The organism is Runella sp. SP2 (genome assembly GCF_003711225.1).
Lineage (GTDB): Bacteria > Bacteroidota > Bacteroidia > Cytophagales > Spirosomataceae > Runella.
Genome location: NZ_CP031030.1, coordinates 5128382 through 5359067 on the forward strand (window position 1 = coordinate 5128382; position 230686 = coordinate 5359067).

Annotated in this window: 180 protein-coding genes (2 of these 180 cut by a window edge); 67 read left to right on the top strand and 113 right to left on the bottom strand. The window is 45.9% G+C overall.

Going from position 1 to position 230686, the window contains the following annotated elements; genetic code table 11:
• Together DTQ70_RS20660 and DTQ70_RS20665 are read right to left on the bottom strand one after the other, a co-directional pair.
• A protein-coding gene (locus tag DTQ70_RS20660) for an NAD-dependent epimerase/dehydratase family protein (protein ID WP_122932572.1) crosses the window boundary here: on the bottom strand, positions 1-248 show its 5' end (the start). It extends 826 nt beyond the left edge of the window; 248 of the gene's 1074 nt are visible here — the first part of the coding sequence; its start codon is at positions 246-248; the stop codon falls past the left edge of the window.
• A gap of 113 nt (positions 249-361) precedes the next feature.
• On the bottom strand, positions 362-1396 hold the full coding sequence (locus DTQ70_RS20665; RefSeq protein ID WP_122932573.1) for a cell wall metabolism sensor histidine kinase WalK: 1035 nt from the start codon (positions 1394-1396) through the stop codon (positions 362-364).
• Between the two features lie 123 nt (positions 1397-1519).
• Here DTQ70_RS20665 and rpmG point away from each other — a divergent pair, with 123 nt between their 5' ends.
• From rpmG to ftsY, 3 genes are all read left to right on the top strand, one after another.
• Positions 1520-1702: a 50S ribosomal protein L33 gene (rpmG, locus tag DTQ70_RS20670; protein ID WP_028523859.1), complete on the top strand. Its 183-nt coding sequence runs from the start codon at positions 1520-1522 to the stop codon at positions 1700-1702.
• Between the two features lie 86 nt (positions 1703-1788).
• Entirely contained in the window at positions 1789-1941 is a 153-nt protein-coding gene (locus tag DTQ70_RS20675; protein ID WP_084332196.1) for a DUF4295 domain-containing protein, read from the top strand.
• A gap of 96 nt (positions 1942-2037) precedes the next feature.
• The gene (gene ftsY, locus DTQ70_RS20680) at positions 2038-2994 is read left to right on the top strand and encodes a signal recognition particle-docking protein FtsY (RefSeq protein WP_122932574.1); all 957 of its coding nucleotides are present in this window, start codon (positions 2038-2040) and stop codon (positions 2992-2994) included.
• An 83-nt stretch (positions 2995-3077) separates the two neighbouring features.
• Here the strand turns inward: ftsY and rpsG are convergent, their stop codons facing one another.
• The 9 genes from rpsG to nirB form a co-directional block, all read right to left on the bottom strand.
• On the bottom strand, positions 3078-3545 hold the full coding sequence (rpsG, locus tag DTQ70_RS20685) for a 30S ribosomal protein S7 (protein WP_122932575.1): 468 nt from the start codon (positions 3543-3545) through the stop codon (positions 3078-3080).
• 129 nt (positions 3546-3674) lie between these two features.
• On the bottom strand, positions 3675-4103 hold the full coding sequence (rpsL, locus tag DTQ70_RS20690; RefSeq protein ID WP_028523856.1) for a 30S ribosomal protein S12: 429 nt from the start codon (positions 4101-4103) through the stop codon (positions 3675-3677).
• 145 nt (positions 4104-4248) lie between these two features.
• Positions 4249-5445, bottom strand: coding sequence for an ATP-binding protein (locus DTQ70_RS20695; protein WP_122932576.1), 1197 nt, complete (start codon positions 5443-5445; stop codon positions 4249-4251).
• Between the two features lie 61 nt (positions 5446-5506).
• A complete protein-coding gene (locus DTQ70_RS20700; protein ID WP_122932577.1) occupies positions 5507-5884 on the bottom strand; it encodes a rhodanese-like domain-containing protein in 378 nt (125 codons plus the stop codon).
• A gap of 12 nt (positions 5885-5896) precedes the next feature.
• Positions 5897-6706: a sulfite exporter TauE/SafE family protein gene (locus tag DTQ70_RS20705; protein WP_122932578.1), complete on the bottom strand. Its 810-nt coding sequence runs from the start codon at positions 6704-6706 to the stop codon at positions 5897-5899.
• 54 nt (positions 6707-6760) lie between these two features.
• Positions 6761-7414, bottom strand: a complete 654-nt coding sequence (locus tag DTQ70_RS20710; protein WP_122932579.1) for a response regulator transcription factor — start codon at positions 7412-7414, stop codon at positions 6761-6763.
• A gap of 4 nt (positions 7415-7418) precedes the next feature.
• Positions 7419-8855: a histidine kinase gene (locus DTQ70_RS20715; RefSeq protein ID WP_122932580.1), complete on the bottom strand. Its 1437-nt coding sequence runs from the start codon at positions 8853-8855 to the stop codon at positions 7419-7421.
• Between the two features lie 11 nt (positions 8856-8866).
• On the bottom strand, positions 8867-9205 hold the full coding sequence (nirD, locus tag DTQ70_RS20720) for a nitrite reductase small subunit NirD (protein WP_122932581.1): 339 nt from the start codon (positions 9203-9205) through the stop codon (positions 8867-8869).
• A gap of 33 nt (positions 9206-9238) precedes the next feature.
• A complete protein-coding gene (gene nirB, locus DTQ70_RS20725) occupies positions 9239-11746 on the bottom strand; it encodes a nitrite reductase large subunit NirB (RefSeq protein ID WP_122932582.1) in 2508 nt (835 codons plus the stop codon).
• Between the two features lie 362 nt (positions 11747-12108).
• Between nirB and cobA the strand changes: the two genes are divergently transcribed.
• On the top strand, positions 12109-12867 hold the full coding sequence (gene cobA / locus DTQ70_RS20730) for a uroporphyrinogen-III C-methyltransferase (protein ID WP_122932583.1): 759 nt from the start codon (positions 12109-12111) through the stop codon (positions 12865-12867).
• Between the two features lie 20 nt (positions 12868-12887).
• The gene (locus tag DTQ70_RS20735) at positions 12888-14045 is read left to right on the top strand and encodes a S9 family peptidase (RefSeq protein WP_122932584.1); all 1158 of its coding nucleotides are present in this window, start codon (positions 12888-12890) and stop codon (positions 14043-14045) included.
• Between the two features lie 4 nt (positions 14046-14049).
• Here the strand turns inward: DTQ70_RS20735 and DTQ70_RS20740 are convergent, their stop codons facing one another.
• Positions 14050-14859, bottom strand: coding sequence for an SDR family oxidoreductase (locus DTQ70_RS20740; RefSeq protein WP_122932585.1), 810 nt, complete (start codon positions 14857-14859; stop codon positions 14050-14052).
• A gap of 292 nt (positions 14860-15151) precedes the next feature.
• Between DTQ70_RS20740 and DTQ70_RS20745 the strand changes: the two genes are divergently transcribed.
• Entirely contained in the window at positions 15152-16132 is a 981-nt protein-coding gene (locus tag DTQ70_RS20745) for a hypothetical protein (RefSeq protein ID WP_122932586.1), read from the top strand.
• 147 nt (positions 16133-16279) lie between these two features.
• Entirely contained in the window at positions 16280-17845 is a 1566-nt protein-coding gene (locus tag DTQ70_RS20750; RefSeq protein ID WP_122932587.1) for a calcineurin-like phosphoesterase family protein, read from the top strand.
• Positions 17846-17860: 15 nt separating this feature from the next.
• On the opposite strand, the gene DTQ70_RS20755 is transcribed toward DTQ70_RS20750, so the two are convergent.
• The 7 genes from DTQ70_RS20755 to DTQ70_RS20785 form a co-directional block, all read right to left on the bottom strand.
• Positions 17861-19087, bottom strand: a complete 1227-nt coding sequence (locus DTQ70_RS20755) for a 4-hydroxy-3-methylbut-2-enyl diphosphate reductase (protein WP_122932588.1) — start codon at positions 19085-19087, stop codon at positions 17861-17863.
• Between the two features lie 115 nt (positions 19088-19202).
• The gene (locus tag DTQ70_RS20760) at positions 19203-19991 is read right to left on the bottom strand and encodes a metallophosphoesterase (protein ID WP_122932589.1); all 789 of its coding nucleotides are present in this window, start codon (positions 19989-19991) and stop codon (positions 19203-19205) included.
• 50 nt (positions 19992-20041) lie between these two features.
• A complete protein-coding gene (locus DTQ70_RS20765) occupies positions 20042-20614 on the bottom strand; it encodes a GNAT family N-acetyltransferase (protein ID WP_206019564.1) in 573 nt (190 codons plus the stop codon).
• On the bottom strand, positions 20601-21359 hold the full coding sequence (locus tag DTQ70_RS20770) for a shikimate dehydrogenase (protein WP_122932590.1): 759 nt from the start codon (positions 21357-21359) through the stop codon (positions 20601-20603). Before DTQ70_RS20770 ends, DTQ70_RS20765 begins: the two co-directional genes overlap by 14 nt.
• Positions 21356-25186, bottom strand: a complete 3831-nt coding sequence (locus DTQ70_RS20775; RefSeq protein ID WP_122932591.1) for a sialate O-acetylesterase — start codon at positions 25184-25186, stop codon at positions 21356-21358. The genes DTQ70_RS20770 and DTQ70_RS20775 overlap by 4 nt, the downstream gene beginning before the upstream one ends.
• Positions 25187-25310: 124 nt before the next feature.
• Positions 25311-26303, bottom strand: a complete 993-nt coding sequence (obgE, locus tag DTQ70_RS20780; RefSeq protein ID WP_122932592.1) for a GTPase ObgE — start codon at positions 26301-26303, stop codon at positions 25311-25313.
• A 102-nt stretch (positions 26304-26405) separates the two neighbouring features.
• Positions 26406-26975: an adenylate kinase gene (locus tag DTQ70_RS20785; protein WP_122932593.1), complete on the bottom strand. Its 570-nt coding sequence runs from the start codon at positions 26973-26975 to the stop codon at positions 26406-26408.
• A 400-nt stretch (positions 26976-27375) separates the two neighbouring features.
• On the opposite strand from DTQ70_RS20785, the gene DTQ70_RS20790 reads away from it, so the two are divergent.
• Together DTQ70_RS20790 and DTQ70_RS20795 are read left to right on the top strand one after the other, a co-directional pair.
• Positions 27376-28797 (top strand): hypothetical protein, encoded by a 1422-nt coding sequence (locus DTQ70_RS20790; RefSeq protein WP_122932594.1) that lies wholly within the window; start codon positions 27376-27378, stop codon positions 28795-28797.
• Positions 28798-28845: 48 nt separating this feature from the next.
• The gene (locus DTQ70_RS20795) at positions 28846-29268 is read left to right on the top strand and encodes a carboxypeptidase-like regulatory domain-containing protein (RefSeq protein ID WP_164490135.1); all 423 of its coding nucleotides are present in this window, start codon (positions 28846-28848) and stop codon (positions 29266-29268) included.
• A 128-nt stretch (positions 29269-29396) separates the two neighbouring features.
• On the opposite strand, the gene DTQ70_RS20800 is transcribed toward DTQ70_RS20795, so the two are convergent.
• The 6 genes from DTQ70_RS20800 to DTQ70_RS20825 form a co-directional block, all read right to left on the bottom strand.
• Positions 29397-30809 carry a SusD/RagB family nutrient-binding outer membrane lipoprotein gene (locus tag DTQ70_RS20800; RefSeq protein WP_122932596.1) on the bottom strand — a complete coding sequence of 471 codons (1413 nt, stop codon included), beginning with the start codon at positions 30807-30809 and terminating at the stop codon, positions 29397-29399.
• Between the two features lie 30 nt (positions 30810-30839).
• Entirely contained in the window at positions 30840-34007 is a 3168-nt protein-coding gene (locus DTQ70_RS20805) for a SusC/RagA family TonB-linked outer membrane protein (protein ID WP_122932597.1), read from the bottom strand.
• A gap of 61 nt (positions 34008-34068) precedes the next feature.
• Positions 34069-34671 (bottom strand): peptidylprolyl isomerase, encoded by a 603-nt coding sequence (locus DTQ70_RS20810; protein WP_122932598.1) that lies wholly within the window; start codon positions 34669-34671, stop codon positions 34069-34071.
• 121 nt (positions 34672-34792) lie between these two features.
• Complete coding sequence (locus DTQ70_RS20815) at positions 34793-37117, bottom strand: FAD-dependent oxidoreductase (protein WP_122932599.1); 2325 nt, start codon at positions 37115-37117, stop codon at positions 34793-34795.
• Between the two features lie 128 nt (positions 37118-37245).
• Positions 37246-39255, bottom strand: coding sequence for a glycoside hydrolase family 2 protein (locus DTQ70_RS20820; protein WP_122932600.1), 2010 nt, complete (start codon positions 39253-39255; stop codon positions 37246-37248).
• Positions 39256-39354: 99 nt separating this feature from the next.
• Positions 39355-41040 carry a sodium:solute symporter family protein gene (locus DTQ70_RS20825; protein WP_122932601.1) on the bottom strand — a complete coding sequence of 562 codons (1686 nt, stop codon included), beginning with the start codon at positions 41038-41040 and terminating at the stop codon, positions 39355-39357.
• Positions 41041-41106: 66 nt separating this feature from the next.
• Here DTQ70_RS20825 and DTQ70_RS20830 point away from each other — a divergent pair, with 66 nt between their 5' ends.
• On the top strand, positions 41107-41547 hold the full coding sequence (locus DTQ70_RS20830) for a DUF6934 family protein (protein ID WP_122932602.1): 441 nt from the start codon (positions 41107-41109) through the stop codon (positions 41545-41547).
• A 31-nt stretch (positions 41548-41578) separates the two neighbouring features.
• Positions 41579-41716, top strand: a complete 138-nt coding sequence (locus tag DTQ70_RS30815) for a hypothetical protein (protein WP_164490136.1) — start codon at positions 41579-41581, stop codon at positions 41714-41716.
• A gap of 9 nt (positions 41717-41725) precedes the next feature.
• Here the strand turns inward: DTQ70_RS30815 and DTQ70_RS20835 are convergent, their stop codons facing one another.
• From DTQ70_RS20835 to DTQ70_RS20850, 4 genes are all read right to left on the bottom strand, one after another.
• Positions 41726-44236 carry a glycerophosphoryl diester phosphodiesterase gene (locus DTQ70_RS20835; RefSeq protein ID WP_122932603.1) on the bottom strand — a complete coding sequence of 837 codons (2511 nt, stop codon included), beginning with the start codon at positions 44234-44236 and terminating at the stop codon, positions 41726-41728.
• 33 nt (positions 44237-44269) lie between these two features.
• A complete protein-coding gene (locus tag DTQ70_RS20840; RefSeq protein WP_122932604.1) occupies positions 44270-46189 on the bottom strand; it encodes a cellulase N-terminal Ig-like domain-containing protein in 1920 nt (639 codons plus the stop codon).
• A gap of 108 nt (positions 46190-46297) precedes the next feature.
• Complete coding sequence (locus DTQ70_RS20845; RefSeq protein ID WP_122932605.1) at positions 46298-47737, bottom strand: RagB/SusD family nutrient uptake outer membrane protein; 1440 nt, start codon at positions 47735-47737, stop codon at positions 46298-46300.
• 21 nt (positions 47738-47758) lie between these two features.
• On the bottom strand, positions 47759-50824 hold the full coding sequence (locus tag DTQ70_RS20850; RefSeq protein ID WP_122932606.1) for a TonB-dependent receptor: 3066 nt from the start codon (positions 50822-50824) through the stop codon (positions 47759-47761).
• 330 nt (positions 50825-51154) lie between these two features.
• Here DTQ70_RS20850 and DTQ70_RS20855 point away from each other — a divergent pair, with 330 nt between their 5' ends.
• A complete protein-coding gene (locus DTQ70_RS20855; RefSeq protein ID WP_122932607.1) occupies positions 51155-52168 on the top strand; it encodes a LacI family DNA-binding transcriptional regulator in 1014 nt (337 codons plus the stop codon).
• Positions 52169-52196: 28 nt separating this feature from the next.
• On the opposite strand, the gene DTQ70_RS20860 is transcribed toward DTQ70_RS20855, so the two are convergent.
• From DTQ70_RS20860 to DTQ70_RS20875, 4 genes are read right to left on the bottom strand one after another with little or no spacing between them, the layout of a single operon-like run.
• Complete coding sequence (locus tag DTQ70_RS20860) at positions 52197-53213, bottom strand: glycoside hydrolase family protein (protein ID WP_122932608.1); 1017 nt, start codon at positions 53211-53213, stop codon at positions 52197-52199.
• Positions 53213-54340, bottom strand: coding sequence for a glycoside hydrolase family protein (locus tag DTQ70_RS20865; RefSeq protein WP_122932609.1), 1128 nt, complete (start codon positions 54338-54340; stop codon positions 53213-53215). Before DTQ70_RS20865 ends, DTQ70_RS20860 begins: the two co-directional genes overlap by 1 nt.
• Positions 54341-54346: 6 nt before the next feature.
• Positions 54347-56668, bottom strand: a complete 2322-nt coding sequence (locus DTQ70_RS20870; RefSeq protein ID WP_122934499.1) for a DUF5703 domain-containing protein — start codon at positions 56666-56668, stop codon at positions 54347-54349.
• A gap of 29 nt (positions 56669-56697) precedes the next feature.
• Positions 56698-58848 carry a family 43 glycosylhydrolase gene (locus tag DTQ70_RS20875; RefSeq protein WP_122932610.1) on the bottom strand — a complete coding sequence of 717 codons (2151 nt, stop codon included), beginning with the start codon at positions 58846-58848 and terminating at the stop codon, positions 56698-56700.
• Between the two features lie 291 nt (positions 58849-59139).
• Between DTQ70_RS20875 and DTQ70_RS20880 the strand changes: the two genes are divergently transcribed.
• Positions 59140-60285 carry a LacI family DNA-binding transcriptional regulator gene (locus DTQ70_RS20880; RefSeq protein ID WP_122932611.1) on the top strand — a complete coding sequence of 382 codons (1146 nt, stop codon included), beginning with the start codon at positions 59140-59142 and terminating at the stop codon, positions 60283-60285.
• Positions 60286-60389: 104 nt separating this feature from the next.
• On the opposite strand, the gene DTQ70_RS20885 is transcribed toward DTQ70_RS20880, so the two are convergent.
• From DTQ70_RS20885 to DTQ70_RS20910, 6 genes are all read right to left on the bottom strand, one after another.
• Positions 60390-62108 (bottom strand): alpha-L-fucosidase, encoded by a 1719-nt coding sequence (locus tag DTQ70_RS20885; protein ID WP_122932612.1) that lies wholly within the window; start codon positions 62106-62108, stop codon positions 60390-60392.
• Between the two features lie 16 nt (positions 62109-62124).
• A complete protein-coding gene (gene fucP, locus DTQ70_RS20890; RefSeq protein ID WP_122932613.1) occupies positions 62125-63369 on the bottom strand; it encodes an L-fucose:H+ symporter permease in 1245 nt (414 codons plus the stop codon).
• Positions 63370-63473: 104 nt separating this feature from the next.
• On the bottom strand, positions 63474-63827 hold the full coding sequence (locus tag DTQ70_RS20895) for an L-rhamnose mutarotase (protein ID WP_122932614.1): 354 nt from the start codon (positions 63825-63827) through the stop codon (positions 63474-63476).
• Positions 63828-63832: 5 nt separating this feature from the next.
• On the bottom strand, positions 63833-64597 hold the full coding sequence (locus DTQ70_RS20900; protein WP_122932615.1) for an SDR family NAD(P)-dependent oxidoreductase: 765 nt from the start codon (positions 64595-64597) through the stop codon (positions 63833-63835).
• Between the two features lie 12 nt (positions 64598-64609).
• Positions 64610-65836, bottom strand: a complete 1227-nt coding sequence (locus tag DTQ70_RS20905; RefSeq protein ID WP_122932616.1) for an enolase C-terminal domain-like protein — start codon at positions 65834-65836, stop codon at positions 64610-64612.
• Between the two features lie 52 nt (positions 65837-65888).
• Positions 65889-67562, bottom strand: a complete 1674-nt coding sequence (locus DTQ70_RS20910; RefSeq protein ID WP_122932617.1) for an alpha-L-fucosidase — start codon at positions 67560-67562, stop codon at positions 65889-65891.
• Positions 67563-67684: 122 nt separating this feature from the next.
• Between DTQ70_RS20910 and DTQ70_RS20915 the strand changes: the two genes are divergently transcribed.
• Complete coding sequence (locus tag DTQ70_RS20915; RefSeq protein WP_122934500.1) at positions 67685-68557, top strand: AraC family transcriptional regulator; 873 nt, start codon at positions 67685-67687, stop codon at positions 68555-68557.
• A gap of 95 nt (positions 68558-68652) precedes the next feature.
• Here the strand turns inward: DTQ70_RS20915 and kbl are convergent, their stop codons facing one another.
• Together kbl and DTQ70_RS20925 are read right to left on the bottom strand one after the other, a co-directional pair.
• Positions 68653-69846, bottom strand: coding sequence for a glycine C-acetyltransferase (gene kbl, locus DTQ70_RS20920; protein ID WP_122932618.1), 1194 nt, complete (start codon positions 69844-69846; stop codon positions 68653-68655).
• 4 nt (positions 69847-69850) lie between these two features.
• Positions 69851-70795: an NAD-dependent epimerase/dehydratase family protein gene (locus tag DTQ70_RS20925; RefSeq protein WP_122932619.1), complete on the bottom strand. Its 945-nt coding sequence runs from the start codon at positions 70793-70795 to the stop codon at positions 69851-69853.
• Positions 70796-70978: 183 nt separating this feature from the next.
• Here DTQ70_RS20925 and DTQ70_RS20930 point away from each other — a divergent pair, with 183 nt between their 5' ends.
• From DTQ70_RS20930 to DTQ70_RS20960, 8 genes are all read left to right on the top strand, one after another.
• Complete coding sequence (locus tag DTQ70_RS20930) at positions 70979-71449, top strand: Lrp/AsnC family transcriptional regulator (protein ID WP_122932620.1); 471 nt, start codon at positions 70979-70981, stop codon at positions 71447-71449.
• A 28-nt stretch (positions 71450-71477) separates the two neighbouring features.
• Complete coding sequence (locus DTQ70_RS20935) at positions 71478-71918, top strand: hypothetical protein (protein ID WP_164490137.1); 441 nt, start codon at positions 71478-71480, stop codon at positions 71916-71918.
• Positions 71919-72046: 128 nt separating this feature from the next.
• The gene (locus DTQ70_RS20940; RefSeq protein ID WP_164490138.1) at positions 72047-72487 is read left to right on the top strand and encodes a hypothetical protein; all 441 of its coding nucleotides are present in this window, start codon (positions 72047-72049) and stop codon (positions 72485-72487) included.
• Positions 72488-72511: 24 nt separating this feature from the next.
• Positions 72512-72652 (top strand): hypothetical protein, encoded by a 141-nt coding sequence (locus tag DTQ70_RS30820; protein ID WP_164490139.1) that lies wholly within the window; start codon positions 72512-72514, stop codon positions 72650-72652.
• A gap of 87 nt (positions 72653-72739) precedes the next feature.
• Positions 72740-73126, top strand: coding sequence for a hypothetical protein (locus DTQ70_RS20945; protein ID WP_122932623.1), 387 nt, complete (start codon positions 72740-72742; stop codon positions 73124-73126).
• 265 nt (positions 73127-73391) lie between these two features.
• Complete coding sequence (locus tag DTQ70_RS20950; RefSeq protein ID WP_122932624.1) at positions 73392-73832, top strand: hypothetical protein; 441 nt, start codon at positions 73392-73394, stop codon at positions 73830-73832.
• A gap of 129 nt (positions 73833-73961) precedes the next feature.
• Entirely contained in the window at positions 73962-74429 is a 468-nt protein-coding gene (locus DTQ70_RS20955) for a hypothetical protein (protein WP_122932625.1), read from the top strand.
• 258 nt (positions 74430-74687) lie between these two features.
• Positions 74688-75050, top strand: a complete 363-nt coding sequence (locus DTQ70_RS20960; protein WP_164490140.1) for a hypothetical protein — start codon at positions 74688-74690, stop codon at positions 75048-75050.
• A 693-nt stretch (positions 75051-75743) separates the two neighbouring features.
• On the opposite strand, the gene DTQ70_RS20970 is transcribed toward DTQ70_RS20960, so the two are convergent.
• Positions 75744-76628 carry a T9SS type A sorting domain-containing protein gene (locus DTQ70_RS20970; protein WP_229599978.1) on the bottom strand — a complete coding sequence of 295 codons (885 nt, stop codon included), beginning with the start codon at positions 76626-76628 and terminating at the stop codon, positions 75744-75746.
• Between the two features lie 188 nt (positions 76629-76816).
• Here DTQ70_RS20970 and DTQ70_RS20975 point away from each other — a divergent pair, with 188 nt between their 5' ends.
• Complete coding sequence (locus DTQ70_RS20975) at positions 76817-78574, top strand: sensor histidine kinase KdpD (RefSeq protein WP_229599979.1); 1758 nt, start codon at positions 76817-76819, stop codon at positions 78572-78574.
• Positions 78567-79274 carry a response regulator transcription factor gene (locus DTQ70_RS20980; RefSeq protein WP_409050419.1) on the top strand — a complete coding sequence of 236 codons (708 nt, stop codon included), beginning with the start codon at positions 78567-78569 and terminating at the stop codon, positions 79272-79274. Before DTQ70_RS20975 ends, DTQ70_RS20980 begins: the two co-directional genes overlap by 8 nt.
• 17 nt (positions 79275-79291) lie before the next feature.
• Here DTQ70_RS20980 and DTQ70_RS20985 read toward each other — a convergent pair whose 3' ends face one another.
• The gene (locus tag DTQ70_RS20985) at positions 79292-80611 is read right to left on the bottom strand and encodes a ComEC/Rec2 family competence protein (protein WP_229599980.1); all 1320 of its coding nucleotides are present in this window, start codon (positions 80609-80611) and stop codon (positions 79292-79294) included.
• Between the two features lie 141 nt (positions 80612-80752).
• Positions 80753-81607: a CPBP family intramembrane glutamic endopeptidase gene (locus tag DTQ70_RS20990; RefSeq protein WP_122932628.1), complete on the bottom strand. Its 855-nt coding sequence runs from the start codon at positions 81605-81607 to the stop codon at positions 80753-80755.
• 203 nt (positions 81608-81810) lie between these two features.
• Here DTQ70_RS20990 and DTQ70_RS20995 point away from each other — a divergent pair, with 203 nt between their 5' ends.
• Positions 81811-82242 carry an Hsp20/alpha crystallin family protein gene (locus tag DTQ70_RS20995; RefSeq protein ID WP_122932629.1) on the top strand — a complete coding sequence of 144 codons (432 nt, stop codon included), beginning with the start codon at positions 81811-81813 and terminating at the stop codon, positions 82240-82242.
• A 92-nt stretch (positions 82243-82334) separates the two neighbouring features.
• On the opposite strand, the gene proB is transcribed toward DTQ70_RS20995, so the two are convergent.
• From proB to DTQ70_RS21065, 14 genes are all read right to left on the bottom strand, one after another.
• Positions 82335-83366, bottom strand: a complete 1032-nt coding sequence (gene proB, locus DTQ70_RS21000; RefSeq protein ID WP_122932630.1) for a glutamate 5-kinase — start codon at positions 83364-83366, stop codon at positions 82335-82337.
• Between the two features lie 51 nt (positions 83367-83417).
• Positions 83418-85178: a metallophosphoesterase family protein gene (locus tag DTQ70_RS21005; protein ID WP_122932631.1), complete on the bottom strand. Its 1761-nt coding sequence runs from the start codon at positions 85176-85178 to the stop codon at positions 83418-83420.
• Positions 85179-85247: 69 nt separating this feature from the next.
• On the bottom strand, positions 85248-86891 hold the full coding sequence (locus DTQ70_RS21010; protein ID WP_122932632.1) for a glycerophosphodiester phosphodiesterase family protein: 1644 nt from the start codon (positions 86889-86891) through the stop codon (positions 85248-85250).
• 59 nt (positions 86892-86950) lie between these two features.
• A complete protein-coding gene (locus DTQ70_RS21015) occupies positions 86951-87145 on the bottom strand; it encodes a hypothetical protein (protein WP_122934505.1) in 195 nt (64 codons plus the stop codon).
• Positions 87146-87202: 57 nt separating this feature from the next.
• The gene (locus DTQ70_RS21020) at positions 87203-88561 is read right to left on the bottom strand and encodes a PhoPQ-activated pathogenicity-related family protein (RefSeq protein WP_122932633.1); all 1359 of its coding nucleotides are present in this window, start codon (positions 88559-88561) and stop codon (positions 87203-87205) included.
• A 28-nt stretch (positions 88562-88589) separates the two neighbouring features.
• Entirely contained in the window at positions 88590-89441 is an 852-nt protein-coding gene (locus DTQ70_RS21025) for a glycerophosphodiester phosphodiesterase family protein (RefSeq protein WP_229599981.1), read from the bottom strand.
• Between the two features lie 12 nt (positions 89442-89453).
• A complete protein-coding gene (locus tag DTQ70_RS21030) occupies positions 89454-90707 on the bottom strand; it encodes a hypothetical protein (protein ID WP_122932634.1) in 1254 nt (417 codons plus the stop codon).
• 142 nt (positions 90708-90849) lie between these two features.
• Positions 90850-92487, bottom strand: a complete 1638-nt coding sequence (locus DTQ70_RS21035) for a SusD/RagB family nutrient-binding outer membrane lipoprotein (protein ID WP_122932635.1) — start codon at positions 92485-92487, stop codon at positions 90850-90852.
• Positions 92488-92511: 24 nt separating this feature from the next.
• Positions 92512-95925, bottom strand: coding sequence for a SusC/RagA family TonB-linked outer membrane protein (locus DTQ70_RS21040; RefSeq protein ID WP_122932636.1), 3414 nt, complete (start codon positions 95923-95925; stop codon positions 92512-92514).
• A 185-nt stretch (positions 95926-96110) separates the two neighbouring features.
• Entirely contained in the window at positions 96111-97805 is a 1695-nt protein-coding gene (locus tag DTQ70_RS21045; protein WP_122932637.1) for a SusD/RagB family nutrient-binding outer membrane lipoprotein, read from the bottom strand.
• A 23-nt stretch (positions 97806-97828) separates the two neighbouring features.
• The gene (locus DTQ70_RS21050; RefSeq protein WP_122932638.1) at positions 97829-101113 is read right to left on the bottom strand and encodes a SusC/RagA family TonB-linked outer membrane protein; all 3285 of its coding nucleotides are present in this window, start codon (positions 101111-101113) and stop codon (positions 97829-97831) included.
• A gap of 217 nt (positions 101114-101330) precedes the next feature.
• Positions 101331-102974 (bottom strand): SusD/RagB family nutrient-binding outer membrane lipoprotein, encoded by a 1644-nt coding sequence (locus DTQ70_RS21055; protein ID WP_122932639.1) that lies wholly within the window; start codon positions 102972-102974, stop codon positions 101331-101333.
• A 29-nt stretch (positions 102975-103003) separates the two neighbouring features.
• Positions 103004-106399: a SusC/RagA family TonB-linked outer membrane protein gene (locus tag DTQ70_RS21060; protein WP_122932640.1), complete on the bottom strand. Its 3396-nt coding sequence runs from the start codon at positions 106397-106399 to the stop codon at positions 103004-103006.
• 423 nt (positions 106400-106822) lie between these two features.
• Positions 106823-107365, bottom strand: coding sequence for an RNA polymerase sigma factor (locus DTQ70_RS21065; RefSeq protein ID WP_122932641.1), 543 nt, complete (start codon positions 107363-107365; stop codon positions 106823-106825).
• A gap of 264 nt (positions 107366-107629) precedes the next feature.
• On the opposite strand from DTQ70_RS21065, the gene DTQ70_RS21070 reads away from it, so the two are divergent.
• Both DTQ70_RS21070 and DTQ70_RS21075 read left to right on the top strand, forming a co-directional pair.
• Positions 107630-109837, top strand: a complete 2208-nt coding sequence (locus DTQ70_RS21070) for a two-component regulator propeller domain-containing protein (RefSeq protein WP_122932642.1) — start codon at positions 107630-107632, stop codon at positions 109835-109837.
• Positions 109838-109870: 33 nt separating this feature from the next.
• Entirely contained in the window at positions 109871-112105 is a 2235-nt protein-coding gene (locus tag DTQ70_RS21075; RefSeq protein WP_122932643.1) for a hypothetical protein, read from the top strand.
• Positions 112106-112173: 68 nt separating this feature from the next.
• Here the strand turns inward: DTQ70_RS21075 and DTQ70_RS21080 are convergent, their stop codons facing one another.
• From DTQ70_RS21080 to DTQ70_RS21115, 7 genes are all read right to left on the bottom strand, one after another.
• A complete protein-coding gene (locus DTQ70_RS21080; RefSeq protein ID WP_122932644.1) occupies positions 112174-113952 on the bottom strand; it encodes a lipopolysaccharide assembly protein LapB in 1779 nt (592 codons plus the stop codon).
• Between the two features lie 90 nt (positions 113953-114042).
• Positions 114043-114978 carry a PstS family phosphate ABC transporter substrate-binding protein gene (locus DTQ70_RS21085; protein ID WP_122932645.1) on the bottom strand — a complete coding sequence of 312 codons (936 nt, stop codon included), beginning with the start codon at positions 114976-114978 and terminating at the stop codon, positions 114043-114045.
• A 219-nt stretch (positions 114979-115197) separates the two neighbouring features.
• Complete coding sequence (locus DTQ70_RS21095) at positions 115198-116025, bottom strand: energy transducer TonB (RefSeq protein WP_122932647.1); 828 nt, start codon at positions 116023-116025, stop codon at positions 115198-115200.
• Positions 116026-116052: 27 nt separating this feature from the next.
• Complete coding sequence (locus DTQ70_RS21100) at positions 116053-116619, bottom strand: biopolymer transporter ExbD (RefSeq protein ID WP_028523793.1); 567 nt, start codon at positions 116617-116619, stop codon at positions 116053-116055.
• Between the two features lie 31 nt (positions 116620-116650).
• Complete coding sequence (locus tag DTQ70_RS21105) at positions 116651-117277, bottom strand: biopolymer transporter ExbD (RefSeq protein ID WP_122932648.1); 627 nt, start codon at positions 117275-117277, stop codon at positions 116651-116653.
• Positions 117278-117386: 109 nt separating this feature from the next.
• On the bottom strand, positions 117387-118220 hold the full coding sequence (locus DTQ70_RS21110; RefSeq protein WP_122932649.1) for a MotA/TolQ/ExbB proton channel family protein: 834 nt from the start codon (positions 118218-118220) through the stop codon (positions 117387-117389).
• A gap of 401 nt (positions 118221-118621) precedes the next feature.
• Positions 118622-119812 (bottom strand): Gfo/Idh/MocA family protein, encoded by a 1191-nt coding sequence (locus DTQ70_RS21115; protein WP_122932650.1) that lies wholly within the window; start codon positions 119810-119812, stop codon positions 118622-118624.
• Positions 119813-119922: 110 nt separating this feature from the next.
• Here DTQ70_RS21115 and DTQ70_RS21120 point away from each other — a divergent pair, with 110 nt between their 5' ends.
• The gene (locus DTQ70_RS21120) at positions 119923-120468 is read left to right on the top strand and encodes a heavy-metal-associated domain-containing protein (RefSeq protein WP_028523789.1); all 546 of its coding nucleotides are present in this window, start codon (positions 119923-119925) and stop codon (positions 120466-120468) included.
• Between the two features lie 21 nt (positions 120469-120489).
• Complete coding sequence (locus DTQ70_RS21125; protein WP_122932651.1) at positions 120490-120978, top strand: hypothetical protein; 489 nt, start codon at positions 120490-120492, stop codon at positions 120976-120978.
• 80 nt (positions 120979-121058) lie between these two features.
• Here the strand turns inward: DTQ70_RS21125 and DTQ70_RS21130 are convergent, their stop codons facing one another.
• From DTQ70_RS21130 to DTQ70_RS21150, 5 genes are all read right to left on the bottom strand, one after another.
• Positions 121059-122030, bottom strand: coding sequence for a MoxR family ATPase (locus DTQ70_RS21130; RefSeq protein ID WP_122932652.1), 972 nt, complete (start codon positions 122028-122030; stop codon positions 121059-121061).
• 15 nt (positions 122031-122045) lie between these two features.
• The gene (locus tag DTQ70_RS21135; protein ID WP_122932653.1) at positions 122046-123233 is read right to left on the bottom strand and encodes a DUF4350 domain-containing protein; all 1188 of its coding nucleotides are present in this window, start codon (positions 123231-123233) and stop codon (positions 122046-122048) included.
• Positions 123234-123251: 18 nt separating this feature from the next.
• Positions 123252-123980, bottom strand: a complete 729-nt coding sequence (locus DTQ70_RS21140; protein WP_122932654.1) for a DUF4129 domain-containing protein — start codon at positions 123978-123980, stop codon at positions 123252-123254.
• A 106-nt stretch (positions 123981-124086) separates the two neighbouring features.
• Positions 124087-124419: a c-type cytochrome gene (locus tag DTQ70_RS21145; protein WP_122932655.1), complete on the bottom strand. Its 333-nt coding sequence runs from the start codon at positions 124417-124419 to the stop codon at positions 124087-124089.
• 104 nt (positions 124420-124523) lie between these two features.
• Positions 124524-125831, bottom strand: a complete 1308-nt coding sequence (locus DTQ70_RS21150) for an MFS transporter (protein ID WP_122932656.1) — start codon at positions 125829-125831, stop codon at positions 124524-124526.
• A 93-nt stretch (positions 125832-125924) separates the two neighbouring features.
• Between DTQ70_RS21150 and DTQ70_RS21155 the strand changes: the two genes are divergently transcribed.
• The 3 genes from DTQ70_RS21155 (at position 125925) to DTQ70_RS21165 (ending at position 127080) form a co-directional block, all read left to right on the top strand.
• Complete coding sequence (locus DTQ70_RS21155; RefSeq protein WP_122932657.1) at positions 125925-126398, top strand: regulatory protein RecX; 474 nt, start codon at positions 125925-125927, stop codon at positions 126396-126398.
• Positions 126399-126566: 168 nt separating this feature from the next.
• Positions 126567-126806, top strand: coding sequence for a hypothetical protein (locus DTQ70_RS21160; RefSeq protein ID WP_122932658.1), 240 nt, complete (start codon positions 126567-126569; stop codon positions 126804-126806).
• Positions 126790-127080 carry a type II toxin-antitoxin system RelE/ParE family toxin gene (locus tag DTQ70_RS21165; protein ID WP_122932659.1) on the top strand — a complete coding sequence of 97 codons (291 nt, stop codon included), beginning with the start codon at positions 126790-126792 and terminating at the stop codon, positions 127078-127080. Before DTQ70_RS21160 ends, DTQ70_RS21165 begins: the two co-directional genes overlap by 17 nt.
• A gap of 18 nt (positions 127081-127098) precedes the next feature.
• On the opposite strand, the gene argH is transcribed toward DTQ70_RS21165, so the two are convergent.
• The 4 genes from argH to DTQ70_RS21185 form a co-directional block, all read right to left on the bottom strand.
• Entirely contained in the window at positions 127099-128433 is a 1335-nt protein-coding gene (gene argH / locus DTQ70_RS21170; RefSeq protein WP_122934507.1) for an argininosuccinate lyase, read from the bottom strand.
• Positions 128434-128577: 144 nt separating this feature from the next.
• Entirely contained in the window at positions 128578-129162 is a 585-nt protein-coding gene (locus DTQ70_RS21175; RefSeq protein ID WP_122932660.1) for a hypothetical protein, read from the bottom strand.
• A 79-nt stretch (positions 129163-129241) separates the two neighbouring features.
• A complete protein-coding gene (locus tag DTQ70_RS21180) occupies positions 129242-131608 on the bottom strand; it encodes a M1 family metallopeptidase (protein WP_122932661.1) in 2367 nt (788 codons plus the stop codon).
• 189 nt (positions 131609-131797) lie between these two features.
• The gene (locus DTQ70_RS21185; protein WP_122932662.1) at positions 131798-132895 is read right to left on the bottom strand and encodes a chorismate mutase; all 1098 of its coding nucleotides are present in this window, start codon (positions 132893-132895) and stop codon (positions 131798-131800) included.
• Positions 132896-133065: 170 nt separating this feature from the next.
• Here DTQ70_RS21185 and DTQ70_RS21190 point away from each other — a divergent pair, with 170 nt between their 5' ends.
• Both DTQ70_RS21190 and DTQ70_RS21195 read left to right on the top strand, forming a co-directional pair.
• Positions 133066-134274 carry a proline dehydrogenase family protein gene (locus DTQ70_RS21190; RefSeq protein ID WP_122932663.1) on the top strand — a complete coding sequence of 403 codons (1209 nt, stop codon included), beginning with the start codon at positions 133066-133068 and terminating at the stop codon, positions 134272-134274.
• A gap of 57 nt (positions 134275-134331) precedes the next feature.
• Positions 134332-135201, top strand: coding sequence for a lipoprotein signal peptidase (locus DTQ70_RS21195; protein WP_122932664.1), 870 nt, complete (start codon positions 134332-134334; stop codon positions 135199-135201).
• A gap of 39 nt (positions 135202-135240) precedes the next feature.
• Here the strand turns inward: DTQ70_RS21195 and clpB are convergent, their stop codons facing one another.
• Complete coding sequence (clpB, locus tag DTQ70_RS21200; RefSeq protein WP_122932665.1) at positions 135241-137871, bottom strand: ATP-dependent chaperone ClpB; 2631 nt, start codon at positions 137869-137871, stop codon at positions 135241-135243.
• 164 nt (positions 137872-138035) lie between these two features.
• On the opposite strand from clpB, the gene DTQ70_RS21205 reads away from it, so the two are divergent.
• The 3 genes from DTQ70_RS21205 to DTQ70_RS21215 are packed head-to-tail and all read left to right on the top strand — an operon-like array spanning position 138036 to position 140608.
• Positions 138036-139187, top strand: a complete 1152-nt coding sequence (locus DTQ70_RS21205) for a ribonuclease D (RefSeq protein ID WP_122932666.1) — start codon at positions 138036-138038, stop codon at positions 139185-139187.
• Between the two features lie 27 nt (positions 139188-139214).
• Complete coding sequence (locus DTQ70_RS21210; RefSeq protein ID WP_122932667.1) at positions 139215-139817, top strand: Uma2 family endonuclease; 603 nt, start codon at positions 139215-139217, stop codon at positions 139815-139817.
• A gap of 2 nt (positions 139818-139819) precedes the next feature.
• A complete protein-coding gene (locus DTQ70_RS21215) occupies positions 139820-140608 on the top strand; it encodes a hypothetical protein (RefSeq protein WP_122932668.1) in 789 nt (262 codons plus the stop codon).
• A gap of 6 nt (positions 140609-140614) precedes the next feature.
• On the opposite strand, the gene uvrA is transcribed toward DTQ70_RS21215, so the two are convergent.
• The 4 genes from uvrA to gcvP all read right to left on the bottom strand — a co-directional run bounded on the left by uvrA (position 140615) and on the right by gcvP (position 148228).
• Entirely contained in the window at positions 140615-143500 is a 2886-nt protein-coding gene (gene uvrA / locus DTQ70_RS21220; protein ID WP_122932669.1) for an excinuclease ABC subunit UvrA, read from the bottom strand.
• 147 nt (positions 143501-143647) lie between these two features.
• Positions 143648-144064: a CBS domain-containing protein gene (locus tag DTQ70_RS21225; RefSeq protein WP_122932670.1), complete on the bottom strand. Its 417-nt coding sequence runs from the start codon at positions 144062-144064 to the stop codon at positions 143648-143650.
• A gap of 109 nt (positions 144065-144173) precedes the next feature.
• The gene (locus DTQ70_RS21230; RefSeq protein WP_122932671.1) at positions 144174-145133 is read right to left on the bottom strand and encodes a fasciclin domain-containing protein; all 960 of its coding nucleotides are present in this window, start codon (positions 145131-145133) and stop codon (positions 144174-144176) included.
• Positions 145134-145318: 185 nt separating this feature from the next.
• Positions 145319-148228: an aminomethyl-transferring glycine dehydrogenase gene (gene gcvP, locus DTQ70_RS21235; RefSeq protein WP_122932672.1), complete on the bottom strand. Its 2910-nt coding sequence runs from the start codon at positions 148226-148228 to the stop codon at positions 145319-145321.
• A gap of 206 nt (positions 148229-148434) precedes the next feature.
• Between gcvP and DTQ70_RS21240 the strand changes: the two genes are divergently transcribed.
• From DTQ70_RS21240 to DTQ70_RS21250, 3 genes are read left to right on the top strand one after another with little or no spacing between them, the layout of a single operon-like run.
• Positions 148435-148713 (top strand): type II toxin-antitoxin system RelE/ParE family toxin, encoded by a 279-nt coding sequence (locus DTQ70_RS21240; RefSeq protein ID WP_122932673.1) that lies wholly within the window; start codon positions 148435-148437, stop codon positions 148711-148713.
• Positions 148714-148724: 11 nt separating this feature from the next.
• Positions 148725-149054, top strand: coding sequence for a HigA family addiction module antitoxin (locus DTQ70_RS21245; RefSeq protein ID WP_122932674.1), 330 nt, complete (start codon positions 148725-148727; stop codon positions 149052-149054).
• A gap of 31 nt (positions 149055-149085) precedes the next feature.
• Positions 149086-150765 (top strand): GH39 family glycosyl hydrolase, encoded by a 1680-nt coding sequence (locus DTQ70_RS21250; protein ID WP_122932675.1) that lies wholly within the window; start codon positions 149086-149088, stop codon positions 150763-150765.
• A gap of 7 nt (positions 150766-150772) precedes the next feature.
• Here DTQ70_RS21250 and DTQ70_RS21255 read toward each other — a convergent pair whose 3' ends face one another.
• Positions 150773-151534, bottom strand: a complete 762-nt coding sequence (locus tag DTQ70_RS21255) for an enoyl-CoA hydratase/isomerase family protein (protein WP_122932676.1) — start codon at positions 151532-151534, stop codon at positions 150773-150775.
• Positions 151535-151766: 232 nt separating this feature from the next.
• On the opposite strand from DTQ70_RS21255, the gene DTQ70_RS21260 reads away from it, so the two are divergent.
• Complete coding sequence (locus DTQ70_RS21260; protein ID WP_122932677.1) at positions 151767-152507, top strand: glycosyltransferase family 2 protein; 741 nt, start codon at positions 151767-151769, stop codon at positions 152505-152507.
• A gap of 181 nt (positions 152508-152688) precedes the next feature.
• Here DTQ70_RS21260 and DTQ70_RS21265 read toward each other — a convergent pair whose 3' ends face one another.
• The 3 genes from DTQ70_RS21265 to polA form a co-directional block, all read right to left on the bottom strand.
• Complete coding sequence (locus tag DTQ70_RS21265) at positions 152689-153351, bottom strand: thioredoxin family protein (protein WP_229599982.1); 663 nt, start codon at positions 153349-153351, stop codon at positions 152689-152691.
• A gap of 23 nt (positions 153352-153374) precedes the next feature.
• Positions 153375-153860, bottom strand: coding sequence for a TlpA disulfide reductase family protein (locus tag DTQ70_RS21270; RefSeq protein ID WP_122932678.1), 486 nt, complete (start codon positions 153858-153860; stop codon positions 153375-153377).
• Between the two features lie 282 nt (positions 153861-154142).
• The gene (gene polA, locus DTQ70_RS21275) at positions 154143-156980 is read right to left on the bottom strand and encodes a DNA polymerase I (protein ID WP_122932679.1); all 2838 of its coding nucleotides are present in this window, start codon (positions 156978-156980) and stop codon (positions 154143-154145) included.
• 120 nt (positions 156981-157100) lie between these two features.
• Here polA and DTQ70_RS21280 point away from each other — a divergent pair, with 120 nt between their 5' ends.
• The 11 genes from DTQ70_RS21280 to DTQ70_RS21330 all read left to right on the top strand — a co-directional run bounded on the left by DTQ70_RS21280 (position 157101) and on the right by DTQ70_RS21330 (position 167530).
• Positions 157101-158780: a S41 family peptidase gene (locus DTQ70_RS21280; protein WP_122932680.1), complete on the top strand. Its 1680-nt coding sequence runs from the start codon at positions 157101-157103 to the stop codon at positions 158778-158780.
• Positions 158780-159328 carry an acyl-CoA thioesterase gene (locus tag DTQ70_RS21285; protein WP_122932681.1) on the top strand — a complete coding sequence of 183 codons (549 nt, stop codon included), beginning with the start codon at positions 158780-158782 and terminating at the stop codon, positions 159326-159328. The genes DTQ70_RS21280 and DTQ70_RS21285 overlap by 1 nt, the downstream gene beginning before the upstream one ends.
• Positions 159329-159372: 44 nt before the next feature.
• Positions 159373-159711 carry a YbaB/EbfC family nucleoid-associated protein gene (locus tag DTQ70_RS21290; protein ID WP_122932682.1) on the top strand — a complete coding sequence of 113 codons (339 nt, stop codon included), beginning with the start codon at positions 159373-159375 and terminating at the stop codon, positions 159709-159711.
• Positions 159712-159717: 6 nt separating this feature from the next.
• Entirely contained in the window at positions 159718-160749 is a 1032-nt protein-coding gene (locus DTQ70_RS21295; protein WP_122932683.1) for a glycosyltransferase family 2 protein, read from the top strand.
• A 97-nt stretch (positions 160750-160846) separates the two neighbouring features.
• Positions 160847-161872 carry a rod shape-determining protein gene (locus DTQ70_RS21300; RefSeq protein ID WP_028523756.1) on the top strand — a complete coding sequence of 342 codons (1026 nt, stop codon included), beginning with the start codon at positions 160847-160849 and terminating at the stop codon, positions 161870-161872.
• A gap of 119 nt (positions 161873-161991) precedes the next feature.
• Positions 161992-162840, top strand: coding sequence for a rod shape-determining protein MreC (mreC, locus tag DTQ70_RS21305; RefSeq protein WP_122932684.1), 849 nt, complete (start codon positions 161992-161994; stop codon positions 162838-162840).
• Positions 162837-163340, top strand: a complete 504-nt coding sequence (locus DTQ70_RS21310) for a hypothetical protein (RefSeq protein ID WP_122932685.1) — start codon at positions 162837-162839, stop codon at positions 163338-163340. Before mreC ends, DTQ70_RS21310 begins: the two co-directional genes overlap by 4 nt.
• Positions 163341-163556: 216 nt before the next feature.
• Complete coding sequence (locus DTQ70_RS21315; RefSeq protein ID WP_028523753.1) at positions 163557-164186, top strand: sigma-70 family RNA polymerase sigma factor; 630 nt, start codon at positions 163557-163559, stop codon at positions 164184-164186.
• A gap of 290 nt (positions 164187-164476) precedes the next feature.
• On the top strand, positions 164477-164752 hold the full coding sequence (locus DTQ70_RS21320) for a hypothetical protein (protein WP_229599983.1): 276 nt from the start codon (positions 164477-164479) through the stop codon (positions 164750-164752).
• Between the two features lie 6 nt (positions 164753-164758).
• Complete coding sequence (gmk, locus tag DTQ70_RS21325; RefSeq protein ID WP_122932687.1) at positions 164759-165325, top strand: guanylate kinase; 567 nt, start codon at positions 164759-164761, stop codon at positions 165323-165325.
• A 3-nt stretch (positions 165326-165328) separates the two neighbouring features.
• The gene (locus tag DTQ70_RS21330) at positions 165329-167530 is read left to right on the top strand and encodes a radical SAM protein (protein ID WP_122932688.1); all 2202 of its coding nucleotides are present in this window, start codon (positions 165329-165331) and stop codon (positions 167528-167530) included.
• A gap of 6 nt (positions 167531-167536) precedes the next feature.
• Here the strand turns inward: DTQ70_RS21330 and DTQ70_RS21335 are convergent, their stop codons facing one another.
• Positions 167537-168460 carry an AEC family transporter gene (locus tag DTQ70_RS21335; RefSeq protein ID WP_122932689.1) on the bottom strand — a complete coding sequence of 308 codons (924 nt, stop codon included), beginning with the start codon at positions 168458-168460 and terminating at the stop codon, positions 167537-167539.
• A 333-nt stretch (positions 168461-168793) separates the two neighbouring features.
• On the opposite strand from DTQ70_RS21335, the gene DTQ70_RS21340 reads away from it, so the two are divergent.
• The 8 genes from DTQ70_RS21340 (at position 168794) to DTQ70_RS21375 (ending at position 177964) form a co-directional block, all read left to right on the top strand.
• On the top strand, positions 168794-169147 hold the full coding sequence (locus DTQ70_RS21340; RefSeq protein WP_229599984.1) for a cupin domain-containing protein: 354 nt from the start codon (positions 168794-168796) through the stop codon (positions 169145-169147).
• 67 nt (positions 169148-169214) lie between these two features.
• Positions 169215-171128 carry a glycoside hydrolase family 88 protein gene (locus tag DTQ70_RS21345; protein ID WP_122932690.1) on the top strand — a complete coding sequence of 638 codons (1914 nt, stop codon included), beginning with the start codon at positions 169215-169217 and terminating at the stop codon, positions 171126-171128.
• 229 nt (positions 171129-171357) lie between these two features.
• Positions 171358-172905: a tagaturonate reductase gene (locus DTQ70_RS21350; RefSeq protein ID WP_122932691.1), complete on the top strand. Its 1548-nt coding sequence runs from the start codon at positions 171358-171360 to the stop codon at positions 172903-172905.
• 21 nt (positions 172906-172926) lie between these two features.
• Entirely contained in the window at positions 172927-174336 is a 1410-nt protein-coding gene (gene uxaC, locus DTQ70_RS21355) for a glucuronate isomerase (RefSeq protein WP_122932692.1), read from the top strand.
• Positions 174337-174435: 99 nt separating this feature from the next.
• Positions 174436-175485: a sugar kinase gene (locus DTQ70_RS21360; RefSeq protein ID WP_122932693.1), complete on the top strand. Its 1050-nt coding sequence runs from the start codon at positions 174436-174438 to the stop codon at positions 175483-175485.
• A gap of 28 nt (positions 175486-175513) precedes the next feature.
• Complete coding sequence (locus DTQ70_RS21365) at positions 175514-176179, top strand: bifunctional 4-hydroxy-2-oxoglutarate aldolase/2-dehydro-3-deoxy-phosphogluconate aldolase (protein WP_122932694.1); 666 nt, start codon at positions 175514-175516, stop codon at positions 176177-176179.
• Between the two features lie 55 nt (positions 176180-176234).
• Positions 176235-177536, top strand: coding sequence for an MFS transporter (locus DTQ70_RS21370; protein WP_122932695.1), 1302 nt, complete (start codon positions 176235-176237; stop codon positions 177534-177536).
• A 2-nt stretch (positions 177537-177538) separates the two neighbouring features.
• Positions 177539-177964 carry a nuclear transport factor 2 family protein gene (locus DTQ70_RS21375; protein WP_122932696.1) on the top strand — a complete coding sequence of 142 codons (426 nt, stop codon included), beginning with the start codon at positions 177539-177541 and terminating at the stop codon, positions 177962-177964.
• Between the two features lie 81 nt (positions 177965-178045).
• Here the strand turns inward: DTQ70_RS21375 and DTQ70_RS21380 are convergent, their stop codons facing one another.
• From DTQ70_RS21380 to kduD, 23 genes are all read right to left on the bottom strand, one after another.
• Positions 178046-178678, bottom strand: coding sequence for a carbohydrate-binding family 9-like protein (locus DTQ70_RS21380; protein ID WP_229599985.1), 633 nt, complete (start codon positions 178676-178678; stop codon positions 178046-178048).
• Between the two features lie 36 nt (positions 178679-178714).
• Complete coding sequence (locus DTQ70_RS21385) at positions 178715-179968, bottom strand: DUF2264 domain-containing protein (RefSeq protein WP_122932698.1); 1254 nt, start codon at positions 179966-179968, stop codon at positions 178715-178717.
• 15 nt (positions 179969-179983) lie between these two features.
• The gene (locus tag DTQ70_RS21390; protein WP_122932699.1) at positions 179984-180271 is read right to left on the bottom strand and encodes a type II toxin-antitoxin system RelE/ParE family toxin; all 288 of its coding nucleotides are present in this window, start codon (positions 180269-180271) and stop codon (positions 179984-179986) included.
• A complete protein-coding gene (locus DTQ70_RS21395) occupies positions 180256-180522 on the bottom strand; it encodes a hypothetical protein (RefSeq protein ID WP_164490141.1) in 267 nt (88 codons plus the stop codon). Before DTQ70_RS21395 ends, DTQ70_RS21390 begins: the two co-directional genes overlap by 16 nt.
• A gap of 39 nt (positions 180523-180561) precedes the next feature.
• The gene (locus tag DTQ70_RS21400; RefSeq protein ID WP_122932701.1) at positions 180562-181677 is read right to left on the bottom strand and encodes a lactonase family protein; all 1116 of its coding nucleotides are present in this window, start codon (positions 181675-181677) and stop codon (positions 180562-180564) included.
• A gap of 79 nt (positions 181678-181756) precedes the next feature.
• A complete protein-coding gene (locus DTQ70_RS21405) occupies positions 181757-183364 on the bottom strand; it encodes an MGH1-like glycoside hydrolase domain-containing protein (protein WP_122932702.1) in 1608 nt (535 codons plus the stop codon).
• 42 nt (positions 183365-183406) lie between these two features.
• Positions 183407-186133, bottom strand: coding sequence for a hypothetical protein (locus DTQ70_RS21410; RefSeq protein ID WP_122932703.1), 2727 nt, complete (start codon positions 186131-186133; stop codon positions 183407-183409).
• Positions 186134-186205: 72 nt separating this feature from the next.
• On the bottom strand, positions 186206-188044 hold the full coding sequence (locus DTQ70_RS21415; protein ID WP_122932704.1) for an exo-alpha-sialidase: 1839 nt from the start codon (positions 188042-188044) through the stop codon (positions 186206-186208).
• A 177-nt stretch (positions 188045-188221) separates the two neighbouring features.
• Positions 188222-189124: a glycoside hydrolase family 43 protein gene (locus DTQ70_RS21420; protein WP_122932705.1), complete on the bottom strand. Its 903-nt coding sequence runs from the start codon at positions 189122-189124 to the stop codon at positions 188222-188224.
• A 53-nt stretch (positions 189125-189177) separates the two neighbouring features.
• Positions 189178-192303 carry a DUF6298 domain-containing protein gene (locus DTQ70_RS21425; RefSeq protein WP_164490142.1) on the bottom strand — a complete coding sequence of 1042 codons (3126 nt, stop codon included), beginning with the start codon at positions 192301-192303 and terminating at the stop codon, positions 189178-189180.
• A 240-nt stretch (positions 192304-192543) separates the two neighbouring features.
• The gene (locus DTQ70_RS21430) at positions 192544-194271 is read right to left on the bottom strand and encodes a polysaccharide lyase family 1 protein (RefSeq protein WP_229599986.1); all 1728 of its coding nucleotides are present in this window, start codon (positions 194269-194271) and stop codon (positions 192544-192546) included.
• Between the two features lie 104 nt (positions 194272-194375).
• Entirely contained in the window at positions 194376-196139 is a 1764-nt protein-coding gene (locus DTQ70_RS21435) for a RagB/SusD family nutrient uptake outer membrane protein (protein WP_122932708.1), read from the bottom strand.
• Between the two features lie 91 nt (positions 196140-196230).
• A complete protein-coding gene (locus tag DTQ70_RS21440) occupies positions 196231-199449 on the bottom strand; it encodes a TonB-dependent receptor (protein WP_122932709.1) in 3219 nt (1072 codons plus the stop codon).
• 151 nt (positions 199450-199600) lie between these two features.
• Positions 199601-200233, bottom strand: a complete 633-nt coding sequence (locus tag DTQ70_RS21445) for a DUF3826 domain-containing protein (protein WP_122932710.1) — start codon at positions 200231-200233, stop codon at positions 199601-199603.
• A 20-nt stretch (positions 200234-200253) separates the two neighbouring features.
• Positions 200254-203031 (bottom strand): glycosyl hydrolase family 95 catalytic domain-containing protein, encoded by a 2778-nt coding sequence (locus DTQ70_RS21450; RefSeq protein WP_122932711.1) that lies wholly within the window; start codon positions 203029-203031, stop codon positions 200254-200256.
• A gap of 4 nt (positions 203032-203035) precedes the next feature.
• Positions 203036-203926, bottom strand: coding sequence for a sugar phosphate isomerase/epimerase (locus DTQ70_RS21455; RefSeq protein WP_122932712.1), 891 nt, complete (start codon positions 203924-203926; stop codon positions 203036-203038).
• A gap of 122 nt (positions 203927-204048) precedes the next feature.
• Positions 204049-205185 carry an exo-alpha-sialidase gene (locus tag DTQ70_RS21460; RefSeq protein ID WP_122932713.1) on the bottom strand — a complete coding sequence of 379 codons (1137 nt, stop codon included), beginning with the start codon at positions 205183-205185 and terminating at the stop codon, positions 204049-204051.
• A gap of 386 nt (positions 205186-205571) precedes the next feature.
• Positions 205572-207473, bottom strand: a complete 1902-nt coding sequence (locus tag DTQ70_RS21465) for a pectinesterase family protein (RefSeq protein ID WP_122932714.1) — start codon at positions 207471-207473, stop codon at positions 205572-205574.
• A gap of 110 nt (positions 207474-207583) precedes the next feature.
• Positions 207584-208687 carry a pectate lyase gene (gene pelA / locus DTQ70_RS21470; RefSeq protein WP_229599987.1) on the bottom strand — a complete coding sequence of 368 codons (1104 nt, stop codon included), beginning with the start codon at positions 208685-208687 and terminating at the stop codon, positions 207584-207586.
• A gap of 2 nt (positions 208688-208689) precedes the next feature.
• Positions 208690-210480 (bottom strand): RagB/SusD family nutrient uptake outer membrane protein, encoded by a 1791-nt coding sequence (locus DTQ70_RS21475; protein WP_122932716.1) that lies wholly within the window; start codon positions 210478-210480, stop codon positions 208690-208692.
• A gap of 47 nt (positions 210481-210527) precedes the next feature.
• Entirely contained in the window at positions 210528-213719 is a 3192-nt protein-coding gene (locus DTQ70_RS21480) for a TonB-dependent receptor (RefSeq protein WP_122932717.1), read from the bottom strand.
• Positions 213720-213751: 32 nt separating this feature from the next.
• Entirely contained in the window at positions 213752-214582 is an 831-nt protein-coding gene (gene kduI, locus DTQ70_RS21485) for a 5-dehydro-4-deoxy-D-glucuronate isomerase (RefSeq protein ID WP_122932718.1), read from the bottom strand.
• A gap of 44 nt (positions 214583-214626) precedes the next feature.
• Positions 214627-215388 (bottom strand): 2-dehydro-3-deoxy-D-gluconate 5-dehydrogenase KduD, encoded by a 762-nt coding sequence (gene kduD, locus DTQ70_RS21490; protein ID WP_122932719.1) that lies wholly within the window; start codon positions 215386-215388, stop codon positions 214627-214629.
• Between the two features lie 276 nt (positions 215389-215664).
• Between kduD and DTQ70_RS21500 the strand changes: the two genes are divergently transcribed.
• A complete protein-coding gene (locus DTQ70_RS21500) occupies positions 215665-216693 on the top strand; it encodes a LacI family DNA-binding transcriptional regulator (RefSeq protein ID WP_122932721.1) in 1029 nt (342 codons plus the stop codon).
• Positions 216694-216753: 60 nt separating this feature from the next.
• Positions 216754-217971 carry an N-acetylmuramoyl-L-alanine amidase gene (locus tag DTQ70_RS21505; RefSeq protein ID WP_122932722.1) on the top strand — a complete coding sequence of 406 codons (1218 nt, stop codon included), beginning with the start codon at positions 216754-216756 and terminating at the stop codon, positions 217969-217971.
• A gap of 151 nt (positions 217972-218122) precedes the next feature.
• On the opposite strand, the gene DTQ70_RS21510 is transcribed toward DTQ70_RS21505, so the two are convergent.
• Positions 218123-219307 (bottom strand): hypothetical protein, encoded by a 1185-nt coding sequence (locus DTQ70_RS21510; RefSeq protein WP_122932723.1) that lies wholly within the window; start codon positions 219305-219307, stop codon positions 218123-218125.
• A 125-nt stretch (positions 219308-219432) separates the two neighbouring features.
• On the opposite strand from DTQ70_RS21510, the gene purN reads away from it, so the two are divergent.
• The gene (gene purN / locus DTQ70_RS21515) at positions 219433-220008 is read left to right on the top strand and encodes a phosphoribosylglycinamide formyltransferase (RefSeq protein ID WP_122932724.1); all 576 of its coding nucleotides are present in this window, start codon (positions 219433-219435) and stop codon (positions 220006-220008) included.
• Between the two features lie 77 nt (positions 220009-220085).
• Here the strand turns inward: purN and DTQ70_RS21520 are convergent, their stop codons facing one another.
• Entirely contained in the window at positions 220086-221897 is a 1812-nt protein-coding gene (locus DTQ70_RS21520; RefSeq protein ID WP_122932725.1) for an acyl-CoA dehydrogenase family protein, read from the bottom strand.
• A 130-nt stretch (positions 221898-222027) separates the two neighbouring features.
• Between DTQ70_RS21520 and DTQ70_RS30825 the strand changes: the two genes are divergently transcribed.
• From DTQ70_RS30825 to DTQ70_RS21530, 4 genes are all read left to right on the top strand, one after another.
• Entirely contained in the window at positions 222028-222192 is a 165-nt protein-coding gene (locus DTQ70_RS30825) for a hypothetical protein (protein WP_164490143.1), read from the top strand.
• 1 nt (position 222193) lies between these two features.
• Positions 222194-222385, top strand: coding sequence for a DUF6169 family protein (locus DTQ70_RS31345; RefSeq protein ID WP_409049667.1), 192 nt, complete (start codon positions 222194-222196; stop codon positions 222383-222385).
• Complete coding sequence (gatB, locus tag DTQ70_RS21525) at positions 222382-223869, top strand: Asp-tRNA(Asn)/Glu-tRNA(Gln) amidotransferase subunit GatB (RefSeq protein ID WP_122932726.1); 1488 nt, start codon at positions 222382-222384, stop codon at positions 223867-223869. The genes DTQ70_RS31345 and gatB overlap by 4 nt, the downstream gene beginning before the upstream one ends.
• A gap of 139 nt (positions 223870-224008) precedes the next feature.
• Positions 224009-225112, top strand: coding sequence for a T9SS type A sorting domain-containing protein (locus tag DTQ70_RS21530; RefSeq protein WP_122932727.1), 1104 nt, complete (start codon positions 224009-224011; stop codon positions 225110-225112).
• Between the two features lie 12 nt (positions 225113-225124).
• Here DTQ70_RS21530 and DTQ70_RS21535 read toward each other — a convergent pair whose 3' ends face one another.
• The 4 genes in view from DTQ70_RS21535 to hemH are tightly spaced (at most 54 nt apart) and all read right to left on the bottom strand, a layout consistent with a single transcriptional unit that may run on beyond the window.
• Positions 225125-227311 carry an alpha-galactosidase gene (locus tag DTQ70_RS21535; RefSeq protein ID WP_229599988.1) on the bottom strand — a complete coding sequence of 729 codons (2187 nt, stop codon included), beginning with the start codon at positions 227309-227311 and terminating at the stop codon, positions 225125-225127.
• 54 nt (positions 227312-227365) lie between these two features.
• On the bottom strand, positions 227366-229519 hold the full coding sequence (locus tag DTQ70_RS21540; RefSeq protein WP_122932728.1) for a TIM-barrel domain-containing protein: 2154 nt from the start codon (positions 229517-229519) through the stop codon (positions 227366-227368).
• A gap of 19 nt (positions 229520-229538) precedes the next feature.
• Positions 229539-229742: a hypothetical protein gene (locus DTQ70_RS21545; RefSeq protein WP_122932729.1), complete on the bottom strand. Its 204-nt coding sequence runs from the start codon at positions 229740-229742 to the stop codon at positions 229539-229541.
• Positions 229736-230686: the 3' portion of a ferrochelatase gene (gene hemH / locus DTQ70_RS21550; protein WP_122934511.1), read on the bottom strand. It continues 111 nt past the right edge of the window; only the last 951 of its 1062 coding nucleotides appear in the window; the start codon falls outside the window, past its right edge; its stop codon occupies positions 229736-229738. Before hemH ends, DTQ70_RS21545 begins: the two co-directional genes overlap by 7 nt.

The following is a 230686-nucleotide window of genomic DNA, read 5'->3' on the forward strand; positions in this document are numbered from 1 at the left end:
TCGGCACCATATTCTTTAAAAATGGGCTCCAACTGGCTCACTTCACGGATATCAGCGCTGTAGTGCTTATAATTCGTGTACGCATCTTGCAAACGGTTACGGTTCCATTCCGTATTTCCGTCTTGCCCAAAGAAATATTGACGTAAATTATTATCTACCCCAATCACGAGGTCAAATTTATCAGCAAAAAAAGCGACCGACTCGCTTCCAATCAATCCAGCCGAACCAGTGACAAGTGCAATGTTCATACAAGAATCGTCTTTTGAAGTGTTATGTATATTGGAAAATTTCTATTTTTCTCTTTTAAAGGCGTAAAATAAGTCAAAAAAGTTCAATTCGCCTAATCCGTAAAATAAGTCAGTTAGTCAGCTTTCTCTAGTTTAAAACTAAAGGTTGTCCCTTTTTCCACTTTGCTCGCTACCGAAATCTTTGACCCGTGCGCACTCAAAATATGCTTCACAATGGCCAGTCCCAGCCCCGTTCCTCCTTTTTCACGCGAGCGGCTTTTGTCCACCCGATAAAACCGCTCAAACAAGCGCGGCAAGTGTTCCGACGGAATCCCAGGGCCATTGTCACGTACCGATATTACAAAATGTTTTTTCTCTTCTTCAAAATGGATAACCACCTTTCCGTTGTCATTTCCGTATTTAATGGCGTTTTCGATGAGGTTTGTCATCACTTGCGTGATTCGATAGGCGTCGGCTTTTACCCAGACGTGCGCCAGTTGATCGGGTTTAATTTTTAGGAGGGTTTTGCGCAGGTTTGCTTTGTGTTCAAGCTGTTCACAGACTTCCAAGGTCAGCAAACGCAAGTCCACCATTTCCTTGTGCATTCGGATTTCTCCCGTTTCCATCTGCGACAATGCCACTAAATCTTTAACGAGCGCATCGAGCCCATCCAAGCTTTTTGCAGCTTTCTGCAGAAACTTATCCCGCACTTTTACATCGTCCATGGCACCATCCAACAGGGTATGAATAAAGCCTTGCGCTGCAAAAATGGGCGTTTTTAATTCATGCGAAACATCCGCCAAAAACTCCCGACGAAATATTTCTAATTTTTTTAGTTCGTCGATTTCTTGCTGCTTACGAGCCACATAGACAAAAATCTCTTGGTTGAGTTTTTTCAACGGGTTGGCATCGCTCACAATCGCTTTTCTTGGAAAGCTAAAGTCCTTGAGTTTCAGGCGTTGAATGGTCTGGTGCATTTTGGTCACTTCACGATAGACCAAAATTTCAATGGCGTACATTATCAAAAAAAAAGCAGCCGAAAAACTGGCAAGCCCTGCCACAAAAAACATACTTCCGTTGGTACCACTCACAAACGAAAGAAAGGCAACAGTAATGGCCGAAATGGCTAGGGCAAGTAAGAAAGCAATGATACGTGGCGTAAATCGCATGAGGGTAAAGATGTCTCTGCCGCAAAGTTACGCAAATATTTTTCCTGAAATTTTAAGAAAATGTTTTGTCTTATGCTTGACTATCTGTAACTTTGCGCTCCGTTTTGAAATTTTTGAAAAGCAATGGCAAAGAAAGGTAACAGAATACAAGTAATTTTGGAATGTACGGTTCAAAAGGAATCAGGCGTTCCTGGCATGTCGCGTTACATCACGACAAAGAACCGTAAAAACACCCCTGCCCGTATGGAAATGAAGAAATACAATCCATACTTGAAGAAAGTAACGGTTCACAAAGAAATTAAATAATTTGTTATTTGTTGATCGTTAACTAGTTAATTGGTACTGTTAAACGATTGAACATTAACTTTTAACAATCTTAACTGATACTTACAATGGCAAAGAAAGTAGTTGCAACCCTGAAAAAAGAAGGTGGTAAGACATACGCTAAGGTGATTCAAGCTGTGAAATCTCCAAAGACTGGTGCTTACACTTTTAAAGAGGTTATCGTTCCTACCGATGAGGTACAGGCTGCGTTGAAAAACTAATTCGCAACCTCTGTTACCGTAACGATATTCTAAGAAAGTCCCCATGAGGGACTTTTTTTGTTGTACATTTGTGACAGAATTTATACAAACGATAACATGGGTTTATTTGATTTTTTCTCAAAAGAAAAAAAAGAGACGCTCGATAAAGGGCTCGAAAAATCAAAAGAAAGCTTCTTTGGGAAATTGAGCCGCGCCCTCGTCGGTAAATCAACCGTCGATGAGGAAGTCTTAGATGAGTTAGAAGAGATTCTAATTAGCTCAGATGTGGGTGTTGGTACTACCGTCAAAGTCATTGAGCGCATCGAAGCACGCGTTTCAAAAGACAAATACACGAGCACTAGCGAGCTCGACCGAATCCTTCGTGACGAGATTGCTGCTCTACTTACCGAGAATCAATCACTTGATATTAAAGACAGCTTTGAAACCGACAACCTGCCGAAACCTTATGTCATCATGGTTGTGGGGGTAAACGGCGCTGGCAAAACAACGACCATTGGAAAACTGGCTCACCAGTTCAACAAACGTGGTAAAAAAGTTGTCTTAGGTGCAGGTGACACTTTCCGCGCTGCTGCTGTAGATCAACTCAAAACCTGGGGACAGCGTGCAGGCGTGCCAGTTATCGATCACGGCATGAATACCGACCCCGCTGCCGTGGCGCACGATGCCGTCAAGAAAGGGGTAGAAATGGGCGCTGACGTGGTGATTGTGGATACTGCTGGACGCTTACACACCAAAGTAAACTTGATGAACGAGCTAACGAAAATTAAGCGTGTCATGCAAAAAGTATTGCCCGACGCTCCGCATGAAGTATTATTGGTGTTAGATGGAAGCACAGGCCAAAACGCAGTGATTCAGGCACGTGAATTTACCAAAGCCACCGAAGTGACTTCACTGGCGATTACTAAGCTCGACGGTACTGCCAAAGGTGGCGTCGTGATTGGTATTTCGGACGAGTTCAAAATTCCTGTCAAATACATTGGCGTAGGCGAACGCATGGACGACTTACAAGTATTTGACCGTGCTCAATTTGTCGATTCTTTATTTAAGAAATAACCGCCCCAAAGCACAAACAAAAAGAAAGCCGACCCTCAAGAGAGTCGGCTTTTATATTTTGCCTAGTCAGGCGCTTCAGTTTACTAGAAACGGAAGTGCGAGAACGCTTTGTTGGCTTCAGCCATACGGTGCGTATCGTCTTTCTTCTTCACAGAAGCACCTTCACCTTTTGATGCCGCAACGATTTCAGCCGCCAAACGGTCACGCATGGTTTTTTCACCGCGCAAACGAGCGTACTTAATCATCCACTTCATACCCAAAGCAACTTTACGGTCTGGACGAACTTCGGTTGGAACTTGGAAGTTAGCACCACCTACGCGGCGGCTTTTTACCTCTACAGCAGGCATTACGTTGTTCAACGCACGGCGCCATACTTCAAGGCCACTTTCGTTAAGACGTTTTTCAGCAATTTCCAATGCACCGTAGAAAATTTCGTACGCTGTACTTTTTTTACCTTCCAACATCAAGTTGTTCACAAACTTGGTTACCATTACGTCCCTGTACTTAGGGTCAGGCAATAGGTATCTTTTTTTAGGTTTTGCTTTTCTCATTGTACTGAGTTGTTAATCAATGTAGGTTTCGTTTTTCAACTGATTCATCCCGAACTAGCTTCGGGATTACTACCCTTTTATGCTATAATGTACTATGCAAACAAAAGGACGAACGCTAACGCGTTTTAATTACTTCTTCTTACCTGGTGCTGGTTTTCCACCCTTTCCTACTGGAGCTACTTGTCCTGGTTTCGGACGTTTAGCACCATAAAGTGAGCGGCTTTGTTTACGACCGTTTACACCTGCGGTATCAAGCGCACCACGAACGATGTGGTAACGTACCCCTGGAAGGTCTTTTACACGACCACCACGCACCAATACGATTGAGTGCTCTTGGAGGTTGTGACCTTCGCCTGGGATATAAGCGTTGACTTCCTTCATGTTTGACAAACGTACACGCGCAACTTTGCGCAAAGCCGAGTTTGGCTTCTTCGGGGTCGTGGTGTATACACGCGTACATACACCGCGACGTTGTGGGCAAGAATCTAAGGCTGGTGACTTAGATTTCCACGTCATTTGTTCGCGTCCTTTGCGTACTAACTGTGAAATAGTTGGCATTTTATACTGTTTTTTTCAAAAATGGTTATACCACCCCAAAAATGGGAGTGCAAAAATAGAAGTTTATCTTCTGATCACCAAGAATATACGCTAAGTTTTTTTAGTAAGTATGCTATTTGGAGAAAATTATTCTCAAAACTGTGGTTCAATATAAAAAACCAAATAACCACAAGGGGATGACATTTGTATAACCTATTTCAATGTTATCTTTTACAATCCAGGCGTTGGATAATGCCGCTATTTGCTTCTTTTTTTTGTTTTTTCCTCCTACCTCTAACGTATATTTATCATCTACCATAAAATCACCTTGTTCAGCTAATACCAAATGGTGTCCTTTGTTACAGAGTTGATTTGCCACAAATGTTTCACGTAGAGTACCCTCATTGGGCGTTTTACCTAACGCGTAATTGAAATTCGTATTCTCCAAAACAATTTTGTCAGGCTTTTGAAGTACCGAAGTTCCATGGCCTTCTTTGTGAATATTACGAATGATCGCCGCTTGTTCTAGATGTTGAAGCCACATTAGTACGGTATTTCGGCTAACTTGTAGTACCGTAGCTAGTTCCTGAATATTGGGAATGTAAGGAACTGTATCAGCTAAAACTCCTAACAATCGTCTAATTTTAGATTGATGACTCGCTGAATAATCATGCAAAAAAGCTAAATCAAAGCCCAGTACAGCATCAATGAGCTGGAAAGTTCTCATCCCATATTCTTGCTCAGAAGAAGTTTGAACTCCAAGTGGTAAATAGCCAGTTTGAAGATATTTTTTGAAGTGGAGCAATGGAGCCTTTAGCGTTTGCATCAACTCCATTGCTATTATTTGATGGTTTTCTAGCAGGCCACTTAATGAGAAAGAAGGCAAATCAGCCAGTTGGTATAATGATAAATACTCTCGAAACGACATTCCATGCAAGGTAACACTCAAAGCCCTACGGCTTAAATCAGCCTCTCCTCGGTAAATATCAAGGGCAGATGAAGCCGTAAAAAGTACCCGCATTTCGGGAAAGCCATCATAAATATTTTTTAACTCCGCCGACCAATGAGCGTATTTATGCACTTCATCAATAACTAGTAAACGCCCGCCTTGTTTGTGCCATTCTTCAGCGGTTTCGAGCAATGAATGTTGGTAAAACCACGGATGGTCAGCTGTGACGTACAAGGACGTTGACAACGGCTGTGTTTTAAAATATTGTAACAACAACGTTGTTTTTCCTACTCCCCGAATTCCCTTCACACCTACTAAACGGCTATGAAAAGGGATCTGCTGATATAAATACCGTTTAAACGATAAAGGCGTATTTTGCAGTATATTGTTTTGAAATGAGAACAATTTTTCCATAAAAACGTTTTTGTTTCAAAACAAATATAGGTTATTGACGCCACTTCTACGCTACAAATCCCTACTTTATTCCTTCTTTGGCTAGGTCGGCGTAGCCACCACCCTGCAAATTGTAGATTAATTTAAAGCCTGACTCTTTTAAAATTTGTGATGCCTTCGTACTACGCCCTCCTACGGCACAATACACAAAAACGGGTTTGTCTTTGTCTAGTTTTTGTACTTGCTCTTTGAATGCTGGGTCGTTGTAATTAATACATTTCGACGAAGCTATTTTACCCGCATTCCATTCGTTAGGCGTGCGAACGTCCAATAATTGGGCATTGGGAGTGGTCTTGAGTTTTTGAATAAATTCTTTAGGGGCTAAGTTTTCTTGGGCACGCAAAGAGGTGCCAGCCAATAGCACAATAACAAAAGTAAAAGTTGCAAGTAGCGTTTTCATGTTGTGAAAAAGTTAAGATAAAAACAGTTCTTTGAATAAAATGTAAAAGCCCATCACGAGCACAAAATAACCAAAAATTGGTTTTAATTTATCACCGCTAATCTTGCGAGCCAGCGAACTCCCTAGTAAAATACCGATAACTGCAAGGGTAGAAAAATGCACAAGAAATGGCCAGTTAATGAGCGAATGAAATTCGTAGTCGCGCCAAAAACCCGTCAGGGAGTTCGTAGCAATGATGACTAACGACGTTCCTACGGCCTGCTGCATCGGAAGGCGAGCAATCAGCACCAGCGCTGGAATAATCAAAAAACCTCCTCCTGCTCCCAACAATCCCGTGATTCCGCCCACTAAAAAACCCTTGAGCAACATATTTATGATCTGCCAGTACCCGCCTGCGGATGGGTTACCATTCCTTGGAAATTGGTTTGGCGGATTTTTTATCATCGAAAATGATGAAAAAACCATCAATACCGCAAACAGTGCCAGTAAAAAGCTCGAACGAGAAAGAATAAAAGTACCAGCTTGAAGTATTGGATTGGGAATGAGGGGCAACAAATAGGTACGCGTCAAAAACACACTCACCACCGAAGGAATTCCAAAAGTTAGCGTCAGTGGCCAATGAATATGCCCCGCACCCGCTCGGACCGTGGCTCCAACTAGGCTCGTGAGCCCCACAATAAAAAGTGAATAAGTGGTAGCAATAAGTGGCTCAACACCAAACAAATATACTAAAATGGGTACGGTAAGAATAGCTCCTCCGCTACCAATAAGTCCCAAGCAAAGCCCCATCACAAGCGCTCCTGCGTACCCAATGATTTCCATAAAAGTAAAGCACAGCTAGGAGGATGGTTTGGCGACTAACTGTGCTTTACAAATTTACAGCAACTTTTCTTCTAAGGCTAATTTTACCAATTCGGCCGCATTATGCACTTGAAGGCGACGCATCATGTTGGCACGGTGGTTGTCAACGGTACGTACACTAAGATCAAGAGTGTCAGCGATTTGGCGGCTACTCATGCCTTCCACCAGCAATTTTAGCACTTCTTTTTCTTTTTTGGAAAGTAGTGTTTTTCGTGATTCTGACGCTTTTTCTACTTTTTGAACCTGCGACAAATACCCATTCACAATCACCGCCGCTACTGCGGGGTTGAAATATTTTTCGCCATTTTTGACCGAATGTAGCGCCGCTAAAATTTCATCACGCGTGGCATCTTTGAGCAAATAACCATACGCTCCTGCCTCCACAGACTTGAGGATGTACGCGTCATCGTTGTGCATCGATAAAATGACAGGTCGGATGGCGGTGCTTTGCTTCACCACTTTACCTACTAACTCAATACCCGACATGCCTGGCATCGAAATGTCAATGAGCATCACCTGGGGTTTTAAGTAGGCAATTTTTTCGAGGGCTTCTTCCCCATTGGCGGCTTCGCCAATGACTTCGATTTCGTCGGTGCTTTCTAAAATCGACCGCAGTCCATTTCGGACTATTGTGTGGTCATCGACGAGTACTACTTGGATTTTCTTCATGTTGTTAGTTATGTTGAGGAATATTTACAATTATTTCGGTGCCTTGGCCTACTATCGAATGAATTTTGATTTTTCCATCCAGCAAACGCGTACGTTCTTGGAGGTTGGTCAAGCCGTGCGTAGGCACGAGCGTTGCTTGCGTTTTTTTATTGATTCTGAACCCTTTTCCATTATCACTGATTTTGAGTACAATGTCTTTTTCTTGACGAAAAATGCGAACAGCAATATTGGTGGCTTGCGCGTGTTTGACGGCATTGTGAATAGCCTCCTGAGCAATACGGTAAAGCCCTATTTCAATCCGTGGATCAAAACGTTCGTCCTTAAGATTTGACTCAAAAACCAACGGCGCTCCAGTATTTCTGACGGTAGAATCCACAAGCTGTTTTAGGGCCAACTTCACCCCAAAATCATTCAGAACAGTAGGCATCAGGTTGTTGGAAATCCCTCGTACTTCTTGGATTGTTTGCCCTACCAATTGTCGAAGATTAATGGCTTGTTGGCGGTCTTTTTCTGACCATCCCGTTCCATTTGAAAAGCTTTCGGCCATCAATTTCAGCCCAGTTAGCATCTGCCCTACCCCGTCGTGAAGCTCTTTGGAAAGGCGACGACGCTCCTCTTCCTGTCCTTGGAGCAACGCTGAAGTGTGAATTTTTTGTTCTTTCAGCTCTTGACGGTGCCGATGCTGCGTTGCTTCTAGCAACTTGGCCTGCGTAGCGCGCAACTCTTGATAAGCTTTTTGAAGTTCTTGGTTGGCCTGATGCGTTTTTTCGCGTGCTTCTATGAGCTGATGAAGCGTTTCGGAAAGTTTTACGACGGCGGGGCGAAAAATAAATAATCCCTCAACTAACAAAATACAAAGCGTAAAAGCCATCAGCCAAAGTTCAATGCGTCGGAGCGTTGTCACTTTGGCTTTGGCTTCTTGGTCATATTGAAATACAATACGATCCATTTTGCGCAAAAACACAAGTTCATGCGCAAAGATATTTTTCAGGTGAACATCCACATTTCCTTCGCGGGCGGGCTGTTCGAGCCAGCCGATGACCGAATGGGTACTGCCCGCAATTGCCTCAAAATGCGCATCAATGTCCTCAAACATCGCCTGTACGGTATCGCTGTTTACCGAAGTCGCCTTAATATCCCGAAGATTTCCCGTTTTTAATTGGTCGTGGTGATCTTCCCAATCGCGTAACACCTTTTTTAACTCTGTCACGTGCGTTGCTTTATCGGCCAAATCTGGTCGCTGGGTAAGTAAGAGGGCACTTTTGGCAATCAACTGACTTTGAAAGCGTTGACGACCCGCATAATTCACCAGCCAAGAGTCGTGCAACGACCCCTCCAAAGAATTTTGAACCAATAATTGTCCGAGTATCGTCAGAAATGCAACCAACGATAAGGCCATGATATACAGCCGAGTAAAACGTTTAGGTACGCGTAATGGCATAAGTTGGAATGTTAAATTCCGATAAACACAAACCCATCTTCTATCTTAACGGGATAGACATTGATGCAATAGTCTTCGCCTTGTAAGTTCAGTCCAGTCTCAAGGGAAAACGTTTTTTTATGAAAAGGGCAGGCCACTTTCGGATGCCCTTGTTGGTCGCCAATCATCCCACGGCTCAAGGCCATTTGATGCTTGTGGGGGCATTCGTTGTCGGTCGCATACCATTTATCGAGTTGTTTGAAATGAAATACCGCAATTTGTTTGTCGTTGTATTTAACACAAGCACCCCCATTTTCGGGAAAAGCAGAAACAGGTGCTGCTTTGAACCAAGTAGTAGATTGATTATTCATTTTAATTCAGTTTTAGGGTGAAACTTGGATAGATTACCAATCAGCGGGGCGTTTTTGTCCACGCATCTCCACAAACTCCAACGTTGGATCAGGCTCTTCCACATTGACAAAGTGGGAAAAACGCGCCCTGATTTCAGGCGTTTCTACTGCTACTCGCCACTCATCGTGGTACGTATCGACCAAGTACTGAAGCTCATGCTCCAATTCAGCCGCAATCCCTAAACTATCATTGATAATCACGTTGCGGAGGTAGTCCATTCCCCCTTCCAATTTATTGAACCAAGTAGCGGTGCGTTGGAGTGGTTCAGCAGTTTTGATGTAAAACATCAAAAAGCGGTCGATGTACTTCAAACAAGTTTCATCGTCGAGGTCGCTGGCCAGCAGCAGCGCGTGCTGAGGCTTGATTCCGCCGTTTCCGCATACGTACAAATTCCAACCTTTATCGGTTGCGATGATACCAAAGTCTTTGCTTTGGGCTTCGGCGCACTCACGCGTACAGCCCGAAACGGCACTTTTGAGCTTATGTGGCGAACGAATGCCTTTGTATCGGTTTTCTACCCGAATCGCAAATCCGACCGAATCTTGTACCCCAAATCGACACCACGTACTTCCCACACAACTTTTGACCGTACGCAATGATTTTCCGTAGGCATGACCACTTTCAAAGCCTACTTCGAGCAGCTCTTCCCAAATTGAAGGCAGTTGCTCAACCCGTGCTCCGAACAAGTCAACCCGCTGTCCACCAGTAATCTTACAGTACAAATCATATTTTTTAGCGACCGTACCAAGCGCAATGAGTTGTTCGGGAGTTATTTCCCCACCTGGCACACGGGGCACGACCGAATACGTCCCACCTCGCTGAATATTGGCCATAAAACGGTCGTTCGTGTCTTGAATTACCGCCTGTTTGGCAATGACATCGTTATAAATACTGGCCAACATCGAAGCAACGGCTGGCTTACAAACCTCACAGCCACAGCCTTTTCCAAACTTCGCCAACACCTCATCGTAGCTACGTGTCCCTGATGTCTGAATCAAGTGATACATTTCTTGGCGCGAATAATCGAAGTGCTCACAAAGCACCTTTTTTACTACTTTGCCTTGTTTTTTGAGGGTTTCTGTCAACAAGTCAGACAACATAGGCACACAACCTCCGCAGCCTGTTCCTGCTTTTGTACACTTCTTGATGGCCGCTACATCAGGCAAGTTGTGTTCTTCAATGGCCTCGCAAATCGCGCCTTTGGTAATGTTTTCGCACGAACAAATACTGGCCTCGTCTGGCAGGGCACCAACGCCCGCCCCTGCTGAGGCACTATCACCTTTGCGCGCAGGCAACACCAAATCTTCGGGGTTAGGTGGCAATACCAAACGATTTTTGACCGTTTGAAGAAGCATATTGTAGTTTTCGGCTTCTCCCACCAAAATCCCCCCCAACAGGTATTTTCCATCGGTCGTCACATTCAGGCGTTTATAAATACCTTTGAGTTTGTCTTCCACCACAATCGTATCGTGGGGAGTTTGTTCACAGAAAGGCTCGCCAAAACTTGCCACATCGACACCGATGAGCTTCAGTTTTGTGGACATATCAAACGCCTTAAATTCCTTGACAGTTTGTCCTTGTGCTAGGTTGTTTGCCACCACTTCGGCCATTTCGTAGCCAGGGGCAACGAGTCCATAAATCATTCCTTGATGAAGCGCACATTCACCGATGGCATAAATATCAGGATGCGACGTCTGAAGTTGGTCGTTCACCACAATGCCCCCCCTTGGCCCAACGGCGATAGCAGCTTGTTTTGCCAGCTCGTCGCGGGGGCGTATTCCTGCCGAAATCACGACCATATCCACCTCCAGCGAAGTTCCGTCCGCAAACGAAAGCCCATCAACAGCCGCCCCTCCATCAAACTGTGACGTGTTTTTATTGAGGTGAATTTGAATCCCCAACGCTTCCATTTTTCGTTTGAGCATCCCAGCTCCCGCTGCGTCCAACTGCCGTGGCATGAGTCGCGGTGCAAACTCCACTACGTGGGTTTCTAAGCCCAAATCGAGGGTTGCTTTGGCGGCTTCTAGCCCCAAAAGCCCTCCGCCAATTACCGCAGCACGCGTTGCACCTTTGGAATAACCAATGATGGCGTCGAGGTCTTCGATGGTTCGATAAACAAACACCCCTTCTTTTTCTACGCCTGGCACAGGAGGTACAAAGGCCCCTGAGCCCGTCGCCAACACCAGCTTGTCGTAAGGAATTTGTAACCCTGTGTGGGTCTGAACATAGTGAGCTGCGGGGTCGATTTTGACCACACACTCCCCAGTAAGTAGTTGGATGCCATGCTCGGCATACCAGCTTGCGGGCGCCATTGTCAGTTCTTCGACGGACGTGCCCGAAAAATACGCGGAGAGATGAACCCGATCGTACGCTGGACGAGGTTCTTCACCAATTACCGTGATAGAAAATAGGCCGCCACCTACTTTTGTCAGCAACTTTTCGCAGAACTTATAGCCTACCATTCCGTTGCCTACTACCACTACCTTTAGCGGTTGTGTCATGGAGAAAATTGTTTTTACAATCCCTAATTTAATCCTCTATATGTACTTCAATTTTTAATGAGTAATTCTTATAAAAGTTGAATCTTACGCTACTTAAATTAAAAACCAAATATTTTAATTTTTGCAATTTTTACACCAATGATGGTTGTTTTTAAAACCAGCTTTTGCAAAAATAGAATATTATTTCCTACAAATACTTAAAAATAATACTTAATTTTGAAAAAATACTTAATTTTAATCTATTATTCTATCAATGTGCACATTGGTAAAATAATATTTCAAAAAAGTATTTATAAAGTACAAAATACACCAAAAGAGTGGCGGCTCTTTGGTACGTAAATAGGTTAAATTAGGGACTGATTATGAAACCAACATTAACACTGGTAGGGGCTGGCCCTGGCGACCCCGAACTCATTACACTCAAGGGAATTAAAGCATTACAACAAGCAGACGTTGTTCTTTACGACGCTTTGGTATCCACCGAACTCCTCACCTACGCCCCTGCTCACGCGCAGCTGGTCTATGTAGGCAAACGACGTGGGCGCTGCGAATTTGCCCAAAGCGACCTCAACCAACTCATTGTTGACTATGCCCTCACGTATGGGCATGTCGTTCGCCTCAAAGGTGGTGATTCTTTTGTCTTTGGCAGGGGATACGAAGAAATTGCCTTTGCCCAAGAATTTGGCATTCAAACCGCCGTGATTCCTGGCATTTCGAGCAGCATTTCGGTACCTGCCTTGGCGGGTATTCCGCTTACCTGCCGAGGAGTAAGTGAAAGTTTTTGGGTACTCACGGGCACCACCAAAAACCACAGCCTCTCCAACGACGTCGCCAAAGCCGCTCACAGCACGGCCACAATCGTGATTTTGATGGGAATGCAGCACCTCAGCCAAATTACCTCCCTTTTTTCGGAAGTAGGACGCGGCCATACGCCCATCGCTATTATCCAAAACGGCAGCACGCCCCAACAAAAACTTGGCCTAGGCACCGTTGATACAATTGTGGAAGTGGTTGACAAAGAGCAACTGACCAATCCTGCCATCATCATTATCGGAGACGTTGTACGGTTACATCCTGCCTATCCCAACGGTAGGTTGGAAGCAACGATGGCTTTTGGATAAAACCAATCCTTCCCATCACCATGAGCCGTCTTTTATCTTTTCTCATTGTTGGCATGAGTTGTCAGTTAGCCTTTGGTCAATCGACCCCAGAATTATGTCAGGGTGGCTATTTTACCGAAGCACAGGGCAAAGAATTTTTAGAAAAACACGTACCTTCTTCCAAAAAAGAATGGGAAAACCGCGCTACCCAAATCCGTAGTCGCATTTTGGAAGGAGGTGAACTCAAAAACCTTCCACCCCGCCCAACATCTAAACCGATTGTCCACAGCCGACGAGAGCTAAACGGATACAGCGTTGAAAATGTGGCCTTTGAGAGCGTAGAAGGTTATTATGTAACGGGAAATTTGTATCGTCCCCTTCAGCAAAAAGGGCCTTTTGCGGCGGTACTTTGTCCACACGGACATACCCAAAACGCCGATGCTCGTTTTCTGGAGGCAATGCAGTTTCGTTGTGCTAATTTGGCGCGCATGGGTGCTGTGGTGTTTGCATACGATATGCTGGGTTACAGCGATGCCCAACAATGCCAACACAAACTTCCCAAAGCGTTTAAACTACAAGCCTTGAATAGCATTCGGGCATTGGATTTTTTGCTAGACCAACCTGGTATCGATAAAAATCGAGTAGGTGTGACGGGTGAATCTGGTGGCGGCACTCAAACATTTATGCTTACCGCCCTCGACCCGCGCGTAAAAGTGGCAGTTCCTGTGGTGATGGTTTCGGCGCACTTTTTTGGCGGATGTACCTGCGAAAGCGGGATGCCTGTTCATAAAAAAGGAGATTTTCAGACCAATAACGTAGAAATCGCCGCCCTTGCTGCACCTCGCCCCTTGCTAATCGTTTCGGATGGTGCCGACTGGACCAAGCACAATCCTGAGGTGGAATACCCGCATTTGCAGAAGATTTATCGCTTATACGGAAAAGCTAATTTGGTAGAAAACGTCCATTTACCCAACGAAAAACACGACTACGGCCCTTCAAAAAGAGCCGCAGCCTATCGTTTTTTGGCGAAGCACCTAAGTTTAGATATTTCGAAAGTAACCAAGGCCGATGGCAGTATCGACGAAAGTAATGCGCAACTGCTCGACCGTAAGCTGTTGGAAGTATTCAACGCCGACCACCCACGCCCTAGTAATGCTGCCATGGGCGATGAAGCGGTGACGGCCTTGCTCAATTGGTAATCATCTATTGGTCAACGGATTTGATACTGTAGTTTTTGGTAAACTGCCACAACAACGCTGGTGCAAAACGCTTGAGGTAAGTACCAAGGGTTTCCATAAAACCTGCAATAACGACCTCACGCTTTCCTGCTTTGAAGGCTGCGACCATTTTGCGCGCACACACATCGGCTGGAATCCCTTTGGCTTGGTTTTCATCCATCTTGCCAAAGGGTTTTCCGTCTTTTCCGATGGCGTTGTACGATATATTGGTTTTGATATAGCCAGGACACACAATCGTCACCTGCACTCCTTCTTGCCATACCTCCCCTCGCAACGAATCAAAAAAACCTTGAATGGCGTGTTTGGAAGCACTGTAAAACGTGCGAAATGAAGTGCCAATTTTTCCACTTACGCTGCTTGTTACCAGTATTCCTCCCGATTTTTGTGCCAACAAATGCGGCAGGACTTCGCGCGTGAGCAGGACAAGGTTCGTAAAGTTGGTATCCATCAATCGCTTAAAATCAGCAGGGGCAATGTCCAAAAACTTTTCGCGCTGACTTACTCCTGCGTTGGGTACTAACACGTCGATACGCCCAAAATATGCCAAGACTCGCTGGGTTTTGGCAGCAAATTCTTCGGGGCGAAGCATGTCAATCGGCAACGTCATCACGGCGTTTTCTGGCAAAGACAATTCTCGTTTGACACGCTCCAGTTCTTCGAGACGCCGCGCTGAAAGCACTAGCTTGGCGCCTTCTTTGGCAAATTCATGGGCCAAAGCCTCGCCAATTCCCGACGAAGCCCCCGTTATCCAAACAACTTTATTGGTTAGGTTCATTTATATTCGGTTTCCTGTTTTTTGTTTAGAGTTCACTGTCATGCTGACAATAGGAAGCATCTATTTCCTGTTTTTACTCGTCGGGTTGTGAGCAACCCTCCTCACATTAACGCCCCTTCTCACATTCGACATTCTACCCTCTGCACTCGACATTCCAAATTGGTCGGGTTGTGAGCAACCCTCCTCACGTTAGCAACCCTCTTCACATTAACGCCTCTTCACATTTGCCTAAATTCAGTTTTTTTGCAATATCGTGCATTTTTACACGTTAATTCCACCAAATGACATTTTTATGACCAGACTGCGTTTGTGCGTTCCTTTTTTCTTGATTTTCATTTTCCCCCACGCTCGCGCCCAGCACTTTGCTTTGAGTCGTCTTTTTTACCCTAATGCTACACTTCGCGCCGATATGATGGCCGATGCTAACATGGGCAACAATCAACGTTTTGGGCTTACTAGAACATCATTCAATGCCATTATCCCGCTCCGTAGCGAAGTGGATGTCGCATTTAGTCTTCGCAAAAAACTGGACTTACGCGCCCGTCACTTTTTGATGTTGGCCAATGCTTCACAAATCAACCCAAGTATCAACAGTACCATCACGCCCGACAATGGCTATAAAACGTTTTCGGCAGGCGTGCTGATGCTTCAAGCCAGCCTCCGCGACCGCCTGTGGATTTATGGCGGTGGTCTGGGACTAACGGAGTCAAACGAGACATTTTTTACGCCTCAACCTTTCTTTTGGGGTGGAGGGGCGCGGATGCGAATTTTAGGAATCCATACCCAAATCGCTTACGGAACGGTGCTGATTTATAACCAAAAAATTCGCTTTGTACCCGTTTTTGGTATTAATAAACGCATCAACAAACAATGGCGCGTGTCGGCGTTGTTACCGTTTCGTGCTGATGTCAACTACCGTTTCAATGAATGGCTAAACTTCGACATGATTGGGGCATTCGACGGTTATAGTGGTGGTTTTCAACAAGTAACCAGTGTAGAAAAAATGCTCCGTCGGAGTAATTATCAGCAGGTAAAATTTTCGGTTGCCGCCAATGCACACTTATTTACCGTTTTCAATGTGTCGTTAGAGGCTGGTTTGGGTACCTTCCGCCAAATCCGCACCTTCAATGCAGCTCGCGAAAACCTCGGAACTCAGAACCCAAACATTGCCCCCTTCATTGGAGCCAGTGTGCGTTATATCTCAAGTAAGTCAAAGCTTTCGTCGCAGTTTACTAGGAAGTTAGGATTTGGAGAGTCAGGTATCAACTGGTAAACCTTCCGCGCGAAACCCCAAGGCAGCCCTCAAAAGCTGCCTTTTTTTATGGGTTAGCGCGTATAATAATCCTGCCTTCATCATGAGTTAACATACCAATTGTTCTTTTGCAGTTAATTATCCCCGTTTCAATCAAACCTCTCCCCTATGAACAAATTTACACTCCTGCTCTTATCCACGTTCTTGCTTGGCACGGCTGAGGCCCAAAATGTCGCCAAGGGAATTGTTTACGAAGACCTAAATGGTAATTTTAAGAAAGACAAAAAAGAAAAAGGCATTGCCAACGTTGCCGTATCCAACGGTACAGACGTGGTGCTTACCAACGCAAAGGGTGAATATCAGTTGCCCGTTGGCGACGACAATATCTTTTTTGTCATCAAACCTTCAGGTTATAAAGTAGGCTTGGACGAAAACAACCTCCCAAAGTCTTACTATTTGCACAAACCCAAAGGCGCGCCCGAATTGAAGTATAAAGGCGCAGCACCGACAGGCGCGCTTCCTGCTTCATTGGATTTTGCCCTGACGGCCTCTCCCGAAGCCGAAAACTTCAAAGCCCTCATTTTTGGTGACCCACAGCCTTACACTTTGGACGAAATAAAACACTTTGAAAAAGGGGTTGTCCAAGAGGTTGCAGGCATCAAAGAGGTTGCTTTTGGGTTAAGTCTGGGCGATTTGGTGGGCGATAACCTTGATTTACACCAAGCGTACAAAGAAACGATTCGAAAAGTAGGGCTTCCGTGGTACAATCTTACGGGCAACCACGACATGAACTACGACGTGACCCAAGACGAGCACGCCAATGAGGCGTTTCAATCGCATTTAGGCCCCGTCAATTATTCGTTCAATTACGGAAAAGTCCATTTTATCGTGCTTGACGACATCCTTTATCCTGACCCGCGCGACGGCAAAGGCTATTGGGGTGGCTTCCGTAAAGACCAGCTCGATTTTGTTGAAAATGACCTCAAGTTTGTCCCTAAAGGAAATTTGGTGGTTTTGGCATTCCATATTCCTTTGGAATTAGAGGGAGAATCGTTTCGTTTGGAAGACCGTCAACGTCTTTTTTCTATCCTCAAGGATTATCCCAATACACTCGCACTTTCGGCCCATACGCACTTCCAGCAACAAAACTTTTTCGGTGCAAAAGAAGGATGGCAGGGAACGAAACCTTTCTATGAATTTAACGTAGGGACAACCTCGGGCGACTGGTATTCGGGCGAAAAAAATGACCAAGGCGTCCCTGCTTCTACCATGCGCGACGGGACACCAAAGGGCTATGTTTTTCTCAATTTCAACGGTAATCAATATACCATCGACTATAAAGTGGTGGGCAAACCTAGCGATTATCAAATTGATATTTATGCACCAAACGTCATCCCGTCTGACCGTGGAACGGCGGCTAAAGTATATGCCAACTTTTTTATGGGAAGTGAAAAAGATGTGGTTGAATACCGCCTCGATAACGGCGACTGGAAACCAATGACTTACACACGCGAAGCGGATCCTCGCTATGTGGCGGCTCTTTACCGCTGGGATGCCTCGGAAAAGTTGATGCCTGGACGTCGGCCAAGTAACCCCGTTAAGTCAACGCACTTGTGGTCGGTGGCTTTTCCAAATACCAAGGTAGAAGGTACGCACACGATTGAAGTTCGTGCCAAAGACATGTTTGGACGGACGTTTACCCAAACAAAAACATTTCGGGTAGAAAAACCATAATGCCTTTGTTTGTCCTTACAACACTTCCCCTACGACTTCATCCAACGAACGCGCATCGGGGAAGAAGGACAACATCCGCATCAAAACGCCTTCAATGATGGCATCAGGGCAAGACGCCCCACAAGTAAGCATGATAGTCACCGAATCTTTGTCTGGAATGAAGTTTTCGGTGACTTTTTCTTTCTTTCGGTGTAAATCGTAGTGTTTGATGAGGTTACGATCCAAAATTTTGTTGGCCGACTCAATAAAATACGTTGGGAATTTGGTCTCACAAAGTTCTACAATGTGGGAAGTATTGGAGCTGTTATAACCACCAGCAATCAGCACAAAATCAGCTTGTTCTTTCAACAAAGCGTAGGTGGCATCTTGGTTATCGTTAGTGGCGTAGCAAAGGGTATCTCGCGTATTGGCAAAACGACTTTCCACTTCATGCGGGGCAAGATTGTAGTGTTTTATCATCACCTGTTTAAGGTAATCCGCGATTCCTTGCGTATCCGAAGCAAGCATCGTCGTTTGGTTGACAACTCCAATGCGTTGTAAATCCTGCTCTGGGTCAAAACCTACGGAATATTGCCCACTAAACTCCTCAAAAAATTCTTCTTTATTGGCCTCCCCCGTAATGTAACGGGCCAAACGTTCGGCTTGTTTTTGGTTTTTAACAATGACCGTAGGAGCATCTTCTTTGCTGTGCGAAAACGTAGCCCGCGTTTCTTCGTGTAACGGTTTTCCGTGTACGACAATCGTATAGTTTTTCTGTCCGATTTGGGCTGCGCGGTTCCACACTTTTTCCACAAACGGACAAGTAGTATCGTATTTATAAGCGTCGATGCCAAGAAGTTGCAAGCGATTTTGAATTTCGATGGTCGTTCCAAAAGCAGGCACCACAACGATGTCGTCCGACTTTAATTCTTCCCATGGGATGATTTGGCGGCCTGTCGTTTCCATCAAAAAACGTACGCCACGTTCCAATAAATCCCGATTAACGTCAGGATTATGAATCATTTCACTCAACAAGAAGATACGCTTATCTGGGTTTTCTTCGATGGCCTTGTAGGCGATTTCAATGGCGTTTTCGACGCCGTAGCAAAACCCAAAATGCCGCGCAATGAGAAACTTCACCGACCCGAAATCCAGCACGGTCGGCGATAAGTCGCGCTTCAACTTATCGTTTTTACGACGTAGCTCTTTGATAGGAGTGATAATCCGACTACGATAAAATTCGGGTATGTGGAAAGTCTTCATGCTGTTGGAGCAGAATTAGACGTGGATGAATAAAATGGGTTGTTTAGACTGCCGCTGCAAAGGTACGACATACGTTTTTATAACACGCTACCCTTCTACTTTGTTTCGACAAAATCTAAAATACTTGCTCGTTGACTTTTAATCGTTTGTCGGGGTTCCACTGAAACGTATAGCAACTACGGGCACTACGGGCCTCTACGATGCGGTAGCCTTTGTAGTCAACGCCCCAATTTCCACCAAAATGCCCGTCAAAAAAGGCAGGTTTTGAAAGCGTTTTACCCATGTCGATGGCGTGGTCATGCCCGTGAAACATGGCTCGGAGATTGGGATATTTAGCCAGCGTTTTTTCTAATTCGGGGCAAGTAGTGCCGTGCTCAGACCAAAGCTTGGCGGGAATGTGCATGAACAAAAATACGTGTTCTTTTTTGGTAAATTTCGCCAATTGAGCATCAATCCACGGAATATCAGGGCAAAGGTATTCTCCTTTTTCGTTGGACGTATCGGCCAAAATAATCGCATTTTTACCAATTTCTACGCTGTGATTAAGGTCATATCCCCAAGTTTCGCGCCATTGGGCAGGCGTGACGTGGTCGTGGTTGCCACGCGTGACGTAATACGGAAAGCCCAATTGGTCAAAGTACTGCTTGACTTCGGGCAAGAACTGAATGTTATCATGAAATAAGTCTCCGTTAAAAACCACAAAATCAAGCCCTTTTTCAGCCCGTTCTTGTTTAAAGTACTTGATGATGTTTTCGTGGTAGGCTTTATAATCGGTTTTTGCTTGCCCATAATGGCCATCGGAGGCCACAGCAAAACGCAATCGACGAGAAGATTTGGCCGAAGGTGGTTGGCAACCAAGCGCTACAAGACCTACAGAGAGCTGGAGAAATTGGCGACGTATCATAAAAATAAGTGTTGAGGGCTGTCACAACCCAATTGAGTGCTAAGGGTTGCTCACAACCCGATTGTGTGTTGAGGGTTGCTCACAACCCGCTTCGAAGTTACATACAATACATGATTACTCAACGGATGATTGGGTAAAAGTGGATGTAAAAACTCGCCTGCCTTTGTCATTCCTAAACGAACCATTACTTGCTCCGAAGGCTTGTTCGTATCAGCCGTAAAGGCATATACTTTTTCTACTTTGAGGGTATTAAACGCAAAATCAAGGCAAGCATTTCCACCTTCGGTAGCGTAGCCTTTGTGCCAAAAATCGGGATGAAGCCGCCAGCCTATTTCCATACAAGGTGTAAAAAAACTCTCAAAACGAGGATGGTTGAGGCCAATGAATCCAATAAACTGACCACTCGAAAGTTCGTCCACCGCAAACCAACTATAACCACGCTGGTCGATGAGCGCTTTCATTCGTTCGACCATCTCGCGGGTTTCGTTTTCAGGAAGAGGATTTGGGAAAAACTTCATCACGCGCGCGTCTTGGTTCATCGCAACAAACGAAGGCAAATCGCTGTCCTGCCATTGCCGAAAACCGAGACGCTCGCTGGTGAAAATGTAGTTATTGTGCTGCATTCCAGATTTCCCACGCTTTTTCAGCTTGTAGATGTAGCATCGGAAGGCCGTTGTGCGTTTGGGCGTTTTGTTCTTTTCCTTTTTGTAAAAATAACGTTTCCGCAGGATTATACACCAAGTCGTACAAAAGGTGCTGCTCCCCCAATAAATGATACGGAATCGCGGGGCAATCCTCTACCTTGGGGTAAGTTCCAACGGGCGAAGTGTTGATAATCAACGAATGACTGTGGATAACTTCGTCAGTGAGGTCGTCGTAACCGATAGTCGTTTCAGTTTTTTGACGAGAAACCACTTGATACGAGATTTTCAAGTCGTTCAAAGCTGCAAAAACCGCCTTGGCAGCACCTCCGTTGCCTAATACCAGTGCTTTGAGATTGGCAGGTGTTCTTTGCAACGAGTCGAGCCATTGCTCCAACGACGACCGAAAACCGTAATAGTCGGTATTGTAGCCTTTCAATTTCCCATCAGGAAGAATTTTAATGGTATTGACCGCCCCAATCCGCGCCGCAGAGGCCGCATCCAATTCGTCCAAAAAAGGAATAACGTTTTGCTTGTGCGGAATGGTCACGTTGAGGCCAACCAAATCGGGATGTGCGGCAATGAGCTGGGGAAAGTCTTGGCAATTCGGTAATTCTAACAACTCATAGCGGCATCCGCTGATGCCTTCTTTTTCAAATTTTTCGGTAAAATATTTTTTTGAGAAAGAGTGGGTAAGTGGAAATCCGATCAGGGCAAATAATCTCATGGTTGACTTAAAACAATTTTTTGACTTTCGTTAAATGTTGGGGTTCGGACTTTAATGTGATACGTTCCGTAGGGCAGGTCGCTCAAATCTAGTTTTTGTTGACCTACCAAACTAGCAAACGTTTTGGTCATCAGCGTACGCCCCGTTTGGTCATAGACGATGATGGTGACATCGCTCAAATTTTCCAGTGCTTCGATGGTGACATTCCCATCGGTACTTGGGTTGGGAAAAACACCTATGCGGGCGTTGCCACTTTCCAGTACAAACTCATACGCCGCCGATGCTTTGGACGTGCAAGTCAACGTAGCACTGTGCTTAATCGACGAAATCACCGTGTAACTTCCTGCTTGTGTCGTTCGAATGGCAGCAGCGGTTTCGCTGAGGGCTTGACCGTTGTTTGTCCAAGCATAAGTCGCGCCTTCGGTTGGGTTACTCACTTGTAAGGCATAAATTCCCGATTTTTGAATGACGGGCGTAGCGGGAAGGGTTTTAGCCTCTACCCGAACTGCACCCGTATAAGGCGACTGACAGCCCGATTCATCACGGATACTAGCGGCGTAATTACCTGATTGTTTGGCGATAATCCTACTTGTTGTTTCGCCCGTATTCCAGATTACCTGATAGGGGCTTTCTACCCTCAAACCTACTTGTTCACCTTCGCAGAACGTAGTGCGCCCTTCAGCAATAACCGACGGCGGATTAGGCAGTTGAATCACTCGAACCGTAATAGGATCTGAGGCGGAAGAAAAACAGCCAAACTCATTTTTGGCGGCAACCGTGTAATTCCCAGCCACGTTGGCGTTGATGCTTTGCGTCGTCGCGGAGTTAGACCACTGATAACCAGCTGCTTGCGAAGCCGTCAGTGTCACAGATTTATCCGCACAGATGGTCGTTGAGCCCGTTACGCTAATGGTCGGTTTTTCAGGGAGCGGATTAACCGTAATCGTAATGGGATTAGAGGGAGGAGAAGTACATCCCGTGGCTGGGTCATAAACGGTGGCAGTAACACTTCCCGCCGAGTACGTTTTTATGCTTCGGCCTTCATCGCCCGTACTCCACTTAAACGAGCTTCCCGCCGAAGTAATGGTGAGTACCGTATTATCAAATAAACAAAAGGTTGTAGGTCTTTCACTAATCACCGAAGGAGCAGTGGGCAGCGGGTGGACGGTTACCCGAAAAGGGTCAGAAATGGCCTCACAGTTGTTGCCATCCCGATACCGCACTCGATAGTCACCCCCAGTAGTAGCCGTGACCGTTTGGGTTGTTTGAAAATTACTCCAAGAAATTCCAGCATTGTAGTTGGTTGTCAACTGTACTTGCCCACCTACACAAAAAGTTGTAGCGCCAAGCGCCGTAATAGTAGGTTTGTCAGGAAGGCGGTTGACGGTTACTGCAATCACATTAGAAGACGGTGATTGGCACTGATTGGCATCCACCGTGCGGGCCGAATAACGCCCCGTGAGGTTGACCGTCACAGTCCTTGTATTCTGGCCATTGCTCCAAATGTAGCCCGCTTGAGCAGAAGACGTTAGCGTAATCACTTCATTTTCACAAATAGTAGGCGTCCGATCAGCACTGATGGTTGGTGCAGTAGGCAAAGGATTAGTCTTAACCGTAACGGGGTCAGAAACAGGCGAAGAACAGCCGTTAGCATCTGTGATAGCCACAGTGAAAGTCCCCGCCTGTAAAATACTGATGCGACGATTACGAGCTCCATTACTCCAATTGTACTGGGCCGAATTGGTAGAAGTAAGAACCGTACTATCGCCTTCACAAAACGTAAGTGGGCGCTCCGCCGTAATCACGGGTTTGGCGGGAAGCGGATTGGCCGTTACCTTGATGGAGTTAGAAATGGCATCGCAGCCATTGTTATCCCTAAAACGAACATTGTATGTGCCCGACGTTGTTACTTTAATGCTAGTGCCTTGTTCGCCGTTGCTCCACACATTTCCTGCCGAATAATTGGACGACAGGGTCACTTCTCCCCCTTCACAAAACGAGGTGTTACCCGAAGCACTAATGCTTGGGGCGGCAGGTGGCGTGTTTACTACCACCACCACACTCGCAGGCTCCGACGTACAGCCCTGGCTATCGAGCACCCGTACTTCATAAATTCCCGACGTACGGGCTGCAACCGTTTGGCCACGCTCACCGTTTGACCAGCGATATTCATTGGCTGCACTAGCCGTTAGACTGACTGACCCTCCTTGACAAAAAGTAAGCGCTCCTGACGCATTGATGGTAGGTTTGGCTGGCGGAGGCGAATTGACAGTACTCACGGTAAACGAAGCCGCACTGCTACAACCATACAGGTTTCTAGTAGTCACCGTATATGTTCCCCCCGAAGATACATCAATACGCTGGCTGGTGGCTCCCGTACTCCAATTGTTATCAACACTGCTACTCGACGTCAGGCCAATGCTACTCCCTTGACAAAGAGGCACTTTCCCATCAACTGCAATCGTAACGGGAGCGCTTTGAAGGTCATTAGGAACAGTAATAGAAGGCGTAAAATAGGTATTTCCCGAAGCATCGCGGACAGTAGCCTGATACGTACCTGGGCCAAAGTTGACAGAAGACCCTGTGGCACCGTTGTTCCACTGTACCGAAACAAACGGCCCTTGAACGTTGATATTGAGTTGGTTTCCGCCCGCACAACGAACCGAATAGGAAGGATAAGTACCTGTTTGTGGAGAACAATTGATAAAAAAAGCTTCATCGAGGGAATTAGCCCACACATTGGCGGCATCTGCTAATCCGCCGTTTTGAAGGTGCGCACCATCAGGACGAGGAATCTGTACTTCATCGGTATTAGGGCCAAAATAAGCAGCCGATGTGTTAAAAACGGTTTGATTTTGACCGTTAATCACCTCTTGGCTATTTTTCCCTTTATAATGAGAGACCCTCGCAACAACCCAACCTACATTTTTACCAAAATGCTGCCGTGATTTGTTGATGACCGTCTGCAAATTAGACGCATACAGGTTGGCGTTGGTATTGAGAATATTATCGGCTTCGCCTTGGTGCCAAAGCACTGCCCGCACCCCCGTAAGGCTCGCATAATAATTGAGGGCTAAACGCAAATTGGCATAGGGTTGCCCAGGTGGATAGGTGTCATTGATGTAAATGCTACTTGTAGTGCCTCCATCAACGGTTTCAGACCAGTTTTTGGAAGCAGTTCCCTCCCAACCTGCATTATAAAATAGCACTGGAACATTCAGACGATTGGTCAAAATATCTCCCAACCTTCCCCAGCACCAAGAAGACAAGCCGCGCGGACTTATATTGCTGTTGTCGCTCATTTTGACAAACGACGGCGCAGGCAATGAATTATTTTGGTGCGTACCGTTATAATAATTGACACAATTGACACGGTCATCGCCAGGGCTGGGTGCACCGTAGTTGAAAAAACCTTGGGCATTTGATTGCCCTGCCACGACAAATACTTCCCCAACCCCAACGCGTTGAAGCTCGGTAGTGGTGACCACATTTCCATTGACCATTCCCCTGACTTGTAGTTCATACCAGCCTCCCCTAACCGAAATACTTCCTGAATAAAACCCTCCCTGCGGATTTTCTTGGATAGTACGCCAGTCGGTTTGTTCTCCTTGCCCACTGACCATCGGCACCACCCGTGCTTCTACTCGGTCGATGCTTTGAGTATATTGCCCCGTAATAGGAATCGTTCCGTTGCCCGCATTATCGCGCTGAAAAACGATTCGACTGCTAGGAAACGTGATACGGATCTGAGCAACTATGGTAAGAGGTAGAAAGAGCCATAATAAAAAGTTGACAAAATAGAATAAGTATGTTTTACTAAATTTCATTTGTTCAGCTTTATGGTGGAATATATATTTACTACCGCAAAAAAAAGGGCTAGTAACAGCGCAAATAAATAGCTATCTACGCTTGGTACTAACCCACCTTTATTTGATTTATTGGATGTTTATTTTAAGGATTTAAAACCTTCCAAATTAAATCTTTCAGCTCGTTTATTCCTTCTTGCATCACCGCCGAAATAAATACGTGCGGTATGTCGGTAGGAAGTGTTTTGATGAGATCAGCTTTGGCCTCTTCGTCAATTAAATCCATTTTAGAAATAGCCAAAAGTCGTTCTTTATCTAATAGAGTTGGGTCATACAATTCTAATTCACGAAGCAAGGTACGGTATTCGTCCCCTGCGTTTTCGCTAGTGGCGGGCACCAAAAACAACAAAATAGAGTTGCGTTCGATGTGTCGCAAAAAGCGTAATCCTAATCCTTTTCCTTGCGAAGCTCCTTCAATAATCCCAGGAATATCGGCCATTACAAACGATTTAAAATCGCGGTAAGCTACCACTCCGAGGTTAGGGACAAGGGTTGTAAACGGATAATCGGCGATTTCGGGTCTTGCCGCCGATACCGTTGAGAGCAAGGTTGATTTTCCAGCGTTTGGAAACCCAACCAATCCCACATCGGCAAGGAGTTTTAGCTCCAAAACAATCCATTCTTCTTGTCCAGGTTCGCCAGGTTGGGCGTAGAGGGGCGTTTGGTTGGTTGCTGATCTAAAATGCCAGTTTCCTAAACCACCGCGTCCTCCTTTTAACAAAATCACCTCCTGATCGTGCTCAGTTACTTCGCCCATCACCTCCCCAGTTTCGGGGTGGCGCGCGATGGTTCCGAGCGGTACTTCTATGATGACGTCATTTCCTTGCTTTCCGTTGCAACGCGCCCCGCTGCCACCTACACCAGCCTCCGCTTTGATGTGCTTGCGGTACTTCAAGTGGAGGAGCGTCCAGTGCTGCGAGTTTGCTTTCATAATGATGTGCCCACCACGTCCGCCGTCGCCACCGTCAGGGCCACCTTTGTCCACAAATTTTTCACGTCGGAAGTGTGCAGAACCTGCTCCACCCGCTCCCGAGCGACAGTTTATTTTAACGTAATCTATAAAATTGGAAGTTGCCATAGTAAAATAAAAAACTCGCGTGATGGACCTAAATGGCATCACACGAGTTACAAAGTTGAGAAAGAAAAGGGAGAGTCTGTATGAAACTCCCGTTAAAATTTATTATTCGGTCTCGATTGCCTCACAAAGTTGACCAAAAATATGGTCAATTTCGCCAATCCCGTTCACCACCGTCAGCTTGCCTTGGGCTTCATAATAAGGCAGTACGTGAACCGTTTTGTTGAAATATTCATCTATACGCTTTACCAGTTTATCCTCGTCGTCATCGGCCCGTCCGCTTATTTTTTTGCGTTCGGCAATACGGCGTTTCAATTCTTCTTCGTTGACATCCAGCTGTAATACGGCTTTGATATTGGTGTTTTTTGACTCCAAAAACGCATCGAGAGCTTCGGCTTGGGGAACAGTACGGGGGAATCCGTCAAAAATAATTCCTTTTGCGTCAGGATTTTTTTGCACTTCTTCTTCCAACATATCGATGGTGATAGAATCTGGAACCAAAATCCCGTTATCGAGCAAATCTTTCACCCGCTTACCGAGCTCGGTTTGCTCTTTGATGTGCATCCGGAACAAATCTCCCGTAGAAATGTGAAATAGCTGGTATTTCTCGATGAGCTTTGCCGCTTGGGTGCCTTTGCCCGCACCGGGAGGGCCAAAAAGTACAATGTTAAGCATCTGATACAAGGATGTTTAGAAGAGGGAGTCTTACGGTTTAAAGTGTATAAAATGCAAATTTACAATTTCGTAACACTCCTCAACGGTTTTTCCTCACAAATTAACAAAGGAATTTGCTAAAATGGAGTAGGTTTGTCCAACTAGGCTGGTGCGGGGGTGCTTTTACACTCGCCTCGCCCACCCTGTTTCGCCCTCATCGCGTACCCTCTTCTCCCAAGACTATGCCTCCCAAACCACAAGATTGGCAACAAATATTAAAACGTAGTTATGTTTCTTTATCTAACACCTAATTAAACAATACAAATACTCAGCTATCGTTTACTAAATAATTAAAAAATAATATTCGTCTTGAAAAAAGAGACGTATCTTTGAATATCCATTCATCTTTGCATAGACTGCCATGAAAAAAGTTCTCCATTCAGCCACTATTGGCTTCTTTTTGTACAGTTGCTTGGCCTGTACGCCTCCTGTGGCAAATGTTGGCGAAGCAATCGACCCTTCTATTAGTCCGTCAAATCCCTCATTGGTTCAAGCCATCAAAACTGAAAATAACTGGCTGGGGCTCTTCAACCTCGGAGACACTACCATCAAAGTAAAACCTAACAAAGACGTTTTACCCGAAAAACCAACACAAGCCCCCGATTTAAGTAAAATCCAAAAAGAACCAGGTAAATTTAGGCTCGTATCGGTAGGAGGTTCATTATCAGCGGGTTTTCGAGATGGTGGTCTCTACCGAGAAGGACAATTAACAGCCTTTCCTAATCTGATAGCAGGCCAATTGAAAGTGGGTTTTGTCCAGCCGTTGTTTTCAGAAGCAGAAGGCAATGGAACAGGCTACAAAGTAATAAATAGTAGTGAACCCTTGGTTTCCTTCAAAATGGTGACCAATAACCTCGGAGTTACCGCCAATGGAAACGAAACCGTTTACTCTCCTTTCAAGGGATCTACCAGCATAGATCAATTTGCCTTTCCTGAAATCAGTAGAGGGTTGCGATACTTTCGCTCTTCTGAGCTAGTTCTAGATGGCAGCTATAAATACCTTAATCGGGTAGTTACCCCTGAAATCACAACCACGTTCAAAAGCCCTTGGGAGTGGATTGAAAGCCAAGAGGGCGATTTGTTTATTTTTGAATTAGGCCTCAGCGACCTAGTAAGGTATTTGTCATTAGCAGGAGGGGGAGGAATATCTTCCTTGGATGCGGGCTATGTAACTACCTCATCAGAGTTTTTGCTGATGAGGTCGGTAAGCAAAAAAGCAAAAGGAGTAATGCTAAATGTGCCGAATGTAGCTGAATTTCCTTATTTTAAGCAAATCACAATCGAGAAGATTGCTAAACTAGGGGTGAAAATTTTTGTGCAAATAAGCTCAGGTTCAGAGCATTTTCGTCCTTTTGATCCCTCAATAGATCGGTTACTTCCAACAGCAACAGTGGAAAAACTCTTTAAAGGGCAGTTAACAGGCAATGTATATTTAAAAGACACAGATGTATTATCGAAAGCGGATGAGGATGATGAAGTGACCAATATTACGCCTAACAGTTATAATCAAAATGAGGTAACGCGAATTGCGAAGGAATTAAACTGGCCAATCGTGGATTTGAGTAACCTTTACAAGCGTATTCAGGCAGGGGGATATGTGACCGACGATGGTGTAGTGGTGAATGCGGCTTGGCCTCGGGGCGGCAATTTCTTCTCCTCAGACGGAGTGTATCCTACCGCTTTCGGGCAGGCTGTCATTGCCAACGAGGTCATTAAAACCATCAACAAACACTATGGTTTGCAAATTCAACTCCTGAAAACCCGTTTCTTTATTGCTAAATAATTATTCTATACCCAATCTAGCTTTACACGCTGTTTCCAACGTATGAACATGAAACCATTAACCAAGCCATGGCTATACGCCGCTGGTATTATTCTACTGGCACAAAGCTGTTCATTTGACCCTAATATAAATCGACAAGCAACTATATCTGGTACGGTCATTGACAATGTCACTCAATTACCCGTACCTAATGTGGAAATTATGGTTTATGGCCAAAAGGGGGTATGGAGTTCTGTTAGTGGCGATTTAAAAACTGTATATACGGACTCCACTGGGAAATACAATATAGTTATTGTTCTTCCTAAAGAATTTCATTCATTTAAATTGATAAACAATTATAACAGCGACCCAAACGTAGCATTGAAATACAGAGGCTGTCATACTTATTTGAATGGACAACAAACTCAAAATTGTTGTAAGGTAGAGATGGGTTCAAAGGCACAGTATGATTTTAGGATGATACCGAAATAAAATCCACTCTCAAATTTTAATATGAGAAACTCACCATACAATTGCTCAGAAGAAATTTGGATAATTAAAACAAAAAGCGAGCGGCTTTCACCACTCGCTTTTTCGCAAAAAACATCACGCTTAACTATCTATTTATCAAACCATTGCGGGGTATCCAAAGTCAAACCAGAAGGCGTATTAGGGTTAGAATTTACCTCTTCGCTACGATAAAGCAAACGACGAATCAAACCTGCTACTGGTGCCCCCGTCGGAGTAGTCATTGCAGGGATTTCTTGCCCAATAGCCCCAGAACGGCGGTGCTGTACCCAACCTTCGATAGGACGCATGAATAAATCCAAATATTGCTGTTGGGCTAATACGGTTTTGTAATTTGTCGCTGTAAGTGTAGGCAAACCTGCTACGTACGCATCCGTTTGGGCAGCAGTTACTCCCAGAGCCAACATAGACTCGCGCACACCAGCCCGCATTTTGGTAGTAGCAGCTTCAAAACCTCCTGGCGCAAATCCACGAGCGATTGCCTCGGCCTCAAACAACAACTGCTCAGAGTACGAGAAAGACACTTCGGGCAAATCAGCTTTCAGCAAATTCATGTTTACTAATGCCGATTTGGTGGTATAAACTTCCACAGGGCCAAGCGCAATAAATTCATTGGCGGCGGCATCGGTACCAGGCTGGTAAAAATAAGGAATACGAGGATCTTTGAGCGAAACCAATAAATCATAAACAGGTTTAGAGCAATACCAATCTGACTGTACCCCTCCTCGGAAAATAGCTGTAAACGAAAAACGCGGGTTCTGACGACCAGGCTGATTGTAATACTTATACAACATGGCATCTGCACTTGATGAAATCATATTTCCTCCTGAAATCAATTGACCAATGACAGCCCCTTTTGAAGGGTCTGAGTCAACCATAGAAAATAAAATTCTCATTTTCAGCGAATTGGCCAACTTACGCCACTTGGCCATATCACCACCATAATACAGGTCATTCGGTGCAATGATGCCTTTTGCATTTAGGTCAATCATTCCAATCGCTTCGTCGAGCAGGGCGATAGTGCCGTTAAGCACATCTTGTTGCTTGTCGAACTTAGGAAAATCAACCTTGCCAGTAGCCGCTTCAGTAAAGGGAATATCCCCCCAAAGCAATGAAGTTTGCGCGTAAGCAAACGCCATCAAAATTTTGCACTGCGCCACTGCATTTTTATTGACAGGCTGCGTGTTTTGAGCTATTTCAACGGCAACATTGAGATTTTTGAGAACATCAGTATAGGTACGTCCCCAAGCGCTACGGATACGCGTTTGGTCATATTGTGACTGCGACAACCCCCAACGCCCACCAGAAGCCCACATTTGATTCATTAAAGCAACAGGCCAAGTAAGTTCGGCCACGCGCAAAAGTGAAAATTGCGTAGAAGCACCCGAAAAAAGCAAAGCAGGGTCAACCGAGGTAGAACGGTTGGGGTCAACATTGATGTCGCTATCTTTAAAACAAGCCGTTGTTGAAAGTGCCAAAAGAGCGGCTAAAATCAGCTTTTTCATATCAAATATGTTTGAAAAGAGTGAATTTTTTTAAAAAGTAAATCTTAAATTACCTCCGATGGTTCGGCTGCTAGGAATACTTCCCCGCTCTAGTCCCTCCCCAATCAGGCCAGTACCCAATACGTTGGCTTCAGGATCAATATGTGGTACTTTAGAACTAATAATCCACAGGTTACGCCCTTCTACCCCCAAAGCGACGCTGCCGAAAGGTGTCTTGTTGACCCATTTTTTGGGTAAGTTATACGCGATTCGTACCTCTCGTAATTTGGAATAAGAACCGTCAAAAATATTATTTTCAGGACTAACCGAGTTATCCAGCTGCCCCCAATATTGCTGTACACTGGCAACGGGCTTGGTATTAGGGCTAAAAGTCCCGTCTGCATTACGAATTACACCTGGGTCAACAAACGGTGTTCGGTTGTTGTCGGCAGTCTCTATCGCCAAACCGCTTCCTCTTACAATGCTTACTGTCTGAGAATTGATAACACCGCCTTTGCGTACATCCACCAAGAAATTGAAATCAATGCCTTTGTACGAGAACGAGTTGTTGATACCCAACGTCCAATCAGGGTAAATAGAACCAAACACTTTTCGTGGGCCAGGCGTGCGTAAGCCTGTGGTCGGATTAATAATAATATTCCCTTGCGGGTCGCGAAGCCAGCTTACACCCTGAATGCTGAACGTTTCGCCAGGGCGAGCTACAACAAATATCCCAAATCCATCGCCCGAAGTCGTGATAAACTCCGTCAGGCCAGGAGCCAGAGATTCTACGCGGTTGACGTTTTTGTTGAAATTGAAAGCCGCATCCCAACGGAATCCTGAACGGGTTTTGAGTGGGGTAACGGTGAGCATGGCTTCTAATCCTTTATTGGAAATCTCCCCCACGTTTAAGCGTCTGGCAGAATAGCCCGTGGTTTGGGGAATCGCAATAGAGATAATCTGGTCATAATTGAGCGTTTTGTAGTACGTCATATCAAGTCCCAATCGTCCACCGAAAAACTTTAGCTCTGCGCCAAATTCGTACGAAGTCTGTTGTTGGGGTTTCAAGTTGGTTGGGGGCAAAATATTGGTTGCCCCAAAGGCCGACGCTCCACCAATGGGATACAGGATATTGAAGGTATAAATATCACTAGCTTGCGTCAGCGGATTGTAGGTAAACGATAATTGATAGGGATCCTCATCTGAACCTACATTGGCATAGTTGGCACGTAGTTTAGCGTAACTCAGGATGTCATTTTTAACAATTCCTAAATTCGGAAAGGCTTCGGTCAACACAAACGATACACTGGCCGATGGATAAAAATAGGAGTTGTTGTTGACAGGTAAAGTAGAAGACCAATCATTCCGTCCCGTTACATTTAGGAACAAATAATTTTTATAATCAAAACTAAAGTCACCATAAACTCCAAAAATTTCGCGACGACTGTAGAAGTTAGAAGGGACGTTGGACTGAGCATTGGCAAAGGTATAAAGCTGATCAATGTTTAAGCCTTCCGACAACAAACGCGAACGGCGAATGGTGCGTTGATTGAACTGGTGTCCGACAATGCCTTTGAAAGACCAATTGTTACTGATTTTGCGCTGAATCGTTCCTAAAATGTCCGTTTGGAGTTCTCTTTCAAAAATATCATTGGTTTCAAATTGTCCATTCAAACGTCCGCGCGTTCCTTTGCGCGTTACTGAGCGGCGGTTTTCAGTAAAAAAGTCAGTACCGACGCGTCCTGTTACATTGAACCAAGGTGCAACATCGTAGCTTAGGCTGGTTCCACCATAAACACGGTCAACGGAGTTAGAAAACCTGTTGAATGTGGTTACAAAATAAGGATTGTTTTGAACCCCGTTGAGGTCAATAGAGCGTGCTAAATCACCTGTCCAACCTGTTGGCACTGCCTGTGTTGCAGGTGCGAACAAATTGTCTCTCAACTCGTTGATATCTACCGTTACGGGTAAGCCTGACAAAATGGTAGCGATGATGTTGGTGGTATTTGAACCCTGCTGCGGCCGACCGTCGCTGGTAGTACGAACGTAGTTTACCCAAGCCCGCGAGGTAAGTTTGTCCGTAATTTTTTTACCTCCATTAATGGCAAATGTATTACGGTTCAATTCAGAACCTGGTACAGTGCCCGTTTGTCGTAAATTAGTATAACCGATGCGATAATCTCCCTGCTCTGTGGCTCCATCAAGCGACACGCTGTTAATCATGGTGTGGCCTGTCACAAAGAAATTTTTCCAGTTTTGTGGGTATGCCTGCAAACTCTGCACCGTTTCACCTTTATAGTCCCTTACAGGCCCCGTAATGCTGGATATTTTGGGACCCCAACCATTTCCTGATTGTGGGTTATACACGCCTAAATTACCTTGGGCATATTCTGTTTGTAGTTCGGGAGTACGAAGTACATTGTCAGTTCGGAAGGATGAATTAATCGTCACATTCGTTTTTTTTGCGCCCTGCTTGCCTCGTTTGGTCGTTATGACAATCACACCGTTACGAGCACGAGAGCCGTAGAGCGCAGAAGCAGCAGCACCTTTCAAAACGGTCATGGTTTCGATGTCGTCAGGGTTGAGATCTCCTGCTCGGTTGCCCACGTCAACCCCTCCCGTTACAACGTCAGTTTCAGAGTTATTGAACGAAGAGTTGGAAATCGGCATCCCATCCACAACAAACAATGGTTCACTAGAGCTGGAGATCGAGTTAGCTCCGCGAATCATGACGCGACTCGAACCACCTACTGTACCCGACTGTTGCGAAATCCTCACCCCAGCAATGCGCCCCGCCATGGAATTGAGCAGGTTTGGGTCACGCGCTTTTACGAGTTCAGAACCCCCAATGGTCGAAACGGCATAGCCCAGTTCTTTTTTTTCACGAACAATGGCATTGGCTGTCACAACCACTTCGTTCAAATTTACCAAATCGGCTTCTAATTGGATGTTTACGGTGGTTTTATTACCTACTTCAACCTCAATCGTTTTATAGCCAATAAACGAGAATACCAACGTACCTACTTTGTCAGGAACACTGATTTGATAGGTACCATCAGCTTTGGTAGCAGTACCGACGTTAGTCCCTTTCAATAAAACATTGACGCCAGGAATCCCTTCATTTTCGGGAGAGGTAACTTTTCCCGAAATGGATTTAGTTTGCGCACGACCTAGCTGTATCATGCCCAACAGCAACAATAGAAGTAGTCTTCTTTTCATAAGAAAAATTTGGGGTTTATAGTAGAAGAAAATGGGTAAGGAAGCAGTAATGAAGAAATAACTATTTTACACGCTGCACTGTTTTGATAATAACAGGCACTTTAAGCAACTGCATAGGATTAGAGAAAGCATTGGTTGGGCCAGGTTGGCCCGTCTCCCCCTGCTGAATCTTGCGAACCACATCCATTCCGCTCACTACTCTTCCAAACGCAGCAAATCCTTGACCATCGGGATTTCGTTTTCCTCCAAAGTCAAGTTCAGGTTGGGCATTGATACAAATGAAGAATTCAGAAGCACCGCTTTCAGGCTTCCCACGGGCCATAGATATAGCACCATCTACGTGCAAAATGCCCGTTTTATTGGTCGTTTCCTGCGGAATCGGCGGCAGCATTTTGGTAGAATCACTCTGAAGACCACCTTGGATAACCTCTATTTTGACTGGGCTGGTAGCTTGGTTGTCCATACGTACGACGCGATAAAACTTACCTCCATCGTAGCGTTTTTCATCCACATAGCGGAGAAAATTGGCAACAGTAATTGGAGCTTTATCGGCATACAGCTCAACAGTAATAGAGCCCATAGTTGTTTCAATCTGAACTTTCTGGGCAAGGCTCAAAAAAGAAAAACCAAGAAAAAAGGCAAAGGTAAACAGCGTATTTTTCATATTGAAGATTTAATGTAGCTGAATATAAGACTTAACTCGCATTAAATCAAGCATTTGCTATTAAAACTTCAAAAAATTAAAATACTCTTTGAAAAAACACAAAAAATTTAAAAATAGCGAATCAATAACACCGAATTTCAAACAAAGCCGCAGGAACTACGTTTGACGGATGCGCCACTTCAATTGTGAGTGAGGTGGTCTCAATCGGCTCGCGGAACGTAATGATGCGTTGGCTTTGGTGGTTGTCTTTGATTTCGGCAATGACTTCTTGCTGCTGGTTCAGAACCTGCACATTTTTTACACAAAACGGCATTTCATTTTCGGGGTGCGACATCAAAACCGTTTCCATCGGGTGGTCAAAATCGGTATCAAAGTGCAGGACTAACTCACGAATCTGCTGGGGACTGTCCCACGAGAGCTGCACTGTTGGGTGCGCGTCTGTTGGACTAGCGACCCAAGCATTGGGCTGACAAGTAGGTCGTTGCAAACCATTGCTTAGGTGATTGGCTTGAAATAAGTTTAAAGGTGGTTCAAACTTTAAGGCTAAATTTTTACCCGCAGGACGGCGCTGTGGACACCAAAACTCGAACGTATCCACGCCGATGTCTTGCGTAGGTTCTTGTTTTCCGTAGTTAGAAACCGCTTCGTTGATTTGATTAAAGACGGTCAGTAAGCCCGTTACCCGTTGGTCTGAGTACTGTAAGCGTACTTTTTCATTTTTCAGAATGGTCAAAAACGCGTAGCCCAGTGTGCTTGCAGATTGAGCGTCCCTAAGTTGACTGAGTTGGGAACGGTAGTCTGCTTCATCAAACGCCAAATGCACACAGTTGCGGCCTTTTTGCAATGAAATGGTTTGTTGACAAAGCGTTACATCAGGCGTATGATTATCGGCTTTACTCGAAACCCGCAGTTCGATTTGAAGCTCGGTCGGTTCGTCGGCGTAAGGATGGAGGATCACTTTTCCTAAAGGCGCTTTGGAGAAAGGAAGCATTTGAGCCACCGAAAACACCATCGGTTGGGGTTCACCCGACGGCGATAATTCTTCCAACACCAACTCACTACTGGCCGAAAGGATGGCCGTTTGTACCAAATCTTGGTCGTCTTTTAGGCGAAGTTGGGGGATGTGCTGTCCCGTTTTTAACAATGATTGCTGTAGAGACGCAATATGTTGCTTCTCAGAAAGCTGACGAGGTAAAAGTCCTTTTTCGATGCACAATTTCGCGGCCATTCCCACGGCTTGCCCAACGTGCGCACTCGTGGCCATCACGCGCGACGACGCAAAGGCCACGTGACTGGCCGAAATGATGCGCCCCGCGATGAACAGGTTGCAGATGTTGCGCGAATACAAACAGCGGTAAGGAATCCCATAAATCCCCTTGCTGTGCCACTGATTACAACTCGATTGTCCAATTTCGGAAAAAACACCATCGGCAGGGTGTAAGTCAATCGACCATCCGCCAAAAGCCACATCATCGTAATGCGTCCGTTGCTCAACTATGTCTTGTTGAATCAACATATAATCGCCCTCAAAGCGGCGACTTTCGCGTTTGCCAGGGATTTGTCCCACCCATTCAAGGGTAAGATTTTCGGCTTCGGGAAAATTACCCGAGTTTTTGATATAGTCCCAAACGCCATAAATTACTTTCCAGAGCTCCCATTTGATGGTTTCGGTGTCGTGGACGGTATCGAGGCGACCACCATATTCGACCCACCAAAGCTTACAGCCAAACTCGTTGGCGTTGAAAGAACGGAATTTGGGGACTTTTTGGGTAACATCGTGGGCAAAACTCGGCGCGACAAATTTGACGGGCTTGCCTGCGTTTTTGGAATAAAAATAAAGGCTATGCCCCAGCAGCTCGCCGTATTCTTGGGAAGGCGCAAACTTTTCCCCAAACTCTTCACGTGATTCGGCCCCCATCCGAAAGGCCGCGCCTGCCAGAAAACCTACGATTCCGTCGCCCGAAGCATCGCAGAAAAGCGGTGCGGAGAATTCGTAATGGGTGGAGTTTTGGGAACAAAAACCGTGAATTTTCGAAATCGTATCGGGACCTGATTTTTCTACTTCGTAAACGCTTGTATTGAGCAAAAGCGTGATATTAGGCTCGCTGATGGCTTTTTCGAGCAAAATGGTGTCAAAAATTAGCGGATTGCTGTCGGGGTTGCGGTACATGTTTTCTACCAACAATTCGTCGATAACGCCGCCTTCGCGCGCCCAGCGGTTGTTGTTGCCCATGTGGGAGGTGGCTCCTAACACCCACAGCCGAACTTCACTGGACGCATTACCGCCCAACACAGGGCGGTCGGTGACCAATACGACCTTGATTCCAGCGCGCGCGGCGGTAATGGCACCACATAATCCTGACAACCCGCCGCCTACAACGACCAAATCGGTATGATAATGAACGCTTTTGGGAGCTCTTTTTTCTATGGCTTCTGCTTTTATCATGCTTGTTTGCAAAAGTTATTTGTTATGTCAGACCTGTGAGGTTTTAGAAACCTTATAGGCCTATTAACCGTAAATGATTTATTCCTTGTCAGACATTCCAAGTTTTGGAAACTTGTAATGTCTAGCATTTATTTTAATTCAAAGGTCTCACTGATGACCGAGTAGCCTGTGGGTTTGACGATTTCCAGCGTAAGTTTTTGTTCAAAACCACGTACAGGAATCATTATTTCGGCACTTTGTCCTGGGGCTAAATCGGGGATGTTTAAAGTGATTTCGCCCGTTTTGAGCGTGTAGTTTTTCAACGCATAGGCAGGGAAATCGCTGCGGTTGTTGACCCGAACAACCAACTGATGAACACCTTGACTGCCTGCCTGAAAACGTACTTTTTCGAGCGTAAGGGGTGCCATTTCGCGGCGATGAGCGTGGTAAAGGAGGCGCTTGTTGCGCTCTGGCCCCACCAGCCCCCACGGACGATAGCCGTTGGGGTTCGTACCTGCGTGTCGGCTTTGGTAATCATTAAAAGACCACCACGAAGCACCCACGATGTATGGACGCTGGCGAATCTCAGCCATCACCTTTTCCAAATGACTGACTTGCCCTGCTTCACCCGTGGGCGTATCGGCGCGGATTCCCCACTCGCTGATGAGAATGGGCTTATCGGGATAAAGTGCGTGGATGTGGTCAAATATCTTGGCATGGTTGCCATAAGTATTGGTCGATACAAAATCGCAGTATTGAGTAGCTTCGTCTTCAGGTTTGGCGGGTAAAATATTCAGACGCATGGACGCGAAAGTAAACAAACGACTAGGGTCAAGGCTTTTGCCATAGACCATCATGTCTTTGGTCCAACGTTGTCCCGAAGGCGTTTCGGACAAGTACTCATTCCCAACACTGTACGCAATGACGCTCGGGTGGTTCCAGTCGCGCTCGGCCATTTCCCGAAACTGCTGTTTGAACTTCTCACGAATGGTGTCATTGTCCATCTGAGTAGGGGTAAGTTGCCAGTTGCCTGCTTCAGTGATGATGAGCATTCCGTAACGGTCGGCTAGGTCGTAAAACGTTTCGCTGGGGGTATAGTGGGTCAAACGATGAAACTCCATTCCTGCTTCTTTCATCAACCGAAAATCTTTCTCGACCAACCAATCGGGTTCTAGCGAGCCCAGACTTGGGTAATCAACTACCCGATTCCCGCCCGCCAAGCGAATAGGTTGTCCGTTGAGGAGCAGTTGGGTGTTTTTCACCTCTACTTTACGAATTCCAAATGAGCTTGAAAGGGTATCGCTACCCACCACGGCTTGAAGCTGATAAAGCTGGGGCGAGTCAATATTCCACAATTTTACATCGGCGGCTTTGAGGGAAGTTTCGGCCTCCAGCAACCCCGTTTTTCCCGCAGCAACGGAGGGCGAAACGTTTTTCCACACCAATTTTAAAGCTTGATTTCCCAACAAAACGGAAGTGATGAGTTTGGGATTTTGGGTAGTGGCAGAAGCGTTGCGAACGCGGGCTTGCAAGCGGAGGGTCGCCGTTCCCGTCGCTAAATCGGGTTGAGCGTCTATTTTAAGGTTTTCGAGGTATAGTTCGGGCTCAATGGTCAGATAAACGGGACGAACCAAACCTCCGTAGTTAATCCACCCTGGAAAAGGGTCGTTGGCATTGCCGTTGTCTTTCGCACCAGGAATAGAGCCCGTTTGCCACGTATCGTTATTGACAGAAACGGCCAGCACGTTATCGCCCGATTTTAGGTAATCAGTAATGTCAAAACGAAACGGCGTATAGCCACCATCGTGCGTTCCAATTTTCTGATTATTGAGCCAAACCGTCGTGGCGTAATAGGCCGCATCAAAGTGCAAAATCACGCGTTTACCCGCCTGCACTTGCCACGGAAACGACTTACGGTACCAGACGGTTCCTGTGTAAAACTGATAGCGCGGGTCCACCGAAAAGCAGTGAGGCACGTTTACTTTGTCCCAGCCCCCCACGGCATAGTTGTCTTTGTACCAGCCTTTGGTTGCTCCGACTTCTCGCGTATCCATGGCAAACGACCATTGCCCATGTAGAGGAATGGCATTGGAATGACGAATACTAAATTGGGCAAAAGCTGAAAAGGATAGTAAGAAAAATAAACTTGTTAGTTTCATGTGTGATATGTATTGATTGTCAGGGCTAAAGCCCAATTTGTATTACCCCAGACTAAAGCCGTGGGGTTAGAGGAATCACGCTCCTTCTAGCCACGTCCTTTAGGGCGTTATAATTCGTCTAGCAGCTTGCCATGGAATAATGGCACCCAACAGCACCACCACTGCAATTCCCGCTGTCACCGTTCCGCCCGATGTTGCAAAGGCACTTAATCCCAACAAGACCACGGCTACAAACACCAACGCTCCCGCAATGACCTGCATTCCGAAGCGGTTTTGGCGTTTGACTTCGGTCGCTTCTTCTTCGGTTTCAGCGAGTTTTTCAGCCTTACGCGTTGCTTTGGAGGTCAGGTATAATTCGTATTCTTCAGCTATGAGTCCTTTTGAGCGGGCGTACAATTCGTAAGCTAAAAGTAACACCAACGGCAGACCAATGCCCACGATAGTTTCTACGGCACGACTTAGTTTAAAATCTAACAGCCAAGGAGATAACACTTTAAAAAACAAGTTGACGGTTAAACCGACAACAGTAATCCAGAAGGTAGTTTTGCCGTTGATACGTTTGGAAAACAACGCCCAAAGCGGTGGTGCCAGCAGCGGGCCACCCGAAATGGCCGAAATGCTCAGCACTACCTCGACAATTCCGCCCGCGGCAGGCACCAACAACGCAATGACAATCATGCCCAATCCAAATCCCCACGATGAACGTCTTGCCACTTTAATGAGCTGTTGGTCAGAGGCTTGCGGATTGATAAAACCTTTGTAAATATCATTGGTAAAAACGGCTGAGACGACATTGAGGGTCGTATTGGCACTGGCAGAAGTCGAAAAGTACATTCCCGTGAGCATCAAACCTAGTAAGCCAGGAGGTAGCACAGATTTACAAATCATCAAGTAGGCGTTTTCGGTGTCCAATCCTTCCAAACTTGGGTTCAATGCCCGATAAATCATCGGAGGCAGCATCCAAATCATGGGACTGATGAAATACAACGCCGCAAACAAAAATGCGACTTTACGGGCCGATTTGGGGCTATCGACACTGGTGTAGCGTTGAACAAACGTCCAGTTGCCGCCAATGTACGCAATGTGGTAAAGCACAAAAGCCATCACAAACCCAAAGGTATATTCGCCGTGGAGAAAGTTGAAAAAATCATCGGGTACTTGATGTGTAAAACTCTCAAAACCACCGACTTTACTGAGCGACAGCGGGAGTAAAATAAACACTGCAGCCGTCAGGATGACAAACTGCAAGATGTCCGTGACCATCACCGCCCACAGTCCGCCAACGGCCGTGTAAGCAATCATGAAAATTCCCAACACGATGGTGGACTCAATCAAGGGAAAGCCTAATGACACACTCACCAGCTTGGCCACGGGGTATAACACCGACCCTTTGATAAAAACTGAAACCAACGTAAAAATGCCGATGTATGTTTTCTGGACGCGCTCACCGAGGCGTTCGCGGATAAACTCTGCCGCCGTGAGGTTGCCCGTAGCGCGCCAGCGCGGAGATAAAAACAAGGCCGTTATAATGGCCCCGATACACATCGTCCATTGAATGGTAACGGCTACCCAGCCGTGTTTGTAGGCAATTGACCCCCACGCCACGAACGTACCTGCCGAGAAAAAGGACATGAACAGCGACAGTCCACCAATGAACCAAGGCACGGCTTCTCCCCCCGCAAAAAACGATTTGAGGTTGCGCCCCGTGCGGGCAAACAGCATCCCAATTCCGAGCACAAAAGCCGAGAAAATAAAGATGACGGCGGTATCAATCAGTGAGTTCAAGCGTCTAAAATATGTTAGATTTCGAAAATGGATTTACTATCGAGTTTTTAACCTGTGGGCTACTTTATGAATTTACCTTCTTACTCCTTTCAGACCGATGCTACCCGCTCTATCTACCTCTTTGAAAGTATAGGGGTACGAGGGATTATCCAAAAAGCAATTCTATTTGAAATCACAGAAACAGATAACTCGTACAACCTCTCTTTGTGTGATTTAGACCCATTATCAGGAAAAATGAACTTTTCAGCTATTTCTGCCAATGGGGATACCCAAAAAATTTTAGCTACTATTTACCAAGCCATTTTGCATTTTACCAATAACCATCCTCGTTGTAGTATCTTTTTCTTTGGGAATTCTGCTGTTCGGAATCGTTTATACCGAATGGCAATAAATCATGAACTGAATGAGATTTCAGAAACATTCGAGATTTGGGGCTTTTTGAATGATTCTTGGTCACCATTTGTTCCTCATAAAAACTTTGATGCTTTTTTGATTAATAGAAAATAAAATGAGATATTTCACTTTAAATTAATCCATTATGAAAACAACTAAGACAGTGCTTGACGAGAAAGAGTGGGAAAGAATTCACCAAGCTCTTAAAGTAGCCACAGCTCCTAAATTAGAAAAAGCAAACGAAATACTTAAAAAAGTACCGCTTCCTATCAAGAAGTCTTGAAATGGTCACTTAGTTCGCTACCGTCATCACCTCAAAGCCTGCACCTACCAATTGCTTTTTGTAAGACTTCCCGTTAATAGTAATTTGAAAATCAGCGGCTTGCGAACAGTTGTTTAACAAAATCACAAAAAACGTCTCTTTCTTCTCTGACTCTGCCAAGAGGTAATCGACCGTAGGATTGTCAATTTTGACCAAGTTTTCGTCAATTTTTAACCACGCTTTTTGGCCGTTGATTACACCAGGTGCAAAACCGTAACTCTGATGCGGCCCCACTTTGGGCGTCACAAACCCGCGCGGGAATTTAACTTGCCCACCCGAACGTAATTCTGCTTCTGACATGAGGTAGTCGGTAAGCCAGCCGATTTGCCACCAAGCGTGGTGCGGATATGGCCCCGAACCTTGGTTCATCACCCGCCAATAGTAGGAAGCAACGCTGGTTTTGGGCTCAACAAACGCGTCGCGCCCCCAAGCGGCCGAGCGGGCCAAATCCGCGAAAATACGTTCGTTGGTCAGTTGGTACATCCGAATAAACAAGCCCGCATGACTTGCCAGTTGGATAGGCCCGTGGGCGTTGGAAGAACCAAAAATCCCGCCGTGTTCGAAGCTCAAACCTACTTGCGAAATCTCCCAATCCTCACGCTGAATACCGTTGACGGTTTTTGAGGTACGGTTCGGAATGGGATGGGTATAAATGGAGGTAGTATAGACTTTGGCGGCATTGACGGCGGCAGTTTTGTAGGCAGGGTTTTGTGTAATGTCGTACAAGTCCAACAATGCTTGTGCCGACTGCGCCGTGGCAAAGTCGGGGGCGTAACGTGCGTCGCCGCATACGCCCAGAAAACTCCCCTTTTCGACGGCATTTTTTATCAACCAATCTGCTCCTTTTTGCGCCGCCGCGAGGTACTTGGGGTCTTTCAATATACGATACGCCACCAATAATCCATAAAACGTAGGCCGTACGTCTTGGATGTCGAGAAAAGCCTCTTGCTCCGTTTTGCGGTCGTAGGCAACGCCCCAACTGCCATTGGCTTTTTGAGTTTTTAACAACCATTCGGCACCCGCTTTTAAACGCTCTCTAAGTGGTTGATTATCGGGCTCGAACAACAAAATATTACCCAAGTCAAGCATAGTATAGTACGTCACCGCGATGGGTTCGACTACCTCACCCCATTCTTCGGTGAATTTTTTTCGTTTGGCCAAATAATACTGACCCGCCAACGCCCCGTTGAAGAAACCTGGCTCGGTGATTTGCTGAGTAAATTTAAAATTGAGGGCGTAAGGCAGTACATTTTTGGTAAGCAGGGTGTCTTTGGTGGCCTTGGCCAGCATCCACATGGCACCGTAATCGGAGTTTTTCATGGCGTCGCGTTGCGAACCTACCACGCCCCCCAAGTACGACTGCGCCCCAATTTTCAAACCCTTGTATTCTTCAATGTTCCAAAGCGACGTTTTCGGGTTGGTTAAGTAATGGTGCATTTTTTGGATGCGGTCGGTCAGTGACTGCTTGCTTTGGCGAAGCTCCAAGGTTTGTTTGAGTTGGTAAATGTCGTAGGCGGCGTGATTAATCATGCTAAACCAATCGCCTTCCGACAGGCTATAACGAAATGAAAATGTGACGGTTTCGCCCGCTTTTAGGTCGGATTTCGGCTCGCCCAAAACGGGATAATACAACGTAGGCGCTAACTGCGCTTTGCGGTTTTTGTGGGAAAGCCCAATATTCCAATCGTGGAGGGTCAGCTTGTCTTTGGCCCAAGGGTCGCGACAATAATCGGGGTCGGGAATGACCGAAACTGTAATGCCTGCTCTGGTTGTGACGAGCGGACTAAGCGTGCTGGCCGAGCGCTCGCGATAAACGACGGGCAACGTCGGCACCCCGTGCCCGTAGGCATACGCCAAGGCAAAATTTGGTTGCATATAATTCCCCTGAAAATACCCAGGAACGGCCACCCAGGCCATATCAGCCTCACTGATGAAACTCAACGTGGGCGTGGCCAACGAAAAATAGCCCGCTTGTTTGGGTGTAAGCGTTTGGGTGACGAGGACATCGTTGGGAAATTTAGGGTCAAAACGCCAGGTGGAGCTTACACGCGCTTTTTCGGTTTCGTGTTCAAAAGAGAGTTGATTTGGCGCGTTTTGTGTTCCTTTTTTAGGGTAAAAATAAACCGCAGTTCCTGCCGTATTGAGCGAAACAGGATTAGTACTTTCTGCCCACTGTTTGGTTTGGTAATGGTAGGCGTCTTCGGGAAACTTATTGCCCGTAATGCTCTTAAAAACGGAGTCGGATTCTAACTTAGGCTGTGCCGAACTGAACAGTAGCGTGCTTTCGCCCGAAGGGGTTTTTAGCGATACCCACTTACTGCCTTTTTTAACGGATAGCGTTTTGATTTGCCAACCTGCCGCACTGTTTTCCCAGCGAATTTTTACCGATGAGTTTTCTAAAACCAAGGCTTTTTGAGCCCATATTTTCCCATACATCATTGAGAAAACCACTGCCAATAAGGTGTGTATTGTCTTGGCCATTGTATCGTTTTTTGTCACTCAACTTTGTTTCATTCATTTGACTGATAACGCTGCCTTTTGAGCAAAGCCCAATGTCCCGTAAGCGACTTCCAGCGAACGGCAATCGGTTAGAATTTTGTAAGTAGCTCTAAAAATACCTGTGTTTTCGCCCGTTTCAGTTACCTCTAACGTATCGCTTTTTTTGCCGTTGATTTTCAAGGTGACAAGCCCCTTCTCGACCTTGTTCCAGTCCATGTTCAAGGCAGCTTTTAGCTCAATAATGACCGTTTGTCCCACCTTGGTTTGCTTGATTTCTTTTTCGGAAGCGTCCAAAAGGGTCACTCGGTGGCTACCCAGCGTCGAAAAAGTGAGCGTCGCTTGCCAACCACGGTTCGAAACGCACCAGCCTTCGGTGGCATAAGCATCTTTGCCAATCAAGTCTTTGGGGTCGTTGCTTATGGGAGTAGGACTGGCAGATTTTTGAAAATCTTTGTCGAGCGGTGAGCCATCGAGCGTACCGCGCACTTTGCCCAGCATTCCGTAGCCATTGGGATGGGCCGACGGCCAACCTTTCTCGACGCCTTCCCAATAACCATTGATGGCTAGTCGTTCAGGGCTTTTATTACTCAAATGCGCTCCTACGGGATTTACCCCAAATACAAAATCGACTTGTGCCCACCCGATGTCGCGCAAGCGGAGGTCGTTGAGCAAATGCGCCACGGCAAACATCGACCCACCCAAAGCAGGAGCACCGCCCAATTCTTTGGTTTTGGGGTGCGCCCATTCGGTTTCGCTGTGGACGCGGTATTTCCAAAAATTATTGGTTTTTTGGTGCATGTGTACAGCCCAAGCCTGCAATTTTTCCTTCGTGCCTTGGGGGGCGTGCTCGGGAGCTATCAGTAAAAAATAGGCCAACGCTTGCGGCGTGATATGTTCGGCGTTCCGAATCCACCACATGTGGCGCGGGTTGTTGAAATCCCAGTGTTGGATGATGTCTTTGGCACTTTCTTGCGCCCACGCGAGGTACTGTTGGGGCTTGCCATCGGGTTCGTTTTTTTCGCACAAATACATAAACAAATTGCTAAACACCGACTGCCCGTAGGCATTGCCCATTTCATTAAATTCCTGAAAACCCGCGTCCACCCATTTATTGCTGTACGTCCAGTAGCGCACTACTTTGTGGCGGTCGTACTGCGTCCATTTTTCATGGCAGACTTGTCGGTATTTGAGGTATTTTTCGCGGGGCAAATAGGGCTTTAAAAAATCATGGTAAGCAGCACAAACGACCGAAAGTTGGTCGAGCAGGTTCCAATAATCGTAATTCATACGCGATTGTCCTTCGTAGCCGAGCGAGCCGTGACGACTACCCACGGGGCCTTGGTACGCCACGTGAGCATACGCAAACTCCGCGTGCCACAAAATCAAGTCAATCAAATCGGGCGTGTTTTTGTCCCCAAATTCGGTTTTCCAACGGTCGTATAACGACGGATTGGAGGCGTATTGAAGACATTCAAAAATTGTTTCTAAGCCATACGCACCGCCATCGCGCGAGGGACCTCCGCCATATACTTTGGGCAAATTGGCGTTGATAGGGTCTTCAGAACCGCGTACATCAATAAAAAACTCGTAGCCTAATTTTGACGACAATTTCTCAATGAGGTGGTCGGCAATCCAAAAAGGAACAGAGGCATTATAGCCTTCAATTTCGACCCGAAATTCGTCTTTGGAGACGGGGTTAAAAGCTGTAAACCACCCTTCTTGGTTGACAATTTCGCCTTGAAATTCGACGCGACCAGAAGCGGTATTCACAATTTTAAACTTCGCACCATCTTTGGCTCCTAAGCAGACAAAATGCTTCGCTTCACCGCGATTGTACCCCGCTTGGTTGACCAAAATCTGGGCAAATACCTGAGGATAGCTCATAAGCCACCAACCAATGACGTACAACAAATACAGGATACGCTTCTTTTTCATTTTCAATGATGCTTTAAATTTTACCCGCAGATAGCACAGATTAAATCCACGCAGATGCACGCGGACTCATAACTACATACGTCCCTTTTTCAATTGCTTCGCTACTTACTACTTCCAAGCGGGGTTTTGTTCCAGTTTAGAATTGGTTAAAATTTCAATGTTAGGAATCGGGAAAAAACGATGTTTGTCTTGCACTGGGCGCGATGGATAATAAGAGTTTAATACATTGGCCACCATTTTAAACTTACCCGTACGAGTCAGGTCATACCAGCGGTCGGCTTCGTAACATAACTCCCACGAACGTTCCTGCAAAACGGCCTCAATGAATGCCTCTTTGCTCAAACCTGGGGTTAAATCGGGCAAACCCGCCCGCTTGCGTACGGTATTGATGGCGGCATACGCGGCGGCTGTAGGGCTGCTAGCGCGGGCTTCGGCCTCGGCGGCAATCAGGTACACGTCGGCCAAGCGTAAAATTGGAAAATTGTTTTCGCCACTGGCACCGTTAGAATTAGGATCCATGTATTTTTTCACAATGATTCGGTCTCTTAGGGTAACATCGGCCTGACCAATGAGCCTGCCCTGAGCATTGACATAGGCCGTGTCAAGCAATGCTTTGCGCTTGTCCACATCACTAAAGGAACGATAGAAAGAATGATACCCAAAGGCTGAGCCAAAAGCCGTTTTGGAAAAAACTGGGGGCGAGTTGGCTGGCGCATAAAATCCTAACAAATCGTAGCTATTGAGCCCCGAAAGGCTCGAAAACTCAGCCGCAAAAATCACTTCTACCCGAGCGGCATCTTCTCTTAGAGGATTGTACAAATCCAATACATTGGGCATCAAACTGTATCGGTTTGATTGAATGAGTGTCTGCGCATTTTGAGCCGCTTTGGCATAATCGCCCGCGTACAATTGGGCTTTTGCCAATAATCCAATCGCTGCCCCATAGGCCGCACGACCTCTATCCTTCGGCATTTGCGGTAAATCTTTGACGGCTGTTTCCAAGTCTTTGATTAAAAACGCATAGACATCCGCTACGGGACTTTTTGCCGTCTCAGTACCCGCAATGTTTTTGGTACTTTCTTGCTTAATGGGTACATCGCCAAAGGTTTTGGCTAAATGAAAGTAAAATAGCCCCCGCAAAAAATAGGCTTCGGCCAAAATTTGCTTTTTGCGGGTTTCGTCCATCACCACGCGGGGAACATTCTCCAGTACTTGGTTGGCACGGTCAATCCCCTGATAGCAATGCTGCCAATACTGACCGATTAAGTCCATGGTTGCATCGTATGAAAAAACCGTTAGTTGGTCGCGACCCACTACTGCCCGTGGAAAACACTGATCAGCGGAGTAATCGGGTAGCTGTATCCCCACACGGCTGTAAAGGTTGGTTACGGGCGTATAAGCTGCCGTCAGAGCGGCTTCGGCATCAGAGGCCGACGTAAAAAATTGGTCAGGCGATACAAACGAGTAGGGCTTTTCGGTTAAATCGCAGGCGCTGATTACCACCGCTGCCACCACAAACGCAAGGAATTTTAAAAGGTTATTTTTCATAATTCTTCAAGGAATCGGTGATTAAAAAGTGATTTGTAAACCTGCTATCAAAGACTTAGCAATGGGGTACCCAATGTTGTCAACGCCCAAGTTCAGGTTGTTTTGTCCAGCCGTGTTTACCTCTGGATCATAGCCAGAGTACTTAGTGAAGGTTAGGAAATTGTTGGCACTCACGTACACACGTGCGTTGTTGAGCCACGATAACTTCCCTTTTGTGGGAACAGTATAACCCAAGGTCGCATTTTTGAAACGTACAAAAGAGCCGTCTTCAATCATTACGTCCGACTGGTTGATACGCTGCCCCTGCGCTACTTTTGGATAATAATTGCTTGGATTGGTGGGTGTCCAACGGTTCACCATCGTCGCAAATTGGTTAAATCCAGCTGCACCGCCTTCCATTCGGAGGCGTTGTACGTAGAAAATCTGCCCGCCTTGCACCCCTTGCACAAACACGCTCAAATCAAATCCTTTGTATTTCAGGTTGTTAGTGATTCCAAAGTAATAATTGGGGTTAGGATCACCAATGATTTGTTGGTCGGCTGCCGAAATGGCCCCGTCGCCGTTGAGGTCTTTGTAACGAATATTTCCTGCCACTCGCCCCGTCGGGATATTGTCGCCCGTTTGATAAATCCCGTCGAAAATGTAGCCGTAAAACGAACCGAGGGGTTGGCCTACTCTCAAAATACTGTTGTTGGTAAACGGCCCCACCGAGCCACCGCCATCGCCTGGGATAATCTCGGTACGTGTGCCATCAATCAGGGTGAGTTTGTTGCGATTGGCCGAGATATTGCCGTTAATGTCCCATTTGAAATCGGACGTATTGGCCACGTTTGCCGTGACGGAAAACTCAATTCCTTTGTTCTCTACCGCGCCAAAATTGCCAAAAACGGAACCATAGCCCGACGACAACGCTACCGAACGAGACAAGAGTAAATCGGTGGTTTTTTTCTGGTAGGCGTCAATCGTAAACTGAAGGCGGTTGTTGAGTAGGCCAAAATCTAACCCAATGTCGGCCTGTCCGCTTTTTTCCCAACGAAGGTCAGGGTTGGCAATGTTGGCCGATAAAATACCAATGCTGCGGGTATTGTTGAAATTGTAATTACCAACGGAACTCAAACGCGCCAGCGAGTTGTACAACGGAATGTCGGCATTACCCGTTATGCCGTAACTTACCCGCAGTTTCATGTCGCTGAAAATCTTCTGATTCTGCATGAATTTCTCCTCAGAAATCCGCCAAGCACCTGCTACCGAAGGGAAAAAGCCATATTTATTGTTGGCTCCAAAGCGACTCGAACCGTCCACACGGGCAGTGAGCGTAAGCAAATATTTGCTTTTCAAGTTATAATTCACCCGACCCGTATAGGAGTCCAAACGCCACTGTTGTTTGTTACTACCGATGGTCACAATAGACGCTTGTCCAAGGTTGTCGTTGAATACCAAGTCGTTCGGAAATTGCTGCCCCGACATGGCGTCGGTCACTTGGGTTTGACTTTGAGTCGAAAATACCCCCGTTACATTGAAATCATGAATGCCAATCGTCTTGTGGTAATTGAGCAAGCTTTCGTGCAAAATGGTATTGGTATTGTTGTTTCCACGCCCTCCCGTACCATTTACGGTTGCCCCCGCCCGCACAAAACGGGTTACGTACGAATCGCGGGTATCGCCTATCAAATCTCCTCCAAACGACGCACGGTACGTAAGATCTTTGGTAATGGTCCAATCGGCAAAAATATTACCCAACAATCGGCGAGTGGTATTGCGATTGAGCACTTCGCTTGCTACCGCTATCGGATTGTTAAAATCAAGGTATCTTCCGCTAAACATCGTGGGTTTTCCTTGGGCATCGCGTGGTGATTCAGTCGGTGGGGCATAGAGCGCCGACAAAACAATTCCGCCGCTTGCACCATCCAAGAGAGTAGAAGCTACCGCTCCATTATTGACGGAATAGGTGTAGGTGAGGCTTGTTCCAATTTTAAAGTTTTTGGTTACTTGGTTGTCCAAATTAACCCGTATCGAACCCCGTTTGAAATTTGAATTAATAATGATGCCGTTTTGGTCAAAATAATTCATCGAAACGTTGAAAAGCGACTTCTCAGTCCCGCCCGAAAACGAAAGTTGGTGGCTCTGCATCCCGCCTTTTTGGAAAATTTCTTTTTGCCAATCCGTTCCTTCGCCCAATTGGGCGGGGTTAGGAAACAGGTTTTGGCCCGCCAGCTCATTTTCCAAGGCCGCAAACTCCGAGGCATTCATCAAATCCAACGTCTTACGAATTTGCTGTTGCCCCGAATACCCTTCGTAAGTCACCCGCGTTTGACCTGCTTTGCCTCTTTTGGTGGTGATAAGTACTACGCCGTTGGCACCGCGTGTTCCATACACCGCAGTAGCAGAAGCATCTTTCAGTACTTCAATGGATTCAATATCATTCGGATTCAGCGTTGAAAGAACTGATAGGCGGTTTCCGTTGTCATTTCCGAAACCACTACCTCCACCCGCCACGGGGTTATCTCCTCCCGAAATCGGGAAGCCATCCACTACGTAAAGTGGTTCGCTGCTGCCACTGATTGAGTTGTTTCCTCGGATTCTCACGCTGATGCTTCCGCCAGGTGCACCTGAGTTTTGGGTTACTTGCACTCCAGAAGCACGGGCTTGCAAACCCTGCACAAAGTTGGCAATCGGAGTGACTTTCAACTCAGCCGCTTTGATAGAAGACACAGCTCCTGTCAAGTCACTTTTCTTGACGGTACCGTACCCTACCACCACGACATCTTCCAATAACTTGGTGTCAAGCTTCAAAATCACGTCAATTTTTGATCGATTTCCCACCGTTTCGGTCACGGAGAGGTAACCGATGTAGCTAAAGCTCAATTTGGCATCCGATTGTACATTGGGAAGGCTATAGTTTCCGTCTTTGTCGGTGGTAGTACCACTTGGTTTACCCACCACAATGACACTTACTCCTGGCAAACCTTCTCCGTTTTCGGTACTCACTTTCCCCTTCACCGTCATCGACTGGGCAAAGGCATATTGAGTTCCCACCAACAAAAGCAGGGAACACCCCAGTAAAAGTTTAAATGGTAGAAATTTCATAGATTAAAGGTGTTATGTTTAAAAGGTTAAAAAATAGGTTCAATTCCAAAAACATGATTATGTACAATTTAAAAACATCATTTACTTCTCTTCGCTATAAGCTTACCTTTTAGGATTAAAATAGCCTTGTTACGTTCTTTCCAATTAAAGAAGCCTAGAAAAAGCAGTCAAAAAGAAATATTATTCAATAATAAGTGGATATTATACAATATTTGTAACACAAAAGCATTTTAAAAAATGCGGGAACGTTCCCATTGAGTGGGAACGTTCCCGCAAAAGCCAAAGCAACCAAAATTTATTTCCAGAAGTTATCTTAAAATAATACAACAAATGAAGAAGCACCAAATTACGATTATTGACATAGCACGGCAGTTGAATATTTCAAAATCAACGGTATCAAGAGTACTCACGGGGCATCCACGCGTGAGCGAAAAAACCAGAGATGCCGTGTTGAAATTGGCCAATGAACTCGACTACCAACGCAATATGTTGGCCATCAACCTCATGTCGAGCCAAAGCCATACGATTGGCATTATTGTACCCGAATTTGTCACGTCATTTTTTCCAATGGTCATCATGGGCGCGCAGGAAGTAGCCTCGAAAGCAGGGTATAATGTACTCATCAGTCAGTCAAACGAGAGTTACGAAACCGAAGTCGCCAATGCCAAAGTCATGCTTGACAATCGGGTGGATGGCGTATTGGTGTCTTTGACGCGGGAGACGCGGAATTATGACCACCTCAAGGTCTTTCAGCGCAAAGGAATCCCGATTGTGTTTTTCAATCGGGTGTGTGACGATATGCAAGTTCCGAAGGTGGTGGTGGACGATTACGAAGGGGCTTACAAAGCGGTTGAACACCTCATCCTGACGGGCAGAAAACGCATTGCGCACTTGGGCGGGCCTACATCGCTGCACGTCAGTAAGAAGCGTTTGGAAGGGTACAAAGATGCGTTACGAAAATACAATCAACCCATTGACCAAGAGTTGATTCTTGATTACGACCTTAACCTCGACAAAGTAAAAATATACATCAAGCATTTGCTCGACCTCCCCGAGCCACCCGATGCGCTTTTTACCATCAACGACCCCACGGCCTTTGAAGCTATGCTGTTTATGAAAGCAAAAGGGGTTCGCATTCCCGAAGACATTGCCGTTGTGGGTTTTAGCAATAACTATGGTTCTACCCTTATTGAACCCCGCCTCACTACCGTAGCACAACCCACCCACGAAATTGGGCAAGTAGCCGCGCAACTATTGTTAGACCAAATCAATTCAGACACCTCTGAGTGGAAGCCTATTTATAAGGTGTTGAAAACTGAGTTGTTGGTACGAGGGTCGAGTTAATGAGGTGGAACTGTTGTTTTTTGATCGACTACTTTAGCGGGATAGCCACGTTATAATTCACGGTTTCGGTCACGTAAACGGCACAAAACAGGACTTTTGGCTTGCCATTTTCAAAATACAATTGGGGTCGTTCAAGTTTAGCCACTTTTTCTGTTCCAGTTTCCCAAGGGATTTCTAAGGTCGAAACAAGGATATTTTTGGCGGGTTTCCAGTCCAGTCCATCGAGCGATTCAAACAGGGCGAGACTCGTGCCTGCGTTCGTAAAAACGCCTTTCATGTCTTTGACAATGGCCCAATATTTCCCTTCTTGAAACCAGATGTAGGGGTCTTCGGCGGCAAATTTGACCGTATCTTTGACAAAAACGGGTTTGGGTTGCTTCACAAAAGGCCCTTCGGGGCGGTTGGCAATGGCTACGCCGTGCAGCACCCGCCCGCCAAAAGGCATTTTACCGTTGCTGACACCTTTATAGACCATCAAAAATGTGCCGTCGGGGCGTTGAGCCACGGATGGATTGTTGGTCAATAAATGGTCGAAAGCATTGGTAGTGGTGTCCACCAAAGGGGTATTACTACGTTTCCATTGCCCCAAAGGGGAATCGGCTACAGCCACACCAATACGCTGATGATTGCGGTGATCCCACCACTCGCCGTTGCCGTAATTTCCCATGTAGTAGAGGTAGTATTTGTTTCCAAACTTATAAATTGTGGGATTGTGGGTCACGTCGGCATCCCAATACTTTTTATCTCTCTTGGGCAAAACCACCTTAGCAAATTTGTACGGCCCCGTGGGGGCGTTGGCTACGGCCACGGCTACTTCGCTGTCAGTGACCCAAGCCAAATGCTTTTTGCTTTGGGGCCATCGGCTGTAAAAGAGGTAATATTTACCATCATCGCCTTTCACCATGCTTCCGCACCAAACCATATAGCCGTTGTCTTCAAACTTGGCCGTTTGCGGCAAGGGTTGAATCATTTTTGTAAAATCAAGGTCTTGGGAATTTGCGTTTAGCACCCCAAGTAAAAGGCTAAAAATCAGCAATTTTCTCATTACTTTCTATTGTATTTTAGAGGTACAAATACGTTCATGGAATGTTTGCGTTTGTTTATTCCCATCGCGCCAAACAGCAGTTTCGGAACACCTTTTTCCAGGTACAGGCAAGGGCGTTCGAGTTTGTCGTCGAGCGGTTTTCCATTTTCCCAAAAAACAGTTTTTGAAAGTACTTTGGGGTAGACGACAGGTTGCCAATCGAAACCATTCTTCGAAACCATCAAGGCCAATGCCCCGCTTTCGCCCGTAAATTTGCCCACTACGTCCCGTACAATGGCGTAGTTCACACCCTGCTGATGCCACAAATAGGGGTCTTCGGCCACCATCCATTCTTTACTACCTTTTTCGGCTTCAAAAATAGGCTGCGAATGCTTCACAAACGCGCCCGTGGGAGAATTGGCGAAAGCTACCCCAAAACGTACTTTCCCGCCTCGGATAGTCCCACTTTTCTCGACTTGTTTATAAACCAAAATAAACTGCCCCTTCTCATCTACCGTGATGGCGGGGTTTGAAACCATGAGTGCATCGTGGGCGGTAGAGTCGGTGCTTACGTCTAAGATGGGTTGAGCAAATCGGGTCCATTCGCCTTCGGGGTCGTCGGCTATGGCAACGCCAATGCGCTGATTGTTACGGTATTCCCACCAATTAGGGTTTTCGTAAGAGGTATGAGGTTTTACGTACGATTTGCCCGTAGAACCCATGTAGTACAGATAAAATTTATCTTTATAGGCAATTACGGCGGGGTTGTGGGTACACACACCGTCCCAAAATTGGTTGCCCCGCGCAGGAAAAACCACTTTGATGTGACGATAAGGGCCTTCGGGTCGGTCTGCCCGAGCCAGGGCAATTTCGGAGTGGGTTATCCAAGCTTCGTGGCCTTTGTCACGCGGCCAACGGCTGTATAACATATAAAATTTCCCATTTTTCCCCTTGACTACGGAGCCACACCAAATGTTGTAGAGGCTATCGCTAAAAGTGTTTTGGGAAGGAATAGGTTGCGCCATCGCACTTAAATCCCTCTGCGGTGTTGAACCCCAATGGCTCTTTTTGTACCCTTTGGGCGATTGTCCAAAAACGCTTGCTATAAATCCCAACATCAGGGATAGCAGCAGCAGGTAAAGTTTCATCTTGCCTTATTTAATCATTAAAATCACATCTTTGGCGCGCGATTCGGGCGTCACTTTGAGCGAAAGTACTTTCCCGTCTCTCAACTCCCCTTCGACGGTCGTGTTGGCGGGGGCGTGCAGTTTGAATTGCACATCCCAGTTTTTGGGCCATGCAGGAAAAAGATACAGCTTGTCATCGGGGGTTTGGAGGAGCATCTCCTGCAAACCAATCATGCCCGAACCGCCCCAATTGTGGTCGGGAACCCAGTCGTGACCAGGCCCCCAAAAAGTGGGGTATCGTCGCGGGGCATCCCTCAGTTTTTTGATAGTTATTTCGGTGGCTTCTTCCGTCAAGCCCAATCTTGCACAAAAAATGGCGTCTTGGTGCCAACTGATGTGGTTTTTCTGAATAGCTCGGTCGGCGCCGTATTTCCACGTATTGATGGCTACGTCGAGCTTAGGTTTGCCAATGCCAAACATTCCCCAAGGATAAACGGGGTACAGTTGGGGCATTTCTTGGTTGTTGATACGTCCCCACGCCTCAGCAGGGGCAATGGTCAGGTGGCCGTTTTTTTCCTTTAATGGTATGTCGGGAATGCTTTTCAACACTTTTTCGTAGTGCTTTCTCTTTTCGGGCGAAAGGTACTTGTCCGACAGTTCCGTCAAACGCTTCGTAATGCTGTACAACCCTGCGATGGTCGAAGACGAATTGTAGGCCATTTTGTAGGTTTCGGTACCTGACGACGGATACAGAATGAGCTTACCGTCGTCGGCAAAAGCGCTTCTACTGCGGGAGGTGGCTTCCCATTGGTAATGTTCGTAAAAAAAAGTAACGCAGCTTTCCACAAACGGCAGGTAGTTGCTGATGTCTTGGTCGTTGTATTTTTCCAAGTCGAGCATCATCAGACAAAACTCCATTTGCGTATCCCAGAGGTACTCCAGCCAGTAGTTATATTCGATGCCAGTAGGGAAGTTTTGGGGACGTTTCCAGCCGTAAGAAGTAGCGAGCGGCAACCCAAACTGCTCCAATTGTTCGGTAAACGATGCGCCATTGTGCCCCCAATACACTTTGGTACGGGTTTCGGCATTTTTTAAAGCCCTCAGATAAAAATTGAGTTGGGAAGGCAACATATCAAAATCACCGCTTCTAAACATCGGGAAGTATACCAGACGTTGGTTTTGGGCGGTATGGGTTCCGCCTCCCCAATCGCGGTGGTCGGGGGTAAAAGGCGCATTTTTGTCCGTGAAAGACGGGTCAAAAGTAAACATGCCGCCGTTGAACTTGGTAGGGTAAGTCCCGTAGGCATTGCACCCCAACTGATAGCGAAACAGGTTGTAGTTGCGCCCGACCTGCCAAGCCACCGAACTGCTGTCTTTTTGGTGATTATTGATGGCGATATAGCTTCGTCGCCAAAAAGCATTCCACCATTTTTTAGTAGCTTCAAAATCAGCTACTTGGGTGCTTTTTGAGGACTGAACGATTTGTTCCAGCCCCGCTTTCCACTGCGCAATCGTCTCGGCAGTGGCTATGTGTAAGACAATTTGCAACTCTTGTTTGTGGGCCGCTTGCTTGCTCTCTATTTTGAAAGCCGTAAACTCCGTATCGACGTATTTGCCTTGGCTGATTCCTGCGGTTTTGAAATTGCTCCCGCCCATCCAACCGCCGAAAGTCAGGTTTTTGAGGGGGTTCCATAATTGACTTTTTACGGAATCTAATTTTTGTTGTTTGACCGTAAAATCAAAAACGGATTCGTCACGGTTGCGGTGGTACCAAAGCACATTTTGACCGTCAAATGCCACGGAATCCTTGCGCACTACCGCCTGAAACGGGGCATCTCTGAAAGCCAAACTCGCCTTGGTTTGCCCTGGCTGCGTCCAAGTGAGGTCTTTGTCGCGCCAGTTTTCGTACCAGGCTTCCACTTTCAATTTTTCGTCGCTTTCAGTTTCTACGTGCACGACGGGCTTGAAGACATCCACCCAGATTTTCACCAATACTTTCTTCTTATTTTTTACGGAAGAAATTTCTACGTAACCCTCGTTTAACTTCAATTCTTGCTTAAAAGTAGCCTTTTGAAAAAGATTGGGGGTAATGCGTAGGCGAACACGCCCAAATTTGGGAAACACATTGTTCTCGTCAAATGCCCCACTGCGTGATAAATAGAACAAAATTTCGTCCTTTTCCGTCCACACGTTGAGGCCAATATCGCCCCCGCCACAAGGCATTGATTCGGAAGAATTGGCACTTTGTTTGGTCCAAACAACGTTGTATTTATTTAACTCTGGCGTTTGTGCACTCGTTACCAAACTGCAAAAAAAGAACAATTCAAAAAAACGCTTTTTCAATTTCATTATTTCCATCATTAGACTTTACTAGAGCACTATTTTTTTGTTTTTAATTGCACCCATTTCACAGGAGCAATGCTCACGCCCCGAAAGGGTCGTTCAGCACTCGATATCCACCAATCGCCATCTTCGTCCTTAAAAAGCTCGGGAGCATGTCCCTGTATTTCGGCAACTGGTTGCCTGTTTCTGAAATTGAGTGGGTTATCGGAATGATAAACGAAACTTTTATCCTGGTATGTCCAAGTAGTTAGTTTCGCATTCCAACGACAGAAAAGCAGGTAAAAACTTCCCTTATAGTAATGAATGGTTGGAGATTCAGGCCCACCTGTCTCACCCTCGGGCAATTCAAATATGGTGATTGGTTCACTCCATTTTAGCAAGTCTGCCGAAATACGGGCCACTATGCTCTGTTTTGAACAATAAGCCATGTAGTACAGACCGTTGTATTCCATCACCGATGGGTCGCGGGCTCCCCCCGTTTGACTGAATAACTCACCTTTGGGTTTCCACGCGAACAAATCGCTAGAAGTGGCATACCGAATGGGACTTGGCCCATAAATCATAAAATACTCTCCATGGTATGGAATGATGTGGGGGGCATGGTTTTCCCTAATTTCGCCAGGTCTTTCGCCAGGAGGCAAAATTTTAGGGTAGTCCTTCCACGAAAATTCGGTCACATTTTGTTTAAACGTTCCCTTCGATGAAACAGCATGAAACGATAACCATTCTGCTTCATGCGGGTTTAACTCGCCTGGTCCAGCGACAACTGCGGGGTGCGTTATACCGATGGCGTGCCAGCGGTTGTCGGCCCCTTTAATGATTGCGTGATCATTGACCTGCCAGTTGTCGTATTTTACTCCTGTTTTGAACCTTTTTGAGTCTGGACCAGGAAAAACATCACTTTCTGGTTTATAAACACGTACCCAATCTCCCGTAATCTGGGGTATAAAAATTTCCTGACCTGACAGTTCATTCCATTTTAAGGGAACAGCCACGTTGGCGGAGTACTTTCGTTGCTCTAATCCGTGTGCCCCAAAGAGTAATTTGGGAACACCTTTTTCTAAGTAAAGACAGGGACGCTCCAACTTATCGTCGCAAGCACGGCCATCCTCAAAAGTCAAACGCAACGGCGCTACTTTCGGATAGTTGGTGGGGTTCCAATTAATCCCATCTACCGAGCGGAGCATAACTAACGCTGCTTCTTTATTTGAAAAAAAGCCAGCAACATCGGAAACAATCGCATACAGTACTCCCTTATAATTCCAGATAAAAGGGTCTTCAGCAACCATCCAACTATTTGCCCCCTGAGACGCCTCAAAAATAGGTTTATCGTGTTTGGTAAATCGCCCGAGCAGTGAATTTGAAAACGCCACTCCAAAGCGCACCTTGCCACCCCGAAGTGTACCATTTTTGGCAACCTGTTTGTAAACTAACACGGCACGGCCTTTATCATCCACCGTAATGGCAGGGTTTGACATCATTAAGGCGTCAAAGGCGGTTGAATCGGGCGAAACATCAATCACAGGTTTGTCAAAACGTTTCCATGTTCCTTCTGGATCATCAGCAATTGCCACCCCTATACGCTGATTATTTCGGTACTCCCACCAATTGGAATCGCTCATTGAGGCGGGCATTTTTACCTCTTTGTTACCCGTTGTTCCCATGTAGTAGAGGTAATATTTTCCTTCGTGTTGAATAACAGCTGGATTATGGGTAGTTGTACCATCCCAGTACTCAGACCCGCGACGCGGCAGAATTACTTTTAGATGTTTGTATGGGCCTTCAGGTTTATCAGCCACTGCAAGTGCTATTTCAGAACTTGTTACCCAAGCATAATGTCCTTGCGCTATCGGCCAGCGGCTGTAAAACATGTAAAACTTTCCGTTTTTACCTTCAGTAACAGAACCACACCAAATGTGAAAATTCGGATCAGAGAAAATATTTCTTTCAGGAATAGGCTGTACCATCGCACTGATATCTACCTCGTCCATCGACAACAAACGACCTTCTTTATCTAATTTGGGTTGCTGACCAAAAACGTCCGAGAAGTAACATGAACAAAAAAATAGAAGTGAGAATAAATTTTTTAGCACGTCGGCAATTTTTCCCTTAATGGTCTGGTCTTGGGCATAGGCACTGAAGAGCAGGTTATAGATAAATAACCGTATTCGTAATTTTCCTAGCATAGGATTAAAGGAGTTTGTAAATTAAAAATATACAATTTTTAAAGGGGTGAATAACTGTTTATCAAAACCCATTTTAGGTTATTGAAATGACGATTTTGAGGGAAATTAAGGTTATATTTTAAATAATCAACAGAAAAAATTGAATTTTAACCACAAAAACTATCGGGAACTTTCCCGAAACTGGTAGCGATAGTAGTATTTGTATTCCCTATACGCCTTTGTTGGGGAGTACCTTGATACAGATATAGATTTGGGAGAGAGGGATGCAAAATTGAAAAAGTACAAGAAGTTATGATTAAATGCGCGAAATGCCAACAAATAGATTTTGTTCAAAAATCAGGGATTGTGCGGGGGAAGCAACGCTACTTTTGTAAGGCGTGCGATTATCATTTTACACTTCCCGAAGCCGTTGAAAATCGCAAAAATAAACCTCGGCACCAAGTCACGATTGTCGATATTGCCAATGAGTTAGGGATTTCAAAATCGACGGTGTCGCGGGCACTGCGGGGGCATACGGATATACACGAAGGAACGCGCAAAATGATTCTGGATTTGGCCCAACAATTGGAGTACCACCCTAATCCTTTGGCCAATGCACTTCTGAAAAGTCGAACAAACATCGTGGGCATTTTGGTACCTGAATTTCGGCATTATTTTTTTCCCACCGTCATCATGGGAGCGCAGGAAATTTTGTCCAAAGCAGGGTATAACGTGATGATTTGCCATTCGGATGAATCCTACGACACCGAGGTGGCCAATGTCAAAGCCCTGATGAACAGCCGCGTGGATGGTTTGCTGGTGTCGGTCACTACCCAAACCAACAACGTGGACCATTTTCGGGCAGTGCTGCGGAAAGAAGTGCCTTTGGTGTTTTTTAATCGGGTGTGTCCCGAACTAGACACGCCCCAAGTCATTGTGGATGATTATGCGGGGGCGTTTCAGGCAGTGGAGCATTTGGTACAACAAGGCTACCGACGCATTGCGCATTTGGCAGGCCCTGTGTCGTTGTTGGTCAGCCGATTACGGATGCAAGGGTACTTGGATGCCCTGCAAAAACACGGTCTGCCCGTGGACAATGAGTTGATTATTCACTACGACTTGACCGAAGAAAAAGCGCGGATTTATGCCAATTACCTACTTAGCCTTCCGCAGCCCCCCGATGCGATTTTTGCCATTAATGACCCTACGGCCATTGAAATTATGTTAGTGGCCAAAAGCCGAGGCGTTAAAATTCCGCAGGAACTAGGCATTGTCGGTTTTAGCAATGATCCCATTTCGGCCATCATTGAGCCACCTCTTACGACCGTCGAACAGCCCGTTTGGGAGATGGGACGACAAGCCGCGCGGATTTTGTTGGAACAAATGGAAAACCCTCACATCGAAACCTACCAGTTGCCTACGAAGTTGGTCGTGCGCGGGTCTTCTGTGAATTATTGAGTTTTTTCCCCGCAGATTGGCGCAGATAGTAGTTCTGCGTAAATCTGCGGTTTTAAAATCTGCGAAAGTCTGCGGGGAAAACATAATTCGCTACAATGTGCTTTTCAAAACAGTTGAAACTCCTTGATTCCTGCAAAACCATGAGAATCTAAAACTACCAACCGAAACTTTTGGGCAACCACGGGGCTAATATCTTTACTCCAATTGCCCATTTTTTCATCCTGCGCCAACGTCAGCCATTGTCCGTCTTTTTCGTACTGAATTTCAAAGCCTTTAATTTGGGACTTTTGATACACCGCTTCACTTACTTTGAGCTGTTTCACCGTTTGTTTTGTACCCAAATCCACTTCTATCCAGCCTTTATTTTGAAATAAATTGAAAGCCGCTTCTGACTGATAGTGTACGTCTTTTCCATAATACTTCTCAAAATCAACGTCGGTACGCCGCCCCATTTTCCAATGCGTGGCGGGGTTGTCATCAAAAGCTGCCGATGCGTCGTGCAAAAAAGCCCCCAACGCGCTCGAAGCCGTTGCCTTTTTGCCGTACGCCAATGAATGAGTGGTCGTAAAAGGAATAATTTGACCCAATTGCGAAGCGGGTTTATCCAACAAAAGCGTCACAATGGTAGCAATGGAATCGCGTCCGTTTTGGGGGAGTTTCAGGGTAACTTCGGCTTTGGTTTGTACGAATGAAACAGTGCTTCCGTCTAATAAAGAGGCTTTTTTGACGTTGGCTGGCATGGGCGGGAGTTTGATTTCATTGCCTGTGTTGTTCAATAAATGCAAATACAGTTTATTTCCTCGGTACGAACTCACGTAGTCTTTTGACGGCGTATAAATCCCCCCTTTGGTTTGGTAAACGGCTTCCGCGTTTTTGTTTAGCCAATTGCCCATTTCGGTTGCCCGTGCTACAAAGTTTTTGGGAAAAACACCCAAGCTGTCGGGGCCGATGTTGAACAAAAGGTTGCCGTTTCCACCCACGCACCGAAGTAACGTATGCAATGATTCTTTCAAACTGCGCGGCGTATCATTGAACCGCCACGCCCATTGATGCCCCATGTTGGTGCAGGTTTCCCAAGGCACAGCACCGTAGCCCGCCACAAAACCTTCGGGTGTAGCATAGTCGGCATAAGGCCCTACCCGCGCGTGCGACTCGTCTGGATTGAAAGGCTCAAGCCGATTGTTGATGATGATTTCGGGCTGTAACGTACGCGCCAACTCAAACACTCTTTTGGGGTGAATTGGGCTGGGCGAGCCTTCGTAATCTATCCATAACAAGCTAATTTTGCCATAATTGGTCAACAATTCACGCACCTGTTCCTCCACTCGATTGGCAAAAATATCGTTGGTTTTGGGGTTGCGACAATCGGGGTCTTTCCAGTCGGCCACCGAAAAATACCAGCCAATGGGCATCCCCGCTTCGTGGGCAGCTTGGGCAAGTTCTTTGCAAACATCCCTTCCAAAAGGGCTGTTCATGATATTGTAAGGCGTGGTTTTGGTATCAAAAAGGCAAAAGCCGTCGTGGTGTTTTGACGTCAAAACCAAGTACTTCATTCCCCCTGCCTGGGCCAACTTTACCCATTCTTTGGCGTTGAATTGTTTGGGGTTAAATCTCAAATACAACGAATCGTACTTGCTTTTACCGTAGCCATTGCGCGACCAACTGATTTCTTTTCCAATCAGTGACACGGGTCCCCAGTGAACAAACAAGCCCATTTTGGCATCTTGCCACCACTTTAGGCGCTGCTCTTTTGAAATGTTTTTTTGAGCAATACCGTTAAAAGCAATTAGAAAAAGCAGGAGAATGACGGATGTTTTTTTCATTGAAAATGGCGTTTAACTATCGGATAATATGACCTTTTTGGGCGTAGTACAAAATGTAAGCATAACACAAAACGGGTAGCACAAAGGCAAAGCGAATGCTGTACATATCAGAAATGAGTCCCATAAGCGGAGGTACAATGGCTCCCCCTACAATGCTCATAATAATCAACGATGAACCTGTTTTGGTATAAGCCCCCAAATTTTTGATGCTTAACGTGAACAAGATGGGGTACATCACCGACGTGCAAAGCCCCACGATGGAAAGAGAAAAAATCGAAACATAACCAGTACTCAAAATGGCGACTGTCACTAAAGCGATTGCTCCCAACGCACAGGCCATCAACACTTTGGAGGGATTTACTTTTTGCAGAAAATACGCCCCCGCTAGGCGTCCCACCAAGACCAACGCCATAAATAAGGTGATAAACAACGCGGCTTTCTGTTCTCCTAATCCCTCAATTTTCAGTGATTTGGCATAACGAATTAGAAAACTGACAATCCCGACTTCGGCACCCAAATAACAAAATACGCCCAATGCGCCAAGCACCGTATGTTTAAACTTAAAAATGGATTTTAACCGCACATTTTCTTCTCCTTCTTCATGAATGGCGGGCATTTTGATAAAAAATAACATCCCCCCTAATACCATAAACAAAGCCCCCAAACTTAGGTAAGGCATTTTGACCAATTGAGCCTCGGCGTTGAGATAATCGGCTAATTGGCTCGGGCTAAATTGCTGAACCGCCGTTTCGGGCGTGTCAGTGGCATGAAGCAAAAACACCGCTCCAAGGTAGGGGCCGATGGTAGCGCCTACCGAACCCACCGCTGCCGCCAAACTCAGCCGACCCGAGGCTTTTTCGGGATCACCCAAAACCGAGACATAAGGTGTGGCGGTCACTTCCAGAAAGGTGAAACCTGCGGCCATGATAAACAAAGCGGCCAAAAAAAGCGGATAAAAGCGGGTTTCGGCCGCTGGGAAAAATAAAAATGCGCCCAATGCAGCCATGAAAAGCCCCGTAATCATGCCTGCCCGATACCCAAAACGGCGGATGTATTGCCCCACGGGTAACGCCAACAAAAAATACCCACCAAAAAAAGCCGACTGCACCAGCGACGACTGAAAATCAGTCAATTGACAAGCTCTTTTGAGGTGTGGAATGAGGATATCGTTGATGTTTCGGCTTAAATTCCAGATAAACATCAGGCTCATGACCACCAAAAGTGGCACCAGAAATTGATTGCGATTTTTCACTTTAGGCATTCATTATATTGTCAGGTAAGTTTCTTTGAAAGTTGCCCGCAGATAGGCGAGAAAATCTGCGTTTGTAATTCTGCGGTTTTCTGCGGGTAAAAAAATAAACCTACTCAGCTAAATTCATTTAACATAAAAACAGGTTTCATTTCAGCCCAGTGCTCGTCAGGTTTCGCATCGACCAACCGTTGTTGAAAGCCCCCCATAAAAGCAGCCCATTCTGGTTGTCGAGGCATTTTGCCAATAGCTTCAAACGCCGTAGTCAGATCAATACCTTCTTCGGTTTCGACAATCATAAAGAGCCGCGTCCCAATGCGATAGATTTGCATGTCCACAATTCCACCCGCTCTGATTCCTCGGGGAATTTCGGGCCAAATATGCTCAGGTTGATGAAAATGTTCGTATTGAGCAATGAGTTCGTCGTCGTCTTTCAAATCGAGCGCCAAACAAGTTCTGTGTGTTTTCATCTTCGTTATTTTTTATAACCCAACTCTGCTCCTCCACTCACGGGCATGATACAGCCCGTTACAAACCGAGCGGCCTCAGAAACCAAAAACACCGCCACGTCCGCAATCACGTCGCCTTCGGGACAGTAGCCAAGGGTGTGAATATTGTCCAAATAATTTTCAATGGCCACTGGATTAGGTTGTTGTGTTGCCCATTCTCGTAGCATGGGCGTCCATACACCCGCAGGACAAATGGCGTTGACCCTAATGCCAAAAGAAGCATAATCCAAGGCCATGGCTTTGGTCAGGGCGCTCATGCCACCTTTGGTAGCTACGTAAGCCGCGTGATTTTCTTGTCCCATCGTTCCAACCATGCTGGAGGTGTTTAAAATACAGCCTTTGGTCGCTTTCAAGGCTTCGATGCCATAACGGGTCGTCCAATACACACTTTTCAGGTTGATAGAAAACAAGCTATCCCATTCGTTTTCGGTGGTTTGGTCGAGCGGTTTTGAAGGACTAGCAATCCCAGCATTGTTATGAATGACATCTATTTTCCCAAACCGAGCAAGGGCCGTTTCGACCGCCGATTTTACGTCCGCTTCCTGTTGTACATCTCCCACAAAACCAGCGTGTTCGTTGCCTAAACGGCTCATTAACTGATTCAAAGAAGTCTCGTTTTTGTCCATCACCAAAACCCGAGCACCCGCCTTTACATACGCTTCAGCACAAGCTTCGCCAATGCCCGAAGCACCTCCCGTGAGAAAAATTACTTTGTGAGCCAATGAGGTCATGTTTTTGGTGGCTTAGGGTTTCAAATCACTGCTGCTGCCTGCTTCCTGCGGCACTTGGTAATAGCCTTCAACGATGTTGGCTGGATGCACAAAGTAGGGTCGTAAATGCGGAATATGCTCTAAAAACAGGTTTTCATGCCCCATTCCGATGTGATTAAAAAGCACCAAATGTTGATGAATCTGGCCCATATCTCCGACGTGGGGCAGCACTGGGATATTGAATTTTTTGGCCAATAAACTAACCGTCAAAAACTCCGAAACACCTCCTACGCGCACGGCATCTACCTGACAAAAATCCATGGCTTTGGCTTGCAGAAAGTTCTTAAAAATCACTTTGTTGGGAATGTGCTCACCCGTGGCCACTTTAAAAGGGGCGATGGCTCGGGCAATGGCTTGGTGCCCAAAAACATCATCAGGATGGGTGGGTTCTTCAATCCAATACGGGTTGATACTGCCCAGCCGCTGACAAATATCCAAGGCTTGCGGTACATTCCATTTTTGATTGGCATCCAGCATAATGGTGGCGGCATCTCCCGCCGTTTGCCGAATCAACGTGGCTCGGCGGAGGTCACGGAGGGGGTCATCAGAGCCTACTTTGAGTTTAAGGGCCGTAAAACCTTTGTCGAGGGCCTGCTTGGTTTTTTCAACGATAAGTTCATCCGAAAAATTAAACCAACCGACCGACGTATCGTAGCCTTTGTAGCCCGTTTTCAGGACAGCATTTCTATTTTCTCTCGTTTTGTATTGTTCTTTGAGCAATTGAATGGCTTGCTCGCGGGTAAGTTCGTCTTCTAAATAGCTTAAATCCAGCGTATTTACGAGTTCTTCGGGCGATAAGTCCAGCAATAGTTTCCAAAGAGGAACCTGACGCGATTTGGCCCAAAGGTCGTAGCACGCGTTGACAATCGCGGCCAATGCCAAATGAACAACGCCTTTGTGCGGCCCCAACCAACGGTAAGAAGGGGAGTCAACCAGCGAGCGATAGGTAGCGCCAAAGTTGGCCATTAAGGCTTCAATCTCCTGACCTACCAGTTTTTCGGATAAAAATTGAATGGCTTGGCAAACCAACTCAGTGCCCGCCCCCAAGGTAAAAGCCAACCCTATTCCTTCCAGAGAGGCATCGGTTTTCAACACACAAACTGCATAGGCATATTGGGGGTCGGTGTGGGTTGCATCGGAACCCGACCCATTGGGGAGGTCAAAACGTCGGTCAAGTACCTGAATCGCAGAGATAACCATAACGGTTGTGAGGGTATAGTGGTTTCTATTTCTTTAACGAATTACTTCCTTGTCAACGTTTTCTGATTTTGACAAAGCCTTTATTCTGAAACGACTTGTTGTCTGAACGCATCTCCACTTTCAGGACGGAGCTTGTGCCTTTATCAATTTGGCCCGTTCGGTTGATAAAAAACACATTCTCTTTGGGTTTTCGTTGGATAAATTCCTGCAGTGTGTTGGGGTCTTTATCAAAAATAATTTCAGCTTTTTCTACCCACATCCCCGTCACGCTGACGGCATTGGTAAAACTCACTTCGTATTGGCCTGGTGCGGTGATGTACTTTCCTAAGTCGATACTCATTTGGCCTTTACCGTTTACAAAATCTTTGGTATCCCATTCCTGCAAAATGGTGTACTCTTTGGCTTCTTTCTCCGCTTTTGGGAGTTCAAAACCTGGCACGTAATAGGCCGCCAAACTCCGAATCAGGGGAGTGCCTTTGTGTTCGATTACTTTTAGTTTTATCGCCGTAACTGCAACATCGTCGAAATAATCAATTTTAGTCACCCCGATTGAGCTACCTGTGGTCAGTTTTTCCCACTTATTTTTGGTAAGTCCCCACACTTCATATTTTCTGATTCTGTGGCCTTGTCGGTAGTCTTCCTTCAAAATCAAGTGATTGATTTTCGTTGGTTTTTCGAGCGACAAGACCGCTTCTTTCGCGGCTTTGTTGTTTACTTCTGCCAAGGGACGCTCAAACCTTCGGTTGATTTCTGCCCCAAATTCAGCATACCTTTTTACATCTCCCGCTGGAATAAGCCCCGTTGTGTCGGGGTTAGAATTGAGCAGTAACGTACCTCCGTGCCCAACCGATTTGTAATAAATCTCCATCAACTCATCCACTGAGCGGCGTTTGGCTTCGTTTTTGGGCGACCAAAACCAATTATGGTTGTACAAAGTAACATCGGCCTCCAAAGGTGCCCAAACATCGCCGTCGGGGTCATCGTCGTATTGGGTTGCTACCCCCGACCTTAAAACCTTTCCTTTGAGGGAATTCCAAACGGGATAATGAAGGATGCCGCTTTCGGTGCCTGGCCAGCGGATGGTGGCATCTGAGCCCTGGAAAATGACCGCTTTGGAAGCATATTTTTGTAAAATATCGCTCACGGGCACTTTACACGAGCCATCAAACCATACTTCGAGCATCTCGCCATAATTGGCCAAAACCTCGGTGAGTTGTTGTCTGAAAATTTTGTTGTACGCTTCCTGTTTGGAAGGGTCTTTGGTGATTCCTCCGCTTCCAAGCCCCGCGCCCCATTTGATGTCGCCAGGGTAGATGTAAATACCCAAGTTTAACCCCGCTTTTTTGCAGGAAACTGCTAAGTCTTTTATCAAATCCCCTTTGCCGTTTTTCCACGGAATATTCCTAACGCAATACTCGGTGGTGTGGGTAGGCCACCAACAAAAACTACCCGCATGTTTGGCCACAAAAATGATTTCTTTAGCGCCCCACGATTTAGCCACACGGCACCATTGGTCGGTGTCGAGTTGGGTAGGGTTGATGCGGGAAATGTCAAATTCGCCCGTTTCGTCGTACTCTTGACCGAGCCAAGTTGCCACCCCAAAGTGGACAAACATAATGCGTCCCTGTTCCTGCCATTTGTACTGAACAGCCGAAGGTTTAGCCAACTGTTGACCCGATACTTTTACATGGGCAAATAGGCAAAGGATGATAAAAAACTTTTTCATTGAAAATGAGAATAGGTAAATCAAAGGAATTGTACAAAATAATGGGCGATTTTTGGCAAAAACCTATTTTTGGTTGCTATTTATCAATACTATATTTGCAAAAACGAGCCATACCTGCAAAAATGAAAGCTACTTACACCCTTTTGCCCGATTTTACTACCGCCCAAAAGCCTTTTGTAGTCAAGCAAATTATACGGTCGTCGTTTGCCACTGACTTCCACTTTCACAATGAATGTCAATTGGTCTATATTTTATCGGGTGCTGGTACTCGGATTATCGGGGGAACCATCGAACGTTTTGAGTGCGGAGATTTAACTTTTGTTGGCCCCAATGTCCCTCACGTATGGTACAGTGAATTTAACGCCGCAAGCGAGCACGAGCCTGCGGTGTCAGTGGCTTTGTACATTAATCCTACTACGTTGACGGAATACCTGAAACCCTTTGTGGACACAAAGTTGTTGGAAGAGTTTTTTGTGCAGTCTAAAAAAGGAATTAGCTTTTCTGGGAAGAAAAAGGAGCGGATTATTGGCTATTTGCAGGACATGTTAGAAAGTAAGAATATGCAGTTGTTGGCCTCTTTCTTACAGATTATGGTGCTTTTGCTTGACCCCGAAGACATGATTTGGCTCAATAGAACCCCGCTGCTTTCTACTTTTACGGATAAAAATCAAAACCGAGTTTCGCGATTGATGGAGTACATTCAGCAGAATTTCAGAGAAGACATTACCATTGAGCAAGCGGCTTCGGTGGCAGGGTTACAATTACATTCGTTTTGTCGTTTTTTCAAAAACCTTACTTACCGCACTTTTTCAGATTTTTTAAACGAAGTACGCATCGCCTTTGCCTGTCAGCTTTTACAACAAACTGACTTACCGATTACGCAAGTAGCTTTCGAGAGTGGTTACAGTAACGTGTCGTATTTCAACCGTTCGTTCAAAAAAATCCACCAACGTACGCCCAGGGAATTTCGGGCACAACTGAGTACTTTACGTTAAATTGCTTTTTTATCTTTTTTCCCCGCAGATGCACGCAGATGGAATACCCGCAGAATAGCGCTGATAGTAGTCTGCGCCAATCTGCGGGGAAAAATTTAGCCAGCAATAACGCCCAAACGTTGCCCTACTTTCACAAACGCTTCCACGGCGCGCTGCAAGTGCTCTGGCTCGTGACCCGCCGAAATCTGTACCCGAATCCGCGCTTTACCTTTGGGAACGACTGGGTAGAAAAAGCCGATGACGTAAATGCCTTCTTCCAATAGCTGCTTGGCAAACTCCTGCGCCAAGGGTGCATCGTACAACATAATAGGCACGATGGGGTGTTCGCCTGGCAAAATATCAAAACCTGCGGCCGTCATGGCCGCTCTGAAATAACGGGTATTGGCTTCGAGTTTATCACGCAGGGCGGTCGATTGGCGCAACAATTCTAATACTTTGAGCGAAGCCCCCACAATGGATGGCGCGAGGGTATTGGAAAACAAATACGGCCGCGAACGCTGACGAAGCAATTCGACGATTTCTTTACGAGCCGCCGTAAAACCGCCCGACGCGCCACCCAAGGCTTTGCCGTAGGTGCCAGTGATGATGTCGATACGGCCTAACACGCCTTTGTGTTCGGGCGTTCCGCGACCAGTTTTGCCCATAAAACCGCTGGCGTGGCATTCGTCCACCATCACCAACGCTTGGTATTGGTCGGCCAAGTCGCAGATTTTATCCAATTGCGCAATGGTGCCATCCATCGAAAACACACCATCGGTGACAATCAATCGGCGACGGCAAGAGGCACTGGCGCGGAGTTGTGCCTCCAAATCCTCCATGTTGTTGTGCTGATAGCGGAAACGTTTGGCTTTGCACAAACGAATCCCGTCGATGATGGACGCGTGGTTGAGTTCGTCGGAGATGATGGCATCTTCTTCTCCCAACAACGGCTCAAAAACCCCACCGTTGGCATCAAACGCGGCGGCGTACAAAATACAATCTTCGGCTCCCACAAAAGCAGCCGTTTGGCGCTCAAGTTCTTTGTGAATGTCTTGCGTACCACAAATAAACCGTACCGACGAAAGGCCAAAACCGTGGGTTTCGAGGGCTTCGTGAGCGGCCTTAATCACCTCTGGATGAGACGACAAACCCAAGTAATTGTTGGCACAAAAATTCAGTACTTCGCGGCCATTCTGAACGGTGATTTCGGCCGATTGGGGCGATACAATGATTCGCTCTGATTTATAAAGCCCTGCTTCTTTAAGGGCGTTGAGTTCCTGTTGGAGGTCGTTTTTGATGCTTGCGTACATACGTTTAGATAACTTTTTCGGTGAGGTGGGTAATCATTTCTTTCGTCATTTTGGGTAAATCGAAGCGGGGTTTCCAGCCCCAATCGCGCCGCGCGACCGAATCATCAATGGTTTTGGGCCACGAATCGGCAATCGCTTGACGGAAATCGGGTTTGTAGTCAACCTGAAAATCAGGAAAATAGGTCTGAATAGAAGCGGCTACTTGGGCGGGGGTAAAGCTCATTCCCGCCAAATTGTACGACGTCCGTACCGTGATGGCCGCTTCGGGCGCTTCCATCAGTTCCAGCGTGGCGCGGAGGGCATCGTCCATGTAAATCATCGGCAACAACGTGTCGGCGGCTAAAAAACACTCGAAGCGGTTGCCTTGAATGGCTTCGTGGTAAATGGCAACGGCGTAGTCGGTAGTACCTCCTCCTGGCATGGATTGGTAGCTAATGACGCCTGGGTAGCGCAGCGACCGCACATCGAGGCCATAGCGTTTGTGGTAATAAACCGACCAGTTTTCGGCGGCCACTTTGCTGATGCCATACACCGTTGAGGGGTCGAGGAGGGCCGATTGAGGCGTTTCGTACTTGGGAGCTTGCATGCCAAAAGCCGCAATGGAACTCGGCACAAATACTTTGTTGACTTGGTGGAGGCGAGCTACTTCCAGCACGTTGAGCAGGGTTTGCATGTTGAGGTTCCACGCCCAAAGCGGGTCGGCCTCGCCTTTGGCCGAAAGAATCGCCGCCAAATGATAGATTTGGGTGACGCGGTAACGCTGCACAACGCTGGCGAGCATCGTGGCGTCGGTGGCATCTAGGCGTTCAAAAATCGCTTGTTGGTTTTCTCCCGCTCGAAGGTCGCTTGCGATGACATTCTCCCAGCCGTAGAGGCGTTGTAAATGAGGCAACAATGCCGTTCCAATCTGGCCATTTGCGCCAATCACTAAAATCGTTTCCTGTTTCATAACTGTGGCGTTTTAGCTGATTTTTAACTTTTGATGAAGTGTAATTAACGGCACAAAGTTATATAGGCACTACTATTGACGTATATATTCCAATAAAATCCATTAATTTTACTGAACATCATTATTTTTAAAGAAAATTTCGCTAAACAGGATTTAATTGAGATAGGATAAAAAGAAAATTTTATGGCACTCGAATCGCTCGATGATATTGACAAAAAACTTCTACGGCTTTTGCAGGCCGACGCCAAGCTCACAACCAAAGAATTGGCCGCCCGATTGGGCCTTACCTTGTCGCCCGTTTATGAACGAATCAGGCGTTTGGAGCAGCTTGGGTTTATCAAACAGTACGTGGCTATTCTGGACAAAGACTTGCTTGGGCAGCCGATTACCATCTTTTGCCAAGTATCGATGCGCTACCACGACAAAGCGTTTATTGAGAGTTTTGAAGAAGAAATTCAAAAGTTGGAAGAAGTACAGGAATGTTACCACATGGCGGGGCAAGTGGATTTCTTGTTAAAAATCAATGTAGGGAGTTTGGACGAATACCATAACTTTGTCCGAAACAAATTATCAAAAATTGAAAATATAGGTACGCTCAATAGTACCTTTTCACTAAAAGTCATCAAGCATAGTTGGAGTTATACGGTGAAGTAACTTCACACTAAAAAAACAACGTATGAACATGAAACGATTAATCAAACCATTTCTATACGCCACGGTGGTGATGCTGATGAGCGTGAGTTGTAAGAAGGAAGGACCCAACCCTTTAGATGATGGAGTTGTCTCTTGTGCCGCAGGTGATTTATATGATTGGGTATTGATTGCTAAGCTTGAAAACGAACCCGCCGACGTAGGCCGAGGCGCTTTGCTGTTTAAGCAAGGTTTCACCGTAGGGGGAGGATACAAACCAGACCTGCCTCAGCATAGTATTTTAGTGTGCGGATTAAGTGATGACAAGGTAAAAGACTTGGAGCAGACCTACATTTTTACCAATGAATACATGCAAAACCCACGTTATCTCTATCGGGTGTGGGGACGCATCTTTTGGGCACGAGGTATTGGGGGATTTACTGGTCTTCCAGTATTGGCTGCTCAAATTGATAAAGTTGAAAAAATTCCATAAACCATTTTTAAACAACCACGGCAATGAAAAAGATAGTACTGTTAATTCTTTTAATCTCACGCTGCTGCCTATGAAACACCCTTCATTCTAGTAACAAAAAATTCACACTAAAAAAACAACGTATGAACATGAAACGATTAGTTATTTCCTCCTTAGGGGCTAAGGGGCTCCTCTACGCCGCCGCTGTGCTACTCCTGACAGAAGGCTGCTTTTCCAGCCCCTTTAAAAGCCGAACAACCACCGTCTTTGGTACAGTGACCGATAACGATACTAAATTGCCTGTAGATAGTGTGCAAATTATGATTACTGGAGGAAAAGGGGGAGTTGCTTCTAATGCCGATGAACTCAAGATAATTTATACTGATAAACAAGGCTACTACTCTACCACGATTGATGTTCCTAATAGTTATCACAAAATAACTGTACTAAATAGGTATTTTGATAAATTAAAGTACACTTTGAAATACCGTGGTTATTTTTCTTACAAAGACCGCAATCGAATAGATTATTGTTGTCCTGCAGAAATTGGTTCAAAAACGCAGTACGATTTCATGATGCTTCCCAAATAAAATCAAATTTTAAATTTCAATGTTATGAAAAAAGTATTTAAAAATTCATTGCGAGTTGTTAATACCCTTCTCCTTATTGGGCTGTCTTTTATATCTATGGTGTCAGCTTCGGCTCAAAAAGACAAAGATACCTACCAAAAGCAGATAGACGAGCATATCAATTGATCATCCACCCTTTTACACGCTGCTGCCTATGAAATACCCTTCATTCTAGTAACAAAAAATTTCACACTAAAAAAACAACGTATGAACATGAAACGATTAGTCAAACCATTTCTATACGCCACGGTAGTAATGCTCGTGAGCGTGAGTTGCGAACGAAAAGCCCCCTGCGACGACGGCACTTGTTGTGGCCCATCTCCGCAAAAATTAGCCTATGTCCAATCTTTAGTGAATGCTAAAGCTGATGTTGGTAATGATTGCTTAGTAATTGAAAATATAGGAACTACTTGGTTTTGTGTGCTTCAACAAGATGGAACTTTAGTGCAAAGTTTAAAACAAACCTATATAAACGGCAAACCTCAACCTTTTAAATATCGTGTTTGGGGGAAAATTTTCGATTGTGTTAACTGCCCTGTAAGTCAAGTAGGGGTTCGTGTACAGTATATTCAAGTTGAAAAAATTGAACAATTTAATTAAATTTTAAAGATTATGAACAAGCTTTTAATACTCTTTATTATTTCATATATCATACAAAAAAACTAACTTTCCTTAAAAAATCAATCTATTAGCCTTTTATATATTTACACATCTATCATTTACTAAATCATTAAAAAAATAATATTGACTTTAAAAGCATAGTACGCACCTTTGGCCATCTATCCGCCCTTTTACAAGCTCCTGCCTATGAAACACCCTTCATTCTAGTAACAAAAAATTTCACACTAAAAAACAACGTATGAATATGAAACGATTAGTCAAACCATTTCTATACGCCACGGCAGTGATGCTGGTGAGCGTAAGTTGTAAGAAGGAAGAACCAAACCCTTTAGACGATGGGATTGTCTCTTGTGCCGCAGGTGATTTATATGATTGGGTATTGATTACTAAGTTTGAAAACGAACCCGCCGACGTAAGCCGAAGTGCTTTGCTTTTTAAGCGGGGTTTCAACTTAGGAGGAGGATATAGTCCAGATCCACTCAGGTATAGCATTCTTTTATGCGAGTTGAGTGATGATAAAGTAAAAGGCTTGGAGCAGACCTACATTTTTACCAATGAATACATGCAAAACCCCCGTTACCTCTATCGGGTGTGGGGACGTATCTTTTGGGCACGAGGTATAAGTGATTTTACAGGTGTACCAATCTTAAGAACACAAATTGATAAAGTTGAAAGAATTCCATAAACCATTTTTAAACAACCACGGCAATGAAAAAGATAGTACTGTTAATTCTTTTAATCTCACGCTGCTGCCTATGAAACACCCTTCATTCTAGTAACAAAAAATTTCACACTAAAAAAACAACGTATGAACATGAAACGATTAGTCAAACCATTTCTATACGCCACGGTAGTGATGCTGATGAGCGTGAGTTGTAAGAAGGAAACCGAGCCACAAATTGAAGGCTTTGTATGTGATGACGGTTCTTGCTGTAACCCCGAACTTGAAGGGATGCGCTACCGCCACATTCGTACCTTAGAAGGAGCACTAGCCGCTCTATCCTGTGGTAACGTCAATTGTAGCCTTATTTTTAAAGAAAAAATAAAAGATTCTAAATACGACCACATACCGATTGAAAAAGGAGGTTGGCAACGAAAAATCCCCATTTGCCCCGTGACAGAGCATTTAGTGAAAGGGCTAAAATATTATTACTATGCTCATGAAGACTCAGTAGAATACCACTATCGAGTATGGGGTAAGGTCTATGAAAATGTAGATGCACGTTGCTTCTTATACCCTTGTTTTGATTTTAGTCTTGAACGTATTGAAAAAATCCCATAAACGTTTTGAAACTATGAAAAAGTACTTAATACTCTTTTTGGTTTATCTATTATGTAAGGCCATCCCTCACAATCAAACACTTATCTTTTTATATATTTACACAGTTACCGTTTACTAAATCGTTAAAAAAATAATATTTACTTTAAAAACATAGTACGTACCTTTTGGCCGTCCATCCACCCTTTTACATGCTGCTACCTATGAAACACCCTTCATTCTAGTAACAAAAAATTTCACACTAAAAAACAACGTATGAACATGAAACGATTAGTCAAACCATTTCTATACGCCACGGTAGTAATGCTGGTGAGCGTAAGTTGTAAGAAGGAAGACCCCGAGCCTGATTGTGGGTGTGACTCCCCCGTTATAAGGGAGATTCGAGACGTACCAGTACAGTTCTTAGGCGATTTTGTATTTTTTGTAAATCGCGACCCTAATTACGTAAGTTACTTTGCGAGTGCTTGTGACAGAACACTTCTAAAAGGTTTGGCGGCCTCTCCTCCTGATACTGGTAATTATCAGATAAGTGGATTACTTAAAGCTCCCTGCCTCCCAGATGGAATACAGCCTATTATTCCTTCCTTCCATATTGAATTAACGGCTATTCGTAGCTATCCTTAATTTTTGTTTCACTTATAAATTTCACTGAGATATCCACATATTTCAACATAAAGTGTTTATATTCAATATGTTATTTTCTTTTATTTTTAGGGCTTCTATATGCTCAGAAAGCTAAGTAGTGATAGGAACCTATTTTCTTATTTTAGTGTGCCGTAGGTACACAACATCGCTTACAAGTGGTGTACCTATGGCACACCAGATCGGATAAACCCTCATTGTTCTACAAATGTTAAGCCTCTATGAGGCACAAAACCAAGTACTTATCTTGAAAAGTTCGCGTTAAAGTAAGACAGGCATTTTTAAACCTATATGCCACAATTAAAAAGATTTTAATGCTTCCACTGTTTTTAATCTATGGGCACAGATATTTAAAAGCTCAACAAGACCAGCCCAAATACCTGCGTGAAGACAACAAGAACTTCAAAAACCTTACTACACGCACAGATAACGATGGTTGGATAGAGTTTAAAAAGGAAAGAATTTGGGTTCAGATTGCGTGCTCAATATCTTAGAATTGTACCCCAATTCAACGGGAAGAAAAGTAACCGTTCAGTACCGTTGTCCGAATGGAGGCTTCAAAAAAAATCATTCCGAGGAAGTTTTTGATTATTAAATAATATTTTTAGTTTACATAAAAAAGACGATTCTTTTGGGGAATCTCCTTTTCATATAGCCATTATAATAGTTAACTTTTTACTCTACCACAATACGCTTCACGGTACCGTCTTCGTTCTGAACAACACTGATGAAATAAGTGCCTTTGACGTTTTTCCCCAAATCCAATTGACCTACGTAATCGCCCGTAAAATCTTTCACTTCTTTTTTGGCGATTTGTTTACCTTTGGTGTCAGTTACCGAGATGGTCACGTCGCCTTTGGCGGGGGCATAAAAACGAACGTTCAATTCATTTTTTTCGGGGTTGTTGGGATACGCCTCTAGGCCACGGATGGAAGCAGGTTTTCCCGCACCGCTGATGTTGATGTCGCCGTGCCAAAACTCCTTGAATTTGGGTTCAAAATCGCGGCTCCATTCTTCCATGTTACGCTCTAGTTTACGCATCTGAGGCTCAATCCGCTTTTCAACCCGCTGCATACGGTCGGCAAAGGCTTCGTCGTCAAACTTAAACTCGTACGTACGTTCGCTTTTGCGGTCACCATTGCGCTCGCGTCGGTCAGACGGCTGCTCGTAGCGATAAATTTGCACGTCGCGTTTGCGGCCATCTTTTGGAATAACGGTAATGTGTTCTCGGTCGCCCCAACGTTCTTTGTCACGTAGCACGCTCGAACCCTCCTCAATTTCAACGCTTAAACGGCGATTGGCAGCGGCTTTGCTGTCGTTGCGAAGCGAATCCATGATGGTTTTCACTTTCTTCTCGCGTTCTTCTTCCGAAAGACCGTTGTACGTATAAGTCCGCTCAAACGTTTCTACTTTACCGTCTTTCTCCTCCGACATCCGCACGCGAATCGTCACTTTGTCTTTGTCGGCGGCTTTTTCTTCTTTCTTAACGTCTTGCGACATTGCCGTAGTGGCTACTCCCAGCCCTACTACCAGCGCAAAAAAAGTCATGTTTGTTTTCATAGGATTGCTTGGTTGTTAATTGGTGAATTGGCTCCGAAAGTTCGGCAACTTTCAGACGTTGACCGTGTTAAAGTTTCTTAAAATGTGTTAAAGGGTTGGCCGAATTGCGTTATTTTGAATGCACAATCGACGGATACGTTGAGAAAGTCGGAGTTGAGAAACGAAACGTTGCATGAGTTGGAAAAAAAATGATGACGAAACAAAAAATACGCTTATTGATTTCTCTGATGGGGCTGGCGGCGCTCAGTCTGATGGGGTTTCAATGGTATTGGATTACGAGTGCGTTGGCGTTGCGCAATGAGCAGTTTGAGCTCAAAGTCTCGGATGCGTTGCAGGATGTCGTCCGTAAACTGGAGAAACAGGAAATCATTTATTTGATTCGACAACGCGAAGAAATTGAACAGCAGCAGCGTAAACTGAAGGCGCTGAATAAGAACCGTTTGGCTCAAAAAACGCAAACTCCCAAGCACCGACTGCCCGACGAATACACGGCTTCGGCGGGGCGAGATGGCAACCTGACGGGCACCAACCCGACCGACGCACTGACGCCGCGCAATCGGTCGATGACTGATTTTCAGGCCAATCTTATCAATGAAATTTTGAGACAACGCAACGACGAATTGCCGCATATTGAGCGGTTTTTGCGGATTCATGCCGAACAAGAACGGATGTTTGAAGCGTGGTTTGACCAAATGGGGCGGGTACTAATGCCCGCTGATACGCTCGGCAATAGCTCGGTGATGATGACGGTGCGTTCGTCGGTGCAAAAAGCCCGTCACCCCCTCGAAAAAAGAGCAACACGCGACGAAAACGAGGCAAAATCAAAAACGCTGGCTTCGCAGACTGACTTGCTGAAAGATGTATTCAAAGACCTGCTGTTTAGCAAGCGCCCGATGGAGCAACGCGTAAATCGTTTGATGATTGATTCGTTATTGAAAAAATCGTTGGCCGAACGCGGCATTGGGCTGCCCTATGAATTTGCGATTCAAAACAACAATCAGTCCAACGTACTGTTCTCAACCATCGCTTACCGTCCCGATACGACGGGGAGTGAGCTGTTTCGGGCCAGTTTATTTCCCAACGAAATCAATACGCTGCCGAGTCAGTTACTGGTCTATTTTCCCGAACGTCAAGCGTTTATTTTACAAAACATGAGCTTTTCGCTGATTAGCTCCGCATTGTTATTATTGGTGATTTTGGGATGTTTTTACGTGGCCGTGACGACCATTTTGAAGCAGAAAAAACTCTCGGATGTCAAAAATGATTTTATCAACAACATGACCCACGAGTTCAAAACGCCGCTTTCGACGATTTCGTTGGCCGTGAGCATGGCCCGCGAACAAGTAGAAACACCGCAAAGTGAAAAAGCCAAAATCCAGCGGTATTTGGGCATCATTCGAGACGAAACACAGCGCTTAGGTGGGCACGTAGAGAAGGTCTTACAAATGGCGCTCCTCGACCGTGGCGAAATCAAACTCAAACCTACCGAGGTGAACATCCATGACGTGATTGAGAAAGTACTCAACAATTTGGGGGTACAGTTGGAGCAACGGCAGGGTGAAATCGAACTGAGCTTTGAAGCCACCAACGAATTGGTAGAAGCCGACGAGCTGCACCTGACCAATATTTTGACCAACCTGCTTGATAACGCCAACAAGTACTCACCAGAAGCGCCTCACATTGCCGTGGGTACGTATAGCGACGATAGTTTTGTCTATGTAAGCGTAAGCGACCAAGGACGAGGAATGACCAAAGAGCAACAAACCAAAATTTTTGACCCTTTCTACCGCGTTCCGACGGGAAACATTCACGATGTGAAAGGCTTTGGTTTGGGCCTTAGCTACGTCAAGAAGATGGTGGAGGCACACGGTGGAGCCATCGAAGTAGAAAGTAAATTAGGAAAAGGAAGTACATTTACCGTAAAATTGCCCTTAAAACATGACTAAACCTCCCATCACCCGCATTCTTTTGACCGAAGATGACCCGAATTTGGGGCAACTTTTACAAGAATACCTAACCAACAAAGGGTATAAAACCGATTTGGCTACCGATGGGAATGCAGGACTAAAGGCTTTTTTAGAAGGAACGTACGATTTGTGCTTGTTCGACGTGATGATGCCCAAAAAAGACGGGTTCTCGTTGGCCAAAGAAATTCGCCTGACCGACAAAGACGTGCCCATCATTTTTCTGACGGCCAAAAGCATGAAAGAAGATACGATTCAGGGGTTTAAAGTAGGCGCCGACGACTACATTACCAAACCGTTTAGCATGGAAGAATTGCTACTGCGGATTCAAGCAGTGCTGCGTCGGTATCAAAAAGCAACTTTTACGTTGGAGGCTCAGCCGAGTGTGTTTCAACTGGGAAGTTACACCTTTGATGCAGACCACCAATTACTCACGAGAAACGGTGTTCCGCAGAAATTGACGAGTAAAGAATCGGGTTTGTTGAAGTTGTTTTGTGAAAATAAAAACCAACCCATCAACCGCAGTTTTGCGTTAAAATTGATTTGGGGAGATGATTCTTACTTCAATGCCCGCAGCATGGATGTGTATATTACCAAGCTAAGAAAATACCTCAAAGACGACCCTGCGCTTCAAATTATGAACCTCCACGGCGAAGGGTTTAAGTTGTTGGAAGATGTATAATACCCATAAAGTTTTGTTTACTTCGACTGGTAGGGGCCATACACCGCCTTGACACGAAACGATTCGGCGGTATCGTCCAGTACCATTATTTGGTACTTTTTCCCGCCTTTTTCGACCCGTATCACCACGTGTCCACCTTCGCTTTGGAGGCGAGGCAACAAATCAGCAATGGCCGTTTTGGCTTCTGGAAGCAGGTTGGTCATAAAAACATCGCGCGGGCCTTTGTAATACTCTTCCGAAAACATCCGCTCAAGCACATCCTTCCCTGGATGCGCCGATGCCCAGCTCGGCACCACCATTACGCGCGGCTGCAAACGGGTCAACAACGTCCCATTTTGGGAATCAGGATAGCCGTGGTGGTCAACGAGTTGTACCTCTACTGGCCCTACCACCTGCGCAATCGGCGTTTCTACATCGTGCCACGCGGGTACGCCAAATCGAATCACCCCTTGTAAATCTCCCCCCGAGAAATATTCGAACTTCCCATAGCGAATCTGAAACACGGCACTGCACATATTTTCATTGGGAAAATCAGCCGATTTTAGCGAAGACAGCGGAGGGAAAAGCGGCGTCGTTTGATTTCCTGAGCCCGTCCACATTTCCCCATTAACGGCAATGTTTCGCACCTCAAAAGGGTATTTCTTGCTTTTCAATGGCACAATTTGGTCGTTACTTCCCGCCCGAAAACGCTCAATGGCCATCCCTTTGTGTTGCTGTTGCCATTGCAAAAACCGCCGATAATTACTCACCATCGAATCGGCCGTCATGGGAGTAGGATACGAATAATCAGGCCAACCTCGGTCAATGATTTTTCGAATTGGAATGAACTCCCCCACTTCCGTAATTCCTGCCAACGTGTATCCAGCACCAGATTGCTTCTTAACATTGAGAGGGGTGCCCATGTGGTCGTCGTGGAAATGAGAAATGAGGGCGTAGTCAATAGCTGGTGAAGTCTGGTGCGTCAATGCTTTCTGAACATAGCGCGCAATCCACTCCCCCGCTTGTCGTTCGTTGGAGGGTTTTGTTGGAATATTTCGGGGCTTATTCGTCCGCCAATCTCGTGAATTGATAGCGCCCGCATCCACCAGCAAGGTCGTTCCGTCGGGAAATACCAGCAGCGTAGCATTTCCCTGTCCTGTATTGATGTGGTGAATATCCAACCCACCTTCTTTCCACTTCGCTAACGGTTTCCCTACCTGCTGAGCCAACGAGCAAAGGGACAAAAGGCAAAGGGCAAGGAGCAAAGCCAGCCGTGGGGAGGGTTGCTCACAACCCGACGACTCCTGAGAAGGTCGAATGAAGAAAGTAGAATGTCGAATATATTGAGCGTAAATCATTTCTGTGGGGAGGGTTGCTCACAACCCGACGACTGCTGCGAAAGTGCAGAATGTCGAATATATTGAGCGTAAATCATAATCCAATGAGTAATGAAACGAAAGAAAAACTGAAAACCGTAAACCCCAAACCGAAAACCGAACTCACTTCACTAATCGTTTGCGCAACAAAAGATACAGTCCTAACGTCAGTAACCATTGCCCAATCATCAGGGGAAAATTGAGCTCGTTCATCATCCAAATAGTCGCTGTAGGAATAGAACTACTCGGATAACCCACCACCAAAAATGCGTACAGGTTATTGGCCGCATGAACCCCCAAAGGCAGCTCCAGGCTTCGGTCATACACCGTAAGAAGGCCAAAAAATACCCCTACGCCAATGTAGTAAATCATGGCAATGCCCAATGAACCTGCCGCCTCTACCTCATCGTTGAAACTGTGCGCCAATCCAAACAAGATAGCGGGAATGGTTACTCCTACCCAAAAATTCCAAGAACCAATGCCCTGCATCAAATACCCCCGAAAAAACAATTCCTCAAAAGAGGTTTGAAAAGGAATAAAAAGCAGCCCCACAATCAACGATGGCAAAAACTCCGACCAGTTGAGGCTCAAACGGTATTTATCAGGAAAAAGCAAGTAAGTAACTAGCTCCACGGCTACGGAACAGCCAAGCCACAGCCCACCCGACGCCACTACACGTTTCCAGTTGACTTGCCCCGAAGGAACAATCATCGTAAACGGTGAACGCTTGTGAATGTACTGAACACAAAACCAAAGTGTGCCCAAGGCTACGACGAAGGATAAAAAAACCAACGCCATTACCAAGTAAATTGGCAAAGATAGCTCGTTTGAGCGCAGTTCTACCATCGCCCAAGCGCCTGGGATAGACCCAACGACGTTGGCAATAACTACCAGCAAAAAAACCGCTACGTAAAGGCCAAGGCGGTTGTCGCCTTGCTTAGAAGCGTCAATAAAAGAGTTGGGTTGAAGTGGAAGCATAGGAGTATTTATAGCAATTTAAGACATTTTGTCATTAATAATAAATGAAAATTCCACTAATTGCGACATTTTGTCATTAAAATTATCAAAAAAATCGCATGGTACAGGATTTGACCTTAGTAAGGCGTTGATGCAGTAAAAAAAGTCAATAACTAGCACAACTCAATTACAAACAACATAAAAACTTAAAACTACTAGCAACCATGGCAACTTTAGTAAAAACCAACGGCAACTTCCCCACTTTGTTCGGCAACGTATTCGGAAAAGATTTTAACGAGCTTTTTGCTCCCGCTAACTTGACAAACTACGGTGTCCCTGCCGTAAACATCGTTGAAGGCGAAAGCGGATTCCGACTTGAGGTAGCTGCTCCAGGTTTGAAGAAGGAAGATTTTAAAATCAACTTAGAAAACAATGTACTGAGCATTTCGGCTCAAAAAGAGCAAAAAAGCGAAGAAACCACCGAAAAATATACGCGCAAAGAGTTCAGCTTTAACAGCTTCCGCCGCTCTTTCACTTTGCCCAATACCATCGACGGCGAAAAAATCGCGGCTACTTATACCGACGGGGTATTGAACGTAGAGCTTCCTAAAAAAGAAGAAGCGAAGAAAACTCCTCGCTTGATTGAAATTGCGTAAGTAAGTCTGTAGGTTGGGGTATGAGTACCCCAACTCACAGGCTAAGCCACAAATGAGAATGTGCGTCGGGGTACTCATACCCCGACGTTTTTTTATAACAAGACTATATCGTTGGCATTGGCGACTTCAAAGTTTTGGGTACGTAGATTTTGGACAATCACCACCGAAGATTCACGGGCTTTGGCCACTGCCACCAAGTTTCCTTCCGAATTGAGTAGCTCCACCACTTCGCCCGCTTCAAAATCGCCCGCTACGTTTTTAATCCCAACGGCCAAAAGGCTTTTCCGATTTTGAAGGGCTTGCGCAGCGCCGTCGTCGATAGTAATACGACCTGCGACCAAACTCCCACTTCCTAACCAGCGATTACGCGCCGAAAGGCTATTGTCTTGAGGAGCAAAAACGGTTCCTGTTTCTTCACGAATCGCGTGCAAAATCCCATCGGGTTCGTTCATTCCAAAAATAATGGTACGAATCCCCATACGCGTCGCCAACTTGGCAAACGTCAGTTTCGACGTCATTCCTCCTAAGCCTACACTTGATTTATCGCTTCGCACAAACTGAAACACGTCATTGACCTGCGACACGCGTGGAATCACTTGGCCTTTATCATCCAACAAACCTCCTACCGACGTACAAAGCATCAGGGTATCTGCCCCAAATCCAACGGCAATGAGGGTAGCGAGTTCGTCGTTGTCCGAAAACTTTAGCTCGTGGCTACTGACCACGTCGTTTTCGTTGACGATTGGAATGATGCCGTTTTCCCACAGTTCTTGAAAAGTGTCTTTCATTTGCAAAAACTGGTCGCGGTTGGCAAAGTGCCCCCGTTCGCACAGGCTTTGCGCCACGGGAATGTCGTAAGGCGAGAAAAACTGCGCGTATTTGTTCAACAACAATAAGTTACCGATGGCCGCCGCTGCTTTGCGTTGGGTGATTTCTCCCGCGTAGCTGCGGATGTACTGTTTCCCCGCCGCCACGGCCCCCGACGACACAATAACGACGTGGTAGTCGGTGTATAACTGCGCTACTTGACGGGCAATTTCCACCATCACAAGCTGATTGAGTTCTCCGTTTGCTTTGGTGATAGCTGCACTTCCGAATTTTAAAACTAAGATGGGCTTTGACATACAACTCGTAATCTTTGCGGCAAAGGTACAAAGGCTGACCCAAAGAGTACACTACTTTTCAATCGTCAATTCATCTTTTACCTTCCCGTCAGGGTCGAGGCAACGATACACTAAGCGGTTGCCGTCGATGCGGATGTGCTGATACACAGGGCCGCTTTGAAAACGCGCCGCCGCATACGGCTCCTCTGGCCATTCTTTGTGGTGACTCGGGATGCTAATGGAAATGGTATAAATCGTCCCATTTTGGGGACTTTCTACTATTTTTTCGGCTTTCATGGGTTTGCTGCGCATGTAATAATGCACGTGCCCGCTCATGACCATGTCCACGTGGTAACGGTCAAAAAGAACGCCCCACTCTTTGCGGATTTGCGAATAGTCTTCTTCAAAATTATAGGGTGGAAAATGCAGCATCACAAACTTCCATTTGGCTTTTGAATTGGCCAACTGCTGTTCTATCCAAGCCGTTTGTTCGTGGTTCAAAAACGTCCCGTCAATCATCACAAAAAGGGCATTTTGGTACTCAAACGAATACGTACGCTCTTTGGGCAACTGTGCAGGCCCGTTGGTAGGTAAGCTAAAAAGTTGTTGGTACATCGCCGCCCCAAGGCCGTCTTGGCTATCGTGGTTGCCTGGAATGGGCATCAGCGGCTTGTAACTCAAAACATTGCCTGAATGATGAAAAAACTCGTCCCATTCGTCGCGGTTCAGGCCCGTACTGACCAAATCTCCGATAATAGAATAAAACGAAATTTCGGGGTGGCGGGCTAACGTTTTTTGCGCCATTGCTCCCCAATCGGGCGACTTGTGGGTATCGCCAAACCAAATGAACGAAAAGCCCTCGGGTGTCGCAGCTTGGGTTTTAAACGACGCCACATCCGACCAGCCACCGCTCGCCGAACCTACGCGATAGTGATACGTAGTGGCGGGTTGCAATCCTCTCAAATGCGCCGAAAAATGATTGATGTAACGGTCGTTGCGAAGAAGTCGGTCTTCAATCGTTATCATTGAGGCTTCTGTCCGCAGCGTATCTGTTGTTTGGGCTTTCCAGTAAATTACTTGCCCTTTTGTTACGTTAGGTCGCGTGCGCCACTGCACGTCCATCGTCGTTTTGGGATCGCCGCTGAGGTTGAGCACTACTTGGTCAGGATGCGACTGCGACGGGTAAGGCGTCTGTCGAAATGCGTTTTTTAAATGGGCTTCCCGCGCCCGTCCCCGAATCGTCGTAAAGAGTATTTGGCCTTTCAATGCTTCAGGGACTTCTTCCAGTACCAAATCGTCCCAATCGTGGTAAGTAAATGCGCCTACTTTCATTTCGTAGAACTGTTGATTGGCTGGCGATACCCGCGAAATCTTTACTTTCTCACCCTTTTTTTGAGGACCTACGCTGATAAAATACACAGGACGGTGTTTGTCGAATCCGTTTATTCCCAACTGAACAATTCCCTTGTTAAACTTCTTTTGCCAAACTTCGTAGGTATATTCTTCGTTTTTGACTTGCATGGTAGTTTTTTGGAAACCACTTTTCACCAACCAAAACGGAGGAACTTTCTGGGCTTGGTCGCGCATGAGTGAAACCACCACGGGGACGTTCACCTCAAACGTCCAGTAGCGCGTTGCTAAAATTTGGCGTTCTTTTGCCGACAAAAAGCCAAGGATGTATTCGTCCGAAATTGTGTCTAACTGAGCGGGAGTCAATTGTTGGTACAAGCGCGTCACCGCGCCGTCGAGCACTTCTTTGACCGTGGTTTGGGCTTGGATTTTGAACGTAAAAAAAGCGAGAAAAATGAATGGTGTGAGAAAACGTAATTGCATAAAAATCAATTAATTAAAACTTATCTATATCTTCCCGAAAGTTTTAAACTTTCGGGAAGGTACAATTTCCTACTTCGCAGGATACTGCTTTTCGAGCCAAGCAACCATTTTTGAAAACACATCTACCGCCGCCGAAGCACTCATCCCGTGTTTTTCTTTTGGGTAAAGTTCTAACTGCGAAAGTGTTCCCAGCGACTGTAGTTTTTTATGGAGATTTTCGGCCTGACTGACGTGCACCAACGGGTCTTCAACCCCGTGAAAAGAAATGGTGGGCACCGCTGTTTCTTTGGTCAAATGTAATAACGGACTTGCATCCACGCAGATTTGGGCTTTGTGGTCGGGCGTTCCCAGAAAGCGAATGACGGTATTGTCGGCATCGCTGCCGTCGGGGCGGATGGTTTTGTCCGTCAAGTCGGTAGGTCCCCACAAGTTGACGACGGTTTTTACCTGTTTTTTGGCGTCGTGTTTGTAGGCGTACAGCATCGCCAAATGCGCTCCTGCGCTGCCGCCCATGAGGGCAAATTCGTTGCCGTTAAAACCGTACCGTTTTGCCTTGCTCGACAGAAATTCAAGTGCTTTTTTGACGTCTTCAATTTGAGCAGGAAAAAGGTTTTGACCATCTTTTACCAAACGATAATTGATAGAAACTACCATATAACCCCGATTCCCGACCAGCTCTTCAAGCAACTGTTTGGGAAACTCGCTTTTATCTCCTCGGCTCCACGACCCTCCGTGGATATAGACAATCAACTTGGTGTTGCTATTGTGATTATCGGGATAAAACGCATCAAGCAAATTCTGTTTTCCTTCGGCATCGCCATACGGTACATCCAACAGCGACTGATAGCTTGGTTTCTTAGGCAACGGAGCCGCATTTTGGCTCAGTCCATTTCGCCATCCGTTGGTCGTTAAATATTTTACCAATGCTTCGGGCTGGTCGGTTTGAATGCCGTTGACGCCCTTCTGAAGCGCATTGTTCCACGCCTCTTGGCCTTCCGAAGGGCTTTGAACATCTAGCCAAACGCTTACGCCCTCGCTTTGGGCGGCTTGCACCATTTCTTTGTCGTAGATGTTATCGAGCGCCTCAATTTTGACTTGTCCCAGAAAATACCTCAGTTGGTCTTTGTTTTTTACCTCGTCAAACAAGCTCGTCATCAACGGCATTTGAGGAGCCACGCTCCGCCATTTTTTGTAGTCGGGTACTTTGTTTAAATAGACAACTACTTGATTTTCCATTCCCTCCGCCTGAATCTGTTTCCAGGTTTCGGCCACGTCGGCATTTTTAAAATCGAGGTAAATATGAATGCGGTTTTTGCACAAACGCAACACCTCCCGAAACTCAGGGATTCGGTAGGCCGTTGGGTCGTCGGCTTTGGGATTTTTGAGTTGAAGTGATTGAAGTTCGGCCCACGTTTTGTCCGCTACGTTGCCTTGACCATTGGTCATGCGGTCAACGGTCACATCGTGGTGAATCATCAAAATACCATCTTTGCTTGTCCTAAGGTCAATTTCAACATAATCGGCTCCACTTTTGATGGCTTCTTCGTAAGATGCCAAGCTATTTTCGGGAACATTAATGTGGTTGCCTCGGTGAGCAATCACCACCAATTTATTTTTTGCCGCAGGAAGTACGGGAGCCGTTTGGGCAGCTCCCTTAAAAACGCAAAGTAAGGCGACAAGTAGTAATATCACATACCTTTGTAAATAGTTCATAAAAGTAGTAAGCGTGTGAGCAGAATTACGTAACAATGGTGGGATATACTCGGTACAAATTAACTTCTGAGTTGTAAAGGAGTTCTGACATCATGTTCTGACATGAGCTTGTTGAAATACTCTTCCAGAATACCAGAGTACTCTGGAGACATTTCTGTTTCTCCCAGTCCTGCCAACAATTCGTCAAATTCCTCTCTCGACAAGTTGTTGCTCAGTAGTTTGCCGACTAGGTACTCTGGACGGGAGCGTTCCATGGTCATTTGTTTATAAAGTATATCTAATGTACGCTAAAGCCGCCCCAAAAGACTATTTTAAAGCACCTTTTTCTGGTCTGTCAGGAATACACGGGTACTTACAGTATAGGTACCTCCTTCGGGGTTTTTGTATTTTAAGTCAACGTAAAACGCTTTGTAGCCGCTGCTTGGGTAGTTTTCTTTTAACTTAATTTTGGCGGCATTCGACACTCCCAACGACTGACTTGTCCACTTCTCGTTTCTAAAATCTTTGTCTGCCGAAGTTGCCGACCAAACAATCGCGTCTATTAAACCATCGCTTGCCGTATTTATACTCAATTTCACGCCTTTACGGCTCGACGACGCCTTCCATTTAGGGGTTGGATACGCGCGGTTGTTGATGGTCGTTCCAAAAAAGGCACTCAGCGCTTCCAGTACTTGCGCTCCGCCGCCCAAATCGTGCCCAGCGTTGGGTACGTAGTGAATCATGTTTTGTCCAGGAATCTGGTCATAGTAATGTTTGATGGCGTCCACCGTCCAGTATTCGTCGTTGGTACCAATGAAAATGATTTTAGGCACTGTCAACTTTGCACGGTACGAATATGGGTCAATCATGGTCGTAATGGCGGCTCCTTTGGGCGTATTCGCCGTTTGAGGAATCTCCAACTTTACGTAATCTTCAATTTGAACGCTATACTCACCGTAGCTTTTAAGCTGATAATCAAGCGTTGCAGGCATGTTGAGCATGTCAATCACCATTGGCCCGATGGCTTTCACGCGTGCATCATCAATAGCCGCCGAGAGCCACGTTGTCCACCCACGTTTTGAAGCGCCTGTTACTACAAAGCTATTAACCTCGTGGTTAAGTTTTTGTTTTGAAAATGCTTGTACAGCGTCCATAGCTTTCACCGCGCTTTTCACCATCGGAAACAACAACGGCCAGGTATAATCGCCGTCCTTTTTGAAGTTGTGTAAGGTATAAGAAATGAGCGCATCTTCGGTCAATTTGCCGTAAAGTGGTTGGTTAGGTGCTTGTTTCAACAACACTACAATGGCTTTATTTTTGGACGAAATTCCTGCCAAGGGCAACCAAAGTTTGTCTTTGGTGCTCCAGTTGGGCTGCTCGTCTTTATTGGAACCACCCGTGATAAACAACAGCGCGCCATCGTGGGTATTTTCTTTGGGAACAAAGACCGTAAGCTGGTGACGCCACGTAATTCCTCGCCATTTTTGGGAAGTCAAGAGAAGGTTATAGCCCGTCACGTCGCCCATCGGAAACGAGTCTTTCAATTCCCACGTAAAGGTATCGTCACCGTTGTTGATGTAACTTTTTAGGGCAGTTTCGGGGGTAACGTTTGCTTGTTGGGCCCGAAGAAGCGGCGTAGCCACCCAAACGATGGCTGCTATCAAAAAGAGTTTAAAAAATGGCTTACGCATGATGATTGGAGATAGAGGATTTTTAGGGTTACAAATGAATTTTTCGTTCTTTGAGCAATTTCAACAACAACTCGGGCTCGTCGGTTTGCACCACGTTGGCTCCGTGTTTGAGAAGCTGCCCCAGCGCTTCGTCGGTTTTTCCTGCGCGAAGCGCCGCATCTACAGATCCCAGTGCATTTATCCACACTCGAGATTTGTGCTTTTTGATGGTTTCGACCACTTCGGGGGTATAAAACGAGAAGTCGATGTGGACGATTTCGGGCTGAAACAACACAATGGCCGAATCGGCTTCGGCCAGCGAATGCGCCCGTGGCATCAACATGTAGCGTTTGTTTTTCTTGTCAACGTACTTCAGGATTTCGTAATCACTATCAAAGAAAATAACAATATCTTCGGTTTTGGTTTTTCGTATTACCTCCAAAACCGCGTCCATTTTATCAGTTTTTAGATCCAAATCGACCAAAATATGGCCTTTAGCCAGCAAAAGCGCTTCTTCCAGCGTCGGGATTTTTTCAGCGGTTGCTTTGCCATTTTCAATCAAAAAAAGCTGATTGAGCTGCGCAAAGGTCATTTCTTCTAACTTTCCCTTGCCCGTCGTGGTGCGATTGATGGTCGCGTCGTGCATAATGACGGGTACACCATCGGAAGTTACTTTTACATCAATCTCCAAAATATCTACCCCTAGCCGTATCGCTTCTTTGATGGCGGGAATGGAGTTTTCGGGAAATTGGTTGTGCGCTGCTCGGTGCGAGGCTACCAGTACGGTATTCGATTTGGGGTTCAAGAAATCTTTTTTGATGTCTTTGACGTTTCGTTGTCCCCAAGCCGTCCCTATCGACAACCCCATTATACTCCACCAGAGCCACTGTTTTTTCATCATTTTATCGTTCAATTATTGCGCCTTTGGGCTCTCTTTGACGAGTTTTAAGGCTTGTTCCATATAAATTTCAGCAGTCATTTCTCCCAAACTGGTTCGACTCACGTACTCATAGCGTTTGAAACTATTGAAATCCACTTTGGTGAGCATGTACCCAAAGGCGTCGTTGGTAAGGCCAAACAAAAACGGCAATTTGGTGTTCATGTTTCGCTTTAAGTAATAGCCAATATTGGGCAAGGCTTCTCCTGGAATGGTCAGGATTTGGGCAGGGCCAATGTTCAATAAATTCACCTGCGTACTCACGCTGGCGTCTTTGGCGTTGGGGTGTTTGAGGGGTGAGTTTTTTAAAATATAACGCATCAATTCAGACTCTACGGGAAACTCTACCGTGCGCGCCGTGCAGTACAGCGAAGCATTATCGAGGGTCGGGGCGGGAGTAACAATGCGCAGGGCTTCGTCGGCCAGCAGCTCGCCGATTCGGATACATTCTTCCCAAATATTGGCTTCGTTGTTCGACTCGCGACGGTTATCAGCCGTGACCATTCCTCCTTGGGCACTGTTCATAAACAAGGCTATTCCGCCCACTTTTGATTCGATACGATCGTACAACGGTCCGCACATATCGGGACTCATAATTCCTCTTCCTGACCCAATGATTTCGGGGTGGATGGCGTAGTTGACCAACGTCGCAATCGTTTTACCTTGTTTATTGGTCGCCTGAATCACGCCACAACGCGGATCGTACAATTGCGGAGCGTAGTAGTTGTACGCAATTTGACCTTTGGCTTCCCCCACCGCGATTTTCAGCGTGGCAGGTTCCAATTTTGAAACAGCCTCATTGACGGCATCGGCGATTTTTTTGACACAGTCGTCCAAGTACTTCAAATCCGCCGACGATTTGCCCATCTGGTCAGGAAATGCGTACGCATCGGGGCCACTGTGGGTGTGGGTGCAGCCAATCAACACATTTTCGGGAGGAATGCCTTTGATGAGCGCCCGCGATTTGTTGCCCAACACCGACGACCAGCCAAGGTTATCGACGCCCACGATTGCCACGCGCGTTCCGCCTTTTTCGAGTACCATCACGCGGGCAAATAAATCACCTTTTTTCTCCGTGGTAGGTTTAGGCGTACCTATTCCTCCCGAGGCAGGAAGCAGTGGACTGGGCGTGATGACCCGCAACGCCGCTCCCACGCGCAGCTCCTGCGCTATGCTCGCCACTGCCAACCAACTCCAAGCGATTACGCCAAGTATTATTCGTTTTTTCATGCTGGTCTCTGTTTGGGGTTTCCTATTTTGGGTTTAAAGTTGATGGTGTTTCGCTTATCGGGTTGGGAGCAACCCTCCTCACTAAGAGGGCAAAAAAGGTGGAAAGTTTTCCACCTTTTTTTATTCTCTTCAACTCTTATTCTTACCAAGGTTTGCTTGTTCCTTGGGCTACCCATGGCTTTGACCATGGACTATTTTTACCATCTGCCGCCGAAAACTCCGTTTGTTCTAGTTTACTCATCGCACTTTCGGCGTTCACTTTGTTCAAATTACGTTCGTCGAGCATGTAGAAAAACCGAACTGGCAATACTTTGCGCTTGGCTTGTGGCCCTGCTACCAACGCAGGGAAGCCTGTTCTGCGGTAATCAAACCACGCTTCTTGCGCTGCTGTCCAACTCGAAATCCATTTTTGCTCAATGATTTGTTTCAACGTTCCATCGTATTTTACCCCATCTCCTGCGATGTAAGTAGCATAGCTGCTTCCTACGCCCCAAGTATCTAAAGAGGCTTTTACTCCTGCTTCATAATGCGTTTTGGCATCGCCTACCGCCCAGCCTTTCAGCGCAGCTTCGGCCAAAATAAAACGTACTTCGGCGGCTGACATCAAACGCGACTTCAAAAGTGTTCCTTTGGCTTGTTTGTAAATATCGTTTAACCACGATACGTGTGGGTTGTTTGCCGCTTGTTCGGCGGTTGGGCTGAGGTTATACGAAGCGCCCCCCACAATGGCCGTTGGCAGCCCTACGTATTCGTTGGTATTATAGTCTTTTCCAGCCACTTTATCGGGCGACAAATAGCGTTTGTTGCCGTCAATTTTGTCCGTTCCCTTAGGCAAAGAGGGATCCACTACCAACTGAATTTTTACTTTATTGGCCCAAACTCCCAGGCGCGGGTCTTTGATGGCTAACAATCTATCTACAAACGTAGCCGCCATTTTGATACGACGGTAGTTGCTCTCACTGGCGTCATAAATGGCATTTGCTGGCCAAGAATCGTCGTTGCTATTTCCCGCAAAAGGCATGGCGCAGTCGTCAGCAATGGCCGTAATGATGGGATACTGCGTCGCATTTCCTACAATTTTTTCAATGCCTGCTTTGGCTACATCAGGTTTTTTGCTCGAAATGCGCATGTAATAACGCAACGCCAAAGAGTTGGCTAACTTACGCCATTTAGCAGGCGCTCCTGCATAATAGACATCGGCTGTACCAACAGTTACGGGATAGTCCGTCGCATTTTTGGAGAGCATTGTGTTTGCTTTCTCAAGGTCGGCCAAAATTCCCGTGTAAATCGACTCTTGCGAATCGTACGAAGGAAACGTATTGGCAGCGCCGCCATCAGCTCCTTTTAAGGCCGAAGTATAGGGCGCATCCCCCCAAAGGTCGGTAATCAACCCAAACATCATAGATTTCATCACCAGCGCGATACCTTGATGTAACTCTGAATTGACAGCGATGGCACGGTCATAGACGTATTGGTTGTTACGCAAAATATCATAATACCCTGCCCAGCTTTGGCTTCCACCCCAATCATACTCGTTGTGGCCACCACTCCAGCCGTCTTTTTGGGTATGCTGCATCACGCCCGCAATGTCTTGGTAGCCCAAGTTGACAAACGCCTTTCCGCTTTCTGTCAAAACGGTTGATAACACCAAGTTTGGATTGGCATTGGCAGGATTGACGCCGTTGGGGTTTTCGTTGAGTACAGTTAAATCTTTACAAGAAAATACCGTACAAGAAAACAAAAGCACCAAGCAAGTTGATTTAAAGTTCTTGATTTTCATTGCCTTAATGTTGTTTATGTTTTCTTAGAATGTGAGACCCAATTTGAAACCTACTGGAATAACCCAAGGATTGACGTTATAACGCTCGATACCTTGTTTAAACTGACTTCCACCGCCTTGTACACTCGACTCCTGCTGGAATGCCATTTCTGGGTCGATGTTGATTTTGGCCGCTGTCCAGAGAATAATGTTACGGCTATAAACTGAGAAGTTGGCGCTTTGTACACCCACTTTTTTCAACCAACTCTGTGGCAAGTCATACCCAAGCGTAATTTCACGCATCTTGAGGAAAGACGCATCGTACAAAAATGCTCTCGTAAACGACCAAGCGGTACTTCCTGCAAATGGTAGAATCAACGTCCCTGTTTCTCCTAAATTTTCCTTGAAACCTGTTGGATTACCGTTGGCATCGTAGCCCGTTGCCACTACCCCAGGAATAAACACTCCTCCGTGGGGAAGGGTATAAGGGCCATACTTAAACGGATAACCGCCATAATCAGGCGTTGGTCCTCCCACCAACGGAAAATTGTTACCGTTGATAAGCACCATTTTGTCTTGGTTTGCCACCAAATAATCGCGCAGGGCTTTGCCTGTCAACCCGTTAGGATTGAATAATTTATCCAAAAATAACTGCGACTGTCCGTTTTCTTCCCCAAAGCGATACGTCTGCGAAACAAAGTCGCCACCATTACGCCAGTCGAACGACATACTCAAGCTAAAGCCTTTGTACGAAATCGAGGTCTGCAAGCCCATGACAAATTTGGGGTTGAAGTTCCCGATTTTGTTTTTGGTATTGATGGCATCAATTGACTGCCACTTGCCCGTTTGATCCAAAATAGGATAGCCATAATAGGGCGATTCTTTGTTTTCAACCGTCACTACCTTGGCGTCATAAATATCCCCAATTTCGTCACCTACGTACGTCCAAGCACCTCCTTTGGCATCGGTCCAGAGGGTATAGTAAGGCAAGTCATCCGAAAGTTGCTTGATAGTTGTACGGTTGCGGGTCCAGTTGGCATTGATGTCCCAGCGCCAGTTGTTGCGGTCGATGGGTGTTCCACCCAACACAAATTCAAATCCTTTGCTCACCAATAGTCCTGCATTGATGTTTTTAAGGGTATAACCCGACGACGGCGGAAGTTTGGTACTTAGAATCTGGTTGCGGTTTTCTACCATGTAGTAAGTACCAGAGAAGCGCAAACGATTTTTGAACAAATTGAGATCAATACCACTTTCGTACGACGTTACGATTTCTGGTTTGAGGTCAGAAATTAGGAGCGTACCTGGCGTGCTGAGGCGCGGCACACCATCCCAAGTACCTGCGTTACCTAGTGTTCCGAGCAATTGGTACGGGTTGGCATCGTTACCCACTTGCGCAAATCCTGTACGAAGTTTCAACATACTGATTTGGTTGGTCAACGGAAGCATTTCATTCACCAACAAGCTCAACGAAGCCGATGGATAGAAATACGAGCGGTTGGCCGCTGGGAGCGTACTTGACCAGTCGTTGCGGGCAGTTACGTCCAAAAACACCATGTCTTTGTACCCAATGTTTGCCAATCCGTAGCCACTATAAATAGCTCTTTGAAACCACGAACTGTTATAGTCAAGGTTGGCAGGGGCAATGTTTTGGATGGTATAAACCCCTGGCACAATCAAGCCTGTCCCGCTTTTGGTGGCATTGGTGACGTTTGAGCCTTTTTGGTAACGGGCATTTCCACCCACCGAAAACGACAAGCTGAAGTCTTTTATGTCTTTCTTGTAAGTCGCCAAGAAATCGGCATTGCTTTCAAAATTGGCGATGTTGATGATTCCGTACGCGCCACGCGGGTCGTTGGTGTAGCTATTGGCTACTTTCATTTCGCGTTTTTCGTTGTAAGTATCTATGGCATAGCGGCCCATCAAACTAATTTCGGGCGTAATCTGCCATTCTGCTCTGATGTTTCCAAACGCACGGTCGCGCACAAAACTATTGTTTACTTCGTAAGCTAAGAAGTACGGGTTATTCCAAATGCCTTTGAACTGCGAGCGCTGCTGCAACCCTTCTTGCCCTGGCAGCCAATAATTTTCTAAGTCACGGATATCTGTATGCGGCGACACGGCATACGCCCATTGGAGCGGGTTGGCACCTCGGTTTCCTGCGGGGCGGTTGTTTGAGTTGGAGCGGCTCAAATCTAAGTTGGTACTCACCCGCAGTTTGTCGCTTACTTTGACCGATGTATTTAAGTTGATGGTATTTCTAAACAAATCAGAATTGGGGACAATGCCCTTGTGCTGCATATTTGAATACGACAAGCGGTAGTTAAACATGTCGGTGCTGTTGGCAATCGAGACGCCGTTGGTGGTAGTCACCCCTGTTTGAACAAAGTTCCTAACGTTATTTGGGTGCGACACGAGCGGCATTTTCATGGGCTTCCCATCGGCGCCAATGGGGCTGTTCCATTGTACTTCTTCGTAGCCTTTGTCCAAAGCTGCGCCGTAAGTAGCCGCAACGTTTTCTTGAATCAAACCTCCAAATGGATTACTCAAAGGTGTACCACTGATGGAGGGTGGAATGGCCGAAAACTGCCCTGTTCCAAACTGAGTTTGCCATTTCAAATACTTAAATGGTTTGTCAAAAACCGTATTAGAAGTAATCGAAACCGTCATTTTTTTGGCTTTAGAACCGCTTTTTGTGGTAATGAGCACTACGCCGTTCCCCGCCCGCGAACCATACAACGCTGCCGCACTTGGCCCTTTCAAAATCGACACACTTTCGATATCGTCGGGGTTAAGGCTCGAAATAGAATTCCCGAAGTCGGCTCGGTTATCGTTTCCGACTTGGCTAATGTTGTTGAGGGTGTTGGCCAACGGAACCCCATCGACCACAAACAAAGGCTGGTTGTCGCTACTCAACGAAGTAGCACCGCGAATCACCATACTAACTGATGACCCCGTACCGCCCGTTGAGCTGATGGTAACGCCCGCTACTTTTCCTGCCATGGCATTTAAGACGTTTTCTTGGGCCACGCGGTTCAGGTCTTTGCTGTCGATTTTACCCACAGAATACCCCAGCGATTTTTCTTCGCGCTTGATACCCAAGGCAGTCACGACCACCTCTTTCAGGTTTTCAATCCCAGGGGTAAGTACAATGTCCACCACATTTCGGTTGCCGACGAGTACTTCTGAAGCATCATAACCGACAAACGAAAATACCAGCGTGGGATTGGCCCCGCTGACTTCGATGCTGTACGTTCCAGTGGCGTTACTGGTCGAACCTTTCTGAGTACCTTTTAGGATTACATTGACTCCTGGCATGGGAGCACCGTCTTCTTTGGACGTAATTTTTCCACTGACGGTTCTTGTTTGAGCTACGGTTTTGGAAATACATAGCCCTACTACCAACATCATCATTCCCAAACACCTCAGCATTTGGGAAAGTGTAGAGTTTTCAATCATGTCATTAATTGGTTAAGTAGTTGTACTATTCCCTTTTACGTATGCCAACCCCAAAAGGGCTATCCCTACCCGCCTTTTTTTACAACTAATTGAAATAAAGTAACATAAAAGCCATTTTGGAAACATTTAGATAAAAAAAAGGGCAGAAATGTTCTGCCCTTTTTTTGTTCAACTAACCCAAAAAATTACCAAGGCTTATTCGTCCCTTGAAGAACCCAAGGTTTCGACCATTGGCTATTTTTTCCTCTTAAACCAGAATGTTTTGTTACCTCTAATTTATTGATAGCTGCGTCAGCATTAGTACGGTTGAAGTTTACTTCATTGTCTCCGTAATTGAAACGCACCGCTACCACTGGTTCGGCAGAAGCAGGCCCTGCTTTCAACGCTGGCAAACCTGTACGGCGGTAATCAAACCACGCTTCGGTTGCCATTGTCCAGTTGGCAAGCCACTTTTGCTCCATCACTTGCGCCAAAGTATTGTTAAATGCAACACCTTGTTTAGCTATAAACGCATCATACTGCGAACCTACTCCCCAAGTTTCAAGAGAATTTTTGATACCTGCATTGTAGTGTGACTGAGCAGTTCCTACCGACCAGCCTTTCAAAGCTGCTTCGGCCAAAATAAACGACGCTTCTGCCGATGATGCCAAACGCGCTTTCAACAATCCACCGCTGCTTCCACGGTAAATTTCAGCCAACTGAGATACGTGCTGGTTTTGTACAGTTTGGCCAGGCGTTGGGTTGTTGTTGTACGTATCAGGTTGGATAAGCCCTGCAGGTACACCCACATACTCACCCGTATCCAATGTTCCTTTGTATAACTTAGGATTGTAATGACGCGTGTATTTTACTCCTTTTTTTACTTCGGCAAGTAGCACTAAATCAGTCAAATAGCTCACACCTTGTTGAATCACTCCATCTTTACGGATAAACTTATCAACATCCGTTGTCAACGTTTCGTCAGCCACCCAGCGAACGTGAACTGGGGCAAGCCATACTTTCAAACGAGGGTCGCCCGTTGACACAAGTGCGTTTACAAACGCCTGTGCTGGTTTCTTTCTTCTAAAGTTTGACTGCTCTTGGTCAAAAGCTACCGCGCCAGGCCATGCGTTACCAGCAGTAGCACCGATGTAAGCCATGGTGGCATCTTCTGCTTGGGTTTTGATGTAAATACCTGAACTATAAATCGCTTCGATTCCAGCTTTTGCTTCTGCAGGCATTTTGTCAGAAACACGCATGTAATAACGCAACAACAACGTATTGGCAAATTTCTGCCACGAGGTAGGATTTCCTGCATAAAACAAATCATAACCTGTCGTATAACCCGTCGCATCTTTTGTTCCAAAAAGCTCAGAAGCCGCCTTCAAATCAGCGATAATTCCTTTGTAAATTACTTCTTGGCTATCAAAAGCAGGTTTCAACAACTCATCAGATTGATCTCCTTTTACGGCCGATGTATAAGGAGCATCTCCCCACAAATCCGTGATAACCCCAAAGATAAACGAGCGCATTGTCAGCGCCACGCCCTGGTGGAACTTGTAGTTGAGCGCAACCGAACGCTTATACATAAACTCGTTGTTACGGAGCATGTTGTACCAGCCGCTCCAATCTTGCGGGCCCCAGTCATAGTGGTTGACGCCACTAAACCAGCCGTCGTGTTGGATGTGCTGGGCTACCCCTGCTACGTCGCCGTAGCCAAGTTCCAGATAGGCCCTTGCCGCCGAGTTCATTACCTCAGGCATCATTAGGTTGGGGTTGGCAGTAGCTGGGTCAATCCCGTTAGGGTTCACGTTTGTTTCTGTCAAACGATCGCTACACGACGAGGCAACCACAATTGCCAAGGCCAACGCCGATTTTGATAAGATTTTTAACATTTTCATCGTACGCTATGAATGTTAGTTGATTACAAATTGAAGTTTAACTTAAACCCGATTGGCATCGTCCAAGGCATTACGTTTTGCAACTCGATACCTTGTCTGAAACGGCCGCCATCTGCTTGGAAAGCTCTTTCAGGGTCGATTCCGATTTTTGCAGCGTTCCAAAGCATGAGGTTACGGGTGAAAACTGAAATGCTTGCATTGCGGAAACCACCGATGTTAGGAATATTATAACTCAACGACAACTCTCTCATTTTCAAGAAAGAAGCATCAAACGTAATTTGCTTATTAAAGCTCCAAGGATACGTGTTTGAAATTGGGAAAATGTTGGTTCCTGCTCCTCCTAAGTGTTCTGTGTAAGACCCATCTGCGTTCAAGATTACTCCAGGAACAAATGCTCCGTCACCGTCAGCACCCATGCCACCCGTTGCTTTGGTATAGCCACCTACCCGTGGGAAGTTTCCGTTTTCAGGAATGATGTATTTTTCAGGATCAGATTTAAGAAGCGCAACAAGTTCTGCTTCTGAGTACAATCCACCAGGAATTAGGTTATTAATTTGACGTTGCGATTTCCAATCAGACTCACCGTAGCGATAAGTGTAAGATTGGAAGTTACCGCCAATACGTGCATCAAAACTAGCGGCCAATGAGAAACGCTTGTAGGAAAGCGTAGCCTGCATACCCATGATAAACTTAGGATTGAAATTCCCTACTTTTTCACGCGCATTACGGTCATTGACGGCTATCCAACTTCCTGTTCTACTCAAAATTGGCCAGCGATAATAGGGAGATGCAGGGTCTTGAACAGTAGCATATCCACGGCTATAGATGTCGCCAATTTCTTGTCCTACGTACGTAAATGCGCCACCGTTGTTGTCATCCCAAAGCTGATAGAAATCCATTCCCTCGGTCAACTCTTTGATACGTGTACGGTTACGAGTAAAGTTTACATTCACGTCTAAGTTCCAGCCATTTCTATCGCGGATTGGGCTACCACCGAGGTTGATTTCCCAGCCTTTACTTGCCAACAAACCTGCGTTGATAAGTTTGCTACCAAAGCCTGAAGAAGTAGGGGTAGTAATGCTCAAAATCTGGTTTTTGTTTTCTACGTAGTAATACGTTCCTTCAAAACGGATACGGTTTTCAAACAAACCAAAATCTAAACCAAACTCAGTAGAAGTAGCGATTTCTGGCTTCAATTGGGCGTTCAACAACGTCCCTGGCACGTTGGTTGTAATCAAGCTTCCCCAAGTTCCTGTACCCAACGTTGGTACCAACTGATAAGGTGCGGCATCGTTACCCACTTGTGCCCAACCTGCTCTGAATTTCAACAATGAAATTGATTTTGGTAAGCTAAAGGTATAATTGGCCAACCAGCTCAACGAAGCCGATGGGTAGAAATACGAACGGTTTTCGGCAGGAAGTGTACTCGACCAGTCGTTACGGGCTGTTAGGTCTAAGTAAAGCATGTTTTTATAGCCCAACGATGCCATTCCGTACAAGCTATAAATCTCCTTCTTGTTGCTTCCATTACTTACCTGCAACGACGCCAACGGAATGTTTGAGATACGGTACAAGCCCGGTACAGTCAGGATGCTACCACCCATGTAGTCTTCTTTGTAGTTTTGCACCATGTAGTTTCCACCACCCGACACGCTCAAATCAAACGATTTGATGGCTTTTTTGTAGGTCAACAAGAAATCAGTGTTTGTTTCATTGCGACCAATTCCTTGCAAGTAGTAACCTCCGTTTCTTACACGTGAGTAGCTCCAAGGAATTTTGGTTTCACGGTCTTCGGTAAACATATCGTACGATACCCGTGCAAAAGCCGAGAGTTCTGGCGTGATGTTATAATCCAACTTCATGTTTCCATACACACGGTCACGATTGAAACCGTTATTAATTCCGTACGCCAAGAAATAAGGGTTGTCACCGTTTGCTGAAGGAGAAAGCTGGCGAATTTGCTCGTTGCCTGGTACCCAATAATTTTTAAGCTCTCTGACATCAACGTGTGGCCAAAGATAAACGGCTTCGAGTGGGTTGGCACCACGGTTGGCGGTGGATGGGCGGTTTTTAGAGAAGGAGCGAACAAAGTTTAGGTTAGTGCTAAGTTTAACTTTGTTGCTAATATCGTAAGTACCAGCCGCTGATAAGGTATGGCGCTTCAAATCCGAGTTAGGGATTGGGCCATTGTTTTGCATGTAGTTGTACGAAACGCGGTAGGTACTCTTATCGCTCGAACCCGAAATCGACAAATTGTTGGTCGTCGTAATCCCCGTTTCCAAGAAGTTTTTCATGTTGTCTTTATACGACTTCAACTCCGTCGGAATTTTCTGACCATTGGCATCCAATGGGCTATTCCACTGCGCGGCCAAGATACCTTTATCCAACTCTGGTCCAGCCCAATACGCCGACGTTTCGTCTAAGCGCGCATTGCGGTTTCCGTTGGCGTACTTGTAATGAAAATCCAAGAAGCGATAAGGTGTCTCGAAGACGTTGCTGGTAGAAAAAGAAACACCCAAGCCTTTACCTTTTTTGCCCGTCTTGGTCGTAATCAAAATCACCCCGTTTCCAGCGCGTGAACCGTACAATGCCGCTGCACTTGGGCCTTTCAAGACCGAAATACTTTCTACATCGTCGGGGTTAAGGTCAGAGATGGCGTTACCATAGTCAACGTTGTTACGGTCACCCATTGAGCGAAGGTTGTTCAAGCTGTTGGCAATGGGTACACCGTCCACCACAAAAAGTGGTTGGTTATCATTACTCAATGATTTAGCCCCACGAATGACGATACTAACCGACGAACCAACGCCACTGGTCTGGTTGATTTGTACCCCAGCCACGCGCCCTGAAAGCGCATTTAGTACGTTTTCTTGCGGTACGTTTACAATATCCTTTCCTGCAACCTCTCCTACTGAGTAGCCAAGGGCACGTTTTTCGCGTTTGATACCCAAGGCCGTTACGACCACTTCCCCAAGTGTTTCGGCACCTGGGTTTAACTTTACGTCAATCATATTACGGTTTCCTACCGCAACTTCCGTTGGATCATACCCAACAAACGAAAAAACGAGTACTGGATTTGCCCCGTTTACTTCGATTGAATAGTTTCCTGATGCGTTTGTGCTGGTCCCTTTTTGGGTACCCTTTAGTACGACGTTCACGCCAGGCATGGCAGAACCGTCTTCGCCAGTCGTTACTTTCCCTGTGATGGTTCTAAGTTGGGCGTACACTGAAGTACAGAGGCCTCCCCATACCAATCCTATTACAAGCAACATCCTCGTTACCCGTTCTAAAGGAAAAAAGTGTTTCATATAGTCTGCTAAGTTTGATTAGTTAGTACCAATGGTACGTACTAACCAAATATTCAGACTATTGCAGATTTATTATTTTTTAGTAAAGAAAAGGAAAGGTTCGATTAACGTTTATAGACAAAAAATATTTTAATCACCTAATTATCAACAACTTAAATACACATAAAAAATATGTAGGTGAGGAATAAAAAAATCTATCTCACCTACATAAATTGGTTTATTGCAATAACCACATTTTTGAAAACTCGTTATCTGTTGCAGGAGATAACGTGCTTACTCCCAAGTCGTAAGCCGTGCGGTTTTGCCCTAGTTCATTGCCTGGATAGCGGTACCGAACGGGGAATGTATAACCCGTCAAGCGACCATTACTGAAGATATTTGGCAAGCCCGTACGACGCAAATCCAAGTACGCTTCGGTCGAAACGGTAAATAAAGCCAACCATTTTTGTTCTGCAATTTTGGCCAACTGCCCTGCTTTATCAGCTGGTAAAGCAATGCTGGTTTGTGCCAAGTATTTATCCACGTCGGCTTGTTTTACGCCCCAACGCAATAGTGAGTTGGTGATGCCCTTGCGGTAGTAGGTATCAGCACTTCCCGAAATCAAACCTTTAGCCGCAGCTTCGGCCAAAATGAACTGCACTTCGTCGCTGTTCATCAGTTGGGCTTTGAGCAAATTATGCTTGTTTTGGCGGAACAACTGCGAATACTGTGAAACTTTAAAGTTACCCACAACCCCACCTGCGGCGGTATTGTAGTGCCCGTTTCCGTTTTTCCAGTCGCTCAACATCCCCGCAATAAATCCTACGTATAACTTGTCAGTATCGGTAATGTTGGATACTTGCGCGGCCATGTCTTTATTGTTTACGTCCAAATACTCCCACTTTGAAGTATAAGTAAAGCCGTTGGCATCGGTTGTTGTTACCGTTTGTCCATCTTTCGACTTATCGGTAGTCCAAGGAGTTTCTACGGGAGCTACCCATACATTCAAACGCGGATCTTTTAACTCTACTAGCTTGTCAACCAATGTTTTACAAGGACGACGTTTGTTAAATTCATCGACCGAGCCCCAATTAATTGTACCACCTTTCCACGAGTTATCTGCCGTTGTTCCTACGTAGGCAATGGAGGCATTTTCGGTGGCATCCGTAAAGACTGGAGAGGCAAGCACGGCGGTCATTCGTGCACCAGCATCCGTCAATTTGCCCGACGCACGCATAATTAAGCGTAATTTGAGCGAGTTAGCGAATTTGAGCCACTTGGTTTTATCCCCGCCAAACATCAAATCATAACTTTTGTCGATGGGTTCTGTGCCTGAGTTCATCAGCGCTGTAGCATCGTCCAACTCTTTCAACAAGCCCGCATAGGTATCCGACTGTTTATCGTATTTGGGATATAAAATCCCCTCGCGTGCTTTCAAAGCTTGGGTATAATACACATCGCCGTAGAAATCGGTCATGTACGAAAACAACATCACCCGAAACGTGATAAAAATACCCTTGTGTACTTTCGACGCCCGTTTATCGGCCAAACCAATCGAACCATCAATCAGTTTAAGGATATTCATGGCCGAATACATGTCATCAATCGGCGACTTAAATCCTGAATAGAAGTTGTCGCCGCTTTGGTAGTTGCTTTGCATGTGTTGCACCGCACTAGGAAGGCGGCGGTTGTCAAAGCCCATGTTTTGGTAGAAAAGCGACGTTTGCTTAATAACTGACGCCAACAAGAACGGGTCGTTGACCGATTCTACCGCGTCGAGCTGCTGTACGGTATCCACTACCCGTAATTCATCTTCACTGCAAGACGTTGTTATTCCTGTCAGTAAGGCTGAGAATGCGAAAATTTTTATGTATGATTTCATGTTCTTGATTGTACAGTGATAGTAAATGCTTAAAAATCAAGAGAAAGCTTCAATCCGTACGAACGAATCGCTGGCAAGGTTGCTCTCAAAATACCTTGGTTGGTACCTACCCCCGTAAAAGCTGACTCAGGGTCTTCATTGCGGCCAGAGGCATTCCATTGGAACAAATTACGGCCAATAAACGCCAACGATACGTTGTTGAGGTTATACTTAGAGGTCAGGTTTTTGGGCAATGTGTATGCCAACGTGATTTCTCTCATTTTGAAGTTGGTCGCATCGTACGTTCTGGTGGCTGAGAAGTTCCAGATGATGTCACCGTAGCCGTTGTAAGGAAAATCGTAGAACGTATTTTTAGGATTTGCCCCATTTACGATGTAGTCGGCGTCAGTAGCAGCGGCAGGATCTCCTTTGTAGTTGGGATTCAAGAAAACGCCTTTTACGTAACTAGCATCTTGGAAATCCGAGCGTTTGTCGTTGTTGTTTGAGTTGATGGCCGCATAGTCGCTGGCATTTTCAGCAGGCCATACCAAACCACCGTGCGCCGCGTCACGTCCACCTACCCACCAAGGGTTGTTGTCGCCCGAGCCCAAGGTCGTCATGGCGCGCCCGTTCGATTCCGCATACTGCTGGTTTACCGATACGTACTTACCTCCTTTACGCAAGCTTCCTACCAACCCAAGCGTAAATTGCTTGTACTTCAATGTCGTATTCAAGCCTAAGATAAAATCAGGGTTGAAGTTACCGAGTTTACCACGGTCACGCTCATCACTTGATTTCTGGATTTTGCCTTCTTTGCTGTCCAACAAAGGCATCCCTGCGTATTTACCCGTTTTTACGCGCAAAATGGGGTTTTCTTCGTAGATACTTCCGATTACTTCGCCTTCGGCCAATTTCACTTTTGTTTTACCATCGTAGCTGGCAAACACATATCCTGCAGGCGCAAATTTGTCAGACAAGCGGGTGATGGTTGCTTTGTAGTGCGTAAAACTTGCCGAAACATCCCATGTGAAATCTTTGGTTTTGATAGGTGTAAAGTTCAATCCCCACTCAAACCCTTTGTTGCGGACGTCGCCGATGTTGGTCAACAAGCCCGTATAACCTGTTCCTTGTACCAACGGAATGTTGTCGATTTGGTCTTTTTGGTCTTTTACGAAGTAGGTAAAATCAAGTTTCAAGCGATTGCTAAACATCCAAAGGTCAAAACCCGCTTCTTTAGAAATTGAGTGTTGCGCTTTCAAATCAGGGTCAACGATGGTTGCATTCAAGCTAACCGTATTGATAGAACCCCAAGGACTGGCGTCAAAACTGTACGTATCAATCGAACGACGACGCACCAAACCGTTTCCTACGTCGGCGTAGTTTAAGCGGGCTTTCAAATAGTTAATCACTTGTGGCAACTTAAATGATTCGGAAGCCACCCAGCTCAACGAAGCCGATGGATAGAAATAGCTGATTTTTTCTTGCGCGTACGCCCCTTTCCAATCGTTGCGGCCCGTTACTTCCAAAAACAACTTGTTGTCGTAGCTAAGGTTCGCCGTTCCGTACGCACTTACTGATTTTCCGTTGAAATAAGGGGCGCCTACGTTTGTACCTAAGTTGGTACTTGTACCACTCACCGTCAGCGTTCCTGCTTTGATGTTGGCAAGCGTAAACAAGTTAGGCGAACTCAAATCTCCTCCCGTGATTTCGAGCGTACTGGCATTGGTAAAGCGGTAGTTACCCCCACCCGACACCGACAAGTTCATTTTGCCAAATGTGTTGTTGTAAGTCAAAATCGCATCCGTGTTGGCTTCCATGCTGTTGTTGTTGCCCACGACGTATTGTCCGTAGGCATCACCTTTTGCTCCCCAAGATTGGCGCAATTCATAGTTTTCTCTTACGTTTTGCATACCCGTACGGAGCATCAAAGAGAATGGTTTCGACAATTGCCAGTCTAGTTGCGCTTTGCCAAAGTAATTGTCTCGCGCAAACTTGTGGATTTTTTCGTAGGTAATCCACCAAGGGTTGTTTTGAGCCACGTCGATACCATTGTCTTTCATAATGGCTCCGTTTTGGCGAACTCCCGCAAAACCTGTCAACCAATAATCGCGCATTTGCGAAAGTGGCTGTAGGTTAGTCGGTAAATTGAACAACAAATCGTTTAACACACTGTTTGAACCTGTTACGTTCGCCTTGTTGGGAGTAAACGTTTTGATGTAATTACCGCTCACCGATACGCGAATGTCTTTGGTCAAATTGTAAGTGGTATTCAACGTAAACGACTTCTGATCGGTCTTGGTGTTAGGCATCACGCCTCTGTTGTTCATGTCCGAAATCGAAAAACGGAACGAACCTTTATCGTAGTTGCCAGTCACTCCCACGGTGTTGGTCAGTGTACTACCTGTTCGTAGGTATTCTTTCACGCGGTCTTCGCCCGACGATACCATTGGGCCGTTTTTCCATTGCTTGGCCGCTACGTCCCAGTAATCCGCTTTGTATGTTCCATCAAGAGTTGGCCCCCAAGTATCAGTATTGTCATATTGCCATTCATAAGCGCGTTCTCCTTGTCCAAACACCGTTTGTTCGGGGAAAAACTGGTAGGCTTTTTCGGTCGTTGCCGCCGATGTGAAGCTCACCCCAATTCCTTTTTTCAATCCCACGCCCGATTTGGTCGTAATCATAATCACCCCATTACCACCTTCAGCGCCGTAAAGCGCACCAGCACTTCCACCTTTCAGGATGGTTACCGAGGCGATGTCTTCAGGGTTCAGTTGCGAAAGAATGTTTCCAAAATCAACCCCGTCTTTGTTGGTAAACGACTGCGTACCTACGGGCACACCGTTGATGACGTACAAAGGCTGACTTTTCAACGAAACGTTGGCATCGCTCAAGGTAGGCATCGCCGACGACCCACGAATGTTCACCAATACCGACGAAGTGGGGTCGCTACTCAAGCTTGTGAGATTAACCCCGCTCACTTTTCCGTCCAGCGCTTTCAACAAGTTAGGGTTAGATGCCTTCACGATGTCTTCTGATTTTAATTCTCCCACCGAATAGGCCAATGAACGTTTTTCGCGGTTAATGCCCAAGGCAGTCACCACCACCTCTTGGAGGCTTTCAGCGCCTGGCTCCAATGCTATTTCAATGATACTACGCGAAGCCACTGGGATTTCTTGGGTTTTGTAGCCTACAAAAGAAAAAACCAGTACGGCATTGTTGTTTGGAACTTCGATTGAAAAGTTGCCCGTTGCGTTACTGCTCGAACCACGCTGGGTGCCTTTCAAGACGATATTCACACCTGGCATAGCGTTCCCGTCTTCTTTCGAGGTAATTTTCCCCGTAATGGTTCTGGTTTGTGCCCAAACCATCGCGAAGCATCCGCTCACAACCATCGTCGTCAGTAGGATTCGCTTCAGCATTCGCCCCATAGTAGAGTTGTCCTTCATTTTAGTAAGTTGTTTAATTGATTATACCCATAAATACCCCCTACTTCATTGGGTAGGCTAAAGAACGAGATTAAAATGCGGTTAAAAATTATATCTCGTTTCTAGTCAATTAATTTGACTTACTTTCAATAAAAACAGAAGCAAAAAATGACACTACTTGCTGCTTACAGCTCAGGAACCTAGCTACATAATTCACCATTATACAACTGATAATCAATTATATAACTCCATTTTATAAAATTAAAAAAGCACGTTCATTTATTAATTCAAATTAAACAAAAATTAAAATAGAATTAAATTACGATTAATATTTATGTCTTTTTGTGTAATTTTTAAAATAAAGCACAAAAAAGCGAGGACAGTGGATAGTATATTCCACCGCCCTCGCTTTTCACTGAAATAGTGTGCGATAAACCAATAAAATTAGAGTGCTGCTGCTAAATCAACGCGTTCTCGTAAAAACTGCTTTGCCTTAACTAACTGATTTTTAACGGTATTTTTTGAAATTCGCATCAATTCTGCGATTTCTTGATACGATTTCCCTTCTTCCACATTCAATTTTAAGATTTGCTTTCTTTTCTCCGACAGCGCCTCAATCCCAGCCCTTAGTAGCACAATTTTAGCTTCTTCAGTGTCAGGTGCTACCTCGTACGCCTCTTCCATTCTGTCAAAATACTCTTGCCTCAACGTCTGATTCTTTTCTACTTTTTTGAAATAATCGAAAGCCAAATTGCGAAGACACGTAAACAGATAAGAATTAAAATTCAGATCAGGGTTAATTTGCCCTCTTTTCTCCCAAATTTTGATAAAAACATCGTGTACCATGTTTTCCGCCTCTTCCTCTTCTTTGATCAGAGAAACACAAAATTTTGTGGCTGGCGTCTTGTAGTGATTATACAACTGAGTAAAAGCGAGTTCGTCTCCTTGGATTACTTTCCGTAAGACGTATTCATTGATACAAGCCATGGTTTTTCAGGGTTTTGGGAGGAAATGAGATACAGAACTGTTTGTGGATTTATGAAGTAAAGATACGTCATCAGTTAGAAGATTTCGTCTCAAATTGCGTAAATATATCCTCAAATTACGCAAAGTGAAAATATAATAATAAAAACATAATACAGGATTATACTTACATACCATTTCTTCTTTTATGAAGCTCAAATTTTAATAGTTAGGTAATAGCCTTTGCTATCTGGCGTTGCGTATTATTTTTAGAATAATCACAACAACATGAAGTTTTGCATCACTTGTTTGTCAATCGTTGGGTGTCTCTTGGGTAGCTGGATTACTTCCCACGCACAAAATAGCCCTTATTTAGATACTCCCTTTTGGCAAGAAACCCACGAAGCCCACCCTACCACCGACGAAGTGAGAAGCGTAGTGGCAACTCCCGATGGCAAACTTTGGATTGCTACTCCGCGTGGCGTATTTCGTAAAAGTGCCTCCCAGTCTGCGTGGGAAGCCATCACCAGCGATGGCCCCTCCTATACCGTTTTTGCCGAAACCCCTTCTACACTCTGGTTGGGCACTTGGAACGGTGCTTATCGCTACTCCAACCACAAACTGGAGCGAGTCTCGGGTACTGACGGCCCCATCTCCGTTTTTTGTGCTTCTCCCGAAGGTACCTATGCCATTGGCCCAACGGGTATGTGGCGTTTTGACGGCCGTAGTTTTGTCAAAAAAGAGGTGCAAATCCCCCGTTCAGTTCGGGCTGCACTCTGTGATGTGAAAGGAGATGTATGGCTTGCTACGGACGTCGGCTTATATAATATTAATAAGGTAGGATCTACGCGTATTTTGAAGGCAAAAGATGAAGTCATGAGCGGGTATATCAAAGGTGTGGCGATGGATGCCCAACAGCAGCTCTGGGCCGCGGGGCTTGGCGGGGTTAGTGTTATGAACAACTACAAGAAAATCCAAGAAATCACCACTCAGAATAACCTCCCGACTGTGTATGTCACTTGCCTCAATAAAGCCCCCGATGGTACTATGTGGGTAGGTACCGAAAAAGGCATAGTCCGATATACCAATCCTAGCAAAGGTTCTTTGTTATTTAGTCAGCGGTGGTTGCTCCACGACCACATCAATGCCATTTCTTTTGATGCTGTGGGCAACGCTTATCTAGCTACTCCCAAAGGGGTCAGCGTCATCAAAAAACAGCGAATGACCTTGGCCTCCAAAAACGATTTTTTTCAAGATGTACTGCTCAAACGCCACATCCGCGCCCCTTGGATTGCGGGGCAATGTTGGCTCGAAAAAGCAGGAGACATTTCGAGCTGGAAACCCGAAGATGACGACAACGACGGCGAATATACAGGCAATTACCTCGCAATGGAGAGTTTTCGCTACGCAACAACTCACGCACCCGACGCCAAAGAAAACGCGAAAAAGGCTTTTCTTTTCTTGCAAAAACTACAACAAATCACTGATACCGATGGCTTTTTTGCGCGTACCATTGTGCCTGCCGATTGGACGAGGGTGCACGATGGCAACCGTCAATATACTCCTCAGGAATTAGCCGATGAGTTGGTCAAAGAACCTCGTTTTAAGCCCGTCGAAACGCGCTGGCATCAATCAAAAGACGGACAATGGCTCTGGAAAGGAGATACCAGTAGCGATGAGATGTGTGGGCACTTCTTTGGGTATTTTTTTTATTATGAACTCGTGGCCGATGAAGCAGAAAAAAAGGTCATTCGCACCCACGTAACACGCATTATGGACTACCTTATTAAGCATAATTTCAACTTTGTTGACATCGACGGAAAAGCTACTCGCTGGTCGGTATGGTCGCCCGACCAGCTCAACCGCGACCCCGAGTGGGCACCCGACTGCGCGCAAAACTCTATGGAAATGCTCGGATTTCTTTTGTTTACCTACCACATTACCCAAAATCCCCTTTACCAACAGCATTACCTTCGCCTCATCGAAAAAGAGCATTATCTCGACAATATGGCCCAGGTTCTTCAGCAAAACCCCGCTTGGTTCATCTATTTTGACGTGGTTTTGCAAGCCTACATTTACCCCATTTTGCTCAAATGCGAAAAAGACCCCACTCGCCTCGCTTTTTACCAAAAACACATGGACGACTGGTTTGAAAAACGCAAAGGTGACCAAAATCCACTCATCAACTTCATCTACTGTTATGCCCGCAACAAGCAAGTAGAGCTAAAACCGTCCGTTGATTTTCTAGTGGATACGCCACTCGATCTTATTGATTGGCCCATCGACCACCGCCAACGCGAGGACGTCGCGATTGTCAGAGTGCCCGTTTTGGAAGACGAACAAGTCAATATTTTACAACCACCCAGCATCCGAATGACGGTACGCTGGGATAAAAACCCCTGGACTGCCGCTGGCGGCGACCCGCACCGCGAACGCGAACCTGTCTTTTGGCAATTACCCTACTGGATGGGGCGCTATTTGGGGATGATTCGATAGACCAACAACTGTTTCACTATTTATATTTCATTTATGTCAACCATCAAAACCGTACTTTTCGTCTGTTTTTGTGCTGTGCTCTTTTCCAAATGCAGCCCCAAAAACTCGACAGCTACGCAACAACCCGTCCACCAAGACATCCCATTTTGGCAAGATTATAGTGTCAAATTTTACGCTCAACCAACCGACGGCACGCTGCTATCGGCCTACAGTGACCGCAATGGCGTCATCAAGGTTTTGACCGATAAGGGTCTGGCACAACCCTATGACGGACATTTTTTGTACCACGGTAAGTTGCAGCCCGACGGGACGTATCGACCACTTAAAACAAAAAAAATAAGCGCGCTTGGCGTCTATGAAAGCCAGTTTGTCTATCTCGATGATAAGACTGTACTGAGCAACTCGTGGGCAGGAAAGCTTTTTTCAAAACACCAGCTTCCTAGTGCTCGTTTGTTTGCGGGTGGTGCTAATTTTGAGTTCTTGGTTTCGGATGGCAAAGCCCTTTACCTCGTCAATGATTCCAAACTTCTTTGGAAAGGCAATTTATCGTCGGACGAAGCACTGCAAATGAGCTACCAAGCCAGCAGCGGTACGTACTGGATTCTTGGCCATCAGGGGCTTTATTCGTTCAAAAACAACCAACTGAACAAAGTTTTCAACGGGGCTAACCTGACCGCCTTTGATGTTTCGACTGATAATAAAAAAATATTTATCGGTACTTCAGATGGTTACATCGAATGGGATATGGCAACGCAAAAACAAGTAGGCGACATCCACAAAAAATTGCCTTGGACGGACATCACAGCCGTCAAAAGCATTGGCGACAAAATTTGGTTTGGAACCACCGAGGGTGCTTTTGCGCTACGTGCTGACGGAAAGTTTGACTACTACAACGGAGAGCGCTGGCTTCCAACCAACCAAGTCGTGCATATTTCGGAAGGTCCAAGTAACTCTGCACTGGTATTGACCAAAGGCGGGCTAGGACAAATTTGTTTCAAACAAATGACCCTTCACGAAAAAGCCATGTACTACGAACAACAAGTTCGCAGCCGCCACATTCGGAATGGCTTCAACGCCTCGCTCGACAACATGGAAAAAGGCAACATTGCCAGTGGTTACCTAGCCGATTCAGACAATGATGGCCTTTGGACTTCCATGTATTTGGGCGGAGAAGTTTACCGTTATGCAGTCACCAAAGACCCCGAAGCCCTTCAAAACTGCCGTGAGGCTTTCGAGGCCATGGAGCGGCTTTACAGCATCAACCCTGTGAAAGGCTTTCCTTCACGCTCGTATGAGCGCAGTGGCTTCATTCCTCAGTTGTCTGACCCCGAGCGTTGGCAGCACTCCGCTGACCCTGAATGGGACTGGAAAGCCACCACAAGCAGTGACGAGGCCGTAGGACACATCTTTGCCTTTGGTACGATGGCTGAATTAATTGATGACCCATCTCTAAAAAAACGAGCTATCACTTTGATAGACAGTCTAATGAGTCACATTGTAGAAAATAACTATTACTTGGTTGATTTTGACGGTAAACCCACTACTTGGGGGCGCTGGAGCCCTGAGTACGTAAACGCCATGCCCAAAAACGTTGGCGACCGCAAAATTACCTCTTCTAACATCGTTGCCATGCTGCAAACGGCTTATCATTTTACGAAGAAAGAAATTTACAAGGAGAAGGCTTTTGAGCTGATGAACAAACACGGCTACTTTGAAAATTTGATGCGCCCCATGAAAGAAATTGGCCCCGCTGCCGACGATGCCGACGCCCTTAGCAAAGAATTATCAGACGGCTGGAACCACTCCGACGATGAGATGTACTTTGTATGCTATTGGGGTTTGTACCGATACGCCTTTAACGATACCCTAAAAACCCATTTCAAAAAGGCAATCATTGACCACTGGGAAATCGAACGCCCCGAAAAAGAAGGTGCGTGGAACATTTTTACGGCGCTGACAGGAGTTAAAGACTTTGATTTAAACGAATCAGTTTGGTATTTGCAGGAGCACCCGCTTGACCTGATTGACTGGAACATTTCAAACAGCCACCGCAAAGACATTGAAAAAATGGCGCCTAACTTCCGTAATCAAACTATCAAAGAAGTACTTCCGCCCGACGAGCGCCCCGTACAGCGTCACAATGCCAATATGTTTAACCTCGACCGAAATGGTAGCAATGGCACTTCTGAACACAGTGCTGGAGATATTTGGCTACTCCCCTACTGGCTTGGACGGTATTTGGGTGTTATTTCGGAGCCTAAAAAGTAAGCTTTGGTGCAACAAAAAAACCTCTCGGATGACGAGAGGTTTTTTTGTTGTGCTAACTACTAAAACTACTATGCTTTCTTAACAGGAGCTTTGGCAGGTGTTTTAGCTGGTGTTGCAGGAGCTGCTGGTGTTTCAGGTTTTGGGTTCAAGAAATCATCAGCTACTTTATTACCTGGATCAATTGTAATCAATTTTGTAAACCACTCTTTCGCTTTTGCGTCGTCTTTCAACGTGATAACGCTGTAAGCACCTAAGATTTGGTAGAACGACTTTAAGTTAGCCTTCTTCGCTTCGTCCATTGGTGCTTTATCTTCTTCAGCAAGTTTCACGTAGTTTTCCATCAAAGGAATCGCCAAGCCGTTGGCCATTGCTTCTTCACGCGTGTAAGCGTAATAATTTGCTTTGGCACGTTGCCCGTGAGCATACAAGTAGTCAGGCTTACGTTCAAGCATCTGCTTGTATAACTCGTCTGCTTTCATGAAATAGTCACGTTTCTTTTGGCGCAATGCTGATGAATCAGCCCCTGTTGGGAAGATACGGTTAGCAACGTTGTAAAGTGGTAACGAAAGGTTAACAAGGTCCTGAAGAGATGGATTTTTTTCTCTCTTAATTACTTTTTCGTAGTACTCAATTGCTTTCTCGTAGTTTTTGGCACCGTTGTACATTGCTGCAATTTCTTTGTAGCCATTGTCAACAGTGTCTATTTCAGCTGCTTTTTCCAAGTAAGCAACCGCAGCTGCTGTATCTGCTGGTGAAATACGTAGCATTGAGTTACCTAAATAGCGGTAGTCATTGTCAATAGCTTTTTGCGGAGCTTGTTGAATAAACTTCTTCAAGTTTTCAATCGCTTTTTCGTACTGGTTTTCTTTGTACGCGGCCCATCCTTGCATACGGTAAAGTACGTCGCTTGTACGCCCGCTGCTCATTACCTTGGCAATTTTTGTATTTACCTTGGCAAATTCTTCTGCCACGAAGTTAAACTGCGCACTGCGAAGCAATTCATCATCGGTAGCACAAACGCCAAGTTTCTCTACGTACGCATCCATATACCGTGACGCTGGCTTATACTGACGAACGTAGAAATACAATTCGGCATACTCTTTGTTTGCTGGGCCGTATTCTGGATCCACCTCAATCGCCTTTTTAAAGTTCGTTTGAGCCAATTCCAAGTTACGTCCTCCCCAATAGATTTTAGCGATTTTTGCAAATGCTTTTCCTAGGCTAGGGTTGGCATTGATGGCATCTTCATAGGCCGATACTGCAGGACCTGCTTCACCTTTAAGGTAAAAGGCATCTCCTTTCGACATATACACCTCTTGATTCTTAGCGCCACTCTTTAACATAAGTGCAATCGCCAAATCAGCCAATCTGATAGACTCAGCAGGATCTGTTGTTTTGTAGATAGGCTTCAAAGAGTCAATAACAATGTAACCAGTATAAGCCTCACTAATGCGTTGCAATACTTCTACATTTTTGCTCTTTGTCGCTTTTAAGATTTCAGCAAAAATAGTTTGAGCTCCAGTACGATCGCCCTGAGCTAACGCAACCGCTCCCATCCCAACCTTATTAAGGTTTTCTTTGCTTTTAGGATCAGCAGCTAGCCCTTTTTCAAAGGCAGCCTTGGCAAGATCAGGTTGTTTGGTACGTAAGTGGTAGTAACCAAGGTAGAACTGATTTTCCGCTGATGGTGTAGATGTTGCTAACTTTTCAAAAGTTTCTTTTGCCAAGCACGCTTGGTTTCCATCTAATTGTTTTAAACCAGTGGCAATGTCTTGAGCAAATGCCTGACTGTAAACGAACGCACTTGCGGCAAACGCTACCAACCACGATTTGGATCTAATGTTCATCTTTCAGTAGGTTGTAATGTGGGGTGATTAGAAAAATTTGACTTTGAAACGGGAAACAAAACTATGAAATTGTCCTTTAACGGAAAAATATTATATCTCTTTCTTTAGAATTACTTCCCGATTAAACGGTTTTGCAGGCCAAAGACCACATTTTTCAATAATTAAACTTCCGACATCTCGCATGATGTAATTCAGCAATCCGCTTCCTAATCCTGCGTGCATCTCACGACTAATGATATATACCTTGCGGGCCAATGGGTAATTTCCAAAGCGTAGATTTTGCTGGAATGGTTGATAATAGTCCTGCCTTGTTGGCTTTTCTTTATCCGATACCGCCAATACTCTCAAGCCTTTTGACAGCTCAGCGGTCAGGGGGACTTCACCGTCGCTAATCCAGTTAACCCCAATAAACCCTAAGGCATTGGGATTCTGACGCACATAGTCAATAACTTTTTTATTTGAGCCTGCCGAAAAAATCTGCAAGCCTTTCAAATCAGTCAACCCAAACTTGTTCATTACAAAGTTAAGGTTGCTGGAGTTGGCATTATCAAATACCAGCACAATGTCTTTTGTTTGTTGACTTCCTTCGAGCTGCGACCAGTTTTTAATCTGTCCTTTGAAGATACCTTCTACTTCTTTCAAGGTAATGAGGCTGTCTTCATTGGCCCTACTGGTGAGCAATGCTAGGCCATCTATGGCAATAAATTGGGGGCTATACCGAATTCCACGGGTTTTGAAGACATTCTGTTCTGAGGTGGTTAGTTCACGCGTTACAAAGGCCAAACGGCTACTGTCTTCCAGTACTTTCGCAATTGCCAAATGTTCAGGAAGGTAGTTCACGTTAAACTTAGTGTCCGCGTGGATTCCCACATATCCTTGACACAGTTGTTCTACCATTGGTTGAAGTGATTCATCCGATGTAATCGTTACAGTGCCATGAAAGGCGGAGTCGTTGGCTTGTTTGCACGAGTAGGTGGTGATGATACACACGACCACACTCAAAAAAGCAATAAGAACTCTATTCATTTTCACTTTTATAAAGACTATATCCACGATAGAACCGATACCCTCCATACACAATCAACATGGTGCCAAAAAGATACCTCAGTGCTCCAGAAGGGAGTACGCCAAAAGTAGCGGAGGAGGCCACTAAATAGAGGCCTCCTCCTAAATATGCCAGCCCTATGACCATCGAGAGTGATGACGACAGCTGCTGGTGAAGTGGTTTACGCTTCATACGTGCTATTATTCCAAGACGAAGCTAATTGGTAAGTTATATTTTACCCGTACGTTACGACCCGATTGTTTACCTGGTTTCCACTTAGGCATACCCTTTACTACGCGTTGTGCTTCTTCGTCGCAGCCAAAGCCTAGACCTTTAAGCACTTGAATATCTTGGATACTACCATCGGTGTTAACAACGAAGGTCAAGAATACCCTTCCCGACACGTTAGCACGAGAAGCAGCGGCTGGGTATTTAAGATTTTTCTGTAAATACTGGCCTAATCCTGCCATTCCGCCTGGGAATTCTGGGTTTTGTTCTACCACTTGGAAAATTTGTTCTTCCACAGGGGCTGCTTCAACAACCTTAACTTCTTCCTTTACAGGAGCTGTTTCTTCGGGAGCGACAATTGCCTCTTGGGCGTTTTCGTCTCCTTCTTGGGTTTTATCAGCAACAACTGCTTTCTCCAATTCTTCCACTACTGGTGGTGGTGTTTCCTCGGGAACCTCCTCATCCTTTTTTACTTCAGGAGGAAGGAACTTAATCGTAGCCACTTTTGGAACCTCGATTGGTGGAGGTGGCGGCGGTGGCGGTTCGTTCGGGTCAATTGGCGGAGGTGGCATTTTCATCAAGTCAATTTCCTGCATGAATTGTTCCTCTTCTTCCTTCGGAATCAAGCTAATCAACGCAGGAGAAAGCATCGCCAACACAAAGATGGCACCACCAATCAACATTGATTTGGTGAGGGTTGGACGATAGACTTTTCTGAGGTCATACGCACCATACGCTTTATTCCGATTCTCGAATACTATATCATCGAGAGTCATCGTGGATGATTTATTTTCAGCCATTGCGTTTGGTTAGTTTTTAAGTTACAATTAATCCGCTTTGTCGCCTAATAGTGTCTTCTCACTATCTGTAAGAGCATCTACAAGGGCATAACGCTTACTCTTAGTGACGGCCATTTCATCAAGGGCGTCCACCATATTTTTGTAAGTGCTACTCTTCAACGGTTTGATAACGCAGACGAATTGACTCAGCCCTTTGTCATCTTTACCGTGTTCACGATCAACTTGAGCCTGCGATTGAAAAATCAATCCACGCAAATCTTGACCATAAGACACTTTTTTAAGCTCTGCTTTTGCCTTATCATCATCCGCGGCTAGGCGGTCTAATGCCCATACGGTGTTATCCTTACCTAGAAACAAGGTCAATACCTTAGAAGCTTTTAATGGCTCAGTTTCTTGATTTTTAACATCCGTTTGTTTGTCAGGCACTGCTACCGACATCGACGAAGGCTTGCTAAGAGTAGTTGCCAAGATGAAGAACGTAATAAGCAAGAAGCCTAAGTCCACCATCGGGGTCATATCTACACGGGTTGAGGCTTTTTTACTGCGGACTTTCTTATCACCATGTCCGCCACCACCTTGTGCTATTTCTGCCATTTTCTTATACGAATTTTAAAAGTGGTACAAATTAGTCAGCCTTCCAGCCTTGAGGAGGTGCCTCTGTTCCCGTAATCAAGTTAAACTTGTTGATGTTTTGTGCTTGCAATGAGCCCATTACATCTTTAAATACAGGGAACTTAGCTACGTTATCACCTTTGATGGCGATACGAAGCCCACTGTTAGCGCGACGGGCTTGATAAATCCATTTTGCTAACTCGTTTTGCGCAGTAGAATCGGTAGGAATACCTGGTTGATTAATCTCCTTCAACTTATCTGGAGTAGTAGCTCCAACTTGCAACCATTGAGATAATCCACGGATGGGTACCCCAAAGTTTGCTTGAAGTGAGAAGATTTTTTTCTGCTTATCCGTAAACTGTACACCTTCTGTTTGAGAAATATTCTCAAGCATGGCAATACGAGTCGTTGGATTGTCAACACCAAAGTAAACTTTACCGTCTTTACCGATGCTAATAATCATAAGATCCTTATCGGGAACTTTAATCGCCGAGATAGACGAAGGTGTTTCGATGGTTGCAGCATCCTGAGATTTGAACTGAGCCGTCAAGATAAAGAAGGTCAGTAGAAGGAATGCCACGTCGCACATCGCCGTCATGTCCATCATCGGATAATTCCGCTTGGGTTTTAAAGCAGGCATAATACGTTATGGTTTGATTGACTATACAAATGTAGAACATTAACAAATACAAAGCAAATATTTATATATAATTTTTTTATATATAACATTTACCTTGTTTCGCCCATAATTAGTTATGAGCAGAGAAGTTTTGTTGAATGCTCAACCCGATTTCGTCAATCTTGTACGTCAACGTATCAATACGGCTAGTGAAGTAGCTATACATGATAGTCGCGATTGCCGCTGTACCGATACCAAGGGCTGTGTTTACAAGGGCTTCAGAGATACCCGTTGCAAGAGCACCAGTATCAGGAGCACCAGCGTTACCCATCGCCGCGAACGCACGAATCATACCCAATACCGTACCCAAAAGAGCCGTCAAGGTAGAAACTGATGCCAAAGTAGCAATGATAGTAAGGTTTTTCTCAAGCATAGGAAGCTCAAGGCTTGTTGCTTCTTCAACTTCTTTTTGAAGAGCAGCTAATTTTTGGTCTTTTGTCAATTCAGTCTCTGTGCGAAGTGCAACGAACTTGTGAAGAGCTGTTTTAACAACATTACCTACTGAACCTTTTTGTTTGTCGCACTCTTTGATAGCGCTTTCAACTTCGTTTTTGTCAAGTAGGGATTTTACTTTGCGAACGAACTCATCGATTGAACCTGCACCATTTGCACGGCCAAGGATGAAGAAACGCTCAATTGAGAAAACCAATACGGTTAGGAAACAGGTAAACAACAACGGTACGATTGGGCCTCCTTCATAAACGATACCGAAGTAGTCTCCCGACTTTGGACCTTTCTCGTGGTCGCCGTCAACAAAGTGGCTAGGGTCACCACAAATGAATTGATACGATAAAATACCAATGACTAGCAACACAGGGATAACCAAAATTGGGTTTAGACCACCTGCTGATTTTTTTGGAGCGGCCGCCTTGGCCGGTGCTGGAGATGTAGCCTTCTTTTCCATCAGACTTACTTTTAGGGTTTAATTGAAAAAAATAGTTTAAGTGTTTGCGCTGTAAAGAAAACGAAAATATTAAATGGGTAATGCGTTCGCCAAGAAAATTTTTATTGGCGATTCTCTAAAATAGTTGCAAAAAATGCGGTGAACGATTCCCAAAAATACATAAAAATATCACCTTTTGGGATTTTTGAGTGGATATTTTAATCTCCCCTCATTGTCTCTTGAGCAGCTCAAAAGGGCTGTTTTCACCCCCTAAGAGGCTCAAAAAAAGAGCATTATCCTATTTTATCACTTTTATAACTATACCTCCGCCAATAAATAGACAAAAGCTAAAACCAAAGAAAAGCAGAGGATTATTTTACTCTATGCCTCTCTTCAATTTTTTACAAAAATATATCAAAGAATCAGAGGTCGCGTTCAATAATTTGTTGGCTCTGCTTGTCCTTCAAAATAATTTTGTGACGCCCATCGTGGGTTACTTCCTCTTTGATGAGGTAATAGTGCTCGTCATACTCTACTAACGTAGTTTTTTGGGACACCCCTTCTTGCCCACGCCAAACGGGCAAAACGACGGGCTCCCACTGCTTTGTTTGTGCCGACCGATAGGCAGCGTCTATGACTGCATTGACAACATAACCATCATAAAACGTCTCGGCAGGAACAGTCCCTTCTTCATACGCATTAAACATGTCCGTAAACATGTGGTTATATCCTAAGTCGTTTACTTCATCTCCTACAGGAAATAACCAACCAGAATTGCTTTCTGCCTTTTCAGCTACGTACTCTCCGCCTGTACCACTTGTGTACATTTCAAAACCTGTCCTCAAAAAATTATTAATCCAAATGGTACCTTCTGTACCCATCACTTCGTCCCGTAAGTCCATACCTCCCCGAAACGTCCAACTCACTTCCAACTGTCCTATGGCTCCGTTTTCGTATTTGACAAGGGCGATAGCGTGGTCTTCAGCATCAATCGGCTTCACTTGCGTAGCTGCCCAGCACATCACTTCGACGGGTTTGATGTCTTTACCAATAAAATTTCGCGCGATTTCGATGCAGTGACATCCTAAGTCTAAAATACAACCTCCCCCTGCCTGTTCTTTGTCCCAAAACCAATTGCTGTGAGGGCCAGGGTGCGTCTCGCGGGATTTTGCCCATAAAATCCGACCCAACGCTCCTTCTTTCACACTGGCCAATGCTTTTAAGAATTTGGGGGTATAGCAAAGGTCTTCCAAATACCCACCGAATACCCCCGCCTCTTCTACCGCTTGCATCATCCGTAGCGCTTCTTCGGCCGTCCGCCCAAGTGGTTTGGTACATACCACTGCTTTTTTGTGTTTTACGCACAACATGACAGCAGTTTCATGGAGATTGTTGGGCAATGCTACGCACACCATTGTCACCTCAGGGTGGGCAATAACTTCTTCCATGTCAGTCGCCCAAAAAGAGCAGCGGTAGTCTTCCGCAAATTTTTTGGCATTGGCTTCACTCCGCGCATAAATCGCTACCACACGGTCGCGACTACGCTGACCATGAATAGAATCGGCATAAAAACGCCCAATAAACCCCGAACCGAGCATGGCTATCTTTTGCATACAATCTGATTTGTTGATAATTAGAAACAAGTTTTAGAAAAAAGCATTTGTAGTAAACTTTTTAATGATGAGTTTTTGTTAGTACTTTTGCAATACAGTTGCAAATAGATATGTCGAGAATTATTTCTGTTACATTAAATGTAGGTTTAACGGGGCTAGTGCACTTGCTGTGTTGCTGGTTGCCTTTGGTGGTAGTTCTTTTTAATGGCGCTTCAATTGCGTGGTTGGCTGAGTACCGTGCTCCATTGATGGTTCTCCAATTAAGCGTGTTGGCTTGGTCTTTTTACGATCTTTATCTAAGATCTTCGCACGTAGCTTCTCTTTTTGAAAAACGTGTTTTTTGGACTGCTGTAGCCCTTACTGTGGTGCTTAACATCATCCCTCACCGTTATTTTCAAGCCGAAGATAGCCGCTTAGCGCAAGCACAATTTGAGCGTATTCGTAGCACACGGGTGGCACAATTTGAGTTGCAAAAACCCCCAAAATCAGTAGAAAAACTAAGCACAACCTTGCAGTCAGTAGAAGGTGTAGTCCCTTCACAAATAAAACTCAACGATGAAGTGGTGTCGGTCAGGTATTATTTGGGAAAAACCTCAGAACAAACTATCTTGGCCGCACTTCGTCAACAAGGATACGAAGTGACAAGAATTGACTAACCAATAACTCCCAATCTCAAAATGAAAACATTCATCCACCGTACGTTTGTTTACGGCTGTGCATTTGCCTTGGGTACCCTAGGGCTTGTGGCGTGTGGGCCAGACAAAGACCCCAAAATGGAAGAAGCAGGCAAAATTCACTTGGCTTCGATGGAAATTGAAGAAGCGTTGCATGAACAAATTGAGGGGATTGATTCGTTGAAAGTAGTTCTGAACGACAAAAAGAAATCCCTAACTGATGCCGCAGCCATTGCAAGCATCGATTCGACCGTGGCGCAGTTAGATGCTGTGGCCAAATCGTTTGAGGAATGGGAAGAAAACTTGGTTGAAGTACCTGGACTTCCTCACGAACACCACCACCACGAAGGCGAAGAGCATCACGACCACAAGCCAGCCCCTGAGGTGTCAGGTGAACAAATGATTGAAATTCAGAAAGAAATAAAAGCGAACATTGAAAAAATCAAGGCCGATTTGGAAAGTGTTCAAGAAAAAGTGAAGAAGGTTTTATAGTTGTTAAGTCCATGGTCGATAGTCCACAGTCGATGGTTTTAATTACCGTGGACTATTGACTATCGACCATGGACTATCGACTATCGAGGTACTTCTATTTTTTGCAAAATTTGAGCGACAACGTCGTCGGGCGTTGCTCCTTCCATTTCTCGTTCAGGCGTTAGGACAATACGGTGACGCAACACAGACGGCGCCAATTGCTGAATTTCCTCTGGCGTCACAAAATCCCTTCCACGAATGGCAGCCAAAGCTTTGGCACTATTCAGCAATGCCACCGATGCCCTCGGCGAAGCCCCCAAAAACAACGATTTATTATTCCGCGTTTGCACAACCACCTGCGCAATGTATTCTAGCAGTTTGTCTTCTACGTGAACTTGGTGCGTTTTACGGCGCAGTTCTGCTAGTTGTTCAGGCGTTAATATGGCCTGTATGTTTGCAATCGCTTCGGCCATGTTTAATCGTAAGTGATGCCCACGAAGCACTTCTACTTCCTGCTCTTGGGAAGGATATTTTACCACAATTTTAAACAAAAAGCGGTCTAACTGCGCTTCGGGAAGGCGATAGGTGCCTTCGTGTTCAACTGGGTTTTGGGTCGCAATCACAATGAACGGGCTGCTCATGGGATAGGTAGTTCCGTCAACGGTTGCTTGCCGTTCTTCCATCACTTCAAACAAAGCCGCTTGGGTTTTGGCAGGAGCGCGGTTGATTTCATCGACCAAAACAATATTTGAGAAAATGGGGCCTTTTCTAAACTCAAAATCCGTGTGTTTTGGGTTAAAAACCGACGTTCCCAACACATCCGAAGGCATCAAGTCGGGCGTGAATTGAATTCGGCTAAATTCGGTGGCAACCGTACGGGCTAATAGCTTAGCCGTCAGCGTTTTTGCAACCCCAGGCACTCCCTCAATAAGCACATGCCCATCGGCTAAAATTGCCGTCAACAACAAGTCAATCGTTTGCTGTTGCCCCACTATAATTTTCCCGATTTCGGCTTTGATGGCTGTTATCGCGTCGTTGAGGTCTTGTAAGTCAATTCGTGATTCAAAATCCATAAGAGAAAATGGCAGTTATTTAACGCGTTCGTAAAAATCTTCGATACGGTGATGTAAACTCAAGAGCGCAAATTCAGACAAGGAAGCTGTGCGCTTGGCATGAGCTATTTCACTGAATAGCAACTCAATATCCATTCGAGGAAGCCCTGTTTTTTGGATAAGGTCATCTATAAATTCTTTGTCAATTTCGTGGGTACGCAGCCCAAATCGCTCGCGGATGTAGAGCAACAAATGTTGAATTTTCTTTTCAGCAATGTTATCGTGGTCACCCTGCTGAAAGTACATTTTACCAATCGTTTGTACAAACTCTAGCGACGTATTCTTCGGTACAGGCAACACAGGAATGACACGTTGGGTACGCTTTCCCGCAAAAATGGCGTAAAGCAATAGCCCAAACAAAATCAAGTAGTATGCCCATGTTAGTGGCGGCTGCGTCATAATATACCTAAAAATCGACTGCTCATCTTCGCCAAAACGGCCTTGTTTTAGGTACTCATCCCAGTAAACAGGCAAGACGGGTAAATAAGACAGCGATTTAAACGCAAAATCAGAAGTTTTGGAAGATAAAGCGTAATAATTGGTCAAAGCCAGCGGCAGGTTATGCAGATAAAAAGCTCCTTTTCCGTACTTTATTTTTAGGAAAATAGGCTCATTTCGGGCATTTTTAGCCAAAATTGTCACGTTCTCAGGCTTTTTTACCAAAAAATAATTGCGACCATCATCTTGTGCAAATACATACCCTCCTTTTTTGGACAAAGCAGGGTTCACAAAATTCATCACCAAGGCCGTATCTCGTAACGTTGGGTCTTTCAGCGTCGCTATTATTCCCAACGTTTTTACCAAAGTATCTGGAAAATAATACGCCGAAATAAAGACATTATTCCCCCGCTTTGCGTAATTGAGCAGCTGTTTTTGGTCGTTTCGGTCAATATTAAACTCTCGACAAACAAAGATATAATTGCTTTTGGGCAGGGTTGGGTTTTCTGAAAGATAATTATAAATCGGCACCCGTAGCTGCGTCACTTTTTCATTTTTGAAGACATCAGTCAAGAGTTCATAGGTAGCTTTTGTCCCAAAAGGGATTTTGTCTTTGTTGGAATAGGTCGGCGTCCAATCAATGGGTTTAGGACGGTAATATTCAAACAGGCCGTAGGCTACGACTGTGACCAATAAAAACCAAAAGTAGTAACTACGCCAATTCACCTTCGTTATTGTGTTGTATTAGAGTCGGGTTGAAAATGCTTGAAATTCCTCTTTCAAGCGTAAAAATTGAGATTCGGACACGCCAAATTCACCATACCAAACGTACTCAAACTGGTACGTAAGTTGCTCAAAATCCTTTTTAAATTTCGTTTCTTGCAATTCTTCTACGTAACTACGGTTGGTTTTAGTTGGCTGCCAATGTATGAACTTTTTATCGGTCAATTGCTTGAGTGTGTTAAGGTAGTAGAGCCGAGTTGCGAGACGATAATTTCGGGCAGCGATTGCTTCTTCAATCAAATTGGCAAAATCCAATTCATGAATATTTTCAGTGATACGATTATAGACCAGCTCTTCCTCCGATTTTTTGGCAAACATTCCACCAATAAATTCAGCTTTGTACAATAGCCATATCACCACCCCTGCAATACCCACCAAAAATACGTACTGCCAAAAGTTTTCGTAGGCACTACTACTTAAAAAATCACTAATTTTTTGGCTCAACCAATTCCAAATACGGGCGAGCGGATTATCGGGCGGGGGGGCGTGGCGTTCATAATTATAATCGCGACTAGCACGGAAATCGTCGAGGCGCTTGTCAGAAGGCAAACGAGGCGTCATCGTGGCATTGTCCAGCGCCGCAGGTAAGCTAACCGTGTCTTTTGGCGTGGATTTGTCCCCTTCTTGGGCATTTGCCAACAAACCAAGCCCCAAGAACAACAGAACAAAACAAAGTCTTTTTAGAAACATAGAAACAAACGAATAACGCTTGGCCAATTTGCAAAAAAGCCAACAGAATTACAAAAAAAGCCGATGCAAGTACATCGGCTTTTAGGGAGTGGTATTTTACTCAGGATTATTTCTTACCCAAAGACGCAATCCACTTAGCAATTTTCATAGCTTCGTCCTTTGGTACATTAAGTGGCGCCATTGGAGGATACCCTGGCCAGTTAGCTGGTTTTGGGTTAGCAATCAACTCTACGATTTGCTCTGGCTTATATTTTTTCTTCGCCATTACTTCTTTGTAGCCTGGGCCTACCAATCGCTGATCGACTTTGTGGCAAGCCAAACACGTATTTTTAGTCAATAAAGCTTCAATATCTGCGGGGATTTTAACTTGCGCGTTTGCCGCAGTCGATACTGCTAAAAAAGCTCCCGCTACTACTAACATTTTTGTGAATCGTTTCATGCCTAGGTTGGACTTTTAAAATGAAAAATAAAGGAATCTTACGCAAATGCAAAGCTATAACGTTTTGATAAAGAAATTGTGTTAAAAAGACAAAAGATTATTTTTTACATCTCAACGGGTTTCATTTTAGGAATCAACAAATGAATAAAGAGCAACGCTATCAAATACGTAAAACTCGCCAGTAAAAATAATGGTAAATAGCCCCATTGAACGCGTATTGGCCCGATTACAGCCGCTAAAAGTGCGCCGCCTACCGCCCCCGAAAACCCACCAATCCCCGTTACCATCGCCACCGCGCTTTTGGGGTAGAGGTCTGAGGCAATTGTATAGACATTGGCCGACCACCCTAAATGCCCCGCTGCGGCAATCGCTATCAAGACAGTTGCGATATAGACATTTTGGGTTTGGGCAGCAAAGAAAATCGGAACGACACAAAGCGCACACAAGAGCATCGTCGTTTTGCGGGCACGGTTCAGTGACCAACCCATTTTCATTAGTCTTGATGAAAGCCATCCAAAAAATATGCTCCCTCCGTCCGAAATAATATAAATAACCATAAAAGGAAAGCCAATATTCTGTAAATCAAGGCGCTGGGTGAGTGCTTCACTGGAATTGAAAAAGTCGGGCAACCACGTCAGATAAAACCACCAAATAGGATCTGCCATCAACTTCCCGACAATCAATGCCCAGGTTTGACGAAAGCGTAACAATCTCCACCATGTGATCCTACCTTCTATTTCTTCGGGCTGGTTATCTTGTTTGATGTATCTCAATTCTCGCGTCGATACCTTAGGATGGTCTTCGGGTTTTTGATAATTGAGCCACCAAAATACCAACACCACAAAACCTAAAACCCCTGTTGTCATGAACGACATTCTCCAACCGTACTTGAGGGTCATCCACGGAATTAGGGCAGCTGTTAGAATAATCCCAACGTTGGTTCCTGCATTAAATAAACCAGTAGCAAACGCCCGTTCTTTTTTGGGGAACCACTCAGCAATCGACTTGATGCTCGAAGGAAAATTTCCCGCTTCTCCAATCCCAAGTGCAAAACGCGCGCCCAACAAACTCCGAAAACTGCCTACGTAAGCGGTAGCTACACCCGCCAAGCTCCACAAACCAATGGCAAATGACAAACCCTTGCGGGTTCCAAGGCGGTCGATGAGCCAGCCAATCATAATAAAACCCAGCGCATAAGCCAACTTAAAGGCTGTATCAACCCAGCCGTATTGAATCTTGAATGTGTCTAAATCAGCTTGAGTGAGAGTATATGAAAGCGGCACCCCTAACATTTCCTTACGAAACGCATCGTCGAGCATCGAAAATGATAAAACATTTCGGTCAACGTAGTTGATTGTCGTAATTAAGAAAAGAAGAAACACTATCCGCCAACGGAAGTTATGGGGAGGCATTTTAAAAGGTGTTAGAGGGGTTTGGAAAAACGCTGCAATTTACGGACTATGTTCTAAAAGTTCTATTGTTATTTTTGCCAAAACAAATCATAAATGACTGAACGCCAAAAACAAGCCCTCGTCAAAGCCGCTGCATTTTGTGCTTACCAAGAACGGAGTACCAAAGAAGTAAAACAACGGCTGCACGAGCTCGAAATCACTGATGATGAGATGGAACCCATTCTTCAAGAATTGATTGCCCAAAATTACCTCAACGAAGAACGGTTTGCGCGGGCTTTTGCCAGGGGAAAATTTCGGGTAAAAAAATGGGGGCGCTTGAAAATTCGTCAAGAAATGAAGCTTCGTGGCTTGTCGAATGATTTGATTCAAAAGGGGCTTACCGAAATAGATGGCGACGAATACGAGGCCGTTTTGCAAGATTTACTCATCAAAAAAGCACGTACCCTCAAAGGCGAGCCAACTGCGACCAAACAAAAATTGGTGCGTTTTGCCCTCAGTCGAGGTTTTGAAAGCGATATTGTTTGGGAATTATTGAAAATGATGAATACCGAAGGAAGCGACTTGTGACAAGTGGAATTGAAATAAAGCTACTCTTAAAGTCGTTAGTAAAAGGGTAATAAATCCCAGTGCCATACATTAAATTTAGCCTACGTTTTCTTGATTTTACAAAATTTACACGGTAAACTTGTAGAATAACTTTTATGTAAGTGCATAAAGATTAAGCCTTCACTTAAAATGAATACAACAGAGTTAAAATCTACCCTTCATACGCTCATCGAACGGATTAATGATGACGCCATCTTACAGGCGTATGTTGTTTTGTTATCACGCGAAGCTGAAGGAGTGCCTGATTTTTGGGATAATCTGGATACTCCTACTCAAGCGGCAATCCAAGAAGGGCTTCAAGACTTAAACACTGGGCGTAAAACCGATTTCTTTGATTTTATGAAGTCGCAGTATGGAATTAACCGTTGAGCTTTCAGAACGCGCCCGCAGAGACATAGAACAAATTGCTGATTATTTAGCAAAAACCTGGTCAGAACGCAGCAAAATAGAATTTTTGTTGACGTTAACCGATCAGATGAAACTTATCAGCAAAATGCCCTACCTCTATAAAGTTTCTCAAAAACAAGCTAACATACGCGAATGTGTGATGAACAAGCACGTCGTATTTTACTATCGTGTGCTTGATACAAGCATCGAAATCATCACAATTTGCAATACTCGTCAAAAACCTGAAGAGTTTTAAAGTTATTTCGGCAGGTTTTTATTTCAACAACTTCTCCACGGCTCCGTGCACTTTTTCAAACCCAAATCGGTGCATTTCGTTTTCCATCAAGCCTACAATTTGATCATTGCATAGATTTCCAATGCTTCCTTCGTGAGTGTGTTTGAGGTCGCGGGAAGCGTGGTAGGTATTTTCATTGATTTCTTTGCCCACTTGGCGGTACGCATCGCGGAAAGGCACTCCTTGAACCACCAATTCGTTGACCCGTTCTACACTAAACAACAAGTCGTATTTAGTATCGGCCAACAGATTCAGTTTTACTTGCAAATGTTCCAACATAAAATGCGTGATGTCCAAACAATCCAAGATTTCTTCAAAGGCAGGCATCAACAGTTCCTTCAACAACTGCATATCGCGGTGATAGCCCGATGGCAAATTGCTCATAACCATCGTGAGTTCAGTTGGCAACGCCTTCAAACGGTTGGTTTTAGCCCGTAATAGCTCTGCTACGTCGGGGTTCTTTTTGTGCGGCATGATGCTGCTCCCCGTAGTCAAATCGTCAGGAAGAGTGACAAACGCAAAGTTTTGGCTATTGTAGAGGCACACGTCCATTGCCAATCGCGACAAGGTCGCCGACAACGCCGCAATAGCCGTCAGAGCCGTTTGTTCGGTTTTCCCACGTGACATTTGGGCATAGACAACGTTGTAATGCAAGGTTTCAAAACCTAGTAATTCGGTGGTCATCGTACGGTTTAATGGAAACGAAGAACCGTAGCCCGCCCCCGAACCAAGCGGATTTTTATTGGCTAACTTATAAGCCGTTTGAATCATGCTCATGTCATCTACCAATGCTTCGGCATAAGCACCAAACCACAAGCCAAATGACGATGGCATCGCGATTTGGAGGTGCGTATAGCCTGGCAAAAGGTCATTTTTGTGCTGATTTGAGCGTTTGATGAGCAAATCGAACAGTTTTTTAGAAGCCAACGCTACTTCCTCTAACCGACTGCGCGTAAAGAGCTTCATGTCCACCAACACTTGGTCATTGCGTGAGCGACCGCTGTGGATTTTTTTGCCAACATCACCCAATTTGCGCGTAAGCATTAACTCCACTTGCGAGTGAACGTCCTCAACGCCCTCCTCAATCTCAAACTTCCCTGCTTGAATATTTTGGTAAATAGCTTTCAACTCTTCACTCAGCACTTTTAACTCATCACTCGTAAGAAGCCCTACGCTTTCGAGCATGGTGGCGTGTGCGATATTTCCTTGCACATCGTAAGGAGCCAAATACAAGTCCATTTCACGGTCACGCCCGACGGTGAATTTCTCAATTTTTTCGGAGATGGAAGTCGTTTCTTTTTGCCAGAGTTTCATAGGTACCTCTCGGGTGCTAGAGTCTTTTGTGGGATTTTTTTGTGCAAAAATGGCAGCCGCATACGCCATTCCAATACAGAATGTCCAAAAACTTTTCATTTTGAATGATTTTAATGAAGGAATTGCGGCCTCCTAGCTGCCAAATTACTTCTTTTTGGCAAAAATCTTTGCATCCGTTATTTGCTCGCGGTGTTCTTCCAGAAACATCTTGAACGAATACAGTTCCTCCAACTGCCCTTCAAAATCTGCAGAAGCGGGATAGATTTCTTCATAAACGCTGACAAAATCGGTTATTAAATAGCGCATTTGACGGACTCCACGGCCGTAAAGAGCGGGTAAATAGAAGTTTTGGTGGTCTTGAAAAAACCGTTGGGTTTCGTAGTGGGACGTAGTTTTGATGTCAACGGCTTCTTTACGCCCTAGTACATCTACAAAGCCATAAATCATCACATCGCCAACTTGGTATTGGCAGTAGGCTTGGGTTTTTACGATGGGGGAAGGGAGTTTTTGGCGAACGGTTGCAATAATTTTCGGGTCAAATTGCTCTTCGCCGATTTTTTTCAATACCGCATCTTCAAACGATACTCCCCTAAACTGGGCTTCGGTTTGTGGGATAGGCACCCGATTGATACGGTCTAAAACGTCCTGCTCACTGATTTTCCCCTGCAAAAACCGTGAGTAGGTGTTGAGCAACGAAGGGTAAAAACGGTAAGCTACTTTGGAAGTCATCTATCATTTATTCTTAAACCACTAAGGCACTGAGGGGCACTAAGAAAAGAATACCCTTAGTGCCTTAGTGGTAAAAACACTAATTCTTTGCCCCGCCCTGTTGCCCTGCTTTTGGCTGTTGGCTTTGCTGGGCTTCGCGCATTGGGTTGCTGCCACGCTGAAAACCGCCGCCTTTGAACAATTGGAAACGCGTTGGTTTCGTAGGCTGACGAGGGAAACTGTTGCTTTCTTCGTCGATGTCGGCAATTTCACGGAATGGGTCTAATGTCCACTGAACCACTTTTTTCTTGGTGGTTATAACTTTCGACACTTGTTGGTCGTTCAAGCGCCAGATTTCCGCTGGGAAGCGCGCTACCGAATCCGTACCGTCTTCAAATTGCATTTTCACAATCACTGGCATTGGCAAACCACCTTTGTTTTTTACTTTCAAGGTATAGAAATTCAAACCTGATTCGACCAATTTACGCTCATCGGGTGTTAAGCTTGCCAAATAAGTTTCGTATTTTTTCTTATCGGCGTCCGTCACTTTATAGGGGTCATACGAGTTGTAGAAATCCTTCATGTCAGGATTTTTCTCCACTACCGACTCTTTGATGAAGTCTTTATCTCGCTGACGAGCAACAGTATTACGCTTGTCTTCCGCTTCTTTTTTGGCGCTTGCTTTGGTAATTTCAGGGTTTTGCGTGTCTAGGGCAAACCATTCTACTTCTACCAAATCTTGGTCAACGGGCTCTACGCCATAGAACCAACCTTTCCAAAACCAATCTAAATCCACACCCGAAGCATCTTCCAAAGTACGGAACAAATCGGCAGGCGTAGGCGACTTAAACGCCCAACGACGGCTGTATTCTTTGAAAGCGTAGTCAAACAACTCTCGCCCCATGACCGTTTCGCGCAAAATGTTGAGGGCGGTAGCTGGCTTTGCGTAGGCACTTGCCCCTGCATTGATGAGGTTATCGGACATGGTCATGATTGGCACCAAGTTTTTAGGATCTTGCTTCATGTAATCCACAATCATCTGAGGCTCACCACGGCGCGTTGGATAGTCTTTGTCCCACTCTTTTTCGGTCAAATATTGCACAAAGGTATTCAACCCTTCGTCCATCCACATCCATTGACGTTCGTCGTTGTTGACAATCATCGGGAAGAAATTGTGACCTACTTCGTGAATAATCACCCCAATCATGCCATATTTGGTTGCTTCCGAGTACGTACCATCTGCTTCAGGACGACCGCCATTGAAAGAAAGCATGGGATATTCCATCCCTCCGATGGGACCATGGCACGAAATCGCTACGGGATAGGGATAATCTACCGAGAACTTCGAATACGTTTTAACAGTATGTGCCACGACTTCGGTCGAATATTTACCCCAAAGTGGATTTCCTTCTTTTGGATAAAACGACATGCACAAAACTTTTTTACCCGCTACTTCTTGCATTTTGCCATCCCAAATGTATTTACGTGAAGTAGCAAAGGCTACGTCCCGCACGTTATCGGCCTTGAAAATCCACGTTTTTTTGCCCGAAGGTTTGCCTTTTTCAGCTTTTTCACGCTCTTCTTGCGAAGCAATCACCACTACTTTGTCTGAAGTCTTAGCTTTTTCGTAGTTTTTCAATTGCGTAGGCGTCAACACTTGTGCAGCGTTTTGCAACTCACCCGTTGCTCCCAAAACGTGGTCATCGGGTACAGTAATGGCCAATTTGAAGTTTCCGAACGACAATGCGAACTCTCCTTGGCTGTAATATTGCTTATGTTGCCAGCCCGTTACATCGTCATACACACAAAGGCGAGGATAAAACTGCGCAATTTCATAGACGTTATTACCATCTTTGAAAACCTCAAAACCTGTTCGGCGTCCACCTTTGGCAACCTCAACGATGCGGTAATTCCAATCAATAGAAAATGAATAGCTTTGTTTAGGCAAAAGCGGCTGCGGCAAATCAATCCGCATCATGGTTTGGTTAATGGTATAGCGAAGCGGTTTCCCCGTTTTTGCATCTTTGACCGACTGAATATTGTAACCATAGTCCGCATTCGAGTAATTCATATCGGTAATGGTCGAAAGGCTCGTCATCGTTGTTTGATTTCCTAAATCCCCTGTTCTTGTAATCGGCCCAGGGGAATTTTTGGCAAACAAATTTTGGTCCAACTGAATCCACACGTAAGGTAGCGCGTCGGGCGATTGGTTGAAATACGTAATGGTTTCGGTACCAATGATTTTATTATTGGCTTCGTCCAATTCCACCTTGATGTCATAATCGGCACGCTGTTGCCAATAGTCCTTGCCTGGTGCTCCAGAAGCCGTTCGGTAAGTATTGGGCGTAGGCAGGGCCGTTCCCAATTGTTCGAAACGGTCATTGGCGTGGTAGTTAGGCATGGTGGGTGCTTGTGCCCACGCTAGGCTACCATAAAATAGTGAGATGATGAAGAAAATTTTTCTCATGAGAAAGTAAAATTGGTTTTCATTCAAAAATACAAAAAAGGGAGGTAAAGCCGAGGGTATTGATACTTAACACACAGATTTGCCGATGAATTGACGTAAAAAAACCCCTTCTTTTTTGGGAAGAGGCTTTTTAGTTTATTTTTCACGCCAAAAACCAACCATGGAATCGACGCTTTTGCGATGCTTTGATTAAGCGCTAGGAACGTTGTTCATCACTTCTGTTTGCTTACGAATGGAAGCCATGTGAATCAACTCAAACAACTCTTCCACGAAATCTGGGTACAAATTGAGCTGTTTACCTAAATCAGCGCGGTTTTTACGAAGTTGTCTCCAACGATCCATTTGAAGAACTGCAACGTTGTTATCACGCTTGTATTCGCCCAATTGCTCCACCAACGACATACGAGTGCCCAAAATTTCGAGCAATTCGCGGTCAAGGTTATCAAGCTTACTACGAAGGTTTTCCAATTGGCCTTGGTAGTCAGTACCGTATTCTGCTTTACGAATGTGCAACTCGTGAAGCATTTCGCCCAACGCCTGCGGAGTCAATTGCTGAGAGGCATCCGACCATGCTTTGTCTGGGTCACGGTGAGATTCAATAATCAAACCATCGTAGTTCAAGTCTAATGCACGTTGTGCCAACTCAAACAAATACGCACGCTTACCTGCCATGTGGCTTGGGTCGCCAATCATCGGAAGCTCAGGGAACATCGTTTTGAGTTCGATGGCAATGTTCCACATGGGTGAGTTACGATATTTTGTTTCTTGCGCATTTGAAAAACCACGGTGAATCGCCCCCAGTTTCTTGATACCAGCACGGTTGATACGCTCAAACGCACCAATCCACAACGCTAGGTCAGGGTTTACTGGGTTTTTGATAAGTACAGGCACATCCACTCCTTGAAGCGCATCGGCCAGGTCTTGAACGTTGAATGGGTTAACGGTGGTACGAGCACCTACCCACAAAATATCGACGCCGTATTTGAGTGCAAGCTCAATGTGCTGAGGCGTTGCTACTTCAACGGCAATAGGCAATCCAGTTTCTTGTTTAGCATCTACCAACCAAGGCAACGCTGCTTCACCCATTCCTTCAAAGCTGCCTGGACGAGTACGAGGTTTCCATACCCCCGCTCTGATTACGTTGGCATATCCTTCTGCTTTGATTTGACGAACGGTATCGCGCACTTGGTCTTCTGTTTCGGCACTACATGGTCCTGCGATGACGAGCGGCTTTCCTCCCGTATCAACCCACGAGCTCATCGGTAAAATGTCTAAGGTGGCACCCATAACTGAGAAAAAAATTAATTAGTACAACAATCTATAGTAACAATTTGAAAGCGATTAAATCTTCGTAATTTTGCAACCGTTTTGACAGTCCGCCGCGTCATGGGGATAATCCCTTGAAAATCCGACGATTCGGAACGTACAATTTCATTTATCAACAAAACACTACTACTATGCCTTTAAGTGTTGTATCACCCAAAACGGGTGTTTCGTTTGATGACACTTCGGTCGCATTTTCGTCCAAGTCCAACGGCCAACTCAAGAAAACCTATTGGTTATTCTCGATGATGAATCAGGTTTGGCTTGTAAAATTAGGAACTTTTTTTATAAAACTCTCTCTTTTGTTGAGATTGCCCGTCAAGAATCTCATAAAAACTACTTTATTTAACCAATTTTGCGGGGGAGAAAATATTAAAGAATGCGAAAAAACCATACAAAATTTGGCAAAATCCAACGTCGGCACAATTTTAGACTACTCTGTCGAGGGAGAAGACGACGAAAAGAGTTTTGACAAAACTGCTAACGAAATTTCGCTAACTATCGAAAAAGCATCAAATAACAAAGCCATTCCGTTCTCGGTTTTCAAGGTAACTGGCGTTGGTTCAACTCCCCTGATGGAAAAAATTCAGGCGGGCGAAGAGCTTAACCCCTCAGAACAACAAGCTTTTGAGCGCATTAAGCAACGCGTGGATGTTTTGTGCAAGAAAGCAGCCGATTTGAACGTTAAGATTTTTGTGGATGCGGAAGAAAGCTGGATTCAAAATGTCATTGACCAACTGGCTTACGATGGCATGAAAAAATATAATACCCAGACGCCCATCGTCTATAACACGTTTCAGATGTACCGCCACGATATGCTTGAAAACCTCAAAAAAGCCACGCGTGAAGCCAAAGCAGCGGGTTATTTGTTGGGAGTAAAACTCGTAAGAGGTGCATACTTTGAGAAAGAACGTCTGCGTGCATACGAAAATGAGTACCAAGACCCTATTCATGCGACCAAAGAAGACACCGACCGCGACTACAACAAAGCGCTCGAATTTTGTCTTGAAAACCGTGACGTTATTTCCATTTGTTTGGGAACGCACAACGAACATAGCTGCCAACTTTGCATCGAATCAATGGAAAAACTCCATATTCCGCACAACGACCCGCACGTTTGGTTTGCCCAACTCCTAGGCATGAGCGACAATATTTCTTATAATTTGGCCAATGCAGGCTATAACGTCGCCAAATACGTGCCTTATGGCCCTGTAGAAACAGTCATGCCTTACTTGTTCCGCCGTGCTGAAGAAAATAAATCGATAGCAGGCCAAAGTAGTCGTGAGTATTTATTAGTGAAACGCGAAGTAGAAAGACGTCATCAACAACGAATTTCTCAGTAAATTTGCCGACGCAACCCATTTACCCAACACAGGTTACACCAGATAATTGATAGCTGAATGACGAGTCATACCGCCAGAAACCCACTCAAGTTTTTTTTGTTTGCCCTTCTACTGATTGCGGTAGATCAAGCGTCTAAGTTGCTCGTCCATCATTATATGGCACCTGGTTTTGCAGGTCAAGTCCGTCTCATTGGTGATTGGTTTAAGCTCTATTACGTCACCAATCCAGGTATGGCCTTTGGAATGCAAATCGACCACGAATACGGCAAGTTATTTTTAACTACTTTTCGTTTGGGGGCAATGGTATTTATTGCTTGGTACATCGTGCGGCTCTCGGTGCGTGGTGCTGCAAGCGGGTTGCTTTGGGCCATGGCTATGATTTTAGCAGGTGCTATCGGCAACCTCATTGATAGTATTTTTTACGGCGTGCTTATTGGCAATGCACCCTACGGCTCACCTACACCTTGGTTTCATGGGCAAGTGATTGACATGGTTTTTGTCGATTTCTGGGAAGGTTTTGTACCTGAATGGGTACCTGTATGGGGTGGCCAGTACTACACAACGCCTATCTTTAACTTCGCCGATGCTTGTATTTTCGTTGGCGTGTGTATCATCCTTATTTTCCAAGGAACATTTTTCCCACGTTTGGACGAACCACAAGATGAAGTAGAAAGCGACGAAACAACGGAAGCTATCGCAATAGAAAATCCCACAGACGAAGCAGTCGTAGCGACTACCGATGCCATTGCCACTGAACAACTTACAGAGGTCAGCGAAAGCTCAGAGCTAGAAAGTAACAATTTAACCGAAAACGAAGACCCCACTCAAGAGACTCCTTCTGAACCAGCTGAAGAAGTTCAGCCTACTTCAGAAACTCCCCTCGCGGAAGGGCACGTTTCTAATCCAGATAAAGATACTAATTCATAAAAAAAGGGGCTTTTCAGCCCCTTTTTTGTTTCCTCTTACTTACACCTCTATTTTTGCCTCCGAAATATTCTCAAAGACTACTTCGCCTTCTTCATTGAGTTCCATCATGATGACGGCGTCTTTTTGAATTTTTCCCGAGAGAATCTGTTTCGATAACTCGTTCAAAATTCGGCGCTGTAAAACCCGTTTCAGAGGTCTTGCTCCAAACGCTGGGTCATATCCTTCTTCTGAAAGTTTCACCAAAGCTTCATCAGTAGCATCCAAGGTCACTCCTTGCTCGGCCAACAAGTCTTTGATGTGGTTGAACTGAATCCGAACAATTTGTTTCAAATTATCTCGTCCAAGTGGGTCAAAGAGCACAACTTCGTCAATACGGTTCAAAAACTCTGGCCTAACTGACTGTTTCAGTAAGCCTAAAACATCGTTTTTAGCTTCTTCTTTGAAGTACAGCTTCCAACCCTTTTCAACTTTATTGCCCGCTTCTTTGAACTTCTCCATGATGATTTCGCTACCAATATTGGACGTCATGATGATGATGGTGTTCTTGAAATTGGCCAAGCGGCCTTTGTTGTCCGTCAACCGTCCATCGTCCAAAACTTGTAACATCACGTTCCAAACGTCAGGGTGTGCTTTTTCGATTTCGTCCAGCAAAATCACACTGTATGGTTTACGACGCACGGCTTCAGTCAACTGCCCACCTTCATCATAGCCCACGTAACCTGGAGGCGCTCCCACCAAACGACTTACGGTATGGCGCTCTTGGTATTCACTCATGTCAATGCGCACCATGGCATTGTCGTCGTTGAACAGGTAATTTGCCAAAGTCTTGGCTAACTCTGTCTTACCAACCCCCGTTGGCCCAAGGAATAGAAAACTACCAATCGGGCGTTTGGGGTCTTGCAAACCTGCTCTCGAACGACGTACCGCGTCGGCTACTGCTTCAATGGCTTCCTCTTGACCTGCTACGCGTTTTTGAAGTTCGGATTCCAAATTAAGTAATTTTTCACGCTCACTTTGGAGCATTTTACTTACTGGAATACCCGTCCATTTGGCAACTACTTCTGCAATATTTTCGGCCGTTACTTCCTCTTGAATCAACTGCTCACCGCTAATTGATTGCTGACCACTTTCCCCCAAACGTTTTTCAATTTCGGGGATTTTACCGTAACGAAGTTCAGCTACTTTTCCATAATCTCCTGCCCGTTCGGCTTGTTCTGCTTCGAGGCGAAGTTGTTCCAATTGCTCTTTTAACGCGCGGAGTTCGCTGATTTTCCCTTTTTCTAACTCCCATTGGGCTTTAAAAGCGCTTCGTTCTTCGTTCAAATCCGCCAATTCTTTATTAAGTCTGGCTTCTTTTTCTTTGTCATTCTCCCGTCGAATCGCCTCTCTCTCAATCTCTAACTGCATAATGCGGCGGTTCAAATCGTCAAGTTCTTCGGGAACCGAATCCATTTCTAAACGCAACTTCGCCGCCGCCTCGTCCATTAGGTCAATGGCTTTATCGGGCAAAAAGCGATCAGAAATATAACGGCTCGACAGCTCAACGGCCGCAATGACCGCATCGTCCTGAATGCGCACTCCGTGGTGGAGTTCGTACTTGTCTTTGATACCCCGCAAGATACTAATCGCATCCGCCTCATTGGGTTCATCGACGGTCACTACCTGAAAACGGCGCTCCAGCGCTTTGTCTTTCTCAATGTACTTTTGGTACTCTTTGATGGTAGTGGCACCGATGGTATGGAGTTCGCCCCGCGCGAGGGCAGGCTTGAGTAAGTTGGCAGCGTCCATGGCGCCCTCACCGCCCGCCCCCGCCCCGATGAGCGTGTGGATTTCGTCAATAAATAAAATAATTTGGCCTTCCGAATCGGTCACTTCTTTGATGACCGCCTTCAAACGCTCTTCAAATTCCCCTTTGTATTTGGCACCCGCAATGAGCAAGCCCATGTCGAGCGAGACAATTTCTTTTTCTTTCAACTGCTCGGGTACGTCGCCCTGTACAATCCGTTGCGCTAGGCCCTCTACGATGGCCGTTTTTCCTACCCCTGGTTCACCCAAAAGCATGGGGTTGTTTTTGGTACGACGCGCCAAGATTTGAAGCACCCGACGGATTTCGTCGTCGCGCCCAATGACGGGGTCAATCTTGCCCGAGCGTGCCAATTGATTTAAGTTTTTGCTGTATCGTTCCAAAGAACGGTACTTAGCTTCGGCATTTTGGTCTTTCACTGGATTATTCTTCCCTCTTAATTCTTTGATAGCTGCTACTAATTCTTTTTCTTTTAATCCCACCTCTTTCATGAGTTGAGCGGTGCTGTCTTTGCCCGCCGATAAACCCACTAGGAGGAGTTCTACGCTTACATATTCGTCATTAAATTCTTTCAGATAGCTTTGTGCCTTTTGAAACGTGGCGTTGAGGTCGTTGCTAAGGTATTCGGTATTGGCCGAGCCTGCTACGCGCGGATAACCGTTGATGATGGTTTCAAGTCTTGTATTGACATTTGGGAGTGCGACATTCAGTTTTTTGGCTAAAAACTGCGACGTGTTAGGATCTTCTTCCAAAATTGCTTTTAGAATGTGTCCCGTTTCAACAACTTGCTGCTGCTTGCCCTGAGCAATTTGCACAGCGTGTTGAACAACTTCTTGGGCTTTGATGGTATATTGATTAAAGTTCATGGCTTCGGTGCTTGTGCACGGGTTCTGCTGTTGGTTAATTGGTTCGTTGACAATAATTTTAAAATTCTCATGCCGATGCCTAAAAGCGGAAATTTTGGCATCATTTTGCCCGTTAAATCAAAAATTATAGACAAAATGGCGGATTTATTCGTAATTTTGGCACTATGTCGAGTCCCATTTTTATTCATACACAAGCGGAGTTTGAGCGTGCCATTGAGCGATTAAACCACTTCCCAGCCATAGCGATTGATACTGAATTTGATAACAATCATTATGCCTATGGCTTTACCCTTTGTTTGTTTCAAGTAGCTACCCCCGATGCGTGTTATTTGATTGACCCCTTTGAGGTAAAAGACTTGTCGGCGCTATGGCGCGTGGTTGAAAATCCTGCCGTTGAAAAAGTAATACACGACAGTGGCGAGGATTTTCGTCTACTTTATCTTCACGGATGCTCCCCCCGTAATATTTTCGATACAAGCGTGGCCACTAAGCTGCTTTGTTTTGAAAAAATTGGCTTGGCAAGTGTCTTGGGTGAAGTACTAGGGATTGAATCTAGTAAGAAAAAGCAACAAAGTAATTGGCTCAAACGCCCGCTCTCCGATTTGCAGCTTGAGTATGCGGCCAACGACGTCATTTATCTTCTTGAACTTCGCGACAAATTAACCGAACGCCTTCAGCAGCAAGAACGCTGGGAATGGTTTCAGCAAAGCATGGTGTTTTTGGAAAACAAAAGCTACGTTCCCAAAACACGCAATACCTTTTTGAGCTCCAAAGAACAGCGCGATTTTAGCCCGTTTGACCAACATATTTTAAGTGAATTATATCGTTTTCGCGATGAGCAAGCGCGTCGTTTTGGAAAGCCAACTTACCAAATACTTACCGATGCGCAAGTACACCAAATCCTCGTTGACCCAACAACGCTCACCAACTGGCTACAGTTAAAAGGATTAAATCCGCGTATGCAAACTCCTTGGGCAGTGGACCAACTCAAACAAGTTATCCACCAAGCCAAAGCCGAGGGAACGAAGCGCCAACTTCTACAAGAACGGGTAAAACCCAGTCCGCAAGAATTTGCCGAAATGCAGCAACGCGCCACCCGAAGCAACGCCCTGCGCGAAGGAACCTTTTTACCGATGAAGCGTTGGATTGAAGAAAAATACGGGTCGCTTTTTGTTCCTTATATTCTCAGCAATGAGGTCATTAGTACGCTTATCGCGGGAGAATTGAAACTGACCGACATTGGTCCACCGTTTCAGCAAGCCATCATCCGCGAGGCTGCTTCGGCGCTTTCTATTGATGTTTCCGCTTTTTGTTAAATTCATAATTAGTTTTTATATTTGGTTATGACAACTACTCCCGTTCAACGACCCAAACGTCTTAGAAAAGTTCCTGAGTTTCTCATCAAAGAGGTCCTCGACGGGAAAGAAGTGTACTATAAAAACTATCGAAAGGTACTATTTGGACAGCATACATTCGAGAATATCATGGGCAGCAGTAGCCTTCAAACACTTGTCATCAATTACATACAGCGGATTTTACTAAAGTTTCTTGATGAAAATTCTTTTTTTGTTTTTTCGGGAGAAGTCGGATTGCATTTAGATCATTCAAATAATCTATCAGCTGATTTGTTGGTTTATAAAACAGAACAAATAACAAAATTTGACAAATATTACTTTAATATACCACCAATTGTACAAATAGAAGTAGATATTCAGATTGACAATACGCATTTTACTGACAATGAATACCTCACCCGAAAAACGCAAAAGCTTCTTGATTTTGGGGTTGAAAGGGTTTTATGGGTATTAACTTCCACCCAGACTATTATCGTAGCAGAACCTCACCAAGACTGGCGCATCATCAATTGGAACAAAGATGTCTTACTCCTCAATGACATCTCCATAAATATTGGGGCCTATTTAGCTAAGATGAATGTAGAATTATAAACATGAAAATTCATCGGCTTGCGTTTGGGTTGGTAGGCGTTATAGCCGCTGGCTTCATCAGTTATTTTGTCTTGTTTCCGCAGGTTTGGTATTGCCAATGGGTTGGTTATTCTGATTTTAAAGCACTCAACGCTCACTTTTACGTCAGTCCAAAATCCTTTCCCAAACACCACCAATACGCCCAAAAAGTAGTGGCAGAAGCCGAAAAACGAATTCAAAGCTTTTGGGGCGGCCGACAGGGGAACCCTACGATCATTGTTTGCTACGACCCGCAAGAATATGCAAAGTTTTGCCACAGCGACGAAGGAGCAGGTTGTAGCATTGGCACACCGTGGGGCGCTTCTTATGTGGTACTCAATTTGGACGGTATCAATACCGACGTTATCGCCCACGAAATGTGTCACGATGAACTCTTTACGCGGCTCGGTTGGTGGAAAACTACCCAGCAAATTCCGCAGTGGTTCAACGAAGGGCTTGCTTTGATGGTTGATTATCGTTTTGTAGAAAACAATCCTCCCGCCCAGCGCTACTTAGATTACAAAGATGAATGTGATTATATCTCAAACGGGGGGCAGGTCACGCTCACGCTTACCGAAATTAGCTCAATGCGCGGCTTTTTTACGGGTCCTGAAGGCCGTGTTATGTTGGCCTATATGACTTCGGGAATGGAAGTGTCTCGCTGGCTCGCCGCCGCAGGACAACCTGCCATCCCCGCTCTCATCAAACACCTCCGTGATGGCCGTGATTTTCAAGACGTTTATCAACAGTTAGAAGCTCATAAACAGCCGTAATCCATTTTATGGGTTCATTTTTAGTTTCAAAAACTCAGCCGTGTAGTTATTTTCTAGCGCCAACATACTCTCAGGCGTACCCGCAAACGTAATGTAGCCGCCCTTGTCTCCCCCTTCTGGCCCCAAATCAATGATCCAATCGGCCGATTTTATGACTTCGACGTTGTGCTCAATAACAATCACGGTATCTCCCTGATTGACCAGCGCATTGATGGATTTTAACAGTTTTTGAATGTCGTGAAAATGGAGCCCCGTGGTCGGTTCGTCAAAAATAAAGAGCGAACGCCCTTGATTAGGGTTCGATTTGCTCAAGAAGAAGGCCAGTTTTACCCGTTGGGCTTCACCTCCTGAAAGGGTATTAGAAGATTGCCCCAGCTTGATGTATCCCAGCCCCACGTCTTTCAATGGTTGAAGACGATCGGCCAATTTAGGTTCTTCTTGCTGGAAGAACTCAATGGCTTCGTCAATCGTCATATTTAAAATATCCGAAATATCAGCTGAGTTTCCATCGGGACGTTGATAGCGGACATCCAGCACTTCTTGTTTGAAACGCTTTCCACCACAACCTTCACATTTGAGGTAAATATCGGCCATGAACTGCATTTCAATTTTTACTTGACCTTCACCTTGGCAGGTTTCGCAGCGCCCACCCTCGACGTTGAAAGAGAAATGAGAAGGTTTGTACCCCCTGGCTTTGGCCAAGGGCACATCGCTCATCATTTGGCGAATGTAATCATAAGCTTTGATGTACGTAACGGGATTGGAACGAGACGATTTTCCGATGGGATTTTGATCCACCATTTCTAAGTTATCAATTCGCTCAACGCTCCCCGTCAGGTTGGCGTATTTGCCCGCATCTTCGTTGTATTCTCCTTTTACGCGAGCCAAGGCGGGGAATAAAATCTTCCGAATCAGCGTCGATTTTCCCGAACCCGACACCCCCGTCACGACCGTCAGCGTCCCCAACGGAAATTTCACGTCCACGTCTTTCAGGTTATTTTCTTTGGCTCCCGTCAACTCCAACCAATGCGTCGCTTTCCGACGGAAGGTGGGAACTGGTACTTGGTCGCGGCCTGTGAGGAAATCGATGGTGTGGGATACAGGTACTTGGTCGTCGTTCTGTCCTCGTAATTCGTCATTATTAATTTCCTCCCAACTCCCCTGCCAAACCACTTCTCCACCCAAATTTCCTGCATCTGGGCCGATGTCGATGATTTGATCGGCGGCGCGCATGACTTCTTCCTCGTGTTCAACCACAATTACGGTATTGCCCATGTCGCGCAGTGACTCCAACACACTTACTAACTTTCGGGTATCACGCGGGTGAAGGCCAATGCTTGGTTCGTCCAAAATGTACATTGAACCTACCAAGGCACTACCCAATGACGTTGCCAACTTAATCCGTTGAAATTCTCCGCCTGAAAGCGAATTAGTAAGACGGTTGAGCGTCAAATAACCTAGCCCCACGCGGTTCATGTATTCCAAACGGTTTTCAATTTCAATCAAAATTCGTTTGGCCACGCCGTATTGAAAATCGGGTAAAGTGAGGTTTTGGAAAAATTGTAACACCTCCGAAATTGGCATCAAAACCAAGTCAGTAATGGAAGTACCATTTATTTTTACGTAACTCGCATCCTGACGCAAACGAGAGCCTCGACATTCGGGGCAGTTGGTTCGACCTCGGTATCGCGACAACATCACACGGTATTGTACTTTGTGCGTCTGCGATTCTAAATGGTCAAAAAAGGCCGTTAGACCCTCAAAATAGCTATTTCCCGTCCAAAGTAACGCTTTCTGGTCTTCGGTTAAATCTTTATAAGCACGATGGATGGGGAAATCAAAACGGATACCGTGACGAAGCAAAGGCGCTAACCATTCGCTCATTTTTTCGGAACGCCAAGGGGCAATTGCTCCCTCAAATACCGAAAGATTTTTATCGGGAATCACCAGTTCGGGGTCTAGCCCCAGTACTTTTCCAAAACCTTCGCAGCGTTTGCAAGCGCCGTAAGGGTTATTAAAGCTGAAAAGATTAACGCTAGGTTCTTCAAATTTTAGCCCATCTAATTCAAACTTATCAGAAAACGAACGTTTTTCTCCGCCGACCACTTTTATCCAGCACAACCCTTCTCCTTCAAAAAAGGCCGTTTGTACCGAATCCGAAAGACGGAAAAGCGTATCTTCGTCCTCGTGCTTAATGGCCGCTCGGTCCACCAAAATAAATAGCTCCGTTCCCTCCAAAGCTCCTTCAACGTTGCCTTCTTCCAGTAGTTCCTCAATCGAACGTGTTTCGTCACTTACCACGATTCGCGTATAGCCTTTGGAAAGTAGAATGGTTAATTCTTGTTCGAGCGTACGATTTTCTTTGATGATAAGCGGCGCCAAAACCATTGCCCGCGTCCCTTCCTCGTGGCCCATGAGGTAATTGACCACGTCGGTCACCGTGTCTTTGCGCACAATTTCTCCCGAAATAGGCGAGTGAGTTACCCCAATTCGGGCAAAAAGTAATTTCAAATAATCGTAGATTTCAGTGGTCGTCCCCACCGTTGAGCGTGGATTTCGGGTATTGACTTTCTGTTCGATGGCTACCGCAGGCGAGATTCCCTTGATGTAATCCACTTCGGGCTTTTCCATTCTCCCCAAAAACTGACGGGCATAACTGCTCAAGCTTTCGACGTACATGCGCTGGCCTTCGGCAAAAAGTGTATCGAACGCCAACGATGATTTGCCCGACCCCGACACACCCGTTACAACAACGAGTTTGTTTCGTGGAATGGCCACATCAATATTTTTGAGATTATTTACTCGCGCTCCTTTGATGAGGATAAATTTTTTGGGGTCTAGTCCTTCAAAATCAGAAGAAGATACAGTCGGATTACTTGTCGTTTGATTCATTGGGCTGGTTTGCAAAACTCACAAAAGTAGGGAAAACGGCTCCGATATACTAACAATCGCTGAGGTGAGTTCTGGGGTTATAACAAAAAATCGGAGCAATTTGTCTCTTGACAAACTGCTCCGACCGAAAGAATGTTTGATTGACTGCTAGTATTGTTCCAATAAGTACTTAATGACGTCCGTAGTGGTCACAATTCCAACGAGTTGACCATTTTCTATAACTGGCAAGGCGTGGTATTCTTCCGAAGCTAGAATTTCTGCCACTTCTCTAATACTCAAAGCTGCCTCTACCGTACGAGGTTTCTGGGTCATTACTTGTGAAATACTCAACATTTCCAAAATGGCTTCGTCCGCGCCTTCTTGATTTTCAAACAACGAACTGAAGGTCAAACGATTGATGTCGGTACTGCTGATGATTCCCACCACGTCGTGGCCTTCCAATACTGGAACGTGTCGAATGTGGTTTTTCTTTACTAAGTCAATAACATCATGCAAATCGTCGGAAACTTGAACAGTGGCTACGTTTTTGGTCATGATGTGCGAAATTGGTTCTCTTCTTTTCATTGGGAGGATTGATTTATTGTGATGAACAATAGTACCCTCTTTTTGACAGAACCTTTATGACCAATACTACCGTTTTACCCTGCTTTTAATCATGTTTCCCAAAAATCGCTTATGGTAGTATCACGCGGTCAATAACGTGAATAACGCCGTTGGTAGCAACAACATCAGCCGAAGTGACTGTGGCATTGTTTGTTCCGTTTCCAGCTCCACGCACTTGTACTGTCGAACCCAATGTCACGGTAAGTGGTGCTTGGCCTGCCGACGCAACTGTACCTGCTACGAGGTTGGTAGAAAAAACTCGGCCAGCTACAACGTGGGCAAGCAATACGTTGGTCAAGGTAGTCAAAGTAGCGCCGCTTGCTGCATTAATCGCATCAATGCTGTTGAACGGAGTAGCTTGAAAGGCCGCATTGGTAGGAGCAAATACTGTGTAAGGCGAGCTACCTGTTAACACGGCAGTTACCGTTGCACCCACTGCTGGATTTGCTTGAATCACTTTGTTGAGCGCCGCTACCAAAAACGTAAAGTTGGTATTTCCCTGCGCCACTTGGAGCAAGTTGCCCGCAGGTGGCAACAAAACGCGGTTGATTACATGGATAACCCCGTTGTCAGCAGCGACATCAGCGGCTACTACTCGAGCTCCGTTGATAGACACCCCGCCAGTGCCTTTCGTAATGTACGCTTTTCCTCCACTCAACGTAGTCACTTCTGTGTTGCTTGCCGTAGGGAGGTCGGTTGAAAGGTTTTTTGTTGCTAAAACGTGGTACTGCAACACCGCTTTGAGCGTATTTACATCCAAACCATTAACCGTGGCAAGGTCTAATCCAGACGCCGTAAATGCTGCATCGTTTGGTGCAAAAACGGTCAAAGTACCTGCCCGCAACGCATCGGCTAGTCCAGCACGGCTCACAGCTGCCCGTAAGATTGTGAAGTCATTGTTTTGAAGAACTACGTCAGTAATGGTGTTGGAAGTAGGCTCATCTTTCTCACAGCTCATTAAGAAGAGGCTGCTCACTAAAACTGTCAATGCCAGTGAAACTGTTTTGAGTGTTTTCCAATAGATGTTCATAGTTTGAAAAAAGTTTGAAAATGGAATGGGTAGATAATTGTTTAAAAACACCTATATAACTTTTTGTCTAAGGCAAATTGTTTAACTTTTACTAAAAAAAATTAAACAAATAATAGGCTCAAGCAAAAAAATAGGGCTTTCGAACAAGTCGAAAACCCTATTTTTCAAGTATTTATGAGCTACCCTTACGCTTCTACCTGTGCGTATTCTTCTACTGGAATACAGGCACAAATTAAGTTACGGTCGCCGTAAGCCGAATCAATACGGCTTACACTTGGCCAAAACTTATTGAAACGCAAGTGAGGCAATGGGAAGACCGCTTTCTCACGACTGTACGGGCGCTCCCAGTTTTCGGTCAACACAATGCGAGCCGTGTGTGGTGCATTTTTCAGTACGTTATTTGCCTTGTCAGCCACACCTTCTTCCACTTCACGGATTTCGGCACGGATACTCAACAATGCGTCGCAAAAACGATCTAATTCCGCTTTTGATTCGGATTCGGTCGGCTCAATCATCAACGTACCTGCCACGGGGAACGACAAGGTTGGTGAGTGGAAACCGTAATCCATCAAACGTTTGGCAAGATCTTCGGCTTCGATACCTACGGCTTTGAAAGGACGGCAATCCACAATCATTTCGTGTGCACAACGTCCGTTGGTTCCCGTGTATAAAATTTCAAATTGCCCTTCCCCCGACAAGCGTTGCTTGATGTAGTTGGCATTAACGATAGCCATTTTGGTCGCATTCGTCAATCCTTCACCTCCCATCATGGCGATGTAGGCATGGGAAATGGTCAGAATGCTTGCCGAGCCATAAGGTGCCGCAGAAACAGCCCCAGCCCCCCCAATGGGGGAGTTATTTGTTCCCCCATTGGGGGTTAGGGGGCTGTTAACGTGCCCTGGCAAGTGCGGCACCAAGTGCGCTGCTACGCCAATAGGCCCCATCCCTGGGCCACCACCACCGTGAGGGATACAGAATGTTTTGTGTAAGTTGAGGTGACACACGTCCGCCCCGATGGTTGCAGGACTTGTAAGTCCTACTTGGGCGTTCATGTTTGCACCGTCCATATAGACTTGTCCACCATGACTGTGGATAAGTGAACAGATATCAATAATACTTTCTTCAAACACCCCGTGGGTTGACGGATACGTCACCATCAAACACGAGAGTTCGTTACTGTATTGTTCCGCTTTTGCTTTCAAGTCTTCAACGTCAATGTTTCCGCGCTCGTCACACTTTGTTACGACTACCTTCATTCCTGCCATTACTGCCGAAGCTGGGTTGGTACCATGCGCCGACGACGGAATCAAGGCCACGTTACGGTGACTTTCTCCGCGCGCTTCGTGATAGGCACGAATCGTCAAAAGACCTGCGTATTCACCCTGCGCTCCTGAGTTAGGTTGAAGTGACATAGCGGCAAAACCTGTGATTTCACAAAGCCAGTCATTTAAGTGCTTGAACAACAACTGGTACCCTTCCGTTTGGAACGTGGGAGCAAAGGGGTGCATCTTGCCAAACTCTGGCCAAGTCACTGGAATCATCTCGGCCGTTGCGTTGAGTTTCATCGTACAACTTCCCAACGAAATCATCGAGTGAACCAATGATAAATCTTTGTTTTCCAACGACTTCAAGTAACGAAGCATGTCATGCTCTGTATGATAATTGTTGAAAACAGGATGCGTCAAATATGCCGATTCCCGCGCTAAGTTGGCAGGCAACGATACTTCTACTTCGTCAGGAACGCTCATTTCGATACCTTCACCCGACGCAGTTGCAAACAAATCCAACAATTCAATCAAGTTGGCAAATGTTTTCGCTTCATCAAACGATACTCCTACCGAACCATTGGCATTGTAACGCAAATTGATACCGCGCTTACGAGACTCTTCTTCAAGCTGTTGTGCATTACGAACATTGACCGTCACGGTATCGAAGTAATTTTGTGTCGCTACTTCGTAACCCATTTCTGAAATGGCATCCGCAAATGCCTTTGTCAAGCCTTGGATTTTTGAAGCAATGCTTTTTAAACCTTCTGGCCCGTGATAAACCGCATAAGCAGCGGCCATCACCGAAAGTAATACTTGGGCGGTACAGATATTTGAGGTAGCTTTTTCACGGCGAATGTGCTGCTCACGCGTTTGCAACGCCATGCGCAACGCACGGTTTCCTTCTGTATCTACCGACACGCCAATGATACGCCCTGGAATCTGACGTTTGTAGGCATCCTTGGTGGCAAAAAACGCTGCGTGTGGCCCGCCGTATCCCATCGGAACGCCAAAACGTTGTGCTGAACCGACTACTACGTCTGCTCCCATTTCACCTGGGGCTTTCAACAACGTAAGGCTCAACAAATCAGCAGCAACCGCCACAAAAATGTTTAATTCGTGGGCAGCGGCAATAAAGTCAGTATAATCAATGACCTCTCCGTCGGTAGCAGGGTATTGCACCAACACTCCAAAAATGGCAGGGTCAGTCAAATCAACCTTAGAGTGGTCGCCCACTACGACGTTGATATCCAACGGAGTAGCACGCGTATAAATCAAATCAATGGTTTGTGGGTGGCAACGCTCCGACACAAAAAACGTTTCCGCTTTCTTCTTAGCTCCTGTACGCAAGCTATGAAGCATTGTCATTGCTTCGGCCGCCGCCGTGGCTTCGTCTAAAAGCGAGGCGTTGGCAATCTCCATTCCCGTCAAATCAATCACCGCTGTTTGGAAATTGAGCAACATCTCCAAGCGTCCTTGCGCAATCTCTGCCTGGTACGGTGTGTAAGCCGTGTACCATGCAGGGTTCTCCAAAATATTACGCAAAATCACGTTAGGAACAATCGTATCGTAATAACCCGTACCGATGTATGACTGGTAAATGCGATTGAGGCGGGCGACTTTTTTCAAGTCATTGAGGTACTCAAACTCCGATTTGGGAGCGGGCAACTCAAGCGGTCTTGCTAAACGAATAGCAGCAGGAACGGTTTGCTCAATCAACTCATCGACAGTGCTTACTCCGATGGTCTTTAGCATTTCTTGTAACTCTTCGGGACGTTGGCCGTGGTGACGGCGCTCAAAGGATTCTTGTTGGTGAAGACTGATTTTCATCCGATTTATCAGAGCGGTCTATTGTGTGTAAGATTTCGCAAAATTAGTCAAAAAAAAGGGTCTTTGTTGCGCCCTTTTCTTGGAAAAACAAAAACTGAAGGGTAAAGTTTGCGTTTTGGTTTTCCTATTTTACTTTTTGTGGTTAAGATGAGACTATTTCACAAAATCATTGCAACACGCAACGTTTCACGTTACATTTGTGTTCTATGATTATCAATTACCGACACAAAGGGCTAGAATTGTACGCAACCAAAGGTGACCGTTCCAAGTTGCTCGCTGCACATATTCCAAAAATTCGACTGATTTTAACGCGTCTGGATGCCGCAAGTAGTCCTGAACAAATGAATCAAGTTGGGTATGGGTTTCATGCCCTAAAAGGGGACTTGAAAGGTTTTTATGCGGTAAAAGTATCTGGGAATTGGCGCATCATTTTCCGTTTTGAAGGTGAAAATGCAATGGATGTAGATTACTTAGACTATCACTAAACAAAGAAAACATGGCTTTATTTGACCCCGCCCATCCTGGCGAACTAATCCGAGAAACATTAGAAGGCTTACGCGAAGAAACCGGACAAAAACTAACTATTGCTGAAGTAGCAGAAGGATTAGGAACAACACGTAAAACACTATCGGCAATTATCAATGGCAAACAAAGTGTCAGCCCTGAAATGGCCATTCGATTGGGTACTGCTTTTCCAAACACAAGTGCTGAATTTTGGTTGAAAGCACAAGAAAACTACGACCTCGCAAGAGTACGGCCTAAGGTTGATACAAGCCATATTCGGGTTTTCTGGAATCCAGCAGGTCTAAATTTCAAACCAGTTTAGCGATTAGATAATAGAAATCTTCCAATAATTCATGAAGGATATACTTTACGCAACAGTCGTCTCCCTGTGCTTATACTGCCAAGTGGCCTTTTCTCAAAATGCGACTTTGCAAATCGACCTTAACAAAGAAATTGGCCCCATGCACCCTGCATGGGCGTGGTTTGGATACGACGAGCCCAATTATACCTACATGAAAGACGGCAAAAAACTGCTGTCTGAGCTTTCGGCGCTTAGTCCCGTACCCGTTTATGTTCGTGCTCACAACCTACTAACCACAGGCGACGGCACTCCCGCGCTCAAGTGGGGCTCGACCAACGCCTACACCGAAGATGCCCAAGGAAATCCTGTGTATGACTGGACAATTGTGGATAAAATTTTTGATACGTACGTCGAACGAGGGATGAAGCCGATGGCTCAAATTGGATTTATGCCCGAGGCACTTTCAACCAAGCCCCAGCCCTACCGCCACCAATGGGCGCCTGGCCAGCACTATACTTCGATTTTTACGGGTTGGACGCACCCTCCTAAAGATTACGCCAAATGGGCCGAATTGGTCTATCAGTGGGTAAAACATTCGGTAGAACGTTACGGCAAAAAAGAAGTAGAAAGCTGGTATTGGGAACTATGGAACGAACCCGATAGCCCTTACTGGGGCGGTACGGTGCAGGAATATTGCAAGTTGTACGATTACTCAGTCGATGCCGTTCGGCGCGCACTGCCAACGGCCAAAATCGGCGGCCCTCACGTCACAGGCCCTGCGGGGCGTCGTGGTGGTGATTTTTTGAAAAAATTCTTGAAACACTGTGTTTCTGATACCAATTATGTGACGGGTAAAATCGGCACTCCCCTCGATTTTATTGCGTTTCATGCCAAAGGGGCACCCAAACTTGTCAATGGCCATGTACAAATGAACATGGGAACGCAGCTTCGCGATATTTCAACGGGTTTCCAGATAGTCGCTTCTTTTCCCGAGTTAAAGCACTTACCCATCGTCATCGGAGAGTCTGACCCCGAAGGCTGTGCAGCCTGTGGCATGAAAACCGACCCGCAAAATGCCTACCGCAACGGCACCATGTATTCAAGCTACACCGCCGCGTCTTTTGCCCGAAAATACGCCTTGGCCGACCTCCATCAAGTCAATTTTAAAGGCGCCGTCTCGTGGTCATTTGAGTTTGAAGACCAACCCTGGTTTTATGGTTTCCGTGATTTGGCCACCAACGGCGTGAACAAACCCGTACTGAACGTATTTCGGATGTTTGGCAAAATGAGCGGTCAACGCGTAGATGTTAAAGGAAACTTCATGTATCCCACCTTGACGGTTCGGGATTCGAGCGTACGAAGAAGTACACCTGATATTGGCGGATTAGCCGCAAAAGATAAAAGAAAAGCGTCGGTCATGCTTTGGAACTATCACGATGACGATATCCCCTCTGCTATGGCCAATGTTGAGCTAACCTTCAAAAATATTCCTGCCAAAAAAGTCAAAATCACCCACTACCGCATCGACAGCCAACACAGCAACAGCTACGAGGTCTGGAAAAAAATGGGTTCTCCCGCCAACCCAACACCCGAACAAATCAAGGAACTGGAGAAAGCGGGGCAGTTAGCGAAGCTAGGCGCCCCTCAAACCCAAACCGTTCAAAATAATCAGCTGATTATTACCACTTCTTTGGAGCGTCAAGGAGTGGGATTGGTGACGTTGGAGTGGTAAATTGGGACTACTTATTCTTCTCAAAATTCCTCAAAAACTCCTCGCGGTCGGTGATTTTAAAATCGGCTTGCCATTCGTATTCTAAGCCTCGGTGAAGGCCATGTTCCGCCCCGAAATAATACATGTTTTTCATGGCGGCGATGGTCTGCGCCGAATTACCTTTTATTTTTTCAACTACCTGGTTTACTGTCGTTTCTAAGTCCGACAAAGGCACTGACTTGTTTACCAACCCTATCCGCTCAGCCTCTTTGCCCGACACGGGTTGAGCCGTAAACGAAAGCTCCATTGCTTTCATCAAACCGATTTTTTGTTGAAGGCGTTGGGTCATTCCCCATTTGGGGGCAATCCCCCACTTGGTATGCGTGTCCCCGATTTGGGCTTCGTCGGCCGCATACACTAAGTCAAAGGCAAGCATCAATTCGGTAGCGCCCGTGTAACAGTGTCCATTGACTTGGGCAATTGTTACTTGTGGCATTGCCTGTAAGGTCAGAATAAAAGCCGCGCCCATTTCCATTACTTCAAAGTTAGAAAAGTGCCCGCCTTCAATGCTTTCATTCAACGCTTTCAGGTCAACCCCTGCCGACCATGCCCGTCCAGCCCCCGTAACGACAAACAACTTAATAGATTCATCCAGCGACACTTTTCGTGCTACATCTGCTAATTCGGCGATAAGATTCGGGCTGAGGGCGTTCAACACCGACGGACGATTAAGGGTTACTTTGGCCACTCCTGCTTCTTGCGAAAAGAGAATATCTTGGTACGTTGTCATATTTTTCTCGATTAATCTTTCTTAAATATCTGCATTTCTAACCGTAAAACGCTCATTTGCTGGCACATTTTTAGCTAGATTATTTACGGAGTAAAACAATTTCGTCGCTTAAAATCGTTTCTAAAATTGGAGAATCAGCCCTCCGAGACATTTTAATCGTAACTTTGCGGCCGCATTTACTCCAAACCTATAAGGTTTGGTAAACACATCGAACTGAAAACAAACTTCTTTAATGTATAAAGGGAAAAAAGTAATCATCGTCATGCCCGCTTACAAAGCGTCGCTCACGTTGGAAAAAACCTACCGAGAAATCCCGTTTGACTTGGTAGATGATATTATTTTGGTCGATGATGCTAGTCCAGACAACACCGTCGAAGTAGCCGAGCGACTGGGTATCAAACACGTCATTCGCCACGATAAAAACAAAGGCTACGGCGGCAACCAAAAAACGTGCTACACCAAAGCCCTTGAGCTAGGCGGCGACATTGTTATTATGCTTCACCCTGATTATCAATACACGCCACTATTGCTTACGGCTATGATTTCCATCATTGGCAATGGGCTGTATCAGGTCGTGTTTGGATCACGGATTTTAGGGAAAGGCGCTCTCAAAGGTGGAATGCCTATGTATAAATACGTTGCCAACCGCATTTTGACGTTGACTCAAAACATTTTGATGAACCAAAAACTCTCCGAATACCATACGGGCTACCGCGCGTTTTCGGGAGAAGTTTTGCGGAGCGTTCCTTTTCAAAAATGCAACGACGACTTTGTTTTTGACAACGAAATGATTGCCCAAATTTTCTGGAAAGGCTACGAAATTGGTGAAGTAACTTGCCCTACCAAATATTTTGAAGAAGCGTCGTCTATCAATTTCCAACGAAGCATGAAATACGGATTTGGCGTTTTGGGAGTATCAAGCCGCTACTTTTTGGCAAAAATTGGACTCTGGAAATGGGATTTGCTAGATTAAATGAGAATGCCTAGCAAGTACTTCAGCAAGCGCAATTATGAATAAGCACTTCGGCAGGCGCGGCAAGTGCCTCTGGTTGCTCACAACCAGAGAAATTTTTTCCTCAAAAAACAAAAAAGGGCAGCTTGGAGCTGTCCTTTTTGTTCACTGTCGACTGTAAAATATAGACTACCAATTGTTTTTAAGCGTCTTTCCAACCAATCGCACATCCTACGGCTTTGGTTTGGGTCACTACGACGGGTTTACCCGCCAAAATGTTGTTGACTGCATCTTCCACGTAGCGTTTGGTGACGCTTGCGGGGTCTTGGTAATTATCATCTATGGTTCCAATGTATTGTACCGTGAATTTAGCATTTTCATTTCGTAAAACAAAAACATGCGGCGTACGCGTTGCGCCAAAAGCTTTTGCCACGGCTTGCGTTGCATCTTGCAAATAAGGAAAAGTATAGCCTTTCTCCGTCGCTCGCTTCTTCATATTGTCTATCGACTCGTCTTCGTAATCCGACGCATCGTTGGAATTAATCGCCACAACAGGAAAATTGAGCACCCCGTATTTTTTATCCAAAGCAATAATGCGCTCTTCGTAGGCTTTGGCAAACGGGCAGTGGTTACAGGTAAACACCACTATTACGCCTTTTTTGTCTTTGTAATCCGACAAACTTACGGTTCCTCCTTTGGCATTTTGAAGCTTAAACTCAGCTACCGACCCGCCGATTGGATACCCCACCGAAGAAGCCTGCACGCGTTGCTGTTGGAACACCAAGGTCGTTGCGATACTCACTGTCAACGCTGCGAATAATGTTGCCCAAAACTTATTTTTCATGGTCGTTGGTATGTTTGCCATTCTGACGAAATCAAGTTAAAAAGTCACAGAAAATCAGAGAGTTCCTTTTCCAAACGGAGGGCGTCAAGTTTTTGTTCAAAAAACACTTTTTTCCCCTTGGCATTATTGAAAATCAGGGTAGCAGGAATGGCACCTGACCATTCTTTGCTCACCTTCTCAATCCAGCTATTGGCGTCGGGTTCATTGAGCAACCATACTTGCGATGTTAGCTTTCGTTCGGTCACAAAAGGAATCACTCTCGTTGTCAATTCTCTAGCAAAATCCATGCTAACTAAAATCACTTTGAGCTTCTGATTCAGGTATTTCTGCTGAGTTTGTTCAAAATACGGCAATTCTGTCACACAAGGCTTACACCAAGTCGCCCAGAAGTTCAATACATAGGTAGTATCGCTTTTTTGAGCAAAAAGACTATCCATCGCCACCCATTTTACCATCGATACTTGCTGTGCTTGCCCTACCGTTTGTACCATGACCAACAGCACACCCACTATCCAGCCTTTTGCATTCATTCTCACAAGTTTAAAATTCTACTGCTGAATACGTCGGGTTGTGAGCAACCCTTTCCACAGCACTCAATACGTTGGGTTGTGAGCAACCCTCTCCACAGCACTCAATACGTCGGGTTGTAAGCAACCCTCTTCACAGTACTCAATACGTCGGGTTGTGAACAACTCTCTCCACAGCACTCAATACGTCGGGTTGTGAGCAACCCTCTTCACAATACTCAGCAACCCTCTTCACGATGTCAAAGTAAGTACGCGATTTTTTCTCACATTTACAAACTGACTTTTCTAGTGCGCTTCCAACCAATTGAGCCCTTTTCCAATTCCCGTTTCCATTTTTACGGGCAACGGAATGGCATTCACCATCAACTCATTTACGTGGTGGCTCAACAATTCGATTTCATCGCGGTGCGCGTCAAACACCAATTCGTCATGTACCTGCAAAAGCATACGTGACTGTAGTTTTTCGCGTTTCAGAAAATCGTGGATATTAATCATCGCTATCTTAATCATATCCGCCGCCGAGCCTTGAATCGGGGCGTTGATGGCGTTTCGTTCGGCAAAACCACGCGTCGTTTGGTTTTGAGAATCAATATCAGCCAAATAACGCCGACGTCCTAAAATTGTTTCAACGTATTTTTGTTCACGGGCTTTGTTAATCACCATGTCCATGTAGCTTTTTACAGCAGGAAATTCTTGGAAATAGGCTTTGATGATTTCACTTGCTTCTCCCCGCGCAATCCCCAAGCGTTGGGCTAAGCCAAAGGCCGAAATACCATAAATGATACCAAAATTGACCATTTTGGCTTTTCGACGCATATCCGACGTTACTTCTTCGAGGGCTACGTCAAATACTTTACTGGCGGTACTAGCGTGAATATCAATACCTTTATTGAAGGCTTCGAGCATGGTGGCATCCTGACTGAAAGCGGCCATGATTCGGAGTTCGATTTGCGAGTAGTCGGCCGACAAAATCACATAATCTTCATTTCTAGGGATGAACGCTTTCCGAATCTCTCGTCCACGAGGCGTACGAATCGGAATGTTCTGAAGGTTAGGATTGGTACTGCTCAAACGCCCCGTCGCTGCCACGGCCTGATTGAACGACGTGTGAATTCGTCCCGTTGATGGGTTGATAAGCTGTGGCAACGCATCCACGTAGGTCGATTTTAGTTTTTGCAACTCGCGGTAATCCAGAATCTTACGCGCAATTTCGTGTTCCGATTCCAAATCCGACAAAATATCTTCTCCCGTAGCGTATTGTCCCGTCGCTGTTTTTTTAGGGTTTTTAACCAACTTCATTTTTTCAAACAAAACCACTCCCAACTGCTTCGGTGAACCGATGTTAAACTCCTCTCCCGCCAGTCCAAAAATTTCTTGCTCGACTTGCTTCATGTCGATTTCCAGCACGCCCGACATTTCGGATAAAACGTTGGTATCAACTTTTATCCCCTCACGTTCCATCGCTGCCAAAACGGGCACTAACGGCACTTCTACGCCTTTGAATAATTTCTCGGCTTGGTTTTCGACCAAAAGTGGTTGTAGTTTATGCTTGAGTTGGAGGGTAATGTCGGCATCCTCGGCGGCATATTCTACCAATTTCTCAATAGCCACATCCCGCATGGTCAATTGTTTGGGGCCTTTTTTACCAATAAGCGCCTCAATCGCCACGGGTTCGTAGTTGAGATAGGCATTGGCCAGCGCATCCATGTTATGACGCTTGTCGGGTTCGATAAGATAATGCGCCAACATGGTATCGTACAACGGCCCGCGCACTTCTACCCCGTAATTTTGCAGAATCAACATGTCGTATTTGAGGTTCTGCGCTATCTTTTCAATCTTTTCGTTTTCAAGCACTTCTCGAAAATCTTCCACGATAGCTTGTGCTTCGGCACGGTCGGCTGGCACGGGTACGTAAAACGCCTCGCCGTCGCGGTAAGCAAATGCCAAACCCACCAATTCAGCATCAATGGCATCCACCGACGTGGTTTCAGTATCAAAACAAAAAGATTCTTGCAAACTCAAGTAATACGCCAGCGATTGACGAAGCTCAGGGGTATTCACCAAATGATAGCGGTGAGCCGTGGTAGCCACCGTACGGCGCTCATTGCTCGTTTCTGATTCGGTACCTGTGCTTACCGAAGTCACTTCGCTTTGTTTACTCACCGAAGGAGCTGCCGTTGGGGCTTCACCAAACAGGTTCAATTGGCCCGTTTTATTGGCCGCAGGAATAGCAACGGGGGCTTCCGTTTCGCCCAAAAGGCGTTTTTTAAGGGTTTTAAACTCTAGTTCATCCAACAACGACGAAAGTAGCTCGCGGTTGGGCTCACACATGCGCAAATCTTCCTCTTCAAAGGCAATCGGCACGTTAATGTCAATCGTCGCCAGTTGCTTCGACAACACCGCCAAGTCTTTTCCCTCAATGACTTTCTCTTTGAGTTTGCCTGCGAGCTTATCGGTATTGACAATCAGGTTTTCAATCGAACCAAACTCAGCGACCAATTTTTGCGCCGTTTTTTCTCCAACCCCTGGAATGCCAGGAATGTTATCGGACGCATCACCTTGCAGTCCCAACATGTCCACCACCTGACTAATATCACTGATTCCCCAACGCTCACATACTTCTTTTGGCCCCATAATCTCCACTCCTTTTCCCGATATGGCTGGTTTGTAAAGATATACATGCTCTTCGACCAACTGCCCGTAGTCCTTGTCGGGGGTCATCATAAACACTTCAAACCCTTCGCGGGCGGCTTTTTTGGCAAGCGTCCCTACCACGTCGTCGGCTTCATATCCTTCCATTTCCAAGATAGGAATACACATTGCCTTGAGTAGCTGTTTTACGTACGGAACCGCCGTTGTAATGTCCTCGGGTTGTTCTTGACGCTGTGCTTTGTAGGCTTCAAATTGCACATGCCGAAAAGTAGGCTTCGGTGTATCAAAAGCCACTCCAAGGTGGGTAGGTTTTTCGTCTTTTAATACTTCCAATAAGGTATTGGCAAAACCAAAAATAGCACTGGTGTTTAACCCTTTGGAAGAAATTCGAGGATTTTTAACAAACGCAAAGTGGGCACGGTAAATGAGGGCAAATGCGTCTAAGAGAAATAATTTTTTTTCGGGTTTCATGGGGTGTTTGAATGTATATTAGCTACAAATAACGCAAAGTTTGGAGAGATTTTTGAAGTTTGTAAACTACCTTTTGCCTTTGTTCGTTACTTTAGGTGTTTTTTAAGATAAAATAAGCAAATGGAAAATCCCATACAAAACGACCGTTGGACAGTTCGTTTACCCATTTTATTGAGTGTTACCCTTGCCGCAGGCATGTTGTTAGGTGCTACGTTTTTTGGTGGCAGCAAGGGAATTGCTGATGTAGCCCGAGGACATACCAAGTTCAAGGAAGTACTACAACTCATTGATAATAATTACGTTGACACCGTCAACACCGACGAGTTGGTGGATTATTCCATCACCAAAATGCTCGAAAAACTCGACCCTCACACCTACTATTTTAACCCCAAAGATGCCGTAGCTGCGCGCTCACAACTCGAAAGTGGTTTTGATGGCATCGGTATTGAGTTTAATCTCTACAAAGATACCGTTTACGTAGTGACACCTCTGGTCGGTGGGCCGTCGGAAGCCGCTGGTATTCAGAGCGGGGACAAAATTTTAAAGGTAAATAGCGATATTTTTACGGGTAAAAAAGTGGACAATGCCTTCATTTTCTCCAAACTCCGCGGGCCGCGCGGTAGCGAGGTTAAAATCGAAATTTTGCGCCGTGGCGTACCCAAACCCCTATCGTTCTTACTCCGCCGCGACCGCATTCCTACCTTCTCGGTCGATGCCGCTTATATGATGGACAAAGAAGTGGGCTACGTCAAAGTTACTCGTTTCTCGGAATCGACCTACGATGAGTTTAAAAACGCCGTGAGTTCGCTTAAAACCCAAGGCATGAAAAAACTCATGCTCGACCTCCGTGGCAACCCTGGCGGATACATGGATCGCGCAACCAACATGGTGGATGAACTATTAGCAGGTGATAAATTGATTGTTTACACCGACGGCAAAGACGACCGCTACGACCGCCAAACCCGCGCCAAAAATGCAGGAATGTTTGAAAACGGCAGCGTGGTTGTTCTCATCGACGAAAGTAGTGCTTCAGCCTCGGAAATTGTCGCAGGGGCACTTCAAGACCACGACCGAGCCCTCATTGTGGGTCGTCGTTCGTTCGGAAAAGGCTTAGTGCAAATGCCCGTCAATCTTTCAGACGGCTCCGAATTGCGTCTCACGATTTCGCGCTACTATACCCCAAGCGGCCGTAGCATCCAAAAACCTTACAAAATGGGTGATTTGGAAGGTTACGAAAAAGACATCAAAAATCGTTTTGAACACGGCGAATTATTTGTTTCTGACAGCATCAAAAATAACCCTAAACTTCAGTACCGTACCGACGCTGGCCGCATTGTTTACGGTGGCGGAGGCATTACGCCCGACGTATTTGTACCGCGCGATACCAGCATGATGTCGCCGTATTTGTACGAGTTGTTTGCCAAAAACACCGTGCGTGACTACGCCCTCAACTACGTCAACCAAAATCGCAAACAGTTTGAGAAACAAACCTTTGCGGAGTTTTTAAAAAGCTACAATGTCACCGATGCCGATTTGAACGGTGTGGTTAAAAACGCGACCGCCGATAACATCAAGTTCAACGAAAAAGAGTTTAGCCGTTCTAAGCCTTACATTCGTACATACCTCAAGGCGCTCATTGCCCGTTATGCTTACCAAAAACGCGACAAAGGAGGCCTCAACAACGAATTTTACCAAGTCATGTCCAACACCGACGAAGGAATCCGTAAAGCGGCAACCCTTTTTGATGAAGCCGAAAAATTGGCCAAAGGAAACGTAAGCTTAAAAGACGCCAAGAAATAATGACGCCCAAATCAGTCGCAAGCTCGCAGGTAACCATTACGGAATTGATGATTCCTTCCTACGCCAATTTTGGAGGTAAAATCCACGGAGGTATTTTGCTTTCGCTCATGGATAAAGTCGCCTACGCCTGTGCGTCCAAGCACGCAGGAACCTATGTGGTGACGGTGTCGGTGGACGGGGTCAATTTTCTCCAACCCATTGAAGTCGGTGAATTGGTTTCGTTGCACGCCTCGGTCAACTACGTGGGGCGCAGTTCGATGGTCATCGGGATTCGGGTCATTGCCGAAAACGTCCGCTCAGGCACCCAAAAACATACCAATACCTCGTATTTTACGATGGTTGCCAAAGACGATGAAGGCAAGCCTACGGAAGTCCCGCCGTTGTTGTTGGACTCCAAAGAAGACATTCGACGGTTTTTGGAAGCCATCAAACGCCGCGAGCTAAAAAACCTCTACGCCGACGAGTTTGACAACGAAAAAACGCGCTTGAGTGTGGAAGAAAACCTTCATTTGTTGGAAAAAGAACGTTGCGTTATCGCCCAAAGGTAAATTGACATTGTGTATCTTTGCGCACTTAAAAATCAGAAAAAACTATGTTTGGAGATATGATGGGAATGCTTGGAAAGGTAAAGGAATTCCAAGCCAAAATGAAAGAAGCCCAAGAAAGTCTTGGCCAATTGAGTGAGTCGGCAGAAGCAGGTGCGGGCATGGTGAAAGTGACCGTAAATGGCCGCAAACAAGTCACTCAACTGACCATTGACCCCGATTTGATGAAACCCGAAGATGCCGAAGTCGTGCAAGACCTTATCATTGCGGCGGTAAATCGGGCGATGGAAAACATCGAAGAAAAAATCAAAGCTCGAATCCAAGAATCGACCGAAGGCGTTTTGCCCAACATTCCAGGGTTGGACTTGAGTAAATTCATGAAATAATACGCAATGGATAAAATCGCCATTGTCATTTTGAATTACAACGGGAGAAACTTTCTAGAAAAGTTTCTCCCGTCTGTTATTGCGCACTCGGAATCCTATCCGATTTACGTGGCCGACAGCGCCTCGAAAGACGATTCTGTGGCTTGGACGCGCGCGCACTACCCCAACGTTCGATTGATAGAACTTCCGCAAAACCGAGGCTATGCGGGTGGATACAACGCTGCTTTGAGTCAAATTAAGGCCGAATACTACGTTTTGCTCAATTCTGACGTCGAAGTGACTGCTAATTGGCTTACGCCGATGGTACAGTTTTTGGACACCCATCCCAACGTGGGCGCTTGCCAACCCAAATTATTGGCGTACCACGATAAAACGCAGTTTGAATACGCAGGAGCTGCGGGGGGCTTTATGGATTGGCTAGGTTTTCCCTATTGCCGTGGTCGAATATTTGACCATTGCGAAACCGACAAAGGGCAATACGATACTCCAATGCCTATTTTTTGGGCGTCGGGAGCGTGTTTGTTTATTCGGGGGCATTTATTCCACGAACTCGGTGGCTTCGACGAGGACTTTTTTGCCCACATGGAAGAAATCGACCTCTGCTGGCGTCTGCACACGGGCGGTCACGAAATTTATTGTCTTCCCCAATCGACGGTCTATCACGTAGGTGGCGGGACGTTACCTCCCTCCAACCCCTTCAAAACCTACCTCAACTACCGCAATAGCCTTGCGATGCTCTACAAAAACTTACCTTCTAAAAATCGCTTTGGCATTATTTTTTGGCGATTGGTAGTAGATGGAATTTCGGCCGTTCGGTTTATACCAAAAGGAGAGTGGGCAAACATTTGGGCTATCATTCGGGCTCATTTTGCGTTTTATGGGTGGATTAGACGCAATTTATCGCAGAAACGGGAAAAAATTATTCGAGAAATCGGGCCACCCAAAGAGGCTCATTCCCTGCCTATTGCGCCCAAGAGTGTGATTTGGGGCTATTTTGTCAAAGGTCAGAAAACCTACGACTCATTTTCAAGACCTTAATCAAAAAAATTACTTGGTTTGTATTCTGCCAAAAAGCCGATAAATTCCTTTAATTTTGCGGCTTATAAACATTAGTCACTCTGCGAAAGCAAACAATATGGCATTATTTGATTTTTTAACGAGCGAGATTGCAATTGACTTAGGAACGGCTAACACCCTTATTATCCATAAAGATAAAATTGTGGTGGACGAGCCTTCTATCATTGCTTTGGACAAGAACAACGGGAAGGTGCTGGCGATTGGTCACAAAGCGATGCAGATGCACGAAAAAACCAACGAAAATATAAAAACCATCCGCCCGTTAAAAGACGGTGTAATTGCCGACTTTACCGCCGCGGAATTGATGATTAGAGGAATGATTAAGATGATTGCTCCTAACAATCGCTTTTTTACCCCTTCGCATCGAATGGTCATTTGTATTCCTTCGGGTATCACCGAAGTAGAAAAACGGGCCGTAAAAGACTCCGCTGAGCACGCAGGTGCCAAAGAAGTATATATGGTGCATGAACCTATTGCCGCTTCTATTGGTATCGGTATCGACATCACCCAACCCAACGGTACCATGATTGTCGATATTGGTGGTGGAACGACCGAAATCGCCGTGATTGCCCTTTCGGGTATCGTGTGCGAGCAATCGATTCGTATTGCGGGCGACGTTTTTACCAAAGACATCGTAGATTACATGCGCCGCGAGCACAACCTTCTCATCGGAGAGCGTTCGGCAGAGCAAATCAAAATCGAAGTAGGTTCGGCCTTGCCAGAATTGGACAGCCCTCCTGCTGACTTCGAGATTCGCGGACGTGACCTCATGACGGGTATTCCAAAAGAAATCAAAGTAACCTACAGCGAAATTGCTTACGCCCTCGACAAGTCGATTTCTAAAATCGAAGAAGCGGTGATGAAAGCCCTCGAAATTTCGCCCCCAGAACTTTCGGCCGATATTTATACCAACGGTATTCACCTCACAGGTGGTGGAGCGTTGCTACACGGTTTGGACAAGCGCCTTGCGGCCAAAACCAAACTCCCTATTCACGTTGCCGACGATCCACTCAAGGCCGTTGTAAAAGGGACAGGCGAAATCCTGAAAAATTTAGAATTGTATAAATCGGTATTGATTCAGTAATTATTCAGATGGTTTATAGTCGATAGTCCACGGTCAATGGTCCATGGTCAATAGTAAGCATACTGTGGACTATAAACTATCGACTATGGACTGTGGACTATCGACCATGGACTAAACAAATGCTCCAACTATTTGAGTTTATTGGGCGTAACCGCAATTTTATCCTCTTTGTTTTGTTAGAGGTGTTTAGCTTTTGGTTGCTTGTCAATAACAACAATTATTGGAGCGTAGAGTACTTTAATACAGCGAATACCCTGAGTGCCAAAAGCCTTGAATTGTCTAACGCAGCGCGTGAATACACCAACTTACGGGATGTAAACGCGGCTTTAGCCGAAGAAAACCGTCGTCTCAACGAGCTAATTACCAAGCTTCAACAGCAAAAGCCTACCAATGCACCCGTAGGCTATCAAGCTGACTCTGCTTTTGCCAATCGGTATAAATTTGTAACGATTGCCAAAGTGATTGAAAATAGTACGCACCGAGCTGACAATTACTTGACCATCGACAAAGGCTACGCCGACGGCATCAAAGAAGGCATGGGTGTGGTATCGGCAACAGGCGTAGTGGGTAAGGTCAAAATTTGCAACAAAAACTTCTCGGTCATTACGTCCATTCTGCACTCGCAGTTTATGGTTTCTACCAAATTGCTCCGCAGTGGCGACCAAGGAACGGCCAAGTGGGAAAATAATACCACCCCTTCCATCATTCAGTTGAAGGATATTTCTCGTTACACCACCATCATGAAGGGGGATACCGCCGTAACTTCTGACCAAAACGTCGTTTTTCCACCTGGAATCGCCGTTGGGATTGTAAAGTCGTTTCGTGTAGCGCCTGACCAAGCATTTTTTGACATCGACCTCAAACTTTCTACCGACTTTTCGAAGATTTCGTACGTGTATTTGGTAGAAAACAAATTATTGGAACAACAACAGTCGCTTCAAGAAAGCCTCACTCCAAAACGCAAATGAACCCAACCGAAATCATTCGCACTGTCGTCAGATGGCTCGTGTACGTGTTGCTCCACATTTTTGTTGCACGTCACTTGGTGCTGTTCGACTATGCGTTCTGTTTTATTTACGTAGGTGCTATTTTATTTTTACCGATTGAAATCAACCTCACGGCGCTATTGGTCATTAGTTTTTTTACGGGTGTTATAATTGATACTTTCGACAACACCTTGGGGCTTCATGCTTCGGCCTCCGTGCTAATTGCCTACCTTCGTCCTATCATTATTAAATACCAGCTTGGGCAAAAACTTACCGAAGGTCGCCTTCAGCTATCTATTAAAGAGTTGGGCTTCCCCACTTTCTTGTCGTACATCCTGATGCTGATTTCCATTCACCACATGGTGTTATTTTTGGTTGAAGCAGGTAGCTTTCGTTTATTTCCATACACCTTCCTAAAAATTGTTTGTAGCGTTGTATTTACAACAGTGACGGTTATTCTAACCCGCCTTTTTTCTCGTTAATCTTCAATTATTTTTCACTGACATTTTGTCCCACTTTTCATTTTCCAAAACCATTGGAATAGTTTTTGACGTATATCAGTACAAACTAATCTGGGAACATTTATCAACAACTAATCACAAAAAAATAACCTTTCATGGGTTGTTTTTGTTGATTGAAGAAAGATGATTTGCGGAGAAGGGTGATGGTTTGTTAAAATTCGTAAATTTACGGCAGCCATGTCAGTCATTATGTCAGAAGAAATCGAAGAAATACCTTTAGCCGCCTCCGAAACGTCGTATAGCGACACCGAGCGCAACGACATCTTCAACCGCGAGTTTATGCCCCACATAAACTCCATGTACAACTTTGCCTTTAGGCTAACCATGGACGAGGACGATGCCAACGACCTTGTCCAAGATACCTATTTAAAAGCTTTCCGTTTTATTTCTTCTTTCGAGCGGGGAACTAATGCCAAAGCGTGGTTGTTCAGAATCCTGAAAAACAGTTTCATTAATGACTACCGTAAGCGTAGTAAGGAACCTTCTAAAGTCGATTACCAAGAAGTAGAAACAACCTACAACTCGGAAGAGGCCGCTGAAGTTGACCATACAACCGACTTGCGCGTCGAGACTGTCCAAGACATGATTGGCGACGAAGTGGCTACGGCCCTCAATTCGTTGCCTGTCGATTTTCGTACGGTTATTATCCTTTGTGACATCGAAGGGTTTACGTACGAAGAGATGGCTAAGATTCTGGATATACCGATTGGTACAGTTCGTTCTCGTCTGCACCGTGCTCGGAATCTCCTCAAAGACAAACTCAGAACGTATGCCGCTTCAATGGGCTACGATACTGACGAAGATTAGCAATCATAACCACTCTTTTCTTGCGGGCTAACGCGTAGAAAAAATCACTCAAAGCAGACACCATAAATGTTTGCTCATAAACATTTGTGTTGTTAGTGAACGATTTGCTTGGTTAAATTGGTTTAGTTTGAATAACAGGGAGATTAGAAAATAAAAAGTCGTTTACACTGCCCGCTGGGATGCTCAGAAGTATTCGTGAACTTTTTCTTTGAAGAATTCCTTTTGATAATAAATAACAAAAAAACAGAAAGATTCAAAGAATTCATTGAACCTTTACAATAGTATTGGATATGCAATCGTCACCTTCTGCCACAGAGAACACGAAGTATCAGAAAGAGTACTGCGAGCACCACGCAGAGTGTCTGAAAAAGATTCAGGCGGTCTTAGATGGAGGAGCAACCGAGGACGAGAAGGAACACTTCCGAAAGAACATGGACCACTGCTTGCATTGCATCAAAATGTATCACCTCGAAAAGTGCGTTAAAGAATCTCTCCAATCAAAAATTGATAAACGCCTTTGCCCCGACAATCTCGTCGCTACAATCAAAGCCAAACTCAATATATAATACACTTTGGAAGGAAAACTCATCATCTTCTCCGCCCCGTCTGGTTCTGGTAAAACCACTATCGTTAGACACCTTCTTGCTAAGTACAACAACTTAGGCTTTTCTATTTCGGCCTGCACCCGCGACCGCCGTGGCCGCAACGAAGTGGATGGCAAAGATTATTACTTCCTTACGCCCGACGATTTTAAGAAAAGAATTGACAACAACGAGTTTGTTGAATGGGAAGAAGTATATCCTGGAGGCTACTACGGTACGTTAAAATCAGAAATTGAACGCTTGTGGGCCAGCGGCAAACACGTCGTTTTTGACGTTGACGTAAAAGGTGGGCTCAAACTAAAAGAGTATTTTCAAGAACGGGCATTGGCCATCTTTGTAAAAGCTCCCAGCGAAGAAGCAATCAAAGAACGCCTCATGTCACGCGGGACAGAAACCGAAGACAGTTTGTCTAAACGACTCTTCAAAGTAAAATTTGAAATGTCATTCCAAGATAAATTTGACGTTATTCTAGTCAATGATGATTTAGAAGCTGCGCTTGCCAAAGCCGAAGAATTGGTCGAAGACTTTACAAAATAACAGTTGCAAAAGGTTTTACTACTCACTCCGCCTTTCACTCAGCTGAATACCCCCTATCCTGCTACGGCCTATATCAAGGGGTTTCTGAACACGCTGGGCGTTGTTTCTCACCAAGCAGATTTGGGGATTGAAGTCATATTGAAACTATTTTCGGCCCAAGGACTTACCCAACTCTTCGATGCCCTCGAAAAAGCCGAGCATGACATAGAACTTACCGAAAACGCGTTTCGTATCTATCACCTTCGCGACGAATACGTCGCGACCATCGAGCCCGTTATTTCTTTTCTACAAAATAAAAATCCAACCCTCGCCCATAGCATCTGCGACCGCGCTTATTTGCCCGAAGCCTCCCGCTTCAAAGATGTGGAAGACCTCGATTGGGCGTTTGGGACCATGGGTACGCAGGATAAAGCCCGTCACCTAGCTACCCTTTATTTGGAAGACTTGGGCGATTTTCTGCAAGAGGCCATCGACCCTCATTTTGGCTTTAGCCGCTACGCCGAACGCTTAGGACGCACTGCTACGCATTTTGACGAACTCTTGGCCGAACTTCAAAAGCCCAATACGCTTATTACGGTTTTTCTCCATGAGTTGTTGAAACAAAAAATGGTGGCGTTCCAGCCTACCGTTGTTTGTTTGAGTGTTCCTTTTCCAGGCAATTTGTTTGGGGCACTAAAATGCGGTCAGTACCTCAAAAAACACTATCCTGACGTAAAAATCGTGATGGGAGGTGGCTTTTGTAACACCGAACTACGCTCACTTTCTGACCCGCGCGTATTTGATTACCTTGACTTTGTATGCCTCGACGACGGCGAGGCTCCTCTGCGCACACTGCTCGAATACCTAGACGAAAAACGGCCTTTGTCTTCGCTCAAGCGCACGTTTGCCCGTACCGATAATCAAGTCGTTTATCACAACGGTGCTTCAGAAAAAGACGTAGCGCAACGAGACACTGGGACGCCCGATTATTCCGACTTATTTTTACTGGACTACCTTTCGGTTATCGAAATTGTCAATCCAATGCACCGCCTTTGGAGCGATGGGCGCTGGAACAAACTGACCCTTGCCCACGGCTGCTACTGGGGTAAATGTTCTTTCTGTGACATTTCACTGGATTATATCAAAAATTACGAGCCTCTCACGGCCGCGCTGATTTGCGACCGAATCGAAGAGATTATTGCCAAAACCCAACAAAATGGTTTTCATTTTGTGGACGAGGCCGCGCCGCCCGCTTTGCTTCGCGACGTAGCCATTGAAATCATCCGCCGCAAGCTAACCGTCGTTTGGTGGACCAACATTCGTTTTGAAAAAAACTTCACCCACGATTTATCTTTATTACTCAAAGCTTCGGGCTGCATTGCCATGTCGGGTGGGCTAGAAGTGGCTTCTGACCGCTTACTGGCAATGATGAAAAAAGGGGTAACTGTAGGACAAGTAGCTCGCGTAGCCGATGGGTTTACCCAAGCAGGCATCATGGTTCACGCCTATTTGATGTACGGATTTCCGACACAAACGGCCCAAGAAACCATTGATTCGCTCGAAATGGTGCGGCAATTATTTGAAAATGGCGTTCTCCAATCAGGCTTTTGGCACCGTTTTGCCATGACTTCCCACAGCCCCGTGGGTTTGGCACCTGATGCTTTCGACGTGCAGCGCATTGGGCCTAGCTTTGGAGGTTTTGCCGACAATGATTTGTACCACGACGACCCCAAAGGCGCCAACCACGACTTGTACAGCGAGGGGCTTCGTAAGTCATTGTTTAACTACATGCACGGAGTAGGTTTTGATATTCCTCTTTCAAAATGGTTTGATTCAAAAGTACCTACGACGACGATTCCGCCGAATTACATTCAGCGACAAATTACCCAAAGCGAAGATAGTGTTCGTAAAAATGCCTTTGTGGTTTGGCTTGGGAAGCTTCCTAACGTGGAGTATTTTGAGGTAAAGCAAGGGAAAAAAGTCATCGAACTAGCCGAATTTCATTTTTACGATAAAAAACACGATTGGAGCATTCAACTTCCTGCCCAGCAAGCGCATTTTTTGGAAGAATTATTCCCTAGAATCGCACTTCACCTTTTTGAACAACCACTGGCTTACCAACAATTACAAACGGAGTTTGAAGCGGCTCATTTGGGAAGTTTTTCGACATTTTCAAAGACACCGACTTGGAAAAAACTTCGTGAAAATGGGCTGTTAATTCTATAGGAGACGCTAGGCTAAATTCAGTCCCACTACAAGCCCCCACATCAATAGAAAACTAATAATCAAAGACACATTTACCAAAACTCCCGCGATTCGGGAATCATAATTGAGTTCGTCCGCAAAGGGAAGAATCGTCATTCCAATGGGTAGAATTACACAGACAATCAGCACATTGCGAAACATGGAAGGCTCAGGAACAAACGTGTAAAGCAACACCACCGCCAATAGCCCACAGCCATACCGAATAGCCAGAACCTTTACTACTGCCCACACTTGGCTCTTTTCGAGGGCAAAACTCATGTAAATCCCCATCAGCAAAAGCACCAATGGTTTATTGGCTTTGGCCAGTACGTCCAAAAAATCGTAGGCAACGGTCGGAAGTTCGATGTCGAGGGCGTTGATCGTTAGGCCAATAAACATGGCTTGCAGCGGAGGGAGTTGGAGTACTTTTCGCAGCACTTTTTTAAATTCTACGGAAGCGCCTTCTTCTTTGACCGCAAAATAACTCCCCACCGAATAGACCAATCCGAAGGTAATGATGGTATTACCAATGTCGAACATCGCGACGTAAACCAACCCTTCTCTGCCCCAAATTCCCTCAATAATGGGAAACGCAAACAAGCCCACATTGAGCCCCCCGCAGGCCATGGTCAGCATTCCTCTCAGGCGGTCGGGATAGCCCGAAAACCAAAACCAGCCAATAAGCGTCATTATCGACCCCAAAGCAATGCACAGCAAAGGGCTAAAAAACAAAGCGGGTTTAAAATCTATGCGAATCGTACTGACAATCATCAACGCAGGGAACGTCGTGTGCATCAGAAATTTAGAAATTGATTTTCCGTCTTTTTCGGTGACAAAATCAAATTTTTTAATCAAAAAACCCATCGTGGCGATGCCGAGGGTAATGAGAAAAACGCTGTTGGTCTGATTCATCGGAGGAGAGTTGAAGCGGGAATGCGAAGCACTACGAATGCAAAACTACAAAAGTGCGTTGGAAGGACGACCAAAAACTTTGAAAAGTATAATTTTTAGACCAATATTTTATGCGTACTTTTTATTGAGACAAAGCATCAAAAAACGTCATTTTCTTGCCTGATTACAATCTATTTTTTGTTAAGTACAATTTTGCAAACGTTGTCGGTAACGATTGCGTAAAAATATCGGCGCAAATCGTTGATTTACTCCACAATTAAAAATAAACTCAATCCTGCCAAACTACAACCTTGGTAGTCAAAGCCAACACGTTCATAGCTAAAAAATACAATTTTGAATTCATCAATTCACCCTGCCTTCGAAAAAGCCTTGGTCGCTGACAGCGACATTCCTTGGGAAAAAGTGGATGATAAAATCCAACGCAAGATTATGTCCTACTCCAACGAATTGATGTTGGTCAAAGTAGCCTTTTTACAAGGAGGAATAGGTACTATGCACAAGCATCCTCATTTACAAATTAGCTACGTCGCCAGCGGAGCGTTTGAGGTGACGATTGGAGACGAAAGTCGTTTACTCCAAGCGGGAGATGTCTATTTTGTACCTTCCAACGTATTGCATGGCGCCGTGTGTCACGAAGAAGGTGTACTCATTGATGTTTTTAACCCCCTCCGCGAAGATTTTCTGTAGCCTAAGGTACAGGAAAGCATTACCACAAACAGTCATTACTTTTAGCCTCCATTTTTTAACTATCAATATGAAACGCGTTCTTCTACATCTCTTCGTAGGTATATTGGTGGCCTACACAGCTACGGCCCAAAAAGCGCCCTATTCGGTACGCATGGCTGAGTCGTTTATGACTTGGCACAAAGACTCTATCGCGGTCAAAGAAAACAAACCTGCCAGTTGGGATTATGAGCAGGGCTTGATGTGCAAAGCCATTGAAAAAGTATGGAATCGGACAGGAAATGGCAAATACTTTGAATACGTGCGCCGTGATATGGACCGCTATGTTCAAAAAGATGGCAGCATTCGTACGTATAAATACGAAGATTTTAACCTTGATAATATTCCTACGGGTCGTGCCTTGTTGACTTTGTACCAACAAACCCAACCCGACAAAGACAAGTACCGCAAAGCCGCCGATTTGCTTTGGAAACAGATTGAGAACCAACCCCAAACCAAAGAAGGTGGTTTTTGGCACAAAAAACGTTATCCTTACCAAATGTGGCTCGATGGGCTGTTTATGGCCGAACCTTTTGCCGCCGAGTACAGCCTTATTTTTAACCATCCTGAGCATTTCGACCACATTGCCAAGCAGTTTGCCCTCATCGAAAAATACGCCGTTGACGAAAAAACGGGCTTGATTTACCACGCATACGACGAAAGTAAAGAGCAAAAATGGGCCGACCCAAAAACGGGACGCTCGCCTCACTTTTGGAGCAGAGCGATTGGCTGGTACGCCATGGCATTGGTGGATGTCTTAGATTACTTCCCTGCCAACCACCCTGAACGCGCCAATCTTATCAAATACCTTCAACGCCTTGCGCCTGCTTTGGTAAAATACCAAGATGCCAAGTCGGGCGTGTGGTATCAAATGACCACCCAAGGAACGCGCAAGGGAAACTACTTTGAAGCATCGGCTTCCTGTATGTTTGTGTATGCCCTCGCCAAAGGCGTACGGATGGGGTATTTGCCAGCTTCTTACCTTGCTTCGGCCAAAAAAGGATACGCGGGAATCTTGAAAGAGTTTGTGGAAGAAGAAGCCAACGGCACCATTAGCCTTAACAAAACAGTGAGCGTCGGCGGCCTTGGTGGTTCTCCCTACCGCGACGGTACTTACGAATATTATTTGAGTGAGCCAATCCGCAAAAATGACCTCAAAGGCGTTGGGCCGTTTATTTTTGCCAGTGTAGAAATGGAAATTGCCGCAGAAAACAGCCTTGGGAAAGGCAAAGTGGTGGCAACGGATTATTATTTTAACCGTGAATTTAGAAAAGACCACAACGGCAACCAAGAACAATTCCACTATACTTGGGAAGACCGCCAACACTCAGGCTTTTGGCTTTGGGGAACTATTTTTCGCGATTTAGGGGCCAAAACCACCAGCATTACAGCCGCCCCAACCGCTGCTAACCTCAAAGGTGTGAATGTCTATATCATCGTTGACCCTGACACCAAGAAAGAAACTGCTGCCCCCAATTTTGTGCAAGATGCCGACATCAAAGCCATTAGCGCTTGGGTAAAAGCAGGAGGAACGCTGGTGCTGATGTCTAATGACACATCCAACTGTGAACACCCTCACTTTAACCGTTTGGCCAAAGAATTCGGACTCCAGTTTTTGCCCAAAAACGTCAACATGGTACAAGGACAACAATGGGAACAAGGACGCGTGGACATTCCAGCGGACAACGCTGTATTTAAGAATACGCGCGTAGTCTATATCAAAGAGTTATCTCCGTTGGAAGTAAAAGCCCCTGCTCAAGCACTTGTCACGCAAAAAGGCGACGTTATCATGGCCGTATCGAAAGTTGGCAAAGGCACAGTTTTTGCCGTGGGTGACCCTTGGCTTTACAACGAATATACCGACGGTCGTCGCATTCCGATGACCTACGAAAACTTTTCAGCCGCCAAAGATTTGGCAACTTGGCTGTTGACCACAAAAAAATAAAAAACTTAGGCTTCCCAGTCGATTGCGAATCCAACCTGCTTGTCCTTCTCTGTTTGGAGAAGGCAAGCAACTGGCAAGTTTTTACGAAAACGTTACCGAAAACGATTGCGTGGAAATAATTCGACAAAAGATTGAAGTCAAGCAGAATAGGTCGTAATCTCGAATCCGAATACAATACAACCTTCCTTTTTTTGAACCAAAAATTTGAATTGATAGCACTATTCCACCAATGAGCCATCTATCTATAAACGAACTATCGCGCCTACGCCAGCACCCAAATTTGGTCGTACCTGAGGCGTCTATATTTGACCTTCCCGAAAAAGTATTACAATTTGGGACGGGGGTATTGCTGCGAGGCTTACCTGATTATTTGATTGACAAAGCCAATCGCCAAGGCGTATTCAATGGCCGTATTGTGGTTGTAAAATCGACTGACTCGGGCGATTCGGCGGCTTTCGACGAGCAAGATGGTTTATATACACTTTGTGTTCGCGGGATTGAAAACAATGAACTCCTCGAAGAAAACATCATCTGCTCGGCCATCAGTCGCGTGTTGTCAGCCAAGTCGCAGTGGGAAACTATTCTTGCGTGTGCCAAAAACCCTGAGCTGCAAATTATTCTTTCCAATACCACCGAGGTAGGTATTCAGTTGGTTCAAGACGACATTTCGGACACACCTCCTACGTCGTTCCCTGGTAAATTGTTGGCCTTTCTTTACGCTCGTTTCAAAGCGTTTGGAGGAAGCCAAGAATCAGGTTTGGTCATTGTTCCAACCGAATTGATTCCTGATAATGGCACCAAATTGGAGTCGATAGTGATTGAACTCGCCCACCGTAACGGTCTAGAATCTGCTTTCTTCGACTGGCTCGAAAACGCCAATCATTTCTGCAATTCACTCGTTGACCGTATTGTGCCTGGCAAGCCCGATGCCGATACATGCCAAGCGTTGTACGAAGAGTTCGGTTATGAAGACAAACTCTTGACTCTGAGCGAAGTATTTCGCTTGTGGGCGATTGAAGGAGACGAACACGTCAAACAAGTACTCTCATTTGCCACAACCGACGACGGTATTTTTATTGAACCCGATATTAATTTGTTCCGTGAACTCAAGCTTCGCTTGCTCAACGGCACGCATACGCTTAGCTGCGGTTTGGCATACCTTGCAGGTTTTGACACGGTTATCAGTGCCATGCAAGACGAGGTTATGGCTTCCTTCATCGGCAATTTAATGCTGGCCGAATTGGGCTTGGCCATTCCGTACCCAATGGACGACAAACGCCCACAACGGTTTGGGATGCAAGTCATTGACCGTTTCCGCAACCCTCACCTCAATCACCAGTGGCTTAGCATCACGCTCAATTACACCTCCAAAATGAAAATGCGGAACGTAGCTACGTTGTTACGCTACTACGAAATCTTCGACTGCGTTCCTCAATATATCTCTTTAGGATTTGCCGCTTACTTGTATTTTATGAAACCCGTTGCCAAAGAAGGTTTTGTGTATTTTGGCGAACGTAATGGCATTCCTTATCCCATTCAAGACGAAAAAGCCGAGTATTTTTATCAAAAATGGCAACAATACGATACCGCAGAGCTAGTTGAAAAAGTGCTGCAAGACAAAACACTTTGGGACACGGACTTGTCGCTTTTACCTGGCTTTACGCAAAGTATCATAGATAACTTGGAAAATATGCTCGAAAATGGGGTAAAACAATCCCTCGAAAGCTTTTTTCTAAGACACCCCTCTCAGGTAGCCGAAACGAACGAGATTCTCTAAATTTAATCCTCATTTACTAACATGTTGGTAACTAAGACATTTCTTGACGAAGATTTTTTACTCCAAACTGATAGCGCACGCACTCTCTACCACGAGTTTGCGAAACAAATGCCTATCATTGATTATCATAACCACCTTCCTCCTGACCAAATCGTAGCCGACAAAACGTTTGAGAACCTTACGCAAATTTGGTTGTACGGCGACCACTACAAATGGCGGGCTATGCGTACCAATGGTATCAATGAAAACTATTGTACGGGCGCTGCCACCGATTACGAAAAGTTTGAAAAATGGGCCGAAACCGTGCCTTATACCCTTCGTAACCCACTTTACCACTGGACTCACCTTGAGTTGCAGCGCTATTTCGACGTTCACGAAGTTTTAAGCCCCAAAAGCGCGCGTCGTATCTATGACGAATGTTCGGAGAAACTTCGTACGCCTGATTATTCAGTGCGTAACTTGCTCCGCAAAATGAACGTAGAAGTGGTATGTACCACCGACGACCCGCTCGATACGTTAGAATACCACCAACAATTAGCTACAGCAGGGTCGTTTGAAATTCAAATGCGTCCAGCCTTCCGACCTGATAAGTTTATCCTAATTGGCAACGCCAACTTTGCTACCTATCTCCAAAAATTAGGTGCTATCGTTGGTTTTGAAATCAATCGTTACGACGACCTTACCAAGGCGCTCCGTGTACGCGCCGATTTCTTTGCTTCTTTGGGCTGTAAATTGTCTGACCATGGACTAGAGCAAATCTACGCCGCCGACTTTACTCCAGAAGCAGCCGATAGCATTTTGCAAAAAGCACTTGGTGGACAGACGTTGTCTCAAAACGACATTTTGGTCTATCAATCGGCCATTTTGCACTTCTTGGGCACGATGTACCACGAACTTGGCTGGACACAACAGTTCCACTTAGGAGCACTTCGCAACAACAACGCGCGTGCATTGCGTCTTCTAGGTCCTGATACAGGCTGGGATTCAATCGGCGACTGGTCGCAAGCTGTGGCATTGTCAAAATTTTTGGGACGTTTGGACGAATACGACCAATTGGCCAAAACCATTATCTACAACCTCAACCCTGCCGATAACGAAGTGATTGCCACTATGATTGGTAACTTCAACGACGGGTCGATTGCGGGTAAGGTTCAGTTTGGGTCGGGATGGTGGTTTTTAGACCAAAAAGACGGCATGGAAAAACAAATTACGGCCTTGTCGAACATGGGTTTGCTGAGCCGTTTTGTAGGTATGCTCACCGACTCTCGTTCGTTTTTGTCGTTCCCTCGTCACGAGTATTTCCGCCGTATTTTGTGTAATATGTTCGGAAATGACATCGAAAACGGCGAAATCCCGAGCGATATGGAGTGGGTCGGCCAAGTGGTTCAGAACATTTGTTACAACAACGCAAAACAATACTTTGGATTCTAAGGCTTTTTTCTCAACCACTAAGGCACTAAGATTTACCAAGTTTTCATTTTTCGTGCAGGCGGTTGCTCACAACCGCCTATGTACTAAAAGTATAGCACTATGGACATCAAAAATAACGTAGAATTGGGGACGATTTGCTGCTTTGGAGAAGTTCTCCTTCGCTTTTCGCCTCAGTTCAACGGCGAATGGATTAAGCAAACAAACATGCCTGTGTTTGTGGGAGGCGCCGAGCTCAATGTAGCCAATGCCCTTGCCAATTGGAACATTCCCGTTCGGTACAGTACGATTATGCCCGAAAATCAACTTTCGGTCGAAATTAAAGAATACTTGACCCAAAAAGGCATTGATACCGCGGGGATTCGCCATTTTGGAAGTCGAATTGGAGCGTATTATCTACCGCAAGGCGCTGACCTCAAAAACGCGGGCGTGATTTACGACCGCGCATTTTCGTCGTTTTCTGAACTTGCCGTAGGGAAAGTCAACTGGGAAGAAGTGTTGGAAGGTTGTTCTTGGTTTCATTTTAGTGCCATCAGTCCCGCCCTCAATCAAGACGTCGCCGATGCCTGCAAAGAAGCCTTAGAAGTTGCTTCCCGCAAAGGTTTGACCATTTCGGTGGACCTCAATTACCGTGCGAAATTGTGGCAATACGGCAAAAAGCCCGTTGAAATCATGCCCGAATTGGTCAAGTATTGCGATGTCATTATGGGCAATATTTGGGCGGCCAATACGCTTTTGGGCATTCCAGTCGATAAAACGGTGGAAGAAGTTCATACCCAAGAAAGGTACTTAGCGCACAGCATTACCACTGCCGAGGCTCTTCAAGCGGCTTACCCCAAATGCAAAGTGGTAGCGCATACATTCCGTTTTGACGCGTTTGGACAGGGTATTGAGTATTACACGACCCTCTACAAAGACGGGCAACAGTACGTTTCCCCTGAGTTTACGACCGAAAAAGTAGTCGATAAAGTCGGCAGCGGTGACTGTTTTATGGGTGGACTCATCTATGGATTAAGCCAAAATCACGCTCCGCAAGACATTATTGATTTTGCCGCAGCGGCCGCCTTTGGCAAATTGCAAGAATATGGCGACGCTACTCAACAACGCGTAGAGGATGTGCAAGAAACCCTCCAAGGCTTGTTAAGTCAATAGTATAATTTGAAAATTAAAAAATGTCATTATGGCCTTTGAACCACAAAAAGTCTATCAAACCCTAGCCAGCGCCCCAATTGTCCCCGTGTTTTATCATGCCGATGCCGACCTTACCTGCCAAATCATCAAGGCATGTTACGAGGGCGGGATTCGGGCGTTTGAGTTTACCAATCGTGGCGACAAAGCCAAAGAAGTTTTCAAAGTATTGCGCCAATACATAAGTACAAACTACCCCGAGATGGCTTTAGGTATTGGAACGATTTTCAACGGACAGCAAGCCGAAGAGTTCATTGCAGCGGGTGCCGACTTCTTGGTACAACCCGTTACATCTCCCGATGTCGCTGACGTTTGTAAAGCACATAACATTGCTTGGATGCCAGGTGCGATGACCATCTCGGAGGTATATAAAGCCACGGTACTGGGTGCCGAAATCGTGAAGATTTTCCCTGGCAATGTGGTTGGGTCTGGCTTTGTGAAAGCGCTTAAAGGCCCGATGCCTACTACCAAAGTAATGGTAACGGGCGGTGTAGAGCCCACGCCCGAAAGCCTCAAAGAATGGTTTGGCGCAGGAGTAAGCGCCGTGGGAATCGGCTCGCAACTTTTTCCAAAAAATGTCGTCGAAGCAGGCAATTTCGAAGAAATTACGCAAAAGATAAGTGCTCTAATTAGTTATTACCAAACCCTTACGAAGTAGTAGGTTGCTCCTAAACAACCTTCTATATTACAAGGATTTAAACCCTTCTACCTAAATGGAAAAAATCGGTAATTATCGCTGGACAATTTGTGGTCTGGTGTTTTTTGCAACTACCATCAACTACCTTGACAGGCAGGTTATAAGCCTTTTAAAATCCACCCTTTCTGAAGAACTCAATTGGAATGATGCTGACTATGCCAATATTGAGATTGCATTTAAACTATTTTATGCTTTCGGGATGCTGGGCGCAGGACGTTTAGTGGATAAATTGGGTACTAAAATCGGTTATGCAGTGGCAACTACCTTGTGGAGCGTCGCAGCAGTAGCCCATGCTTTGGTCAATACGGTTTTCGGGTTTGCAGTAGTGCGTTCGGCGTTGGGTATTACCGAAGCGGGTAACTTCCCCGCTGCGATTAAAACCGTAGCCGAGTGGTTTCCTAAAAAAGAACGCGCTTTTGCAACAGGGATTTTCAACTCAGGCACCAACTTTGGCGCCATTGTCGCTCCGCTCTCAGTGCCGTTTATCGCCGCCGAAATGGGCTGGCAATGGGCTTTTATCATTACAGGTATGCTAGGCTTTGTGTGGCTGGTGCTATGGCTAATGTTTTACGAAACTCCAAGCAAAAGCCCCAAACTCTCTAAAGCCGAATACGATTACATTCACTCTGACGCGGCGGAGGTCTTGGCCGATAAAAATGACGTAGATAAGCCGCAAGTCCCTTGGACAAAGTTGTTGAGCTTCAAACAAACGTGGGCTTTTGCCCTTGGAAAACTCCTCACTGACCCGATTTGGTGGTTTTACCTGTTTTGGTTGCCCGACTTCCTCCAAAGCCAATACAAACTTACGGGTACTGAAATCGCGATTCCTGTGGCATTGGTTTATACGTTGTCCACAATTGGAAGCGTAGGTGGAGGTTATGTGCCTATGTATCTTATCAAATTGGGCTGGCCCGTATTCAAAGCCCGTAAAACTTCGATGTTGATTTACGCACTTTGCGTGTCACCTATCATTTTTGCCCAAATTTTAGGTGGTATAAACATGTGGTTGGCCGTTTTGGTCATTGGTTTTGCGGCGGCGGCTCACCAAGCATGGAGTGCCAATATTTTCACCACCGTATCAGATATGTTTCCCAAATACACCACCGCTTCTGTCACTGGAATCGGCGGTATGTTTGGTGCATTGGGAGGTATTTTACTTTCACTGTTGGTTCAGAAAAACATGTTTGTCTATTACCGTTCTATTAATCAAATCGAAACGGCGTATTACATCATGTTTTTTGTGTGCGGCGCTGCCTATGTTTTGGCTTGGGTGGTTATGCACTTCTTAGTACCAAAAATGAAACCTGTTGATTTATAATCATGAAAAAGATAATCTTTGTGCTTTGCCTTAGTGTTTGCTCCTGGGCGACGCAAGCGCAGTCGAAAGATGAAACAGCAGTAACCAACGCCGTAGAAGCGCTCAAAAAAGCGATGATTGACGCTGACAAAACTGCCCTCGAAAACCTTGCTGCCGACGGCCTTAGCTACGGGCATTCAAGCGGCAAAGTGGAAGACAAAGCCGAGTTTGTTCGTGCCATTGTGAGCGGAGAATCTGACTTTGTTACGATTGATTTGACCGAGCAAACCATCAAAATTGTGGGTAACAGCGCCATCGTTCGTCATAAGCTTTTTGCCAAAACCAACAACAAAGGACAAGCAGGAACCGCTAACATTGCGATTTTGCTAGTTTGGCAAAAACAAAAAGGACAGTGGAAATTGCTGGCACGCCAAGCGGTTAAGCTTTAATAAGTGGGTCAGGTTGCTCAACCTCCCGAAAGTTCAAAACTTTCGGGAGGTTTTTTTTTGGAATTTTCGGGAGGTTTTTTTTTATTTCAAATGTAATGTCCCAAAAGAATCAGGGCGGTGGAATCTAGGCGTAGTACCGCTCATAGTTGGGTTCCAACACAAAAAGGCGCAATCGGCAGGGCTACATTTCCAGTCGGCATTCGCATGAGATTGAAGCGAAACAATGCGGTAAAAATTGAAACGATAGGTGTCCTTCTTTCCTCCTAACAGCGCCCACGGAATCTGCATTTTGCCTGACCACGTATCGCCTGCGGCCTTCACTTCATGTTTTATTTCCGCTTTTTCGTAAGGCACAAACGTCAAATTTTGCGGGGCTTCTTTCGTCGGGTTTTCAATCCATCCCACAAAAAGAGCGTTATTGGGGTTAATTTCTAGTTCCAAATACCGCATCGGAATGGCTTCACCTTCGGCGATAAACAACTCAAACACTTCCTGATTCCACATGTCAGTATTGTGTCCTCGGTAGGTATTTTCTTTCCAAAAAGGGTTCTGTTGGCATTCAAAATCAATGTACAAATAGGTGTCGTCGTAGCGAAGTTTTACGTGGGTAGGCTGCGGAGCTGTACGGCCGTCGGTAGCGTATTTGAATTGTGTTTCGGGCAACGTCAGCCATTGTTGGGAAGTTAATGTAACAGAAGGATTAGCAAGATTCATAAGAAACAACGATAGTAGAAAACTGTACATAATTGGCTAATAATTAACGGCTCCGTCTTTTTTAAAAGGTTTGCCCGACCACGCCTTCTTTTGCGTCCATTCGGCATCTGCATTACTCCAAAACGGGTCGGTAGCAGGCAAGCCGAGGGGTAAAAACCCTAATGTTGTCAGATACATACTTCCTGAGTTTGAGTAAGAATCAGCAATTGTGGGTTGATGTCCCGCAAAGCCCAGCGTCAGCCAGCCTTCTTGGTCAAATACCCCTTCTTGCGAAAACATTCGCTTGATGACGGCCGTCAAGGCACAACGCGCCTGCGACGGACTGACGTTTTCGGGTAGCTGATGAATCAACGCGGCGTGCGTCAACGACTGAAATGCAGCTACGCGGTACGTAATACTACGGCCAAAGGCAGGAAATGTACCTTCGGGGGAGATTAAACGTTCCAAAAAATCGGCATGGCGCTGCATTCGTTTTACGGCTCGCGTGTAGCGTTCTTGCAGGGCTTGGTGATTGCCCGATGGCGCTTGACGGTTGACTTCCAGCCACGTTTGCAGTACATCCACCAGCATAGGTTGTATCACAAACGAATTATAATAATCAATGTGAAACACTTCACCATCTTTGAACCAACCATCACCCACGTACCACTCCTCTATTTTTCGTACCCCAAACTCAATGCGGTAACGGTCGGCATTTTCGCCAATTGACCACAGAAAAGCTTCCACAATGGCCGCAAAAAGTACCCAATTGTTGTTCGGCGGAACCACTCGACGCAGTAGCGTAAATTCTTCAATTACCCGTTTTTGAGTAGTAGCATCCAGTGGCTTCCAGAGCGCCTCGGGCGCTTTGAGAAACGCCTGCGCCAAAAAGGCCGCGTCCACCAGCGTTTGGCCTTCTTTCCGCCACAGCATGTAGTCAGGTGAGTCGGGGTTAACGCTGTTTTCGATGCTTTTGAGGGCATATTGTTTGAGTTTTTTGCGCAATGTACCTTCTTCGGTATCGTCATCGGGCAACGCCAACCAAGGCGCTACGCCCACAATGGTACGGCCAAAAGCCTCCAAGTACGCCACTTTGGCATTTCGGTTGTCCCATGTAGGGCTAAACTCCACTTTCCAGTTTTTGACCAGCGTGTGTTGGCTCAAATTTTTCAGGACGGGTTCGGCGATTTTGTAAAGTAACTTGGCCCAGTACAAGCGCACGTTTTCGGCGGCGGGTTGCGATGGCTTTTGCCAATTCAGCACACCCCATCCCAAGGCCGCGTTGGTGTGGAGAAAATTTCGTCGGTTCATTGGTAGGGATAAAAATTAGCGTTTGCGCCTTGAATCAACAATGTTCAGCACATGAATAATTTGTTGTTCTTCCAAAACGCTGTAATAAACTAAGTAGTGGGGTTTGACTCTAAACTCACGAACGGAGCTTAAAAGTTCATGTTTTCGACCAGCATAAGGCTGCTGTACAAGCATATCAACGGTATCAATTAGAAATTCTGAAAAGTTGTGAGAAGCTTCAAAACCCCATTTATCTAACAGATATACCAATATTTCCCTAATATCTTCTTGGGAATTTGGCGAATAAATTATTTGGAAAGCCATTCGTTTACCTTGTTTCGCAACTCATCACTTCTCACTCCTTCGGCTGGGTTTTGTTGTAACGAAGTGGTCAAAGTTTGTACAAACGCAGGGGTACTACTATCAAAATGAATTTCTCGACTCTGAAAAAAGAAATTAAGATTGGCGTACAAATCTTCAATATCCTGCTCATCGGTTAGCAAGTCAATTTGTTGATGTATTTTTTCTTTTAGCTCAATCACCGACATCGTCTTACTTCTTTTAGTTTTAATCAAAATTAGAGAAAAATGTCAGAAATGCAAACTTACCCCTGCTCACTCCAACACTTTCAAACACACAGGCATCGAGACCTTGATTTCTTTGCCAGTGGGCGTCAATTTGCCCGTTTTGGCATCTCGACTAAAAATCACGACGTTGTCTGTGTCTTGATTTGCCACAAGCACCCATTTCCCTGTAGGATCAATCATAAAATTGCGGGGTGTTTTTCCGAGCACATCTTGGTTTCCTACGTAGGTAAGTTCGCCCGTTTTGGGGGCGATGCTATAAATGACCAAGCTCTCTTGGGCGCGGTTAGAGCCGTACAAAAACTTCCCATCGGGCGAAACGTGGATATCGGCGCACCACATACGCCCCGTGTAGCCACTGGGGAGCGTCGTCACCGTTTGTACGGGGGTTAATTTCCCTTTTTTGTACTCAAAACGCGTCATCGTTGCGTCCAGTTCGTTGATAACGTATGCCCATTTTCCGTTGGGATGAAACGTAAAGTGACGCGGCCCAGCCCCAGGGGTAGCCGCCGTAAATGCAGGATTGCCAGGGGTAAGGCGTCCTGCTTTGGTATCAAGGGTATAAGTCATAATTTTGTCCATGCCCAAATCAGGCACAAATACATCGACGTTGTTAGGCGCAACATTAATAGAATGGACATGTGCTTTCTCTTGACGTGCCTCATTCACGCTTTTGCCTTCGTGCTGAATAGTTTGGGTAGCCACTCCCAACGAGCCGTCGGCCTGCACGGGTAATATACTCAAACTACCACCGCCGTAGTTTCCCACCATCACCCACTTTCCTGTTTTGTCAGTCGCCACGTGACAGGGGCCATTTCCTCCCGCCGATTGGGTATTGATGAACGTCAATGCTCCTGTATTTTTATCGAATGAGTACGAATTAACCGCTCCGCCATTGACTTCCGCAACCGAATACACAAAACGTTTATCGGGTGAAATAGCCAAAAAAGAAGGGTTTTTAACCCCTTTGGCAATGCTTACTGGGCTAAAATCGCCCGTTTCGGTATTGAATTTATAGACATAAATACCTTCGCTGGTTTTGGTTGTGTAGGTACCAATAAAGAGGTACTTATCGGCGTTTTGTCCCCACGCACAAACATTGAACATTGCCAGCAGGCCGACCAGTAAGAAATTGCTTCGTTTCATTCTGTGTATGTTTATAAAAGTAAAAAGCGAACTCAGTGAGAGTCCGCTTTTTAAAGGATTTATAGCTACTTTCTTACTTCTACCGCCCTAATTTCAGCTTCATCGGTTGCAGTTTTTTGGCTCGTCCTACTTCTTTACCGTCCACAAATACACGCAAACCTTTGCCTTTTTGATAGTGTTTTCCCGTTTTATCCCAAAGCACGGTTACGCTTTTTCCGTGGTACAAAACTTTGTCCAAACAAAACCAATCCCACTGATTTTGAGGAACTAACGGACGAATCTCTAAAATATCATCCGCACGGGGTTTGAGCCCTACCAAGTCGCTGATAATCAAATCGGCATAACCCGAGTGGTTATAAAACTTACTGCGGGGATCATCGCCTTTGAGCCATCGACCATTTTTCTCGTCTTGGTATTCTCCGAGGTATAACTTGCCATTCATCTGGTGCGAACGTGCATAACGGTGAAGCTCGTCGTAGAATACCTGCGGCGTCATGCTCCCGTGGTTTTTGTAGTTGTTAAGCAGATTTGAGAGCCCTCGTAGCGTTTGTGTGGTGGCAAAAGGCCACACGGGGCCGTCCCACTCGCAGCCATGCCCCGAACCGTGCGTCCGAAACAACGGGTGTCGGCGCTCGGCGGTCGTCAATCCCCAAGGAGCCCGAAACCCCGTCGTATCGGTAAGTTGTTCCCATTGTCTGGCGTAGTTTGGGGCATCGTCGGGCAGGTTGAAGTACCACGGGATAAAACCAATGGCCTCGCGGGCTTGGTCGAGGTGGCCGTTTTCGTGTTTTACTTTAAAAAATGAGGCTGATTCATCCCACAAGTTTTCGTGAACGAGGCGTTTGAGCGTTTCGGCTTTTTGCTCGTATTTCTGGCGTAGGGTATCATTGCCCACAATCGCCGCCATGCGCGATAATGCAACAGCATTTCCGTACATGTAGCTGTTGATAGTCGGACGGATATTTTTTTCTTTTCGCGAACCACTTATCGACTCTTCCATGGCATCGCGGACGTCAAACTGCCAAAAAAGCTGCGTTGGGAGCATTTTCTCCGTTTCCCATTTTCGGTAATCGGCTTCTAAGTCGAGCAATGTCTTTTGTAAAAAAGCTTTATCTAAATTTACCAAATATCGCCCATATACCGCATCGTCCACCCAGCTACTAAAGGCATGAAAACGTTGAACGCTATGTTTAGGGTCAACGTACAGCCAAAACGAAATGTAATCATTGAGGTACTGCGGATTGTGCAGCCATCGCCCTTCGTAAATGTGGTGACCCAAGGCGCTGCTAATGGCGTTGTGCTTACCCGCGTGGTTGACTTTGGTGATAAATTCGGTAAAAATAAAGCCATCAGGCGTTTGTTTGAGGTGCTTTCGAAACGACCACCAACGGTAGTTATAGACCGTCCGAATGACAGAATCGGGGCAATCAAACAATGGAACGTTTTTAGAAAGCCATTCAAATGATTGTTCGTTGGTAATGTAATTCTTTACGGCTTCCTCGTCGATGGAATTAAAATAAGCAACGTCTTTTTTGAGTGCGTCGGTGGTTAAAACTGTTGCCTTTTGAGCGAAGCCTTGAAGGAACAAGAGGCAAAAGGCGAAGAGCAAAGGGCAAGAGGCAAGGGGCAAGGGGCAAATTTGCAAGGGATAAAGGGCAAGGGGTGTTTTATTTTTTTTCGTGGACATAGATTCAATCTTTTATTTGTTATTTTGGCCTCTGGCCAGATACTATTCAAACAGCCAATCAATATTCTTCTTGTTACCTGCCATACCCGCGTCGAAAACGGGGATAGTTTGGTTTCCTTTCACAAAGCCCAACAAAAGACACACTCCTTTGCCCAGATTTACGGTATGCGTTCCTGCTCCAAACGAATACGCGTGGACATTAGCAGGTGGCAAACCATTGACCAAAACAGCATTTGAGATTTTGATTTCGGCTTGCCCGTAGTCGTTGGCGCTGGCGTCGGTTTCTAACTCGGGGGGTGGTAAATAACTGGCTTTCTTTTCGTTGAAAAACCCAACCAATAACTTCACAGGTTCTTGTGCTGTGAAAGTGAGCGATGTACGTTGCGACTGTAGTTGATTTTTGGCTAACTTAATTCCTTTCAACGCCTGTAATTCGGGCGCAATTCCGCTAATCACCGCCACCGTATCACTAAACACGGCTTGTCCTTTTACCGCCGAAAACCACGCTGCCTGCGGGCTTTGTAGGGTTACTTCGGCGGGTTGTAATATTACCAATTGCTTGGTGGTCTGCGAACTATGGGTTTTGAGCGAATCTATTTTATACTTAAACGTTTTCAACTCTTTTTCATAAACAGGCAGCATTTCTGTCCACGTTTTGTACGCACCCTCAAACCCACGCATCGGAATTTTACGCTGCTGCGTTTGCATACTGTTGGCATACAAATAAGTATCTTTGGTCAAGACAACGAGCTTGGCGTAATGATTGACGCTTTTCTCCAAATGCGGCAACGCCTTTTCCAAATCACGAACATCGTTTGAATACTTAAAGCGCAAAGCTGCCAGTGCCGCCCGTGCTTTTTCTGCATAAAAATTTGCCATGGCATCTTGGCAATGGACGTCGTTGCGAAGACGACCAAACTCTTCTTTGCTTTGGGTAACACTAGCCGCCGCGCGCTCAATCGCTTCTACGGCCTTTTGCCCGTGGACTACCACCTCATCGGCTACGTTTACGGGCGTTTCCCCAAGGTGCGGTTCTCGGTTCCATTCTTTTTCGGCATACTCAATAATCATTTCACCCTCAGGCGCTTCCGATTCATACATCAGCGTAAATAAGCCGTACCGAAACGGATTGATGAGTTGCGTCATCAACATCCCCAACGTCAACGTTTGACGGTTTCCATCCGTGATTCCGTAGCGGCGAAGGAGTTTAGGCGAAATTTCCCCCGTTTGTTCGTAGGCTTCCAACACATCCTTGCCTTTGTCGAGCGGTAAGCCGTATTTCTCCGCCAATTGATTGCCCCAATAATTGATTTCAGCGGGGCGCTCCCGTTTTGAATTCCACGCGTAGCGCGCCCATGTTTTGTACCAAATCCAGTCACGATCCAGTTGAAAAAGGCGTTTTTCGGCTTTATCGGCCGTGTAAGGCCAGTCCCAATACGATGCCTGAGGGTACAAATGAAGGCCGTTGGCTTCGTACACGTTGTGCATGGCTTGTACCGATTTTTGAATAAAATCGGCCGAACCATACCGAAAAGGCTCCAAATTGGCCAAAATATGCACATTTTCAACGTGGACTGTCCCAATGCGACTCAGACTGCGGTGTAAATCGGCCCACTTACCGCGAGGCGTGTAGGTCGTTAGCGCTTCACCGTTGTATTTGGCCATCGTATATAAGTTTTTGTACAAAAGCAAAGCCGATTTCATCACCCGAGGAGCGTCGGTATCGTGGGCACGAAGCACGATGGGCGGCTCGGTCGTTTTTCCTAAGGCTTTAAGCCCATCTTGCACGCCTGGAATGATGGTTTTCGTAAACCAATCGACGTCATCCTGCCCCTGCCCTTCCATCGCTTCACCGAGGGTAATGAGTAGCCCTACGTTCGGGTATTTTTCAACAAAAGCTGCTATGGATTTACGCGTATAATCGGCAATCAATGGCACAATCGGGCGGTTACGGTCTTGGGTTTTAATGCCGTGTTTTTCGGCAAAAGGTTTAGAAACAATGATGTTGTAAAACATCTGAATCACCCATATTCCACGCTTATCGGCCTCGGTGGTGAGGAAACCAAAAAGTTCCTGATTTTTTTGAAACGTGGCCTCGTCCACCTCCAACGCATACGGGTAGTCTTTCAATTTTACCAACGACGCAAACGGGTGTCCATTCCATAAGTAAAGTGAATTATACCGATTTTCGACCATCATGTCTAAGTACTTAATCCACTGCGCTTTGTCGTACAACCACGGAAACGTCTCGGGAGTATAAGGATATTCATATACCTCACGACCAGGCAAATAGACGGGTTTTTGAATACCAATACAGGTACCACGTAGCACCATTTCGGGCTGGTCTTTGAGCGAAAATTGCTGGGGTAAACGTTTGTTTTTCTTGAGTTGATCCACCAATTCAAAACATCCATACAAGGCTCCCGAAGCATCGTTCCCCGCCACAAACAAGGCAGAGGTGGGCTGTTTGAGAAGCTCAAAACTTTCTTTGGGGGGATTAGCGACAAGCGTGAGTTTTTGGCCCAATATGAGTTTTTGGAAGGTTGGGTCAGCGGCTACTCCAACGACAATTTGGTAGCTATTCTTGGCAATGCTTTTGTTTAAAGTCACTTGATAACCCGCACTGCTCAAGGCCGTTTTGAGCCTTTCTACGCCAAAATTCACCCGTGGACTTGGGTCTGTTGCCCAGATGTTGACGGTTTGTTGGGAAAAAGCCGCCTTCGCCGAAAACAGAATAAAATATAGCCAATAAAAGGGTTGTTTTCTCATGAATTTTCATTTTTGGGAACACGGAGGTTCACAGAGTTAGACACAGAGTATCATGGAGTATGGCAAAAAACATCAGTTATTCGCTGTTTTTAACGATTTTATGACAAATACAGCTTCCGCCTCCACGGCGCTGCTGTTAGGCAAGTCGTAGTTTTGATCGGTGGGGGTGTCGGCATCGGGGAAACGGCGGACGTCGCCCGTACGGAAAACAACCCGTTTGCACGAGGTCACGGGAGCGAAATAGACTTTTGCCCCTTTGCTTTGGCCATTCACAAACACATTAAAAATTCGTTTGCTTTGGTCGAGTTCGAGCCGAATTTCGTAGGCTTTACCTGCTTCGTATTTCATAATCCCCGAATTTCGGTAGCCAACTTTGGCTTTTAACTCTCCATCGGTATCAAAAATCAAGCGCGTAGCAGCACTTCCTTTGGCATCTTGTAGTTCAATGTGCAAACGTCCTTTGTCGGTTTGTTGGGGAATGACCGTGAACGTAACAGCTACTTTTTTGCTCTCAGGAATAACACGTTCAGCTTTGGCGTAATCGAACGCATCGCTGTCGCGCAGTACCAAGTTTTTAGAACCATCGGCGGCTTTTTCTATTTTTACTGACGCTCTAAGCGGGCTAAAAATATTCCAAAACTTCAGTTCATCTCCCGCAGCTAAGTCATTGAATACGTCATTGATGTGCGTCTTTACGTCGTCGGTAATGGGTACGGGAATTTTGGCCACCCAAATATCCTCTTTGTTCATGCTGTACGTCACCCACAAATTTTTGTCGGGTGGTGTGCCGTTGCCTTCTTCAATTCCTCGCACATATTGTGGCCCGTACGATTTGTAATTCCCACCGTAACGCATCGACGTAATTTCGCCATTGACCAACAACAAGTTATCGTACGTGAGTCCCTCTTTGCTAACCGATACCGCCAGAGGCCAGCGAAACTCCGCAGGGTTATAGACCGTGGCATAGCGCCCATCGGACGTCCGTTGCCCCCAAATTTTAGCATTGCTGTTGACAAAGCCAGGTGCCCGTAATGGCGCGTACAGCCACGTTTTGCCGTTGTCTTTGCTCACCGACGTAAGGGCGTGTTTCCACAAACCCACGACGTTTCCATTGGGCAAATGATAATAACTGAACGCCTTTAGCTCCCGTTTCAACGGCACGAGCGGGTCGTCGCGGTCGGCTTCTTCGAGCCACTGCTGCATCATCAACGGATTGGCCAACAGTTCGTTGCAAGCCTCCACAAAACCCACATCGTTGGAAGTAGTATAAAACGGATACGCCGATTTCGACTTGTCCCAAGTAGCGTTGTGCCGAATAAAATAAATGGGGCCAAACCGCCCGTCGGCGTAAATTTCCCGCACCACGCGGCCAATTCCTTTTCCGTCGTTCGGATCGTCTTTGGCATCCAGGGCAATTCCATAATACGCCAACGTCAACAAGCGATTTTTCTTCGATACAAAAAATCCCATGCGTTGGTGCATAACGGCATCTAGGTTTTTGGCCACGCCTGCGTATCCTTGTTTTGTCCAGCCGTCAGGGATACGGTAAGTGGGAAAAAGCACCGTTGGGGTGGTCCATTGATAGCCATCCTTGGAAGCTGTAATGAGGGTTGCGCCAGGCGGGACGTGTTCCCCCACGGGATTGCTCAAATAATGCAGGTAAAACGTGTTGTTCCAATACACCAGCATCGGGGCGTGGTTGTAAGTCCAATCCAACGCCGTTCCATTTTTATTTTCGCGGTCGGCCCTGAATACCTGAATGTTATGCACTCCCACCGCAGGGCTTAATTGCCCGTGGTGATAATCCACATTAGACAGTGTTTTGCCTACGTAGCGAATGGTGTCTTGGGCTTGGACAACTGTGCCAATTAGCCAAGTCAGCAGAAAAAGGGAATGGTGTTTGTGCTTCATTTATACTAAAGTTTGTCAGGGCTAAAGCCCTTCGCTATTACGTTTTTTTCATGCCCCACGCTAAAGCATGGGATTAATAGAACAGCATCGAGCCAGTGAAGATTATCCTAAAACCACGTCCTTTAGGGCGTGGGGCAGCCTTAGCTACTCAGCAAAAGGGCTTCAGCCCTGACTTACTCACTCCCGTAAGCCTTTCAGCACCTTCTTTTGGGCTTTAAAAATAGTCCCGTGCTTATGCCCCTGCGGCACCGATACATCTGCATTGGCGTCGCTAAAGGTTTTAAAATCTTGAGTCCGAACGGCGTCGTAGCGTTTATCTTGATAGGTGTCAAAATAAATCAGCCACTCATCACTCGTTTTCACGACCGAAGGCCCTTCCGTAAATTTTTTACTAAATGGAACTGATACGTTTTCAAAAGGCCCTAAAGGCGTTTTCCCAAAGGCTACTTTTAGGTTTCGTTCTGGGCGAGTATTGTCTTTTAAGACCAACACATAGTCATTTTTTTGACGCTTGACAATCACCGCATCAATCACACTAAAGCCTGGGTCGAAGAAAAGTTGGGTGGGAGTAAATGTGACAAAATCTTTGGTCGTCGTGTAATACATACGGTGGTTGTTGTCTTCGTCTTCGATGCCCCTAGGAAAACGAAACGGAATCGTGGAAGCCCAAATAATGACAAATCGGTCGGCTTCGTCGTCGTAAAACAGTTCGGGTGCCCACACGTTGACGGTAGTTGGTTCGTGTGCCATCACGGGCAAGAGTCGTTGCTCCGACCAGTGAATCAGGTCTTTGGAACTGGCATACCCAAACCCTTTGTCTCCCTTCCAACTCGTTGTCCATACCAAATGATATGTTCCATCTTTTCCGCGCACTATTGAGGGGTCACGCATTACTTTCTGCGTACCAATTTCGGGTTTTAACAAGGTTTTATTGAGGTCGTTCCAGTGGCGACCGTCGTAGCTGTACAGCATTCGTAAACCCTCGTTGGCAGGCTCGTGGAAAGACGTAAATAGCCACACGTCTTTGCCGCATGAACAGCATAAACAGGTAATGAGAAAAAGAGTTAAAAGTCGTTTCATTGGAGAATGTTATCTGTTTTGAACCATTCCAAGGTTTGAAACCTTGGAATAGCTTATCTTTTTTTCAACCAAATGACCGAAGCGATTCCCGTTGGGTTCTTCACCGTCACTACCGTTCCACCTTTTACTTCTTCTCCCGAAGTGGTCATTTCTCCCGTTTTTGGAGAAATAAACCGTAGTGTGTAAGAGTGCGGAACTTGCGTTAAATCAAGCGATGCTTCGGCAGATTCGGTATAAATGACAAATCCAACGTTGGCATTCCCCGATACCCATTGCTGCGGGGGAGACGATGCCAACGGTTTCATGGTGGATAAGTCTTTCAAAAACTGCCTATCGGCCACCGTGGGGATACTTGCCATCGAGCCACCCGCCAACAATATGGCCCAACCGAACGCGTCGTATCCATCACCTGAATACATCACGGCTTTTTCGGGAAATTGCTGACGATATTCGCTTACAGCCCGATACACTTGGTCAAATGAACTTCGTTTTGGATTTAATAATCTTGCGTGCTGGCGAGGTGCCAAATTTTGCCCTCCTGCGGGCGCATAAGTCGTGCCATTGGCTTGGTAGTGCCAATACCGAATATCTATTACGTCAACCGTTGCAGCGCGTGAAGCATCGGCCAAAATCGCGTCTTGGACATCTTTGGTTGTACTAAGAGCCACCCACACATTTTTCTTTTTCTCTTTTTCCCACTCCTTGATAACATCCAGCCAAAACTGCACAAACGACAACGGCCCCGTATATTCTGCACTAATCAACTGAATGACACCTGTTTGCTCCGAAAAATTATCAAGACATTGACGAATATAAGCTCGATGCAACTGCCGACGGACGGGCTGCGAAACGTCGTAAAACTGTTCGGCCATAAAAATTCGTTTATCGCCTGCGTACGGCACAGGCTCAGGAAAGCCTGTCTGATTGAGGTTGTTGGCGGGACGCCACGGAAAATCAGCGTAATGCGCTCCCGCTTCGATGATGTTGTGTTGGAAATAGTTTTGGTGAATCAGTACCAGCCCCTTTTGGTCGGCCAATTGGGCAAACTGCTGGAGGCGGCTCCAATACCACCGATTGTAACGGGTCAAGTCATATTTACTCAGTCCGTCCCACGCGGTTTCTTTGCCACTCCGCGCAAAAGGCAACTCATAAAAAGGCGTCCACACCTCGCTATCCATCCGTCGAATACGCTCGTGGTCATCGCGGCGGCGGTCGTACCAAAGGCCGTAATTGTGGTCAATGGCCAACACGTTATTGGCTTTCATCCACTCACTCACCTCGTTCAGGTCGTCGGTCAGGCCGCGTCCCGTCATCCGAGGCACAAAGCGGGTTAAATGAGGTTTGGCATTTTCCAACCCATGCGGACGCGCACTTCCATTCCACCAAGGCACTTCCTGTCGTTTGCCCGTTTGAACAACATTTCCACGCATTAACCAACCATTTTGAAGGGTCAAAGCAGGGGCGTTCGTAGGCTTTGATGGGGTTGGCAAACCAAGTTGTTCGATTGTTTTTGCTGTTGTTTGGATTGTAATGGACTGTCTTTCGGGGGCTTTTTGAATAAATTCGTTCAACGTCAAAACGGGTTGCTGCGCCAACTTTGTCAACGCCATCGCCACCTCTACTTTGGGACTACTCGACGCTTCGGACTCCACGGGCATCAATATCATCCGCGCCTTCGTCGATTCACCCAAGCGGTCAGCCAGTTGGGCATAATACAGGCTTCGGGGGCGAATGTGTTCGTTGGACATCTCCCAATGCCCATTCCCCGCGAACTGCGCCCACGTACCAAACGCCCAATTTTGGGCCGTAGGAGGCTTTGGACAATCAACTTTGGCTGCTGTACATTGCCAAAATACACTGTTGGCCGCTGTCCAGCCTGCCCCTTGGCCGTCTTGTCCAAGATTACCAAAACTGAGCGCGTTGCCGTCGATGTTCACAATGTCAAACAATACACCCGACGCCCAGCTGTCAATCGTGCCGCTGAAACTGTATGGCTCATGCGATTCACACTGAACAAAGGCATTGGGCCCCGCAGCACAGTAGCCCACTGCAAAATCGTGGTAGCCGTTTTCGGCATACAAACGCTGAAAAAGTCCTTGTTGTCCTTGCGTAAAAAAAGTATAACGGCGCTCTCCGCCAATTTCCGAAACGGGCTCCAACGCTCGGCAATCTTCAACAGTAACGCGGCGAGCCGAAGCCAAAACGCTCACAGCCGAGCCTGCAAAATGTTTGAATGTGACCTGACGTACCCAAGCATCTTGAACATTATCGAGCGAAATGCCTACCCAACGATGGTCTTCGTCTTTGGGATTAGTGGCATCATAGGCCGACACCAATCTCAGGTTTTCCACACCTACGTTAGTAATCGTGTTTTGTTGTTGATAAACTCGTACGCTTCCGCCTCCGTAGGCCGCATCCAATGCAATCGTCAAGGGGGCATCAAGCGTCAGTTCATTGCCCGAAATGGCCGTAATTGTTCGATCCCAATAGCTATCTCGTTGTCCCGCTTTCCAGCCTAAGGCTGTCACTCCCCCACCAAAATGTTCTGTTCCAAGGGCTTGAATCCATTCTTTGGTCGAAGGGCGGTGTACTTGGACGGCATCTCCTACTTTTAGCCCCGACGCATCTTCTACGGACAATGTCATGGCATTGACGGGCACATACGGGTTTGTGATTCGTAAACGGCTCTTTTCCAAACCATTTTGTTTACCAATAACATTGACCAAATGCTCCCGCGACGTACCTGTACCTATGACGGTTGTTCCGTTTTCAATCATGCCACTTCCGCGCAGCACAACTCCTGAGGTTTTCAGGCTCAGTTGACCTGCCACTTCAAACGTTCCTTTTCCTAACAAAACCGTTCCTCTGAATCCATTTTTATCCAAGGGTAATGTGGCTACGTAGTCAATCGCAGCCTGAATGCGGTTAGTGGCATCCCCTTTTTGCGCGTTCACTACTACCCGAATCGGCACGTCGGGAATGGACTCGGCTCCCGCCCGATACCCACAGTACGAAAAGTCGGGAACGCGGTTGCCAAGGGAGTCGGGGGTATAAAGCAGCTTCCCCTGTTCGTTTTGAAAAACAGGGGGTTGTTTTTTGACGGGTTTGGGAGTTTGAGCCAAAAGCTCTGCGCCCATTACCACCGTCAGGAACAATAGTTTATGTAAAAATATTCTCAAAACGGATACTGACTTATTCGTTTATGTATTCGGCCGAGTTGTGAGCAACCCTCACCACGATTTACTTATTCGTTTATGTATTCTGTCGGGTTGTGAGCAACCCTCCACACAGATGAGCAACCCTCTCCACAAAAATAATAGACACAGAGTAACACGGAGTTTTTCACAGAGTGACACTATGTATCAAACTCTGTGAAACTTAGTGCCTAACTTCGTGTAACTCTGTGTCCAAACGAAAAACTATGGTTTCACCTGTTTCACCGAAACGACGCTGTTGAGGTAGTCTTCGATGTTGGTATAACCGTCTTTATTTTTATCCAAACTCGCATCCGAGGGGTCGCGAGGATTAAGGCCATTTTTCGTTTCCCACGTATCGGGTATTCCGTCGCTGTCGGTGTCCACGTAAGGCGTTCCTTTGTATTCAGGATACCCACCCACTTGAGCAATATCAGTAATGATTCCTTGTTTGTAGGAATCAATCGGCAAACGGCGGTGCTTAAATTGGGTTTCGGGAAGTTTGACACCTTCTAAATACGTAATTTTTCCCGTACGAACTTGCTCCACAATGCGGGTATCCACAGGGTCACGCTTTGGAAGGGTAGCCCCCGCGTTGGCCAACACATAGTCATGGGCTTTTTGGGTGGACAAAATCGTCATTTCTGGCATTGGAAGCGGCTTATTTACTTTGATGTCGGGCATGTACTTGTCGGCATTTTTGAAATTTTCGACTTGTACGCCACCGTTCCAGTTGTCTTTCGTCACCACGTCGTTTCCTTCCACCACGTTGCCATCCACGTAAGCACGTCCAAAGGTCAAGTATCCCAGCTTACTTCTCCCCGACTCAGGTTTTAGGATACGGTACCCAATCGGTGAGTCTTTCGGCGTCAGCGGGCCTGGTTTGAAATAATTGTTGACAATGTTGTACATGGCGCGGTAATCGCCACCGTCCACCGAGCGGTGTACCCAGTTGAACACTACATTATTCACAAAATTAAAAACACCAAACCAGCCAATCGACGGGTTACGACCTGCGTTGTCGGCCCAAAGGTTGCGCATAAACGTACAGTTTTCGCCCCCCAACGTGCTTCCAAAGGCGTGATTCCACGTATCTAATGCTTCGGAAAAAATGGAATTTTGAATGGTAATATTGACCGTAGGTAGCTTTTGCTCAGTTGCCCCCGTGCTGTCGTTGTACATGTGGCGGTACATCGACATATTTTCGTCTAAGCCCCAGCTCGATGACACGTGGTCGATGATGATATTTCCAATCGGATTGCCACCAATCGAATCGTCGCGACGACCGACGTTGGTCTCTCCCCGACGAAAACGCATGTAGCGAATCACGACATCGTGGGTATTGATCCAAACCGACTCTCCCGCCACGCACACCCCATCACCTGGGGCTGTCTGCCCTGCAATCGTAATGTAAGGTGCCCGAATAATAAGCGGTGATTTGAGACGAATAATACCTGCTACGTTAAAGACCACCGTACGAGCGCCGCCTTGTTCGCAAGCATCACGTAGCGTACCTGAGCCACTGTCTTCGAGGCTCGTCACGACATATACTTTACCACCACGTCCGCCAAACGAAAATGCGCCGCCACCTTCCGCCCCTGGAAAGGCAGGAATCGACGCTTGTGGCAAATCAACGGGACGTGCCGCCCACGGGATGTACGGTTTTCCCTCACGGGATTCTTTTTGAATGATGGGCAACGCCTTTTGCCAAGCGATATTCGACTGACGAGTTGCTTCTTTGAGCATATCGTCGCTGGCTTTTTGGATGTCTTGGGGGACTTGCGGATACTGGGCTAAAACGAGTTGTTTTGTTCCCAGTAACACCGCTATCACCAAAAGTGATGAAAATTTAGCCCGCAGATAACGCAGATTTTCAAGCGCAGATAGCCGCAGATTTTTCTGAAAATCAGTCGTGTTTACTACTATGTCTGGTGTGATTACTGTCTCTATCATACATTTGGTTTGTTTTAACTCTCCCTTGCAGTACGCTGTCTCAGTCTTTCAGACGAGAGAGCTTACCCCCTTCTCCTAAAAGGAGAGGGGGCAGGGGGATGAGGTTATTTTAAAGGATCAAAGCCGCCGCCCCACGTATTATTTTGAATAATTTTAGGGTTATTGTCAATAGCCGACTGCGGGATGGCAAAGAAATAATACTGTGACTTCCAGTTGATTGCGTATTTGGTATCCAACTGCTTTGTCACAATCGTAAAGTAGTTGGTATAAGCAACGTCTAAATCAACGTTGTCGCGCGTGGTGGCAAAATCGGCAGGCACGCCCGTTGTTTTAAGGTTGATGGTTACACCTGTTCTTCTTTTACCGTTGAGGGTTTTCTCGATGAGTTTCCAACGGCGCAAATCCCAAAAACGCTTTCCTTCAAAAGCAAACTCAATCTGACGTTCAAACAAGATGGCATCAAACATTTCAGTACGCGTCATGTTGGCTTTTAAGCCATACAATCCGTCGGTTCCTGCTTCAATCCCTGCTCTTTTGCGGATGGCTTTGAGGTGGGTATAAGCTTCATCGAGGCTATTAATTCCGCAAGCACTTTCGGCTAAATTAAGTAATACTTCCGCAAAACGAATCTCAATCCAATCCGTCCCCGAAAACTGTACATCGCTCACGCCCACAGTCGGGTTGATGGCTTTGCGGGTATAGAAGCCCGTATTAGAAGCTCTCGTTTCTACAGTTTTACCTGCGGCAAAGTACGTCCAAAGCTTGTACGATGTATTGCCATTTAAAGGCCAGTTAACGCCGTTGTACGCGATTGTTTTGTCAAAACGAGGATCACGGTTTTTGTAGAACAATTGGTCAGAATACGTGTATTTGGTCGATTCACCTGCTTTTTTTCCATCTTTCATCGGGAACGCTTTGACCATTTCCCAAGAAGGTTGGTTGGAGCCTCCCGCTGTACCTGCGTACGACGGCCGAGTTGAGTTATCATAACCGTTATTTTTTCTGGTTTGGTCGCCCGTTGAGGTATTAAAACCCGTCAAGAAAACCGCTTCTGGGTTATTAACTTCTTGAAACCACAATTGGTCAAACGATGCGTGTAATCCGTAGCCATTGGCCACGAGCAAATCATACGCTTGTTTGTTGGCCGCGTACGAAGCTTGCCATTTGGCCGCGTCGTCGGTTGGGTTGAATTGAGGACTTGCTGCATACAAAAGTGCACGACCTTTGAGGGCAGCAGCACCACCTCTAGTGATACGCCCCCAATCCGAAGCCCCCCCCCATTTACCAGGCAAAAACAACATCGCTGAATCTAAGTCACTGACAATTTGCTTATACGTTTCGGTCGTCGTATTTCTTGACAAAAACGCGGCATCGCGGGCTTCAACTCCCACAGCCTGAAGGGGTTTTGTCACCAAAGGCACGCCTCCGTACAAACGAACCAAGTCAAAATAACGCCATGCACGAAAGAACTGCGCCTGCGCGTTGAGGCGGTTTTTCGTCGTCTGAGCAATGGTTCCACCGTTTACATCATTGATGAAGGTATTGATTACCCGAATTTTCCCGTAGTTGTTGGTCGCGTTTAGTGCAGTACCGAAATCAGCTACATCATTCACTAATAAGGTTCCTTCAAAATACTTACTTTCCCCAAACGACTCATCTGACAAATCAGGGCGAGTTCCCCAAGAGCCTCCCCACGCAGGAAGGTTTTGGTCGTAGATGTAGTCTAAGTTCATGCGAGCAAGGAGCGAATCTTTAAAAATAAGGCTTCCGTTGACCGAGCCTAAATCAGTTTTATCAAGTACCTTTTCGCAACTTGCCAGTCCAAGCAGTCCCAAAAGGCTGAGTATAGAAAAATAGTTACGTTTCATTGTTGTTATTTTTAGGTGGAAAAACACCGTTTTTGTTCATTACTAACAAGTTATGGCGCGGTTTTGAGCAACCGCAACCGCTGCGCTTTCACTACAAGCCAAGATTTACGCCCAATGAGAACGAGCGCAAAGTCGGGTACGCATCGTAGCTTCCAGCATAGGTTTTGTAGCTGTATGGGTTGTAAAAATTGAACGGATTAATTGCCACTACATATACCTTCAAGTTGTTCATCCCAAGTTTTTTTGCAGTCTTGTTGGGTAAGTTATACGAAACATTAAAGTTGCGCATACCCACGGCGAGCGAATTAACAAACCAAAAGTCTGACACCACATTATAACTATCTCTATAATAAGGACTTGGATAAGCCGCCGAAGTGTTTTGTGGTGTCCAGTGATCAGCCCAGAACTGAGGGCGATTGGCCGTTAGGGTCGCTTGTGAACGTGCTGCTGACTCTACCACCGCTTGTCCGCCAAACGAAGCTCCCATCACTGCCGATACCGACAAGTTTTTATAAGTAGTGCTAACGTTAAAGCCCAATCCGTAGCGATTACTTGCCTTTTTGGTTAAAAACAGTTGGTCATCTGTGGTAATTTTGCCGTCTGGCGCTGTGTATTGACCTGTCGCATCTTTTGGCCCTCTCACGTCCTCATAATAAAGCATTCCTGGCTTAGGAGCTTGGCCAAAAACGGTATAGCTTGGATTTTTTTCCAACCAGCTGTCCACGTCTTGCTGCGTACGAAACATTCCTAAGTACTTATATCCTTGTACGCCCATGTCGGTCGATTGACCAATGGGGTCTTCGTAGGTTCCAATTTTGCCTTTGTCCACGTCCACCTTCAATTGCTTGTTGTCACTCCACGATAAAAACGCATTGACTTTGTACGTCCAGTCCTTGGTAATTTTATCAGCCCAGCCCAATGAGATTTCGTAGCCAAAACCATCAACTGAAGCGTAGTTTTCAGAAGGCAGCGTCGCACCCACCAGCAACGGCACCGACGAAGTAAGAGCCGTAAGCATATTGTAGCGATGATCATAAAACGCATCCAAGCCCAACGACAAGCGATTTTTTAAGAATTGGGCGTCAATCCCAAAGTTGTACTTGGTGTTGTTGTCCCAACGTGCCTGACGGTTGGCCATGGCGTTGTTAGGAGAAATAATCAACGGGCGGTCGCTGTTTCCACCAAACACCGCGCCTTTGCCCGTTTGAATGGAATAGCTTGTGAGCCAGTTATAGGCTTTGGTGGCATCTCCCCCCATGAACCCAACCGACCCACGGAATTTCAAAAAGTCCACAAAAGACACGTTATTTTTGAAGAAATTTTCATCCGAAATTACCCAACCAGCCGATACCGACGGAAAAAAGCCCCAGCGGTATTCGGGGGCGAAGTTGGTAGAGGCATCGTAGCGAGCTGCAACTTCCAACAAGTATTTGTTGCCGTAGTTGTAATTGATACGACCAGCATACGACAAGTTTCCTGACTCCGATTGGCTTTCGGAAGCCGTTTGAGTACCCGTGGCGTAACGCATATTGGGCAGCCCCCCGATGATGACGCCTTCGGCCATGGCAGCTACGTTGTCGTAATTGGTTTCCGATTGTTCAAAGAAAGCAATCGCCGAAACTTGATGTTTGCCAAATTGACGGTCGTAGTTTAAGTAGCCATTAAATTGGTACGTATCATTGTAGCTTGGATTGATACGCACACGATCGCCATTGTTCATAGATACCGTCCGCAAAATATCACCACCGTAAATGTGCTTATTCTGGCCTAACATACTGAACGCATAGACATTGTACTTTGTGCCATATTGTTTTCCGAAGCTATTATCAAGGGTTTTGGCAAATAACACACGTGCTTTTAAGCCTTTGATAAACGGAATTTCGTAGTCGAGGTTGGCCGTAACGTTGAGGCCCGTGTTGCGGGTACGAGTAAAGTTATCCGAATTTTGTACTTCAAAAAAGTGGAATGCGTCCACCGTATTTACGTTGCTGGCGTTCGACAATAACACGGGTAAACCGTTGATGTAAGGCGGGTTAAACTGGGGCGTAAATAGCAACGACCTCATGTCGTTTTCGGGGTTTTCGCCTCCTTGTTTGAGGTAGTACATTTGTTTGTCGTACAAGTCTCCGCTCAACGAAAGACCCGTTTTTAAGCCTTTGGCCACCACAATGTCGGCACTGGCGCGGAACGTCCATTTATTGGCGTTAATTTTGTCGAAATTGGCATTTTGGGCATTGTACGTAATACCCGCAAAGTACGTAGCCCGCTCAGTTCCTCCGCTCACGTTGAGTGCATGACGCATTACTGACGACGGTTTCCACGCCATTTTTAACCAATCATAGTTGTTTTGTTTAAAATGGTCGAGTTCGTCTTGGGTATAAATCAATGGGTCGGTCGCGGGACGACCTGCTGCAAAATTGAGGTTATTCATGTACGTAGCATGTTCAAAACCGTTCATCATTTTGGGCAACATGGCCGCATCTGATACCCCAACCGAACCACTGTAGCTAAATTTCGGGGCACCTGCTTTTCCGCGTTTGGTACTTACCACTACTACCCCTTGGTTAGAACGCGCCCCATAAATAGCCGCAGCTGCATCTTTCAAGACTGAAATAGCTTCTACTTCCGACACGTCCAAAAGGTTAAAATCATCTTCGGTTCGTACTACGTTGTCAATCACAAACAAGGGGCGCAAAGTCCCACCGTCTTTTGACAAAATGATAGGGTTACGTACTGTCAACTGACCGTTATCACCAGGACGACTTGTTCCCCCAGAGACACTAACGCCTGGCATTTGCCCCTGCAAAGCCGCCGACAAACTCCCGACGGGTAATTCTTGAATGGCTTTCATGTCAACGGCAGCAACCGCCCCCGTAAGGCTCACTTTTTTCTGTGAACCATACCCGACTACCACCACCTCACTGATGGAGGCTACGTCGTCGTCGAGGGTGAGATTAATAGACGTTTGTCCGTTGACCGCCACTTCGCGGGTTTTATAGCCTACCGAGCTAATGACTAAAATTTCGTTCCCTTTGGGTACATCAATTTTAAAGTTTCCTTCGCCGTTGGTAAATGTTCCAACTTTTGAACCTTTGATAATCACGTTGGCACCTGGAATAGGTTGCCCAGCAGCGTCCTTTACGTTTCCTGTTACGGTAATTGCGGCCGTTTTCACGGTTGTTTTTGGGGCAGTTCCTCCCTGTTTTTCAGCGTAGGAAACTCCCATAAAACAAACAGCTACTACCGCCGTGAGACACGCCTTGGTGAGGCTTTTGTCCCATGTTAGTTTGGTTTGTAAAAAAGGATTCATTGAAGAGTAATTGGATTAGTTATGAACTTAGATTGAGGTTTGATAATCGGTATTTGTCAATCGCGGTTGTGAGCAACCGCTCACACAGAGGCGTGGTTGTGAGCAACCACGTGCACAGAAGCGCGGTTGTGAGCAACCGCTTACACGGGCATTAGGATTTGTTTTTTGCTTCTTTGATTCGTTTTTCCCAGTCCTGACCCGCCTTTTTCATGTCAATGCCTTGGGCTGAGAGGTAGTTGTTGATTTTTCCTTTGTACTTGCCAAACCACGCATGTTTTTTCTCCGACGTATCGGCGTCCATGGCCAATTCACGCGCTTCGGTGAGCCACGTCAGGATTTGGGCTTTTTGAGTCTCGGTCAAATCGGGCAGCATTTCTTGGTAGCCTCGGTAGGTTTTGGGCAATACCCCGTACGTCATTCCGTCTTTGATTTGGTCAACTTGGGCGGGCGTAAGTTCTTTGGCGAGATCGGCCAAGTAATTTTTGTGCAATTGCCCCAATCGGACATTCGTTTCTGCCTCCAACTGTTTTGTTTTTTCTTCCGACGGGTCGGTCAACACTTTTTTAGCTGTTTTTACACCTTCGTGAAGGATATTCAAATCGAGGTATTGCTTGGCGACGCGGTGGCTTACCCGCTTGAACTGAGCAGAATCAGGCAGTTGTAATGCCGCCACTATCTTTTGGGCACGCTGCATTACTACTTGTTCGTAAGCAATTTCTTTGTCGTTGGCTTGCCCCAATGCAGTCGTGGCCACAGCCCAGAAAACAAACAACAATCTTTTCATTTTCAATTAGTTACATTTATTTAAAACTCTTTCAATTCAATTATTTGCCCTTTTTGGATAACCAACTCTCGTACTTTCCCTGCGTAGCGAAGGGTGCAAGGATTGCCCGCCATAGACTTGATTTTTACGTAGGTGAGTTTGCTTTGTTCCCAACTAAAATCCAGTTCAAAACCACCACGCGCTTTGATACCCCGCACCATTCCTGTGGGCAGGTCGGAAGGCAACGCGGGGAGGAGGTCGATGTACTTCGTGTGGCTTTGTAGCAACATCTCGACGATGCCCGCTGAGCCACCAAAATTGCCGTCGATCTGAAACGGTGGGTGGGCGTCAAACAAGTTGGCGTACGACCCACCTGCGCCCGAAGCAGGGCGCAACAGCATTTTGACCATTTTTTGGGCGTGTTCACCGTCTTTAAAACGTGCCCAAAAATTGATTTTCCACGCCAAACTCCAGCCCGTTCCTTCATCGCCACGGTACAGCAGCGATTGGCGGGCGGCTTTGGTCAACTCAGGTGTTTCGTCCCAATTGATTTCATTACCTGGGTGTAGCCCCCACAAGTGCGATACGTGACGGTGTTTGTTGGTGGTATCGTCTTTGTCTTCGAGCCATTCTTGCAACTGTCCGTATTTCCCAATTTGGTTGGGGGCAATTTGGGCGTAAGTAGTTTGCAAGGTTTTACGCCATGCCTCGTCGGTTTTTAGTACTTCCGAGGCCGCAATACAGCTTTTCAGAAGCCCGCGAATAATTTGGTGGTCCATCGTTGGGCCTGCTACCAGCCCTCCGTTTTCGGGAGAATTGGAAGGCGTACTAATCAACCAACCCGTTTTGGGGTCTTTGACCAAAAAATCCAAAAAAAAAGCCGATGCCTCTTTCATGATTGGATAGGCGGTTTTTTGCAAAAATTCACGGTCTTGGGTAAATAAGTAGTGCTCCCACAGATGCTGACAAAGCCACGCCGCCCCTGTGACCCAGATGCCGTGGTTGGAGGCGTTGATGGGCGTGGTATTCCGCCAAAGGTCGGTATTGTGGTGCAGCACCCAGCCGCGTGCGTTGTAGTAGGTACGGGCAGTTTCGTGACCTGCGACCGACAGTTCCTTTATCATTTCCAACAACGGCTCGTGCAACGGCGAAAGGTTGAGCACTTCGGCTCCCCAATAGTTCATTTCGGCGTTGATGTTGGTGGTATATTTACTTCCCCAGGGCGGAGCTAATAAGTCGTTCCAAATTCCTTGCAAGTTGGCGGGGCGTGTCTTGGGGCGTGAACTCGAAATCAACAAATAACGGCCATATTGCACGTATAGCGCCATCAAGGCGGGGTCAACGTTTTTCCCAAATTGATTGAGACGCTCGTTGGTTGGCAGGTTTTCTGCTGCGCTTTTACCGAGGTCAATCGAAAGCGTTTGGTAATACGATTGGTATTCTTTAATGTGCGCTGCTAGTATTTCTTCGTACGTTTTTTTGCCAATTTTCGCCATGGTTTGTTGGCACAGCGCTGTGGGGTTCGCCGTAATATCTTGATAATTGACGTAGTTGGTAGCGGCTGCTAGGTAAAACGTGACGTTGTCAGCTTTTTCAATTTCAATGCCTTGGTCGGTGCATTTAAGCGTGCCATTTTGCAACTGCACTGTCAGGTAACTTTCGCCTTTCAATACGCCATTTTTCACTTTTACTGACAATGCCAACGTCTGATTGTCCACGCGGCGAAGTAAGTAGCCTTTGTGCGGACTGCTCAACACGGCAGTGAGGGATAAACTGGCTTTGCGGTCAGCTTCTAAGCGAACGACCATGACTTGCTGAGGTTCACTCACAAAATACGTTCGGGTAAAATACGTTCCATTAGCCCGAAAACTGGCTTTACAAAGTGCGTCCGACAAACGAAGCTCGCGGCGGTAATCACTGATTTCACCCAAACCTGAAAACGTCAACGTCAAATCACCAAACGGCTGGTAGTCGGCCTGATACTTTGGCGTCGCAGGCGGGTTATCATCCTGAATTTTATATTTCCAAGGTTTTACCAAGGAAATCAATGCAGTCGGTTCGCTTTCGGGATACAATCCAATGTGCCGCGAAGTATCTTTATAACCTGCGATTCCACCTTTGTCGAAAAAGTTAATCACCTGAACGGCAATTACATTGACACCTGGTCTCAATAAATTGGCAGGGACACGATATTTTCTGGGTTCAAGGCTGTTAGTGGTTCCAATCAACTGCCCATTGACGTACGTAAGGTCATAATCACGAATGCGGTTTAGGTCCAGCACTACGTTTTTCCCTTGCCAATTGGCAGGAATATCAACCGTGGTACGAAACCAAACGGCACCGTCCAACCCTTCAAAACCAATGGCTTCCCATCCTTCGTAAGAAGGCACAGGCATGGTTTCCCAGCGGGCGTCATCAAAGTCCATCGACGCAGGATTTCCAGCCATCCCCTTCAAAGCCAGCATGTCAGCCGTCCATTGTTCTTTTTTGCCTTCTTGGGTTTTTAGCCCCATAAAATGCGCTTCGGCTAGCTGTTCGGCGGCTTTTTGTTTTCCTTCGGCCAACAACTGACGGATTTCGGCCAAGTACTTCGCCGCGTTTTGACGGTTAGGGTTACGCGGCTCGCCCGTCCAGAGGGTTTCTTCGTTGAACTGAATACGGTCTTTTTGCACTCCCCCAAACACCATCGCCCCTACTCTGCCGTTGCCAATGGGCAACGCCTCTGTCCATTTTTCGGCAGGAGTATTGTACCACAGTTGGTAGTCCTGTGCGTACCCCCAAAAAGGAAGTAGGAGAATATGAAAAAGGAGTTTTTTCATCCGTTTAAGAAATCTGGAAAACAGATTTGATGTATTGGGTATTCGCTCCGAAATTTTTCTTGACGTTGTGCGGCTCTTTGGCATCCCGCGAGCGCTCAATGACTAGCCAGCCTTCCCACTTCATCTCGTCGAGGGTTTGTTTTACTTTTTTAAGGTCGAGGCGGGTATTATTTTCCAGCCAAACTCCGTCTTCATCAGTGCAATGAATTTGGCAAATGCGCTTGCGACCCAGTAGTTTAAGCTCTTTTAGCAAATCACGGCCTGCTTTGAGCGGGTTGGAAAAGTTGAAATAGATTTGAATGTGTTTTGAGCCTATTTCTTTCAATAATTCTACTTCTCCTTGAGCGTCCAATGACGTTTCGATACCAATCACTACGTCGGCTTTTTTGGCCATGTTCCCTACTACTTTGAGTCGTTCTACGATGGCAGGGCGTAATTCGGGGTTTTTCACCAAATCCCCCTGAACGCCTAGTGGCAAAAAACCCACTTTCACATTCATGGCCTTCATGGTATCGATGCAGTCTTGCACCATACGCTGGTAAGTGGGGCGCGTCGCAAACGATTGGGCATAAAAACCCGTCATTGCCAGCGAACAAATCTCTAACTGTAACTCTTTGGCTTTGTCCAAAAACTGCTGGCGCACTTCTGGCTTAGCCAACTGACTATCAAAGGTTTCCCGATTACCCAAACCGCCCATGTCGATTTCTACTCCGTCGGCGCCAATCTCTTTGGTTAGCTGGAAAGCGCCTAATTTTTGGCGTTTCAAAATCATCAAATCCACCACCGCTACTTTGTAACGACGGTTTGAGCCAGCCCACCCACGCGCCCCTCCCAGTAGCATACTTGCGGCTAGTAAGCTAGTGTGTTTCAGGAATTGACGGCGATGGGTGAGCATGGGTACTTTATTTATGGTTATTAGAGGACTCGGTTAATTGGGTAATTTGAAAAATTAGCAAATTTGAAAATGGTGTAACTAAAATCATTTTCAAATTGCCGAATTATCACATTTTCAAATTATTACTCTTTCGCAGCTTCAATTGGCTGGGGCGCTTTATAGCCTTCCAAAGCAGGCCATTGGCCGTCTTTGATGGGTACTAATTTTAGTTTTTTGGGGTTGACCACGGCATGTTTGATACGTTGGCGACGCCACGTATAAATCACGTGAATCATCCCGTCGGACGTCTGAATCACCGACGGATACGAATACTGGCTAATGGGCGAATCTTCCAAAATCACCGCCGCTGCCCATTCTTTGCCATCTTTCGAAATAGAGAGGTGCAAGGGTGTGCGAGGGCCTTTGGCCAAATCACCTGGTGGCAATACGTGGTTGTAAACCAGCGCATGACGGCCGTCTTTGAGCGTCACGGCGTCGGTACCAGAGTTGTTATTGGGCAAACTTGATTTAGCCAATTCCGACCAAGTTTCGCCATTGTCATTTGACCATGCTTCCACTAATGCACGGTTTCGGCTGCGGGCCAAAATCTGCAATTTGCCTTTGCCATGGTCTAAAATGCTCGGTTGAATGGCGTTGAGGGTTTTGCCGTCGTTGATGGGGCCAATTTTTCGCCACGTTTTGCCAAAATCAGAAGTTACTTCAAAATGAATTTGCCAACCGCCTTTGCCTTCGGTGCTGGTCGGGCTCATCAAGTTTCCGTTGGAAAGCAACACAGGTTTATTTTTAATCGGACCTAAAAATCCTTCGGGCAGGGCTTTAGCTGCTGACCACGTAAGGCCGCCGTCGGAAGAAGTTTTTAACCAGCCTTTCCAAGCCGATGGGCTTGGGCCAATTTTGTAGAACAACATCAAATCTCCGTTCGGGATTTGGTACAAAACGGGATTCCAACACGCATAGCGAAGCTTCTCATCGACGATGCCGTCGGCTACATTTTGTGGAGCTGTCCACTTGCCATTTACTTGACGACTTACCCAAATACACACGTCGGGATTGCGTTCTTTGGTCCCCCCAAACCAAGCTGCGACCAACCCTTTGGGCGTTTCGGCGATGGTTGAGGCGTGGCTCTCAGGGAAAGGTGCTGTTTCAAAAACAAATTCATCTACCACTACCCCCGACTGCCATTTGGCCAATTGCGAAAAAGCAGCTTGAGTGACGACTAAGCAGAAGAAAAAGGGAATAAAAAAACGTTGGATTACCATGAAAACAAAAGCTAATTGTATTATTTTTTTTGTTAACCACCTCTGACAAACGAAGAAAAAAGCAATAAAAACAAAAGAAAGTGAAAGAATTTTCTTTTTTCTTTTCAGGACGCTTGTCCTTTTTCTTCGCCAATGAACTCATCAGGACTTCATTGCGTTGAGGTAGATTCTTAAAAAAAGGCTTTTTGAGCCATTTTAAGGGGTTTTTGCAATTTTTCAAGAATTATCCACCAAAACCCGATGACAATTATACTTTTTTTTAAAAAACTAACCTTCCTGAACTGTCTGCTTGAATAGAACTTTAGCTTTATTTATTAGCAATAAAAAAGGGAACAAACTGCTCCCTTTCTCGAAAAAATACGAAACTATGATTTGGTTAAAAAAGGCTACCTTTCTTTCGTTTCAAAAACCTTGTTTAAGAACCGAACGCTGTGGTTTAAGACGGGTTCAAACCAAGGGTGAAACAGTACAAACGTATGCGGCGCGTCGGGAAAAGAATGGACCTCAGAATAGATATGAAGTGCATCAAGTTTTCGCCGCATGTCGTCACGACCAGCGTGCATACGCTCTACGGAGCTATTGACAAACAAAATAGGAGGCGTGTTTTTGTCCACGTGGTTAAGCGCACCTGCTTCGTGCCAAAGCTCAGGTTTTTGGGTTTTGTTGTAGCCAAACCAATACGTAGCCGCCGAAATCCCTCTGCTATCGTCACCTTCTCCCGATTCGGGATGAATAAAGGCCAACGTTCCATCTAAATCAACAATGGCGTTGACGCGGCTTGAGAAAGCCATGTACTCGCCTTGACTTCCCTCAAAAGCAGGATTGTCGTTGGTTGTTCCTAACAAAGCCGCCAATTGTCCTCCCGCCGAAAAGCCTAAAGAGGCAATTTTATTGGGGTCGATGTTGTATTTTTTGGCATTGGCCCGCACCCAACGTACCGCCGCTTTCAAGTCATGAACGGCAGCGGGGTACAAGGCTTCGGTCGAAAGGCGGTACTCCACTGTGACAGCCACAAAACCTTGTTCCGCCAGTTTTTGCGCCAAAGGAATGTGGTGCGTGCGGTCGCCCGAACGCCAGCCGCCACCATGAATCACCAACACCGCTGGACGAGGTTTCTTAGACTTGCTTTTGGGATAAAACACATCCAACTGCAAATTGCGTGTACCCAACGCACAATAAGTCAGATTACGCTCTTCGGCCACCGTATTCGGCAGCGGAAACGCTACTTTAGAGGCTTTGGGATACTGTTTTTGAAGCTGAGAAAAAGCTTTGGGTACGTTAAACGAAGTATCAGGGACGTTGGTCAAGCCAAAGGTCAACAACGGCCCTTGCGGGTTCCAATTATCTTTACCTGCAAGCACCTTCCAAATCGTATATCTTTGAGCTTCGATTTCGGTCAACTGTTTTGACCAAGGCACTCGTTTTGAAGCCGTTGCACCCGCGCCTTTTGAGCCATATTCGGCATAAAAAGTAGTTTTTTCGGCATGGGTTTTATCCCAATTATGCCAACCTTCGGGCTTCACCACGTTGGACATGGTACAGTTCAAAAAAACAGTCTGGGCATAATCTCGCCACGGCCGCCCTAAATACACACTCGCCTCTGGCGATTCGCCATCGAGCGTACATTCGTTAAATACAAATCCGTGGGCTTGTCCTTGCGGCGTAGAGGCTGCCGTGTAGTAGCCACCTTGCAACTTTGAGCGTATGTGGCATTGCTGAAAGTAGGCCGTTGCCCACCCGAAAATAAAATCAACCGTTCCTTCAATGTAGCAGTTTTGGTAATATTGCCGCGTTCCTTCCCGCTTGGGATAGAGTGTATCTTGGCATCCTAAAAAGCGACAGTTGACAAAACGAGCACGGTCACCATCGACCAGCATAGCCACGGCCTGTCCAACGGGGCCTGCGGAGTTGGCAAAGGTGATATTGATGGCTGTAAAGTCGTTGGCTACAATGCGCGTAGAGGTCGAAGTGGTCGTGCCTAATTTAACACCTTGTGGGTTTATTTTTCCCGAAAAATCATCGTACGTTAGAACCGTATTTTCGGGGTCTTCGCCCATGATAGTCACGTGGTTTTTGGTCGAATCGAGCGTCAGTTTTTCTTTGTAAATCCCCTTTTTGATACGAATGAGCACGTCTTTCATATTGTTGAGCGGGATAGCATTAAATGCTGCCTGCACCGTTGTAAAGTCCCCCGAACCGTCTTGGGCCACAATCAGCAGATTTTTAGGCGCAGTTTGGGCAAATAACGACCCCGCCAACAAAAGGCCTACAAAAAAGATTTGTTTCATACTTCACTTTTTAAATCACGAAAAGCCGCAGAGTTTCAAAGAATTTAAAGACAAATTACTGCTATTATTCAAACTGTAAACAGTAAACTCAAAAACCCTAAACTTAAACTCTACTTTCCCCATTTTTGAACCCAATTTGGGTACTCCGTTGATAAAAGCTTAGCAGGCCAATTTCCATAATAGGCATAGCCAACACGGCGTTCGTTTTCGATTTCGGCCAAGGTTGCCCTTGGGACACTATCTCGCCCCGTAAAAAAGGGTTTATTGGTATCGAGGTTGTAAAAACGCGCCCACAAGGTCGAGTTAGGGTCGGCGACCACGATACGGTCTTTCCCTTTTGGCTGCGACGCATCCACGATGGTATCCACCCGAATTCCAACGATTTTTACGGATTCCAACCACGCCACCGCTGCTTGAATGGCTCTTTTAATTTCGGGCGAAGGGTTGTCGATGGCCATTAAAAACTGAACAATTCCAACGCTTTCATTCCCACTCAGTGAAGCCAACTCAAACGCCCTCGCCTTGGCTGGGAGTAAGGTTTTACGGTCGTGTTGGGCACACCAAGCCGTCAGTTTCCCGTGCTGAACGTACTGGGTTTTCAGGATGCAGTCGATTCCCTTCGCCATTGCGGCTTTGGCTTGGGGAATCAAGGTTTTTACTGCATCAAAATCGTTTTTTCCCTCAGTAATGTTTTTAAAAACCCACATCACATCTATCATCGCTTGGTCGTTGTACGTGATGTGTTTATGGTATCCACTGGTATCTGGGAAGAACTGTCCCCAGCCTCCTGCAGCATTTTGCGCTGTCAACAAGTACTTTACTCCATTTTCAGCGGCTCTCAAATAGGTGGTATTTTGGGTCTTTTTGTAGGCCAACACCAGCGCATTGATTTCGCGCGTGGTTGCTTTATCGTCGATGGTCGCGTCAAGTTTACCTTTTTCGGAAAGCAGTGCCGCTTTTTGTCCATCCGTTAGGCTGAGGTTATAATTAATAGGATCTCCCCCTGGCTGAGGCCAACCACCGTTGTTTCGTTGGTATAACAACATCCGCTCAGCGACCGAGTCTTTCACAACTTCAACTTCCCGAAAGCTTTGAGCTTTGTCTTTAGGAACTCCAACTTCCCGAAAGCTTTGAGCTTTCGGGAAGTTAGTTCCTGCTTTGCACCCCATAATGAAGCCGCAAAGTAGTAAGAAAACAAAAGATAATACCCTCATTATTAATACCCTGGATTTTGCTTCAACTTACCTTGATAAGCATCCACCGTTGCTTGGTCGTACGGGAACAATTCGCTTTTACCCGTCACGAAGAAACGAGCAATACCCGCGTGCAATTGCACTCCATCAATGAGGTTAGTTGTTAGGTGCTGACGCCAATCCAGGCGCGTCCAGCCCGTAGGGGCGGTTGTTAGCGTAGTTGGTTGGTAGAAAGAATTCATCCACTGAATTTCTTCACCGTTGTTTTTCCAAAAAATATACCGAGGAACGTTGGCATAAGCCCCTTTGGCATCCCGAATGTCTTGAATTTTTTGGCGGGTTTCGGCGATTTTTTGGGCCAATAAATTCCAACGAATTAGGTCAAATTTACGAATTCCTTCGCTACCAAACTCAAGATAACGCTCATTAACAATGGCATTAAAGAAGCCATCTTTGTCGGTAGGGGTTTTTCCAATTTTGCTTTCGTTTCCTTTGTACGCTCTCTTACGAACCTCCTCAAAGGCTGAAATCGCGGCCGCTGTAGGCCCACCATTCAATTCATTTTCTGCCTCCGCAAACATCAATAGTACATCTGCAAAACGAATCAACGGCCAGTTGTAGCCAGGATTGAGAGCTGTACCTGGCAACAAAGGCACCCGCCAATCTTTACGGAATTTACCATCCGTGATTTCCCCCAAACGGCGCGGCGACTTAACATTGGTAGCAGCCACAGCATACAACGTTGTCGTTACATCGCGGCGCGTATCGGTAGAGTCAAAGGCATAAAAATAGTTAGGCAACACCAACAAACCTCCTCCTCCTGAACCATATCGTGAGGCTGCATTGACCGATGGGCCATTATAATTACCCATACGACTATCAGAATTGGAGTTTGAACCTCCCGCACCCACTTCAAAGATGATTTCGCCGAAAGGATCGTAAGTAAATGAAGTCAACTTACGCCAAATATCTTCAAAACTTGGATTAAGTGTATGTTCTCCCCGCTTGGCCAATAGGTCGGCGCATTCATCACGCGCAATTTTGATGTAGGTTTGGTAATCGGCATTACGCTCAATTTTACCATTGCTACGCAACGAATACCCGCCGCGAAACATGGCTAACTTCGCTCGAAGCGCTTTTACCGCCCCTTTCGTCACGCGTTCGTTGCGCACGGGAATTTCGGTTCTCCAAGGCACAAGGTCGGTGGCTACTTTGAGGTCATCAATGAGTTTTTTGTATGTCTCATCACGGTCTGACTGCGGAATAAACAAATCGGTTTGTTTATAAGCTGGCGTAAACGGCGCAGGCACATCGCCCCAGTTGCGAAGCAATTCAAACATAAATTGGGCACGAAGCGTCAGCACTTCTCCGTGCAAACGACGTAGTTCTTTTTTTTCGGCCTCGCTCCCGTTGTTATAGAGCGCCATTTGTGGAATCTGTTCAATGCACAAATTGGCTTTTTCAATACCACGGTACAATTGCAAAAACGGGTTACGAATTTCGGTATTGGTCAACAACAACTGATAACGGCCAATGCCACGGCGGCCGTTGTCGATGTTTCCCGACACAATCATTTCGTCCGAATCGTACGGATAATACATGTTGATACGAATTCCGTAACCGTTGTCACCCATCAGTTCGTCATAGACGCCAATCACGGCGTTGGTGGCATTGGCAAGGTTAGAAAACGCGTCCGAAATGCTAATTTGGGACTTTGGTTGTACCTCCAAGTACTCCTTACAGCCCGTCACCGTCATCATCGTTACGGCAAACGGGAGACCCAAAGTGGCTATTTTTTTAAGTAATTTATTCATTTCTATCAAAAGTTAGAATGTCTTGAAAATCGGTTTTTTAGTGCCTACTAGAAGGTTACATTAACGCCTACTACCCACGTTTTTGCCCGAGGATACCCAGCAAAATCAACCCCTTGAGTCAATGGATCGGCACGGCGCGTGTTTACTTCTGGGTCATAGCCTGTATATTTCGTAAAAGTGGCTAAGTTGTTGACCGTTGCATACGCTCTAAAACGCGAAATCTTGATTTTTTTCAACCAGTCGTTTGGCAATGAATAGCCTACCGTTAGGTTGTTGACCCGTAAAAATGAGCCATCTTCGACCGCCCATGAGTGCAACCAATAACGCTGAACCCGCACTGGCGACCAGATAGTGGCATTGGCATTGATTGCAGCCAATTCGGTTGGATCTGTTACCACCGCACCTTGGTCGTTGATGTTGGTCCAACGGTTTTTCATAAATGACAACATATTCAAGTTTGGAAACGCCCCATCGGTCATTTCAATTTTGTTGGCGTTATAAATGTCATTGCCTACGACCCAGTTTAAGAACAAGCTCAAGTCAAAGTTTTTATAGACGACTTGGTTGTTCCATCCGCCGATAAACTTCGGATTCGCATTGCCAATCACCGTACGGTCTTTATCTGCTGTAATCAAGCCATCGCCGTCGATGTCTTTCCATTTCAACATCCCTGGCTGCGGCGTTCCGTACACCGAGTTAACAGGAACGCCTGGTTTGATGGTGTACGCTTTAGTGGTTTCGTTGTAAGTAAAGTCGTCAATTTTATAATAGCCGTCCGTTACAAAACCGTACATTAAACCCACAGGCTCGCCCACTTTCACCAAGTAATCGTCGGTACCGTCGGAGCCTTGCCATCCTGAGTTACGTGTCAGTTGGGTTACTGTTCCAAGGCTTGTTACGGTGTTTTTATTGGTAGAAATGTTAAAATTCGAGTTCCAAGTAATATCTTTTTTCTGGATGATATATGCACTTAGTTGCAATTCAACCCCTTTGTTGGTGGTCGAGCCTAAGTTCTTGATTTGCGAGGAATACCCCGACATTGGCGGAATGGCTACGGCCAAAAGAAGGTTATTCCCCGAGTTTTTGTAGGCATCAATCGACACTTGGAAGCGGTTGTTCAAAAACGAAAGGTCAAGACCTACGTTTTGCGACACGTTTGACTCCCACTTCAAATCTTCGTTGGCCAACGCTACGGGTGCATAGCCTGGCACGACAGTGTGGTTCAGCGCGTATTCGCCCGTCACGCCGTATAATTGTTGGTATAACAAATCACCAATGCGGTTATTTCCTGCTACTCCGTAGCCAAGGCGCAATTTACCATCGGTCAAAATTTGGTTATTTTTCAAGAAATCTTCTTTCGTAAAGCGCCACGCCAACGTACCCGAAGGGAATACCAGCGCACCGTTTTCGTACTTGAATTTCGTCGAACGGTCGGAACGCAACGAGACCGTCGCCAAGTATTTGTCGTTGTACCCGTAGCTCACGCGTCCAAACAACGAAAACAAGCGGTTAGGCGGCGTTTCGTTCGAGCTTGGGCGTGGCTGTGCCGCCCCCGTGGGTGCCGAGCCTAAGCCCATGTTGGCCAACGCTTGTTCTGCCGAAATATCAGCTGGGAAATAGCGGGTTTCCATCAAGGTACTTTTCGATGCGTTGTGGAAAATTTCCTGTCCCACAATCACGTTCAAATCGTGCTTATTGTCAAACTTCTTGGCGTACTGCAAGGTGTTTGAATTATTGATGGTAACGGCGTCTTGTTGTAAAATCGACGCTACGGGCTGCGACGCGAAGTTGCGAGCTGTTCCCGTGATTTTGCTCCAAAAAGAGTTCGTTTGCACATCGTTGTTATCAATACCAACGGTTGTTTTGAAGGTCAAATTCTTTAAAATAGCATAGCTTGCGTACCCACTCAAGTTGATGGCTTTGGTATAAGCTTTGCGGTATTCAGCTTGGGTCATCAAGATAGGATTCACCAAGTTTCCTGACGAGATATAGAGGTTTTCGTCGAAGTCATCGACCTCTGGCTGAGCCGCTACCAACAATGGACGGTACTGCACCGAGTGACGCAAACGGTTGGTAGATTTTGTACCACTTGCCGATGTTCCTGCCCCATTCACAGTCTGGTTCAAATAACGAACGTTAAAGCCTAAACGTAACTTATCAGAAGCTTTGTGATCCATTTTGAAAGTAGCCAAATAACGGTCAAAGCCCGACTCTAACAACACGCCATCTTCGCGGTTGGCAGTCAAGCTTAAATTGTAATTAGTGCTTGCATTTCCGCCGTTTACGTTCAAGTTATGATTTTGGTACTGAGCTCTGCGCCCAAATACCTCTTCTTGCCAGTCGATAGGCGTTGCAGTTTTGTATTGATTGAGGTTTTCCCACGTTCCGTACATGTCCGAAAAGCTCTTTTCGGCAGTGGCATCGTTGCGGCTACGTTCGTATTGCCAACGCACAAAATCGTACGGACTCATAACGTCCAGCTTTTTAAAGATTTCGCGAAAACCTACCGAACCATTGTAACTAACGGTCGTCTTACCGTTTTTACCCGATTTGGTCGTGATAATGACTACCCCGTTGGCACCGCGTGCTCCGTAAATGGCGGTCGTTGAAGCATCTTTCAATACGTCAATGGTTTCGATGTCTTGAGGAGATAAAAAACTAAGTGCGTTTTCTACCTGAATCCCGTCCACGATATAAATGGGAGAATTGTCTTGGGTAATCGAACCACCCCCACGAATACGAATCTGAATATCGGCACCTGGTGCTCCTTCCGAAGTTGTTACGCGTACCCCAGCCAAGCGTCCTGTAAGGGCTTCAGCGGCGTTGGTCAACGGAATATCTTTTAATTGTTTGGCCCCAACTGACGATACCGAACCCGTTAAATCGCGACGATTGATGGCATCCCCGTAACCGATCACTACCACCTCTTCGAGCATTTTTTGGTCGGTTTTTAAGGCAACAGAAACTTCCGAACGTGCGCCTAGAACCACCGTTTCAGGCAAATAGCCTACAAAACTGAGGATAAGCGCCGTTTCTTTTTTATCGGGAACGTTAATTGTAAATTTTCCGTCGGTATTGGTCGTCGTTCCTACCGACGAGCCTTTGACCAAGATACTTACCCCTGGCAGGGTTTCTCCTGTATTGCCGTCGGTCACAGTCCCCGTTACACGACGGTTTTGCGACCATACCACCGACATGCAGCTAAAAAGCAGCAGTAGGGTAAATAGTTGTTTTTTCATACAAGTGTTAGTTAATATAAGTGTGTAAACGTTTAGCGTAAAGAAAGAATGGGTACTCCGTCCATATCGGTAAAGTCTTTGTTTTCACCCGCCATGCCCCAAATAAACGAGTAGCTCGACGTACCACAGCCCGAGTGTACCGACCACGGCGGCGAAATAATAGCCTGGTGGTTGGCTACCCACAAGTGACGCGTCTGGGTAGGTTCGCCCATCAAATGCAACACCGCATGGTTTTCAGGAATATCAAAATAGCAGTACACTTCCATACGGCGGTCGTGGGTGTGCGACGGCATTGTGTTCCAAACACTGCCTGGCTGAAGCACCGTAAGCCCCATCACCAACTGACAGCTTTGAATCCCGCCCTCGTGGATGTATTTGTAAATGGTACGATGATTAGAAGTTTCTAGCGCCCCCAACGTCACGGGTGATGCCTCCTCTTTAGTAAAGGCGCGGTTGGGGTACGTATGATGCGCAGGCGACGAAAGCAGGAAAAAGCGCGCAGGGTTTTCGCTATCTTCGCTTTGAAAACTCACTTGCTGAGTACCTTTTCCAAGATACAAACAGCCTAGCTTATCCAATTCAAACGTTTGTCCATCAGCCACTACCGAACCTTTCCCTGCCACATTGATGATACCCAACTCGCGGCGTTCCAAGAAAAAGTTCGCTTTGAGCGCATCGTGGGTTTCGAGTGTCACGGCCGATTGCACTGGCATCACTCCTCCCGACAATACGCGGTCGTAGTGCGAGTACACCCACGTGATTTGGTCGGGCGCAAACAAGGTTTCAATCAAGAAGTTATCGCGCAACTCCTCGGTGTTCATTTGGGCTACTTCCTTACGGCTACTTTCGTGTCTGATTTGCATTAGGTTCTTTATTTTTCAGTCGATACGTTAGTTTAACAAATAGACTAGCGGCCCATCCAGCCACCATCCACGGTCAGGATGGTTCCGTGGACATAGTCCGAAGCCGACGATGCCAAAAACACCGCAGGCCCTTTGAAGTCTTCGGGCTGCCCCCAGCGTCCCGCAGGAATACGACCCAAAATTGCCGCACTTCGGTCTTCATCAGCGCGCAGTGCCTCGGTGTTGGCTGTAGCGATGTAGCCTGGTGCAATGGCGTTGACGTTGACTCCTTTGGAAGCCCACTCGTTGGCCAGTGCTTTCACCAAGCTTCCAATAGCGCCTTTGCTCGCTGCATAGCTTGGCACATTGATACCGCCTTGAAAAGTGAGCATCGAAGCCGTAAAAACGATTTTTCCGTAACCCCGCTCTAGCATCTCTTTTCCAAATTCTCTCGCCAAAATGAATTGAGCGTCCAAGTTCACCGAAAGAACTTGATCCCAATATTCATCCGAGTGCTCCGCTGCTGGATTTCTCAAAATAATACCCGCGTTGTTGAATAGAATATCAATGTGTGCAAAGTCTTCTTTGACTTGTTTGATAAAACGGAACAACGACTCTCGGTTTCCTAAATCTGCTTGGTACGGTTTAAATCGTCTCCCCAAAGCAGTTACGGCCTTCTCAACTCCGCTTTCTTGCAAAGGCATTGAACGCGATACACCCACAATATCAGCCCCTGCTTCGGCCAAACCCACCGCCATGGCCAGGCCGATGCCACTATCGCAACCCGAAACCAACGCCACTTTGCCCGTCAAGCTAAAGTTGTTCATTCGTATTAAATTTTAATTTTTTTTAGAAATTGAACTATGGTTACTCCAGCTCTTTTTTGGGAAGCTGTATTCAAGTTTATGACTGCTTTATAGTACATTACAAATAAATTGTTGACTTTTTTTATGCAATCGTTGTCGGTAACGTTGCCAAAAAGAGCCGTTTTTACTTTTAAGGATTTTTTTTGAGTTACTTTACAAAAAAGTGTATCTTCACCTCTCCAAATTATTCCCGTTATTATATGAGGGATAAATTGTACAAAACCAACATTTAGGACTGTGGAAGTGATTACTATAAAAGACATAGCGAAAGCGCTCAACCTTTCGACCTCTACTGTTTCGAGGGCCTTGCGGGGGAGTTATGAAATTAACCCCGAAACCAAGCGCCTTGTCATGGAGTATGCCGAACGAATGAACTATCGCCCTAACCCTATCGCGCTTAGCCTGAAAGAAAACCGAAGTCGCTCCATCGGAATTATTATTCCAGAGATTGCCAACAACTTCTTTTCGCAGGCTATTAATGGCATGGAGTCGATTGCCTATAACCGAGGCTACCACGTTGTTATTTCTCAAAACCATGAATCGTACGAACGCGAACTCGTCAATACGCAGTACCTTGCCCAACGCCGCGTCGATGGACTCATCGTATCCCTTTCGGGAGAAAGCAATGATTTAGAGCACTTCAAAGAATTGCAATCCAAAGGGCTTCCGATTGTTTTTTTTGACCGCGTTCCGCAAGATTACATTACCCATAAAGTAAGCGCCGACAACTTTGTGGGTGCCTACGAAGCCACCGCACATTTGATTCAACAAGGTTTTAGACGAATCGCCCACCTGACCAGTCCCTCTTGGTTATCAATCACTTACGAGCGGCTTGAAGGCTACAAAAAAGCACTACAAAACCACGGCATACCAATTGATGAATCGTACATCAAGTACTGTAGCCACGGTGGGATGAACCCTGACGAAGTGGAAAAAGCTGTCCTCGAACTCATTCATCATCCCGAACGCCCCGACGCAATTTTTTCCGCAGGCGACCGTCTTACTACTTCGTCGATGTCGCTCATCAAACGCGAAGGCTTGCGCATCCCCGAAGACATTGCCATCGTCGGGTTTACCAACCTCATTTCGGCGCATTTGCTTAGTCCTGCGCTCAGTGCCGTCACGCAGCCTGCCTACGAAATGGGGCAACTAGCCACGGAGTTTTTGATTGATTTAATCGAACGCCCCAAAAGTACCATCCGTTTCGAAACCAAGCGTTTGGAAACCAAATTGGTCATTCGGGAATCGTCGCTGAAACCTGCCTAATGGTATCTTCCTTTTTATTTGGAGTAAGATTTTGCGTACTTTTAGCCAAATCTTACTCCCATGCCCCGTCTGTTTTCTAGCCTATTTCTTGTCTTTTTTTACTGCTCAAGTTTCGCCCAGCTCCGCGATACACTTTACCAATTTCGCCCCGACTCAGCCGTTTTTGTCCGTACCAAAGGGCCGTTGGCTTACCTCAATTATGGCCTGGGTGAAGACCGCCTGGGAGGCGCTAAAATGGGGTATTTGGATTCACTGATTTTGCTGAAAGTCACAGGACGTTACAAAGACCAATACCGCGTTCGACTGACTTCTACGCTGTCGGCTTGGATTCCGCAAAACCTTACCCGTCGCGATACCGTCGCCAAACCACCAATTCAGTATTTAACAACTTCGTGGAGAACGTGGGGCGATGACCGCTTCGACTACATTTCTATTCCGCTCACGGAGCGCCTTCCGTACCGGAGTTGGCAAGAAATGAATCCTTCGCGGATTGTCGTTGATATTTTTGGGGCAACCACCAACACCAACTGGATTACGCAGTTTAAGTCAGCCACCGAGATCAAGAACGTTGATTATGAACAACTTGCCGATGAACATTTGCGCGTAACCATCCAACTAGCCCACGGCCAGCATTGGGGGTATCGGATTGGGTACGAAGGGCGTCGCCTTGTGATTCGCGTCAAACACCAACCCGACAAACTCAAACTCGGCGAGCTTACTGTAGCCATTGACGCAGGCCACGGGGGTAGTAATTTGGGCGCGCGTGGTTTGCGCTCGAAGCAATGGGAAAAAGACCTGAATTTGAGCATCGCTTTACACCTCAAAAAAGAACTGGAAGACAAAGGCGCACGCGTGCTTATGACCCGAACGAACGATACACTCTTCAATAATACAGACCGAATTGTGCACTTCCGCGCACTTCAACCCGATTTGTTGATTAGTATTCATAACAATGCCGCAGGCGATACCATCAAAACGCGCGGAACTAGCACGTATTATAAGCACATTGGCTACCGACCGCTAAGCCAGGCAGTTTTAGAGCGGTTGCTTGATATGGGACTGGTGGAGTATGGCAATATTGGGCGGTTCAATTTTGCCCTAAATAGCCCCGTCGAATATCCCAATATACTCGTAGAAGGAGCATTTATGAGTCATCCCGACGACGAAGCACTGTTGACCGACGATGATTTTCGCAAAAAAATGGCGAAGCAAATTCGTAAAGGCGTAGAAGATTGGTTAAAAGCTATCAAACGTAGCGACAAAAAAGAAGGGTTGTGAGCAACCCTCCCCACGGTGAGTCGGGTTGCTCACAACCCGACGCTTACTGTTAAGTAACAGAGCAAAAGCTTTAGGGCTTTTTTTTTGATGTAACTCTTTGATTTTAAACGGATAACAATTAACAGACAACGGTTAACTTGTGCTTTAGCACTTAAATCATCGGATGGCGTTTGAACTCTTTGGTACGGTCAAAAAGATAACGATAGGTCGTATGAATTTTATGAGGTACACCTCCCAAAAGCTCCGCAAAGCGCACCATTTTAGGATTAAAGTCGCCAATCCAGTTAAATTCGAGTTCGGTATATTGATAATTGGGACGCCAAGCCACGCGTGTTGAAGCGAGCGCCATGGCCGATTCCACTCCTCGGCCTTGATATTCAGGAATAACGCCAAAAATTACCCCGAAGGCTTTGTAGTTTTTCTTGCGTAGTTTGTGGTATAAAAACTTGATTTTCCCTATCAAATCTAATTTACCATTGACGTGTTTAAAGATTTGATTCAGTTCAGGAAGCATAATAAAAAACGCTACGGGTTCGCCATCTCGGTAGCCAAACCACATCATTTCTTCGTCCATGATGGGCTTCATCCGCTGCATGATGGCTTTTGCCTTTTCGGGAGTCATGTCGTCGGTACCGAGGTGCTTTGCCCAGGCTTTGTTATAGACCGTCCGAAAATCTTCGGCAAACTGCCCCAACTGCTTTTTGTCGATGTGTTTAAAAGAAAACTCTGGATTGTTTAAAATCCGCTCCGCTCGTTCAAAAAACATCATGTTTACCCGTTCCATAAACTTCTCTTTGAACATGTGCAAAAAGAACGTAAGCTGGTTGAAATAGGTCTGAAATCCGTAGGCTTCAAAGAATGTTTGATAGTAAGGAAAATGATACCCCATTCCGTAAAGAGGTTCTTTGTCAAAACCTTCGGTCAAAAGTCCCCAAAAACGGTCGCGTTCGCCAAAGTTAATCGGGCCATCCATGGCTTCCATACCTTGTTCTTGCAACCATTTTTTACAAGTATCAAAAAGGGCAAACGCTGCTGCTTGGTCTTCGATGCACTCAAAAAAACCCATTCCGCCCGTCGGTTGGTCATTTCCTTTCAAAACCGTTCCTTGATTGACAAAAGCCGCCACCCTTCCGATGGTCTGCCCTTGGTCGTCCACGGCAATCCACCGAACGCAAGCCCCTCCCTTAAAATATTTATTTTTATCGGGGTTAAACGTATCCTCCACGTCTTTGTCAAGCGGACGAATCCAATAGGAATTATTTTTATAAAGCCGCACGGGTAACATCAAAAACTCGCGCTGACGGGCAGCATCAGTGCCTACTTCAAGAATTTGCATAGTGTCTAAAAATCAATCAAAACTAACAACTGAAAGCGAAATTAGGCGATTCTAGGGGATAATAGCGCATCAACCCCCACAAAAAGCTAACTTTGCCCCCGCAAGTACCTCAAAACTCACCTCCCATGACCAAAAAACGTATTGCCATTTTTGCTTCGGGCTCGGGTTCTAATGCCGAAAAAATCGCGGAGCACTTTGCTTCCGATAGCCAAGTCGAAATCTCGTTGATTCTTACCAACAACCCTCAAGCGGGTGTCATTGCCCGCGCACGGCGTTTGCATATTCCAGTGGTAGTGTTCGACCGTACCACTTTTTACGAGTCGGCTCGCATCGTTGAACTTCTCCAAGGACAGGCCATTGACCTTGTTGTTTTGGCAGGTTTTATGATGCTGATTCCCGAAAGCATGGTGCAGGCATTTCCCAACAAAATTGTCAATATTCACCCTGCCCTTCTTCCCAAATACGGCGGGAAAGGCATGTACGGGCATTTTGTCCACGAAGCCGTGGTCGCCGCCCAAGAGACGGAGTCGGGCATTACAATTCACTACGTCAACGAGCGCTACGACGAAGGAACCATTATTTTCCAAGCCTCTTGCCCCGTAGTTTCCACCGATACACCCGAGGACGTTGCTAAAAAAGTGCAAGTATTGGAACACAAATATTTTCCCGAAGTGGTGGAAAAGTTGTTGTTAAACGCATAAAAAAAGCCGTGCTTCAATCGAAGCACGGCTTGGTCAACTACTTGGTTCTTAGCTTAAAGTGTAACTATGTTTATTGATTAAAAAACGTATTTGTTCTCCGCAATCATCGCATCAGCAATACGACGACGTGCATTTTTGGTATTGAACGGCTCAATTTTCGTGAAACGTTTCAAGCCCATGAGCATCACGCGAAGTTCGTCGCCTTCTGCAAACGACATAATCGCCGATTTTCCTGCGCTGTTTACTTTTTCAACAGCCTCGTGCAAGTAGCACATCGCCAAGTCTTTTTGCAACGCACAGGCCGCCTCACCTTTGATTCCTATTAGCTTTTCGGTGCGCAAAACGGCTGATTCTGCCGCGTAAATCTCGATGGCCATATCGGCTACGTTCATCAAAATTTCTTGCTCTTCCGAAAGCTTCATCATAAACTTCTGCACCGCCGCCCCCGCTACCATCAAGGCCGCTTTTTTCAAGTTTTTAATCACTTTTTTCTCGGCGGCAAACGGCACTTCATCGTCGGTACTGCTAAAATCAGGAATCGACATGATTTCTTTGGCCACCGCCATCGCAGGCCCCATCAAATCAAGTTCACCTTTCATGGCACGCTTGAGCAGCATATCAACCGTCAACATACGGTTGATTTCATTAGTCCCTTCAAAAATGCGGTTGATGCGGCTATCACGGTACGCACGATCCATAGGCGCATCGGCCGAAAAGCCCATACCACCATATACCTGCACACCTTCATCCACCACATAATCAAGCACTTCCGAGCCGTGTACTTTCATCATGGCGCACTCAATCGCAAATTGTTCCAAAGCTTTCAACTTGGCTTCGGCGTCGTTTACACCCTTTGCTTTGAGGTCTTCAATGGCATCGTCGATGTTTTGACCTGCGCGGTACGAAGCCGACTCCGTAGCGTACAATTTCACGGCCATTTCGCCCAATTTGTGCTTAATAGCGCCAAAATTGCTAATCGCCGTTCCAAATTGTTTGCGTTCGTTGGCGTATTGTACTGCTTGAGTCGTTACTTGCTTGGCTCCACCCATGGTAGCCGCCGCTAATTTGATACGGCCAATGTTGAGGATATTTACCGCAATCTTAAACCCATTTCCACGGTCAGAAAGCATATTTTCAACGGGTACGTGGCAGTCATTGAAGAAAACTTGGCGTGTGTCCGAGCCTTTGATACCCATTTTGTGCTCAGGCTCGTTCATCGTAATGCCACCAAATGTCTTTTCAACAATGAAAGCTGTTAAATTTTTATCGGTCTTTCCGCCTTCTTCTATTTTGGCAAATACAATAAATACGTCGGCAAAGCCACCGTTGGTTATCCACATTTTCTGGCCATTGAGCACGTAGCTCTTTCCGTCTTCGCTCAATACCGCCTTGGTTTTACCCGAATTGGCATCCGAGCCCGAATCGGGTTCGGTCAAGCAATACGCCGCTTTCCATTCGCCAGAAGCTAACTTTGGTAAGTAGTTCGATTTTTGTGTTTCGTTTCCGTAATACACGATGGGCAATGTGCCAATCCCCGTGTGTGCCGATAAGGCCACTGAGAACGAGTTTCCCGCTCCTGTCGCTTCGGCTACGAGCATCGATGTATTAAAGTTCATTCCAAATCCGCCGTACTCTTCAGGAACTGCCGTTCCTAACAAGCCAAGCTCTCCCGCTTTATCGAGCAGCGACGACATCAGCTCAGGAGACTTCGCCTTGTCGATTTCTTCGACGCGTGGCCAAATTTCAGTCGCCAAAAAGTCACGGCACGATTGCGCAATCATCAACTGTTCTTCGGTAAACTCTTCGGGAATAAACACTTGAGATGCCTCCGTATCTTTAATCAAGAATTCTCCACCTTTGATACTAGCGCGATTTTCTACGGTTGTCATGGTTTTTCAGGAATTTTTAAATAGTGTTATGCTTGCATACAAAATTAGAACAAACAAAAATAGTATGCAAGCATACTATTGAAAATTTTTACATCCTGAATCACTATCTTTGTAAAAAAATCCAACGAACATGGAAACTATCGCAAAAACAGAGGAGCAGTTGCGCCAAGAGCGGGCAGTAGCCTGGGCGAAAAGATTGTTGGCAAGCAAACGTGAATTGGAGAAAAAAATGGACGACGATATTAAAAACAACCCTAAAGTCAGGGAATTGGTGAGCCAAATTCGTAAAATGTAATATTTCAAGGAAATTTGGAGCATGGTTTGAAGAATTTAAACATGGCCAATTTGTTAAAGTAGATGCCACTATTGATGACTATTCTGATATAGTTTATCTGAACTCTCTAATTTTGCATACAGATAATCTCCACTTTGTAGAAATCATCGACGCCTTCCGAAAAGTGACGGGAGGCTATTCTGAAGATAAATGACCGAAACGCTTACACTATCGCCCGAAGTACTTGCCAAATACGAAATCGTGATTGGCCTAGAAGTACACTGTCAGTTACAGACCCAAACCAAGATTTTTGCGGCCGACGCTAACCAATTTGGAAGCGAGCCCAATACCAATATTAGTGTCATTACGTTGGCCCATCCAGGTACACTTCCCAAATTGAACAAAAAAGCCGTTGAATACGCTGTTCGGATGGGGATTGCGTGTGGATGTGAAATCACTCGCCACACGATTTTTGACCGCAAAAACTACTTCTATCCCGACCTACCAAAAGGCTATCAGTTGTCGCAAGACAAAGCACCTATCTGCGTAGGCGGAGGGATTCCTGTTTCGTTCAAAGACAAATCAGGCAAAACCGTAGAACGAACGGTTAAAATCCACCACATTCACTTGGAAGAAGACGCGGGAAAGTCGGTACACGACGGCGCCGCTACGGACACCTTGCTCGACTACAACCGCGCTGGAACACCCCTGATTGAAATGGTTACTGACCCTTGCATTGGTTCGGCCGAAGAAGCAGGTGCGTTTTTGACGGCCGTTCGTCAACTTGTTCGTTTTATTGACATTTGCGACGGCAACATGGAAGAAGGTTCGCTCCGCTGCGATTTGAATATTTCGGTGCGTTTGAAAGGGGCCACTGAATTTGGTACAAAGGTGGAAGTCAAAAACATGAACTCCATCCGAAACGTCATGAAAGCCGTGGAGACCGAGTTTCCTCGTCAAGTACAAATGGTCGAAAACGGTGAGACGATTTTGCAAGAAACGCGGATGTTTGACCCCGAAACGGGCGAAACTTCGGGAATGCGGATGAAGGAAACCATGAACGACTATCGTTATTTTCCCGAACCTGATTTGGCTCCCGTCTTTATTTCGGACGAATGGATGAACCAAATCCAAGCCGAAATGCCTCCGTTGCCGCGCGTTTTGTTCGAAAAATTCACCAATCGATACGGGCTTTCGGCAGGCCATGCCACTACCCTCGTTGATACCAAAGACGTAGCGTTTTATTTTGAAGCACTCGGAGCCGCTTGTGGCAACTACCAAGCGGCGGCCAACTGGGTGTTAGGCCCCGTAAAGACTTTTCTTAACGAAAACAACGACGCTACTGCCGAACAGTTCCCGCTTTCGCCTGCCCAATTGGCGGAAGTTATTAAGTTGGTGGAGAGCAATCAAGTAAGTCATACTACCGCTTCACAAAAACTACTTCCCGTGTTGCTCGAAAATCCGTCGCTATCACCACTTGATGTAGCCCAACAAAACAATTGGCTACAAAATAGCGATGCAGGCGCGTTGGAAGCGATTGTGGATGAGGTTTTGGCCGCCATGCCTGATAAAGTAAAAGAATTCAAAAAAGGCAAAAAAGGCTTAATGGGCTTGTTTGTAGGCGAAGTCATGAAAAAATCAAAAGGAAGCGCCGACCCTAAAGTTGTCAATCAGTTGTTGGGGCAAAAGCTCGCCTAGTCTCTGTCGCAATTGTTGCCTAGTTAGAAGCTACGCGACAATTGCGGCTTTTTTTTCTTTGGCTAAAACTTTACCAACTAAAAACACACTAACTTCTAATATTCAGGCGTTTAAATAGAAACTCTATCTACATAACGCCATGAAAAAACTGTCTATCTTCTTCCTTTTTTGGGGTATCGTTTCTACTTCTTATGCCACTCATGTCAAAGGTGGGACCATTCGAGTCGCCCGAGCTACATCCACGGGCTTAACTTATTCCATGACGGTTTACTTATTGATAGATGAACGTAGTAGTTCTGCTGCCGCGGAAGGGCAAAGTAGCGTCAGCATTTGCACGGGAGAAAACGGCCAAACAATAACGGCTTTTCGCCAAGCTCGACGGCTTTTATCGCAAGGGGCGGTTTCACTGAATACGTACCAAGCCCAATACACCTATGCCACTCCCAACACATTTACGGTATCGGTAGCCCTCGAAAATCGCGGTGACAATATTTCTAATTTCAACGCCATAAATAGCCCGTTTTACATTCAAACGACTTTTTCGGCCAACTTAGTTAATTCTACACCTACCTTCAATGAAGCCATTGGAACATATTTTGCCGCTACTCGGCAAGTATTTACGGGCGACTTCCAAGCTACTGATACAGATGGAGATAGCCTTGTATATCGGATAGACAAAAGTAAAACCACCCGCTCAGGCACTTGTTCGGCTCAACCCATCGATGCGTATCTTTACCCAAATGAAGTAACCCGCGAGGGTACATTTAGTATTCAATCCAGAACGGGTATTTTGACATGGAATGCTCCTACTCAAATTGGCCAATATACCTTTGTGGTAAAGGTCGAAGAATGGAGAAATGGGCTACGTATCAGCGAATCTCAGTTCGAAACTACGCTGCCTGTCGGTGATTTTGGGGGTACCCCCATTAGCATTCCCCCTTTTGAACTCCCTGAAACTTCCAGTGGCCCCATTACGGGCATTGACCGTATGCCAACGAGTCAGCTTCTTGTCATTCCTTCCATAGCTCACCAACGAATCAATGTCGTTTGGCGGGGCTTGGTGTCTTCAACAGCCGTATTTCAGCTTATAGATATGACGGGAAGGGTACTTTCTGAATATCGTTCTTTCGCTTATTCTCCGATACACGAACACAGTTTTGACACGACACAGCTCTCTGCGGGCACTTATTTGGTTCGAATAAATGCCGACAGAGTCGCTACGGGTAAATTTGTTAAACAGTAATCACTAGGTCGGTTACTCCACTGTAAACCACGTATAACTCTCAGGGTCAATCATTACGGTTAACGCAACTTCGTAGTTGCGGTTGAGGGTGTATTTTTTGCCAACTGTTCCTTTTTCTTTAAACGTGGCAGCCGACGTTAAGCCTGTGTAATACAGCGGAACATTAATCGTCCGCGTGATTCGCACTTTCGTCGGGTTGTATAGCATCAAAAATCCCTTTTGCTTCTGCTGAGGGTCCACGTGAATAAAACCATCCCAGTCGCGGCCATCGGCGCGGCGCAGGTGAATCATGTCGGCGTTCAGAATGTCGCGGTATTGCTTGTACCACGCCACCGTTTTCGACACCAGTTGGCGCGTAGTTTCGGTATCGTACAGACGCGGGCCACGGTAACAAGCTTGTACACCCGCTCCGTAGTACTGCACCATCAGTTGTTCGTAGTCCGTGAGGTGTTCGCTTAACGGCTCAAGTACCGCCTCAGGCCCACCGCCCTGATAGCGGGTCAGCGGGACAAAGCCCCAGCTCATGGCCGCCGTTTTTTCCATCGTCCCGTCGTGAATGTTTTGACGGTTCAGAATCCGCTGCTGCTCGCGCGACAACGAGAAATTCACCTCCCGATACCCGATAGCGATTTTGTGCGTACCGTCCAGAAAATACCAGTCGGGGGCATTGATATACACCCCGCGTTCATTTAGCCAGCGGTACAGTTCCTTCTGAATTTCCATTTGCCGCCACTGTGAATCATCCAGCCCTTTGTGCCCCGGATGTACGGTTGACCCGCACACATCGCCCGGATAAGGGCCGTCGTTTTCCCAGATGTCAAACCCTGTTTTTGCAAAGAAGTACTTGATTTTGTTGCGGTAAGCCAGTCCCCATTTACTGCCGAAGCAAGGCGCATGGCCAAAAAACGCGCCGCCCGGTTTGCCCGTTTTCGGGTCAACCACGTCGTCTTCGTCGCTGATGCGTCGGCTACTGAACAGCGAATAACCGCCCAGCAAAATATTTTTGCTATGCGCATAATCGGCCAGTTCTTTCCAGCGGCTAATGTTTTTAGCGGTGCTGTCTTCCATGTTGAGGTGGCTCCCAAAACTCAGAATCACGGCTTCGTAACCCGTTGCCGCGCATTGGTCGATACAACTTTTTACCTCCTGATCGTTTTTACTCACAAGATGCATAAAAATCGGATTTTGGGTCGTCCACGGCGCCACGGTTCGGTACATTTTCCGAATCATCAGCCCCCGTCGCTGACGGTCATAACTGTCCATCAGCAACTCGTGCGTCCGCACCGATTTGAACACTTCATTGGGCTGGAGGTCGATGCCTGGTGCTTTTTCGGGATACACTTCCAGCAAGCAAGGTGTTTCAAAATTGTAGTTGACCTGCGAGGTATAAGTCGAATCAATTTTCCAGTGCGTAGTCTGGTCGCTGATGTCGTAGCGCATGGCGTTGTTGAAAGCGTAGTTGGTTTCTACGTAAATCCCATGCTGTTTTTTCATCTCCTCGGGTTTGCCCACCACGGCGCTTTCCTCTTCCACCAACGCCAATACTTCGTTTACTACGCGGTTCAGTTTCAGTTCAGCACTTTGTTTATTTTCAACAGACACCCATTTGACAATCAACGGAATACCGTCGTAAAGCTCGTAGTTAACCGTCACTTCCAGCCCTTTCACGGCTTCGGCCTGTGCTTTGTAGCGAAAGGTCAGTACCTTACCAGACGGCGCTTTTGTCTTCGCAGCCCATGAGTTGGCTTTCCAGTTCACAAACGGCTTTATGTCCGACACCGAATGACCCGTTGCCACAAAATCGTCCTTACCGACAGTAAATTTATCGACCCATTCGGGCAACAGATAGGCATTTTCTTTTTGCCCCATCAGCCCGCCAATGTTGTACGTTTTGCCGTTGACCACAATTCTGGCTTCGGGCTTAACGGCCCGTAAAAGCTGTTGACCGTTCGACAGGTTTTTATAATCAATACAAACCACGTTGGGTTCGAGGCGAAACACGCGTTTGACCAAACCGTTGTATAAAATGATGTTTTTGCCTTCGGTAATGACTTCGGCCTTTTGGGTAACGGGCGTTACCAGCCAATCAACGGTAGCGGGCTGGTTGTAACGGGGTTGGGTTTGGGCATGGGCTGACAGGGCAGCGAAAATCACGTAGAGCTGCAATATCTTGCGGCTTAGTTTGGAAAGGTTTTTCATTGGAAAAGGCATTTTCAACATCCCGAAAGTTCAAAACTTTCGGGATGTTAGATTTTACGGAGTCATAAACTCCCATTTAATTTCTTTAGAATAGCCAAAAGGTTTGCTGTTGACAGGAGCGGCCATATCGCCCCTGAGTTTACCATCGGCCGTTTTGGAGACGGTTAATCGGGTAAAGGAGTAGGTCCCTTTTTCAAAGTCAAAGGTCGTTCCATCATCATCATACAACTGAAAACTGCCCGATGCTGTGCCGTAATGCCGAACGGTCAGGGGAAGCGTTTCGCCCGCTTTCGGCGCTTGTCGGTGCGGTGGCACCATCGGAATCAGGGCTCCGTCTTTCACGAACAACGGAATTTTGTCCAGCGCAGGCGTAACGGTAATCAGCTGATTTTCGCCAACTTCTTTCCCCGTGTAAAAATCGTACCATTTGCCTTGCGGCAGATAGACTTCGCGGCTTTTTTCGCCCGCAAACATCGGCGCCACCAACAGGTAATCGCCCATCATGTACTGGTCTTTGATGTCTTTTTTCAGGCTCATGGCGTACGGATTGGCCGTCGCGTCAAACGTTCCTGCCACCGTCACCGATTTAAAGCCGAAACCTTCGACCAAATTCATGGCCCGAAACGGTGGTTTTCCTTCAAAGCGATACTGCGCAAAGGTTGAATACAAGTACGGCAGCAGTTGCATCCGTAGGTTGGCGACATCGCTCACAGCCTGCTCCACATCGGGAAACGACCACGGTTTGGTGCCATCGGCCCACGCATTGAGCATGGCCATGGGCGAAAAACAGACCGACTGCATCCGCCGTACCCATTCTTCGGCCGTTTTGGACGCACGAACCTCTGGCGTCCAGAGCACCCCGATAAAACTGCTGTTGACCAGTGCCGTTATAAAGTCCTTGTGGCTGTAATAATCGTTGTAAATCACGTACGGAAAGCTGCTCGCTCCTGCGTTTGATGCCCGCACCAGCCCGTAGGTGCGTTTGTTGATTTCCCTGAACCAGCTACCTGTCATCTGCTGCACCATCAGGCCGTAGGTTTGCCGCATTTGCTCGGCACTCGTTCCCGACGGGAAGGTTGCCACATCGGGCCAAATCCAGTTGTCGTACCCGTCCACCTCGTCGATTTTATAGCCGCCCACCCCGATGTTCAGGTGCTGACTCATAAAATGTTCCTTGAACAGTTGTCGGGCTTGCGGCATGGTAAAATCAGGCACAATGCCGTTCCACACGGTGTGCGAACCAGTAAACGGTTTGATTTTAGGATACAACGACCCGACGGGCGACACGTACGGGTTCATCCAGAGGTTAGCGCTGATGCCCTTATCGGCCAGTTTTTTCAAGAAACCTTTGGGGTCGGGAAAACGCGTTTTTTCCCATTCAAACGTACACGGATAGGCCATGCTGTGCCAGCCTGGCTCAACGCCGATGAAGTCCAGCGGAAAGTTGTGCTCTTCAAAGCTCTGTACTTCTTTCAGAATATCGTCTTGTGAATACAGCGTCGGGACGCGCTGGGTGAAGCCCAAACCCCATTTCGGGGGCAAATACCCGCCGCCGTTCATGAGGTTGTAGCGCTGCACCACGTTCATCGGCGTTGGCCCCGCAAAAACGTACAAGGTCGCGCCTTCGGCAGGCACCAGCATTTCGACAGCGTCAGAATACGGCTGAGCTTCCCATTTTTTATCGGTGTTGCGGTCGCGCAGCACGGGCGGGTGCTTGGCGTCGGTCCGCACGGCCGTGCCCGCATAAACCGTGATGTAACGGGCGGCATCCACCAGCACGCCGTAGCCTTTGGACGACACATAAAACGGCACGGGGGCATGGGTACGGCCATTGTCTTTCCCGCCGTAGTGGTCAACGTGCAGCTCCATGATTCGTCCGCGCTGATTGACGGTCTGGAAATTCAGGCCCAGCCCAAACAGCTGTTCACCTTCCTCCAGCGGAAAGCGCAGGTAGGTTTTGCCGTCGATGACGCGCACGCTGATGTCGGTTTTTGATAGTGGGAACGGCGATTTGGGTAAAGCTGCCAGTGCTGTCAGGTTGGGTTTGGCACCCGCCGCGCCTAGCAAGCTAATTTTTTCAGGCTTGCCTGCCGTGGCTTTCCAGATGCCAGGCTGCACTTCCTGCCACTGGGGCAGAGCCTGGGCTCGGGAATAATGAAATACTGTAAAGAATAGAAATGTGAGGAACAGACGTCGTTGGTATTGCATGAATTGAGGAAGTTAGCAATTATCCCAATAGAATATTAGGGACAAAAGTCAACTCCTTTGCCAAACTCATCATGTTTGGAGCAACTACTTTTGCAAAAAAAACGCGGTTGTAAGCAACCACTTTCACCAAGAAGCGCGGTTGTGAGCAACCGCTGACACGTTTTCCGTGGTTGTGAGCAACCACGGGCACCGAACGGCAACCACGAACACGAGGCGTTAACACGTTTTGACCAAATCTACTAACGTTTCTACCCAAATTGGGCTATCGTTGAGGCTTTCGACCAAATCCCAATGTTCGCCACCTTCTTTTTCAAATACTTCTTTGTATTCCTCGCCCACTTCGAGGGTGGTTTCGAGGCAATCGGCTACAAAAGCAGGAGAAAAAGCTAAAACGCTTTTGAGTCCTTTCTTGGGAAGCTCTTTGATAACGTCTTCTGTGTAGGGCTTAATCCACGGGTCATTGCCCAACCGTGATTGGAAACAGGTCGTATATTTTCCTTCGGGAATGTTGAGAGCTTTTACTAGTAGTCGAGTCGTTTCAAAACACTGAGCGCGGTAGCAGTGTTGGTTCATCGCGTGCAGGGTATCGCAGCAGCTGCCCAATTTGCAGACTTCTTTGGTACAATCTCCCTTACGAATTTGACGTTCAGGTAAACCGTGATAACTGAAGATAAAATGGTCGTAATTATTGGCTTGCAGGTATTTTTGAGCATTTTGGACAAATCCTTGCAAAAACTTAGGATGCGATAAAAACTGATTGACAAACTTTACCGAAGGCATTACTTGCCACTTAGACAACACTCGCATTACTTCTTCGTAAACCGAACCCGTCGTGGCGGAAGCATATTGAGGGAAGAATGGAATGACGATGATTTCGGTCAAACCCATTTTTTGGAACTCCATCAATCGTGATTCAATGCTTGGGCTTTGATAACGCATCCCTAATTTGACCACGTAATCGTCGCCCAGTGCTTCTTGCAGCATTTTTTCTACCGCCAATCCATACACTTTCAGCGGCGAGCCTTCGGGAAGCCATACTTCTTTGTACGTTTTGGCTGACTTAGGCGCACGAAAGGGAGCAATGATGCCGTTGACCAACAAAAAACGAGGGATAAACGGAATATCTATCACCCGCCCATCCATCAAAAATTCACGCAAATATTTGCG

Bases quoted from the DNA above. Each gene is read 5' to 3' on its own strand.
- DTQ70_RS30820 (WP_164490139.1), top strand. From the start codon at position 72,512: ATGAAAAAAGTATTTAAAAATTCATTGCGAGTTGTTAATACCCTTCTC.
- DTQ70_RS20830 (WP_122932602.1), top strand. From the start codon at position 41,107: ATGAATTTACCTTCTTACTCCTTTCAGACCGATGCTACCCGCTCTATC.
- DTQ70_RS20805 (WP_122932597.1), bottom strand. From the start codon at position 34,007: ATGAAAAGAAGACTACTTCTATTGTTGCTGTTGGGCATGATACAGCTA.
- DTQ70_RS21385 (WP_122932698.1), bottom strand. From the start codon at position 179,968: ATGAACCGACGAAATTTTCTCCACACCAACGCGGCCTTGGGATGGGGT.
- DTQ70_RS21160 (WP_122932658.1), top strand. From the start codon at position 126,567: ATGAATACAACAGAGTTAAAATCTACCCTTCATACGCTCATCGAACGG.
- DTQ70_RS20795 (WP_164490135.1), top strand. From the start codon at position 28,846: ATGAAACCATTAACCAAGCCATGGCTATACGCCGCTGGTATTATTCTA.
- DTQ70_RS21455 (WP_122932712.1), bottom strand. From the start codon at position 203,926: ATGCTCACCCATCGCCGTCAATTCCTGAAACACACTAGCTTACTAGCC.
- DTQ70_RS20960 (WP_164490140.1), top strand. From the start codon at position 74,688: ATGAAACGATTAGTCAAACCATTTCTATACGCCACGGTAGTAATGCTG.
- DTQ70_RS20980 (WP_409050419.1), top strand. From the start codon at position 78,567: ATGACTAAACCTCCCATCACCCGCATTCTTTTGACCGAAGATGACCCG.
- DTQ70_RS21010 (WP_122932632.1), bottom strand. From the start codon at position 86,891: ATGAACTATTTACAAAGGTATGTGATATTACTACTTGTCGCCTTACTT.
- DTQ70_RS20790 (WP_122932594.1), top strand. From the start codon at position 27,376: ATGAAAAAAGTTCTCCATTCAGCCACTATTGGCTTCTTTTTGTACAGT.
- DTQ70_RS21230 (WP_122932671.1), bottom strand. From the start codon at position 145,133: ATGAACATCTATTGGAAAACACTCAAAACAGTTTCACTGGCATTGACA.
- DTQ70_RS21245 (WP_122932674.1), top strand. From the start codon at position 148,725: ATGGCTTTATTTGACCCCGCCCATCCTGGCGAACTAATCCGAGAAACA.
- nirB (WP_122932582.1), bottom strand. From the start codon at position 11,746: ATGACACAACCGCTAAAGGTAGTGGTAGTAGGCAACGGAATGGTAGGC.
- DTQ70_RS20925 (WP_122932619.1), bottom strand. From the start codon at position 70,795: ATGAAACAGGAAACGATTTTAGTGATTGGCGCAAATGGCCAGATTGGA.
- DTQ70_RS21480 (WP_122932717.1), bottom strand. From the start codon at position 213,719: ATGAAAAAACAACTATTTACCCTACTGCTGCTTTTTAGCTGCATGTCG.
- argH (WP_122934507.1), bottom strand. From the start codon at position 128,433: ATGAAACTCTGGCAAAAAGAAACGACTTCCATCTCCGAAAAAATTGAG.
- DTQ70_RS21440 (WP_122932709.1), bottom strand. From the start codon at position 199,449: ATGAATCCTTTTTTACAAACCAAACTAACATGGGACAAAAGCCTCACC.
- mreC (WP_122932684.1), top strand. From the start codon at position 161,992: ATGCTCCAACTATTTGAGTTTATTGGGCGTAACCGCAATTTTATCCTC.
- DTQ70_RS21520 (WP_122932725.1), bottom strand. From the start codon at position 221,897: ATGACAACCGTAGAAAATCGCGCTAGTATCAAAGGTGGAGAATTCTTG.
- kbl (WP_122932618.1), bottom strand. From the start codon at position 69,846: ATGTACGCAAGCATCAAAAACGACCTCCAACAGGAACTCAACGCCCTT.
- DTQ70_RS21285 (WP_122932681.1), top strand. From the start codon at position 158,780: ATGACGCCCAAATCAGTCGCAAGCTCGCAGGTAACCATTACGGAATTG.
- DTQ70_RS20785 (WP_122932593.1), bottom strand. From the start codon at position 26,975: ATGCTTAACATTGTACTTTTTGGCCCTCCCGGTGCGGGCAAAGGCACC.
- DTQ70_RS20930 (WP_122932620.1), top strand. From the start codon at position 70,979: ATGGCACTCGAATCGCTCGATGATATTGACAAAAAACTTCTACGGCTT.
- DTQ70_RS20860 (WP_122932608.1), bottom strand. From the start codon at position 53,213: ATGAGAAAATTGCTGATTTTTAGCCTTTTACTTGGGGTGCTAAACGCA.
- DTQ70_RS21205 (WP_122932666.1), top strand. From the start codon at position 138,036: ATGTCGAGTCCCATTTTTATTCATACACAAGCGGAGTTTGAGCGTGCC.
- rpmG (WP_028523859.1), top strand. From the start codon at position 1,520: ATGGCAAAGAAAGGTAACAGAATACAAGTAATTTTGGAATGTACGGTT.
- DTQ70_RS20935 (WP_164490137.1), top strand. From the start codon at position 71,478: ATGAAACGATTAATCAAACCATTTCTATACGCCACGGTGGTGATGCTG.
- DTQ70_RS20975 (WP_229599979.1), top strand. From the start codon at position 76,817: ATGATGACGAAACAAAAAATACGCTTATTGATTTCTCTGATGGGGCTG.
- DTQ70_RS20665 (WP_122932573.1), bottom strand. From the start codon at position 1,396: ATGCGATTTACGCCACGTATCATTGCTTTCTTACTTGCCCTAGCCATT.
- DTQ70_RS21065 (WP_122932641.1), bottom strand. From the start codon at position 107,365: ATGGCTTGTATCAATGAATACGTCTTACGGAAAGTAATCCAAGGAGAC.
- DTQ70_RS20850 (WP_122932606.1), bottom strand. From the start codon at position 50,824: ATGAAATTTCTACCATTTAAACTTTTACTGGGGTGTTCCCTGCTTTTG.
- DTQ70_RS21445 (WP_122932710.1), bottom strand. From the start codon at position 200,233: ATGAAAAGATTGTTGTTTGTTTTCTGGGCTGTGGCCACGACTGCATTG.
- DTQ70_RS21460 (WP_122932713.1), bottom strand. From the start codon at position 205,185: ATGGTAATCCAACGTTTTTTTATTCCCTTTTTCTTCTGCTTAGTCGTC.
- DTQ70_RS21025 (WP_229599981.1), bottom strand. From the start codon at position 89,441: ATGATGAAAAAACAGTGGCTCTGGTGGAGTATAATGGGGTTGTCGATA.
- DTQ70_RS21535 (WP_229599988.1), bottom strand. From the start codon at position 227,311: ATGAAAAACCTTTCCAAACTAAGCCGCAAGATATTGCAGCTCTACGTG.
- DTQ70_RS21370 (WP_122932695.1), top strand. From the start codon at position 176,235: ATGGAAAAAATCGGTAATTATCGCTGGACAATTTGTGGTCTGGTGTTT.
- DTQ70_RS21290 (WP_122932682.1), top strand. From the start codon at position 159,373: ATGTTTGGAGATATGATGGGAATGCTTGGAAAGGTAAAGGAATTCCAA.
- DTQ70_RS21215 (WP_122932668.1), top strand. From the start codon at position 139,820: ATGAAAATTCATCGGCTTGCGTTTGGGTTGGTAGGCGTTATAGCCGCT.
- DTQ70_RS20880 (WP_122932611.1), top strand. From the start codon at position 59,140: ATGATTAAATGCGCGAAATGCCAACAAATAGATTTTGTTCAAAAATCA.
- DTQ70_RS20885 (WP_122932612.1), bottom strand. From the start codon at position 62,108: ATGAAAAAAACATCCGTCATTCTCCTGCTTTTTCTAATTGCTTTTAAC.
- DTQ70_RS21420 (WP_122932705.1), bottom strand. From the start codon at position 189,124: ATGAAACGACTTTTAACTCTTTTTCTCATTACCTGTTTATGCTGTTCA.
- uxaC (WP_122932692.1), top strand. From the start codon at position 172,927: ATGTTGGTAACTAAGACATTTCTTGACGAAGATTTTTTACTCCAAACT.
- DTQ70_RS20990 (WP_122932628.1), bottom strand. From the start codon at position 81,607: ATGCTTCCACTTCAACCCAACTCTTTTATTGACGCTTCTAAGCAAGGC.
- clpB (WP_122932665.1), bottom strand. From the start codon at position 137,871: ATGAACTTTAATCAATATACCATCAAAGCCCAAGAAGTTGTTCAACAC.
- DTQ70_RS21195 (WP_122932664.1), top strand. From the start codon at position 134,332: ATGACGAGTCATACCGCCAGAAACCCACTCAAGTTTTTTTTGTTTGCC.
- DTQ70_RS21105 (WP_122932648.1), bottom strand. From the start codon at position 117,277: ATGCCTGCTTTAAAACCCAAGCGGAATTATCCGATGATGGACATGACG.
- DTQ70_RS21150 (WP_122932656.1), bottom strand. From the start codon at position 125,831: ATGCCTCCCCATAACTTCCGTTGGCGGATAGTGTTTCTTCTTTTCTTA.
- DTQ70_RS20900 (WP_122932615.1), bottom strand. From the start codon at position 64,597: ATGACCTCATTGGCTCACAAAGTAATTTTTCTCACGGGAGGTGCTTCG.
- DTQ70_RS21300 (WP_028523756.1), top strand. From the start codon at position 160,847: ATGGCATTATTTGATTTTTTAACGAGCGAGATTGCAATTGACTTAGGA.
- DTQ70_RS21360 (WP_122932693.1), top strand. From the start codon at position 174,436: ATGGACATCAAAAATAACGTAGAATTGGGGACGATTTGCTGCTTTGGA.
- gatB (WP_122932726.1), top strand. From the start codon at position 222,382: ATGACCGAAACGCTTACACTATCGCCCGAAGTACTTGCCAAATACGAA.
- DTQ70_RS21045 (WP_122932637.1), bottom strand. From the start codon at position 97,805: ATGAAAATGTTAAAAATCTTATCAAAATCGGCGTTGGCCTTGGCAATT.
- obgE (WP_122932592.1), bottom strand. From the start codon at position 26,303: ATGGCAACTTCCAATTTTATAGATTACGTTAAAATAAACTGTCGCTCG.
- DTQ70_RS20715 (WP_122932580.1), bottom strand. From the start codon at position 8,855: ATGCCATTACGCGTACCTAAACGTTTTACTCGGCTGTATATCATGGCC.
- DTQ70_RS20840 (WP_122932604.1), bottom strand. From the start codon at position 46,189: ATGAAAAAGAAGCGTATCCTGTATTTGTTGTACGTCATTGGTTGGTGG.
- DTQ70_RS21450 (WP_122932711.1), bottom strand. From the start codon at position 203,031: ATGAAAAAACTCCTTTTTCATATTCTCCTACTTCCTTTTTGGGGGTAC.
- DTQ70_RS21265 (WP_229599982.1), bottom strand. From the start codon at position 153,351: ATGGCAAACATACCAACGACCATGAAAAATAAGTTTTGGGCAACATTA.
- DTQ70_RS20700 (WP_122932577.1), bottom strand. From the start codon at position 5,884: ATGAAAACGCTACTTGCAACTTTTACTTTTGTTATTGTGCTATTGGCT.
- DTQ70_RS21465 (WP_122932714.1), bottom strand. From the start codon at position 207,473: ATGAAACAAATCTTTTTTGTAGGCCTTTTGTTGGCGGGGTCGTTATTT.
- DTQ70_RS21415 (WP_122932704.1), bottom strand. From the start codon at position 188,044: ATGAAGCACAAACACCATTCCCTTTTTCTGCTGACTTGGCTAATTGGC.
- DTQ70_RS21115 (WP_122932650.1), bottom strand. From the start codon at position 119,812: ATGCAAAAGATAGCCATGCTCGGTTCGGGGTTTATTGGGCGTTTTTAT.
- purN (WP_122932724.1), top strand. From the start codon at position 219,433: ATGACCAAAAAACGTATTGCCATTTTTGCTTCGGGCTCGGGTTCTAAT.
- DTQ70_RS21375 (WP_122932696.1), top strand. From the start codon at position 177,539: ATGAAAAAGATAATCTTTGTGCTTTGCCTTAGTGTTTGCTCCTGGGCG.
- DTQ70_RS20735 (WP_122932584.1), top strand. From the start codon at position 12,888: ATGAGCCGTCTTTTATCTTTTCTCATTGTTGGCATGAGTTGTCAGTTA.
- DTQ70_RS21210 (WP_122932667.1), top strand. From the start codon at position 139,215: ATGACAACTACTCCCGTTCAACGACCCAAACGTCTTAGAAAAGTTCCT.
- DTQ70_RS20855 (WP_122932607.1), top strand. From the start codon at position 51,155: ATGAAGAAGCACCAAATTACGATTATTGACATAGCACGGCAGTTGAAT.
- DTQ70_RS21050 (WP_122932638.1), bottom strand. From the start codon at position 101,113: ATGAAACACTTTTTTCCTTTAGAACGGGTAACGAGGATGTTGCTTGTA.
- DTQ70_RS21020 (WP_122932633.1), bottom strand. From the start codon at position 88,561: ATGCGTAAGCCATTTTTTAAACTCTTTTTGATAGCAGCCATCGTTTGG.
- DTQ70_RS20800 (WP_122932596.1), bottom strand. From the start codon at position 30,809: ATGAAAAAGCTGATTTTAGCCGCTCTTTTGGCACTTTCAACAACGGCT.
- DTQ70_RS20775 (WP_122932591.1), bottom strand. From the start codon at position 25,186: ATGAAATTTAGTAAAACATACTTATTCTATTTTGTCAACTTTTTATTA.
- DTQ70_RS30815 (WP_164490136.1), top strand. From the start codon at position 41,579: ATGAAAACAACTAAGACAGTGCTTGACGAGAAAGAGTGGGAAAGAATT.
- DTQ70_RS21310 (WP_122932685.1), top strand. From the start codon at position 162,837: ATGAACCCAACCGAAATCATTCGCACTGTCGTCAGATGGCTCGTGTAC.
- DTQ70_RS21175 (WP_122932660.1), bottom strand. From the start codon at position 129,162: ATGACTTCCAAAGTAGCTTACCGTTTTTACCCTTCGTTGCTCAACACC.
- DTQ70_RS20745 (WP_122932586.1), top strand. From the start codon at position 15,152: ATGACCAGACTGCGTTTGTGCGTTCCTTTTTTCTTGATTTTCATTTTC.
- DTQ70_RS21405 (WP_122932702.1), bottom strand. From the start codon at position 183,364: ATGTCCACGAAAAAAAATAAAACACCCCTTGCCCTTTATCCCTTGCAA.
- DTQ70_RS21145 (WP_122932655.1), bottom strand. From the start codon at position 124,419: ATGAAACGATTCACAAAAATGTTAGTAGTAGCGGGAGCTTTTTTAGCA.
- ftsY (WP_122932574.1), top strand. From the start codon at position 2,038: ATGGGTTTATTTGATTTTTTCTCAAAAGAAAAAAAAGAGACGCTCGAT.
- DTQ70_RS20955 (WP_122932625.1), top strand. From the start codon at position 73,962: ATGAAACGATTAGTCAAACCATTTCTATACGCCACGGTAGTGATGCTG.
- DTQ70_RS21350 (WP_122932691.1), top strand. From the start codon at position 171,358: ATGAGCCATCTATCTATAAACGAACTATCGCGCCTACGCCAGCACCCA.
- DTQ70_RS21315 (WP_028523753.1), top strand. From the start codon at position 163,557: ATGTCAGTCATTATGTCAGAAGAAATCGAAGAAATACCTTTAGCCGCC.
- DTQ70_RS20895 (WP_122932614.1), bottom strand. From the start codon at position 63,827: ATGAAAACACACAGAACTTGTTTGGCGCTCGATTTGAAAGACGACGAC.
- DTQ70_RS21475 (WP_122932716.1), bottom strand. From the start codon at position 210,480: ATGAATAAATTACTTAAAAAAATAGCCACTTTGGGTCTCCCGTTTGCC.
- DTQ70_RS21380 (WP_229599985.1), bottom strand. From the start codon at position 178,678: ATGAATCTTGCTAATCCTTCTGTTACATTAACTTCCCAACAATGGCTG.
- kduD (WP_122932719.1), bottom strand. From the start codon at position 215,388: ATGAACAACTTTAGCTTGACGGGCAAAGTGGCGTTGGTTTCGGGTTGC.
- DTQ70_RS30825 (WP_164490143.1), top strand. From the start codon at position 222,028: ATGGAAACTATCGCAAAAACAGAGGAGCAGTTGCGCCAAGAGCGGGCA.
- DTQ70_RS20750 (WP_122932587.1), top strand. From the start codon at position 16,280: ATGAACAAATTTACACTCCTGCTCTTATCCACGTTCTTGCTTGGCACG.
- DTQ70_RS21180 (WP_122932661.1), bottom strand. From the start codon at position 131,608: ATGAGAAAAATTTTCTTCATCATCTCACTATTTTATGGTAGCCTAGCG.
- DTQ70_RS21110 (WP_122932649.1), bottom strand. From the start codon at position 118,220: ATGGAAAAGAAGGCTACATCTCCAGCACCGGCCAAGGCGGCCGCTCCA.
- DTQ70_RS20905 (WP_122932616.1), bottom strand. From the start codon at position 65,836: ATGGTTATCTCTGCGATTCAGGTACTTGACCGACGTTTTGACCTCCCC.
- DTQ70_RS20910 (WP_122932617.1), bottom strand. From the start codon at position 67,562: ATGAAAAAGTTTTTTATCATCCTTTGCCTATTTGCCCATGTAAAAGTA.
- DTQ70_RS21505 (WP_122932722.1), top strand. From the start codon at position 216,754: ATGCCCCGTCTGTTTTCTAGCCTATTTCTTGTCTTTTTTTACTGCTCA.
- DTQ70_RS21015 (WP_122934505.1), bottom strand. From the start codon at position 87,145: ATGGAACGCTCCCGTCCAGAGTACCTAGTCGGCAAACTACTGAGCAAC.
- DTQ70_RS20755 (WP_122932588.1), bottom strand. From the start codon at position 19,087: ATGAAGACTTTCCACATACCCGAATTTTATCGTAGTCGGATTATCACT.
- DTQ70_RS21540 (WP_122932728.1), bottom strand. From the start codon at position 229,519: ATGCAATACCAACGACGTCTGTTCCTCACATTTCTATTCTTTACAGTA.
- DTQ70_RS21365 (WP_122932694.1), top strand. From the start codon at position 175,514: ATGGCCTTTGAACCACAAAAAGTCTATCAAACCCTAGCCAGCGCCCCA.
- DTQ70_RS21250 (WP_122932675.1), top strand. From the start codon at position 149,086: ATGAAGGATATACTTTACGCAACAGTCGTCTCCCTGTGCTTATACTGC.
- DTQ70_RS20675 (WP_084332196.1), top strand. From the start codon at position 1,789: ATGGCAAAGAAAGTAGTTGCAACCCTGAAAAAAGAAGGTGGTAAGACA.
- DTQ70_RS20765 (WP_206019564.1), bottom strand. From the start codon at position 20,614: ATGCAGCACAATAACTACATTTTCACCAGCGAGCGTCTCGGTTTTCGG.
- DTQ70_RS20865 (WP_122932609.1), bottom strand. From the start codon at position 54,340: ATGAAACTTTACCTGCTGCTGCTATCCCTGATGTTGGGATTTATAGCA.
- polA (WP_122932679.1), bottom strand. From the start codon at position 156,980: ATGAAACCCGAAAAAAAATTATTTCTCTTAGACGCATTTGCCCTCATT.
- DTQ70_RS20760 (WP_122932589.1), bottom strand. From the start codon at position 19,991: ATGATACGTCGCCAATTTCTCCAGCTCTCTGTAGGTCTTGTAGCGCTT.
- DTQ70_RS21225 (WP_122932670.1), bottom strand. From the start codon at position 144,064: ATGAAAAGAAGAGAACCAATTTCGCACATCATGACCAAAAACGTAGCC.
- DTQ70_RS21255 (WP_122932676.1), bottom strand. From the start codon at position 151,534: ATGACAACGTACCAAGATATTCTCTTTTCGCAAGAAGCAGGAGTGGCC.
- DTQ70_RS21030 (WP_122932634.1), bottom strand. From the start codon at position 90,707: ATGAAAAAACGAATAATACTTGGCGTAATCGCTTGGAGTTGGTTGGCA.
- pelA (WP_229599987.1), bottom strand. From the start codon at position 208,687: ATGAGGGTATTATCTTTTGTTTTCTTACTACTTTGCGGCTTCATTATG.
- DTQ70_RS20815 (WP_122932599.1), bottom strand. From the start codon at position 37,117: ATGATAAAAGCAGAAGCCATAGAAAAAAGAGCTCCCAAAAGCGTTCAT.
- DTQ70_RS21335 (WP_122932689.1), bottom strand. From the start codon at position 168,460: ATGAATCAGACCAACAGCGTTTTTCTCATTACCCTCGGCATCGCCACG.
- rpsG (WP_122932575.1), bottom strand. From the start codon at position 3,545: ATGAGAAAAGCAAAACCTAAAAAAAGATACCTATTGCCTGACCCTAAG.
- DTQ70_RS21295 (WP_122932683.1), top strand. From the start codon at position 159,718: ATGGATAAAATCGCCATTGTCATTTTGAATTACAACGGGAGAAACTTT.
- DTQ70_RS21080 (WP_122932644.1), bottom strand. From the start codon at position 113,952: ATGAACATTAGATCCAAATCGTGGTTGGTAGCGTTTGCCGCAAGTGCG.
- DTQ70_RS20870 (WP_122934499.1), bottom strand. From the start codon at position 56,668: ATGAAATTGAAAAAGCGTTTTTTTGAATTGTTCTTTTTTTGCAGTTTG.
- DTQ70_RS21005 (WP_122932631.1), bottom strand. From the start codon at position 85,178: ATGCAATTACGTTTTCTCACACCATTCATTTTTCTCGCTTTTTTTACG.
- DTQ70_RS20710 (WP_122932579.1), bottom strand. From the start codon at position 7,414: ATGAAGAAAATCCAAGTAGTACTCGTCGATGACCACACAATAGTCCGA.
- DTQ70_RS20835 (WP_122932603.1), bottom strand. From the start codon at position 44,236: ATGGCCAAGACAATACACACCTTATTGGCAGTGGTTTTCTCAATGATG.
- DTQ70_RS21085 (WP_122932645.1), bottom strand. From the start codon at position 114,978: ATGAATAGAGTTCTTATTGCTTTTTTGAGTGTGGTCGTGTGTATCATC.
- DTQ70_RS20705 (WP_122932578.1), bottom strand. From the start codon at position 6,706: ATGGAAATCATTGGGTACGCAGGAGCGCTTGTGATGGGGCTTTGCTTG.
- DTQ70_RS20740 (WP_122932585.1), bottom strand. From the start codon at position 14,859: ATGAACCTAACCAATAAAGTTGTTTGGATAACGGGGGCTTCGTCGGGA.
- DTQ70_RS21060 (WP_122932640.1), bottom strand. From the start codon at position 106,399: ATGAAGGACAACTCTACTATGGGGCGAATGCTGAAGCGAATCCTACTG.
- DTQ70_RS21185 (WP_122932662.1), bottom strand. From the start codon at position 132,895: ATGGGTGCCACCTTAGACATTTTACCGATGAGCTCGTGGGTTGATACG.
- DTQ70_RS20695 (WP_122932576.1), bottom strand. From the start codon at position 5,445: ATGGAAAAATTGTTCTCATTTCAAAACAATATACTGCAAAATACGCCT.
- uvrA (WP_122932669.1), bottom strand. From the start codon at position 143,500: ATGAATCAAACGACAAGTAATCCGACTGTATCTTCTTCTGATTTTGAA.
- DTQ70_RS21260 (WP_122932677.1), top strand. From the start codon at position 151,767: ATGTATAAAGGGAAAAAAGTAATCATCGTCATGCCCGCTTACAAAGCG.
- DTQ70_RS21130 (WP_122932652.1), bottom strand. From the start codon at position 122,030: ATGGATTTTGAATCACGAATTGACTTACAAGACCTCAACGACGCGATA.
- DTQ70_RS21270 (WP_122932678.1), bottom strand. From the start codon at position 153,860: ATGAATGCAAAAGGCTGGATAGTGGGTGTGCTGTTGGTCATGGTACAA.
- kduI (WP_122932718.1), bottom strand. From the start codon at position 214,582: ATGCAAATCAGACACGAAAGTAGCCGTAAGGAAGTAGCCCAAATGAAC.
- DTQ70_RS20845 (WP_122932605.1), bottom strand. From the start codon at position 47,737: ATGAAAAATAACCTTTTAAAATTCCTTGCGTTTGTGGTGGCAGCGGTG.
- DTQ70_RS20915 (WP_122934500.1), top strand. From the start codon at position 67,685: ATGAAAGCTACTTACACCCTTTTGCCCGATTTTACTACCGCCCAAAAG.
- DTQ70_RS21040 (WP_122932636.1), bottom strand. From the start codon at position 95,925: ATGATTGAAAACTCTACACTTTCCCAAATGCTGAGGTGTTTGGGAATG.
- DTQ70_RS20945 (WP_122932623.1), top strand. From the start codon at position 72,740: ATGAAACGATTAGTCAAACCATTTCTATACGCCACGGTAGTAATGCTC.
- DTQ70_RS20940 (WP_164490138.1), top strand. From the start codon at position 72,047: ATGAAACGATTAGTTATTTCCTCCTTAGGGGCTAAGGGGCTCCTCTAC.
- DTQ70_RS21435 (WP_122932708.1), bottom strand. From the start codon at position 196,139: ATGAAACGTAACTATTTTTCTATACTCAGCCTTTTGGGACTGCTTGGA.
- cobA (WP_122932583.1), top strand. From the start codon at position 12,109: ATGAAACCAACATTAACACTGGTAGGGGCTGGCCCTGGCGACCCCGAA.
- DTQ70_RS20995 (WP_122932629.1), top strand. From the start codon at position 81,811: ATGGCAACTTTAGTAAAAACCAACGGCAACTTCCCCACTTTGTTCGGC.
- DTQ70_RS20985 (WP_229599980.1), bottom strand. From the start codon at position 80,611: ATGATTTACGCTCAATATATTCGACATTCTACTTTCTTCATTCGACCT.
- DTQ70_RS21165 (WP_122932659.1), top strand. From the start codon at position 126,790: ATGGAATTAACCGTTGAGCTTTCAGAACGCGCCCGCAGAGACATAGAA.
- DTQ70_RS21095 (WP_122932647.1), bottom strand. From the start codon at position 116,025: ATGGCTGAAAATAAATCATCCACGATGACTCTCGATGATATAGTATTC.
- DTQ70_RS21410 (WP_122932703.1), bottom strand. From the start codon at position 186,133: ATGAGAAAACAACCCTTTTATTGGCTATATTTTATTCTGTTTTCGGCG.
- DTQ70_RS21120 (WP_028523789.1), top strand. From the start codon at position 119,923: ATGTCGAGAATTATTTCTGTTACATTAAATGTAGGTTTAACGGGGCTA.
- DTQ70_RS21320 (WP_229599983.1), top strand. From the start codon at position 164,477: ATGCAATCGTCACCTTCTGCCACAGAGAACACGAAGTATCAGAAAGAG.
- gcvP (WP_122932672.1), bottom strand. From the start codon at position 148,228: ATGAAAATCAGTCTTCACCAACAAGAATCCTTTGAGCGCCGTCACCAC.
- DTQ70_RS21430 (WP_229599986.1), bottom strand. From the start codon at position 194,271: ATGATAGAGACAGTAATCACACCAGACATAGTAGTAAACACGACTGAT.
- DTQ70_RS20970 (WP_229599978.1), bottom strand. From the start codon at position 76,628: ATGAAAACAAACATGACTTTTTTTGCGCTGGTAGTAGGGCTGGGAGTA.
- DTQ70_RS21140 (WP_122932654.1), bottom strand. From the start codon at position 123,980: ATGTTTCTAAAAAGACTTTGTTTTGTTCTGTTGTTCTTGGGGCTTGGT.
- proB (WP_122932630.1), bottom strand. From the start codon at position 83,366: ATGTCAAAGCCCATCTTAGTTTTAAAATTCGGAAGTGCAGCTATCACC.
- DTQ70_RS21510 (WP_122932723.1), bottom strand. From the start codon at position 219,307: ATGCAAATTCTTGAAGTAGGCACTGATGCTGCCCGTCAGCGCGAGTTT.
- DTQ70_RS21240 (WP_122932673.1), top strand. From the start codon at position 148,435: ATGATTATCAATTACCGACACAAAGGGCTAGAATTGTACGCAACCAAA.
- fucP (WP_122932613.1), bottom strand. From the start codon at position 63,369: ATGCCTAAAGTGAAAAATCGCAATCAATTTCTGGTGCCACTTTTGGTG.
- DTQ70_RS21125 (WP_122932651.1), top strand. From the start codon at position 120,490: ATGAAAACATTCATCCACCGTACGTTTGTTTACGGCTGTGCATTTGCC.
- nirD (WP_122932581.1), bottom strand. From the start codon at position 9,205: ATGAATAATCAATCTACTACTTGGTTCAAAGCAGCACCTGTTTCTGCT.
- DTQ70_RS21070 (WP_122932642.1), top strand. From the start codon at position 107,630: ATGAAGTTTTGCATCACTTGTTTGTCAATCGTTGGGTGTCTCTTGGGT.
- DTQ70_RS20950 (WP_122932624.1), top strand. From the start codon at position 73,392: ATGAAACGATTAGTCAAACCATTTCTATACGCCACGGCAGTGATGCTG.
- DTQ70_RS20770 (WP_122932590.1), bottom strand. From the start codon at position 21,359: ATGAGATTATTTGCCCTGATCGGATTTCCACTTACCCACTCTTTCTCA.
- DTQ70_RS21075 (WP_122932643.1), top strand. From the start codon at position 109,871: ATGTCAACCATCAAAACCGTACTTTTCGTCTGTTTTTGTGCTGTGCTC.
- DTQ70_RS21280 (WP_122932680.1), top strand. From the start codon at position 157,101: ATGGAAAATCCCATACAAAACGACCGTTGGACAGTTCGTTTACCCATT.
- DTQ70_RS21155 (WP_122932657.1), top strand. From the start codon at position 125,925: ATGACTGAACGCCAAAAACAAGCCCTCGTCAAAGCCGCTGCATTTTGT.
- DTQ70_RS20820 (WP_122932600.1), bottom strand. From the start codon at position 39,255: ATGAAACTAACAAGTTTATTTTTCTTACTATCCTTTTCAGCTTTTGCC.
- DTQ70_RS21035 (WP_122932635.1), bottom strand. From the start codon at position 92,487: ATGAAAATCAAGAACTTTAAATCAACTTGCTTGGTGCTTTTGTTTTCT.
- DTQ70_RS21190 (WP_122932663.1), top strand. From the start codon at position 133,066: ATGCCTTTAAGTGTTGTATCACCCAAAACGGGTGTTTCGTTTGATGAC.
- DTQ70_RS20810 (WP_122932598.1), bottom strand. From the start codon at position 34,671: ATGAAAAATACGCTGTTTACCTTTGCCTTTTTTCTTGGTTTTTCTTTT.
- rpsL (WP_028523856.1), bottom strand. From the start codon at position 4,103: ATGCCAACTATTTCACAGTTAGTACGCAAAGGACGCGAACAAATGACG.
- DTQ70_RS21390 (WP_122932699.1), bottom strand. From the start codon at position 180,271: ATGGCTTTCCAAATAATTTATTCGCCAAATTCCCAAGAAGATATTAGG.
- DTQ70_RS21100 (WP_028523793.1), bottom strand. From the start codon at position 116,619: ATGGCAGAAATAGCACAAGGTGGTGGCGGACATGGTGATAAGAAAGTC.
- DTQ70_RS21055 (WP_122932639.1), bottom strand. From the start codon at position 102,974: ATGAAATCATACATAAAAATTTTCGCATTCTCAGCCTTACTGACAGGA.
- DTQ70_RS21400 (WP_122932701.1), bottom strand. From the start codon at position 181,677: ATGAAACGAAGCAATTTCTTACTGGTCGGCCTGCTGGCAATGTTCAAT.
- DTQ70_RS20875 (WP_122932610.1), bottom strand. From the start codon at position 58,848: ATGCTAGGAAAATTACGAATACGGTTATTTATCTATAACCTGCTCTTC.
- DTQ70_RS21530 (WP_122932727.1), top strand. From the start codon at position 224,009: ATGAAAAAACTGTCTATCTTCTTCCTTTTTTGGGGTATCGTTTCTACT.
- DTQ70_RS21345 (WP_122932690.1), top strand. From the start codon at position 169,215: ATGAAACGCGTTCTTCTACATCTCTTCGTAGGTATATTGGTGGCCTAC.